The 230686-nt window shown below is 40.7% G+C and carries 212 protein-coding genes, 9 pseudogenes and 2 riboswitches (2 of these 223 running past the window's edge); of the genes and pseudogenes, 167 read left to right on the forward strand and 54 right to left on the reverse strand.

The window, feature by feature from the left end:
• The 6 genes from MUO15_RS18410 to MUO15_RS18435 form a co-directional block, all read left to right on the forward strand.
• Positions 1-64: the final stretch of a DUF3100 domain-containing protein gene (locus MUO15_RS18410; protein ID WP_245031602.1), read on the forward strand. It extends 755 nt beyond the left edge of the window; 64 of the gene's 819 nt are visible here — the last part of the coding sequence; its start codon lies beyond the left edge, outside the window; it ends in the stop codon at positions 62-64.
• 2 nt (positions 65-66) lie between these two features.
• Positions 67-519 (forward strand): hypothetical protein, encoded by a 453-nt coding sequence (locus MUO15_RS18415; protein WP_245031604.1) that lies wholly within the window; start codon positions 67-69, stop codon positions 517-519.
• A gap of 174 nt (positions 520-693) precedes the next feature.
• Positions 694-1689, forward strand: a complete 996-nt coding sequence (gene dhaK, locus MUO15_RS18420) for a dihydroxyacetone kinase subunit DhaK (protein ID WP_245031606.1) — start codon at positions 694-696, stop codon at positions 1687-1689.
• Between the two features lie 19 nt (positions 1690-1708).
• Positions 1709-2329: a dihydroxyacetone kinase subunit DhaL gene (gene dhaL / locus MUO15_RS18425; RefSeq protein ID WP_245031608.1), complete on the forward strand. Its 621-nt coding sequence runs from the start codon at positions 1709-1711 to the stop codon at positions 2327-2329.
• A gap of 5 nt (positions 2330-2334) precedes the next feature.
• Entirely contained in the window at positions 2335-2715 is a 381-nt protein-coding gene (gene dhaM, locus MUO15_RS18430) for a dihydroxyacetone kinase phosphoryl donor subunit DhaM (RefSeq protein WP_245031617.1), read from the forward strand.
• A gap of 449 nt (positions 2716-3164) precedes the next feature.
• Positions 3165-4439 (forward strand): glycosyltransferase family 2 protein, encoded by a 1275-nt coding sequence (locus tag MUO15_RS18435; protein ID WP_245031619.1) that lies wholly within the window; start codon positions 3165-3167, stop codon positions 4437-4439.
• Positions 4440-4464: 25 nt separating this feature from the next.
• Here MUO15_RS18435 and MUO15_RS18440 read toward each other — a convergent pair whose 3' ends face one another.
• From MUO15_RS18440 to MUO15_RS18450, 3 genes are all read right to left on the reverse strand, one after another.
• Positions 4465-5589 carry a DegT/DnrJ/EryC1/StrS family aminotransferase gene (locus tag MUO15_RS18440; protein WP_245031621.1) on the reverse strand — a complete coding sequence of 375 codons (1125 nt, stop codon included), beginning with the start codon at positions 5587-5589 and terminating at the stop codon, positions 4465-4467.
• Positions 5590-5605: 16 nt separating this feature from the next.
• Complete coding sequence (locus MUO15_RS18445) at positions 5606-6907, reverse strand: nucleotide sugar dehydrogenase (RefSeq protein ID WP_245031629.1); 1302 nt, start codon at positions 6905-6907, stop codon at positions 5606-5608.
• 514 nt (positions 6908-7421) lie between these two features.
• Positions 7422-8648 (reverse strand): glycosyltransferase family 4 protein, encoded by a 1227-nt coding sequence (locus MUO15_RS18450; protein WP_245031631.1) that lies wholly within the window; start codon positions 8646-8648, stop codon positions 7422-7424.
• A 184-nt stretch (positions 8649-8832) separates the two neighbouring features.
• On the opposite strand from MUO15_RS18450, the gene MUO15_RS18455 reads away from it, so the two are divergent.
• The 3 genes from MUO15_RS18455 to wecB all read left to right on the forward strand — a co-directional run bounded on the left by MUO15_RS18455 (position 8833) and on the right by wecB (position 11962).
• Positions 8833-9588, forward strand: coding sequence for an SDR family NAD(P)-dependent oxidoreductase (locus MUO15_RS18455; RefSeq protein WP_245031633.1), 756 nt, complete (start codon positions 8833-8835; stop codon positions 9586-9588).
• A 27-nt stretch (positions 9589-9615) separates the two neighbouring features.
• Positions 9616-10587 (forward strand): dTDP-glucose 4,6-dehydratase, encoded by a 972-nt coding sequence (locus tag MUO15_RS18460; protein WP_245031635.1) that lies wholly within the window; start codon positions 9616-9618, stop codon positions 10585-10587.
• A gap of 298 nt (positions 10588-10885) precedes the next feature.
• Positions 10886-11962 (forward strand): non-hydrolyzing UDP-N-acetylglucosamine 2-epimerase, encoded by a 1077-nt coding sequence (gene wecB / locus MUO15_RS18465; RefSeq protein WP_256464147.1) that lies wholly within the window; start codon positions 10886-10888, stop codon positions 11960-11962.
• Positions 11963-12038: 76 nt separating this feature from the next.
• Here wecB and MUO15_RS18470 read toward each other — a convergent pair whose 3' ends face one another.
• The 4 genes from MUO15_RS18470 to MUO15_RS18485 all read right to left on the reverse strand — a co-directional run bounded on the left by MUO15_RS18470 (position 12039) and on the right by MUO15_RS18485 (position 16008).
• Entirely contained in the window at positions 12039-13043 is a 1005-nt protein-coding gene (locus tag MUO15_RS18470) for a glycosyltransferase family 4 protein (RefSeq protein WP_245031637.1), read from the reverse strand.
• Positions 13044-13086: 43 nt separating this feature from the next.
• Positions 13087-14292 (reverse strand): glycosyltransferase, encoded by a 1206-nt coding sequence (locus MUO15_RS18475; RefSeq protein ID WP_245036092.1) that lies wholly within the window; start codon positions 14290-14292, stop codon positions 13087-13089.
• 99 nt (positions 14293-14391) lie between these two features.
• The gene (locus MUO15_RS18480; RefSeq protein WP_245031639.1) at positions 14392-15069 is read right to left on the reverse strand and encodes an acyltransferase; all 678 of its coding nucleotides are present in this window, start codon (positions 15067-15069) and stop codon (positions 14392-14394) included.
• A 15-nt stretch (positions 15070-15084) separates the two neighbouring features.
• Positions 15085-16008, reverse strand: a complete 924-nt coding sequence (locus tag MUO15_RS18485) for a glycosyltransferase (RefSeq protein ID WP_245031641.1) — start codon at positions 16006-16008, stop codon at positions 15085-15087.
• Between the two features lie 144 nt (positions 16009-16152).
• Between MUO15_RS18485 and MUO15_RS18490 the strand changes: the two genes are divergently transcribed.
• Positions 16153-17109, forward strand: coding sequence for a Gfo/Idh/MocA family protein (locus tag MUO15_RS18490; protein ID WP_245031643.1), 957 nt, complete (start codon positions 16153-16155; stop codon positions 17107-17109).
• 343 nt (positions 17110-17452) lie between these two features.
• Here the strand turns inward: MUO15_RS18490 and MUO15_RS18495 are convergent, their stop codons facing one another.
• The 3 genes from MUO15_RS18495 to MUO15_RS18505 form a co-directional block, all read right to left on the reverse strand.
• Positions 17453-17665 (reverse strand): hypothetical protein, encoded by a 213-nt coding sequence (locus tag MUO15_RS18495; RefSeq protein ID WP_245031645.1) that lies wholly within the window; start codon positions 17663-17665, stop codon positions 17453-17455.
• Between the two features lie 13 nt (positions 17666-17678).
• A complete protein-coding gene (locus MUO15_RS18500; RefSeq protein WP_245031647.1) occupies positions 17679-18068 on the reverse strand; it encodes a DUF2642 domain-containing protein in 390 nt (129 codons plus the stop codon).
• Positions 18069-18269: 201 nt separating this feature from the next.
• The gene (locus tag MUO15_RS18505; RefSeq protein WP_318036237.1) at positions 18270-19664 is read right to left on the reverse strand and encodes an NADP-dependent glyceraldehyde-3-phosphate dehydrogenase; all 1395 of its coding nucleotides are present in this window, start codon (positions 19662-19664) and stop codon (positions 18270-18272) included.
• A gap of 283 nt (positions 19665-19947) precedes the next feature.
• On the opposite strand from MUO15_RS18505, the gene MUO15_RS18510 reads away from it, so the two are divergent.
• From MUO15_RS18510 to MUO15_RS18525, 4 genes are all read left to right on the forward strand, one after another.
• Complete coding sequence (locus MUO15_RS18510; RefSeq protein ID WP_245031649.1) at positions 19948-20739, forward strand: SDR family oxidoreductase; 792 nt, start codon at positions 19948-19950, stop codon at positions 20737-20739.
• Positions 20740-20939: 200 nt separating this feature from the next.
• Positions 20940-21935 carry an ABC transporter substrate-binding protein gene (locus tag MUO15_RS18515; protein ID WP_245031651.1) on the forward strand — a complete coding sequence of 332 codons (996 nt, stop codon included), beginning with the start codon at positions 20940-20942 and terminating at the stop codon, positions 21933-21935.
• 424 nt (positions 21936-22359) lie between these two features.
• Complete coding sequence (locus tag MUO15_RS18520; RefSeq protein WP_245031653.1) at positions 22360-22995, forward strand: YczE/YyaS/YitT family protein; 636 nt, start codon at positions 22360-22362, stop codon at positions 22993-22995.
• Positions 22996-23070: 75 nt separating this feature from the next.
• On the forward strand, positions 23071-23985 hold the full coding sequence (locus tag MUO15_RS18525; RefSeq protein WP_245031655.1) for a DMT family transporter: 915 nt from the start codon (positions 23071-23073) through the stop codon (positions 23983-23985).
• A 34-nt stretch (positions 23986-24019) separates the two neighbouring features.
• Here the strand turns inward: MUO15_RS18525 and MUO15_RS18530 are convergent, their stop codons facing one another.
• Positions 24020-24796, reverse strand: coding sequence for a hypothetical protein (locus tag MUO15_RS18530; RefSeq protein WP_245031657.1), 777 nt, complete (start codon positions 24794-24796; stop codon positions 24020-24022).
• A gap of 199 nt (positions 24797-24995) precedes the next feature.
• On the opposite strand from MUO15_RS18530, the gene MUO15_RS18535 reads away from it, so the two are divergent.
• Both MUO15_RS18535 and MUO15_RS18540 read left to right on the forward strand, forming a co-directional pair.
• Positions 24996-25256: a hypothetical protein gene (locus tag MUO15_RS18535; protein WP_245031659.1), complete on the forward strand. Its 261-nt coding sequence runs from the start codon at positions 24996-24998 to the stop codon at positions 25254-25256.
• Between the two features lie 161 nt (positions 25257-25417).
• Positions 25418-26047, forward strand: a complete 630-nt coding sequence (locus MUO15_RS18540; protein ID WP_245031661.1) for a LysE family transporter — start codon at positions 25418-25420, stop codon at positions 26045-26047.
• Between the two features lie 11 nt (positions 26048-26058).
• Here MUO15_RS18540 and MUO15_RS18545 read toward each other — a convergent pair whose 3' ends face one another.
• Together MUO15_RS18545 and MUO15_RS18550 are read right to left on the reverse strand one after the other, a co-directional pair.
• Complete coding sequence (locus MUO15_RS18545) at positions 26059-27381, reverse strand: amino acid permease (protein WP_245031663.1); 1323 nt, start codon at positions 27379-27381, stop codon at positions 26059-26061.
• A 136-nt stretch (positions 27382-27517) separates the two neighbouring features.
• Positions 27518-28216: a hypothetical protein gene (locus MUO15_RS18550; protein ID WP_245031665.1), complete on the reverse strand. Its 699-nt coding sequence runs from the start codon at positions 28214-28216 to the stop codon at positions 27518-27520.
• Positions 28217-28335: 119 nt separating this feature from the next.
• On the opposite strand from MUO15_RS18550, the gene MUO15_RS18555 reads away from it, so the two are divergent.
• Complete coding sequence (locus MUO15_RS18555; RefSeq protein ID WP_245031667.1) at positions 28336-29172, forward strand: MBL fold metallo-hydrolase; 837 nt, start codon at positions 28336-28338, stop codon at positions 29170-29172.
• A gap of 343 nt (positions 29173-29515) precedes the next feature.
• Here the strand turns inward: MUO15_RS18555 and MUO15_RS18560 are convergent, their stop codons facing one another.
• The 3 genes from MUO15_RS18560 to MUO15_RS18570 form a co-directional block, all read right to left on the reverse strand.
• On the reverse strand, positions 29516-30427 hold the full coding sequence (locus tag MUO15_RS18560; RefSeq protein ID WP_245029472.1) for an IS3 family transposase: 912 nt from the start codon (positions 30425-30427) through the stop codon (positions 29516-29518).
• Positions 30427-30732: a transposase gene (locus MUO15_RS18565; RefSeq protein ID WP_245029473.1), complete on the reverse strand. Its 306-nt coding sequence runs from the start codon at positions 30730-30732 to the stop codon at positions 30427-30429. Before MUO15_RS18565 ends, MUO15_RS18560 begins: the two co-directional genes overlap by 1 nt.
• Before the next feature lie 219 nt (positions 30733-30951).
• The gene (locus tag MUO15_RS18570) at positions 30952-32373 is read right to left on the reverse strand and encodes a hypothetical protein (protein ID WP_245031669.1); all 1422 of its coding nucleotides are present in this window, start codon (positions 32371-32373) and stop codon (positions 30952-30954) included.
• 350 nt (positions 32374-32723) lie between these two features.
• On the opposite strand from MUO15_RS18570, the gene MUO15_RS18575 reads away from it, so the two are divergent.
• From MUO15_RS18575 to melA, 5 genes are all read left to right on the forward strand, one after another.
• Positions 32724-33791 (forward strand): LacI family DNA-binding transcriptional regulator, encoded by a 1068-nt coding sequence (locus MUO15_RS18575; protein WP_245031671.1) that lies wholly within the window; start codon positions 32724-32726, stop codon positions 33789-33791.
• Between the two features lie 255 nt (positions 33792-34046).
• On the forward strand, positions 34047-35303 hold the full coding sequence (locus MUO15_RS18580; protein WP_245031673.1) for an extracellular solute-binding protein: 1257 nt from the start codon (positions 34047-34049) through the stop codon (positions 35301-35303).
• Between the two features lie 84 nt (positions 35304-35387).
• Entirely contained in the window at positions 35388-36320 is a 933-nt protein-coding gene (locus MUO15_RS18585) for a carbohydrate ABC transporter permease (RefSeq protein WP_245031675.1), read from the forward strand.
• Positions 36320-37150 carry a carbohydrate ABC transporter permease gene (locus MUO15_RS18590; protein ID WP_245031677.1) on the forward strand — a complete coding sequence of 277 codons (831 nt, stop codon included), beginning with the start codon at positions 36320-36322 and terminating at the stop codon, positions 37148-37150. Before MUO15_RS18585 ends, MUO15_RS18590 begins: the two co-directional genes overlap by 1 nt.
• 29 nt (positions 37151-37179) lie before the next feature.
• Positions 37180-38499, forward strand: coding sequence for an alpha-glucosidase/alpha-galactosidase (gene melA, locus MUO15_RS18595; protein WP_245031679.1), 1320 nt, complete (start codon positions 37180-37182; stop codon positions 38497-38499).
• Positions 38500-38729: 230 nt separating this feature from the next.
• On the opposite strand, the gene MUO15_RS18600 is transcribed toward melA, so the two are convergent.
• The 4 genes from MUO15_RS18600 to MUO15_RS18615 all read right to left on the reverse strand — a co-directional run bounded on the left by MUO15_RS18600 (position 38730) and on the right by MUO15_RS18615 (position 43032).
• Positions 38730-40052, reverse strand: coding sequence for a short-chain fatty acid transporter (locus MUO15_RS18600; RefSeq protein ID WP_396266362.1), 1323 nt, complete (start codon positions 40050-40052; stop codon positions 38730-38732).
• A gap of 433 nt (positions 40053-40485) precedes the next feature.
• Positions 40486-41397: an IS3 family transposase gene (locus tag MUO15_RS18605; RefSeq protein WP_245030908.1), complete on the reverse strand. Its 912-nt coding sequence runs from the start codon at positions 41395-41397 to the stop codon at positions 40486-40488.
• Positions 41397-41702, reverse strand: coding sequence for a transposase (locus MUO15_RS18610; RefSeq protein ID WP_245029473.1), 306 nt, complete (start codon positions 41700-41702; stop codon positions 41397-41399). Before MUO15_RS18610 ends, MUO15_RS18605 begins: the two co-directional genes overlap by 1 nt.
• A gap of 190 nt (positions 41703-41892) precedes the next feature.
• A complete protein-coding gene (locus MUO15_RS18615; protein ID WP_245031681.1) occupies positions 41893-43032 on the reverse strand; it encodes an IscS subfamily cysteine desulfurase in 1140 nt (379 codons plus the stop codon).
• Between the two features lie 99 nt (positions 43033-43131).
• On the opposite strand from MUO15_RS18615, the gene nadB reads away from it, so the two are divergent.
• The 3 genes from nadB to nadA are packed head-to-tail and all read left to right on the forward strand — an operon-like array spanning position 43132 to position 46628.
• Positions 43132-44691, forward strand: coding sequence for an L-aspartate oxidase (gene nadB, locus MUO15_RS18620; protein ID WP_245031683.1), 1560 nt, complete (start codon positions 43132-43134; stop codon positions 44689-44691).
• On the forward strand, positions 44672-45520 hold the full coding sequence (gene nadC, locus MUO15_RS18625; protein ID WP_245031685.1) for a carboxylating nicotinate-nucleotide diphosphorylase: 849 nt from the start codon (positions 44672-44674) through the stop codon (positions 45518-45520). Before nadB ends, nadC begins: the two co-directional genes overlap by 20 nt.
• 1 nt (position 45521) lies before the next feature.
• Positions 45522-46628: a quinolinate synthase NadA gene (gene nadA, locus MUO15_RS18630; protein ID WP_245031687.1), complete on the forward strand. Its 1107-nt coding sequence runs from the start codon at positions 45522-45524 to the stop codon at positions 46626-46628.
• A 186-nt stretch (positions 46629-46814) separates the two neighbouring features.
• Here nadA and MUO15_RS18635 read toward each other — a convergent pair whose 3' ends face one another.
• Positions 46815-47909 (reverse strand): PRK06851 family protein, encoded by a 1095-nt coding sequence (locus MUO15_RS18635; protein ID WP_245031689.1) that lies wholly within the window; start codon positions 47907-47909, stop codon positions 46815-46817.
• A 217-nt stretch (positions 47910-48126) separates the two neighbouring features.
• On the opposite strand from MUO15_RS18635, the gene MUO15_RS18640 reads away from it, so the two are divergent.
• From MUO15_RS18640 to MUO15_RS18730, 19 genes and pseudogenes are all read left to right on the forward strand, one after another.
• Positions 48127-48408 carry a YhdT family protein gene (locus tag MUO15_RS18640; protein WP_245031691.1) on the forward strand — a complete coding sequence of 94 codons (282 nt, stop codon included), beginning with the start codon at positions 48127-48129 and terminating at the stop codon, positions 48406-48408.
• A 155-nt stretch (positions 48409-48563) separates the two neighbouring features.
• Positions 48564-49884 (forward strand): annotated as a pseudogene (panF, locus tag MUO15_RS18645) (sodium/pantothenate symporter).
• Positions 49885-50106: 222 nt separating this feature from the next.
• Positions 50107-50547 (forward strand): histidine utilization transcription antiterminator HutP, encoded by a 441-nt coding sequence (hutP, locus tag MUO15_RS18650; RefSeq protein ID WP_245031693.1) that lies wholly within the window; start codon positions 50107-50109, stop codon positions 50545-50547.
• 93 nt (positions 50548-50640) lie between these two features.
• Positions 50641-52158: a histidine ammonia-lyase gene (hutH, locus tag MUO15_RS18655; protein WP_245031695.1), complete on the forward strand. Its 1518-nt coding sequence runs from the start codon at positions 50641-50643 to the stop codon at positions 52156-52158.
• A gap of 25 nt (positions 52159-52183) precedes the next feature.
• Positions 52184-53515 (forward strand): Na+/H+ antiporter family protein, encoded by a 1332-nt coding sequence (locus tag MUO15_RS18660; protein ID WP_245031697.1) that lies wholly within the window; start codon positions 52184-52186, stop codon positions 53513-53515.
• 240 nt (positions 53516-53755) lie between these two features.
• Positions 53756-54625: a YitT family protein gene (locus tag MUO15_RS18665; RefSeq protein WP_245031699.1), complete on the forward strand. Its 870-nt coding sequence runs from the start codon at positions 53756-53758 to the stop codon at positions 54623-54625.
• Between the two features lie 151 nt (positions 54626-54776).
• Positions 54777-55817: an acyltransferase gene (locus tag MUO15_RS18670; RefSeq protein ID WP_245031701.1), complete on the forward strand. Its 1041-nt coding sequence runs from the start codon at positions 54777-54779 to the stop codon at positions 55815-55817.
• A gap of 231 nt (positions 55818-56048) precedes the next feature.
• Positions 56049-57455, forward strand: coding sequence for a TcaA NTF2-like domain-containing protein (locus tag MUO15_RS18675; protein ID WP_245031703.1), 1407 nt, complete (start codon positions 56049-56051; stop codon positions 57453-57455).
• Positions 57430-58311, forward strand: a complete 882-nt coding sequence (locus tag MUO15_RS18680; RefSeq protein WP_245031705.1) for a zinc ribbon domain-containing protein — start codon at positions 57430-57432, stop codon at positions 58309-58311. Before MUO15_RS18675 ends, MUO15_RS18680 begins: the two co-directional genes overlap by 26 nt.
• Positions 58312-58972: 661 nt before the next feature.
• Positions 58973-60274 carry an ABC transporter substrate-binding protein gene (locus MUO15_RS18685; RefSeq protein ID WP_245031706.1) on the forward strand — a complete coding sequence of 434 codons (1302 nt, stop codon included), beginning with the start codon at positions 58973-58975 and terminating at the stop codon, positions 60272-60274.
• 189 nt (positions 60275-60463) lie between these two features.
• Positions 60464-61324 (forward strand): carbohydrate ABC transporter permease, encoded by an 861-nt coding sequence (locus MUO15_RS18690; protein ID WP_245031707.1) that lies wholly within the window; start codon positions 60464-60466, stop codon positions 61322-61324.
• Positions 61324-62175 (forward strand): carbohydrate ABC transporter permease, encoded by an 852-nt coding sequence (locus MUO15_RS18695; protein WP_245031708.1) that lies wholly within the window; start codon positions 61324-61326, stop codon positions 62173-62175. The genes MUO15_RS18690 and MUO15_RS18695 overlap by 1 nt, the downstream gene beginning before the upstream one ends.
• A gap of 7 nt (positions 62176-62182) precedes the next feature.
• Positions 62183-63216 (forward strand): annotated as a pseudogene (locus tag MUO15_RS18700) (LacI family DNA-binding transcriptional regulator).
• A gap of 72 nt (positions 63217-63288) precedes the next feature.
• On the forward strand, positions 63289-64008 hold the full coding sequence (locus MUO15_RS18705; RefSeq protein WP_245031709.1) for a ThuA domain-containing protein: 720 nt from the start codon (positions 63289-63291) through the stop codon (positions 64006-64008).
• 11 nt (positions 64009-64019) lie between these two features.
• A complete protein-coding gene (locus tag MUO15_RS18710) occupies positions 64020-65051 on the forward strand; it encodes a Gfo/Idh/MocA family protein (protein WP_245031710.1) in 1032 nt (343 codons plus the stop codon).
• Positions 65052-65057: 6 nt separating this feature from the next.
• Positions 65058-66098, forward strand: a complete 1041-nt coding sequence (locus MUO15_RS18715; RefSeq protein ID WP_245031712.1) for a Gfo/Idh/MocA family protein — start codon at positions 65058-65060, stop codon at positions 66096-66098.
• A gap of 21 nt (positions 66099-66119) precedes the next feature.
• Positions 66120-67088, forward strand: a complete 969-nt coding sequence (locus tag MUO15_RS18720) for a sugar phosphate isomerase/epimerase family protein (protein ID WP_245031713.1) — start codon at positions 66120-66122, stop codon at positions 67086-67088.
• Positions 67089-67119: 31 nt separating this feature from the next.
• On the forward strand, positions 67120-67809 hold the full coding sequence (locus tag MUO15_RS18725; RefSeq protein WP_245031714.1) for a YesL family protein: 690 nt from the start codon (positions 67120-67122) through the stop codon (positions 67807-67809).
• Between the two features lie 288 nt (positions 67810-68097).
• Entirely contained in the window at positions 68098-70485 is a 2388-nt protein-coding gene (locus MUO15_RS18730; RefSeq protein WP_245031715.1) for an immune inhibitor A domain-containing protein, read from the forward strand.
• Positions 70486-71004: 519 nt separating this feature from the next.
• Here MUO15_RS18730 and MUO15_RS18735 read toward each other — a convergent pair.
• Complete coding sequence (locus MUO15_RS18735) at positions 71005-72216, reverse strand: ROK family transcriptional regulator (protein ID WP_245031717.1); 1212 nt, start codon at positions 72214-72216, stop codon at positions 71005-71007.
• 111 nt (positions 72217-72327) lie between these two features.
• Between MUO15_RS18735 and MUO15_RS22250 the strand changes: the two genes are divergently transcribed.
• The 12 genes from MUO15_RS22250 to MUO15_RS22285 all read left to right on the forward strand — a co-directional run bounded on the left by MUO15_RS22250 (position 72328) and on the right by MUO15_RS22285 (position 83696).
• The gene (locus MUO15_RS22250; RefSeq protein WP_396266269.1) at positions 72328-72708 is read left to right on the forward strand and encodes a family 43 glycosylhydrolase; all 381 of its coding nucleotides are present in this window, start codon (positions 72328-72330) and stop codon (positions 72706-72708) included.
• Positions 72678-73343, forward strand: a complete 666-nt coding sequence (locus MUO15_RS18740; protein WP_396266270.1) for a family 43 glycosylhydrolase — start codon at positions 72678-72680, stop codon at positions 73341-73343. Before MUO15_RS22250 ends, MUO15_RS18740 begins: the two co-directional genes overlap by 31 nt.
• A gap of 15 nt (positions 73344-73358) precedes the next feature.
• Positions 73359-74435, forward strand: a complete 1077-nt coding sequence (locus MUO15_RS18745; RefSeq protein ID WP_245031718.1) for a M24 family metallopeptidase — start codon at positions 73359-73361, stop codon at positions 74433-74435.
• Positions 74436-74554: 119 nt separating this feature from the next.
• Entirely contained in the window at positions 74555-75811 is a 1257-nt protein-coding gene (locus MUO15_RS18750) for an ABC transporter substrate-binding protein (RefSeq protein WP_245031719.1), read from the forward strand.
• Between the two features lie 72 nt (positions 75812-75883).
• Positions 75884-76729 carry a carbohydrate ABC transporter permease gene (locus tag MUO15_RS18755; protein ID WP_245031720.1) on the forward strand — a complete coding sequence of 282 codons (846 nt, stop codon included), beginning with the start codon at positions 75884-75886 and terminating at the stop codon, positions 76727-76729.
• Positions 76729-76872, forward strand: coding sequence for a hypothetical protein (locus tag MUO15_RS18760; RefSeq protein WP_245031721.1), 144 nt, complete (start codon positions 76729-76731; stop codon positions 76870-76872). Before MUO15_RS18755 ends, MUO15_RS18760 begins: the two co-directional genes overlap by 1 nt.
• Entirely contained in the window at positions 76872-77705 is an 834-nt protein-coding gene (locus tag MUO15_RS18765; protein WP_245031722.1) for a carbohydrate ABC transporter permease, read from the forward strand. The genes MUO15_RS18760 and MUO15_RS18765 overlap by 1 nt, the downstream gene beginning before the upstream one ends.
• Positions 77706-77729: 24 nt before the next feature.
• Positions 77730-79487, forward strand: coding sequence for a glycoside hydrolase family 2 protein (locus tag MUO15_RS18770; RefSeq protein ID WP_245031723.1), 1758 nt, complete (start codon positions 77730-77732; stop codon positions 79485-79487).
• A gap of 64 nt (positions 79488-79551) precedes the next feature.
• On the forward strand, positions 79552-80736 hold the full coding sequence (locus MUO15_RS18775) for a galactokinase (protein WP_245031725.1): 1185 nt from the start codon (positions 79552-79554) through the stop codon (positions 80734-80736).
• Positions 80727-81722: a UDP-glucose 4-epimerase GalE gene (gene galE, locus MUO15_RS18780; protein WP_245031726.1), complete on the forward strand. Its 996-nt coding sequence runs from the start codon at positions 80727-80729 to the stop codon at positions 81720-81722. Before MUO15_RS18775 ends, galE begins: the two co-directional genes overlap by 10 nt.
• Positions 81723-81736: 14 nt before the next feature.
• Positions 81737-83251 (forward strand): UDP-glucose--hexose-1-phosphate uridylyltransferase, encoded by a 1515-nt coding sequence (gene galT, locus MUO15_RS18785; RefSeq protein ID WP_245031727.1) that lies wholly within the window; start codon positions 81737-81739, stop codon positions 83249-83251.
• A 289-nt stretch (positions 83252-83540) separates the two neighbouring features.
• Positions 83541-83696 (forward strand): DUF7685 domain-containing protein, encoded by a 156-nt coding sequence (locus tag MUO15_RS22285; protein WP_449727967.1) that lies wholly within the window; start codon positions 83541-83543, stop codon positions 83694-83696.
• 76 nt (positions 83697-83772) lie between these two features.
• Here MUO15_RS22285 and MUO15_RS18790 read toward each other — a convergent pair whose 3' ends face one another.
• Together MUO15_RS18790 and MUO15_RS18795 are read right to left on the reverse strand one after the other, a co-directional pair.
• The gene (locus MUO15_RS18790) at positions 83773-86424 is read right to left on the reverse strand and encodes an MMPL family transporter (protein ID WP_245031728.1); all 2652 of its coding nucleotides are present in this window, start codon (positions 86422-86424) and stop codon (positions 83773-83775) included.
• Complete coding sequence (locus tag MUO15_RS18795) at positions 86421-86873, reverse strand: MarR family winged helix-turn-helix transcriptional regulator (protein WP_245031730.1); 453 nt, start codon at positions 86871-86873, stop codon at positions 86421-86423. Before MUO15_RS18795 ends, MUO15_RS18790 begins: the two co-directional genes overlap by 4 nt.
• A 248-nt stretch (positions 86874-87121) precedes the next feature.
• Here MUO15_RS18795 and MUO15_RS18800 point away from each other — a divergent pair, with 248 nt between their 5' ends.
• Both MUO15_RS18800 and MUO15_RS22255 read left to right on the forward strand, forming a co-directional pair.
• On the forward strand, positions 87122-87394 hold the full coding sequence (locus MUO15_RS18800) for an AbrB/MazE/SpoVT family DNA-binding domain-containing protein (RefSeq protein ID WP_245031731.1): 273 nt from the start codon (positions 87122-87124) through the stop codon (positions 87392-87394).
• Between the two features lie 136 nt (positions 87395-87530).
• Positions 87531-87697: pseudogene (locus MUO15_RS22255) on the forward strand (peptide ABC transporter ATP-binding protein); the annotation flags it as partial.
• 31 nt (positions 87698-87728) lie between these two features.
• Here the strand turns inward: MUO15_RS22255 and MUO15_RS18810 are convergent.
• Positions 87729-87899 (reverse strand): hypothetical protein, encoded by a 171-nt coding sequence (locus MUO15_RS18810; protein ID WP_245031732.1) that lies wholly within the window; start codon positions 87897-87899, stop codon positions 87729-87731.
• 637 nt (positions 87900-88536) lie between these two features.
• On the opposite strand from MUO15_RS18810, the gene MUO15_RS18815 reads away from it, so the two are divergent.
• From MUO15_RS18815 to MUO15_RS18835, 5 genes and pseudogenes are all read left to right on the forward strand, one after another.
• The gene (locus MUO15_RS18815) at positions 88537-88776 is read left to right on the forward strand and encodes a glycoside hydrolase 64/thaumatin family protein (RefSeq protein ID WP_245031734.1); all 240 of its coding nucleotides are present in this window, start codon (positions 88537-88539) and stop codon (positions 88774-88776) included.
• A gap of 345 nt (positions 88777-89121) precedes the next feature.
• Positions 89122-89328, forward strand: a pseudogene (locus tag MUO15_RS18820) (MFS transporter); the annotation flags it as partial.
• Between the two features lie 261 nt (positions 89329-89589).
• Positions 89590-90516: an LCP family glycopolymer transferase gene (locus tag MUO15_RS18825; RefSeq protein WP_245031736.1), complete on the forward strand. Its 927-nt coding sequence runs from the start codon at positions 89590-89592 to the stop codon at positions 90514-90516.
• A gap of 73 nt (positions 90517-90589) precedes the next feature.
• Positions 90590-91000 carry a VOC family protein gene (locus MUO15_RS18830; RefSeq protein ID WP_245031738.1) on the forward strand — a complete coding sequence of 137 codons (411 nt, stop codon included), beginning with the start codon at positions 90590-90592 and terminating at the stop codon, positions 90998-91000.
• Positions 91001-91075: 75 nt separating this feature from the next.
• On the forward strand, positions 91076-91951 hold the full coding sequence (locus MUO15_RS18835) for an NAD(P)-dependent oxidoreductase (protein WP_245031739.1): 876 nt from the start codon (positions 91076-91078) through the stop codon (positions 91949-91951).
• Between the two features lie 89 nt (positions 91952-92040).
• Here MUO15_RS18835 and MUO15_RS18840 read toward each other — a convergent pair whose 3' ends face one another.
• Positions 92041-92469 carry a YkvA family protein gene (locus tag MUO15_RS18840; protein ID WP_245031740.1) on the reverse strand — a complete coding sequence of 143 codons (429 nt, stop codon included), beginning with the start codon at positions 92467-92469 and terminating at the stop codon, positions 92041-92043.
• 123 nt (positions 92470-92592) lie between these two features.
• Between MUO15_RS18840 and MUO15_RS18845 the strand changes: the two genes are divergently transcribed.
• Positions 92593-94512, forward strand: a complete 1920-nt coding sequence (locus MUO15_RS18845; protein ID WP_245031741.1) for a YecA family protein — start codon at positions 92593-92595, stop codon at positions 94510-94512.
• An 88-nt stretch (positions 94513-94600) separates the two neighbouring features.
• On the opposite strand, the gene fdhA is transcribed toward MUO15_RS18845, so the two are convergent.
• A complete protein-coding gene (gene fdhA / locus MUO15_RS18850) occupies positions 94601-95815 on the reverse strand; it encodes a formaldehyde dehydrogenase, glutathione-independent (protein ID WP_245031743.1) in 1215 nt (404 codons plus the stop codon).
• 365 nt (positions 95816-96180) lie between these two features.
• On the opposite strand from fdhA, the gene MUO15_RS18855 reads away from it, so the two are divergent.
• Positions 96181-97083 (forward strand): EamA family transporter, encoded by a 903-nt coding sequence (locus MUO15_RS18855; protein ID WP_245031744.1) that lies wholly within the window; start codon positions 96181-96183, stop codon positions 97081-97083.
• A gap of 101 nt (positions 97084-97184) precedes the next feature.
• Here the strand turns inward: MUO15_RS18855 and MUO15_RS18860 are convergent, their stop codons facing one another.
• The gene (locus MUO15_RS18860; protein ID WP_245031745.1) at positions 97185-97433 is read right to left on the reverse strand and encodes a GlsB/YeaQ/YmgE family stress response membrane protein; all 249 of its coding nucleotides are present in this window, start codon (positions 97431-97433) and stop codon (positions 97185-97187) included.
• A 274-nt stretch (positions 97434-97707) separates the two neighbouring features.
• On the opposite strand from MUO15_RS18860, the gene MUO15_RS18865 reads away from it, so the two are divergent.
• Entirely contained in the window at positions 97708-98613 is a 906-nt protein-coding gene (locus tag MUO15_RS18865; RefSeq protein ID WP_245031746.1) for an acetamidase/formamidase family protein, read from the forward strand.
• 81 nt (positions 98614-98694) lie between these two features.
• On the opposite strand, the gene MUO15_RS18870 is transcribed toward MUO15_RS18865, so the two are convergent.
• Positions 98695-100062, reverse strand: a complete 1368-nt coding sequence (locus MUO15_RS18870; protein ID WP_245031748.1) for a TrkH family potassium uptake protein — start codon at positions 100060-100062, stop codon at positions 98695-98697.
• Positions 100063-100509: 447 nt separating this feature from the next.
• Positions 100510-101442: an LCP family glycopolymer transferase gene (locus MUO15_RS18875; protein ID WP_245031750.1), complete on the reverse strand. Its 933-nt coding sequence runs from the start codon at positions 101440-101442 to the stop codon at positions 100510-100512.
• A gap of 206 nt (positions 101443-101648) precedes the next feature.
• Here MUO15_RS18875 and MUO15_RS18880 point away from each other — a divergent pair, with 206 nt between their 5' ends.
• A complete protein-coding gene (locus MUO15_RS18880) occupies positions 101649-102023 on the forward strand; it encodes a hypothetical protein (protein WP_245031752.1) in 375 nt (124 codons plus the stop codon).
• 142 nt (positions 102024-102165) lie between these two features.
• Positions 102166-102352, forward strand: a riboswitch (cobalamin riboswitch).
• 136 nt (positions 102353-102488) lie between these two features.
• On the forward strand, positions 102489-102962 hold the full coding sequence (locus tag MUO15_RS18885; RefSeq protein ID WP_245031754.1) for an acyl-CoA thioesterase: 474 nt from the start codon (positions 102489-102491) through the stop codon (positions 102960-102962).
• Positions 102963-103049: 87 nt separating this feature from the next.
• On the opposite strand, the gene MUO15_RS18890 is transcribed toward MUO15_RS18885, so the two are convergent.
• A complete protein-coding gene (locus tag MUO15_RS18890) occupies positions 103050-103775 on the reverse strand; it encodes a DsbA family oxidoreductase (protein ID WP_245031755.1) in 726 nt (241 codons plus the stop codon).
• A gap of 323 nt (positions 103776-104098) precedes the next feature.
• Between MUO15_RS18890 and MUO15_RS18895 the strand changes: the two genes are divergently transcribed.
• Positions 104099-107209 (forward strand): FN3 associated domain-containing protein, encoded by a 3111-nt coding sequence (locus MUO15_RS18895; RefSeq protein ID WP_245031756.1) that lies wholly within the window; start codon positions 104099-104101, stop codon positions 107207-107209.
• 75 nt (positions 107210-107284) lie between these two features.
• Here MUO15_RS18895 and MUO15_RS18900 read toward each other — a convergent pair whose 3' ends face one another.
• A complete protein-coding gene (locus MUO15_RS18900; RefSeq protein WP_245031757.1) occupies positions 107285-108136 on the reverse strand; it encodes a MurR/RpiR family transcriptional regulator in 852 nt (283 codons plus the stop codon).
• A 312-nt stretch (positions 108137-108448) separates the two neighbouring features.
• Between MUO15_RS18900 and MUO15_RS18905 the strand changes: the two genes are divergently transcribed.
• The 5 genes from MUO15_RS18905 (at position 108449) to MUO15_RS18925 (ending at position 112709) form a co-directional block, all read left to right on the forward strand.
• Positions 108449-109327: an N-acetylglucosamine kinase gene (locus MUO15_RS18905; protein WP_245031759.1), complete on the forward strand. Its 879-nt coding sequence runs from the start codon at positions 108449-108451 to the stop codon at positions 109325-109327.
• A gap of 41 nt (positions 109328-109368) precedes the next feature.
• On the forward strand, positions 109369-110277 hold the full coding sequence (gene murQ / locus MUO15_RS18910; protein WP_245031762.1) for an N-acetylmuramic acid 6-phosphate etherase: 909 nt from the start codon (positions 109369-109371) through the stop codon (positions 110275-110277).
• A gap of 246 nt (positions 110278-110523) precedes the next feature.
• The gene (locus MUO15_RS18915) at positions 110524-110709 is read left to right on the forward strand and encodes a hypothetical protein (protein ID WP_245031763.1); all 186 of its coding nucleotides are present in this window, start codon (positions 110524-110526) and stop codon (positions 110707-110709) included.
• A gap of 37 nt (positions 110710-110746) precedes the next feature.
• A complete protein-coding gene (locus MUO15_RS18920; RefSeq protein WP_318036238.1) occupies positions 110747-111031 on the forward strand; it encodes a DUF4212 domain-containing protein in 285 nt (94 codons plus the stop codon).
• A gap of 16 nt (positions 111032-111047) precedes the next feature.
• Positions 111048-112709, forward strand: a complete 1662-nt coding sequence (locus MUO15_RS18925; protein WP_245031765.1) for a sodium:solute symporter family protein — start codon at positions 111048-111050, stop codon at positions 112707-112709.
• 25 nt (positions 112710-112734) lie between these two features.
• Here the strand turns inward: MUO15_RS18925 and MUO15_RS18930 are convergent, their stop codons facing one another.
• Positions 112735-113298, reverse strand: a complete 564-nt coding sequence (locus tag MUO15_RS18930) for a transposase (protein ID WP_245031766.1) — start codon at positions 113296-113298, stop codon at positions 112735-112737.
• A 211-nt stretch (positions 113299-113509) separates the two neighbouring features.
• On the opposite strand from MUO15_RS18930, the gene MUO15_RS18935 reads away from it, so the two are divergent.
• Positions 113510-114406 carry an AEC family transporter gene (locus tag MUO15_RS18935; RefSeq protein ID WP_245031767.1) on the forward strand — a complete coding sequence of 299 codons (897 nt, stop codon included), beginning with the start codon at positions 113510-113512 and terminating at the stop codon, positions 114404-114406.
• Between the two features lie 533 nt (positions 114407-114939).
• Here MUO15_RS18935 and MUO15_RS18940 read toward each other — a convergent pair.
• From MUO15_RS18940 to MUO15_RS18955, 4 genes are all read right to left on the reverse strand, one after another.
• Entirely contained in the window at positions 114940-115311 is a 372-nt protein-coding gene (locus tag MUO15_RS18940) for a hypothetical protein (protein WP_245031768.1), read from the reverse strand.
• Positions 115312-115509: 198 nt separating this feature from the next.
• Complete coding sequence (gene thrB / locus MUO15_RS18945) at positions 115510-116418, reverse strand: homoserine kinase (RefSeq protein WP_245031769.1); 909 nt, start codon at positions 116416-116418, stop codon at positions 115510-115512.
• Positions 116415-117470 (reverse strand): threonine synthase, encoded by a 1056-nt coding sequence (thrC, locus tag MUO15_RS18950; RefSeq protein WP_245031777.1) that lies wholly within the window; start codon positions 117468-117470, stop codon positions 116415-116417. Before thrC ends, thrB begins: the two co-directional genes overlap by 4 nt.
• Before the next feature lies 1 nt (position 117471).
• Entirely contained in the window at positions 117472-118767 is a 1296-nt protein-coding gene (locus MUO15_RS18955) for a homoserine dehydrogenase (protein WP_245031779.1), read from the reverse strand.
• 291 nt (positions 118768-119058) lie between these two features.
• Here MUO15_RS18955 and MUO15_RS18960 point away from each other — a divergent pair, with 291 nt between their 5' ends.
• From MUO15_RS18960 to MUO15_RS19010, 12 genes are all read left to right on the forward strand, one after another.
• Positions 119059-119292, forward strand: coding sequence for a hypothetical protein (locus tag MUO15_RS18960; protein ID WP_245031781.1), 234 nt, complete (start codon positions 119059-119061; stop codon positions 119290-119292).
• A gap of 361 nt (positions 119293-119653) precedes the next feature.
• Positions 119654-120109 carry an IDEAL domain-containing protein gene (locus MUO15_RS18965; protein WP_245031783.1) on the forward strand — a complete coding sequence of 152 codons (456 nt, stop codon included), beginning with the start codon at positions 119654-119656 and terminating at the stop codon, positions 120107-120109.
• A 301-nt stretch (positions 120110-120410) separates the two neighbouring features.
• Positions 120411-120542 carry an anti-repressor SinI family protein gene (locus MUO15_RS18970; RefSeq protein WP_245031785.1) on the forward strand — a complete coding sequence of 44 codons (132 nt, stop codon included), beginning with the start codon at positions 120411-120413 and terminating at the stop codon, positions 120540-120542.
• Between the two features lie 93 nt (positions 120543-120635).
• Positions 120636-121853 carry a helix-turn-helix domain-containing protein gene (locus tag MUO15_RS18975; protein ID WP_245031787.1) on the forward strand — a complete coding sequence of 406 codons (1218 nt, stop codon included), beginning with the start codon at positions 120636-120638 and terminating at the stop codon, positions 121851-121853.
• A 439-nt stretch (positions 121854-122292) separates the two neighbouring features.
• Positions 122293-122514 (forward strand): helix-turn-helix domain-containing protein, encoded by a 222-nt coding sequence (locus MUO15_RS18980; protein ID WP_245031789.1) that lies wholly within the window; start codon positions 122293-122295, stop codon positions 122512-122514.
• A 15-nt stretch (positions 122515-122529) separates the two neighbouring features.
• Positions 122530-122652: a DNA-binding anti-repressor SinI gene (gene sinI, locus MUO15_RS18985; RefSeq protein ID WP_245031791.1), complete on the forward strand. Its 123-nt coding sequence runs from the start codon at positions 122530-122532 to the stop codon at positions 122650-122652.
• A 72-nt stretch (positions 122653-122724) separates the two neighbouring features.
• Positions 122725-122943: a hypothetical protein gene (locus MUO15_RS18990; RefSeq protein ID WP_245031793.1), complete on the forward strand. Its 219-nt coding sequence runs from the start codon at positions 122725-122727 to the stop codon at positions 122941-122943.
• On the forward strand, positions 122940-123326 hold the full coding sequence (locus tag MUO15_RS18995; protein WP_245031795.1) for a hypothetical protein: 387 nt from the start codon (positions 122940-122942) through the stop codon (positions 123324-123326). The genes MUO15_RS18990 and MUO15_RS18995 overlap by 4 nt, the downstream gene beginning before the upstream one ends.
• A 247-nt stretch (positions 123327-123573) precedes the next feature.
• Complete coding sequence (locus MUO15_RS19000) at positions 123574-124068, forward strand: VanZ family protein (RefSeq protein WP_245031797.1); 495 nt, start codon at positions 123574-123576, stop codon at positions 124066-124068.
• A 318-nt stretch (positions 124069-124386) separates the two neighbouring features.
• Positions 124387-126102 (forward strand): phospho-sugar mutase, encoded by a 1716-nt coding sequence (locus MUO15_RS19005; protein ID WP_245031799.1) that lies wholly within the window; start codon positions 124387-124389, stop codon positions 126100-126102.
• A gap of 155 nt (positions 126103-126257) precedes the next feature.
• Positions 126258-126437, forward strand: a complete 180-nt coding sequence (locus MUO15_RS22015; RefSeq protein ID WP_318036174.1) for a hypothetical protein — start codon at positions 126258-126260, stop codon at positions 126435-126437.
• Between the two features lie 8 nt (positions 126438-126445).
• Positions 126446-127354 (forward strand): MraY family glycosyltransferase, encoded by a 909-nt coding sequence (locus MUO15_RS19010; protein ID WP_318036175.1) that lies wholly within the window; start codon positions 126446-126448, stop codon positions 127352-127354.
• 17 nt (positions 127355-127371) lie between these two features.
• Here the strand turns inward: MUO15_RS19010 and MUO15_RS19015 are convergent, their stop codons facing one another.
• Together MUO15_RS19015 and tagD are read right to left on the reverse strand one after the other, a co-directional pair.
• On the reverse strand, positions 127372-128472 hold the full coding sequence (locus tag MUO15_RS19015; RefSeq protein ID WP_245031801.1) for a CDP-glycerol glycerophosphotransferase family protein: 1101 nt from the start codon (positions 128470-128472) through the stop codon (positions 127372-127374).
• A gap of 82 nt (positions 128473-128554) precedes the next feature.
• A pseudogene (gene tagD / locus MUO15_RS19020) lies at positions 128555-128952 on the reverse strand (glycerol-3-phosphate cytidylyltransferase).
• Between the two features lie 352 nt (positions 128953-129304).
• Here tagD and MUO15_RS19025 point away from each other — a divergent pair.
• From MUO15_RS19025 to tagH, 7 genes are all read left to right on the forward strand, one after another.
• Positions 129305-134737 carry a PA14 domain-containing protein gene (locus tag MUO15_RS19025; protein ID WP_245031803.1) on the forward strand — a complete coding sequence of 1811 codons (5433 nt, stop codon included), beginning with the start codon at positions 129305-129307 and terminating at the stop codon, positions 134735-134737.
• A gap of 156 nt (positions 134738-134893) precedes the next feature.
• Positions 134894-135949 (forward strand): acyltransferase, encoded by a 1056-nt coding sequence (locus MUO15_RS19030; RefSeq protein ID WP_245031805.1) that lies wholly within the window; start codon positions 134894-134896, stop codon positions 135947-135949.
• A gap of 76 nt (positions 135950-136025) precedes the next feature.
• Positions 136026-136907, forward strand: a complete 882-nt coding sequence (galU, locus tag MUO15_RS19035; RefSeq protein WP_245031807.1) for a UTP--glucose-1-phosphate uridylyltransferase GalU — start codon at positions 136026-136028, stop codon at positions 136905-136907.
• 281 nt (positions 136908-137188) lie between these two features.
• Complete coding sequence (locus MUO15_RS21815; protein WP_305853253.1) at positions 137189-139237, forward strand: CDP-glycerol glycerophosphotransferase family protein; 2049 nt, start codon at positions 137189-137191, stop codon at positions 139235-139237.
• A 134-nt stretch (positions 139238-139371) separates the two neighbouring features.
• The gene (locus MUO15_RS19045) at positions 139372-141378 is read left to right on the forward strand and encodes a glycosyltransferase (protein WP_245031809.1); all 2007 of its coding nucleotides are present in this window, start codon (positions 139372-139374) and stop codon (positions 141376-141378) included.
• 48 nt (positions 141379-141426) lie between these two features.
• Complete coding sequence (locus MUO15_RS19050; protein WP_245031811.1) at positions 141427-142236, forward strand: ABC transporter permease; 810 nt, start codon at positions 141427-141429, stop codon at positions 142234-142236.
• A gap of 15 nt (positions 142237-142251) precedes the next feature.
• A complete protein-coding gene (gene tagH / locus MUO15_RS19055; protein WP_245031813.1) occupies positions 142252-143058 on the forward strand; it encodes a teichoic acids export ABC transporter ATP-binding subunit TagH in 807 nt (268 codons plus the stop codon).
• A gap of 17 nt (positions 143059-143075) precedes the next feature.
• Here the strand turns inward: tagH and MUO15_RS19060 are convergent, their stop codons facing one another.
• From MUO15_RS19060 to MUO15_RS19070, 3 genes are read right to left on the reverse strand one after another with little or no spacing between them, the layout of a single operon-like run.
• A complete protein-coding gene (locus MUO15_RS19060) occupies positions 143076-144263 on the reverse strand; it encodes a glycosyltransferase family 4 protein (protein ID WP_245031815.1) in 1188 nt (395 codons plus the stop codon).
• Positions 144260-145780 (reverse strand): murein biosynthesis integral membrane protein MurJ, encoded by a 1521-nt coding sequence (gene murJ, locus MUO15_RS19065; RefSeq protein WP_245031817.1) that lies wholly within the window; start codon positions 145778-145780, stop codon positions 144260-144262. The genes MUO15_RS19060 and murJ overlap by 4 nt, the downstream gene beginning before the upstream one ends.
• Position 145781: 1 nt before the next feature.
• Positions 145782-147233 carry an O-antigen ligase family protein gene (locus MUO15_RS19070; protein ID WP_245031819.1) on the reverse strand — a complete coding sequence of 484 codons (1452 nt, stop codon included), beginning with the start codon at positions 147231-147233 and terminating at the stop codon, positions 145782-145784.
• 143 nt (positions 147234-147376) lie between these two features.
• Between MUO15_RS19070 and MUO15_RS19075 the strand changes: the two genes are divergently transcribed.
• From MUO15_RS19075 to MUO15_RS19095, 5 genes are all read left to right on the forward strand, one after another.
• Positions 147377-148108, forward strand: coding sequence for a WecB/TagA/CpsF family glycosyltransferase (locus MUO15_RS19075; protein ID WP_245031821.1), 732 nt, complete (start codon positions 147377-147379; stop codon positions 148106-148108).
• Positions 148109-148148: 40 nt separating this feature from the next.
• On the forward strand, positions 148149-149276 hold the full coding sequence (locus MUO15_RS19080; protein WP_245031823.1) for a glycosyltransferase family 4 protein: 1128 nt from the start codon (positions 148149-148151) through the stop codon (positions 149274-149276).
• A 48-nt stretch (positions 149277-149324) separates the two neighbouring features.
• A complete protein-coding gene (locus tag MUO15_RS19085) occupies positions 149325-150371 on the forward strand; it encodes a glycosyltransferase family 4 protein (protein WP_245031825.1) in 1047 nt (348 codons plus the stop codon).
• A gap of 275 nt (positions 150372-150646) precedes the next feature.
• Positions 150647-151405 (forward strand): YveK family protein, encoded by a 759-nt coding sequence (locus MUO15_RS19090; RefSeq protein WP_245031827.1) that lies wholly within the window; start codon positions 150647-150649, stop codon positions 151403-151405.
• The gene (locus MUO15_RS19095; RefSeq protein ID WP_396266273.1) at positions 151395-152096 is read left to right on the forward strand and encodes a CpsD/CapB family tyrosine-protein kinase; all 702 of its coding nucleotides are present in this window, start codon (positions 151395-151397) and stop codon (positions 152094-152096) included. Before MUO15_RS19090 ends, MUO15_RS19095 begins: the two co-directional genes overlap by 11 nt.
• Before the next feature lie 183 nt (positions 152097-152279).
• Here the strand turns inward: MUO15_RS19095 and MUO15_RS19100 are convergent, their stop codons facing one another.
• Positions 152280-153098 carry a glycerophosphodiester phosphodiesterase family protein gene (locus MUO15_RS19100; RefSeq protein WP_245031829.1) on the reverse strand — a complete coding sequence of 273 codons (819 nt, stop codon included), beginning with the start codon at positions 153096-153098 and terminating at the stop codon, positions 152280-152282.
• 204 nt (positions 153099-153302) lie between these two features.
• Here MUO15_RS19100 and MUO15_RS19105 point away from each other — a divergent pair, with 204 nt between their 5' ends.
• The 3 genes from MUO15_RS19105 (at position 153303) to MUO15_RS19115 (ending at position 155334) form a co-directional block, all read left to right on the forward strand.
• Entirely contained in the window at positions 153303-153509 is a 207-nt protein-coding gene (locus tag MUO15_RS19105) for a YkvS family protein (protein ID WP_245031831.1), read from the forward strand.
• 59 nt (positions 153510-153568) lie between these two features.
• Positions 153569-153680, forward strand: a riboswitch (cyclic di-GMP riboswitch).
• Positions 153681-153705: 25 nt separating this feature from the next.
• A complete protein-coding gene (locus MUO15_RS19110) occupies positions 153706-153828 on the forward strand; it encodes an anti-repressor SinI family protein (protein WP_245031833.1) in 123 nt (40 codons plus the stop codon).
• Positions 153829-154077: 249 nt separating this feature from the next.
• Positions 154078-155334 (forward strand): TcaA second domain-containing protein, encoded by a 1257-nt coding sequence (locus MUO15_RS19115; protein WP_245031835.1) that lies wholly within the window; start codon positions 154078-154080, stop codon positions 155332-155334.
• Positions 155335-155377: 43 nt separating this feature from the next.
• On the opposite strand, the gene MUO15_RS19120 is transcribed toward MUO15_RS19115, so the two are convergent.
• The 3 genes from MUO15_RS19120 to MUO15_RS19130 form a co-directional block, all read right to left on the reverse strand.
• Entirely contained in the window at positions 155378-156838 is a 1461-nt protein-coding gene (locus MUO15_RS19120) for an APC family permease (protein ID WP_245031838.1), read from the reverse strand.
• 417 nt (positions 156839-157255) lie between these two features.
• Positions 157256-158284, reverse strand: a complete 1029-nt coding sequence (locus MUO15_RS19125; RefSeq protein ID WP_245031840.1) for an LCP family protein — start codon at positions 158282-158284, stop codon at positions 157256-157258.
• Between the two features lie 62 nt (positions 158285-158346).
• Positions 158347-158979: a YigZ family protein gene (locus MUO15_RS19130; protein ID WP_245031842.1), complete on the reverse strand. Its 633-nt coding sequence runs from the start codon at positions 158977-158979 to the stop codon at positions 158347-158349.
• 168 nt (positions 158980-159147) lie between these two features.
• Between MUO15_RS19130 and MUO15_RS19135 the strand changes: the two genes are divergently transcribed.
• The 17 genes and pseudogenes from MUO15_RS19135 (at position 159148) to MUO15_RS19220 (ending at position 173470) form a co-directional block, all read left to right on the forward strand.
• Positions 159148-160287: a sensor histidine kinase gene (locus MUO15_RS19135; RefSeq protein WP_245031844.1), complete on the forward strand. Its 1140-nt coding sequence runs from the start codon at positions 159148-159150 to the stop codon at positions 160285-160287.
• A 160-nt stretch (positions 160288-160447) separates the two neighbouring features.
• The gene (locus tag MUO15_RS19140; protein WP_245031846.1) at positions 160448-161125 is read left to right on the forward strand and encodes a response regulator; all 678 of its coding nucleotides are present in this window, start codon (positions 160448-160450) and stop codon (positions 161123-161125) included.
• A 155-nt stretch (positions 161126-161280) separates the two neighbouring features.
• Complete coding sequence (locus MUO15_RS19145) at positions 161281-162126, forward strand: DegV family protein (RefSeq protein WP_245031848.1); 846 nt, start codon at positions 161281-161283, stop codon at positions 162124-162126.
• Positions 162127-162224: 98 nt separating this feature from the next.
• On the forward strand, positions 162225-163649 hold the full coding sequence (locus MUO15_RS19150) for an ATP-dependent helicase ComFA (RefSeq protein ID WP_245031850.1): 1425 nt from the start codon (positions 162225-162227) through the stop codon (positions 163647-163649).
• On the forward strand, positions 163646-164320 hold the full coding sequence (locus tag MUO15_RS19155) for a ComFC family protein (protein WP_245031852.1): 675 nt from the start codon (positions 163646-163648) through the stop codon (positions 164318-164320). The genes MUO15_RS19150 and MUO15_RS19155 overlap by 4 nt, the downstream gene beginning before the upstream one ends.
• Before the next feature lie 63 nt (positions 164321-164383).
• A complete protein-coding gene (locus MUO15_RS19160) occupies positions 164384-164809 on the forward strand; it encodes a TIGR03826 family flagellar region protein (RefSeq protein WP_245031854.1) in 426 nt (141 codons plus the stop codon).
• Between the two features lie 63 nt (positions 164810-164872).
• On the forward strand, positions 164873-165142 hold the full coding sequence (gene flgM, locus MUO15_RS19165; protein WP_245031856.1) for a flagellar biosynthesis anti-sigma factor FlgM: 270 nt from the start codon (positions 164873-164875) through the stop codon (positions 165140-165142).
• A 6-nt stretch (positions 165143-165148) separates the two neighbouring features.
• Positions 165149-165640 (forward strand): flagellar protein FlgN, encoded by a 492-nt coding sequence (locus tag MUO15_RS19170; RefSeq protein ID WP_245031858.1) that lies wholly within the window; start codon positions 165149-165151, stop codon positions 165638-165640.
• Positions 165641-165659: 19 nt separating this feature from the next.
• Complete coding sequence (gene flgK, locus MUO15_RS19175; protein WP_245031860.1) at positions 165660-167201, forward strand: flagellar hook-associated protein FlgK; 1542 nt, start codon at positions 165660-165662, stop codon at positions 167199-167201.
• A 10-nt stretch (positions 167202-167211) separates the two neighbouring features.
• The gene (gene flgL / locus MUO15_RS19180; RefSeq protein ID WP_245031862.1) at positions 167212-168087 is read left to right on the forward strand and encodes a flagellar hook-associated protein FlgL; all 876 of its coding nucleotides are present in this window, start codon (positions 167212-167214) and stop codon (positions 168085-168087) included.
• Positions 168088-168177: 90 nt separating this feature from the next.
• Positions 168178-168729, forward strand: a complete 552-nt coding sequence (locus MUO15_RS19185; RefSeq protein ID WP_245031864.1) for a DUF6470 family protein — start codon at positions 168178-168180, stop codon at positions 168727-168729.
• A gap of 18 nt (positions 168730-168747) precedes the next feature.
• Positions 168748-169200, forward strand: coding sequence for a flagellar assembly protein FliW (gene fliW, locus MUO15_RS19190; RefSeq protein ID WP_245031866.1), 453 nt, complete (start codon positions 168748-168750; stop codon positions 169198-169200).
• Entirely contained in the window at positions 169187-169414 is a 228-nt protein-coding gene (gene csrA, locus MUO15_RS19195; protein WP_245036097.1) for a carbon storage regulator CsrA, read from the forward strand. Before fliW ends, csrA begins: the two co-directional genes overlap by 14 nt.
• A 125-nt stretch (positions 169415-169539) precedes the next feature.
• Positions 169540-169746 (forward strand): annotated as a pseudogene (locus tag MUO15_RS19200) (flagellin N-terminal helical domain-containing protein); the annotation flags it as partial.
• 288 nt (positions 169747-170034) lie between these two features.
• Positions 170035-171330, forward strand: coding sequence for a flagellin N-terminal helical domain-containing protein (locus MUO15_RS21820; protein WP_305853255.1), 1296 nt, complete (start codon positions 170035-170037; stop codon positions 171328-171330).
• A 359-nt stretch (positions 171331-171689) separates the two neighbouring features.
• On the forward strand, positions 171690-171788 hold the full coding sequence (locus tag MUO15_RS19215) for a flagellin (RefSeq protein WP_396266363.1): 99 nt from the start codon (positions 171690-171692) through the stop codon (positions 171786-171788).
• A 101-nt stretch (positions 171789-171889) separates the two neighbouring features.
• Entirely contained in the window at positions 171890-173470 is a 1581-nt protein-coding gene (locus tag MUO15_RS19220; RefSeq protein ID WP_245031868.1) for a DUF4046 domain-containing protein, read from the forward strand.
• A 53-nt stretch (positions 173471-173523) separates the two neighbouring features.
• On the opposite strand, the gene MUO15_RS19225 is transcribed toward MUO15_RS19220, so the two are convergent.
• From MUO15_RS19225 to MUO15_RS19235, 3 genes are read right to left on the reverse strand one after another with little or no spacing between them, the layout of a single operon-like run.
• Entirely contained in the window at positions 173524-174522 is a 999-nt protein-coding gene (locus MUO15_RS19225; protein ID WP_245031871.1) for an ABC transporter substrate-binding protein, read from the reverse strand.
• 18 nt (positions 174523-174540) lie between these two features.
• Positions 174541-175302: an ABC transporter permease gene (locus MUO15_RS19230; RefSeq protein WP_245031873.1), complete on the reverse strand. Its 762-nt coding sequence runs from the start codon at positions 175300-175302 to the stop codon at positions 174541-174543.
• On the reverse strand, positions 175280-176077 hold the full coding sequence (locus MUO15_RS19235; protein ID WP_245031875.1) for an ABC transporter ATP-binding protein: 798 nt from the start codon (positions 176075-176077) through the stop codon (positions 175280-175282). The genes MUO15_RS19230 and MUO15_RS19235 overlap by 23 nt, the downstream gene beginning before the upstream one ends.
• Before the next feature lie 291 nt (positions 176078-176368).
• Between MUO15_RS19235 and MUO15_RS19240 the strand changes: the two genes are divergently transcribed.
• The 14 genes and pseudogenes from MUO15_RS19240 (at position 176369) to MUO15_RS19305 (ending at position 190668) form a co-directional block, all read left to right on the forward strand.
• Entirely contained in the window at positions 176369-177913 is a 1545-nt protein-coding gene (locus tag MUO15_RS19240) for a flagellar hook-associated protein 2 (protein ID WP_245031877.1), read from the forward strand.
• 27 nt (positions 177914-177940) lie between these two features.
• Positions 177941-178330, forward strand: coding sequence for a flagellar export chaperone FliS (gene fliS, locus MUO15_RS19245; protein WP_245031879.1), 390 nt, complete (start codon positions 177941-177943; stop codon positions 178328-178330).
• 5 nt (positions 178331-178335) lie between these two features.
• Positions 178336-178683 (forward strand): flagellar protein FliT, encoded by a 348-nt coding sequence (locus tag MUO15_RS19250; protein ID WP_245036099.1) that lies wholly within the window; start codon positions 178336-178338, stop codon positions 178681-178683.
• A 12-nt stretch (positions 178684-178695) separates the two neighbouring features.
• Positions 178696-179079 (forward strand): DUF8042 domain-containing protein, encoded by a 384-nt coding sequence (locus MUO15_RS19255; RefSeq protein WP_245031881.1) that lies wholly within the window; start codon positions 178696-178698, stop codon positions 179077-179079.
• Between the two features lie 282 nt (positions 179080-179361).
• Positions 179362-179916, forward strand: coding sequence for a ribosome hibernation-promoting factor, HPF/YfiA family (gene hpf / locus MUO15_RS19260; RefSeq protein WP_245031883.1), 555 nt, complete (start codon positions 179362-179364; stop codon positions 179914-179916).
• Positions 179917-180211: 295 nt separating this feature from the next.
• On the forward strand, positions 180212-180412 hold the full coding sequence (locus tag MUO15_RS19265) for a hypothetical protein (RefSeq protein ID WP_245031885.1): 201 nt from the start codon (positions 180212-180214) through the stop codon (positions 180410-180412).
• A 200-nt stretch (positions 180413-180612) separates the two neighbouring features.
• On the forward strand, positions 180613-183129 hold the full coding sequence (gene secA, locus MUO15_RS19270) for a preprotein translocase subunit SecA (RefSeq protein ID WP_245031887.1): 2517 nt from the start codon (positions 180613-180615) through the stop codon (positions 183127-183129).
• A gap of 76 nt (positions 183130-183205) precedes the next feature.
• A protein-coding gene (prfB, locus tag MUO15_RS19275) for a peptide chain release factor 2 (protein WP_245031889.1) occupies positions 183206-184307 on the forward strand; the annotation gives its coding sequence in 2 pieces (ribosomal slippage) (positions 183206-183277 and positions 183279-184307; 1101 coding nt in all).
• A gap of 247 nt (positions 184308-184554) precedes the next feature.
• Complete coding sequence (gene galU, locus MUO15_RS19280) at positions 184555-185436, forward strand: UTP--glucose-1-phosphate uridylyltransferase GalU (RefSeq protein ID WP_245031891.1); 882 nt, start codon at positions 184555-184557, stop codon at positions 185434-185436.
• Positions 185437-185586: 150 nt separating this feature from the next.
• Positions 185587-185955: a cytochrome c551 gene (gene cccB, locus MUO15_RS19285; RefSeq protein ID WP_245031893.1), complete on the forward strand. Its 369-nt coding sequence runs from the start codon at positions 185587-185589 to the stop codon at positions 185953-185955.
• A gap of 392 nt (positions 185956-186347) precedes the next feature.
• A pseudogene (ftsE, locus tag MUO15_RS19290) lies at positions 186348-187022 on the forward strand (cell division ATP-binding protein FtsE); the annotation flags it as partial.
• On the forward strand, positions 187023-187916 hold the full coding sequence (ftsX, locus tag MUO15_RS19295; protein ID WP_245036101.1) for a permease-like cell division protein FtsX: 894 nt from the start codon (positions 187023-187025) through the stop codon (positions 187914-187916).
• A 24-nt stretch (positions 187917-187940) separates the two neighbouring features.
• Positions 187941-189353 (forward strand): murein hydrolase activator EnvC family protein, encoded by a 1413-nt coding sequence (locus MUO15_RS19300; RefSeq protein ID WP_245031895.1) that lies wholly within the window; start codon positions 187941-187943, stop codon positions 189351-189353.
• A gap of 166 nt (positions 189354-189519) precedes the next feature.
• Positions 189520-190668, forward strand: a complete 1149-nt coding sequence (locus MUO15_RS19305) for a D-alanyl-D-alanine carboxypeptidase family protein (protein ID WP_245031897.1) — start codon at positions 189520-189522, stop codon at positions 190666-190668.
• A 65-nt stretch (positions 190669-190733) separates the two neighbouring features.
• Here MUO15_RS19305 and MUO15_RS19310 read toward each other — a convergent pair whose 3' ends face one another.
• The 3 genes and pseudogenes from MUO15_RS19310 to MUO15_RS19320 form a co-directional block, all read right to left on the reverse strand.
• The gene (locus MUO15_RS19310) at positions 190734-191261 is read right to left on the reverse strand and encodes a hypothetical protein (protein ID WP_245031899.1); all 528 of its coding nucleotides are present in this window, start codon (positions 191259-191261) and stop codon (positions 190734-190736) included.
• Between the two features lie 156 nt (positions 191262-191417).
• Positions 191418-192488, reverse strand: a complete 1071-nt coding sequence (locus MUO15_RS19315; RefSeq protein ID WP_245031901.1) for an NAD(P)H-dependent flavin oxidoreductase — start codon at positions 192486-192488, stop codon at positions 191418-191420.
• A gap of 102 nt (positions 192489-192590) precedes the next feature.
• A pseudogene (locus MUO15_RS19320) lies at positions 192591-193001 on the reverse strand (DUF421 domain-containing protein).
• A 344-nt stretch (positions 193002-193345) separates the two neighbouring features.
• Here MUO15_RS19320 and MUO15_RS19325 point away from each other — a divergent pair.
• From MUO15_RS19325 to MUO15_RS21755, 7 genes are all read left to right on the forward strand, one after another.
• Complete coding sequence (locus MUO15_RS19325) at positions 193346-194845, forward strand: S41 family peptidase (protein WP_245031903.1); 1500 nt, start codon at positions 193346-193348, stop codon at positions 194843-194845.
• A 250-nt stretch (positions 194846-195095) separates the two neighbouring features.
• The gene (locus MUO15_RS19330) at positions 195096-195356 is read left to right on the forward strand and encodes a hypothetical protein (protein WP_245031905.1); all 261 of its coding nucleotides are present in this window, start codon (positions 195096-195098) and stop codon (positions 195354-195356) included.
• Positions 195266-196276 carry a PDZ domain-containing protein gene (locus MUO15_RS19335; protein ID WP_245031907.1) on the forward strand — a complete coding sequence of 337 codons (1011 nt, stop codon included), beginning with the start codon at positions 195266-195268 and terminating at the stop codon, positions 196274-196276. Before MUO15_RS19330 ends, MUO15_RS19335 begins: the two co-directional genes overlap by 91 nt.
• 236 nt (positions 196277-196512) lie before the next feature.
• Positions 196513-197358, forward strand: a complete 846-nt coding sequence (locus MUO15_RS19340) for an ABC transporter ATP-binding protein (RefSeq protein ID WP_245031909.1) — start codon at positions 196513-196515, stop codon at positions 197356-197358.
• A gap of 138 nt (positions 197359-197496) precedes the next feature.
• The gene (locus MUO15_RS19345; RefSeq protein WP_245031911.1) at positions 197497-198897 is read left to right on the forward strand and encodes a PAS domain S-box protein; all 1401 of its coding nucleotides are present in this window, start codon (positions 197497-197499) and stop codon (positions 198895-198897) included.
• Between the two features lie 78 nt (positions 198898-198975).
• Entirely contained in the window at positions 198976-199341 is a 366-nt protein-coding gene (locus tag MUO15_RS21750) for a diguanylate cyclase domain-containing protein (protein WP_256464148.1), read from the forward strand.
• On the forward strand, positions 199272-199568 hold the full coding sequence (locus tag MUO15_RS21755; protein WP_256464149.1) for a diguanylate cyclase domain-containing protein: 297 nt from the start codon (positions 199272-199274) through the stop codon (positions 199566-199568). Before MUO15_RS21750 ends, MUO15_RS21755 begins: the two co-directional genes overlap by 70 nt.
• 54 nt (positions 199569-199622) lie before the next feature.
• On the opposite strand, the gene MUO15_RS19355 is transcribed toward MUO15_RS21755, so the two are convergent.
• Positions 199623-200276: a haloacid dehalogenase type II gene (locus MUO15_RS19355; RefSeq protein WP_245031913.1), complete on the reverse strand. Its 654-nt coding sequence runs from the start codon at positions 200274-200276 to the stop codon at positions 199623-199625.
• A 93-nt stretch (positions 200277-200369) separates the two neighbouring features.
• Between MUO15_RS19355 and MUO15_RS19360 the strand changes: the two genes are divergently transcribed.
• Both MUO15_RS19360 and MUO15_RS19365 read left to right on the forward strand, forming a co-directional pair.
• A complete protein-coding gene (locus MUO15_RS19360) occupies positions 200370-200576 on the forward strand; it encodes a hypothetical protein (RefSeq protein ID WP_245031915.1) in 207 nt (68 codons plus the stop codon).
• A 234-nt stretch (positions 200577-200810) separates the two neighbouring features.
• Entirely contained in the window at positions 200811-201692 is an 882-nt protein-coding gene (locus tag MUO15_RS19365; protein ID WP_245031917.1) for a COX15/CtaA family protein, read from the forward strand.
• Between the two features lie 134 nt (positions 201693-201826).
• On the opposite strand, the gene MUO15_RS19370 is transcribed toward MUO15_RS19365, so the two are convergent.
• Positions 201827-205027 carry a DEAD/DEAH box helicase gene (locus MUO15_RS19370; protein WP_245031919.1) on the reverse strand — a complete coding sequence of 1067 codons (3201 nt, stop codon included), beginning with the start codon at positions 205025-205027 and terminating at the stop codon, positions 201827-201829.
• Between the two features lie 310 nt (positions 205028-205337).
• Here MUO15_RS19370 and MUO15_RS19375 point away from each other — a divergent pair, with 310 nt between their 5' ends.
• The 25 genes and pseudogenes from MUO15_RS19375 to hisIE form a co-directional block, all read left to right on the forward strand.
• Complete coding sequence (locus MUO15_RS19375) at positions 205338-206921, forward strand: peptide chain release factor 3 (RefSeq protein ID WP_245031921.1); 1584 nt, start codon at positions 205338-205340, stop codon at positions 206919-206921.
• Positions 206922-207230: 309 nt separating this feature from the next.
• Complete coding sequence (gene uvrB, locus MUO15_RS19380) at positions 207231-209216, forward strand: excinuclease ABC subunit UvrB (RefSeq protein ID WP_245031923.1); 1986 nt, start codon at positions 207231-207233, stop codon at positions 209214-209216.
• A gap of 7 nt (positions 209217-209223) precedes the next feature.
• Entirely contained in the window at positions 209224-212097 is a 2874-nt protein-coding gene (uvrA, locus tag MUO15_RS19385; RefSeq protein ID WP_245031925.1) for an excinuclease ABC subunit UvrA, read from the forward strand.
• Positions 212098-212169: 72 nt separating this feature from the next.
• Positions 212170-212541 carry a YojF family protein gene (locus tag MUO15_RS19390; RefSeq protein ID WP_245031927.1) on the forward strand — a complete coding sequence of 124 codons (372 nt, stop codon included), beginning with the start codon at positions 212170-212172 and terminating at the stop codon, positions 212539-212541.
• Complete coding sequence (gene bshB2 / locus MUO15_RS19395) at positions 212534-213190, forward strand: bacillithiol biosynthesis deacetylase BshB2 (RefSeq protein ID WP_245031929.1); 657 nt, start codon at positions 212534-212536, stop codon at positions 213188-213190. Before MUO15_RS19390 ends, bshB2 begins: the two co-directional genes overlap by 8 nt.
• Positions 213191-213292: 102 nt before the next feature.
• Positions 213293-214318 (forward strand): DUF4097 family beta strand repeat-containing protein, encoded by a 1026-nt coding sequence (locus MUO15_RS19400; RefSeq protein ID WP_245031931.1) that lies wholly within the window; start codon positions 213293-213295, stop codon positions 214316-214318.
• A gap of 29 nt (positions 214319-214347) precedes the next feature.
• On the forward strand, positions 214348-214695 hold the full coding sequence (locus tag MUO15_RS19405; protein WP_245031933.1) for a phage holin family protein: 348 nt from the start codon (positions 214348-214350) through the stop codon (positions 214693-214695).
• 117 nt (positions 214696-214812) lie between these two features.
• Entirely contained in the window at positions 214813-215748 is a 936-nt protein-coding gene (gene hprK / locus MUO15_RS19410; RefSeq protein ID WP_245031935.1) for an HPr(Ser) kinase/phosphatase, read from the forward strand.
• Positions 215749-215762: 14 nt separating this feature from the next.
• Positions 215763-216596 carry a prolipoprotein diacylglyceryl transferase gene (lgt, locus tag MUO15_RS19415; protein ID WP_245031937.1) on the forward strand — a complete coding sequence of 278 codons (834 nt, stop codon included), beginning with the start codon at positions 215763-215765 and terminating at the stop codon, positions 216594-216596.
• 13 nt (positions 216597-216609) lie between these two features.
• Entirely contained in the window at positions 216610-217566 is a 957-nt protein-coding gene (locus MUO15_RS19420; protein WP_245031939.1) for a nucleoside recognition domain-containing protein, read from the forward strand.
• Positions 217541-218179 (forward strand): pyrophosphatase PpaX, encoded by a 639-nt coding sequence (gene ppaX / locus MUO15_RS19425; RefSeq protein ID WP_245031941.1) that lies wholly within the window; start codon positions 217541-217543, stop codon positions 218177-218179. Before MUO15_RS19420 ends, ppaX begins: the two co-directional genes overlap by 26 nt.
• A gap of 3 nt (positions 218180-218182) precedes the next feature.
• Complete coding sequence (locus MUO15_RS19430; protein WP_245031943.1) at positions 218183-218716, forward strand: acyltransferase; 534 nt, start codon at positions 218183-218185, stop codon at positions 218714-218716.
• Positions 218717-218721: 5 nt separating this feature from the next.
• On the forward strand, positions 218722-219267 hold the full coding sequence (locus MUO15_RS19435; protein ID WP_256464150.1) for a glycerol-3-phosphate responsive antiterminator: 546 nt from the start codon (positions 218722-218724) through the stop codon (positions 219265-219267).
• A gap of 47 nt (positions 219268-219314) precedes the next feature.
• Positions 219315-219545, forward strand: a complete 231-nt coding sequence (locus MUO15_RS21825; RefSeq protein WP_305853256.1) for a hypothetical protein — start codon at positions 219315-219317, stop codon at positions 219543-219545.
• A gap of 5 nt (positions 219546-219550) precedes the next feature.
• Positions 219551-221044 (forward strand): glycerol kinase GlpK, encoded by a 1494-nt coding sequence (gene glpK / locus MUO15_RS19445; RefSeq protein WP_245031945.1) that lies wholly within the window; start codon positions 219551-219553, stop codon positions 221042-221044.
• Positions 221045-221287: 243 nt separating this feature from the next.
• Entirely contained in the window at positions 221288-222955 is a 1668-nt protein-coding gene (locus tag MUO15_RS19450; RefSeq protein WP_245031947.1) for a glycerol-3-phosphate dehydrogenase/oxidase, read from the forward strand.
• A gap of 473 nt (positions 222956-223428) precedes the next feature.
• A complete protein-coding gene (locus MUO15_RS19455) occupies positions 223429-224250 on the forward strand; it encodes a hypothetical protein (RefSeq protein ID WP_245031949.1) in 822 nt (273 codons plus the stop codon).
• A gap of 216 nt (positions 224251-224466) precedes the next feature.
• Complete coding sequence (locus tag MUO15_RS19460; protein ID WP_245031951.1) at positions 224467-225651, forward strand: ATP phosphoribosyltransferase regulatory subunit; 1185 nt, start codon at positions 224467-224469, stop codon at positions 225649-225651.
• Complete coding sequence (hisG, locus tag MUO15_RS19465; protein WP_245031953.1) at positions 225644-226282, forward strand: ATP phosphoribosyltransferase; 639 nt, start codon at positions 225644-225646, stop codon at positions 226280-226282. Before MUO15_RS19460 ends, hisG begins: the two co-directional genes overlap by 8 nt.
• Positions 226279-227552, forward strand: a pseudogene (hisD, locus tag MUO15_RS19470) (histidinol dehydrogenase). The gene hisG and the pseudogene hisD overlap by 4 nt, the downstream one beginning before the upstream one ends.
• Complete coding sequence (gene hisB, locus MUO15_RS19475; protein WP_245031955.1) at positions 227549-228142, forward strand: imidazoleglycerol-phosphate dehydratase HisB; 594 nt, start codon at positions 227549-227551, stop codon at positions 228140-228142. Before hisD ends, hisB begins: the two are co-directional and overlap by 4 nt.
• On the forward strand, positions 228143-228772 hold the full coding sequence (gene hisH, locus MUO15_RS19480; RefSeq protein WP_245031957.1) for an imidazole glycerol phosphate synthase subunit HisH: 630 nt from the start codon (positions 228143-228145) through the stop codon (positions 228770-228772).
• 12 nt (positions 228773-228784) lie between these two features.
• A complete protein-coding gene (gene hisA, locus MUO15_RS19485) occupies positions 228785-229516 on the forward strand; it encodes a 1-(5-phosphoribosyl)-5-[(5-phosphoribosylamino)methylideneamino]imidazole-4-carboxamide isomerase (RefSeq protein WP_245031959.1) in 732 nt (243 codons plus the stop codon).
• Entirely contained in the window at positions 229516-230274 is a 759-nt protein-coding gene (gene hisF / locus MUO15_RS19490) for an imidazole glycerol phosphate synthase subunit HisF (protein WP_245031961.1), read from the forward strand. Before hisA ends, hisF begins: the two co-directional genes overlap by 1 nt.
• Positions 230271-230686, forward strand: the 5' portion of a protein-coding gene (gene hisIE / locus MUO15_RS19495) for a bifunctional phosphoribosyl-AMP cyclohydrolase/phosphoribosyl-ATP diphosphatase HisIE (RefSeq protein ID WP_245031963.1). It continues 214 nt past the right edge of the window; 416 of the gene's 630 nt are visible here — the first part of the coding sequence; it begins with the start codon at positions 230271-230273; the stop codon falls past the right edge of the window. Before hisF ends, hisIE begins: the two co-directional genes overlap by 4 nt.

The raw sequence follows: 230686 nt of genomic DNA on the forward strand, positions 1-230686 counted from the left end.
ATATGATGTGTTAACAAAGCGAAGAGATAACAGGTCAGATGCTAAGACGGGAAGGGGTGCGTAACCATGCTGAAAAGTGTACAGGAATGGACATTGTTATTGCTGATCTTTGGAGTTGTTTCAATCCTTGGCAACTGGATTGGATATAACATCTTCCCAGTCGAGGCCATACCAGGTATGGTTATTCTCATTTTGATCGCTTTAGCAGGGCTGATTTTGCAAAAACTCCTCCCAATAAGGATTCCCAGCATAGCTTATGTTGCCATTATAGGTGTGCTAGTATCCATGCCATGGATGCCTGGCTCTGAACAAATCGTAGCTATGACAAACCATATAAACCTCTTAGCCCTTACCACCCCCATCCTTGCCTATGCAGGTATTGCGATTGGTCGTTCATGGGCCGATTTCGTCAAGCTTGGATGGAGAACGATTGTAGTAGCATCCTTTGTGATGCTTGGCACTTTCCTTGGTTCAGCGATTATAGCTGAGTTTGTTTTGAGAATGCAAGGTATCATTTAGCGGAATGTTTCATTTATTAAAGTCGATTGTTTAAGCTTCTGGTGCTTAAACAATCGACTTTTTTATATGCAAGTTGTGATGCATTATTATAAAATGATAACAAACGAACTTTCCTAGTCAGACAGAAGTTTTATCGCATTTAAAAATTGCTATATGAAAAGGAGAGGGTAAAAGATGAAGAAGATCATTAATAATCCTGAAGAGGTCGTTCAAGACATGCTAAAAGGGTTGATTGCTGCCCACCCGAATTCACTTAAGCAAATCCCTAATACTACAGTGATCGTTCGAAAAGGTGCACCTGTCCCTAACAAGGTTGGAATTGTCAGCGGTGGTGGAAGCGGTCACGAACCTGCTCATGCCGGCTATTTAGGTGAAGGGATGCTTGATGCTGCTGTATGTGGTGAAATGTTCACTTCACCTACTCCCGATCAAGTGTTTGAAGCAATCAAAGCGGTAGACAGCGGTTCAGGTGTGTTTCTTGTCATTAAAAACTACACGGGGGATGTTATGAACTTCGAGATGGCTGCAGAGCTTGCTGAGGCAGAGGGAATTAGTGTTGAGAAGGTTGTGGTTAATGACGATGTAGCTGTAGAAGACAGCTCCTTCACAACAGGACGGCGCGGTATCGCCGGGACGGTTTTTGTCCATAAGATTGCTGGGGCGAAGGCTGCTGCAGGAGGATCTTTACAAGAAGTGAAGGACGTGGCTGAAAAAGTGGTGGCTAACGTCCGTTCCATGGGCATGGCCTTAACTCCCTGTACGGTACCGGCTGCTGGAAAGCCTAGTTTTACTCTTGATGAGGATGAAATGGAAATTGGCATAGGCATTCATGGGGAACCAGGAATCGAAAGGAAGAAATTGACTTCAGCTGACGAAGTCGCAGAAGAATTGACGCAAAAGGTACTTGACGACATCAAATTTAACAGTGGCGATGAAGTAGCTGTCATGATCAATGGAATGGGGTCGACACCTGAGATGGAATTGTACATTTTGAATGGGAAAGTCCAAGAGATCCTTCATGAGCGAGGTCTTACTATTCATAAAACCTTTGTCGGTGAATATATGACTTCACTTGAAATGGCTGGTTGTTCCGTTACGTTGCTCAAACTCGATAAAGAAACGAAACAATTACTAGATTCAGATTCAAACGCGCCGGCCTTCCACAGCTAATAGGAAAGGGGTATCTAAAATGGAACTACAAGTTGAACAAATCGTGACATGGATGGAAAAGACGAACGAAAAAATCCAAGACAACAAAGAATATTTAACATCATTAGATCAGGCAATCGGAGATGGCGACCATGGCATCAATATGGCCCGTGGCTTCAAGGAGGTTGTCCAAAAAGTATCTGGATCCGATTATGAATCAGCTTCAGATATTCTGAAAGATGTTGCGATGACGTTGATGGGAAAGGTCGGCGGTGCAGCAGGACCGTTGTATGGTACAGCCTTTTTAAAATTGTCGGCATCAGTGAAGGGGAAGAAATCCATCGATTGTGGAAGCTTTGTTACAGGCTTAGAGGAAGCTTTGGCAGGTATGAAGCAGAGGGGAAAGTCAGAGCAAGGAGAAAAAACTCTAATCGATACTTGGGCTCCTGTTACTGAAGAGATGAAAAAGGCAGAAGACTTTGATGCTTCCCTTCTATTTGAAACAGCTAAAACAGCAATGGAAAAAACAAAAGATATCAAAGCGACGAAAGGCCGGGCAGCTTATCTAGGCGAGCGTTCAATAGGCCATCTTGACCCAGGGTCCGTTTCGTCCTACTACCTATTCACATCCTTGGCAGAAACGATCAGAGGAGGAGAGTAATTCTTATGTCACAAGTAGGCATTGTCCTGATTTCCCATAGCCCAAAAGTAGTTGAAGGAATCAAGGATATCATCAATCAAGTCGCTAAAGACGTACCTGTCGAACTTGCCGGAGGGACCGAGGAGAACGAAATCGGTACAAGTGTTGAAAAAATCCAAGCAGCCATCGAGCGGGTCCACACTGATAGAGGTGTGCTTTTGATCTATGATTTGGGTAGTGCAATGATGAACGCAGAGCTAGCCGTGGAAATGTCAGATTACGAAGATATTGAAATCGCTGAAGCACCACTTTTAGAGGGAGCTTATGTTGCTGCTGTCGAATCTGGCATGGACAAAAGCCTGGGGGACGTGAAGAAAGCATGTGAAAATGCACTCAAAAATGGATAAGGGAGACGTTCCCTCACTCTTGGAAGATCTAATTCCAATCTATGTGTGACCTTTAAATAATTGCATGAAATTCTTGTTATTTGCATGAAAATCGGAATAATTGCACGGAATTTAACTTTTTTGCATATAACCTGAGATTATTGCTTGAAAGTACCTAATATATGCATATTTGACCTAGCAAGTCCTCTTACGCGTCCAAAGTAGATAACAACTATACAGGCCATCCACACTTTGGATGGCCTGTGGTGTATGAACCATTTACTTTGAGGACCGCTATAAACCTAGCATCCTACTATAATAAACGGCCTCCCCTTAGGAGACCTCATAATTTCTTGAACCGTTGAATAGTTATAGAAGTGAAAAAATTGAAGCCCCAATTCTAGTCAATGGCTAGACGAGAGTCAGTTACAAGATTAAATATGAGCTTTGAAGAGAACGGAGGTTTACTGTTGAAAGATATAACCGCCATCCTCGTTCATTATTCCGATAAGGCAGCATTGCACAAGGCGTTACTCTCTTTACAAAAAATCAGCTCCAGGATTGAATCGATTGTGGTTGTTCAAGAGCAAAAAGTGTCTCTAAATAGGAGCCATGATTGGTTTGACCAGGTTCAATTTATTGCCACTAAAGATAGCGACATGGGGCAGACATTGAATGATACAATCTCTAAACTAACCAGTTCTTATGTGTTATTTCTTCAAGATAAGGATTACCTTTCCTCTACTGTAACCGCCGAATCCTTTCAGCTTTCCCACCCAAAAAAGATGTTAGGGAACCTTTATCGTAATCGAAGCATGGCCATCCATCATCCTTTACTAGTTCACACATCACTCCTTAAACAGCAGCGTTTTCTATTAGACCTTCAGCTGCCATTCCAAGAGGCTCGTTTTCCTGCTTGGCTTTCAAATGTGGATTCTTCTCTTACATTTTCCAAAGAAGAACTTGTGAGGCAATCAAGGAAAAATAGCTCCGCCAATACGATGGAAAAGCTAAAGTTCGTGCAGAAATATCAGTTGAAAAAAGCCAAAACGGAACACCCTACGCTTTCGGTCTTGATTTCGAATTATAATATGGGAAAATACGTTGAAATTGCCGTTGTTTCATGTCTTTTACAAAATGAACAGCCTGACCAATTGCTAATAATTGATGACGGCTCAACGGATAACTCCTTTAACCAGCTTCAACGATGGAGCGATGGGGAACGGGTGAAAGTATTTAACAAAAAGAATGGGGGAAAGGCGAGGGCTTTAAATGAACTGCTTCCTCATGTAACGTCTGACTTTATATTGGAGCTTGATGCAGATGATTGGCTTGATGCAGATGCTGTTTCCGTTATTAAAAAACGGTTAGCCGATCTTCCTGAGGATGTTTCGGTGCTATACGGTAATCTTAGAAAGTGGAAGCAGTTAACTGGGGACGTTCTTTTTAAGGGGATCACCAAAGGGACCGCTGTTAATGGAAGGGCTGACTTACTGTCATATCGCTTCCCCCTTGGACCAAGGGTGTACAGAACTTCACTTTTAAAAGAAAAGGGAGGGTTTCCCGTGGTTGATTTTGAAAATGGGAAGCTTTATGAGGACGTAAGTTTGTTAAATCAATTAATAAAGGATTATCGGTTTCGTTACCATGATTTCACTGTTTATAATGTACGGGAACATAGTGAGAGTATCACAAAAAATAATCCAGCAAAGTGGAAAGATTTTTTAAAAACATTAGATGTATAACGAAAGAGACCAATGGATACAGTGGCTATCCGTTGGTCTCCATAAATCTCTTAACCGTTGAAATAATATAATCTTGTTTTTGAAAAGATAGCATTGGAGAAATAGGAAGTGCTAATATTCGTTTAGCTGTCTTCTCTGCAATCGGAAAATCACCTTCCTTATAGTGAAGATAGTGAAAAGCCTCCTGCAGGTGCAGTGGAATAGGATAGTAAATGGCTGAAGCAATCCCATGATCTTTAAGTGCTGCAGCAAGTTCATCCCTGTTGTCTAATTCAATACAATATTGGTGAAAAGTATGTTCCCGATTATCTGTGGTTCGTGGAGTTTTAAAGAGATGGCTGAGGTGCTCAGTGTATCTGTTGGCGACCTCTTTTCGCTTATGCAAGAAAATATCTAAATAATATAATTTAACAAGCAAAACAGCTGCCTGAAATTCATCAAGTCTACTATTCATCCCGATTGAGGAATGATGATATTTCTTTTCACTCCCGTGGTTCCGAAGTTCACTAAGCTTTTCATGCAATTGTTTTTGATTGGTTACAACTAGACCAGCGTCTCCAAATGCTCCAAGGTTTTTTGAGGGAAAAAAGGAGAAGCAGCCAATATCGCCGATTGCACCAATTCTCTTTCCGTCATATTCTGTTCCTATGGCTTGGCAGGCATCTTCTATGACTCTCAAGTGATGTGTTTTTGCGATCTCGACAATTTCTTTCATTTTAGCAGACTGACCATACAAATGTACTGCAATTATGGCTTTTGTATTTTGGGTTATCGCTTGCTCAATTTTAGAAGGATCGATGTTATACGTTTCTTCTTCTATATCAACGAAAACTGGTTTAGCCCCTACCTGTGCAATGGCTTCACCGCTGGCAAAGAAAGTAAACGGTGTCGTGATTACCTCATCACCAGGACCAATGTTTAATGCTCTTAGCGATAATTGTAAAGCATCCGTACCATTTGCGACACCAAGACCATAGGAAGCGTTCACATATTGGGCCAATTGTTTTTCTAGCTGCTCTCCTTTGTCCCCCAAAATATAGTCCCCGCTATCTAAGACTTCCGTTAACATCGACAATACTGGATCTCTAATTAATCTTAACTCTTCCTTTAGATCAACCATTGGGATCTGCCCGAATTTGTTGTCTGACATTTTTTAACCCCCTTTCCTAATTTCCAATTCCTTTATATTTGATGCCTAATTGGGAAATCTCGTGTTCATTTAACTTATTACGACCGTCTAAAACGAGCTTACATTTACTAAACTTACTAAAGTCTAAATGGCTATATTCTTGGTGAAAGGCTTGAAGGATAACCACATCAATTTCAGAAACAAATGAGTCTTCCAAAGATAAAGGGTTAGCTCCATATTTTTGAATTTCACTATCTGTAAATAATGGGTCATTAATTAATAGATTTGCCTTTTTGTTTTTAAGTTGGTCAATGAGCAGCAAGGAAGTCGATTTTGTTGGCTCTTTTACATTTTCCCTGTACGATAATCCTAAGATAAGCACATTTTCATTCTCTAAGGATCCTATTTCTTTTTCAATTTTGGAAACGGCATAGTTAGCCATGTTGTCATTAATTTGCCTGGACATAGGGGTAAGTCCCTGATCTAATCCTTTATCTATAAAAAAGTAAGGGTAGATTGGAATGCAATGTCCGCCCACACCAATACCAGGGGAGTGTAAATGCGAATAGGGTTGACTATTACTAGCTGTTATGACCTCGGCCATATTAACGCCTTTTTCTTCTGCAAACACCGCAAGTTCATTAGCAAGAGCAATATTTACATCACGGTATACACACTCGGCTACCTTGGAGAATTCCGCGGTTTCTAAAGAACTAACTTCAATTAAATTACAATCTAGAGCTCTTTTATAAAAATTTGATGCAAGTTCAAGACTTTGCCTATTTAAACCTCCAACTACTTTTGGATAGTTTTGCAAGTCCTCAAGAATCCGATTTGAGTAGACTCTTTCAGGGCTATAGGCGAGGTGGAAATCCTTTTCCATGCTCAAACCCGAAAGTTCCTCTATCTTTTTCCCGAATCTATTTTTCGTGTCCCCAGGTGGAAGTGTTGTTTCAAAGATTACTAACGAGCCTTTCTTAATCCCTTTGGCTATATCGTGAACGGCTGAATCAATAAACTGGTAATCTACATTGTTTTGATCATCAACTAGAACGGGAACAATCACAACGATGATATCCGAATGGGCAACAGCTTCTGTGGTTACTGAAGTAGCCGATAGCGTGTTATTTTTATGGGCATGTAGGACGAGCTGATCTAATCCTGGCTCATTGTTAACATGGGATTTACCTTGATTTACTGAAGTGACCACCTCTTTGTTTATATCTGCCCCAACTACTTTATAGCCATTATTGGCGAAAACGGCAGCTAGAGTCAGTCCTATTTTTCCGAGGCCAACCACTGCTACATTCTGCAATGACTGGCTTTGGTCTATTAACATATTTCAACCTCATTTCTTTTGATCCTTAAGAAGTTCATTTCATACCTTATGTGTATTAAAATCATTGTGTTTGGACTTTTTGATATATTGTTTTTCCTTCAAATAAAATGTTACAAACTTTTTAAATACCCACATAGCGCTCCGCCGCTATTGGAGTGCGCTGGCGCTTTGCCTGTGTACTAAGTTCATCCACTTTCTGCGGATCTCTTATAAGATTTTCCAATTCTTTCGCTATGATGGAGGGGTTAGCCTGAGCATAGGGGACCCAAAAGGGGAGGATTCTAGCGGCCAATTTTCTTGTGATTGCTGATCAAAGACAATGGGGGGATGGTAGGAGAAAGGCATCGTTTCATTATGGGGGATTCCCTCCATTAATCCCGATAATTATATCCTCTGGACTATAGTCGAATGATCGATTGCTGCGTTTCTCATTTGTAAATAGGGACTTCCCCACAACGATCACTTCCCTCTCCTGATAATTGGGCCATTTCACAATATTTAAATTGATAACTTTTCAAAGGTTTTTCGCCAATTGATCATACACTTTAAATAGCCTTTTTTCCATGTGTTCCCAGCTGAAATCCGATTCCATTACCTTGCGTGAATTAATACCCATCTCCCGGGTCTTAACTCTATTGGAGTGAAGAAGAAGGAGGGCTTGAAGGTAATCCCGAGCAGTGGCCTGTAACTTTTTGACGACATGCCCACATTTATAGGTTTGGATAAATCTTTCCATGTCCGTGCACTGGTTTACTAAAATAGGGAGCCCATTATTTAAATAACTAAAAAATTTATTTGGCATAGCAAACCTATTATTCAAGGAGTTGGCAGCGTCTAAATCTATCCATCCTAGGTCCACATCGTTCATGGCTTCAGGGATTGAATCATAGCTCACCCACCCGGTAAACTGCACTTTTTCTTTTAGATGAGAGGGAATGCAAAAGTTAAGATCCTCTTTTGAATCCTTCCATCCTCCGATGATTTTAGCTTTCAGGTCAAATTGTTTATTACACATTTCCAATACATCCATCAACTTATTGAAATTTCCTCTTTTCTTATTCATTACACCTTCATACCCAATGACGAATTCTGATTTAGTACCTTGTCTTGGCTCATAACCGACAGCTAGTGGAGGGGAATTATAGATAACTTCTATAGGGAGCTGTGGCTCTATTGATAGATAATACGATTTAATAGATTCTGACACTGTTATCACGTAATCTAGCTCTTTTAACATGTGCTCAAGCATTTGCCTTTTGATTTTTTTTGTATTCTGGGGTTGGTTAATTAAAGGGTCAGGTTCTAGTTCATGGCTATCATAAATTAATTTGCAGCGTTTTCCCATTGAAGTTAAAGCACGTTTGATTCCGACGCCTGAATAGAGGGAAAAAAATTCATGAGCATGGTAGAAATCAGCCTTCTGTGCAATACCTAACTGTGTTAAGGAATCTGTAAAACGGGTATAGCTGCCTGAGCGAAGATTATAATGGAGATTTTTAATATTTTTCTCGGGATACATCTGTTCATATGTAACCACTTTAATTCCCTCATAAGTAAAAGCTTTCGATTGAAAGCTTTTACTAAAGGTACTTCCATCCACATCAAAAAGATTCCCATCTCTCCTAGGAACGATCATTGTTACCTTATATCCTTGTTTCACGAGGCTTTTGGCTTCCTTTTTAAATATCCGTGCATCTAAAAAAGGATGTTCAGTTACTAAAAAGCAAACATTTTTACTCATCATTTTCCTCCAGATAAGTTTTACTTCACCTGATAACTAAAAGGTAGGGGGCGATAAACACGTAAACTGCCCCCTCCTAATAACGTATTAACACCCTAAGTACATTATTCATATAAATAAGACTGAATATGCTTTCTAGCTTAAAGGTTCTTCGATATAGGTCTTAAAGGTTGGGGGAGAAAGGATGGAGTTAAATCTAAAGGGAAAAAGGGTGTTAGTTACCGGAGGTTCAAGAGGAATTGGAAAGGCAATAGCTGAAGCTTTTTTGAATGAGGGTGCCTCTGTGGGGATTACAGCTAGAAGTAATACAGAACTTTTACAAGCACAAGAGAAGCTAGGAGTACAAACTTATCAAAAAGACCTTGCAAAGCATGAGGATAGAGAACGATTAATGAGTGAATTTATTGATGATTTTAACACCATTGATGTTCTTATTAATAACGTGGGATCAAGCCACGGGGGAGCGGTTTTAAAAACTCCTTCAGGCGTGTTTAAAGAAGCAATGGAGCTGAATTTTATCTCTGCTGTTCATTTAAGTCAATTGGCCAGTAAACAGATGATAAACAAAGGCAAGGGAGTCATTATAAATATTTCCTCGATCTATGGAAAAGAAGCCGGTGGTATTCCTTCTTATAATGCTTCAAAGTCAGCTTTAATTAGCTTTACAAAATCTTTTAGTTCTGAGGCTATAAAAAATAATGTTCGTGTAATTGGCATTGCCCCAGGTGCTGTCTATCATCCAAATAAAGAATGGCAACGTCGGCTGGAACTTGATCCCGATTTTTTGAAAAACTATGCTCGAGATAAGATCCCAGCTGGACGACTTGGAAAACCCGAAGAGATTGGAAATGTTGCAGTATTTCTGGCATCTGATATGGCCTCCTGGATCGTGGGATCTACCATTACCGTCGACGGCGGGCAATCTCGATTGAATTTTTAACTATGAAACGGAAGGAAGTGCCAAATATTGAAACGACCGTCACTTGTTAATAGCACCATTTTAATTATTGGAGGGGCCGGTTTTATCGGAAGTCATTTAGTAGATAAACTACTAACAGAAGGCGCAGCTCAAATTATAATTGTTGACAATCTATTTATGGGGAAAAAAGAAAATGTTGAACATGCTCTAAAGAAAGACGTAATCCTTCATGTTGAAGACGCTGAGAATCAAGAAGCCCTGAACTATATCACGGAAAAATACGATATCGACATCGTTTTTAACTGTGCTACCAAAGCACTGAATTATTCATTTATAAATCCGTCCAATGCGTTTTTAACAAATGTTTTAGTTCTAAAAAACTTGTTGGAGCTTCAAAGAAAAAAGGCATTTCAAACATTGTGTCATTTTTCTTCTTCAGAAGCGTACGGTTCGGCTCAATACGAACCAATGGATGAAGAACACCCGCTTGTCCCGACAACAACCTATGCTGCAGGGAAAGCAGCAGCTGATTTAATGTTACAGTCTTATGTTAAGATGTTTAATTTGGATGCCTTTCTTGTTCGTCCTTTTAATAACTATGGACCTAGGCAGAATTTTGAAGGAGCCCTAGCTGGAGTAATTCCTCTTACCATTAAAAAAATTTTAGAGGAGGATGCTCCCGAGATTCATGGTGGCGGTCAACAAACTAGGGATTTTATTTATGTTGAAGACACCGTTGACATCGTATCGAAAGTCTTTCCTATTATTAAGCCAGGTGAGTGTGTAAATATAACTACAGACCAACAGTTGTCGATCAAGAACGTAATTGAAACCATAATAGACGTTATGAAATATAAGGGGAAGGTTATCAGAAAGCCTAATCGAACAGCAGACGTTAATAGCCATAGAGGATCATTGGAAAAATTACAAAACATGGTTGGTCAGTATCATAAAACGCCCTTTAAAGATGGCATTGGGGCCACTGTGCATTGGGTGAAGGCTAATGTTGCAAAAGGGTGACCGTAGCCACAGCCATCTATAATAACTTACTTTTCGAATGGATCTACTCAAAAGAGAGAATGGAACCACTGTTACAGAATAGTGTAATAAATTTAATCTTTAAGTACTTCATTTTTATTAGATAACTGTTATAAACATTCATCAATTTCTTCTCCATTTTCTCCCAAAAGTAGATTGCTCCATTACTTTTCAAGCATTCAAACCCATAGTGGAGTGATAATATCCTTGGTAGGCTTCTTATTTCTGTCATATAGGGGCCTGTTTTTCCCGGGGGACAATCATAGAAAGGGGGGATAAGGTGAAAATCTTAACAATAGTGGGAGCAAGACCTCAATTTATAAAGGCATCTATGTTGTCTAATACTATAAAATTTAGTTCGAAAATTGAAGAATTTATTGTACACACCGGCCAACATTATGACGATAATATGTCGACCGTCTTTTTTAAGCAATTAAACCTCCCGAAACCAGATTATTATTTAGGAGTCGGTTCTGGACCTCACGGGGAACAAACAGCCAAGATGTTATTGGATCTAGAGAAGATTATGACTTCTGTTCATCCGGATATTGTATTAGTATATGGTGATACAAATTCTACCATTGCTGGGAGCTTGGCTGCATCAAAGCTTCATATTCCAGTAGCCCATGTAGAGGCAGGGTTGCGCAGTTTTAACAAAAGAATGCCTGAAGAGATTAATAGAATTATTACCGATCACCTTTCTAATTATTTGTTTTGTCCTTCAAATGCTGCAGTTGAAAATTTAAAACGTGAGGGAATTGATAAGGGGGTATATCAGGTAGGAGATATTATGTATGAATCCGTCTCTCACTTTAAACCTTACGCACTGCGCCAATCCTCTATCCTGCGGGAGTTATCGCTTTCGGAAAACAAGTATTATCTGGCAACCATTCACCGGGCTGAAAATACAGATGATCCTGTTCGCTTAAAATCTATACTTGAAGCAATGCAACAACTAAGAATACCGGTGGTTCTCCCATTACATCCCAGAACTAAAAGTAAAATAAATCAATTTAAATTAGCGGATATAGTCTCCTCCCCGTCTGTTAAACTAATCGAACCATTAAATTATCTTGATATGTTAGCGATTGCCTCCAAGGCGAGAGTAATTTTAACAGACTCAGGTGGGCTTCAAAAAGAATCTTACATGCTTCAAGTTCCTTGTATCACCCTGAGAGAAGAAACAGAGTGGGAGGAAACCGTGCAACATGGTTGGAATCACTTAGTTGGTTCATCCACACAACAAATTCTAGATACTGTAAACACCATCCAACTCCCTAAAGAACATCCACCCCTTTTCGGGGATGGAAAAACTTCGCAAAAAATAATCGACATTTTGATTAAAGATTTCAATTAGCGATGGATGATTTAAGGGGAAAAGAATCCCTTTCTCTCCATCTTATAAATGTATTAAGTTAGGAAAACTTGCATCTCTATAATTTATTGTAGATGCCCAAATACTGATTAACGACTTTTTCAGCCATATGGTTCTGTATGACATAGGTTCTCCCGTTAAAACCTGTATTTCTTCTTTGCCTTGGGTTTTTAATTAAATTCCCTAAAACAGTAGTAATGGTATCCGGATTTGCATTCACAATGGGCAAACCAGCTGGGTATTTATCTACAAGATCTTCCCTGATATAGCATATAACTGGTTTTCCTAACGCCATCGCCTCAGAACTAACATAGCCATATGAACCGATCCTCAACTGGTCGATGACAATATCTGCCTGGGCAAAAAGAATTTTGGCTTCATCATTGGATAGTCCTTCAACCAATTTAAATTGAAATGATAACCCCGAACGTTGCAACTCCTGGACGGCTTTCAATATGAAATCAGTTCCTTTGATATGTCGTGAAGTAGGGGCGTGAACGACGAGAGGAGAAGTTTGTTTGACATCCGGATATTGTGGTTTAAATTGATGTACATCAATAGTATGAGGGATTACATAGGTATGTTTATATAAATTTGAAATATACCCTTCTAATTCAGGGTCTTGGACAATTGCATGATCGATATATTTTGATAAAGCGGCTACATTATTATATATTTTTTCTTCTGTCCATTCAGGCTTCACCTGAACATACGGGTTGTTTTTTCTGGCAACCGAAAGGAGTCGTATATCCGAACCATGATGGTGTACAACCATCTTCTTTCCAGCACGCTTCAGAATCTCCAAATCCCTTTTATCAGGAAAAAATGTTTCACCAAAATGAAAATGGAAGATGTCATACTTTGGTATAGATTCTAGTAAAAACTGTTCAATTCTATTCTCTCTTTCATTTTTTGACAGCAGATTAAGCTTTAAACATATATCTGGTTGAAATTTAAAAGGGTGTTCATCAAAGTGGCAAGAAGAAGCTTGAACTCCTTTTAGCCGTAATGCCTTACACAATTCGATCATAGGAGATCCATAAGAAATATGCAGTACTCTCACATTTATCTTTCCTTTCTTTTTACAGAAATCCTTATTTTCTCATTTACTTAGTTAGGAGTTGTTGGTAAACATTAAATAATCGTTTCTCCATTTTCTCCCATGAATATAAATTTTCCATTACTTTACGACTATTCAGACTCATTCTTTTCAAGTTGCTTTTATTTTGGCTAAGATATAGTAAGGCATCTGCATAATCCTGAGCTGTAGCATTCGTTTTCTCGACAACAACCCCACATTGATGTGTGTTTACAAAAGCCTCCATTTCATGACATTTATTCACTAAAATTGGTATCCCATTATTCAAATAACTAAAAAATTTATTTGGCATGGCGTACTTGAAATTAAGGGAGTTTTCTACATTCTCCAAATCAATCCAGCCAATATCAACATCTTTCAAATGATTTGGAATGTCAAGATAATCAACCCATCCAGTTAAGGTTAGATTACTTTGAAGGGGCTCTGGGATGGCGAAGGGATTATTAAACCGACTTCCCCCCACAATCTTGAACTGAAAATCTAACTTCTTAGAGCATAATTCTGTAATCCCAATAATCTTTTCCTTCATGCCTTTTTTATCATCAAAGTTTCCTTCATAGCCGATAGTTAACCCATTTGAACCATACTCTTTAGGTAGATATTTTTGAGCTAAAGGAGGTGAGTTATAGATTACTTCCACAGGCAGTTTTGGTTTATGAGATAAATACCATGATTTAATTGAATCTGAAACAGTAATCACGTAATCAACTTCATCCAGCATAATAAGGAGTTTCTGTTTCAATTCATCTCTATGTTTCTCGCTGTATCTAGGGTTCAAAGGATCAGGAGTCAATTCATGGCTATCATAAATTAACTTTACATCCTTTCCTTTTCTTTTCTTCATTAATCGTTTTATACCTACTCCAGCGAAAAGGGATAGGTACTCATGGGTATGATAAATATCAGCATTTTGCTGAATAGCGAGTTGCGTTAATTGATTGGTAAACCCTTGTGTTTCCCAAACATTCTCATTGCTTAATACTTTACTTAATTGATCTTTACAACTCTCCCAGTTGTATGTGACCATTTTTATTCCTTCGTGTGTAAAGACCTTATTCCTGAAACGTTTCGTAAAAGGGGTACCATCAATATCGAATAGATGACCATTCCTCCTCGGAACAATCATCGTGACATGGTATCCTTTTTTCTGTAAGCTTTTTGCTTCCTTCCTAAAGATTCTCGCGTCCAAAAATGGATGATAAGCAATAACCATGCATACCCTTTTTGACACAATTCCCCACCCTTTCTTGAACAGATAAATATCATGTGGATTTTTTGTTTCCTCTATACATGGATCCCGACATTAATCTCATCACTTGATTTTTCTTGCGGGAACGCCTGCAGCAACTATGTTATCCTCTGTGTCCTTCGTTACCACAGCTCCCGCACCTATTATAGTATTATGACCAACCGTAACTCCTGGTAAGAGTGAGGCATTGTTTCCTATTTTAGCTCCTTTTCTAATATGTGGTCCTTTTAGGGAGTATGCCTGAGCACCCATGTACTTATCATTTGACATCGATACACATGGGCCAATGAACACATGATCTTCAAGGGTCGTATCACCTGTTACATAAGCTTGCGTTTGCACTGTGCATCTTTTCCCTATCTTTGTATTTAATTCCACTATAGCTGCTCTTCCAATGACAGATTCGTCAGCAACTGACACATTTTCCCGAATACTAGCGTGATCACCAATAAACACGTCTTTTCCAAGCTCAGTTCCAGAATAGATGGAAACCAAATGTCCGATTCGTGTACCAGACTGGATCACTAACTGTCGATTCGCATTGGAGGTTTCTCGCATTCTTTGATTAACAGCTGGGCGAATTCCAAGCACACAATTACAACCAACTGTTACGTTATCACCAATTTCAGTACCCTGTAAGATTACAGAATGATGACCGATCACAACATTTTTTCCGATTTTTACATCTTTTTCAATGACGACGCGTTCTCCCAGTTGGGCACTTCCGTGGATATCAGACATATAAAAACTCCCTTCTTACTTATGAACAATACCTTCTATTTTTTGAACCAGTTGCTGGGTTCGTCGTTCAACTGAGTGTTTTTGATGGATGAAATGGTACCCCTGCTTCACTATCTTCAGGCGGGCCGAATCATTCGCTAAATAAGCTACTGCTTTTTCCTGAAAATTCCCTTCGTCTATCGGCACAAAATGAACCCCTGGAATGAAACCAAGATCCTCCAATTCTTTGAAGGTTGGTGCTAGCAGAAGGGTCTTGCAAGCAAGCGCTTCAAAATACTTTATAACAGGGTAGTTTAAAACCGATGGACAGGTGAAGAAAATATTGGCCCGGTTAATTTCCTTTCCATAAATTTGGCCAATAAATTTTTGGTTTTCCTCTTCTTTACTAAATTCCCGATAACCGGGGTGGTTGTGATAGACGAAGTCTGCATCCCCTTCATACGTCTTCAATATTTTCTGTCTTAACGGATAGGAGTCGTTAACAGCCCCCATCATTAGCAAATTGATATCCTTTTTTAACCCATAGTCCCTACATAATTCTGTATTAACAAAGTGGGGGAACCATTCCATTTTCTTTTTAAATTCCGGATAAGTTTCTATAAATTTGTCTCGAACAACAGTGAATAAATAAGGGATATCGTGTTTAGCTATATAGTTTCTTCTAAGACTCGTAAACCGATGAACATCATTCACAAATAGTCCCGTGGGGATATCTATATTAGCGAGACCTTTAATCATGGGTGTCATTTGGTGGTCAATATCATTTAACAGCAATATAAAATCGGGTCGCGTGGGGAGTTGTTTCAAAATATAGCTAATATGACCAGGTTTTCTCCATATCGTTAAGTTGACTACCTTTGAAAGTTCCTGCTCTAAATAATAAAAATTTTTATTTAACAACCTTGATGTATCCTCTGCTATAAACAAAAGATTAATCAAAATGCAATCTCCCTTCTTTTAAACGTTTACTCTATGAGAAGTCGGACAAACGCCAATTTTACTTTCTCTGTTATGGCAGTCTATTTCGTTTCAAAACTGGCGCATAGAATAATCTAGTAGTTTATAAGAGTGAGGAGAATTTTTATGAAAGTCGGTGTAATTGGAACAGGGAATATGGGAGAAAATCATGTGCGCACGTACTTATCACTGCATGAGCATTGCCAGCTTGTCGGTATATTCGACAATGATGAGAAGAAAGGTCATCAGATTGCTGAGAAGTATAAGGTGAAACAGTTTCAATCAATGAGCGACCTTCTCAAATCGGTGGACGCTGTGAGCATTGCTGTGCCGACTGAATTTCATTATGATATCGGTCTAACATGTATCGAACACAACGTACACATGTTAATGGAAAAGCCAATTACTAGTACAGTCGCTCAGGCTGAAGCTTTGCTCGACAAAGCCCTTAAGGCAGATGTTAAAGTTCAAGTGGGACACATTGAGCTTTTTAACCCATTAATCCAAGTTCTCACAAAAGAATTAGAAAATGAAGATATTATTGGAGTTGTCTTCCACAGAATGAGTCCGTATGATGAAAGGATTAAAAACGTTGATGTTGTGAAGGATTTAATGATTCATGACCTTTATATTTTAAAAGCCCTTCTCAAAGATAAGATAACGGAATTTTATGCACTTGGGAACATCATTGAGGATACTCCAAAGCACGCCGTTGCCATCGCCAGGTTTTCACAAGGGGTTACAGCACAACTGACGGCCAGTTTTAAATCAAAACGAAAGGCTAGAAATATTCAAATTCTTACCGAGGACGCTTTTATTGAAGTTGATATCTTAAATAGAGAAATCAAGCTAACACGTTCTGTATTAGAGGATAAAAGTAATTCTCCAGTAACGCTAACTCAGAATATTCAAGTTGACGATTCTATACAACCACTAAGCATTGAATTAGTGGATTTCATAAATTGTATTAAATTTGAAAAAGAGCCTTCCGTTTCAGGTGAAGATGGTATGAGAACACTAATGATTACCAATAAAATTAGTGAGGCCATTAGTAATTTAAAAGCTAACGATGACGTGCACTAGATGAAGACAGTAAAGAGGCAGGGCATCCTTAAAGGAGAGGATGCCCTATTTATATGGTGCTAGTCAAGGATAAGTTACTGTCGAATCCCTTCAAACAGCTTGTGACGCGATGACTATAGGATAATAAACCATTGCTGTAACTTTTGAGTACACGTTTTGTGTATTAAACAGGCAGGATTTAGAGCTATAATTAGCTTCGCTGTTATTTATATGTCGATAAACGGATAATTATTTTCAAAATTTACTTTTCCAAAAACACGAAGTTACGCTATACAAAAATACCCTGGCTTCGTAAAGACCAGGGTATTTACCAAAACTATTCTGTTTAAATACATCTTTTGTTCTATGCTGCTACAAGAAAACGAACAAAGTTGATAGCATCTACCGAGATAAATTGTTTGTTATTTGATCCATAACCACTATCAACCTCAACAACTAGCACTAAATCTGCTGTAACGGTTGAGAGAAGCCCTTCGATCAAATTATTATTTGTAGCTACTTCAACTCTTGAACCAATACGTGTGGCTAGTTCGGCAGCAAAAGTTTCTGCAAACATCTAAAACCCTCCTTTACATTTCACTGACAAGTTCAATTTTTTCAATACGGACTAGGACTTGAGCTCCAGAACTTTCAACAATCACGACATAATCGCTTTCTACGACCAACAGTGTTCCAGTTACTACACCAAAAGGGGTAGTGACTTCTACTTGTTCGTTGACTAAAGTCAACAATACTTCCCTAAGTGTTGTAGGGGTTGTAGGGGTTGTAGGGGGTGTTGGAGTCCCTGGTACAGGGTCCACTGTATCATCTCCTCCTAAATCGACATCGAGATCGACATCGACATCTAACCCTGGTAAATCAAGTGAATTATTTGAGCTTAGCCCACTACCAGAAATTAAACTCTGGGACAATTGGTTAGCCAGCCTTAAAAGTTCTGTCTGGCGATTTGTTAGAGTCAACTGAATTCATCCTTTCTATAATAGTTTTCTATTTACTATATGTTTGTTTCTTTCGTCCGTAAGGGCATTCACATACGTTAATAGATAATTCCACCAATAACCTAGAATTATAGAACACAAAAATATAGCAACCATAATCAAGGTAAATAATGCCACCTCAGGTCATCCAATATTTGGATGACCTGAGGTGGCATTTTATAGTTACATATTCAGGATGAATAATTTATCTTGTGTCATGGATTCGATACTGCGGCGTATTCCTTGTGAACCAAGACCTGAGTTCTTTGCACCTATGAAAGGGAAATGGTCTGGGCCGCGCTCTGTTTTTGCATTGAACTGTACAGATCCAACGCTTAGCTTTGCGCCAATATCCATTGCTTTTTGAACGTCGGCAGTAAAGATACTTGCTTGCAAGCCATAGTCTGATTCATTCGCCAGTGATACAAATTCAGTTTCATTTTTAACGCGAATGATAGGGAGTACAGGACCAAAAGGCTCTTCCCAGGCGACCTTCATGTTTGGCGTTACATGATCGAGTAGTGTTGGGTAAATCAAGTTGTTTTTACGTTTATTTCCTGTAATGAGTTCAGCACCGTTTTGTAAGGCATCATCGATTAACTCTTGAACAAAGTCGGCTGCACCTTCATCAATCAAAGGGGTGATGGTTGCATCGTCTTCCGGCTTCCCAACAGTAAGGTCATTAACCTTTTGCTTGATTTTCTCGGTGAGTGCATCAGCCACCACGTCATCGACCAACACGCGTTTAATCGCTGTACAGCGCTGCCCTGAATAGGAAAAAGCACCACTTACGATTTGTCCTGCAGCTAAGTCGAGGTCGGCATCGTTAAGTACAATGGCTGGATCTTTGCCGCCTAATTCAAGAACGACAGGAATCATTTTCGCCTTCTTCGAAATAGATTGACCTGTAGCCGTACTTCCTGTGAATGTAATCATATTAATTTGGGGGTGGGTGACAAGAAAGTCGCCAATTTCAGAACCCTTTCCGGTGACACATTGTACGGTATCCTCGGGCAGGTCTGTCTCAAGCAGGGCTTCAATCATTAATTGACCACTTAAAGCTCCTTGGGAGGCAGGCTTGAAAACGACCGCATTTCCAGCCATTAAAGCAGGGGCGATTTTTGAAGCAGCTAAGTTCACGGGATAGTTAAAGGGTGAAATCGCCAGGACAACACCAAGTGGTTCGCGTTCGACCATGGCCATCTTGCTGGAACTGCCTCCACGGAAAGAATCCCCGCGCAGCATATCACCATGAATGCGGCAGCCTTCCTCTGCCGTATAACGAATTAAATCCGCCGTACGGACGACCTCTTTCATGGCGGAAGATCTATTTTTGCCTACTTCTTTAGAGATCATTTCACCGATTTGTTCCTGTTTTTCTACTAAATGATCAGCCCACTCATGCAATACATCTGCACGCTTATATATTTCTGTTCCCGCCCAATCAGTTTGAGCTTGATTTGCTTTCTGAATGGACTGATCTACTTCTTCCTGTGACATCAATGGAAGGGCACCAAGGACTTCATTTCCAGAAACTGAATAAACTTTCTTTTCCTTTGTGATTGTAATGCTGATAATCCATCACTCCTTTTCAATAATTAGACTATTCTGATTATTGGGGAAAAAAGATAGAATATCAAACTCGATAAAAGCGTTAACATTGTCCATTTAAGCGTTTGCAGTTAGCTTATAATCTAATATACAGGCCCATTCTTCTTTTTTCACATTAATGTGATGAAGTTAGTCAACTGAAAATTATATAACTTAGAGATATAATGGAAACAAGAGAGTGTACAAAAATTAGAAATGTTGAATCAGCGGTTAAATGCTTTCGACATCAACTAGAAGGGAATGAACTAGAATGGATTTAGGACTAAAAGGTAAATCAGCCGTGATAACAGCTGCAAGTAAAGGGTTAGGAAAAGCAACTGCGTTAGAATTTGCAAAAGAAGGTGCGCACATTTTAATTTCAAGCAGAGATGAAACGGAACTTCAAAAAACGCAAGCTGAGATCAAGAAAATCAGCGGAAATCCTCATATTGAGTATACCGTTTGTGACGTGATGAATGCTGAAGAGATCCAACAATTGGCTAGGAAGGCTGTCAGCTTGAACGGCACAATTGATGTGTTGGTTAATAACGCGGGCGGTCCTCCAGCGGGGACCTTTGAAGACTTTGAGGATGAGGACTGGAGTCGTGCATTTGAACTGAATCTATTAAGCTTTGTTCGCACGATCCGAGAAGTGCTGCCCTCGATGAAAAAACAACAAAGCGGACGAATTATAAATATTGCCTCTTCTTCGATTAAACAAACACTGGATAATCTGATTCTGTCTAATACTTTTCGTGCCGGAATAGTGGGGCTGTCCAAAAGTTTATCTCAAGAGCTGGCTCGAGATAACATCCTAATTAACACGGTCGGACCGGGAAGAATTGCAACGGACCGCGTCGCTTCTCTTGATGAAAAAAATGCTGAGAAATTAGGCATGACTTCCGAAGAAATTAGAAAAAAAGCTGAGCAATCAATTCCCATCGGACGTTATGGTGAACCTGAAGAGTTTGCTAGAGCAGTTGTTTTTCTGGCCTCTGAAGGCAACACATATTTGACGGGGCAATCACTGGTCGTAGATGGCGGACTAGTGAAAGCACTTTAATGACTTTGTAAAATGAGGAACCCTTAAGTTTGATGAGCAAACTTAAGGGTTTGTCTTTTTACTAATTGACAAAGCATCTGTATAAGGATATGATCACAATTGATAATGATAATCTTTATCAATTGTGATCTGGGGAGTACATACACAGTCTCTTCCTGTGATTTTAATTGAATAAGTAAAATAGGGATGGGGATACGGAGATGAAAAAGTTCAGAATCGTTGTGTTTATTAGTTTACTAATGGTTTTAGCTGCTTGTAACGAGGAGTCTAGTAAAGGCCAAACATCAAATGCTTCAGGGGAGCTAGGCGCACAGGAAACACATACCGTAACGATTGAAGATGGAATCGGTGAACAAACGATTGAAGGAGTTCCAAAAAGAGTCGTTGTTCTGGAGTGGACTTATGTAGAACATTTGCTGCCGTTAGGAATTAAACCTGTAGGTGTATCAGACGTTGAAGGCTATAATAAATGGGTGAATGTAGGTGAACCACTATTGGATTCCACTGTGGACGTTGGCACACGAGCGGAACCTAATTTAGAAGCGATTGCTAGACTTAAGCCAGATATCATTATAGGTGCAAAATATCGTCATGAAGGAATTATAGCCGAATTAGAGTCGATTGCTCCGACAGTCTTATTTGCTCCATACTCAGAAGAAGGTGCCGGTAACCAATATCAACATTTGCTTGGCGAATTTAACACCGTCGCTAAAATTTTTAATAAACAAGAGCAAGCGGCAGAAGTGAAGAAGAATCTGGAACAAACCTTCAAACAGCAGGGCACACGCATAAAAGAAGCTGGGTATAAAAATATCAAGGTCGTGGTTACTCAAGCTTTCACATCACAAAACACACCGATCATGAGACTTTTCACGGATAACTCTGTAGTTGCAGGGGTATTAGAAAAAATGGATGTTGGAAATGCAGTTGAAAGTGAGCAGCCAGAAGTCTACGGATTCATTTCAACTACAGTTGAGGCTCTGCAAAATTATCAAAATGCCCACTTTTTCTACCTCGTTCAAGAGGATGATAACATCTTCAGTAATCAATTTGCAGATAATCCTGCTTGGACAAACCTCGGTTTTGTAAAAGAAAACCGAACATATAAATTGCCAGGCGATATGGGTACGTTTGCCGGCCCTTTATCTGCTGAAAGACTTGCTAAAGAGATAGCTGATACGTTGGTAGAAAAATGAATATTTCCGCATTCTTAAGTACATGAGAGTTAAAAAACGGTCTATCGTAGGAGAGGCCGCTGAAAAATTCTAATAAGGAATCCACTCGACATATTGACAAATAAAAGAAGATGACCACCTATATATAGTAGGTGGTCATCTTCTTTTTCGCTATAAACAGACTTTTTCAGTGCTCTCTCGTAGGATGGACCGTTTTTTGCATCTTGAGTTATAAATTGAAGTGGTTCGTTCTTTCAATAATTTGATCGGATCACATTCATCATCATCTATTTAACTCAATCCACCTTTTGTCCTATCCCCTCCCAATCATTCCCAAACGATGACCTTAGGTTCATTTTTTCACTTTTGAAACTTTTTAATTTCCAATGTTTTGGTTTTAGGATAAGCTGAGAAGACGTAATCTTTTTTAGAAAGAAGGAGTGTTATGAGGTTCAACTTACTCTTCTTTGCATCAGGCCTCATTTTATTTAGTTACGGAATCTCAGTGGCCATCCAAGTTCAGTATCTCGGCATTCATCCCTGGGATGTACTGAATGTTGCACTATTCGACAAGTTCGGCGTTACGATTGGTGTGTGGAATTTGGCTATTGGCTTACTGTTGGTGCTCGTTTCATTGATCGTGGATCGCAAGTACATAAGGATAGGCACCTTGATTAACGCCATGTCTATCGGACCGTTGATTGATCTCTTCTTATTCATCGATGTCTTTCCAGAGTCCTCCTCAACTGTGATGGATATTGCTGTCCTATTATTAGGGATTGTATTCATGGGGATAGGAGGGGGCATGTACTCAGCTGCCGGTTTTGGTGCAGGTCCACGGGATGGCTTCATGCTGTCGCTATCAGATAAACTAGGATATTCCATCAGCAGGACGCGAATTGCTGTCGAGAGTCTTGTGCTTGTTATTGGGCTATTGATAGGTGGCCCCGTCTTTATCTTTACTTTGATTTATACGTTGATTCAAAGCCCGATCTTCCAGTTCTCTTTTGTAAAGGTAACTGAATTTCTGAAGAAAACAGCATCTGTCGATCATTCGGATGAAAAGGTGAAATCTGTTTAGTTGGCGGGATGGATCTGCCCCCCGATGGTAACCTTCCAATTGGTAAGTTAAAGAAGGTAAAACTGAAGAATCTTGGTGATAAAATTGAAAAGAATCTACTTTCTGCTAATGATCGTTATGATGATGTGGGGGTTCAATGTCTCCGCCATCAAAATTCTCGTCTCAAATATTGACCCGATCCTGTTAACTTCAGTAAGGATCTTCACAGCTGGAATAGCAGTGTTGGCCATTCTTGCGTTCATGAAAATGTTAAGGCTGCCTACGAAGAAGGAAGCCTGGATCATCTTTTACATCTCCATCTTTAATGTGATCGCTCATCACAGTTTCATGGCCCTTGGTCTCCTATATACGTCAGGCGTAAATGCTGGATTAATTGTCGGTATGGGGCCACTGCTCACTATGGTGCTATCTACAATTTTGTTAAGTAAAAAGGTGACATTTTTTAAAAGTTTCGGTTTCTTATTAGGGTTTATCGGGGTGATTGCCACGACACTTACGGGAGCAGGTGGAATGACAGCTGTGTCGATAGGAGATGTGATGGTGTTCATTTCTATTGCTGTCCAGGCCTTCAGCTTTATTCTAATCAGTAAAATGAATCCTGAACTTGATCCGAGGTTGTTGACAGGGTACATGATGGTTCTTGGTTCGATATTCATTTTCGTCATCAGCATGATGGTGGAAACGGATCCAGGGCAGATCACCCAGCTGTTCGATGTGAAACTGATGCTGATCTTTTTATTTAGTGCTCTCATTTGCACGGCTTTCGGGCACATGGTTTACAATTTTGCTATTCAACAGGTCGGTCCGGCTGAGTCTGCGATATTTATTAACTTCAATACATTTTTTGCTCTTGTAGGTGCTGCATTATTCCTGAATGAAAGGATTATGGCCAGTCATATCGCGGGTCTTCTGCTGATTGTTTGCGGTGTGCTGATTGGGACGGGGGCGTTTGAGTACATTGTTGGAAGAAGACGGGCTAGATCCGCGTGAATGGGGTATAGTGTTTGAGAAGGCGCCTCGCTTCCTATGTGTAAATGCGTGGGGAGCGGGCATTATTTTGTGAAGGTGTCTGCTTTCGTGATTTTATAGTGATCATTGGAAAGCTGTCATTGATACGCTCCTGTTTTTCTACTAACTCCTTACTTCTTGCCTCAAAGGCTTCAAGGGCAACACTCACCCCTTCTATACAAATCTCATCGATGATTTTGCATTGATTTACCCAATTAAGCTGATCAAAAAGATGGTTAATCTCTTCTAGTACTTTTTTAGTTAAGAGCCATGTTTGATGAGTAAAAGGCTTAGGTAATTCACTATCTCCAAGAATAAGCTGAAGAATATATAATTCAGTTTTCCCTTTTAAAAAATGATTTTTCCTCATGAACATAACTGCATCTTCCATAGAGGTTCTCGCTCTTTTCTTTCTAGCTAAATCAAGATAGGGTTTATACTTATCCTCCCGGTAATTAAATTTAAGCAACTCACTTACAGGGATGTTGATCTGATTCGAAATGGTGATGAGCGTTAGATGGCTTAGGCGGAGTTTATCCATAATGTAATATTTATCATTAAATGATGAGTTCGCTTTGCCATCGATCAAATGTTTAAAAACTTCCAAGTAGCGTTCTGTATCATTCGAAAAAGATTTCAGCGCGCAGATGAATGATTCGTTTTTATAATGTGTTCTGTAAAGCTCCAGGTTTTCCTTACATGTAATCAGCCGGTATTCCCCGATCCCTATTTCCTCGATAATTGGATCGCCTTCCATAAAACCAAAATAATCATAAAACCGATGTAACCTCATGGCTCCTCTATTGCTGTATTCATAATCATAGAATGTTTCCACAATTTGTTCTGACTGAACACGGATGTAAACCAGTTTGATCTCCTCCTTTGTAATGGTCTATGCAAAAAGGAGTTCGTCTTATGATTGCCGTCGTCTCGTCCTTCGATCAAAATTATTTCTTACCCGAATGTATAAAATGAGCAGAAAAAACAAAAGTATGAGTAAGACAGGAGGGAAAGAAATGAATTTTGACCATGTCAACAATCAATTGTCCAATGCCAAGCGAGCCGTAGAGAGAGCCCAGGAAGATCGAGCAGGGTTTGTAGAAGCTCAAGCCCAGGTAAAACTCGCCGAAGAGGAACTGGCCAAAGCGAAACACGATCCGTCGGTCAATACGGAGGAAAATGCTCAGCAAATTCAACGTGCCACTGATTTATTAAGATTGATTGAAGAGACTAACCAGGCTAATAATCGATAGACGAAAAGAACACATTGTGAAGCTGGCAATGTGTTTTTTGGTGCGCGTAAAACGGGACAAGGAGGGCCTATCTCCTTTGAAAATACGGTAAAGTAATATTGTTCACTGCTAATGAATACACTTGGTACAAGCTAGTCCTACTAATAGAGGAGTGAAAAGTATTGGGTGTATTCTTGAGTTATATTTTCCTTGGATTATCACTAGCAGCACCACTAGGCCCGATCAATGCGGCCCAAATAGATCAGGGCATTAAAAATGGCTTTTTCCATTCGTGGATTATTGGACTAGGTTCTCTGGTTGCAGAACTGCTTTATATCCTGGCCGTTTTCTTTGGCGTCATTCACTTTTTGGAAATCCCATTCATGAAAACTTTTCTATGGTCGTTCGGTGCCTTCGTCCTAATCTACACAGGCTTTGAGAGTATTGCCAGTTCGCAGAAATTGGAAATCAATCATAGCCGAAACAAAGACCCCTTAAAGAAAACGTTCGTATCCGGCTTTTTACTATCAATTTCTAACCCACTTTCGATTTTGTTTTGGCTCGGCATTTACGGCTCTGTGCTAGCCAATACAATTACCCGCTATGACCAGTTCCATTTAGTATTGTACGGTGCAGCGATTATCATCGGCTTGATGATATGGGACGTTACGATGGCGTTTGTATCGAGCGGGTTTAGGAGATTTCTAAACACTCGTACGTTAAAAGGAATTTCTGTTTTGTCCGGATTTTGTATGTTTGGCTTTGCAGGTTATTTTGGCTACCAAGCAGTTAAGTTACTTTTTCATTTATAAAAGGGACAGGCCTAACCTGAAGCTTGCCGCCACCTTTTTCCCATCAAAAAGGTAATTGTACCAATCACTAACAGAAACACTAGGCTGATAAAAAAGCCGATTCTGCTTGTGGAATCAAAAAGCGTTCCACTAACGGCGGCAGCAATAAGCAAGATTCCTACAAACCGCTTTACACGGTCAGCTTTTGTCAGCTCCATTAATTTTTTATAAGAGAAAAGGATAAATAACCAGTTATATAAAAGCATTAGTCCTGCTGCAGTCGTTAAATATTCGAAAATCTTTTCAGGTAGCAGCAGAGCTACAAGGATGGATAAGCCTAAGCCGCCAATCGTTAGATAAAGAGAGTGAATAGGCACATCTCTTTTACCTTTAGCAGCAAAAAAAGCTGGTGCATCTCCGTCTTCCGACAAGGTAGCTAAGATTGTAGTGATTGCATAAAGTGATGCGACCATTGTGGAGAAGCCTGCAATGATCAATGCCCCGTTAAATACGTGTGGAACAAATGCCAAATCAGATTGACTTAACGCTGTAATGAAAGGACTTTCGTCCGCATTGAACTTATCCCATGTTATGAGAAATAAGGCTAGTCCTAATGAAACGACATAAATGATGCCGAGAAGGATGAGCATGACTCTCCCAGACTTTGATGCATCTTTAGGATTTTTTAATTCGTTTGCCATAATGCCCATGACTTCAATCCCGCCAAACGCATAAAAGGCGTATAGCAAGGCAGCCCAAACTCCTGTTAAACCTTCAGGAAACAAACCATCAAAGCTCATACGCACGGTTCGCTCGGGAGGGCTTCCATCGATGACTCCCGATAATGCTAGGACGGCAATTACGATAAACATGAAGATGGCAGCCGTTTTAATGACAGCGAAAATATTCTCAACTCGTTCAAAACCTGATACTCCTGTAAAGATGACACCGATTCCCAGCACACCAAATATCGTCGACAACAGCCATAAAGGAAGGTTTGGAAACCAATACTGTGAGAAGATGGCAAGGGCCGTCAATTGACTGCCCATAATTAATAATTCAGATGACCAATAGACCCATCCATTACTGAAGCCAGCCCATCTTCCATAAGCCTTTTTCGCATATGAACGAAAAGATCCTTTTTCAGGATGCTCAGCCGTCATTTTCGCTAAAGCTTGAAACACGATATAAGTACCGATGGCTGCTAATATAAAAACAAAGACAACAGCAGGTCCACTACTCTCGATTGCAAGTGAGGATCCCAGGAAAAAGCCTGTACCAATCGTGCATCCCACACCAATAAGTGAAAGCTGCCACCATTGAAGTTTTTTATCTTTCTTTGTTTGCTTATTCATGATCTTAAGGCCCACCCATCTTGACTGTAACTGAATAGATAGTTTAAACCTTACACAAAAAAATACTCCTGCCAAAAACCCCCACCTCAGGTCATCCAGAAATTGGATGACCTGAGGTGGGGGTTTTTGGAATGTGCTAATGGTCAAGTATATGGTTGATTTCTATATCGTTTAGCCATATTGGAGATGTGCCTTTGATCAATTCTTGATCGGTGACTACGGAAAAGTTCCAGTACAAACCTAAGTTCGCTTCGGGCTTAGTTACTAATAAGTGTATAGTTTCTTCCTCATATTTGGCTTGAAGACGATTCTCAAGCTCAATTTTTGAATAAGCTTTGCCGGCCAATAGCACGCCTGTTATCAATAAACTGATAATCAGTAAAAGCTTGTTGTTATAAAGTAAAGTTACGAAAAAGATAACAAGCAGCAAGAAGATCAGCCAGAGCTCTTTTTGGATGATCGTGAATGAAACGATTCGCCCGTTAAATGGGGATAGAGGTCGTGCTCCGTTACCGATAAGATCAATAAACAATGCTCCTAATCCGAGAGTAATCATAGTTGCAACCCACGATTTCAGTAAGGGCTCTTTAGTGATCTTTTTTACAAGAAAAGCTAAACCGAAAGCTAAGAGAGGCAAGACAAAAAGAGAATGTCCAATTGTACCACCAGTCAATTTTGGAATATCCGGGATTAAGACCAGAATTCCCAGGCTGAAAATCTTCACACGCTCTCGAAAGGGGGAGGTTTTTTTTCCGAAAAAACTGTACATAATCAGTGATCCCGCCAGTAGATGCAAGAGTGTAGAGGGAATGTGATTGATGAGGATGTTTACCATGCGACCCCTTCTTTCAAAATTGGTGTGCCTATACTTAATTCACTCATCCTCAGAAAAGTAAACGTATAATAAATTACACTTTTAGAACAGAATAAGAAGGTGGGAAGGAGGCACATTCAATGAAAGATCGATTAATTCCCGTTACCTCAATTGCAAGCGGACTCGAGCAGTCGGTAGCGAATGATATTCATTGCTTGCCAATTCAAGTAGTAAACGTCTGTTTAATCGGAAATCCGGAACGACCGGGAGATTGGGTGTTGGTCGATACGGGCATGCCGAAGTCTGCCGACGATATCATTGATGTAGCAGGAGGACTTTTTGGCAAAAGGTATAATCCAAAGGCCATTATTCTTACACACGGACACTTTGATCACGTCGGAGCGGTGGAAGAGCTTGCAGATTATTGGGACGTTCCCGTTTATGCCCATACATCAGAAATGCCGTATTTGACTGGACAAAAAGATTACCCAGAACCAGATACTACAGTTGAAGGCGGTATGGTGTCAAAAATGTCACGCATGTTCCCTAACGAAGGAATTGATTTAGGGGAGCGTGTCCAACCCTTGCCGCAAGACGGGACGATTCCACATTTGTCTGAATGGAAATGGATCCACACCCCTGGGCATACGGAAGGTCACATCTCCCTTTTTCGTGAAACAGACCGCATATTGATCGCTGGCGATGCGTTTGTCACAGTCAAACAAGAATACTTGTTCAAAGTACTGACCCAACAACAGGAAATCAGCGGCCCTCCGCGCTATTTAACACCTGATTGGGAAGCCGCTTGGGAATCGGTAAGAAAACTTGAAGCTTTAAAACCAAATGTAGCGATCACAGGGCATGGGTTCCCGATGGCTGGAGAAGAATTAACAAATAACTTGGCCAAACTGAGTAGTGATTTCGACCGGATTGCGATACCTGAACACGGAAGATTTGTAGATGGTAAAAAGGAATGAGGAAGATCTTTAAGGTTCGGGCTCGTTGTGTGGGGCCCTTGATTAGAATGAACTATGTACGCTGGACTAGAATTTAGAATTCTAATTATTATTATGCGACTACTCTAATTTGGAATTCTCATCCTAAAACATATTTTAGTTAGAGAACAATCTTTCCTAGTTAGGGAACAATTAGTTGAGGACGGGAACAATCCTTGGCGCTTGAGGAACAATCTGGAGATCTGTCAATATAGTGGACATTCATAGACCGGTATTTGAACCATTCTTTTTCTTCCGCGCGTCCTCTTTCGAGACGCTTGGATGCCTCCGCCTAAAGGAAAGAATCAAAAACCAATTCATTCCTTTAGGCAGAGGACATTCGGTTCTTTTTGAGCTTTTTATCATGGTTCATTTTATAGCTCTTTTCTTTTTCTAACGGAGTTAAATAGTCCAATGTAGAATGGATTCGTTTTTGGTTATAAAAATTGATGTAAAACTGAATGGCTAGTTTGGCTTCTGCTTTTGTCTCATAAACATGTTTGTACAGGTATTCTTTTTTCAGAGAGGCAAAGAAACTCTCTGCACATGCATTGTCGTAGGGGTTTCCCTTCCGACTCATACTTATGGTCGCTCCTGCCTCCTTAAGTGTATCTAAATAAGCCTTAGAACAGTACTGAGAGCCACGATCTGAATGGTGAATCCAACCCGACTTAGGGTTACGAATGGCCAAAGCCTTTTCTAAAGCTTTTAAGCACAGGGTGTGATCCATATGATCGTCTAACTGATAACTTATGATCCGTCGGGAAGCAAGATCAATGACAGGATTCAGATATAAAAAGCCTTCTCCTGTGTGAATATAAGTAATATCAGTAGCCCAAACCTGGTCTGGGGCCTCTGGAAGAAAGTCACGGTTTAAATGGTTTGAGTGAATGGTTTCATCGTGATCAGAGTCTGTCGTATTGATGAACTTTTTAGGTGGTGTGGCATAAAGGTCCAGTTCTCTCATTCGATTCGTCACTTTCTTTTGAGAAACCTCCACCTGATCCACTTCTCGAAGCATAAAGTGGATGCGAGGGCTGCCGTAACACCCATAATTATCATGATAATGGAAGAGGATCCGTTCATCGATATAACGGTTCCAAGCCTCTCTTTTCGTTTCTTCTCTGTCCAGGCGATTCAAATAATCATAATAACCAGATTTAGACACACCAAGAACTTGGCACATCCTCGAAATGGTGTGTTCGTGTCGGTGTTCATGAATGAACTCGAACTTCACTACTTTTCCTGATTGAAGATGTGCATGGCCTTTTTTAAAATGTCGACTTCCTCCTGGAGCTCTACGTTACTTTTTTTCTCTTTTTCATACATTTCCTTGTACTCAGAGGCGGTCAACAGTTGATTCTGTGCTTCTTTTTCTTCCTTCTTTTTTTGGTCACGATACTCCGTCTTCCATCTTTTAAGGTTACCGTAGGGAATATCGAGTTTCTGACTAAGGTCCGTCATTTTGTGTCCGTCCAATTCCATTAACTTCACAACATAAAGCTTAAACTCAGGGTCATAATTTCTGTACTTTTGGGTCAATGTGAACACGTCCTTTAATGCTTTGTGATGATTAAAACATGGTTCAATACTTGTGTCCACTTTTTATACTAACTCTAAATCATGCGAAGTTAAGGACCAATCCCGATTCGTTAGAGAACAATCAATCATTATAAAAGTGAAAAAGAAATGCCCCAGTTAAATGTTTAGCTGGGGCATAGACCTTTTGAGTTAAGCGCTAGGGAACTTTTTTAATCGCTGTTAAAAAATGAACAAAGCAACTGTTGTTGATAAAATTAATCCTAATATGACCGGAATGAAGTTCTTCCTCACAAGATCCATGACGGATATACCACAGAAACCGGCGATCGCAATCATCGAAGACCAGGCAATGATCGTTCCTCCACCCGTCCAGATCGATCCCATTTGTCCAATAGCTGCTAAAGTGGCTGGATCAATATGGGAATTGGCCAGGGACGCTGATAGAGCCCCAGTTAGTGGCAGGCCTGAGAATCCTGATCCGTCCAGTCCTGTAATAATCCCAATGAGTAAAACACTAAAGGCTGCTAAAAAAGCACTTTGCGGCAGAAAGTCTTGTGTGGATTCAACTAAATCAAACAACAGAGCTGGGGCAGTATCTGCGGAAACGGAAAGGATATCACCTGCAAAATCCGGACTTCCTAAAAAGAAGAATCCCGCGATCGGAATGACTGGCCCCATCGCTTTAAAAGCAAAAACGAATCCGTCCGTGATATGATCACTAATATAATCAAGCGCCCGATGTCTTCCAAACGCTACCGTTGAAAGCAGGAGAAGGACTACAGCAACACCACCGATAAATGCAGCTCCATTACCACCTTCAAATCCTCCCATCCTACCAGAGCCAAGTTTTGTCGAAACCATATAAATCATGACGGCAAGCATGGAAAGTGGTACGATTACCGCAAAAATTTTACTCCATCTGTTCATATTTTTATTTTGATTTTTGTGCCCTTCTTTTAAACCTTGCATAGCCCTTATCTCAAGTTCGTTTTGCGGATCAAACTTGGAGCGGAAAGACTTTTTGTTCAAAATATAAGCAAGACCAATTGCCAGAAAACCTGTAATCAAAGATAAAACTAATGCTTTATCCATGACCGCAGTTATATCTACTCCGGCAGACTTTGCTGATAAGCCAGGTGCAACTTGCACGACATAGTCTGATGATAAAGCCATCCCCTGCCCGGCAAGTGCTACAGCCACAGCTGCCATCATTGCCGGAAGACCAGATCTGATCGCGGCAGGCACAAGTAACGCACAAATAAGCGGTACTGCCGGCGTTGGCCAAAAGAATAGGGAAATTACATATGTGACCCCTATCAAAACAAAAAAAGACACGTGACTATTGACCATAACCTTTTGAACCGGCTCAATCATCCGTTTGTCTGCACCAAGATCCTTTAATGAATGCAAAAGAGCCACCATGAATGTAATGATAAGGAATATATTGAATAATTCTTTAGCAGCCACTAAATTCGCATTAAAAATACCCATGAAGCCACTGATTAAACTGCCATTATAAACCCATGCGACAATAAAGGTACCAAGTAAGGTAGGTAGTACAACACCTTTGCGGAATACCATGGTAATGATAATCAGCAACGTGAACAATCCATATAACCAATGGGAAAGTGTTAATTCCACGGGACAAAGCCTCCTCGATTCGCCTCACCTGCGCGGCGTTCTACAATGTAGACTATGCTCTATTAGGTTAATGGGTGTATTTCTCAATAACTGCTTAAAGATGATTTTTATTTTAGTGATATTTACTAAATATAAAGCGGGATGAAACCTTGTTATTTATTAAGATTACTTTCCTTGAGAGTAACTATACACAAGTATTATCGTATATATAAAGGATTTAAAATAAAGTGTTTATTTTTCTAAAAATTTTGTATTTTATATTGAAAGCGCTTAATGAATTTGGTAGCATTCATTTAAGGGTAGTTAATTTTACTAAAATATTTAGGTTTAACCAAAGAAGGGGTTCCTTTATGGCAACTATAAAAGAGATAGCAGCAAGGGCTAATTTTTCAAATACAACAGTATCCAGAGTTCTAAACAATGATAAAACTTTTTCAGTGGGGACAGAGACACGTCAAAAAATATTAGATGTGGCCAAAGAAATGGGATATAAAACGTTACAAGAACGTAGGAAGGAGAGACAAGCCTCTGAAGATATTTCTGCATCCAAAATTGGAATTTTACTCTGTCACTCCGTGGAAGAGGAATTAAATGATGCTTATTTCTTATCAATAAGACAAGGGGTTGAGCATGAATGTCTTGAGAGAGGTCTTACTACAACAGAGTTGCTTCGACTTACCAATTTGAATTCTAATGGAATTAGCAGTGATATTAATAACTTGATTGTAGTAGGGAGAATCAATGCGGATATTCTTAATCAAATTAGTGACCAATTACAAAACATTGTCTACATCAACCATACAGTGGATGAGGACAAGTATGATTCAGTAGTTATTGATTTTGAAAAGGCCACGAATCGAGCAATAGACCATTTGCTTGATCTTGGTTATAAAAAGGTAGGGTTTATTGGCGGCAAGGAAAGAGAGCATTTAAATGATAGCAAAGTAGATTTTGAAGATGAAAGAAAGTCTACCTTCAAAAAAACAATGATAGATAGAGGGTTGTTCAATCCGAAGTTATTTTTCGTTGGGGAGTTTACGATGGCTGACGGCTATGAACTGATGAAGTCGGCGATTCAACAAGGAGATTTACCTGAGGCGTTGTTTATAGCTAGTGATGCAATGGCGATCGGAGCAATGCGGGCCTTACAAGAGAATCAATATAGGGTCCCAGAAGATGTAGCCATTGTGAGTTTCAATGATATTGAATTAGCTCAATTTGCCAGTACCCCCTTAACCACAGTAAAAGTACAAACAGAAGAGATGGGGAGGTTAGGTGTTAAATTGATGGTTGATCGGTTAAAGGGAAGGGAGATTCCGTTAAAAGTGACCGTTCCAACAGCATTAGTTGTCCGTGATAGTTGCGGTGCACCTCATATATCGAATGACGTCGAACGAAAGAAAGGGGTGGTATCATAACTAAAATTTCCCGGGAAATAAAGGAGGTGATGTCGAATAGAGAAGAGCGAAGTTGAAGTGTATAGGGTAGTTCTTGTAAAAGGGATAAGGCTGTACACCTGCCTCACGGTTTGAAAGGATGGCAGGTGCACAAGGAAGTCTGCTGAAGGTTTATTCTGCGAAAATAAACTCTTTCAGCATGTAAAATTATAACTGAACTGACTTATGACTACAATTATTTGAGATTATACATGAACAAGTTTAAGGAGGATTTTGATGAGAAAAAGATGGTTGGTCCTATTACTTGTTATAGTTGTCGGTGTGGTTACGGCTGGATGTTCCAGTAATGAAACTTCAGGTGATGGAGGTGGTACGACTTTGACATTTTATTCAACAGCTACTTCTGAAGAAGATAAAAAGGTTATGTCGGAAGCTGTTGCAGCATTTGAAGAGGAGTACCCCGAAATTAATATAGAAGACAATTACCCAGGAGATGGGTATGAAGACATGCTGCGCGTAAAGATGGCAGCTAATGATTTGCCTGACCTGTTTGATACCCATGGATGGGCAAAACAGCGGTATGGAGAGTACGTAGCTGACCTGAGTGGGATGGATTGGGTGAAAAACTTGGATCCTGCCCTTGACACAATTCTTAAAGATGATGAAGGAAAGGTTTACGCTTATCCTCTAAATCAGGCCAAAGATGGAATATCTTATAATGCTACCTTATTAAAGGAATACGGTATTGAACCTCCTACAACATTTGAAGGTTTTATGAAAGCACTAATAGAAATAAAAGAAAAAAGTGATGGCACAGTCACACCTTTTTGGTTCAATGGTTCGGACAAGTCAGCTTTTGGGCAGTATTTCGATCAATTTGCAACACCTCTGCTAGTGACAGATAAGGAACATAATTATGAAGAAGAACTGTTGAACGGGAGATTTGATTGGTCCCACTACACATTCCTCCCTGAAAAGCTAAAAGAAATGCAGGAAAAAGGGCTACTTAATAAGGACGTATTAACGGCACAAATTCAACAGCAAGCCCAGTTAATGGCACAGAGTAAAATTGGATTCACCTTGGCCAGCGGCTCACTTGGTCCTGCAGTGGAAGAGCTAAATCCTGAGGTGCAGGTCGGAGTTGTTCCGATGCCAGTTATTCACGAAGGAGATGAGCCGAGCTGGATCGGTGGTGAACGCCATACTGTGGCGATCTGGAAAGACACAGAGTACATGGAAGAAGCGAAGAAGTTTATTGAGTTTTTAGCTCAACCAGAAATTGCAAAGAAAATTGCGGAAGGGACGTCTCTTCCAGCTGGGTTGAAAAGTATTGAAGCTGAAAATTACTACTCCGAATACTATAAGAGGTATGAAGATGTGAAGGTCCAGCCATATTTTGATCGCATTTACTTGCCGAGTGGAATGTGGAATGTTATGGGATCAACTGGACAACAATTGCTTTCAGGTAAGATGACACCAGAAGAAGTTTCTGAAAAAATGGCCGAAGAATATGAGAGGTTAAGAGAACAATAGTTGAATTAAATGAGAGGGGCGGTAGTTAGAATCACTGCCCTTTCCATATTCTAACAGACCAAGCTTATAGGAGTGGTTTCTAATATGAGTGAATTGGTTAATAAATCACAGCGCGCCATTGCTCACAAGGGAGTGGTCAAGCCGCGTAAGGTGAAAAAGCAAAAATCTTTATGGTGGATGTATCTTCCGGCATTAATTGTTGTCAGTGTGTTTATTATTTACCCTTTTTTAAATGGTATTCGAGTGTCTTTTACTGATTGGAATGGATTTTCGCAAACGAAAAATTGGGTAGGCCTGGAGCAATATAAGCGAATGTTCCAGGACTCTAATACATGGTTAGTTGTAAAAAATACGCTGCTTTATGGGATTGGAAGTACAATTTTTCAAAATGTGATCGGGTTGCTTTATGCTTTACTGCTCAATAAAAGCATCCGGCTGAAGTCGTTAACACGAACGATTATTTATCTTCCTGTTATTATCAGCCCGCTCGTCATGGGCTATATTTGGTATTTCTTTTTTGCCTACCAGGGAGGGGCATTAAATGACGTTTTAATGCTGTTCGGTCTAAATAAAATCAATGCTTTAGGCAACCCTGATGTGAACCCATGGATCATTGTTTTTGTTAATACCTATCAATTTGTTGGTATTGCCATGATTATTTATTTAGCAGGCTTGCAAAGTATTTCAAAAGATTTCTATGAAGCAGCGGATATCGATGGGGCTTCTGTATTCCAAAAATTCAAAAATATCACACTGCCTTTATTGATGCCTGCGATTACAATTAATGTTGTGTTGAACATCATTGGAGGATTAAAGCTGTTTGATGTCATTCTCGCACTCACCGGTGGAGGACCAGGAAATGCTTCACAGTCGATGTCAACGTTTATGTACTCTCTTTATTTTAGTAGACAGGATGCTGGTTATGCAGCCACTCAAGGTGTGTTGATGGCTTTCATCACATTGGTTTTCAGTCTGCTTGCACTTGCTTACTTTAAACGCAAGGAGGTCGATGCTTAATGAAGAATAAGGAAAGGAGATCGAGGAGATTTTTCACCACCGTAGCTATTGTCGTGACATTGTTTCATTTAATCCCTTTCTATATTTTAATTACCACCTCATTAAAAGCAAATAATGATTTTAGTTCAAAATGGGCCCTGCCAAGCTCGGTCCATTTTGAAAACTTCATGAAGGCATGGGAACAAGCAAGTTTAGGAAATGCGTTTATCAACACTGCCATCATTACGGCTGGTGCAGCTTTGTTATTGATTGTATTCGGATCACTTGCTGCCTATCCGTTAGCAAGGATGAATACAAGGTTGAACAAATTCGTCTACTTTTTGTTTATAGCGATTATGATTATTCCTCCGCTGACTGCTCTCGTTCCTTTGTACAAAATGGTTGTTGATATGGGAATGATGAATACACATGAGATTGCGATTCTAAACAATATGGCTGCATTTTTACCTTTAACGATTTTCCTCTATGCCGGCTTTATTCGCTCAACTATTCCGAAAGAGCTTGAGGAAGCGGCAAAAATTGATGGAGCAAGTACGTTAAGGATTTTCTTCAAAATCGTTTTTCCATTACTGAAGCCGATCACAGCAACCGTGCTGATTATTTCTTGTGTATTTATCTGGAATGATTATCAATTTGCAATTTTCTTCCTACAGGATGAAAGTGTTCAAACATTAACGGTGGCATTGGCGGGCTTCTTCGGACAAAATCAAAGCAACTTGAATTTAGTTGCATCAGCTGCCATTATGTCAATGCTGCCAATGACGATTTTGTTTCTCTTTTTACAAAAATACTTTGTGGCAGGTCTTTCTTCCGGGTCTGTTAAAGGATAATAAACTTTTATATCGATAGGAGAGTGTTTATGTCAAAAATTACATTTCTAGGTGCAGGCAGTACAATTTTCGCGAAAAATGTTCTAGGAGATTGCATGTTAACACCAAGTATTCAAGAGTTCGAATTTGCTCTCTATGATATTGATCTTCAAAGATTAAAAGACTCTGAAAATATGTTAAACAACCTGAAAAAAAGTCTCGGTAGTAACGTCACAGTTAAAGCTTATACAGATCGAAAAGAGGCGTTAAGGGATGCGAAATACATCGTTAATGCGATTCAGGTCGGCGGCTATAAACCGAGTACTGTAATCGACTTTGAAATTCCGAAAAAATACGGACTTCGTCAAACGATAGGCGATACAATAGGGATCGGAGGAATCTTCAGAACGCTTAGAACCATTCCTGTTATGCTTGATTTTGCAAAAGATATGAAGGAAGTATGCCCGGATGCCTGGTTCTTGAATTATACAAATCCAATGGCTTCACTGACTGGCGCCATGCTGCGTTATACAGGAATAAAAACGGTCGGACTATGCCACAGTGTGCAAGGGGCGGTTCCAGATTTGTTCAAATTCCTTGAAATGGATACAAAAGGTGTTCAATGGAAAATTGCTGGCATTAACCACCTGGCATGGCTGTTAGAAGTAACCAAAGACGGAAAGGATTTGTATCCTGAAATTAAGAAACGAGCTGCAGTCAAACAGCAGGGAAAACATGACGACATGGTTCGCTTTGAATTGATGAACCGTTTTGGTTACTATGTGACAGAATCATCAGAGCACAATGCAGAATACCATCCCTATTTTATTAAGAGCAATTATCCAGAACTGATTAGCAGATTCAATATTCCGCTTGATGAATATCCACGACGCTGTGTAGAGCAGATTGAGGATTGGGAGAAAATGCGTGAAGATGTTGTTAATAATCAGAACCTTACACATGAACGCACCCATGAATATGCATCTTATATTATCGAAGCTATGGAGATGGATCAACCATACAGAATTCACGGGAACGTCCTTAACACGGGGGGATTAATTAGTAATTTACCAACGAATGCTGTGGTTGAAGTTCCATGTCTTGTAGATAGAAATGGGGTAAATCCATGCCATGTAGGTGATCTTCCGGAGCAATTGGCTGCCTTAAATCGTACCAATATTAACACTCAGCTGTTAACCATTGAAGCGGCTATGACGGGAAAGCGGGAACATATCTACCACGCTGCGATGCTTGATCCTCATACAGCTGCAGAATTATCGATTGACGACATTGTATCTCTTTGTGATGACCTTATTGAAGCACATGGGGAGATGCTGCCGAATTTTGATCGCGAAAGAGTGACGGTTTAATAAGATTCGTTTTTCTGCAGATTTTTTTGTAAAACATATTGGCTGGTTAGTGTGCACGGCACAATTTAATGAGTGCCCATTTTTCTAAACACTTTTATCTTGAGGTGTTAAAGCATTGCATTATGCCGCCCGTATCACCTATACAACCCATGTCTCTAAACATAGTAAAATCATCTAATATAGAAATAAACAAAGCTCCCGCTTCAATTTTTGCGGGAGCTTTGTTTATTTTAAAAGAACAATAGACCGATAGAAATAGGGATAAAACTCCATAGCAAGACGATCACGCAAAAACCCATAATATCTTTTACCTTTAGCCCTGCTATGGCAAGAAGCGGGAGCGCCCAAAACGGCTGAATCATGTTCGTCCACGCGTCCCCCCAAGCTACGGCCATCGCCGTTTTCGCTGTATCCACTCCAAGATCAAGGGCTGCGGGGATCATAATCGGTGCTTGTACCGCCCACTGTCCACCGCCTGAAGGAACAAAGAAATTAACGATGCCGGCACTGATAAACGTAAATAACGGGAAAGTGAAGTCGCTTGAGATACTGACAAACCATAAGGACATCTGTTCAGATAATCCCGAAGCAACCATCATGCCCATAATCCCAGCGTAGAATGGGAACTGTATGATGATTCCTCCTGCATTTTTTACGGCATCCGAAACACTATCAAGGAACTGTCTTGGAGTTTGATGAAAAATAATGCCGAGAAATAGGAAGATGAAGTTGACGATATTAATATTTAAGTCGAGACCATTTTTAGCGAAATGGTAGATAACGAAAGCTAAGCCCAACAATCCAATAACTAGGGAAAGGAGTTTACTATTTTCTAGTCGTTCAGCAGGTGTCATATTTTCTTGTACGGGTGTAGTTTCCGGTTCCTGTGTGTAAGTCTCACTCTTCAATAAATCGGGGTTATTTTTGGCTAAGTCATCGGTAGAATTCATCAATAAGCGGTTTAACAGGGGAAGACTCACTAGCAAAATCCCTACAATGAACAGGTTCATCCCACTGAAGATCGTTTCTGTAATGGGGATGATCCCTATTGAATCCGCCATAAAATGGCCCTCAGTCGCAATAGTTAAAGGAATGGAACCAGATAATCCCCCATGCCAAAGCAGGAAACCGCTATAGGCACTAGCCATTAAGAGCCGGTAATCGACGGAAGGAACTCGCTTGGCTACATGAATGGCGAGTAGTGCTCCGACAACTAAACCGAAACCGTAATTGATTAAACAAGCGACGGCTGCTGTAAACGTGACCAACACGATGGCTTGACCTGGGGTAGTGGCTAACTTGCTGAGCCTCGTTAATAATGATTTTATGATCGGACTGTTTGCCAAAATATACCCTGTAACCACAATCAAGGACATCTGCATGGCGAAAGCGAGGAGATCCCAGAATCCATCTCCCCAATACTGGACCATTTTAGCCGGTGAACTGCCTGTAAAGCCTATACCTAGACCAAAAACGATTAAAGTTAAAATAATAGCGAATAAGAAGGCATCAGGTAAATAACGCTGAACTAAACGATTAAAGAACAAAGTCATCGATCGCAACACGGTAATTTATTCCCCCTTAACTGTTTTGCTAACACCTACAAAAGGGGAGTTGTCCCCCTATGATATATATTATATAGTAAAGTGTTTTATACTCAGGAAAATCCTCAATATTATTAATTTGATAGAAAATTCATGAAGGTATGAAAGGTCAAGAAGAAACTGCCCGATTCTAACAGGAAGAATAGGCAGTTTATGAGTTAGGGAACAATCTGTTATAGATAAGGAACAATCCTTGTGACTTAGGGAACAATCAGATCAGTTAAGGAACAATCTTATATCAGTAGGGAACATTTGGAGATCTGTCAATATAGTGGACATTCATAGACCGGTATTTGAACCATTCTTTTTCTTCCGCGCGTCCTCTTTCGAGACGCTTGGATGCCTCCGCCTAAAGGAAAGAATCAAAAACCAATTCATTCCTTTAGGCAGAGGACATTTGGTTCTTTTTGAGCTTTTTATCATGGTTCATTTTATAGCTCTTTTCTTTTTCTAACGGAGTTAAATAGTCCAATGTAGAATGGATTCGTTTTTGGTTATAAAAATTGATGTAAAACTGAATGGCTAGTTTGGCTTCTGCTTTTGTCTCATAAACATGTTTGTACAGGTATTCTTTTTTCAGAGAGGCAAAGAAACTCTCTGCACATGCATTGTCGTAGGGGTTTCCCTTCCGACTCATACTTATGGTCGCTCCTGCCTCCTTAAGTGTATCTAAATAAGCCTTAGAACAGTACTGAGAGCCACGATCTGAATGGTGAATCCAACCCGACTTAGGGTTACGAATGGCCAAAGCCTTTTCTAAAGCTTTTAAGCACAGGGTGTGATCCATATGATCGTCTAACTGATAACTTATGATCCGTCGGGAAGCAAGATCAATAACAGGATTCAGATATAAAAAGCCTTCTCCTGTGTGAATATAAGTAATATCAGTAGCCCAAACCTGGTCTGGGGCCTCTGGAAGAAAGTCACGGTTTAAATGGTTTGAGTGAATGGTTTCATCGTGATCAGAGTCTGTCGTATTGATGAACTTTTTAGGTGGTGTGGCATAAAGGTCCAGTTCTCTCATTCGATTCGTCACTTTCTTTTGAGAAACCTCCACCTGATCCACTTCTCGAAGCATAAAGTGGATGCGAGGGCTGCCGTAACACCCATAATTATCATGATAATGGAAGAGGATCCGTTCATCGATATAACGGTTCCAAGCCTCTCTTTCCGTTTCTTCTCTGTCCAGACGATTCAAATAATCATAATAACCAGATTTAGACACACCAAGAACTTGGCACATCCTCGAAATGGTGTGTTCGTGTCGGTGTTCATGAATGAACTTGAACTTCACTACTTTTCCTGATTGAAGATGTGCATGGCCTTTTTTAAAATGTCGACTTCCTCCTGGAGCTCTACGTTACTTTTTTTCTCTTTTTCATACATTTCCTTGTACTCAGAGGCGGTCAACAGTTGATTCTGTGCTTCTTTTTCTTCCTTCTTTTTTTGGTCACGATACTCCGTCTTCCATCTTTTAAGGTTACCGTAGGGAATATCGAGTTTCTGACTAAGGTCCGTCATTTTGTGTCCGTCCAATTCCATTAACTTCACAACATAAAGCTTAAACTCAGGGTCATAATTTCTGTACTTTTGGGTCAATGTGAACACGTCCTTTAATGCTTTGTGATGATTAAAACATGGTTCAATACTAGTGTCCACTTTTTATACTAACTCTACATTCACCTTGAGAACGGGAACAATCCAAGACTTTTAATGCTATTTTAGTGTGACCCAAATGTGGCTGTTAGAGAGGTGTGTCCTCGTGTTAGCTAGGTTGCCGTCACCTCTATTAAACAGTTCTCTTCCGCTCCCGAATTACTTCTTTAATACAATCCGCCAATCCCCGAACATCTTCCAAAGTTCGATCAAAGCCAAACGAAATCCGGATGAATGTTTTTGCCTCCGCTTCTGAAATCCCCATCGCTAGCAAGGTTTTTGGAGGCCCCCCGCTTCTGACTTGACACGCACTTCCGGTTGAAAAAAAGTAGCCTCTACGGTTTCCTTCAAGCATCATGTGCTGGCCGTCAGTTTCGTGAATGCAGAGCCCGAGTACAGGAATGCAAGAGTCGGAGCCTGAGCCTGCCACTTTAATGAAGTCGTCCATATCTTCTAAGGCATTCAAAAATTCTCCTTTTAACGATTTGATGTACTGTTGATGTGGAGCAAGCTTCGTCAAACTTGTTTCCGCAGCTGTGGTAAAGGCAGCAATTCCTGGTGTGTTCAAGGTACCTTGACGGATACCGCTTTCGTGGGAACCGTTAGGAAAAAAGGGGGAGAAGGAAAGCGATGGACGAATATACAACGCACCGACCCCTTTTGGTCCGTAAATTTTGTGGCTTGAAATTGAGAAACTGTCAACCAAGGAAGCGATTCGACTAAGATCAATTTTTCCAAAAGATTGAACGCAATCACTATGGAGCAAAATCCCACCCGCTCTGCATAGCTCATAAATTTTTTCAATCGGTTGAATGGTTCCGATATCGGAATTGACATGCTGGATCGAAACGAGTACGGTATCTTCGCGCATCAGAACCTCTAACTCTTCTAAGTCAACTATTCCTTCTTCAGTCAACGACACTTCACTTACTTTAAATCCCTTTTCTTCAACAAGCTTCGTCGTTATATTATGTATCGATGAATGTTCACCTGCGGAAATAACAATATGCTTGCCTGGAGCCGCCGCATTAGTTAGTGCGTATAAAGCTAGCATATTGCTTTCGGTACCTCCACTCGTAAAGGTGATTCCTGCAGCATCCACTTGGAAATGATTTGCCAATCTATCTCTGCAATGCTCTGCTAGTGAATCAGCTTTTGTGCCAATATCATGAACGCTGCGAGTATTACCAAAGTACTCCTTAGATGCCTGTATGTAAGTTTGTAAAGCCTTCTCACTAATCGGACAAGTTGCTGCATAATCAAAGTATTTCATAGGTGATCCTCCCATTTTTTATAAAAAGACCTTGTATTCAATTAAAATATATGTAAATATAGTTGTCAATACACATGTAAATATAAGGTGGGGTTCATTTTGAATAGAGCGGACGTAATTATTGTGGGAAGCGGGATCGCTGCATTACAGCTTGCCGTTCATCTTCCCAGAAATTTTCATGTGATTGTTCTCACAAAGTCACAGATGAAAAAGAGCAATTCATCATTGGCTCAAGGGGGAATTGCTGCTGCGATTGGGGCTGAGGATGATCCTACTTTTCACTATAAAGATACGATGGAAGCGGGCAGGAATGTGAATAATCAACTGGCTGTTCATCGGTTAACGGACAAGGCGCCGGAGACTATTCAAGAGCTTGTCAATGATCAATGTCCATTTGATCGTGACCAAAACGGCAGCCTTCAGCTTGGAAGGGAAGGAGCACATAGCCACTCAAGAATCGTGCATAGCGGAGGAGATCAGACTGGCCGCATGATGATTGATTGTTTAGTAGAAAAGTTGGGTTCAAACGTACATATTTATGAGAATCAATGTGTGTATGATCTACACATGGAGAAAGAGGGCCGTTGTTATGGGGTCAAAAGTAAAACAGGAGATGAATTGTCCCATAGCATCTTTGCTCCTCACGTTGTTTTGGCCACAGGCGGCTGCGGACAGCTTTATTCGTTTACCTCAAATGCAAAGGAAGTAACCGGGGACGGGATCGCGCTAGCTTACTGGGCTGGAGCGAGAGTGAAAAATATGGAGTTTGTACAATTTCATCCGACGTTACTTTTTTGCAATGGAAAAACGGAAGGACTTGTATCAGAAGCCATTCGTGGGGAAGGGGCACAGCTCGTGGATGACAAAGGGAAGCAGATAATGGCTGGCGTTCACCCAATGCGCGATTTAGCACCAAGACATGTTGTCGCTCAAACGATTTTTAACTCGATACAAAAGGGCCGACCTGTGTATTTAGATATCTCATCGATCCCCGAATTTAAAAAAAGATTTCCAACAGCCGCCCAGCTATGTCAACGAAATCAAGTGAGTGGGAGCATTCCTGTTGCCCCAGGTTGTCATTTTCTTATGGGAGGAATTGAAGTCGATGATGTGGGGAGGACGAATGTTCCTGGTCTTTACGCGGTTGGGGAGGCCGCTTGTACAGATGTTCACGGAGCAAATCGACTCGCCAGCAACTCTTTACTTGAAGGATTAGTCTACGGTAAAAAACTTGCTAAGCATATTGCAGAACAGGCTTTAACGCCCTTTTTCCAAGAGCCGCCAAGTTGTAATCATCATGAGAATGTATCTGGCCTAACGCTGCCGACAGTAGAAGAAATTCAATGCCATATGATGGATCGGGCAGGGATTGTTCGAGAGGAAAAATCACTGCTTACCCAACTCAAATGGATTGAATCGTTTAAGCTTGAAAAATGGGTGAGAACAGACTTTAGCCAGCTTACAATAAAGCAATGGTCCATTTTGTCAATGCTACAAACATCCTGGCTGATCACAAACGCAGCTTTGAAACGAACAGAAAGCCGCGGAGGTCATTTCCGAAGCGATTTTCCATATGAAAGAGATGAATGGCAAGGGAAGCATACAACAGAAATTAGATGTTCAGAAAAGAGGAGATCACTTGAATCAGTTAAAGCTTAAACAGGCTCTGGAGCATTTTTTCATTGAAGACATTGGTGATATCGATGTAACTAGTGATTATTTATTTGCAGGAGTTCATGGAGGGGAAGTTGTTTTTGAGGCGAAGCAATCGGGAGTTTTAAGTGGAACAGCCGTGATCGTAATCGGTTTTCAAATGCTTGATCCATCGATTAGCGTTCAATTACTGAAAAAGGATGGTGATGTGATTTCTCAAGGGGAGACAATTGCTATCGCTAATGGGGAATGGGCGAGTTTGTTAAAAGGAGAGCGTGTGATCTTAAATCTCGTTCAGCGAATGAGTGGAATTGCGACAATGACAAATAAGGCTGTTACAAGTTTAAATAGTGCACACACAAGGATATGCGATACTAGAAAGACGATCCCGGGACTTCGGATGTTTGAAAAGTATGCTGTCAGGACAGGCGGCGGCTTTAATCATCGGAATGGGTTGTATGATGCTGTCATGATTAAAGATAACCACATTACTTTTGCCGGATCTATTAAGGAAGCAGTTAGGCAAGTGCGGAAGCGAGTCGGTCATATGGTGAAGGTTGAAGTCGAAACAGAAACTGAAGAACAGGTGCTTGAGACAGTCGAAGCGGGGGCGGATTGTATTATGTTCGATAATCGCAGTGTTGAGGAAATTCAGAGATTCGTAAAGCTTGTCCCACCACATATTATGACCGAAGCATCTGGAGGGATTACATTAAAGGACCTTTCAAAATACAGCGATTGCGGTGTTGATTACATTTCCTTAGGATGTTTGACCCACTCTACGCCCTCGCTTGACATCAGTGCCAACGTACATATGAATGAGAGGAGGGATTAAGATGAACATCTTAGAAACAATGAAAAGTTCTTCACCAACGATTCCGGAAAAATATATGCAAATGGAAAGCAGCGAGCTTACTAAGCGTGTCCGGAAGGTAAAGGATCAAATGGGAACTAGACTTTTTTTACCCGGCCATCACTATCAAAAAGATGAAGTCATTGAATTTGCGGATGCACGCGGGGATTCGTTGAAGCTTGCCCAAATTTCAGCGTCGCAGCATGAAGCAGAAGCGATTGTCTTTTGCGGTGTCCATTTTATGGCCGAAACAGCGGATATCCTGACAAGAGATGATCAAAAAGTTTACCTCCCGGATATGCGAGCAGGCTGTACGATGGCCGATATGGCCAACTTCACCCAAACAGAAAAAGCATGGGAACAGTTGATGTCTGATTTCGGGGACACCATTTTACCATTGACTTATGTCAACTCAACAGCTGCCATTAAAGCATTTGTCGGAAAACATGGAGGGGCAACGGTCACCTCATCGAACGCTGCGGAAATGATCCAGTGGGCTCTTACTCAAAAAGAGCGGATTCTATTTTTGCCTGATCAACATCTTGGTCGTAATACCGCTTACGACCTTGGTATCTCTCTGGATGACATGGCTGTCTGGGATCCTATTAAAGAAGAGCTTATGTATGTGGGGGATGTTGAGGATGTAAAAGTAATCTTATGGAAAGGGCATTGTTCAGTGCATGAAAATTTCACCGTATCAAACGTCCTTCAAATACGGGAAAAACATCCATATATGAAAATCATTGTCCACCCTGAATGCCGAAGAGAAGTGGTCGCCTTGTCTGATGAAGCAGGATCCACAAACCATATTATAAAAACGATCGAGCAGGCTCCACCTGGCAGCTCATGGGCGATCGGTACAGAAATGAATCTTGTCAATCGAATCATACAGGATCATCCGGATAAGCAGATCGTTTCCCTGAATCCAAATATGTGCCCATGTTTGACAATGAACCGAATCGACCTGCCTCATCTTGCATGGTCACTTGAATCGCTCGCACAGGGAAAAACTGTCAATCTGATAGAGGTAAATAAAGAGATTGCGATCGATGCGAAGCAGGCTCTCGACCGCATGCTTGCAAGAGCGTAAATGTTTGAGATGAATTTAGGCCGAGTGTCCCCCACTCGGCCGTCTTATTTTATAAAAGAAGGTAGCTTGTAATTATGCTCTATTAACAAAGTGCACTTAAAAGAAATAGGTGATTCGATTCCTCTCAAGGAGGGTAGAGGTCGCTTAACGTTTGGCGTCATTCCTGCCAACTAATTCCCGGAAAAATTACTCCAGGCTACTCGCTTTCTTTCCTACCTCCAGATGAAGCTTTTCAAAAATTTTATCAGTTACTGAGTTATCTACAGCATCCTTATAGATTGATTGGAGCTCATCATCATGTTGTTTTGCTTCTTTTAAATAAGCGACGCCTTCTTTCATGTAAGATTTATAACCACGGGTGAGATTATCAATTTCATCTGCATACTTTTCGTCTGTACCAGGAGTGACGGCTTCGGCATAGACATCAACGATTTCATCGCCTTCTCGATCCGGGAAATACTCATGCGGGTCTGTGCTGTCAAAAACGCAAAATCCTAATTCGCGGACGATTACCATATCTAGACTCAAGGGATCAAACCCACAATGGTAAATCTCTACATCAAAGCCAAGACTTTCACCAGCTGCAGCTATTTGCTTGAGGATAGTAGACTTCCCTGTTCCTGCGCGCCCTTTTATGAAATAGCGTTTATCTAAGTCTTCTGTTAAATTCGGAATATAATCAACCACTCCCTGTGGTGTAGAAGCACCGAAGAAGCGACGTTTGACTACAGCATCATTACTTGCAGCTTTTCGATTGTTAAATAACTGATGTATCAATTGAGTGGTTAACTGATTTGCTTTGGTAAAATTCATCTGATTAATGTAAATATCCTCAAGGTCATCATGGATCTCAAGACCAGCTTTAAATGAGTTCTGTGCTTCCTGGTATGCATTTTTTATTTTCTCTTTCAGTTGAATAATGGTATCTTTTTTACCGTTTAAACTGTCAAAATTTACGGTAGTATCCATATTGATGTATTCCAAGTTTTCATCATTAAAAACATATAACGGGGTGTCCCCGCCATAAATACCAAGCTTCAACTGCTGGATAATTACTCCGTCTATTGCTTGATTATCTGAAGAGGAATGAATCACTTCTATATCGAAACCCTCACCTTTCCATTCATCTGCCAGCTTCTCCATAAGACTTGATTTACCTGTATAAGGTAAACCTTGCAGTATAAATACACGCTCAAGTCCCTGATAATTGAAAGCATACAAAGGATAAAAGCCTTTTGCTGTATGATCTCCCGCAAAAAAATGATGTACTTTCCCCGCCATTTTATCACTCTCCCTAAAACAATTGTCAATCCTGTTACTTAAGGTATGCAAAAATCATGTGTGGGTGATTGACTAGGTTCTTTTTAGAAAAATATAGATCGTCAAAAAATGATAAAAAGTAGTTCTTTACATGGTAGCTCTATTCTTAAATTTGGTACACTAAGGAAAACATCAGGTGTGATGCTTAAGTTCTTACAATAATGGGGGGATGAAAAAAATGGCTGCAAAGGAACAAGACCATCGCTTTACCATAGCAAACCGTGAAGCCTTAATTGGCGTTACTTTGGCCGTGGTCAATTTTGTTTGGTGGTTCGCCTTTGCATATGGATTAGGGAGTAAACCACCAGAAGAATATAGTTATGTCTTTGGGCTGCCAGCGTGGTTTTTTTATAGTTGTGTAGTTGGATTTATTCTAATGGCAGCGCTAGTCTTTTTTGTTGTGAGGTTTTTATTTGTGGAGGTATCGTTTGAGGAGGAACGGAGCGGTAATCAATCATGAATTTGGCTGTCATTGTACCATTGTTGATTTTTCTAGTTGTTATTTTCATTGTAGGGTTTGTAGCAAGTGGCTCATTAAAAAAGGCCAATCATGATTTCCTAGAGGAATATTTCCTTGGCGGGCGTCAGCTAGGTGGATTTATTTTAGCTATGACGATGATCGCTACTTACGGAAGTGCTAGCAGTTTTGTAGGCGGCCCCGGGGTTGCTTATACAGAGGGATTAGGCTGGGTTTTACTATCCATGTCTCAAGTGGTTACCGGTTATTTTGTTCTCATGATTTTAGGTAAAAAGTTTGCCATTATGTCAAGAAGATATAATGCTGTTACGTTAACCGACTTTTTAAGAGGTCGTTACCAAAGTAAATGGGTTGTCTTGATGGCAGCTTTTAGTATCATTATCTTTCTATTTTCAGCGATGGCAGCCCAGTGGGTTGGAGGGGCTAGATTAATAGAGTCATTAACTGGATTACCTTATCATACAGCTTTATTTATTTTTGCAATCTCAGTACTTATCTATGTAATTATTGGGGGTTTAAGGCAGTCGCGTTAACGGATGCTGTCCAGGGTGTAGTTATGTTTGGTGGGACACTCATCCTTCTCATAGCAACAATTATTGCGGGCGGGGCATTTCTAACATTATGGATGGATTGGCAGCAGAGAATCCCAATTTAATAACCCCGTTTGGTGCAGATGGCAGCCTGACCCCTGCCTATGTTTCCTCCTTTTGGATCCTCGTTGGTGTAGCTGTTGTCGGGCTTCCCCAAATAACAGTGCGGGCGATGTCTTATAAAAGTTCGAAGGCGATGCACCGGGCTTTGATTATTGGAACAGTTGTTGTTGGATTCATCATGTTAAATATGCATTTGATAGGAGTGTTTGCCCGACCGATCTTACCCGGGATTGAAGTAGGGGATAAGGTGATGCCGCTAATAGCCTTAGAAGTGTTGCCTGCATGGCTCGCTGGTGTCGTGTTAGCTGCTCCCATGGCCGCGATCATGTCAACAGTAGACTCATTATTGCTTTTAGTCAGCTCTTCTGTTGTGAAAGATGTTTACGTCAACTATGTTAAACCAGACGCTTCGTACCAAAGGATAAAAACGTTAAGCTTTGGAGTGACAGCTGTCCTTGGGATACTAGTATTTTTAATGGCCATCAATCCACCAGATCTACTAATCTGGCTTAATTTATTTGCATTTGGCGGCTTGGAAGCAACGTTTATTTGGCCTGTTGTGATGGGGCTTTACTGGAAAAGGGGAAACAAATATGGCGCACTATCCTCGATGGTTGTTGGTGTCGGGTCCTACATTATTATAGAGCAATTCTTCACGACACCTTTTGGTATGCATAGTGTCGTCTTACCGATTATCCTCTCGTTTATTGCCTATGTTGCTGTTAGTTTAGCTACAAAACAATTGGGTGATTATATTGCCCAACAGCAAATCGAAGAAGATATATTCAAAGCAGGACAAGAATGAAAAAAAGGTCGTCTCTCGTACTTGTGAGAGACGACCTTTTTTAGACCATATATTACCACCTCAGGTCATCCAAAAATTGGATTTGAATTTAGTGTATTACTTAATTAGTGTAATAAAAGACTAAAATTTTCCATATAACCATTGACAGACAATTAAGAAAACGTTTACAATTTATTTAGTTAGTAGTGAATAGTTGATTATAAGCTGAATTAGGTGAAGTAAATGACGCAGAAGATTCCAATTGGGAAGTTAGCTATGCTAGTGGCCTCATTAACACCGGTAGAGTTGGAACCATTTTCTGCACAGTTAAAAGATGTGGAGTATTGTCAGGGTAAAGCAGGTTCCATGAATATGCAGAAAGTGATTTCAGCGGTAGAAACTGCCGGGAAGAGAAACCATATTATTTCTGAAGTGTTGTATCGTGAAACACACGCTTTGTATCATGCCATTCTAGAAGCGTTAGAAGGCGTGATGCGCGGTCAAATTGGTGCGGGAGACATGATGCGGACGGTAGGATTGCGTTTTGCTATTGTTCGAGGATCTCCATATGAGCAGTTTGATGAAGGTGAGTGGCTGGCAGTCGCTTTTTATGGAACGATTGGCGCGCCAGTGAAAGGGCTTGAACATGAAACGTTCGGGCTTGGAATTAATCATATAGGGTAACAGCTGCCTATAGTCAAAAGTTTTGAGGAGGCGGCAATGGTATTTCGTATGCCATTGTCGTCTCTTTTTTTATTATGGAGAGGAGAAATTTTTATGATTCAATTAAATGGTTCGGACTTAACATTAAAGCAAATGAAAAGCATTATTTATGGTAAAGAAATCATCGCCATTAACCCAGAGAGTATGAAAAAGGTGCGGAAAAGCAGGGCTGCCGTAGAGAGGATTGTTTCAAATGGGGAAACGGTTTATGGCATTAACACGGGGTTCGGAAAATTTAGTGATGTTCGTATTAAAGATGAAGATGTCGATAACTTACAGCTTCATTTGATTCGCTCTCATGCTTGTGGTGTGGGGGAGAATTTCCCTGCAGTTGTCAGCAAAGCAATGGTGGTACTAAGGCTCAATGCGTTACTCAAAGGATTCTCAGGCGTACGTCCATGTGTGGTGGAACGTTTGCGTGACATGGTTAATGAGAATATTTTTCCAGTCATTCCTAGTCAAGGCTCACTTGGCGCTTCAGGTGATCTTGCACCGCTTTCACACCTTGCTTTAGTACTAGTGGGGGAAGGAGAAGTCCATTATCGTGGCAAAATCAGGCCAACACAGGAAGCTTATCAAAAGCTTGGCTATGAATCTCTTACACTGAAAGCCAAAGAAGGCCTTGCTCTTATTAATGGGACACAGGCGATGACAGCTATGGGGGTGATCAATTATATTGAAGCAGAACGTCTAGTCGACCAAAGTGACTGGGTTTCATCCATGACGTTAGAATCACTTGAAGGAATTATTGATGCCTTCCATCCAGCTATTCATGAAGCACGAGGCTATCCTGAACAAATGGAAGTGGCAGAAAGAGTTCGTACGATTACGAGTGACAGTAAACTGATCACACACCAAGGGGAAAAAAGGGTGCAAGACGCCTATTCCCTCCGATGTATCCCGCAGGTCCACGGTGCTTCAAGGCAGAGCCTTGCTTATGTCAAAGAAAAGCTTGAGATTGAAATGAATGCGGCAACAGATAACCCACTTATTTTTGACGATGGGGAGACTGTGGTATCAGGCGGGAACTTCCACGGACAGCCGATTGCCCTTGCCATGGACTTCTTGAAAATCGCAGTAGCGGAAATAGCTAATATCTCAGAACGTCGGGTGGAGCGGCTCGTTAACCCGCAGTTAAATGACCTGCCAGGCTTCTTAAGTCCGGATCCTGGTCTACAATCTGGGGCGATGATCATGCAATATGTTGCTGCCTCCCTCGTTTCGGAAAATAAAACGTTGGCCCATCCAGCCAGTGTGGACTCGATCCCATCCTCTGCAAACCAGGAGGACCATGTCAGTATGGGAACCATCGGGGCTCGCCATGCGTATCAAATCATTGTGAATGCGCAAAAAGTAGTTTCCATTGAAATGATTTGTGCTATGCAGGCTCTTGAATATCGCGGTATCTCGTTAGCGTCATCTTCCATTCAAAGACTTTTTGCAAAAGGGAGAGAAGTGGTGCCATCGATAACGGAGGATCGTATTTTTTCAAAAGATATCGAAACCCTTTCGAAATGGTTGAGCTGTGATCAATTTGATTGGACAATACAACGGAAGACCATATCTAGTTAAGAAAAGAAAAAGAGGGGGGAATTAGATGTTCACAAATGCTGTGATCATAAGTGTGTTAGTCATGGTCATATTGAGCCTGGTTCGCGTCAATGTCATTTTTGCCATATTGATCGCGGCCATTACAGCAGGGGTAGTTTCAGGAATGAATGTTTCGGAATCCGTGTCAGTCATCGTTTCGGGGATGGGCGGTCAATCGAATACGGCGCTTAGTTATATACTACTCGGAATATTTGCAGTCATGATTGGCTTATCAGGGATAACGAGCATCTTGGTGAATAAAATGCTCAAGGTGATAGGTGATCGGAAACTTGTCCTCGTTTTTACCATTGCGGGACTAGCTTGTCTTTCACAAAACGTCATTCCTGTCCATATCGCTTTTATTCCGATCTTAATCCCGCCATTGCTCTCATTATTTGACCGAATTAAATTGGACAGAAGAGCCGTAGCGTCTGCCCTGACGTTCGGATTGAAAGCACCTTATATTATGATACCTGCAGGGTTTGGGCTGATATTTCAGGGGATTATTCGTGATGAGATGAAGGCAAATGGAATGGAAATTGCTTTAAATAAGGTGACGCTTGCGATGCTGTTTCCTGGTGCAGGAATGATTGTTGGATTATTTATTGCCCTGCTCATTTCTTATCGAAAAGATCGGGTTAGTCAAAATGGAAAGCCTGATCCCAAAATATCTGATGATGAGAATGTTCCTGAAGATGTTTTCCATCGAAAAGACATTAAGTGGGGAATGGAGCACTGGATGACGATCCTGGCCATTGTGGTGGCTCTTGCTCTGCAGCTTTATACGGACTCCCTCGTGATCGGTGCCTTGGCCGGTATCATCGTTATGTTTCTAACTAGAGTTGTTAAATTCTATCAAGGTGAGCAAGTTGTTCAGGAGGGGATCGGGATGATGGGTATGATCGCCTTTGTCATGCTGATTGCTTCTGGTTACGCTACGATTTTAAAAGAAACGGGATCCGTTCAAGCACTTGTTGATCAAACTGAAGGGCTTTTAGGTGGATCTCACTTACTGATCGCGATTGTTATGCTCCTAGTCGGTTTGCTGATCACCATGGGGATTGGCTCTTCATTTGGTACGATACCAGTGATTGCGGCACTTTATGTTCCTATTTGTCTAACAGCCGGATTTTCACCGATGGCTACTGCTGCCTTAATTGGAACAGCTGGTGCGCTCGGGGACGCAGGTTCTCCCGCTTCAGACAGTACACTTGGACCAACATCGGGATTAAATGCAGACGGTAAACACCATCATATTTGGGAAACATGTGTGCCAACATTCTTGCATTATAATATCCCACTGTTCATATTCGGGGTTATTGCAGCGGTCATCCTTTAATGTAGTAAAATTGAAGCTATCCTGTTTGGGTGGCTTCTTTATTTTACAAAAAACATTTTCCGGTTAAGTCGCTATTTCTCGGAGCTAGGACGCTATTCCCATGAGCTAGGTCGTTATCTACTAGAGATCCGTCCTTATCACCGTGAGTTAAGTCGAAATTCGCTGAGGTTAAGGAAATAAGAGTTTTGTCGAGATATATGTTAGAATAATGGAGTTCGTGTGAGAAAGGATGGGATGAACATGACCCAGCGATCACCTCAAATCAAACTAATTATTGAATACTGTTATATTATGATCGGTTCGGCTTTTGTTGGTTTATCATTTAACATGTTTTTACTGCCAGCTAAATTAGCTTCAGGCGGTGTTTCTGGGATAAGTACCATTTTATATGAGTTGTACAAGTTTAATCCGGCTTTTGTCCAGTGGGCGATTAATATTCCACTGTTTATTTTGGGAATTCTTCTTCTTGGGAAAGACTTTAGCTTAAAAACGTTAGTGGGAACATTATTTGTACCATTTGTCATCTGGCTTACGGCTGATCTCCCCTTTAAAGTGGACAATCCTTTGCTGGCTGCGATTTATGGTGGAATTCTGTTAGGGGTTGGTCTCGGAACAGTTTATCGAGGAAAAGGATCAACCGGAGGCACAGCGATGATTGCTCAGGCATTGAAAAAGTATACAGGTTTTTCGAGTGGTTTTTCCCAATTAATCGTAGATGGATTTGTCGTGATTACTTCTGCGATCGTGTTTAACCTGGAGCTTGCTTTATTTGCGATGATGTCCATTTATGTGACAAGTAAAGTGATCGACTTTGTTCAACTACAAACATCGCCATCGAAACTTGTCCTGATTATTTCTGAAAAGGAAGAACTAATTCAGTCGATCATTAAAGATGAAATTGATCGAGGTCTGACGAAAATCCGTACAGTCGGAGGTCATTCAAATACCGAAAAGACAATGATTCTTTGTGTTGTTGAGCAGGAGGAAGCGATTTATTTAAAAAAAGCACTACAGGAAAAAGAACCGACTTCTTTCATTGTCTTCCTTAACGCTTCTGAAATTCTTGGACGAGGTTTTTCTTTATCAAAATTTTATGAAACAGGAAAGTAGCAGGAACCCCTCACGCCAGGCCAGGTCGCCCATTGATCTAACGTAAGGGGTTTTTGTATGTCAATTCTATTTCAATTGCTTTACTCCCCCCGGTTGATAAAGATTTAGAGCGAATAGATATCTCATGAAAACGCTAGTGAGTGAGGTATGAATGATGAAACGAATCTCTTCCATCGATTTTGTGAAATTTATAGCCATGTTTTTTATTGTATATATTCATTCGCATTCATTTAAAGAGGTCGACCTCTTCGGTATTGAGGGCGGTAGGATAGATTTCCTAATCGATACCTTTGCCCGGTTTGGAGTCCCTTTTTTCTTTATGGTCTCTGGTTACCTTGTTGTCAAACAGGTGGAACGTAAAGGCGGGGGCTATTTCCCAAAGTATGTGGGAACGTTGATTAACTTGTATGTAGCCTGGTTCTTATTTTTCTTCCTTTATGATTTAGTGATGGTCATTCTCGATAAAGGGTTTAAAAGTGAACCCATCATTGAGTATATCAGTACATTTTTGACCTTTGATATCTTCTATTACGGTGCAGGCCATACCCAGTACCATCTTTGGTATTTGCTGGCTGCGACCTGGGCTATGATCTTATTTGCTCTGTTTTATTACTTTGGAAAAATTGAGCTTCTGTTAGTGATCAGTTTTGTTTTATACGTAGTTGGGCTCTTTGATCAATCCTATTCAGGGATTTATGATCTTAGCTTCGAATCCCGTGAGGGGGCATTTTTTGGTATATTTTATATAACGTTAGGCGGGATGTTTGGAAAATATCAATCCCCATTCACTCAAATTTCACGACGATTTAAGCCGTGGGTATGGGTATTGGTGTTTATTGGGTTTTCCTTATTACAAATGATCGAAAGGGAAATCACAGCCCATGCTCTCGGTGGGGATAGCGGAAATTATTTTATTTCAACGATTCTTGTCGCGGCCGCATTATTTATGTTTATATTCAGCATGCCTAACATTGGAGAGGAAACCCTCATTAATAAAATTGGGAAAAACACTGTAGGGATTTATGTCATTCACACGGTTATTTTGGATCTAACCAATCGTTTGGTCAATTTTGCTGGATTAAGTGTTATACGTGAGCATTTATTGTGGGGACTTTTGTTTACACCTTATCTGTTTATTGTATCTTATTTGCTTTATATGAGCCTTCAGCGCCTCAAACCTAAATTCGGATAACTTCATCCAGGGAAAATGACATTCTAAAAAAGAACATAATACTCGTACCTCATACTTAAACTCCAAGTATGGGGTTTTTCATGTTTGATGAAAGTAGGGGATAGGATAAAATCTCAAAAAACACATGCATTACTTTTTTCTTAAAAAAATGCTATAACATTGGATGCCTAAACATATATAAGTACTATGCATCAAACTTTCAAATGGTCAAAAAGATGGGAGATGAATCGTTTGTCCTACTGTCAACAATGTGGAAACTCTTTAGCAGAAGAAGAACAGTATTGTACATCTTGTGGAACAAAGCAGCCGGGCCCAACAAAGGAAGCTGAGACGAACAGCCATAAGGTCACCACTCGAGAGAAGCCTGTTTCAAGAAAGACAATGTCGAAAAGGTCAAAGGTTTTGATCGGCAGCTTTGTTGGATTAGCCTTATTAATATTTGGAGCGCATGTTGCCCTTTCATCTTTCTTAGATCCCGTTAAACAAATTCAAGCGATGGATCGTGCGGTATCTGAGCAAAATAGCGAGGCTTTCTTACAGCATGTCAATATTGATGAAGAGGCACTTATGAACCCTGACGAATATGTGAGTTCCCTTGCGAATGCCGGCTGGGAGTCGATGCGGGAACAGTTTACAGTCTATATGGAAGACGAAGCGGGAGATTTTGATCAAACCGTTACGGGCAATGATGGACAGGACCGTTTTATAGTGAAGAAAAACGATATCGCTTTAGGCCTTTATACTACATATGAAATTGAGGCTCTTCCTTTCCGTGTTTCGATTACATCAAATTATGATCAATCTGACTTTGCTATTGAGGATGTCAAGCTTCATGTTGAAAAGGCAAATGAGCCAAGCAAGTCCATTGAAGCCTACCCAGGCACGTACCATGTGACTGGTTTAATGAAAAATGCTTTTGGCGAAGTGACTTTGTCAGAAGACATTACGGTTGACTCTTCAGAAGGAAACTACCAATTGAATTTTGCTGTGGCCAATGCTTGGCCTACGTCTGATGTCGAAGGAGCCATTTTATTTATTAATGGGGAAAGTACAGGGAAAACGGTAGAAGAGTTTGAAACACTTGGACCCTTCCCTGAAGACAAAGAAGTATCCATGCACGCTGAGTGGAAGACACCGGACGGCGAAATGATAAAATCGGACCCCATCACACAAGATGGAGATGATTTTGGAAATTATCATTTCGCATTTGAACTTCCTGTTATGGAAAACAAGGAGGAACCAGTAGAAACAAATAGGGAAGCTCCCTTAGACGACGTAGAAGAATTTGTCTTGGATTTTAGGGATGCCTATGAGGTCGCCTTGAATAACCGTGATTATTCTTATATTGAAGATTACTTATTAGATGGCAGTGACGCAGATGCTGGATTGTCCAAATATGTTGGAGATTTAAAAGATGAAAATTATACTTATGAATTTAACGAAAATCTCATTACAGGAGCGGAGCAAGTGAAGGAGGGCATATTTAAAATTTTTACCAATGAAAAGTTTCTGTTTACAAACCATCTTGGTGATCAAATCGATTACGACCGCGAAAAAATCTACACAGTCGTTACGCACGGAAGTGGCTTACAGATTAGGAAAATTGACATCAATGAAACGAATCGAAATGAACTTTAATGAGGAAAGGAAGTCGTTCTACATGATCTGTCCCAACTGTAATCACGAACAAGAGTCAGGGAGGTTTTGCGGCGTCTGCGGCACAGAGATTTCAACGGAACAGCCGGTACATCAATTAGATAAATCGGCCGACCAACAACAGCAGCAACAACAATTCCAATCTGCAGCAACAGAAGTGCAGCCGCAATCTGATAGTATGGCAAAGGCGAAACAAGCTTCCAGCCAATTTGGCAAAAATGCCCTGCAACTGCTTAAACGGCCGTCCATCGCTTTTACATCGACAGAAAACCATTTCGTTTCAGGGCTTGTTACGATGGCCATCTATATTACAGCCTTTACGTTGAGTCTTTATCTTTTAGCGAATAAATTTTACAAATTGACCATGGGAGGATTCAGTTCCCTAATGGGAGAATCCAGTACGCAGCAATCTCTTCCCTTCTTCAAAGTAGTATCGCCGATTTTTCTCTTTGTCTTACTCTTCCTTGCAGCAGCAACAGTTACCATTTTTGTGGCGATCAAAATGATGAACATAAACTTCTCTTTTCAAAAAGCTGTTGCCCAATATGGAGGATTAATCATCCCCTTTACTACATTAAATATAGCAGCTATCGTCTTTGGGTACAGCGGTTCAATTGGATTCACTCTGGTATCCCTAAACGCATCCCTTGTATTCACCGTCTTTATTTTGCCAGCAATTATGGTCTATCATTACGGAATGAATAGTCCCCATAAATCAAGAAATATCTACTGGGGCGTGGGTACAAGTGCTGTAATTATGTTAATCACCTATTTCATCGTTCGTACATTTGCGCTTGATTTCATCGAACGTATGCAAGAGTTTACTAATATCTTGTAGTTGCGTTATTATCTTCAACTTCAACGGGGAGGGAACGACTGCCCCGTAGCCATTTTCAGTAAGCTGAGTTTGACTAGATATATAGAGTCCATAAACTGGCAATGGACTCTATTTTATTGTGAAAAAACGTTAAAGAACAATCCCGGTGAGATAGGGAACAATGATGCCGAGATAGGGACCAATGACAGCGCGTTAGCGAACAATCCTAGAAGATAGGGACCAATGACAGAACGTTAAGGAACAATCGTTTTGGAAAAACGATCTATAAAGAGAAAATTTGTTTGATGTATAGTTTTACGTCTCGAAATCTATTATCGAGGGATGCGCCTCCTCGTGCTTAATGCTATCAATCAAACTGTATATAAAAATCAACCCTTACGTAAGAGAACATCATTCGGATAAATAAAATTCTGAAAAATTAGGTTGCCATACCATAATCCCCGTGATATGATTTGTTTAATGAATTTTGTGCAAACGTATTCACGAATGCAATTGATATATTATTTATTCTCTAAAAGACGTTCTCATGGTACATAAAGGACGTTGTTTGCATCAAAGTGCAAACGTATGCACCTTAGTACATCAGCAACAGCAAAAATTTTTAGTGAATTATGGAAGCGCATTCATTCATTGATTAAAATCATACTAGGGAGTGGATCAAATGAATAAGAAGAAGTTTTATTCAGGAATTGCTACTGCTTTGTTAGCATCCAGCGTTGCGTTAACAGGGTGTTCGTTTTCTTCTGGTGATGAGGAAGCAAGTGGTTCGTCCGAAGATGCAGTAACGGTAGATGTATTCCAGTTTAAAGTGGAATTTAAAGAGCAGTTTGAGGAATTAGTTGCCATGTATGAGGAAGAAAATCCGGATGTAAATATCAACGTTAAAACAGTTGGCGGGGGAAATGATTACGGTGCTTCCTTGAAAACATCTTTCTCTTCCGGTGAAGAGCCAGACATTTTCAATATCGGTGGTCCGACAGATGTTGATGAGTATGAAAAGTATTTAGCTGATCTTTCAGATACGAAGGCTGCTGATGCTGCACTTGATGGTACGCTTACAAGTGTCAAAAGAGATGGTAAAATCTTAGGGCTTCCGTTTAACCAAGAAGGTTACGGATTGCTTTACAATAAGAAAGTTTTTGAAGAAGCAGGAATCAATCCTGATGAGATTAAAACATTTGAAGAATTGAAAAAGGCCGTTGAAACGCTTGATAGTAAAAAGGACGAGCTTGGCATTAAAGCACCATTCGCTTTTCCGGCTAAAGAAAAGTGGGTAATTGGTAATCATATGGCTAATGCCTACTTGGCTGATGAATTTAATCACGATGTAATGGAAGCTTATAATGCAGACACTGTTGAATTCACAATGGGTGACCAACTGAAGCGTTTCTTAGATCTACAAAATAATTACTCTGTTCAACCGACATTGAGCCTTGACTATTCTCAACAAGTGGAAGAATATTTCTCACTTGGCAAAGTAGCCATGATCCAACAAGGGAACTGGGTATATAACACTATTGCATCAATGGATGAAGAATTCGCTCAAAATAATGTGGGACTTCTTCCAATACCTGTAGAAGGGTATGAGGGAAGTATTCCGGTTGGTGTTCCAAACTATTGGGTCGTTAATAAAGAGTCAGGAGATGAAGTGGTACAAGCTAGTAAAGAGTTCTTAGATTGGATGTACACTTCTGAAACAGGCAAGAAATTTGTAACAGAAAAATTCAAATTCATCCCCGCGTATGAAGGTTACGAGGACCTTGAAATCGCTGACCCTATTTCCAAGGAAATTTATGAATATGTAAAAGAAGGAAATACAATGGGATGGGTATTCTTAGGAGCGCCAATTGCTTGGACTGAAGGCGCATTTGGTGTAGCCGTCCAGGAGTATATTGCTGGTAATATCACTTGGGAAGAAGTAATCCAGCAATCGAAGGAAGCTTGGGAAGAAGCTCGTCAGTAAGAAATGATAACAGCTGACAAGGGTGTTTAAAGACATGCTTGTCAGCTAAAAAAGTATCTCCTCTATTAGATAGGATCGTAGCCTGATAGATGAGATGTTTTATTTTACTAGATGACTGAAATCGATATCATATCCACATGCATAAACTTAGTTAGCAACACTATTGTATCAGCATTGGAGGGCGTGCACATGCATAATCGCAATATTTGGTTTTGGCTTTTTCTCACCCCGGTTATTCTCGGGTTGGGTCTTGTTGTTGTCATTCCATTCATCTACGGCTTCATCTTTTCCTTTACCGACTGGAATGGGCTGACGGCCACCAAGTTTTTAGGATTTGAACATTATATCAATCTATTTCAAGAAGACGAATTCATGAGCTCGATTTGGTTTACCGTTAAGTTTGCCGTTGTTACGGTCATTCTGCTGAATATCATGGGGCTTGGACTTGCGCTACTCGTAACCCGCAATATTAAAACCAATAACTTACTTCGGACGGTATTCTTTATGCCAAACTTGATCGGCGGTCTGATCCTCGGATTCATCTGGCAGTTTATTTTCGTCAGTGTGTTCGACGATATCGGCACAATGTTCGGCATCGAGAATTTGCAAGGCTGGCTTTCGACGACGAGTACAGGGTTCTGGGGGCTTGTGATCCTGACAGCCTGGCAGATGGCAGGTTACATTATGATCATTTACATTGCTTACTTAGAAAATATTCCAAAGGACTTGATCGAAGCGGCAAAAATCGATGGGGCCAATGGATTGCAGCGGTTTAAGAGTATTACCTTCCCGCTTGTAGCCCCAGCCTTTACCGTCAGTATGTTCCTGACATTGTCGATGGCTTTCAAGATTTATGACCAAAACTTATCCCTGACCAATGGCGGGCCGTTCAACTCCACGCAAATGGTTGCGATGGAAATTGTTCGCACAGCCTTTTCAGACAATCAGATGGCCTATGCCCAAGCCAAAGCGGTGATTTTCTTCTTAATCGTTGCCGTTATTGCGCTGACCCAGGTGTACTACAACAAGAAACGGGAGGTTGAGATGTAATGAAGAAGAACAAAGAAAAACGGAATTTATTCTCAATCGAAATCCTCGGTATTGCCTTAGGGTTACTGTGGATTGCGCCGTTCTATCTGATGATTGTCAATGCGTTTAAAACGAAGCGGGAAATTTTCGAAGGGGTTCTAGGCATCCCAGACTCGTTGGCACTTGAAAACTTTGTGCAAGCGTTTATTGATTTGGAGTTCCTAAAATCTCTCTTCAACTCGGTGTTGATCACAGGATTGAGTATTGCCGTCATCATCTTGTTCTCTTCGATGGCAGGATATGCCTTGGCTCGTAACAAAAGTAAGCTTAGTGGCATCATCTTTTTCACCTTTGTAGCTGCGATGTTGATTCCCTTCCAATCGGTGATGATTCCGCTTGTATCGATTTTTGGTCAAGCGAATATGTTGAATGCGGGTGGGTTAGTTTTCATGTACCTTGGCTTTGGGTGCAGTTTATCGATCTTCCTTTACCATGGGGCGATGACAGGTGTTTCTAAAACGATGGATGAAGCGGCGATCATTGATGGGGCCAACCGTTTTCAATTGTTTTGGTATATCATTTTCCCTCTACTGAAACCAATTTCCGTGACGGTGGGGATCTTAAATACAATCTGGATCTGGAACGACTATCTGTTGCCTTCTCTTGTTCTTAGTGAAGCCAATGCCACGATTCCTTTGAAAATGTTTTATTTCTTCGGCCAGTATACGAAGCAGTGGCATTTGGCATTGGCAGGGCTGACGATCGCGATCATCCCAGTCATCATCGGTTACTTCTTTGCACAGAAGCAAATTATCAAAGGGGTTTCTGAAGGGCTGTCAAGTAGGCTTAAGGCAAATATGATTAAGGAGTAGATAGAACGTGTCGGTCACAATTAAAGATGTTGCAAAACAGGCGAACGTGGCTCCGTCCACGGTCTCTCGTGTCATTTCAAATAATCCGAGAATTAGTGAGAAAACGAAACGTAAAGTACGCAAGGTTATGGAAGAGATGGGATATCATCTTAATTTGAATGCTCGTGTGCTCGTCAGCCAATCCACCCAGACAATTGGTATTGTTATGAAGAATTCAGCGAGTCATTCATTTGAGAATCCCTTTTTCTCAGAATTACTGCGAGGGATCAGCAGGGCTTGTCATGAAAAAGATTACAGTATCAATCTAACAACAGGTGAGTCAGAGGAAGCGATTTATAATGATGTGGTCAAAATGGTCCAGGGAAAGAGGGTAGATGGAGTTATTGTCCTTTATTCTAAAAAGGATGATAAAGTAGTTCCTTATTTAATGGAACATGATTTCCCGTTTGTGTTGATTGGGAAGCCACTTGTCGATTCATCCAATGTGATGTATGTAGATAATGACAACGTCCAGGCCTGTCGAGACGCGACCAACTTCTTAATTAATCTTGGTCATGAGAAAATTGGTCTTATCGGGGGGATTCCCACTTTGAAGTTGCGAATGCCCGATTGGAAGGATTCAAGTATGCAATAAATGAACACAATTTGAATTTACCTGACAGCTATTTAAAAAATATAGAAATTGAAAATGGAGATAGCAAACAGATCATCAATGAATTGATGGACTTGCCTGAACCGCCTACTGGGTTAGTGATTACAGACGATTTTAATGCCTTGAAAGTTATGGCGACATTGCAAGAGCGGAACATTAAGATGCCAGAAGAGGTAAGCATAATCGGGTTTAATAATACGGTGATTGCCAAATTGTCTAATCCGCCATTAACGACGGTAGATACGAACTCTTACCAGTTAGGATACGAGTCCTGTCATAGTTTGATTCAATTGCTGCATGATCCTAAGATGCTAAAACGAAGCGTAATTGTGCCAACAACAATTGTAGAAAGAGAATCTTGTATTAAAAAAGACCTTGTTAACTTTTGAGTACATACGCTTTTTCCTATGGGGAAAGATGCAAACGTTTGCCACTTTAGTAATGAAAAAGGAGCGAATACAATGAATATTACAGTATGGAACGAATATCGCCATGAAAAAGAAAATCCAGTCGTTACAGACATTTATCCTGAAGGGATTCATACATGTATAGCAGAATTCCTTGAAGGAGATGACCATGTCGTTAAAACCGCGACACTTGATGAAGAAGAACACGGTCTGACGGATGAGGTACTTGCCAATACGGACGTACTAGTCTGGTGGGGACATAAAGCTCATGACGAGGTGAAAGATGAAGTCGCTGAAAAAGTGAAACAACGCGTCTTAGATGGGATGGGACTCGTTGTGTTGCACTCTGGCCATTTTTCCAAAGTATTCAAAAAGCTGATGGGGACGTCATGTGATCTGAAATGGCGTGAGGCTGATGACCGTGAGCGTATGTGGGTGGTTGACCCAACACATCCGATCACAGAGGGGCTTGGCGAATATATCGAAATCGAGAAGGAAGAAATGTACGGGGAACACTTTGATATTCCGGCACCTGATGAACTTGTCTTTTTAAGCTGGTTTGAGGGTGGCGAAGTATTCCGCAGCGGAGCAACGTTCAAGCGTGGCCGCGGCAAGGTCTTCTACTTCCGCCCAGGGCACGAAACGTATCCGACTTACTATCATAAAGATGTACAAAAAGTAATTCAAAATGGTGTGAAGTGGGCCAATAATGAAGGCACACCGAAGAATGTATATGGCAATTCCCAACCTTTAGAGGATATTTCTGAAAAGTAGGAGGAGAATCAATGGCTAATTTGAAAGTAGCAATTATCGGGTGTGGAAGTATCGCACAAAATCGTCATTTGATGGAGTATGAAGCGAATGATCAAGTGGAGATCATAGCGGTTTGTGACATTGTAGAAGAGCGTGCCATGGTAACTGCGGAAGCGTTTGGTGCCCGTTCTTACACGAATTACGAGGATCTTTTGCAAAAGGAAGATGTAGATGCCGTTAGCGTATGCTTGCCAAACTACTTACATGCACCGGTATCAATTGCGGCATTGAACGCAGGAGCACATGTCTTGTGTGAAAAGCCGATGGCGACGTCACGTGAAGAAGCGGAAGAGATGATTGCTGCGGCTGAGCGTAATGACAAGAAACTAATGATCGCACATAACCAGCGGTTTGTGGCTTCCCATGAAAAAGCTCGTCAGTTGATTGAATCAGGAGAGGTCGGGAAAGTTTATAGCTTCCGAACTACGTTTGGACACGGCGGCCCTGAAGGCTGGAGTGCAGATGGGACGGATAGCTGGTTCTTCAAAAAAGATCAGGCCTTTATCGGTGCGATGGGCGATCTTGGTGTACATAAAGCCGATTTGCTTCGCTACCTGCTGGGAGAAGAATTCGTTAATGTCGCTGGGTTTATTGAAAATAACGCTAAGGAAGGAATTTCAGTCGATGATAACGCGGTTTGTATATTGCGTACCGAATCTGGTGTAATTGGAACGCTTACAGCCAGCTGGGCATACAAGCCTGAAGAGGATAACTCAACAATTATTTATGGAGAAAAAGCTACATTACGTTTAGAGGACGATGCCGTTCATTCACTTGTTGCTCAGTATGCTACTGGTGAGATCGTAAAATATGAGCTTGGTCAAATTCAGTCAAATGAGGAAGGTGGTCAGACGAATACACATGTGATCGATCATTTTGTTGATTGTGTTTTGAATAATAAGCAGCCGCTGATCGATGGACATGAAGGAAAACGTTCGCTAGAAGTAATTTTGGCTGCACTTGAATCAGGTGAAACACGCAAAATTTCAAAGTTAGAGAAGTGATGTCGTATGAATAAATTGAAAATGGGAGTGATCGGTGTCGGTGGGATTGCCCAGCAGCGGCATATTCCTGCTTTTGCCGAAATGACGGAGACAGTAGAGCTGACAGCGATCCAGGATATAAATATCGATCGGGCTGAATCAGTGGCGACGATGTTTGATATCCCGCACGTTTTTGAAAAATATGAGCAGCTTTTTGAAGTGGTCGATGCCGTGACAATCTGTACACCAAACAAGTTTCATGCGGAAATTGCTGTAGCTGCGCTTAATGCAGGCATTCACGTCCTGTGTGAAAAGCCAATGGCAATGACGACAAAAGAATGTGAAGCCATGATTGAAGCAGCAGAGAAAAATAATCGTCTGCTATCGATCGCCTACCACTACCGCTACACACCAGAGGCGAAGTTAGCAAAGGAAGCGATTTTTAACGGTGAAATCGGTGATCCATTAGTGACACGCGTACAAGCGATGCGCCGCCGTAAAGTGCCGGGTTGGGGCGTATTTACGAATAAAGACTTGCAAGGCGGCGGTAGCTTAATCGATTTTGGCTGCCACTTGCTTGATTTAGCGTTATGGCTGCTTGACGATCCTAAACCTGTTGAAGTCATCGGGAAAACATATGATCGTTTAAGCAAAACACCTGGCCAGGTGAACGATTGGGGCGTTTTCGATCATGAAACATTCAATGTCGATGACCATGTAACAGGCTACATTACTTTTGAAAACGGCCTGTCGATGCAATTTGAATGTTCATGGGCAGCCAATATCCGGGAAGATCACACAACATTAAGCATTTCTGGTGTCGATGGCGGCATGGATGTCTACCCGTTTGCACTTTATCAGACGAAGTACGGAACGGTTTGGAATACCGAAGCCAAGCTGCCTGAAGATAACCTCAGTCCGGGATTTTTACAAGCGAAGAATTTTGTTGATAGCTGTTTAGGGGAGTCAGAATTAATCGTCAAACCTGAACAGGCACTAAGGGTGACCCAACTGATGGAAGCGATTTATAAAAGCAGTGCAACAAGTTCAAGTATTAAACTAGCATAATTTCGAATGGAGGAGATTGTCATGAAACTAGGCGTATTTACTGTGCTTTTTGCCGATAAATCATTTGAAGACATGCTCGATCATGTGAAAGATTCCGGCCTGAAAGCCGTTGAAATCGGGACAGGAGGTTATCCTGGGACAGTCCATTGTAACGTAGATGAACTGCTTGAAAGCGAAGACAAACGCTCCGAATTCCTGGAAAAGGTTCACTCTCGTGGGCTGACGATCAGTGCGTTCAGCTGTCATGGAAACCCGATTTCTCCAGATGAAAAATTTGCTCAGGAGTCACACGATTCTTTTGTTAAGTCGATCAAATTAGCTAATCTACTTGATGTACCAGTCGTCAATACGTTTTCGGGAACACCAGGAGGGTCTGAAGCGGACAGGTCGCCGAACTGGCCCGTCACTCCATGGCCCGCTGAGTATTCTGAGGTGTTAGAGTGGCAGTGGAATGAGAAATTGATTCCCTATTGGAAGGAACAAGGTAAATTTGCTGAAGAACATGGTGTTAAGGTAGGACTTGAACTGCATGCGGGGTTCCTTGTGCATACACCGTACACAATGTTGAAACTACGCGAAGCTACGAATGATACGATAGGTGCCAACCTTGACCCGAGTCATCTGTGGTGGCAAGGTATCGATCCTGTTGCTGCTATTAAAATATTAGGGAATGCTGGGGCGATCCACCATTTTCATGCAAAAGATACGTACATTGATCAGGAGAACGTTAATATGTACGGATTGACAGACATGCAGCCATATTCTAAAGTCAAAACGCGTGCATGGAGTTTCCGTTCGGTCGGTTATGGACACGGAATACAGGAATGGTCTAACATTGTAAGTGCGCTTCGCACATATGGTTACGATCATGTAATCAGTATCGAACATGAAGATCCGATCATGTCGATCAGTGAAGGGTTCAATCAAGCAGTGAAAAACTTGAAGGCTGTTAATATTGAAGAACCACCTGCCGATATGTGGTGGGCATAATTTAGCTGGTATAGGAAGGAGGAGGTTGATCGTGAAAAGCAATACTGGTGTAATGGGCGGGTTTTATGTGATCAGTGAATGGATCATGCGATTTTCACTGTCAAACTTGCTGTGGGCGCTGTACAATTTACCGATCGGACTTCTCCTTCTCAGTTTATTATACTTAGAAAATAATGCTGGGACGCTGTATTTAATGGTCCCGTTGATTGTGCTGCTGCCATTTTTGTTTTTCCCTGCTACTACAGCGCTATTTGCGAAAGCTCGTGAATGGGTGAGAAAAGAAGAGGACGCGGGTCATACACGAGCATTCCTCAGCTACTATAAAGAAAATTACAAGACTAGTTTCGTCGGCGGTTTGATTTTGGTCATTGTATGGGGAGTACTGATTGCTGATATCTATTATTTTTCCAGCCGAAATGAATTATTAATGAATCTGTTTATGATTATGGGTATTCTCGTCTTCGTATGGACGTTGAATCTTTTTTCGGTAATTGTTCATTATGATATGAATCTAGGTGCCATGTTCAAACATTCATTCTTGATTACGATAGGAAGTCCACTGCTGTTTATTGCGGTTGCGATCAGCTCGGGGATTATACTGTATATCAGTCTCTATGTTTTTCCCTTAATGATCCCACTATTTACGGGATCACTCGTTTCCTTCTTATCATTTTCAGCATTTTACCGACTGCATTTAAAGGTGTCGAGTAAGACATCCTGAAAAAAGCCTGCTATCCGAGCTATTGTAGCTCAAATAGCAGGCTTTTCATATTTTCAGATAATCCAATAACTTCCACCTCAGGTCATCCATTTTATGGATGACCTGAGGTGGAAGTTTATTACATAATTCTATTTACCTATAAATTACTTTAATACTTTAAATTGGTATTTAGGTAATATTAATTATTTGTAAATTATTTCTATTCAAGCGATTGATTATTCTGAATAAATTGCTATATTTGTATATAGTGATTTCATATCATTAAGTCTAGAAAGGGGAGAAATAATTTTGAAGAAGTCTAGTAAAATTGTTACCTCAGCCCTGGCTCTGACATTAGCGTTTGGTCCATTAAGCGCAAGTGCCCTTGAAAGCCCTGGCAAAGTTCAGTCAGATGTACATAAGTCCCACGCTCATAATAAGGGAGGTTCACCTTTTGACGTCGCGATCGCCAATGATGAGCGATTAATAGAGATGTTGAAAGAAAGCGGTCAACTATCAAAAAATGCTTCACCAGCTGAAGCAAAAGAAGTGTTGAATAGCTACTTAAAATCTAAAGCGGATGCAGCCTCTGAAAAAGCCAAAAAAGACAATAAAGGAAAAATGTACAAAGAGAAGCAGGAGAATCGTGCCAAGCTACAAGACAATGCGAAGAATAATAGTATGACGAATGGCAAAGGTAATAAGCTGGGACAAGCGAAGAAGAACAAAGTAGATTCAGTAGAAGAAGAAGCTTGGAACGGTGAAAAACGTACGGATAATGTTTTAGTTTTACTAGTCGAATATCCGGACAAGCCTCATAATTCTATGTCAGCAAGTGAAACAGACATGTATTATGATGGTGAGAACGCCTATTCTAAAGAGCATTACGAGGATATGTTGTTTGGTGATGGCGGCTGGACAGGTCCAGACGGAAAAAACTATGTATCTATGCAGCAATACTATGAACAGCAGTCTGGCGGAAGTTATTCTGTTGAGGGAACCGTTGCAGGATGGTACACAGCTGAACACGAGGCTGCTTATTACGGTGCAAATGATCCGGATCCAGATGGAAGTGATGTAAACCCCCGTGGTCTTGTTAAAGAAGCATTGAATGCTGCGGCTCAAGACCCTAAAGTAGATTTGAGTGATTTTGATGAATGGGATCGTTATGACCTTGATGGTGATGGAAACTATCTGGAACCAGACGGACTAGTCGACCATCTTATGGTTATCCACTCAGGTGTTGGTGAAGAAGCGGGTGGCGGATCACTAGGTTCAGATGCCATTTGGTCTCACCGCTGGAGTCTTGCAAAGCCTACTCCAATTGAAGGTACAGAGTCAACTGTAAATAGATGGGGCGGACAGATGGCTGCATTTGATTACACAATTGAGCCTGAGGATGGTGCAGTTGGGGTAATGGCGCATGAATTTGGTCACGACCTTGGTCTCCCAGATGAGTATGACACGCAGTATTCAGGTACTGGTGAACCAGTAGCCTACTGGTCTATTATGGCAAGCGGCAGCTGGGCAGGCGATATTCCTGGAACAATGCCAACAGGTTTTAGTCCTTATGCAAAAGAAATGCTTCAAGGTACTGCTGGCGGGAACTGGTTGACCGGTACTGAAATCAGTTTAGATGAGGTTTCCGAGCAAGGTGTTGAAGTATTACTTGATGAAGGTGTTACCAAAGGAACAAATAGTGACGCCGTGAAAGTAACATTACCAGATAAGAAAACAGTCGTGAATGAACCGTTTAGTGGTCAGTATGAATACTTTAGTGGCAGTGACAACAGTTTGGAAAACACGATGACAAAAACTGTTGATCTTACAAATGCTTCAAACGCAGAGTTGACATTTCAAGCGTGGTATGACATTGAGAACAACTGGGATTATGCTTATGTGACAGTGGATGGTGAGCCAATTAAAGGTGCTATCACAACTACTGAAAATCCACACGGAAATAATCTTGGAAATGGAATTACCGGATCTTCTGAGGGATGGATAGAAGTTAGCTTCGACCTTTCCGCCTATGTAGGACAAGAAGTGGAAGTAGGCTTTAAGTACAAAACAGATGCGGCAGCTATTTTGCCAGGATTCTACGCAGACGATATCAGTATTCAAGCTGATGGGGAAGAAGTTGTGTTTGATGATGCAGAAAGCGAAAGCAGCTTCGAATTAAACGGCTTTACTAAATCTGACGGTGCGAAAACTTCTGAACATTATTATTTACTAGAATGGCGTAGCCACAACGGTGTCGATCGAGGACTTGCTAATCTTCGCCGTGGAAACAGTCTAATGGAATATGATCCAGGTTTAGTTGTATGGTATGTTGATGATAAGTATACTGAAAACTGGACAGGTATCCATCCAGGTGACGGTTTCCTTGGTGTAGTAGATGCTGATCAGCACACACTTAACTGGAGTGACGGTACAGTGGCTTCCACTCGTTACCAGATCCATGATGCTGCCTTTAGTCTAGATAAGACAGAGAAAATGTTCATTGACTACAGTGATCTTCTCGGCAGAACAATGAAAGACAACTTTACGAAACGTACACCGTTATTTGATGATAGCGCGAACTACCTGAACGAAGGTATGGTTGATGCTGGACGTGATGTCCCAGAGCATGGTCTTAAGTTCCGTGTTGCAGGGCAAAGTAAGGATGGTACAGTAGGTAAAGTGCTTATTTATAAATAAGCATGATAAAAAGGTCCCGATTTGGGACCTTTTTTTGTTTTTAATAGTATATTGTTTCCTAAAATAGAATTTATCTATTAAGAAATTTTTGACACATATTGTTTTATTTCCATGGTTTTATATTGTAATTATATCAAACATTTACATCTTTTAATTCTATGTCGTAGGAGGAATGATGTCATGGCGAATAAGAGTAAACAGTAAGAAAACTATGGGTTGTTAAGAAGTATTTTTGATAGATTCCAAAAGCCAGCTAACGATAGTCCAATTCATGAGCAACTTCAATTTTACGCTTCACTGCTCCACTGCTCGACAATCACCCAGACATGATTTACATCCTTGACCATGAAATAATGTGGAAATCCCTGACACCCCAGTAACCTACGAAGATCCTGATATGTATGTAAATAAACACTCGCTCTAGTCTTTGTGAATAATTACCACCTCAGGTCATCCAGTATTTAGGATGTTATAAGCCGGGAAAAGGACTGCAGATCAGTTGGTCTGCAGTCCTTTTTCTTATTTGGTAAATAGTTCAACTAACACTAAGGAAACGGCGCCTAAGGCTGTGCCATAATCACCAAGCATGGATAAGGCAATTTCTGTTTCTTTGGCCTCTTTGGTTAACGATCTCTTTTGTATTGTTTCTTTTATAGGGTTGAGAATAAAATCTCCGGCATTTGAAACTCCTCCCCCTACCACAATACGATCGGGATTAAGAGTATGGATAATATTTGTAAGCCCAATACCTAAGTAAACACCTGTCTCATAAAGGATATCTTTGCTAAAGATGTCCCCTGCTTTAGCAGCTTGAAAAATATCATTGCCCGATAACTCTTCTAAATCAATATTTTCAATAAAGTCGGGTATCGTAGTAGAGGTTCCCATAGACATCCCTCTTAAAGCCCTTTTTACTAAAGCAGGTCCGGCAGCAAGTGTCTGTAGACAGCCGTGATTTCCACAGTCACATTGCGGTCCTGCAATATCGACGGTCATATGACCGACCTCACCAGCGATTTGATTTTTACCTCGAAACAACTTGCCATCAATGACAATTCCTGCACCTATACCTCTTCCCACATTAACAGTAATTACATTCTGGGTGCCGTTCCCGTTCCCAAACCATGATTCTCCTAAAGCAAGTGCACGTGCATCATTTTCTACTTTCACTAACAGGTTGAATTCCTCTTCAAATATTTCTTTTAGAGAGATGTTTCTTAGTTGGAGGGAGGGAGCATATAAGGAAATGCCCTTATCTACGTCAACTACACCATGCATCCCAATACCAATGCCAATGAACTTCTCCTTGCTATCTTGATTTGATTCGGTAATAGAGTGAACAGCCTCTTTCATCATCTCAACAAGCTTTGTAATAGTAACTTGTTCAGGAATCTTTACAATATCGGATGAAAGAATGGTCCCATTTAAATCAGATAAGATTGATCGCAAAAACTTAGGTCCTACATCAAGACCTATTACGTAAAAGTTTTGGGCATTAATTTCAAGCATCGTAGGCTTTCGCCCGCCGCTGGATTCACCCTGTGTGCTTTCGATGACCAGCTGACTTTCCAGTAATTCTTTAACTATATTACTTACAGTTGGCGGCGTGAGCTGTGTTTGTTTAGCGATCTTTGCTCTGCTGATTGGACCCTCCAGACGAACTTTATTTAAAATAATTGATTTATTTAACGATTTCATCCACTGGAAGCTGCCTCTGATTTGGGTGTTCATGTGTTTCCCTCCAAAGCTAAATAAATGTCTTGAATGTTTTGGTAATAATAGTATAACATATTACATAATTAATTTAATTAACTAACTTTTACAAAAAGGAGGGGGAAACGTATGTTAAGAAAAAGTGTCATCATTTTTTTAGGGTTGGGAGTGGTTCTGTTGATTAGTGGGTGCATTCAAGAAAAAAATTACACAAATCCAGTATTTGAACCTGTATTAGCAGACCCGACAGTAATAAAAGCCGATGATGGATCTTTCTATGCTTATGGAACTGAAGACGCATGGGGAGAAGAAACAGACACTAAACTTATTCCCATTGTCCGTTCGCAAAATTTAACAGATTGGGAATATGTGGGGGAAGCCTTTGAACAAAAACCTGACTGGAAACAGACTGGAGGATTATGGGCTCCAGATATTACAAAAATCAACAATCAATACTATTTATATTACTCCTATTCAGTATGGGGGACCCCAATCCGGGAATTGGTGTAGCCACAGCTGAATCACCTCAAGGCCCATTCAAGGACAAGGGAAAGATTTTCGACAGTAAGGAAATAGGTGTGAACAATTCTATAGACCCGTTTTTCTATAAAGATGATGAAGGCAGGAATTACTTATTTTGGGGCAGCTTTCACGGAATTTATGGAATTGAAATGAGCCAAGATGGACTTCAAACCCAGGGGGAAAAGTTTCAAATTGCAGGAGATGCCTATGAAGCCCCTTATATTATTGAAAAGGAGGGTGCTTTTTATTTCTTTGGTTCACGGGGATCCTGCTGCGAAGGTGAAAATAGTACATACAATGTGGCTGTTGCAAGATCAGACGAGCTCAAAGGCCACTATGTCGATAAAGATGGTAAAGACTTATTAAATAATGGAGGCACAGAGATATTAGCAGGATATGAAGATTCAAAATTTGTTGGCCCTGGCCACAACGCCATTATTCAAGATGACGAAGGAAGGGACTGGATTTTGTATCATGCCATTGACCGTACTGATCCTCTGCTATGGACAGGTGCGTCACGGAGGCCCCTCATGCTTGATCCGATTATTTGGGAAGAAGGGTGGCCGACTGTACAACGAAAAACGCCAAGTGAAAATGATATAGAAAGCCCTCAATTCAATTAAAGGGAGAGAAGATGGATGAAACCAATGAATAAAGTAAAACAATTCTTGAGCGACCATAATTATGAAGGTATTTTATTAAGACAGAAAAATAACTTTTCTTGGTTAACGGAGGGAAAGAGGAACCATATTGTTTTACAGACCTCCTTAGGTGTAGCTGACTTATTAGTTTTAAGGGACAAAGTGGTTGTCTTTACGGCAAATATGGAAAAAGATCGCATTGTAGACGAGGAACTAAGTGATTTCCCGGCAGAAGTTGTGAGTGTTAATTGGTATGACGATTTGGATCAGGTGATAGGGAATTATACAAAAGGAATGAGCGTGGCGGCAGATACCCCTTTTCTTAACTTTGAGGTCGTTGATCACAAGTTGGCATTGATCCGATCTGTTCTTTCTGAATCGGAGCTATCTCGATATCGAACGCTTTGCTTTGAAGCTGCACAGGCATTAGAAAGTACAGCCATGGAAGTTCAACCTGGACAAACGGAATATGAAATAGCTGCACAACTTATGAAGAAAAGTGTATCTAAGGGGATGAATATCGATGTTGCCTTAGTCGCAACCGATGAGCGTATTTACAAGTATCGTCATCCAATAGCCACGGGGAAAAAGTTAGAAAAGCATGCTTTGCTCGTTTTATGTGCCGAAAGAGGAGGACTTGTTGCTAATGTAACTCGGGTGGTTCATTTTGGAGAAATGGATCGTGATTTAAAAGAAAGAGCGGAAAAGGTAGCTTATATCGACGCTGTTTATAATCAATCAACTAAACCAGGTGTAACTATAGGCAGTATCGTTAGCAAAGGGATAGAAGCGTACAAGGAAACTGGCTACCCCGAAGATTGGAAGAAGCTTCACCAGGGAGGACTGACTGGCTATTCATCAAGAGAATTCCTAGCAACTCCTACTTCAACAGAAAACGTTCAAGTGAATCAAACCTTTACTTGGAATCCGGCATTACCGGGAGTGAAATCTGAAGATACGATCGCTGTCACTGAGAATGGGACGGAATTTTTAACGTACACAGGAGACTGGGTGTACAAAGATATCGAAATAAATGGGCAAGTATTTAAACGACCAGATATTTTAATTCGATAACTGTTGACACTTTTCAGAAAGATGTGTAAACTACAACTTAAGTTAATTAATTTATTTAATTAACTATCTTTTTGAAGTTCGTGAAAGCGGTTACTGAAATTAAAAGAGGGGGAATTATTATGAAGACAAAATGGTTTTTAGTTGCAATGGTGGTCTTATTTATTGGTATATTAACAGCTTGTTCCAGCAACTCCTCAGGAGATGGCGGGAGTAGTGGAAGTGGAGAAACAATTACGTTATGGGGGCCATTCTCTGGACCAGATGGACCAAAAATGAAAGAAATTGTCGATCAATATAATGAATCCCAAGATGAATATACGGTAGATTTTCAAATTGTACCGCAAACTGAATATTACAAAACAGTTGACCTTGCTGTAAACGGTGAACAGAACATGCCAGACGTCATGATTATGCATGGCGATCAAATCATTACATACGCCAAAAAGGACGTATTAATGAACCTTGATGAAGTGGTAGGGGAAACAGTGAAGAAAGAACAATATCATGAAAAAGGCTGGGAAGGCGCGATGGTAGATGGCAGCCTTTATGGTGTACCGCTTGATATCCACCCTCTTATGCTCTATTGGAATAAAGATTTGTTCGAAGCGGCTGGGTTAGATCCAAATACACCTCCTAAAAATCGCGAGGAGTTTTTGGAATATGCTAAAAAGTTAACGAACAAAGAAAAGAACCAGTATGGATTTGTTGTGCCAACACTTTGGCCGCAGCAATTCATTTTCCCTACAATTGTCGCTCAAAATGGCGGCGAACTTTATAAAGACGGGCAAGTTAACTTTACTTCAGATCCAGTTGTAGAAGCTCTTAAGTTTCAGGAATCTTTAATTGAAGAGCATGGAGTATCTCCTGCTGACGTACAACAAGATGGAGAAGTTACACTTTTCTTACAAGGTAAAAATGCGATGCACTTAAATGGTCCATGGATGATGAAACAGTGGGAAGATGCTGGAATTAACTATGGTGTTGCTCCTGTACCACAGCTTGGAACGGAACAACAGGCCGTTTTCGCAAACTCACACAACTTCGTGATTCCTAAAGGTGTAGACGATGCGAAAGTGGAAGGCATTACAAACTTCCTGAAATATGTTGGAGATAACGGAATGGCTTGGGCAGAATCAGGGCAAGCTCCTGCCTCTAAAGCTGTTTATCAAAGTGAGGAGTTCCAAGAGATGAAGCAACAGCCGCAAGTAGCCAAGCAATTTGATAATGTTGTCTTCTCTCCGGATGTAGTAGGGTGGGGACAGATTAATACCCCATTATTTGAAGCAATCAACTTAGTACTTCTCGGTGAAGCAGAGGCAGAAGATGCATTGAAGAAGGCACAGAAACAAGCAGAGCAAATAAACGAACAACAATAATTGAACAAGGAGCAGGTGATCTTTTATTCACCTGCTCTTGTTTTCAATAGAGTACATAAGAGAGGTGAGAATATGGCTTTGAAGCAGCCAGATGTAGCTACAGAAGTAAAAGAAGAAGTCAGAGATAATCGATCGAAAAAGGAATACAAATATGAACCTTCTAATAAGAAATGGAAATCGAAATTGACTTCTTCTCTGTTCGTTCTTCCATATTTCATCATGTTTATGGCATTTTTATTCATTCCATTAATGTATGGGCTTTATATAAGTTTCCATGATTACGGATTATTAGCATCAGAACGACCTTTTATCGGATTTGAAAATTACGCTAACATATTTAACCCAGACTCCTATATTAATGAAATTTTTTTCACTGGATTATTTAATACCTTTAAGTTTGTCATTTTCTCAGTGCCATTATTAGTATTTATTGGCTTGGGGTTAGCTCTATTATTGAATGCATTACCTGCCAAAATCAGAGGGATATTTAGAACGTTTTATTTCATGCCATATGCCATTTCTGTGTCTGTTATTTCTGTACTATGGTTATGGTTGCTAGATACGAATTCTGGGCTTATTAATAATTATTTAACTCAATTAGGCTTTGACCCCATTCCTTGGCTAACCAGCCAGCCTTATGCCTGGATTTCAATTGTCGGAGCAACGATTTGGTGGACGATTGGATTTAATATGATCATATTCATCAACGCTTTAAATGAAGTCCCTGAAGAATATTATGAGGCCGCTTCGATTGACGGTGCAGGTGCTTGGCAAAAATTCACTAAGATTACCTTGCCGTCGATACGTCCGATTATGCTTTTTGTTGTCATTACTTCAACAATTGCCTCATTTAATGTTTATGGTCAACCATACTTAATGACTGGGGCGGGCCCGGGGATTCTACGAAAGTATTACTGATGGGGATCGTGGATGAAGCCTTTACTCAGCGGCAGCTCGGTTCAGCATCAGCTATGGCGATTGTTATGGCATTAATTATGATTATCGTTTCCGTGTTTCAATTCAAGATTTCCAATATGCGCGATAAAAAGGAGGGTAAATAATGAACAATAAAAAGCGAAGATTTCTACTCATTGTTTTAGCCTCAGTCATTGCGATTCTATTTATCGTTCCATTATTTTGGATGATCTCGACCTCCTTTAAAAATGACTTTGAAGCCATTGCAGGTGGTTTAAATTGGTGGCCGAAGGAGTTCACCTTCGAGAATTACGCGTACACCCTTTTAGGTGAAGGAGTTAGTGTGCCTGTATTGAAATGGATGTTTAACTCCCTCTTTGTGGGGATTACTGGCTCACTGCTTATTGTGTTTATCGATGCCCTTGCAGCGTATGGTCTTGCCCGTCTAGACATTCCTTTTAAGAAGTTTATTTTCACCTTATTTATTAGTACGTTAATGATCCCATGGGTAATAACATTCTTGCCGCTCTACATGGAGTTTAGCAATTTAGGTTTATTGAACACGTATGCAGCACTTATTCTGCCATACTCTGCCAACGCATTTGGTGTGTTCTTACTCTATCAGTTTTTCAAAGGTTTTCCAAAAGAACTAGAAGAAGCAGCTTACCTGGATGGTGCCAACAAGTGGCAGATTTTTACGAAAGTTGTTGTTCCTAGTGCGAAACCAATTATGTGGACATTAGGCATTTTCTCTTTTATGACCATTTATAATGACTTTCTTTGGCCGCTCGTTGCCACAAGCTCACCGGAAATGAGGACGATTACCACAGGGATTGCGATTATGCAGCAAGGAAGTTTTGTTTCCTCCTATGGAAAACTAATGGCATTAACAACGATTGCAACTGTACCCATCCTCATTATTTTCTTAATTGGACAAAAACAACTCATTAAAGGGATTACTCAAACTGGAATAAAATAGAGCAAGTGCTTGGAGGAATAGGATATGAACGAAATAAGAAATGAATACCCACGGCCTCAATTTAGAAGGAAAGATTGGGAAAACTTAAACGGGAAATGGAACTTTGCTTTTGATGATTACAATGTCGGCTTACAAGAACAATGGTATAAGAATTCTGAGAGAATTAATCAGACCATCCAAGTTCCTTTTGCCTATCAAACAGAATTGAGCGGGATCCATGATCCTTCTTTTCATGATGTTGTCTGGTATCACCGAACATTTGAAATTCCTGAAGGGTGGGAGGATCAGCTAAAGGTGATTCACTTCGGAGCCGTCGACTATTGGGCAAAGGTTTATGTGAATGGCGAGCTAGTAGGTGAGCATGAAGGGGGAAACACAACATTTTCTATTGATATTACCCATGTCGCAGCCAAGAAAAATGATGTTGTGGTGCGTGTAGAGGACCCTTCAACAGATGCAACGATCCCTAGGGGAAAACAGTATTGGCACGAAGAATCAGCCTCGATTTTTTATACGAGGACTACAGGGATTTGGCAAACCGTGTGGCTTGAACCGTTGGATCCTTTACATATGGATCAAATAAGATGGACGCCGCAATTAGATCGTGGGGATATCGATGTAGAGATTGATGTTTATGGTCATTATGAGGGAGCCACGGCAGAAATCGAAATCACTTATAGGGACCAAATGATTGTAAAAGAAAGGTCCGATATTACGAACAGTTATATGAAACGCTCCTTTCATTTACGTAACCGCATAACTGATCGCAGTAATATCCATGGGGCAGGGTGGTATTGGACTCCCGAACATCCAAATTTATTTGATGTAACTTTACGTATTGTGAAGGATGATCACCTTAAAGATGAAGTAATAAGCTACTTTGGGATGAGAAAAGTGAGTATTGAAGATGGTGTGTTCAAATTGAATAATCAAACTTACTATCAAAAACTTGTATTGGACCAGGGTTATTTTCCAAAAGGCCTACTAACAGCTCCGTCTGATACTGATTTGAAAAAAGATATTGAACTGTCAAAAGAGATGGGCTTCAACGGAGCAAGAAAGCATCAGAAGGTAGAGGATCCACGGTATTTGTATTGGGCAGATCAACTAGGGTTCCTGGTTTGGGGGGAAATGGCCAACGCTTCGGAATTTTCAGAGGAAGCTGTCCGCCGTATCACTAAAGAGTGGACAGATGTAGTGAAGCGGGATTACAGTCACCCAAGCATTGTAGCATGGCTGCCCCTTAATGAAAGCTGGGGCATCTCGAGAGTAGCGAGAGAAGAACAGCAGCAATATCACTCACTTGGGATGTATTATTTAACAAAATCGCTTGATCCAACAAGGCCTGCTTTATCGAATGATGGATGGGAGCATACAGTATCTGATATTTGCGGAATTCACAATTATCGATCGGCTGAAAAGATGGCGAAGACTTATGCTACGGTAGAAAATGCGATAACCACGACACCTGCGGATCGTCCGATTTATGCGAAGGGATACGCTTATAAGGGAGAACCTATTCTCATAACAGAGTACGGTGGCATTGCTTATAAGATGGATGAAACAGAAGGCTGGGGTTATTCTTCTGTTCAATCAGGTGAAGATTTAGTAGAAGAGTATCGTAAACAAACGTCAGCTTTGTTAGAGTCGTCTGTTATTCAAGGGTTCTGTTATACACAGTTAACCGATGTTGAACAGGAAATCAATGGCCTACTAACCTATGATCGTGAACCAAAATGCAGCCTAGAAGAAATTAAAAAGATAAATGAATCTGATAAGTAATAGATGACGACAAAAAAGATAGATTTTACATGGAAAAGCGACCTTAAGGGAAAGGATTTTTGCCATGCTAGAAAATTTAATTGGTGAGTTTAAGAAGGTTTATGGCAGTAAGGAAGACGTCTGCTCGTTTTTTGCTCCTGGACGTGTGAATTTAATAGGAGAACATATTGACTACAATGGCGGCCATGTATTCCCATGCGCTCTCAGTCTGGGTACATATGCGCTCGTCAGGAAAAGAAAAGACTCACAAATAAGAGTCTTTTCAAAAAACTTTTCCGAAATAGGGGTGATTCGTTCAGATCTATCAACTATTCAATATGAAGAATCTAATGACTGGGCAAATTACCCATTAGGAGTTATCGATATTTTACAAAAAGAAAACTATCGAATTGATCATGGAATGGATATCTTATTCAATGGAAATATCCCTAATGGCGCTGGTCTATCATCATCCGCTTCAGTTGAATTAGTGATGGGAGTTGCCCTTAATAACCTATTTCAGTTGAATATCGATCAGGTGGATCTCGTCAAATATTGCCAGCGAGCTGAGAATGAATTCATTGGTGTCAGTTGTGGGATTATGGATCAGTTTTCTATTGGGTTAGCGAAACAGGATCATGCAATTTTGTTGAACTGTCAAACACTTGACTATCAACAGACGCCGATCCAATTAGATGAAGAAGTACTTATCATTGCTAATTCCAATAAACGACGAGGGTTAGCTGACTCAAAGTATAATGAACGAAGAGCAGAGTGCGAACAGGCCTTGGCCGACTTGAAAGAAACACTTGATATTCATTCTCTCGGCGACTTAAGTATCGATGAATTTGAGAATAACAAACACCTTATCAAAAATACAACAGAACTCAAAAGAGCCAAGCATGCGGTTTATGAAAATCAAAGAACCATTGAAGCTGTTCATAGGCTTAACAATGGCGATTTGATTGGATTTGGCCAGCTTATGAATGAATCACACGTATCTCTGCGGGATGACTATGAAGTCACGGGAAAAGAGCTCGATGCCCTTGTCGAGGCAGCATGGGAAGAAGGGGCCATTGGTGCGCGAATGACTGGTGCAGGTTTTGGAGGCTGTACCATTAATATTGTGAAAAAGACGGAAGAGGATCACTTCATCCAAAAGGTAGGAAAACGTTATAAAGATAAAGTTGGGTTAACAGCAGACTTCTACGTTGTGGAAATCGGAGATGGAGCAAAACAGCTGGAAGGAGGCGAAAAAGTATGGCAATAATGGTATGCGGTGGTGCTGGATATATTGGAAGTCATGCAGTGGCGGAGCTATTATCCAAGCGTGAAGATGTTATTGTCGTTGATAATTTACAAACAGGTCATCAGGAGGCACTGTTAGAAGGTGCGGATTTCTATCATGGCGATTTAAGGGATCAAAATTTTATTAATGAGGTTTTTGAACAAAATTCAGTTGAGGCAGTCATTCATTTTGCAGCAGATTCACTTGTAGGAGAAAGTGTTCAAGATCCCTTAAAGTATTTTGATAATAATGTGAACGGAACTATTTCACTGTTAAAAGCAATGAACAAATACGATGTTAAGAATATAGTATTCTCGTCTACCGCAGCTGCTTATGGCGAACCAAAGCAAATACCTATTCCCGAAGAATCACTAACAAATCCGACGAACCCTTACGGTGAATCAAAGTTGGCTGTAGAGAAGTTACTGTATTGGGCTGAACAAGCCTATGGTCTTCGTTACACGATTTTCCGCTACTTTAATGTAGCAGGTGCCGATTTAAAAGGAAGGCTTGGTGAGGATCATGAACCTGAGACCCATTTGATCCCAATCATTCTGCAAGTGGCTTTAGGTAAAAGAGATCACATTGACATTTATGGGGATGATTACGATACACATGATGGGACTTGCGTAAGGGATTATATTCACGTCAAAGACCTAGTGGATGCTCATCTGTTAGCTGTGGAATCACTAGAAAAGCATAAACAAAGCAGGATTTATAACCTAGGAAACGGTAGTGGTTTCTCTGTAAAAGAGATAATTGAAAGCGCCCGACGTGTGACTGGTAAATCAATACCTGCGCGGATTGCACCCCGGCGTGCGGGAGATCCGGCAAATTTGGTAGCTTCACCGGCTAAAGCGATTGAAGAGTTAGGTTGGAACCCTTCCCACTCTAGCATTGATGAAATGATAGAAAGTGCATGGAAATGGTTTCAAGACCATCCTAATGGATATACCAACTTAGCCTAAGGGGGTGGATAGTTATGAATATTTTCCAATCGATGAATAAAATGATTAATTATGGCCTGAATCAAAATTTAATAGAGGTTTGGGATATAGATTACGTGCGGAATCAATGGCTCGACTTATTTCAATTAGCTGAATTTGATCCTGATGAAAGTTTTGTAATGGATGTAACGATCACAGATCCTGTACCGATTTTGAACGATATGCTCGATTATGCCGTTGAAAAAGGAGTCATTCCGGAAAATACTATCACAGATCGTGACTTATTTGATCCGCAAATTATGGATCAAATGATAGCAAAGCCTTCGGAAATTATTAGGCACTTTTATAAATTATATGAAGAAGGAAGTCCTAAAGCTGCTACTAACTACTATTATCACTTATCACAAGCATCCTATTACATTCGTACAGACCGGATTGCCAAAAATCTGCACTGGTATTCACATACGGAATATGGGGATTTAGAAATTACCATCAATCTATCTAAACCTGAAAAGGATCCAAAAGTGATCGCCGCTTCTAAGAAAAATGCCGCCATTACTTACCCTAAATGTCTGCTCTGTAAGGAAAACGAAGGGTATGCAGGACGGTTGGATCATCCTGCGCGGCAAAACCATAGAGTAATTCCAATAATGCTTGAAGGGGAGCGGTGGTACCTTCAATATTCTCCGTATGTCTATTACAATGAGCATTCGATTGTTTTCTCAAGCGACCATCGGCCAATGAAAGTTTCACACGATGGATTTAGCAGATTGTTAGATTTCGTTGATCAATTTCCACACTACTTCATTGGATCTAACGCTGACTTGCCAATTGTCGGCGGTTCGATATTGAGCCATGACCATTTTCAAGCTGGCCATCACATATTCCCAATGGCAAAGGCTGAATTTGATGAGATTTTTGAAGTCGCTGGCTTTTCTCGAACAAAATTTGGCATAGTTAACTGGCCGATGTCAGTCATCCGCTTGCAGGGTACGGATAAATCTGAAATTGCGTCGTTTGCAGCCTATATCCTTAAGAAATGGAAAGCCTATAGCGATCCAGCTGTTGAGGTCCTTGCGGCTACGAATGACGAATCTCATCAAACGATTACACCAATAGCAAGAAGCAGGGACGGTTTGTTTGAATTGGACCTGGTGTTAAGGAATAATAGAACAAGTGAAGAACACCCCATGGGGATTTTTCACCCTCATGAACATGTTCATCACATCAAGAAAGAGAATATCGGCTTGATAGAAGTGATGGGATTGGCTGTACTTCCGGGCCGTCTAATTGAAGAAATGGATCAGTTATTAGAATACATGGTAAATAATGATTTACACGTGGCCTCTGAAGATGAGAAGACGGCTAAACATCTGGATTGGGCTAAGGGAATCATTGCGAAGTATCCCTCTGTTACGAAAGAGGATGGTAGAAAGATATTAGATCATGAAATAGGGATAAGGTTCGCTGAAGTATTGGAACATGCCGGGGTGTTTAAGAGAACGGAACAAGGGAGAGCGGCATTTATAAAGTTTATTCGAACATTATAAAAAAATTGTATTGTAAAAAGGAGCCTCCTAATCGGGAGGCTCCTTAAGTTCGTATGGGCGAGGGCGGCTTTCATAATTTCTTGGATAAAAAGTACAATAATTGGCTGATTGTTCGGATAGGTAGTTTGAAAAACAAGTTATGCACCGGATTTTTTCGTGGAATTGACGGTTAGGTTAAGGCGAAGATGTAATAATGGCGAGTCGAGATTAAACGAAGTGAGCGCTATACTTACGCTATAAACATTGAATCAAATCACGGGGAGTAAATGTTATGAGTCATTATGAAAATATGAGCAGATTTGAAAAGGAATCTTTAACTAACTACACTGTGCCTTGCTGGAAGTGTAAAGAACAGGTAGATGAACATGACATTATAGCTGTGACGGATGGAAGAACGTCATGGATGGAACTATGTCAGGACTGCTATAATTTTTATCTTTGTTAGGCGAAAAGAAGTACGTGGATTAAAAGAATAAAAGACTCACCACTGAAGTGAGTTACTTCAGTGGTGAGTCCTACATCTAATGTTTTTTCTGTTTGAACGGCCACCACACACCATTACCAAAAGAAACCGTAATAGCTGGAATAAGCAATGGAAGGATAATTAATCCATATAGCAGCAGGCCTGTAATAACGATCGTTGCAATTTGAATTAAGCTTAATACGCCTGATGGCATCATGGCACCAAATGTACCTGCGAGTATAATTGCTGCTGTAATAACAACCGTACCCATTTTTGCCATTGAAATCATCATGGCTTCTTTGACATCTATTTTTGCCTCTTCATTGAAGCGGTCGAGCAAGAAGATAGAATAGTCGACACCTAATGCGACGAGCATGACAAACCCGAAGAAAGGGACTGCCCATGTGATCCCATCATAGTTTAATAGGTTAACGAATATTTTCTCTGCAATGGAAACAGATGTGTAATAAGTTAACAATAAGGATCCAATCATATAGAGCGGCATAATCATCGACCGGAATAGAACGGAAAGTACGATGAATAAACCGACAAGCATAATAACCATCGTTCTAGTAAAATCAGCTTGGGATATTTCTGATAGATCTTCGTTTGTACTTGAAATGCCACTATAGGCCACGGTCATATTTTCAAGAGGCGTTCCTTCTACTTGATCTTTTACTGTCTCTTTAATGGCTTCAGTTGTATGGATCGCTTCTTTTGAGTAGGGATCGTTGTTTAAGACAACCTCAAGCATAATGCCCTGTTTATTATCGAAAGAATAACGGTCAATGGCTGGCATGAAGTCTTCACTATCAAGTGTGCCCTCTGGAATAAACACACCTGTTTCACGAAGAGAATCGGATTCTCCCATAGCTCTGACAATTTCTTCTGCATCGCCTAGACCCGACTCAATTTGATTCAGCCCTTCCATTGCGGCATCGATTCCACCAGCTAGTTCTGTCAGTGCGTCTTTCATCACACCAATTTGACTAGCTTGCCCTTGGATACTCGAAGAGGCTCCAGCCAGGGATTGTTGGACTTGCCCGAGTTGCTGCTGAACTCGTGCTAATTGCTGTGAAGCTTGAGCAATATTACCTGTCTGCCCGAGGCCTTGGTTAATCACAGCAAGCTGATCATTAATTTGCCCAAGAGCATTTGCAGCTTCACCTAGTCCGCCTGTATTGGCGCTTGGCCCTGAAGGAAGCTGAGCGGACATGTTTTCTAGGCCTGCCTGAATTTCAGATAATCCGGATTGGGTATCTTCAATGCCTTCACGTGATTGCTTTAGCCCATCTGCTACTTGCTTTAATTGACTGTCGGCATACAAATCATCGATAATTTCTCCTACGGGCCTTGTAATGGTCCGAATCGAGTCAACATTTTCATTCTTCACAATTTCCGAACTCAACTCTTCAACATAAGGAATGACATCTCTAGTAACGAGTTCTTCATCACTTTTAATAATGATGTTTAGTGGAAGAGATTCTCCTTTTCCAAAACCTTCTTCTATTGCATTTAATCCTTTTACAGAATCATAACCATCACCGATTTCATTAACTGTATTGAATGATAATTGTCCATTATAAGTGAGCAAAAATGGAACCGTAATGATGGCAACAATAACTAATGACCAAATGGGTCTATAGACAGAGAAGCGGCCGAGCAACGTCCATAATTTACTGTCTTTATGTGAGGCGGACTTTTTGGATGGCCAAAATAACTTTTCTTTCAAAACAGCCATAAAAAATGGAACAAGTGTGTATAACACAATCATGAGTACGGCTATACCAACAGCTACGCCCACTGCTGATTTAAAGATCGTAAATTCTGCAAATCCTATTGCCAGGAAACCGATAAAAACAGCAACGCCACTGATAACCAATGTGCGTCCAGCCGTTTTATACGTATTGATAATCGCTGTTTCAGTCGAATGACCTTGAGAAAGTTCTTCCTTATACCGACTTAGCAGTAGAATACAGTAGTCTGTTCCGATTCCGAACAAGACAGCTACCAGGAATATTTGTGTGTAGTTCGAAACAGGGAAACCGAACCAGTCGATGAAAAAGGATACGAGTGACTGACTTAATAAATAGGTAACCCCAACAGCAACAAGTGGAATAAATGGCGTGATGATCGAACGGAACACAACGAGCAGCAGGACAAAAATAAGAACAACGGTAATGATTTCAGTTCGTTCCAAGCCTTCTTGACTACTCTCGTTTACATCCTGGTTGATGATGGCTTGACCTGTAACATAAGCTGTTATGTTTTCCGGTATTAGATCTGAATTAATTTGATCGGCAAGCTCATTTATTTCTTCACTCGTTCCATCAACTGTAACAGGAACCAAGATGGTTTTCTCATCCTCTGAAACGAGTTGACCCTTCGTTTCTTTATTTTCATAAGGCGCAACTACATTTGTAATCGGGCCTTCCAGTTCCTTTAGCTGGTCTACAGTGGAAGTAATGGTTTGCTTTGTGTCTTCATTTGCCGGTTCATCTAGCGCAAAAACAAGCGAAATCGTTTCATCGTTTGCACCAGCTTCTGCTAAAATTGCTGCAGCTCTTTGTGAATCGGTATCTTTAGGTAATTGTAGTGTACCTGCTTCTTCTGCTTGTTCAGTTAGATTAGGTGAAAAAATGAACAAAGCAGTAGTTACTATAATCATGGCTACAGCAATGAGCCACTTTAACCTTAATATAACCTTCATTTCATCTCATCCTCAACTTTCAAAATCGTTCTCACTTTATTGAATATGCGAATAAACTCATCAATCTCGGAATCTTTAAGTTCATCGGATAGTAGATCTTCTATGTGGTGTGAGATTAATTCATTCGATTGGTGAATGACATCTCTTCCTTTATCTGTTAACGAAATTGTTTTACCTCGCTGATCTTCCTTCGAATCAATGACTTTTACGAGACCATTTTGGCTCAATTTCTTCACCCTATTTGAAACAGCACTCTTATGGACTCCTTGCAGTTCTGCCAATCTTCCAGGTGAAACCTTTTCCACTTTGGATAAAATTTGCAGCATATGAATTTGCTCAGGGGAATAAAGATCATAAATTTCATGTTCAATCGATTTGATGATTCGTTCTGTACCGTAAATCATCACATCTTTAAATAAATCTACTGCCTCATCTAATCGTTTGTTCACTATAAAACCTCCCGATGGAAATTAGTTTACACCCTAAACTAACATGTATAGTTTACACCCTAAACTACATAGAAGCAACCATTCAATAAGCCAGTTTGGATTGAGAACTTTGAAAAAATGACTGATCTAAATAGAGTTAGAAGATGTGTTAATTCATCATCAGCTTAAGATATGTTAGACTGAGATCTAAAGAAAATAGAGCATTGAGAAACTATAAAACTATTAATAGCTGTTAGGGGTTGAAATGTATGAAAAGTACAGGTGTAGTAAGAAAGGTAGACGAACTTGGAAGAATAGTCATACCGAAAGAACTTCGTCGTACGTTACAGGTGGAAGAGAAGACACCGCTTGAAATTTTTGTTGAAGATGAAAAAATTATTTTAAAGAAATATAAGGCGAGTAAAGAATGTGCTATTACTGGAGAAATCAGCGATGATAATCGTGAGTTTGCAAATGGGCTTGTTTTGAGCCCGAGAGGTATTGAACTGTTAAAACAAGATTTAGAAAAGGTTGTTAATTAAGAGCTTTTACCAGCATAGAATTAGCATAGTTAATTTACGAAGAAACCGCTCTTGATGGGCGGTTTCTCTTATGACTTTTATTTTGTTTGAATTTAGTGAAAGAAGTAACTTTAGGAGATTTAGATTTAGCAAGTGAGGCATGACGATGGTTGTTGTTACACTCGAAATAGGGTTTGCCCGCATGGTAGGAGATCGTGTTATTTTCATGGATGAAGGAATTGTGATGGAGGAAAACACCTCGACAAAATATTCGGTGAACTAGATAACCCAAGAACCAAAGAAATCCCGAGTAAAGTACTATAAGTGAAAAAATACCAATAAAAGCCATCTCGAGTCATCCAATATTTTCAAATCCGAAAAATGGCACGGCCCAGCTGACCCCGCCATAGTTTAGCAGATTGATGAAGGTCAATTCTGCAATGGAAACAGATGTGTAGTAAGTGAGCAAAAGAGAACCTATCATGTAAATCAGCATGATCATCGAACGGAATAAAATCGTAAGCACAATGAATAATCCGATTAGGATAATGATCATCGTTCTAGTGAAGTAGTTTTTGGATATACCTTACATATCATCATCATTTGGTGTACCTTTCGCTTGATCTTGTACAGTTTCTTTGACGGTTTCAGTAGTATTCAATGGCTTCTTTTGAATAAGGATCGTTCTATAGAATTACCTCGATTTTAATTCCTTTCTGGTTAGCAAAAGAATAACGATCGATCGCTGGAATTCCTCGTTATCAAGGGTGCCTTCAGGGATGAATATGCCAGTTTCGCTTAGCGAATTTGATTCCCCTATAGCTTTCGTAATATCTTTAGCTTCTTTAATACCAGTTTCAATTAGTCACATTACCTGACTGTTGAAGGCTTTGATTAGTGACAGTAAGCTGCTGATTTATTTAGTTAGGGCATTAGTAGCTTTGCCTAGGTCATTTGTATTAGTTGTCGTAATTTTAGTCCTCTATATTTACATAAAAATCAAAAGCTATTATACTATTGGGATCTTAGGGGTGGTTTTGATTTGTTGCTAGTTAATTGAGTTAAGGTTTTTTTGTTACATAGTAAGTAACCCTTGTTAATGGAAAAGTAAATAGAATTTAAATAAGACAGAATTTAATGATTTTAGAAAAGGATGACAAAAAATGAAAAAATTAGGTCAAATTACAGCTGCTTTATTAATGGTAGTCGTGCTAAGCTTTGGAGGTTTTGTTGGATCTAACTTCATAAATACTGTGGAGGCTTCGTCAACCGGTAATATTATCGGATCAACCTCCTTAGGAAGCGATTGGCAATCTGGACGCACTGGATTCCAGGCAGGCTGTGCATTCTCAGAGTGGCTAGGCTTATTTGAATGCCACTCCTCACAGGTGCCTTGGAGATAGTTTCCTTTTATGGATTCGAATTCATACAGAAGCGATTAGAGAAGTAACGAATTAGTTCCCAGTTAGACTGTGCAACTGAAGAGTGGCTAGGTGTTAAAATGCCCTCCCTAAGTAGATAAAGCCGAACAATATACATTTGTTGTTTTGTTCGGCTTTTGTCTATTATCTATAAATCACATAATCTTTTAAACCACATCTCAAAGAACTTATTGTCAGGATCACGATTATTCGTAAATCTCAGTTTTGAAGCAGCCTTTTTAGAAGTTGTAAAAGCCTAATATTTTCCTTTTAACCTTATCATCTTTTTGGCTACATAAACCGTAATATTCTCGACTCTTTAGCACACCGGCAGCCTTCGCCTCACAAACCATGAGTTTATGGTTCCTATCTAATGCGGCGGGACAGGCTATGAACGCCCTGCTTGTAAAGCTTTATAATATTGATACGGAAGTTGCTTATTTTGATATCCTTGGTGGCGTTTCTGTGCTATTAGGAATCATCCTGTTTACTTTTGCACCTAGGATTTCAAGGTTAATGAAGGGTGTTAACTAATTCTTTACTAAAAACGGCCGTCCCTTGTGAGGATGTATCCCAAGGGGCGGCTCTTTTATGTAATAAAAAAGGTCACTGATCCATCTTTCCTAAAAAGACCCCTTTTTACATCTCCTACAAGCTTAATCTCTTTTAAATAAATTTTTGCAAAATAAAGAGAAACGTGTAAAAATAAAGAGTCAGATCGATTGTAAAAATGTGTCTAAAAATACGAGAGTATGATTATATATAAATTGAAAGAGTAGGAAGGAGTGTACAAAAATGGCAACGAGGAAAGCTAGGCGTAAAAAGAAAAAAAAATGGCTATGGATATCCTTAGCAGTTGTCTTGCTTGTAGCAGGCGGTGGAGCTGCTTATTTATATTCCGTTTATCACAATGTGAAAACGACCGTTGATGATGAAATCCATAAGAAAGTTTCTGGAATTGACCATAAAGTGACGAAGAAGAAAATGAAAGCACAGGAACCTATCAATATTTTACTGCTTGGAGTAGATGAGCGTGAGAATGATAAAGGTCGCTCGGATACAATGATTGTCATGACGCTTGATCCTGCAAATAACCGTATGCAAATGGTCAGTATTCCAAGAGATACAAGAACAGAAATTGTTGGAAGAGGGATTGATGATAAGATCAACCACGCCTATGCATTTGGCGGCAGCGACATGTCTGTCAATACGGTAGAGAATTTTCTCGATATTCGTTTAGATTATTATGTTCGCATGAATATGGATGGGTTATCGCAAATGGTAAATACTGTTGGCGGGATTACAGTGAACAATGACTTTGCTTTTTCACAAGGAGGTTATAACTTTCCAAAAGGGCAGATTGAGCTTGGCGGAAAAGAAGCTCTTGCCTGGGTTCGTATGCGGTATAATGATCCTCAAGGAGATGCTGGGCGTAATGAACGTCAGCGTCAAGTTATCCAAGGTGTGATTGATAAGGGGTCAAACATTAATATTGTGAATAATATTGGTTCAGTGATGGATGTTCTTGGGGAAAATGTAGCAACGAATATGAGATTTGAAGATATGCGCAATTTAGCGATGAATTACCGTGATGCAAGAAAAAATATAGAAACCTATCAGATGACAGGAAGAGGCACGCGGATCAATGATATTTATTATCTTCAAGTACCAGAATCGGAAGTACAGAAAACACATGATATGATCAAAGAATATAGTTCTTAAGAAAAAGGGAGGCTTCGCCTTTCCTTTTTTTTCATGATAAAATATAGAAAACCAATAAAGGAGAGTCTACCAGATGAAAAAGCAAGCCAATCCATATTTCACCTTTAATGGATATGCAAGAGAGGCACTGGACTTTTACAAGCGTGTGTTTGATGGAGAAGTAACAGATATTCAGACTTTTGGGGAAGCTGATTTTGACACACCGCCGGAAGCAGATGAGAGAATTATGCATGCTCGTTTTACAAAAGAGGGCCTTTTCTTTATGGTTTCAGACACGTTCCCTGGAGGTGCCTCTGAGGCGGGCAGCATGATTTCTTTGGCGTTAGAGTTGGACAGTGAAGATGAAATTAACAAAATTTACAATCGTTTAAGTGAAAGTGGCACGGTGCATATGGAACTTCAGGACACATTCTGGGGAGCGACGTTTGCTAAGGTAAAAGACTGCTTTGGCGTGACTTGGGATTTAAACTATCAAAAATCATAAACTTTTAGAATAGAAGGCAAGGCTCAAAAGGGTGGAGTCCTGTTTTTTAACTACATATAGAGGAGAGGATATGAAATGGCAGAGTTGAAAAGTCCGACAATCGGCTGGATTGGTACAGGTGTAATGGGGCAAAGCATGGCAGGACGTTTACTACAAGCCGAATACAATGTAAATGTATTTACACGTACCTCTGCGAAAGCACAAGAACTGCTTGAACTAGGGGCAGGGTGGAAGAATAGTGTAAAGAGTCTAGCAGAAGAGTCTGATGTGATCATCACGATGGTCGGTTATCCATCCGATGTTGAAGAGGTTTATTTTGGCGAAGATGGACTTTTGCAAAATGCTCCAGAGGGTACATATATCATTGATATGACGACGTCTTCTCCGGAACTAGCAGTGAAAATAGATCAAGAAGCTAATAAACGTAGTATACACGTCTTGGATGCTCCAGTTTCTGGTGGTGATATTGGAGCAAAACAAGGAACACTTTCCATCATGGTTGGTGGTGAAGAATCAGTCTTTCATGACGTTCGCTTCCTGTTTGATCTGCTAGGAAGCCAGAATGTGCTACAGGGTCCAGCAGGTTCAGGACAATTTACAAAAATGTGTAACCAAATTGCGATTGCTTCTAATATGATGGGGGTTTCCGAGTCGTTAGTCTACGCTGAAGCGGCTGGACTTGATCCGAATACCGTCCTTGAGAGTATTAGTGGAGGTGCAGCTGGGAGCTGGTCATTGAGTAATCTAACTCCACGGGTAATTAAAGGGGATTTAGAACCAGGGTTTTATGTAAAACATTTTATTAAAGATATGAAAATTGCTATTGAGTCAGCGGAGAAAATGGAACTCGATCTTCCAGGCTTGAAACTAGCCAAGCAATTATACGATCAAATCTCCTCAGATGGATACGCCAACAGCGGTACCCAAGCCCTCTATAAATATTACAAATAACTGATGATGATGGTATAAAGTTCCACCTCAGGTCATCCAAATTATGGATGACCTGAGGTGCGTATAAATGTAAGCACCAGTCGCTATGTTTAGTTGTTTAGTGGTTGGTGTTTTTTGTTGGGTTCTTTAGCGAGCCAGCGTTTATAAGTTTGCAGATCTGAGTTGACTTGTTTAATGACTAAATTAATAATGTAGACGTCATCAATTAGCCCGGCTACAGGAATGAAGTCAGGGATCGCGTCAAGCGGCATAACGAAATAGAGTACTCCCCCAAAGATGGCAACAATCGATCCTTTAGGTGCTTTTTGATAATCGCCCTTGACCCAGTCTCGTACCATTTGAAACATAAGCTGAAGCTCGTTCCACACCTTCGACAGCGGACCTTGACGTTCCTCTGATTTTTCTTGTGCCTGTTCAATGATTTGTTTCGTTTTTGCAGGATTTTGAATGAGTGTTCCTGCCCGCTGCTTCGTTTTCTCAAAGAGCTTTCGTGCTTTGCTTTCTTCAGATTTTTTCATGATAGGGACCTCCGAATTTGTGTGCTCGTTTTTTGGTGAAAGGTAATGAGCCTTGTTTTTTTCCTTTTCCTCTAAAACCTTTATAATAAACTTAAGGGAGTATAAGAGGAGAGGAGATTTTATATGGAAAAGATCGGTAGAAATGATCCATGTCCTTGTGGAAGTGGAAAGAAGTATAAGAAGTGCCACGGCAAGACAAATGTCATCGAATTCCCTTCGAGAAAGGTCGAAGAGGAACTAGATCGTTATCTTCTGCAATTTCAAGATTATATGTACGACAATTACCCCCAATTATTTCCCCAAAATAAGGCTGCATCTCAAGAAGAAGAGGTCGAGCATTTTATCCGACTCTTATATAAGGGATTATTTATGCCACAGGCTGATGGTCAAACCGTGTTTCAACACTTTTTTAAGCAAAAAGGGAAATCGATTGTCCGTCCGGCAACTGCAGATGCTTTGGCGTCATGGGGAAATTCAAATGCTAGTATCTTCCACTATTTAAAAGAGGAAACTAGCGGACTAGTGCATGTTGAGGATGTGCTAAATGGTGGCGAATACAAAGTGGGAAGAGAGAGAATTCCGCTTGATAATGAAGACATGAAGAGGGTTCCATATTATATTGGGATCGTAATGAATTGGGGTACATTTCATAATTTTATTCCTTTAGCGCTGCCGAACACGCAAGCGGGCTATGATTATTATATCTCGAAATTAGAAACGGATTTCAAAGCACAGTCAGAATCTGCCACGATCGGTGACTTTTTACATCAGACCTTTTTAAACCAGTTTCCTAAATGGCTCTATATGGAAACTCCAGACTCATCGGATTTGGCTTGGAATGGAACTCCACAGCAGCTTGGAGTATTAAAACTTCTTGACGAACACGTAGACGCTGAAGATCAACGGTATGAAACGTATGAACTGCTGAAAAACCTGTGGATAAAGTTTTGTGAGGAACAAGCACCGATTATTAGAAAACCAGCTGTGTTTGCAGCGACGCTGGAATATTTTCTTCATGAAATGCCTTATTTAGGCGGGGAACAAACGGTTACGCAAAAAGAAGTAGCCCAAAAATATGGGGTTAGTCCAAATAGCATTTCTAAACGTTATCAAGAAATAGAGGAATTCTTTTTTGAACTCTTGCAGAGCAAAAAGTATGGTGATAGTAACCCTCAATTGCAATACTATGTGAAAACGAGTGCGCACAAGGACATCGAAAGGCATACGTACGAATTGAATAAAAAGGTGGAGCAGATGAATTTTAGTTCAACCGATGAGATTAATGATTATATGAACCATCATAGGAACGACCCTTTTATCCCTTCTAATGATAAACAGCGTGCGCAAGTAAAGGCGTTTGAAGCTTATGAAACGAAGGATGAGGAAAAAAAGAAAAGGTTAGTCGATGAAGTTTTGGAATTGGATGAAGGGAATGTGGACGGTCTCGCTCTACGGGCCCATTTTACGAGTGCAATAGAGGAAAAGGTGCTTTTTGTCTTAAAGGCTATCAATTCGGGGTATCGCCGTTTGGGTGTTGAACAGCCTGATACAGATGTCGCTCTTTGGCAAATCGTGGAGGCACGTCCCCTGTTAAGGGCTATAGAGTTTTTGGGAGAATTATATGAGGAAAATGGAGAGATGGAACAGGCGATCGAATCCTATGAGGATCTCATTGAACTGAATCCAAATGATAATCAAGGTATTCGTTCTCGATTAATTCCACTTTATTTTCAAGAAGAAAGATATAAGGATCTCCAGTCATTACTTGATCTGTTCCCCGATGAAATTTCAGCGGAAAAGCTGTTTGCGGTTTCGTTGTTAATGATTCGGTTAGAAATGGATGCCGACGATATCACGGCACAATTAAAAATGGCTCATTCCAGAAATGGGTTCGTATATTCACTGCTCACTGGCAAGGAATCGATGCCAGAAAGGCTTCCTGAGCAGTTTACACTTGGTTCATTTGAGGAAGCTGTCACCTATGTTCACCGTAACGGTCACCTATGGAAGCCACACCTCCATCACTTTGAGACAATTTTGTAATGGAAATGAATGTAAGACCTGAGGTGGAGGAAAATGGAAAAACCTCCCTCGCTTATTTTATACGCGAGGGAGGTTTTATTATTGCTGATTAGCTTTTGAGTAATCCGTGAGGGTCGAGCACAAACTTCTTAGGAACACCACTGTCAAATTCGCTGTAGCCTTTTGGTGCATCTTCAAGTCCGATTACTGTTGCGTTTACGGCTTTAGCAATATCAGCCTTACCACTCAAAATGGATTGCATCAGTCCGCGATGATATTGCATGACTGGAGTTTGCCCGGTGACGAAGGTTTGAGCTTTTGCCCAGCCTAAACCAAAATTTAGTTTCAATGCACCTTGGCGGGCGTCTTCATCAGAGGCACCTGGATCTTCCGTGACATAAAGACCGGGAATCCCGAGTCCGCCGCCTGCCTTTGTCGCCCCCATAATGGAGTTTAATACAACAGCAGGTGCTTCCTCATGACTGTGACCGTGTGCTTCAAAGCCAACACAATCAACGGCCGCATCTACTTCGGGAACACCTAATATTTGTTCAATTTGTTCGGAAATATTATCATGCTTGCTTATATTAATGGTTTCACAACCAAAGCTGCGTGCCTGCTCAAGTCTTTCTTCAATTAAATCACCAACAATGACAACGGATGCACCAAGGAGCTGGGCAGAGTGTGCTGCTGCTAACCCAACCGGACCAGCCCCTGCGATATATACGGTTGAACCTATTTTGACACCTGCTGAATAAACGCCGTGAAATCCAGTAGGAAAGATATCAGAAAGCATTGTTAAGTCGAGCATTTTATCCATCGCTTGATCTTTGTCAGGAAACTTAAGCACCTGGAAATCAGCGTATGGGACCATGACGTATTCGGCTTGTCCACCTACCCATCCGCCCATATCGACATATCCGTAAGCAGAACCAGGGCGGTCAGGGTTTACGTTTAAGCAAATGTGTGTTTTTCCTTCAATACAGTTTACACACCGTCCACAGGCGATATTAAATGGAACAGAAACGAGATCGCCTTTGTTTACGAATTCAACATCTCTTCCCGTTTCAATCACTTCACCGGTAATCTCATGGCCAAGGACCAACCCTTCCGGTGCTGTTGTGCGCCCGCGAACCATGTGCTGGTCACTTCCACAAATGTTAGTAGAAACGACTTTCAAAATCACACCATGTTCGCATTTACGGCCAACGTTTGCCGGATTTACACCTGGTCCATCTCTTAGTACAAGTTCTGGAAAATCAATGTCCTTAACAACTACATCACCATTACCGCTATATGCAACTGCGCGGTTATTTGTTGCCATACGTAGTCCTCCTTTATTAATCTCATGGCATAGGGACAGGTTAACACTTAGCTAAGACGTAAGAGACAAGTAGTCACTACATAATCTCAATGTATGATGATTGCCAGATTGTGAGAAGCAGGAATCTTAGTCGAATATGTATGGATCTATTTGTAAGTCGGTAGCTAGATTTTACAAAACATTCACACAAAAAGATGTACAATAATAATACCCTAATCCAAAAGCCTTAAACATATTAACTGAGAAAAAAATCCACCTCAGGTCATCCATTTTATGGATGACCTGAGGTGGATTATATTTACAAATTCGCTGTATGAAGTATGTTAAAATTGAAGCGGCTAATTTTATGAAGCGTGGTGATGTGGATGAGTAGGAAAAAAGGGATTATTTTTGTGCTGTTAGGTGCGGCAAGTTTCGGGTTCACTCCTGTTTTCGTGAAACTAGGCTTCAGACAGGGTTATTCTTTAGGAGAAATTAATATCATCCAAATGCTTATCGCATTTGTTGTGCTTTGGGGGATGGCTTTAGTCGTACGTGCAAAGGTAACTGGATTGCGTCGAAAAACGGTGCTGAAGATTATGACTACGGGCACCTTTGTGGGGTTAACAAGTATTTTTTATTATGGAGCGATTCAGCATCTGACAGCTTCCTTAGCGATTATTTTATTATTCCAGTTTGTATGGATAGGGATTTTTTTTGAATGGGTATTTAACAAAAGAAAGCCGACATTAGTTACGATTTCTTCAATGATTGTTACACTGATCGGTGTATTTTTTGCTTCGAATATTTTAAGTAATGGAGTGATTGAACTTCCGGCCCTCGGTCTTATGTTTGGTATGTTATCTGCTTTTACGTATGCTGGATTTATTTTCTTCAGTGGTCAAGTGGCTGTAGATGTTACGCCATGGATTCGCAGCCCAATGATGGTAACAGGATCTTTAATCTTAGTCATCATTACATTTATGAAGGATATTCCTTCGCTGCCACTTGGAGATCTAGACTTGTGGGTCGTGGGAGGGGGAGTGGCTTTCTTTGGAGCCGTTATCCCACCGCTGTTCTTTGCTTTTGGTTCACCTGGATTATCAGACGGATTGGCTAATGTACTTAGTGCGATTGAATTACCTGTCGCACTTATATCAGCCAACCTTATCCTTTCAGAGTCGATTACAGTTTTGCAATGGCTTGGGGTTATTTTCATCATTGTCGCTATCTTCCTTAACAACATGCGAGGAGCTACTAAATCAACTCAACTGGAGAAACGCAGCTAGCTGAAATTAATGTGGAATTTCCTGGATGACCTGAGGTGGAAGTATTATCCACGAAAAAGCCCGCTAATCGAGTTAAGGTTTAGTGGGCTTTTTCGGTGCTATCATTTTCTAGTGCTGCGCATGATTAAACTCAGAATAAAAATAAAAATGATGGCTCCTATTAACGCAGGAATAATGGCTATTCCAGCTACACTAGGACCAAAAGTACCAAGTAGTTCTCCGCCAATCCAGGCGCCGCCAATTCCAGCGATAATTTTGCCAATAATTCCACCTGGCATATTTTCACCTATGATGAATTTGGCTGACCAACCTAATATGCCTCCAACAATCAAATATACTATTAAACCCATCAGTAGGTCCCTCCTAAGTTTTAGACTTCTCGCTTGTTGATAAATTTTGAAACCTTTTATTCCGGCTTGAGGTCATTCTACTCTATACACTCGTCCCTTATGCAAAGTAATCTCATCCTCAAATTCTGGATAATATACCCACCTCAGGTCATCCATTTTCTGGATGACCTGAGGTGGGTTTTTATAGGATTATTGAACTTAGGGCAAATCTAGCTAATATTGTCTAACAATTCTGGTAGAATGAGAATTAATGAATAGGAAAGGGTGAAATACTATGGTTCATACATTAGCTAAAGAGTCGTTTGTCTATGCAATGAGTAAGGAGAACAAGCCGGCATTAAAGGTTACTGCAGGAGAGCAGGTGGTGATTGACACGTACGATTGTTTTGAAAACCAGATCCAATCAGAGGATGCTTCGTTTACTAGTATTGATTGGGAGCGAATTAACCCAGCGACAGGTCCTGTTTATGTTGATGGTGCACAAACAGGAGACATTTTAAAAGTAAAGATAGATCATATTGAGCTTGGAGAACGAGGAGTAATGGCTACGGGGCCAAAGCTTGGTGTAATGGGGCATCGAATAGAAGACTTTCAAGTGAAAATGGTTGAAATCAAAGGAAATGAAGTAGTCTTTAATGATAACATCTCCCTTCCCTTACAGCCCATGATAGGCGTCATTGGTGTTGCCCCAGAAGATGAGGCAGTGTCTTGCGGGACGCCAGGTGCACATGGAGGTAATATGGATACGAAGCTCGTGACTACTGGGGCGACACTTTATCTTCCAGTTTTTCAGGAAGGCGGATTATTTGCCTTGGGCGATTTGCATGCAGCAATGGGTGACGGTGAGGTATGTGTGTCAGGTGTAGAGATTCCGGCAAAAGTGACGGTTACGCTGGATGTGATTAAGGGGCACTCGATTGACTATCCTTTTATTGAAAATGAAGCGGGGGCAGCCTCGCTTGTTTCAAGAGAAAGCTTGGATGAAGCATCAGACCTTGCTGTGGAAAAAATGATTGATGTACTTCAGCCGCAAACAGATTTATCGTTAGCGGAGTTTACGATGTTAATGAGTGCAGCAGGTGAGGTGCAGGTGAGTCAAATTGTCGATCCATTGAAAACAGCTCGCTTTTTTGTACCGAGAAGAGTATTAGATGGATATGGTATTAAGCTGTTTAAGTAAAGTTTTGGTTGTATAATTTACATTACCTTCCACCTCAGGTCATCCAGAAAATGGATGACCTGAGGTGGAATTTTTATGGGTTTATCCTATAATCATAGGTTCTTTCGGGTAGTGGTAATTATCTTTTCTGACTTTTCCTCGTAAGATAAATAGGAAGGAGAAGATTCCGATTCGGCCAATGAACATAAGAGCAATGATGATCAGTTTGCCTGCGGTTTGAAGTTCTGAAGTGATCCCCATAGATAGCCCGGTTGTTCCGAATGCCGAGGTTGCTTCAAAAATTATCTCTACTAAAGTGAACTGTGGTTCGAAGTAATTTAACATCACAATCGCCAGACCACAAATAACTGTAGCCGTATTAATAACGATAAACGAGCGAAAAATGTCCTGTGGGTCAATTTCTCTTCTAAAGATTCGAACATTACTTTTTCCACGAGCATATGCAATCACACTTAACAAAGTAATCGCAAAGGTTGTTGTGCGAATCCCTCCTCCGACACTGCTTGGAGAAGCCCCGATAAACATAAGCACACAGATTACTAGCAGCGTAGGTGTAGTAAATTCACTAACATCCATAGTAGCAAGGCCACCATTTCTAGTCGTCACTGATTGAAAAAGAGAAAAGAACAAAGACTCCTGCCATGTCTTTTCCGCGAAAAAGTGGGTACGGTCAAACAAATAAATAAGGATAGCCCCTGCTACAACTAATGCTGCAAAGGTTACAGAAGTCAATTTCGTAAATAACGAGAATTGAACACTGTTGTCATGGCGGCGAGTAAGGTAATCTTTCATTTCGATTAATACAGGAAACCCAATAGCACCAAGTGTTAACAAGAGCATATTTATGAATTGAACAAAATAATCATTCTCAAACATAACAAGTGATGAACCGGTTATATCAAAACCGGCATTGGTTGTGGCGCTCACTGATGCGAACAACCCTTGAACAAAGGCCTCTCCTGTAGTTGGAAAATAGTTCGTAAAATAAATGCCCAGTAGGAGAGCACCGATTAGTTCAATGACAACGATAATGATTAGGATTTGTCTTATAAGTTTTACTAGTCCAGAAAAAGTGGTGCGATTTTGATCTGTTTTTATAAGCTGCCGGCTTTTAAGACCAATTTTCTTGCCAAGTAATAACCATATAAAAGTACCTAATGTCATTACACCAATTCCGCCGAATTGAAGAATGAACATGAGTACAAAGTACCCAGCCGTGTTGAACGTTTCCGCTGTTGATACGACAGATAACCCAGTCACACTCACAGCACTGACACCCGTGAATAAACTATCAATAAAGCTTAAGTGGACTCCCTCTCTATGTAAAAACGGGAGGCTTATAAGCAGTGTTGATAGGAAAACAGCTGAAACATAGAATAGAACAATGATTTGAAAAGGTGATAGACGATCAATAAAATGACGTTTAAAAATGGGGCTGTTACGCGACATCGATATTACTCCTCACTAAAACAAAACCTATGTAGTGGATTCTATATATAAAATGACGAAATGACAATAGGGGAAAAATGACTTTTCATTCCCTGGCTGGTTGAATGGAACACTCATTATTAAAGAGCTGGGTATTTAGCGCTGTCTCTGGTTTTGTAAAACAAAAACACCGTTTCCTTTTGTAGGTAGACGGTGTTCTCGTTGATCATTAAGTGATAAGACACTTCTCTATTGATAAATTTGACATGTGGCCACATCGTCTGGAAGCACTTAACTGCTCAGAGGTTATAGGCTTGTCACGGCCACTGAATGTGGGCAAGCCTATCTTAGGACACTCCCCCAACCGGGATAAGAAGTTCGGGGTGCATAGGGCATGCCGGTTTCAACCGAACGTGCACTTCCGAACTTAAGTGTCTCCCCACTTCCTGGGCATTTTACTCTTTTGTTCTATGAGCCGAAGTTAACGATCATATCATGGGTTTTTTGAACTTCCTGCTCAGGCATTTCAATCAAATACATTCCTGAGCTTGTAATGGCATTACCTGACATTTGATAGGTGGAAACGTTTTTACGTGCACTGCTATAATTCATTGCCAGGCGGCGCATATCGCTAAACTCCATGTTTGTTTTCATATTAGTACCTAACACACCCATGACTTCATCAATCTGACTGAGCATATTCAGGCTAGCCCCTTTTTCAATGATACCTTGAATGACCTGTCGCTGCCGCTCATTACGACCCAAGTCTCCCTCGGGATCCTCTTTACGCATCCGTACATAAGAGAGGGCTTGTTCGCCCGAAAGTTGTAGTTGACCTTTCGGGAACTGAAAACCGTCTTGAGTAAACGCCATATCATTATTTACTGTGACACCATCCACGGCATTTACGAGTTGTGCCAATCCCTCCATGTTCATGGTTACATAATAATCGATATTGATATCGAGAAAGTTCTCGACCGTTTTAACCGCCATGTCACTTCCGCCGTATGCATAGGCATGATTAATTCGAGTAATGCGCCCATCCCCGGCAATTTCTACTTTTGTATCCCTGGGGATGCTTACGAGCTGCATTTGATCGTTATTAGGATCAAGCGTCATGACAATCATTGTGTCAGACCGACCTTGGTCGTTCTCGCGTTCATCTACACCGAGCAATAAGATGTTGATTGGTTCATTACTGTCTAATTTCTTATCTGTTACAGCTGTGTCTATGGAGGGTACATTTTCGTGCAATTTATGATTGACGGTATTTTTGACGTTATTGAAGATCGTGAATGCATAGACCCCTCCGCCTATGAGCAGGAATGCGATGACGAGCAGCGCAATTTTCCACCACCGGCCCTTCTTCCTCTCCTTTTTCTTCGTTTCTTTACGTCCCATAATTCACCTCGATTATGTAAAATACATGAACTATTTATCTATTATACTGTTAATGGTGATTATTGTAAAAGTCATTATCAGAAACTTATAAATAATTGAAAAGAGTATAATTTAATGTTCATAGGCGATATGAAGGTGGAATATGCTACTATGAACTATAGTCTTTTAATAAGTTGGTTGAGGAAAGAAGAAATAGGTGGTATGGAATGAGAGAAATGATTCAGTTGTTGGCAGAGATTGTAAATATGTTTCACGATTTATTTTTAAACCTCTCCGAATCCTTAGGCTGGAATCTTTCTGATAAAGAGCTTCACTTTTGGATTATTGGGTTACTTGGCATCATAGGGCTAATTTTTGTAGATATAGTATTTCATGCACTTGCTAAATGGAGCGTAACGGCAATATCGTTTTTCTTTACACTTTCCATGGTGCTTGTATTCGTTCTCGCTGTTGAGATTCAGCAAAAAATAACAGGGAGAGGTGCCATGGAATTTAATGATGCAGCTGTAAGTGTGTTAGGATTTCTAGCTTTTTGCACGGTTTACTTCATTGTCAAAATGATAGTGAAATGGGTTCGCTGACTAAAAATTACACATACAAACAACCATATTCTTCCACCTCAGGTCATCCAATATCTGGATGACCTGAGGTGGAAGAATATGGAGTGATGTTTGACTTTAGGGTTGTTCTCGTAGATAGTTATAGTAGGGGAGTAATCCTCGATAATTTAACAGGCTTTATGGTGGCTTCGTTTCGAAGCTGAAAAGGGAAGATTGGTGTAATTCCAACGCGGTCCCGCCACTGTGAAGAGGAAGCTTTTCAATTTCCACTGTTTCGCTATTAATGAAATGGGAAGGAGGAGGAGCTGTTGATTCTGAGCCAGGAGACCTGCCATAAAGAAGAACATGTTTTTCCTACGGGAGATAGGAGGGTGTTACGTGATGAGATTTCAGTTTTTCTAGCTGTGCCATTTTTTGAATTCTCATAGATCAGTAAACATCTTCTTTAGTGAAGGTGTATTTTTTTGTGTAGAGAGGGAGAGGAACATGGCTAATGCTATACCAGTACAAGCTTCAAAAATGATGCAGACCCGGCTAGTGCTTCCGCCAGACACTAATCATTTGGATACCATTTTTGGCGGGAAGGTACTTGCTTATATTGATGAAATTGCTGCTTTGACAGCAATGAAACACTCGAACTGTGTTGTTGTAACAGCGTCGATAGATTCGGTAGATTTTCTATCATCTGCGAAGGTTGGGAATGCTTTGACACTTGAAGCGTGTGTTACATATACAGGGAGTTCTTCAATGGAAGTGTATGTAAAAGTGTTTGCTGACGACTTGCTTCAAGGGGAAAAAGTAATGACGACAGAATCGTTTCTTACAATGGTAGCTGTCGATTCAAATGGGAGGCCGACTCCGGTTCCCCAAGTTATACCTGAAACAGAAGAAGAGGTGAGACTGTACGAAACAGCTCCAGCGAGAAAAGAACACCGTAAAAACCGCTCCACCTTGAGGTAATTACAGAAAATTCCACCCCAGGTCATCCAAATTATGGATGACCTGGGGTGGAAGGATTTAGAAAAGAAGGAAACACCACGCTTCCTCTTAGTTGTTGTTATTTGGGGTTTCACAGCTTTCGTCTGTGCAAGCTGCATCCTTACCATCTGGAGTTAGGCTTTGGATGGAGGGTGTTTCTTTTTCTTCATCGATTACTTTTTGCAAGCTTTCCACAAAAATCTCTTTAGGCTGAGCGCCTGAGATCGCATACTTGCGGTTGATGACGAAGAAAGGTACACCTTGGACTCCGATCTCCACTCCTTCAGCTTCCTCCGCACGCACAACCTCACCATATTGTTCGCTCGCTAGTACCTCTTTTGCCTCATCGCCATTTAAACCAACTTCTTGAGCAAGTTCAAGCAATGTTTCGTGGTCTCCTGCATCCTTTGATTCAGTGAGGACAGCACGAAAGAACCGTTCTGCTGCTTCTTTCCCCAGTCCTTTCGTCTCGGCAAATTTCGCCAAACGATGAGCGTCAAAGGTATTGGTAGGAACTGTTGTATCAAGGTTATAAGTCAGTCCAACGCTGGCTGCTTGCTGTTCCATATTTCTATTCATTTCTTGTGCTTCTTCTATACTTTTGCCATACTTTGCAGCAAGCTTCTCGACGTTTGAGATTCCTGTGTTTTTCTGTGCCTGCGGATCAAGTTCAAAGCTCTTATAGACGACTTCTGTTTGATCACCGTCTGTTACTTGGTTAAGTGCCTCTTCAAGTCGACGCTTTCCGATATAGCAAAAAGGGCAGACAAAATCTGACCAAACTTCTATTTTCATATTTATCACCTCATTGTTATTCTCTCACATTTATTATTTTACGGGCCTAGTCTTTGAAATGCCATTAATCTGATTGTACCTTGCTCAAAGGAAAGGTATCGAAGCGAGTTAAACATTATCAGATTAGGGGAAGAATTCCACCTCAGGTCATCCATTTTCTGGATGACCTGAGGTGGAATGGTTCTAGTGGTCAGACGTCTTATGTTGTGTATTTTGATGCAATTTGTAATTTTTACATGAAAAGGATAGATATGATCAGATTATCTTTTTTATACTTGGGGAAGATTGATAGATTTATACAACACTATTTTAGGAGGAATTGAATGAGATTCAAAAAGACGGTCGTCACAGGGTTAGCAGCTGTATTGGCGTTAAGTCCATTTTCAAGCGGGCTCCCTCAAAGTCATGCGGCCGAAGTGCCAAGTGATTTATTTTTCTCGGAATACATAGAGGGCAGCAGTTATAACAAAGCAATTGAACTTTACAATGGCACAGATGGTGAGGTGAATTTGTCTGGCTATACGATTGAGATGTATGCGAATGGCTCATTAGAACCAACGGGTACTTTCGATCTATCCGGGACACTTGCCAGTGGAGAAGTTTTTGTTGCGGCTAACAGTCGTGCGAATGAAGAGATTTTAGCGAGTGCGGATGCGACCAATAATTCAGCGATTAATTTTAATGGAAACGATCCTATTGTATTGAAAAAAGATGGGGCAGTCGTAGATTCTATTGGCCAAATTGGCAGTGAGGAATCATTTGCTGGTGACGTTACGCTCGTTCGCAAAGAGTCTGTGACCGCTGGCGATACGAACACGGAAGACACGTTCGATACGACAAAAGAATGGGATAGCTATGCTAAAGATACAACTGAGTATCTGGGAAGCTACCAAATGACGGACGTACCTCCGGTTGAACTGCAATCGATTGCAGAGGCCCGGGCAAGTGAACCTGGATCAACCGTTAAAGTTCAAGGTGTGGCGACAGCAGCTTTTAACACAGGAGGGCAGACCAACCTGTACATTCAGGATGAAACAGGCGGCATCATCGTACGGGCCCCTGGGCTGTCTGCTGAAGTGGGAGATGTGGTGAGCGCAACAGGAGAGTTCTCCGCTTATTACGGCATGCAGCAGATTTTGGCCTCTACAGCCAATGTTGATGTTGTGACACCAGATGCAGGTGTGCCTACTCCTGAAAAAGTGACGTCCCAGCAATTTTCCCAAGATAACGGAGAAGCGATTGAAGGAGAATTTGTTCAAGTCGGAGAGGTTGAAGTCCTTTCCAAAAATAGTTACGGAGATTTTACCGTTCAGGATGAATCTGGAACGTTTACCATTACACCAAACGATGAGAATGCTTTAGAAGTTGGAAAAACGTATGAGCAAATCTCTGGTGTCGTTAACTATAGCTTTAATGAATATAAGCTTGTTCCGCGGAACGATCGTGATATCGTTGAAGAGGTTTTCGCTGTTCAAGCGAATCCCACCTCAGGTTCCCTTGTGATAGGTGAAAAAGTGGAGCTTTATACTGCGCAGCCAAATGGGACGATCCACTATACGACAGATGGGTCTGAACCCAATGGAAGCAGCGAAGAGTACACAGAACCGATCGCAATCGAGCAGGATACAACGCTTAAAGCAGTGGTCGTTAAGGAAAGCGGTGAAGTAAGCCCAGTAGCTAGCTTCGATTATACTGTGTTGAAACCTTTTGATGATGTTGATATTCATGACATTCAAGGGGCGAGCCATACATCTCCATATGAAGGAAATGTTGTGGAAGATGTGGAAGGTGTCGTCACAAAACTTGATGGCACGAACGGCTTTTACATGCAGAGCTTACAGCCGGATGACAATGTAGCTACATCTGAAGGGATTTATGTGTACGATCGGTCAGGGACAGTAAAAGTGGGCGACCATGTTGAAGTAGCCGGTGAAGTGACAGAGTGGCGTGAAGAAGGTTACTACGATGCAGAGGATTTATTGACAACACAAATTAGTGCATCAGAAGTGAACGTTCTAGCGGATGGAATCGAACTTCCGGACCCGATTGTGTTGGGCGTTGACCGCCAGCAGCCAACGGAAGTGATTGAAAATGATGGGATGGAGTCTTTCGATGCCAAAGAGGATGGCTTGGACTTTTACGAAAGTCTTGAAGGGATGTTGATTGGGATTGAAGATGCCACGGTTGCTGCCCCTGTAAAATATGAGGAACTTGCGGTGTATGGTAAGGCAAGTGAGGATCAAAAGTTTACGCGTGCAGAGGGTTTGTTGATTACACCTGACGATTATAATCCTGAGCGTTTGTTGATCGATGTTGATGGTCTTGGGATCGATGCTGTAACGGGGGATTATTTTAATGAAATGATCACAGGTGTTGTCAGCTATGATTACAGTAACTTTAAGATTCGTCCGACGGGTGAGTTTCCCGACCTGATGGATGGGGGAACGGAGCGTGAAGTGACGGAGCTTGAGAGTTCGAACCAAAAGCTGACCGTCGCAAGTTATAATGTTGAGAATTTTTCAGCTGCGAGTGATCCGGAGAAAGCCGCTCGTTTAGGCGAGGCTCTTGTTAAGAATTTGAATGGTCCTGATATTGTCGGGTTGACGGAGGTTCAAGACAACAATGGTCCGACAGATGATGGGACAGTTGCTGCGGATGAGAGCTATCAAGCGGTGATTAAGGCGATTGAAGCGGCAGGTGGACCAAGTTATAAGTTTGCTAGTATTGCACCGGTTGATAAAATGGATGGCGGCCAGCCGGGTGGAAACATTCGTGTCGGCTTCCTTTACAATCCTGAGCGAGTGTCGTTGACGGATAAGCCGAAGGGCGATGCGGTGACGGCTGTTGAAGTGAACAAGGACGGTTTGACGTTGAACCCAGGTCGCGTTGCCCCTATGGATGATGCCTTTAATGATTCTCGTAAGCCATTGGCTGCTGAATTCAAGTTTAATGGTGAAAAAGTGATCGTTATCGTGAACCATTTTAATTCAAAAGGTGGCGATGGGGCATTGTTTGGAGCGGAACATCCAGTTGTACTTGGAAGTGAAGCACAACGTGTCCAGCAAGCCGAAGTGGTCAATGATTTTGTTGAAGAAATTGATGAAGAAGTGAAGCGGGAGAATGTTGTCGTGCTTGGTGATTTGAATGATTTTACTTTCTCAGATCCAGTGCAAACACTCGCGGGCGATGATTTAACGAATATGATAGAGGAACTTCCGACTGAGGATCGTTATTCCTATATTTATCAAGGAAATTCTCAGGTGCTCGATCATATTCTTGTGAGTGACCACTTGAAAAAAGATACGAAAATTGATGCGGTTCACATCAATGCCGACTTTTCTGAAGCAAGTGGACGTGCAAGTGACCATGATCCAATTCTAGCCCAGATTCATGTAAAAAAAGGAAAAGGAACACACCCCGATTTCCATAAATAATAATTCCTTAATTAACCACCTCAGGTCATCCAGATTTTGGATGACCTGAGGTGGTATTTTTTTCAGTATCCTTCTCTACTTCTGCTCATCGATGGCGGCTCTGGAGCTGTCGAGTGATTGGATGACTTCATCATAGTAGCTGGATACATAACTCATAAATAGGATGTCTATAACGTGAAGCTGGGCTAGTCTTGACGATGTGGCAGCACTGCGAATCATCGCCTCCTGGGTTGATGACGTGTAAAGAGGGATGTCAGCAAGCTGTGAGATGGCAGAGGAGCCATATTTGGTAATACTGATGGTCTTCATCCCATTTTTCTTAGCGAGGCGAATAAATTGAACCGCTTCTTTCGTTTCTCCGGAAAACGACACAACGATGGCCACATCATTCTCCCTTGCATTGGATAACGTTGTATAGGACATATGTGGGTCCTGTAAATAGAAGGCGTACCGGCCTGCCCGTAAGAACTTCTGCTGGCCATCAGCGGCCACAAGTCCTGAAGCACCGATACCAAACAAGTGGAGTGAACTCGCTTCATGAATGTCCTGAACCGCTCGTTCTACATCTTCCCGTCTAAGCATTTCCTCGGTTTCTTTCAAAATTTGAACACCATTATGCGTCATTTGCTCAATAATATGGTGAATCGATTCGCCTTTATCAATGTCACGATATTCTGAAGAGGATGGCTTTTGGACATCCCCGGCAATCCTCATTTTTAATTCTTGAAACCCCTTTAAATCCAGTGATTTACACAAGCGAATGACGGCTGCAGAGCTTGTCTCACTTTGCTCGGCAAGTTCCTTTACAGTCATCGTTATGACAGGTTGTGGTGAGGATAAAATATATTTAGCAATCTTTTGTTCTGAAGTCGGCAGGGTATTTTCTATACTTTTTAACATGGCTAAGCCGCCAGATATGTACGACATGACGATTCGATTCCTCCTCTGTACGATACGGTCGAACTTTCATTATAAATTAAAAATGAATGAAAAACGGAATGGTAAGGCTTCAGCAAGTAATATATTGGTGAAAGACGCGAAAAACAATCGGGTGTAAAACGCTTACATTACAAGATAAGTATATGCTATAATGAAATTAAATTTCAATTATAATTTATAATAATTAAAATTATATACTAAGCAGGGGGGCGTTTCGATCATGAATGAGATCTACAACTCAGGACTTTATCAGAGGTCACTGATGTTTAAAAGTGAAAACCAGCATGGGGAAGATCAACCATGATTATTGGTATAGATGCAGGTGGAACGTCCACGAAGGGAGCACTCATTAATGAACGAGAAGATGTCCTATTCACCTTTGAATCTGGGTACGGCAATCCTCTAATGAATGAGCACAAGGCCTTTCAACATATTGAAAATGTGGTAAGTGCCTGTACACAAGCCTCCGAAGAGCCCATTGATCATATTGTTATCGGTATGGCAGGCTATGAAACATTTAAAAATAAAATGGTTATTCCAGATTCTTGGCGGTCGTCTCAAAAAATCATTTTGATTAGCGACGCAGAGTTGGCTTATGAAGCAGGTTTGCCTGCTCAGGAAGGGATACTTACTATTGCTGGTACGGGATCCATTCACGTAGGAAAGAAAAATGAGCGGCTTTTTATCAGGGGCGGGTGGGGACACTTGCTTGGGGATGAAGGAGGGGGTTACGATCTGGGCCGATCTGCGGTTCAACGGGTGGCGTATACCCTTGAAATGGACTTGAAACGTTCGGCCTTTTGCCAAAAGATCTTGACCTATATGGGCGTTACGGATGTTAACGGCATCAAGGCATGGTTCTATTCGCAGGATAAATCTGGGGTGGGTGAGCTTGCTTTACTCGTTGAGCGGCTTGCTAATGAGGGGAATCAGGAGGCTTTGGGGTTGCTTGAGGAAAATGCTTGTGAGCTTGCCGTGCAAGTGCAGCAGCTATATAGGAGGATGCAGCTTGATGAGAAGGCGAAGCTTGTGATGGCCGGGAGTGTGCTGATAGGAAGTGAACGTTTTCAGTCCTATTTTACTAGAAATCTCACCTGTACTTTTCGTGAAGTGAAGCGGCTTGATCGTCCGGCTTATATGGGGGCGTTTTCAATTGCTAGAAAAAAAGAGAAATGGTAGTTCAGTGGTTCGTCAATTTTGAATAAGAGAGGGATCAGTCTATGAATATAAGGGAAATTTCTACGGAACGAAGAAATCCAAACACATTGACGATTGACCATGCGAGTAGTTTGGAAATCGTTCAGTTAATGAACAAGGAGGATAGCCGGGTCCCTGAGACCATTGAAAAAATTCTACCGCAGATTGCATCGGCAATTGATGGCATTACGGAACGGATGACACTTGGCGGGCGCTTGATTTATGTAGGGGCAGGTACGAGCGGCCGTCTTGGGATTCTGGATGCATCTGAGTGTCCTCCTACATTTAGTACTGATCCTGAAGATGTTCAAGCGCTCATTGCAGGCGGGGAAGCAGCGATTACAAGTTCCTTTGAAGGTGCGGAGGATGATGAGGAAAAGGGAGGTGCTGATTTACAAGAAAGAGGGATTAGAAGTCAAGATGTGGTTGTCGGAATTGCGGCGAGCGGCCGTACACCCTATACGATTGGTGCTATGAGAGCGGCGAAAGAAAAGGGAGCCCTTGTTATTGCGCTCGTCTGCTCACAGGAATCGGAAATGGCGGGGGTTGCAGATCGGGCGCTGGTGGCTGAGGTTGGGGCTGAGGTCATCACAGGTTCGACGCGCCTAAAGGCAGGAACAGCACAAAAATTGATTTTAAATATGTTATCGACAGGTACCATGATCCAACAAGGGAAAGTGTACAGCAATTTAATGGTCGACGTGCAGCCAACTAACGAGAAATTACAAATGCGTTCCAAGCACATTATTATGGAAGCAACGGGTGTGGTCGAGGAAGAAGCGGCAGAGGCACTTGTTGAATATAGAGCCGTTAAGCCAGCGATCCTATCTTTGCTGACCCCTCTTAAAGGTGATCACGTTCATGTCGCTCTTGCTAAACATAACGGGCACATAGGAAAAGCAATCCAAGCCCAGCAAAAAACAGAGAAATAAAGGTGGCTTCCAAAAATACCAAAAACCCCCACCTCAGGTCATCCATAATTTGGATGACCTGAGGTGGGGGTTTTTGGTATTTAATAACTAGGTCTTTTTACATGATTGACATTTTTCTCTCTTTTTAAGTAATATTATACATATAATTCAACATATTCAGATAATTATGATAAATAAAGAGGGCTAGTCATATCCTCTTATTATTTTGCGTAAAATGATAACGTTTACAAAATAGGGGGACTAGTCATGATACCAGTAATCATACTCTCATTAATTACCGTTGTTTCTGTTGTTCTTGCGTTAAGAAGAAAGAAAGTGATCTTTATGCTTGTTCCATTATTAGGTCTTTTTGGATTTGCTTTTGTAAAAGTGTTGATGGTTCCTATGCCGTTCTGGGAAACGGTTCGCTTTATTTTTAATTTGCAAGGATGACTTTTTTCTTAGGAAGGGAGGTGAAGAAGTGAGGAAAATGGATCCAGCAAAGGCAGAGGCTTATTTTAAATATAGAACGACGATGATTGTCATTTACTTAACGATTGGCTTTTTCGCATCTTATCTTGTTGTATTTTTTGCCAAGGGGCTTTCTTCCATTACCGTAATGGGTATTCCTTTTCATTACTATATGGGAGCTCAAGGTGCAGTGGTCATTTTTATTATTTTACTTTTTGTAAATGCAGTGATTAGTGACAAAATCGATAAAAAATTCGGCTTCGATCCAAAGTTTGTAGATAGCACGAATCAAACAGTCGATTAATGGGGGGGAAATTATTGTGGATGGACAGTTTACTGTATCACTTATCCTCATAGTCGCTACCTTTTCCCTATATATAGGGATTGCGATCTTTAATAGAGCACGTGCCACATCAGACTTTTACGTGGCTGGTCGCGGAGTTCCACCTGTTTTTAATGGGATGGCTATTGGTGCTGACTGGATGAGTGCAGCTTCTTTTATCGGTATGGCCGGTACCGTTATGGCACTCGGTTATGATGGACTTGCTTATATTATGGGATGGACAGGAGGTTACTTGCTGCTAACCTTCTTATTAGCCCCACAGCTTAGGAAATATGGACGTTATACAGTTCCGGAATTTATTGGGGACAGGTATCGGAGCAATACGGCACGGCTTATTGCTGCAATTGCGACGATTATTATTAGTTTTACGTACTCTGTTGGGCAGTTATCAGGCTCAGGTGTTGTTATTGGACGCCTGCTTGAAGTGAACACAGCGACAGGTACAATGATCGGGGTCGTGCTCATTGCCTTTTATTCTGCAATGGGTGGGATGAAGGGGATTACATGGACACAGGTGGCCCAATATCTCGTTCTTATTGTTGCTTATTTAATTCCAGTTATTTTCATGTCTTTACAGCTTACACAAAATCCTGCACCTTGGCTCTCTTATGGTCAAATTATTCAAGAATTACAGGTGCTTGATCAGCAGCTTGGCATCACCGAATATGTCGTTCCTTTTACGGAAGCGACAAAATGGCAGTTTCTTGCGTTAATGTTCACATTGATGGCCGGTACAGCAGGGCTTCCTCACGTTATTGTCCGATTTTATACTGTTGCAACAATGAAAGCAGCACGTTGGAGTGGGGCATGGGCGCTTCTCTTTATTGGTTTGCTTTATTTATCAGCTCCAGCTTATGCAGCTTTTTCAAGGTTCATCCTAATGACAGAAGTGGCGGGATCTTCATTAACCAGCCTGCCAGCTTGGACACAAGCCTGGATTGATACAGGAGAGTTATCTTTAGCTGATTCTAATGGTGATGGTATTTTGCAATGGACGGAAATCATGATCAGTAATGATATTGTCGTTATGGCTACACCTGAAATTGCTAATCTGGGCGTATTTATTATTGGCTTAATGGCTGCTGGCGCGATGGCTGCAGCACTATCAACGGCTGGTGGATTAATGATTGCGATCTCAGCAGCACTATCACACGATATTTATTTCCGAAGCATTAACCCTAACGCTAGTGAAAAGAAACGACTCGCTGTAGGCAGGTGGTCGATCGTTCTTGCTACCGTTTTTGCAGGGTTGATCGCATTAAACCCACCGGGAGCCATCACACAAATTGTGGCTTGGGCCTTTGCTTTAGCATCAGGATCCTTTTTCCCTGCTTTGTTCCTCGGTGTTTGGTGGAAACGGGCGAATGGACCGGGTGTCATAGCTGGAATGATCGTTGGTTTAACAGTTACGCTTAGCTATATTTTCGCTGCCAAGTATGGAGGGTTTACGATCTTAGGGATCATCGATACGGGAGCAGGTGTATTTGGCGCCACAGCAGCTATTCTAACAAATATCATAGTGTCATTATCTACTGCACCGCCAACACAAGAAGCACAGGATGAAGTAACCGACCTAAGATATCCAGAACAAGTTCAGTATAAAAATGGCGAAGTTTGGCTTAAAGAAGAACAAAAGTAATAGAGGGAAAACCTTCCACCTCAGGTCATCCAATTTCTGGATGACCTGAGGTGGTTTTTATTGGTAATTTTACAAACGAGTCATATTCCTCTTTGTCTTTAAAGTAGGAGAGGAGTGTTGAGGTGGTAATAAGTGTGCTGGGTGGTCGTTTTGAAAGGTAGAGAGGATAACTGCTCCATGGATATTCTTCAGGGGAAGAGGCGATATTGGCACGACAGGGGTTCAAGTGAATATAACGACTGACTTGAAGCATGGCATTGATGTCACCTTGAAGTTCCGCCTTATATGGTCCTTGAAAGAGGTGGCCTACGAAATCATATTTTTTGTTAAAATACATGGCATATTTGGAATGAAGTTCTTTCATGAAAATTCCTGGAGGGTGGTCGATCGTCTCAATTAGCAGGTGAACATGATTTGTCATGAGGCAGTATGCATGAAGATGAAAGGGGTAGCTTTGCTTATTTTGGGCAAGGAGCTCAAGGTAATAATAGCGGTCGCTTGGATCGTAGAATATATCGGCTTTTCGGTTTCCTCTCGAAGTAATGTGGTAACTGGCATGGGGAAACCATACACGTTTGGGATTAGCCATAACAACATCCTCTTTAGTTTTTTGGAGACCTTAACTTATATTCGACTCCCTTCACAAAAATCCTGCAAAAAACATGAAAAGGATAAATATGCCACCTCAGGTCATCCAATTTCTGGATGACCTGAGGTGGCATATTATGTATAACGACTGATTTTTTGATAAACTAATAGAGTTCGTTTATTGTTTGAATTTATTTTTTGGAGGATTGCTTATGACAATATTCTTCCAGGTCGTCCTGCCAGTTGTGCTAGTTTTTCTAGCGGGATTTGTCCTGCAAAAGTTCATGCGGCTAGAAATTAAATCCCTATCAACGGTAGTTTTATACATCATGCTTCCGTGTCTCGTATTTGAGACTTTTTACCAGGCGGAGTTTAACAACGAGTATATTATGATGTTAGTGTTTTCGATATTATTACTATTTAGTATTCTGTTGATTAATAAGGTTGTAGCCAAAGTGGCGAAACTCGATACCTCGGTAGAAAGCGGCATGATTTTATCGACGGCCTTCATGAATGCGGGGAATTATGGTGCACCTATTGTACTGTTTGCCTTTGGAGAAGCGGGATTCGTCTACTCTGTATCCTTCATGGTGTTGCAGCAAATCGTAATGAATTTTTTTGGGGTATATTATGCAGCAAAAGGAGCGGCAGGGGTGCGGATGGCGATCTCTACGGTACTGAAGATGCCACCAACTTATGCAGTTATTATTGCATTAATCATCAAATTTTCACCGATTACTATTCCAGAAAATTTGATGTCAAGCGTGTCGCTTGTAGGGGATGCAACGATCCCAACTGTGATGATTTTGTTAGGAATGCAGCTTGCTAATATTACGGTGAAAAACTTAGATTGGGTCAAAATATCTTATGCGGCTACACTAAGGCTAGCAGCTTCGCCCTTAATCGCCTGGGGATTGACGGTCTTGCTTCCAATGAGTGATTTAATGGCAAATGTGCTGATTATTTCAGCTGCGATGCCTTCAGCGGCAACAACGACGATGTATGCTGTGCAGTTTGATTCTAAACCTGATCTCGTCTCAAGTATTACGTTAATCACCACCATTATTAGTGTTGTCACCATCCCTGTAGCACTGAACATCTTGACGTAAGAGTTAAATTACCAAAAACCCCCACCTCAGGTCATCCATAAATTGGATGACCTGAGGTGGGGTATTTTTACTTTTTCTCTTCTTTTTTGCTTTTGAAAAACATGTATAGGTTTGTACAGACTAGTGCGATTGATAACACAGCGGAGAATGTTGAGAGTTCTAGAGCTGTAAAGTAGCCGATTATTAAATAGACGATAAAAAAAGCTGCGAACAATAAATAAAACAATGGGATCTTCCTTTCTTTGTTATTTAAAAGATAACATAAGAATTGAGGCTTTATCCACAAAAGCTTGTCCCCCACCCTTCTCTCGTTCCGTATAATTCTCGCTATAAACTTTCGTCAAAAACTTCCACCTCAGGTCATCCAGATTTTGGATGACCTGAGGTGGAAGGAAAAGGAAAAGGTACACAAAAATAGGCTTCGTACCTTCATCCATCGTCGAGAGGGCGCTCATAAAGAGAAACACGTCCTAATGATTTGAAAATAGGGACGTGTTTCTCTTTATGAGCATCTAGCATGTGTGGGGCATGCCTCATTTCTCAATGGTAATGTTTATTTTACTCAGGCCCAGTGCTCTAGCTGCTTTAATCATTCTCGCCGCTTCCTGCTCGGCATCTTGAATGGAAATGTTATTTCTTGAGATATTTAGTGTCGTGCCATCGAAAAGTGGTACAGGCTCATGCACTTTTTCTTCAGGTGAGAAGGTAGGGGGGTGTGGTAATTCTGTGACGATATCGTGTTTGCTGCGATTGACTCGGCCACGAATTTTACGGCCGTGATAAACGACGCTCGCATAAGGACAACCTGTATTCTGAGCTATTTCGCGATAGTTTTTGTCGGTTTCTTCGATTAGTCGTTTTACTTCGCTTAAGTCGTAGTCATATTGTTTGCTTTTTTTTGCCATAGTCGTATAACTCCTTTTTAAATTCTCTCATTCTATTGTATCCAATTAATCACCATTTTTATAGTATAATTTCTCGAATTTTTTACACATCATCAAACATTTTTCAAAAAAATTCGATCATTAGTATGAAATATAATTCAACTATTTAATGATTTAATAGAATGAAATTATTTTATACAAAAAAGACCAGTGAAATGATCACTGGCCTAGACGTACGGCTGTTCTTAATCCAATTGTATCTATCGTTAAAAATTCTACTCTATGTTTTTGCAGCTGGTCTAAAATAATGGCTTTTTGATCAGTATTCAGCCCTTGAAATAAGCCGATCATTGTAGGACCAGCACCGCTAATGTAACTCCCAAGCGCCCCATGGTCTTCCAGAATCTTAGAAACCGTTGGAAAGTCGGGAATGAGTTCAGATCGAAAAGGTTGATGCCATTGATCACGCTTCATCATCTTACCGACCATGTCCCAATTTTGTTCCGCTAGAGCGGCCACTAATACGTTTGCTGTTCCACTAGCGAGAACGGCAGATTTGTAGTCCATACTCTCAGGTAAGACGGCACGCGCTTTTTCTGTTTCCACATGATAGCTTGGAATAACAGTAACCCATGACAGATTGTCCATCCCTCTCGTAAAACGAACATAATCAAGATCGTCTCCATTATAACTTGACACCATGATTCCACCGAAGATAGCCGGTGCAACATTATCTGGATGGCCTTCAATGCTACAGCCTATTTTCAGTTTGTCATGATTACTCAATTGCAAGTCGAGGATCTGATTCGCAAGCTCAATCCCAGCCACGACTGCTGTTGAAGAGCTGCCGAGCCCTCTTGAGATCGGAACGTCGTTCGTCATTGTGACGTGATAGGGCGGCAGATATTCGATGGCGTATTGATAAGCAGTGAATAGGGCGGATTTATAAATAAGATTTGTTTCCCCACTCGGGATAAAGGGCTGATCCCCTTTTGCAACGGAGAAGTGCCATTGGTCAGCTGGCTGACATTCAAGGGTGACATATTTGGATAATGCGACACCAATGGAATCGAATCCAGGTCCAAGGTTTGCCGACGTGGCAGGGACTCGGATGGTGATCGCCTTCATGAGTGGACACCTGTGATGGCATCTGCAAATTGCTTGATGTCGTTTTCGATGAGCGTTGGTTTGATTTGGCTCGTATCAATCGCTGTTACGGGGTCTTTCAAGCCGTTTCCTGTCAGGACGTGCACGACACTTGCCCCTTTAGGAATCGTGCCATCGTTCACTTTCTTGATCGTTCCAGCTAAGGAAGCACAGGAGGCTGGCTCTGCAAATACACCTTCTGTACGAGCAAGCCATTGGTAGGCCTCAATAATTTCCTCGTCTGTGACTTCGTTAATGCTGCCATTTGATTCATTGGCTGCTGCAACAGCGGGCTGCCAGCTGGCTGGGTTCCCGATTCTGATGGCAGTTGCGATGGTTTCTGGATTTTCAACGACTTGATCCCTTACGATGGCAGCTGATCCGCTTGCCTCAAATCCAATCATTTTCGGCAGCTGATGGTGATGTCGTTCATGGTACTCTTTGAAACCGCGCCAATACGCTGTAATGTTCCCCGCATTACCTACAGGGATGGAAAGGAAGTCTGGTGCTTTTCCTAACGTGTCACACACTTCAAAGGCAGCCGTTTTTTGCCCTTCAATTCGATAAGGATTTACCGAGTTCACAAGGGTAATTGGTTCCTTTTCTGCAATTTCCCGGACCATTTTCAATGCCTGGTCAAAGTTCCCTTTAATTGCGAAAATTTCAGCCCCATACATAACGGCCTGGGCGAGCTTACCTTCCGCAATCTTTCCATCAGGGATGACGACGATACAGCGCAGTCCGGCACGAGCAGCAAAGGCGGCAGCGGAGGCTGACGTATTCCCTGTTGAGGCACAGATTACGGCCTTTGATCCTTCTTCGATCGCCTTAGCCATCGCAAGAACCATTCCTCTGTCTTTAAATGAACCAGTCGGATTGGCTCCTTCGATTTTTACATAGGCTTCGATACCAAGCTCCTTTGATATCGTTGGAATCGGGAGGAGGGGGGTGTTCCCCTCATATAAAGTTAAGCTTGGAGTTCGTTCATTAATTGGTAATAAGTCTGGATAGCGATGCAGTAATCCTTTCCACATGTCATTCCCCTCCTTCTACTCGAAAAACGCTGTCAATTGAACGGATCGTTGGCAGTGCTTCAAGTTCATTGTAGGCTTTGTCAAAATCTTCTTCGCTCACCTGGTGTGTAACCATCATGAGCTCACGTTCGTCATTGTGATCAGCCTGTCGTTGAATAATTTGGTCAAAAGATATGCCGTATTGGGCGAAAATTTTCGTCAGTTCCATAAGCATTCCAGGTTGATCCATGACATGCAGGCGCAGATACTTTTTCGTGAGCTGGTCTTTTCTCGTCTTGATATGTTTTGGAAACTGGGGCTGAACGTAGGCAGAACCGGAAGTGCCTAATCGTAAATTTTTGATGACGGCAATTAGATCAGACACGACAGCCGTTGCTGTAGGGAGCTTCCCAGCACCAGGGCCGTAAAACATCGTTTCTCCTACTGCGTCCCCGTATACATAAACCGCATTGTATTCGTTATGAACAGAGGAAAGTGGGTGCCCGACTGGCAGCAAGGCAGGTTCAACACTAACGGAGGCACCTGTCTCATTATGATCAGCAATCCCTATAAGCTTAATAGAATACCCTAGCTGATTGGCATATTTAATATCAGATAAAGACAATCCGCGAATTCCTTTCACGGCAACGTCTTCCAAATTAAACGGCATCGAGAAGCCCAAAATCGATAGAATCGTCATTTTACGAGCCGCATCCAAGCCATCAATATCAGCGGATGGATCCGCTTCAGCAAAGCCTAAGTCCTGTGCTTCCTTCAGTACCGTATCAAAGTCAACGCCTTCCCTTGTCATTTTAGTCAAAATGTAGTTGGTTGTACCGTTTACAATGCCCATCATTTTACTGATGCGGTCTGACGATAACCCATCTAAAATCGGACGGATAATTGGGGTTCCGCCAGCGACACTTGCTTCATAGTATAAATCACAGCTATTTCTTTGACTTGTTTCGAAAAGTTGAGCCCCGTGTTGGGCAATCAAATCTTTATTGGCTGTTACAATATGTTTTCCTTTTTCCATAGCTTCCAATAATATCGTTAACGTGTGATCAATTCCTCCCATCACTTCGATGACAACATCAATTTCTGGATCTTCCGTAATATCCTGATAGCGATCCGTTAATTGAGTGGTACTTGTAGGAAGATTGCGAGATTTAGATACGTTATGAACGAGAACGGTCTTAATGGTTACATGACACCCCGTTTTGTGTTGAATACTTTCTTTATGATCGTTAAGAATTTCAATAACACCACTTCCGACTGTGCCTAAACCTAATAATCCCACTGTGATGGTATTCGTCATTTGTCACACTCCTGTCCACTTGAAATAAACATATTACTACGTGTAATGGACATTGTAACGGAAAGTGTTTCTCTTCACAAGGATGAATTGCTCTGTTTTTAAAAATGAAAGATAATTTTGTTTGTTATCCGACATAAACTTTGCAGAAATTGTAGAATAAAGACGAACGATAATAGTTGTCAAAAATTTACTAAAGATTATAATTATTTTTATAATCAATATTACCCATCATGGAATGTGGTGGAATAAGAAAAAAGTACACGAAGGTAATTTGAAAAGGAGAAGAATCTTATGAAAGAAATGATTTATCAAGCTTTTACCAACATGAAGGATTATGAGACAGTAGTTCTTCAAATCATTTCAGATATGGGCATAATAGGAAAAAAGGAGGACTTTATGGTGGAAGGATTACAAGCCATACATAAATATAAAAAGCTTCACCCCGAATATGAATACACAACCAACTATCAAATATATTTAGTTGTTCAAGATCACTTCCGTTCGCTTTTGGTCCGCCATGATTAAAAAACCCATTATAGGAAGATATACAACAGTTCAATTTAAGAGGATGTTCAAAAAGTCATCGAATGATAAACGGCGAATTTCTTCGTTGCTTGGTTTTTCTGGTCCTCACGTATGGAAGGCATACGGCTTGCGGTCCTCAAAACTTTCGCGCCTCGAACTTCTTGTTTCTCATTCATCAACTTTTTGAACAGACACTTTAGGAAAATTTTTGTTTTACATGCCAGAAAATGAGGAACAAACACGTATAGGTCATTTTTTGCAGCAAAATTGAAGGCGTTTTCATTAAATCCTTTCATTTTCTTAACAAATCAGCGATAATAGAGTAAAATACTGAATATTCTGATTCAAAGGGGTGGGTGATATGCTAAACGTTAAAATGTTAAAGCCATATTATGTAAAAGAAGATAAGCGGTTTATTCGAATTGTTTTAGCCTACCAGTATTTTTCCCTGTTTATTGATGAGGAATTGTATCAATTTATTCCTAAAGAGTCGCGAGAGATTATTATTGACCGAAAACGTAAGCGCGTTCATAATGTATTTGATATTTTTGTATTTCAGCGTGGGAAACGTATTGTCTATGTATCCGTGGCGGATTTATTAGAGCTTCCAGATTTTCTGACCCATCTGCACTCGATCACTTCACCATACTATCAAGAGGATGTGGAGGATATTATTGAGGAAAACCAAGATATCTCAGTCATTATCGAGGAACTTGAGAAAAGTAACCTGCAGCGTTTAATTGATCAGTCATTGGATACTCGTGATCAAGAGGCTTTTACGATTCTGACAGAGACATTACATGAGGAGTACAGCTAGTTTCCAGTAGTTAAAAAGCGCTATCCAGTATAGCGCTTTTTTCTATTGAAAAATGACGATTGGTGTAAGAATTATGGGGATGTTCACTATTCATTGATATTCGAGGATATTTTACAATGTTTTTATTTCTGAAGATTAAAATAATATTAGGAAATTGAAAATTTTATGAGCAATGTACAAAACATATGTAGTCAAAAAAGCTATAATAAATATAGTCTTACAGGATATGGGAGTGCGGACAAGTTATAGAAAAATACATAAAAAACATAACTGTCCGCAAAAATTTAGGGGAGGTTCACCGATGATGGGTACGTTGCCTGAAACTAGAACGCTAGATGCGGAATGGGTTTCATTGATGGAAGAGGCAAAGGCAATGGGGCTGAGTAAAGAACAAGTTGAAGCATTTATTCAACAAGCAGAAAAAGAAAAGTAAGCCAGCATAGCATCGGCTGCATGAATTTCATGCAGCCGATGCTTTTTACTTGTGTATAATAAAAGGAGTTTAGACGATTGGGAGTGATTGAATGTGAAAAAGAATGAACATGAATTATTCCATTTGCTGTATGATTGCTCTTATGCATTGAATACGCCAATAGTAGTGTTTAATCATAGCGAAAAAATGATTCGGCACTTCCCTGATCGATTTAACCGCCCCCCGGAAGTATTTAGAGAGAGATTTTATAAATGTCTGCGAGATAGTAAAAGCTCACCATTTAAGTTACATTTTTACTCCAATATTTATTATCAAAATTTTTTCTTCTATCCTATAAGGGATCGTGAAGGAAATTTTACATACGTTGGGATTGGGCCTTTTTTGACGGAAAGCATGGGACAGCAAAGAGTAAAAAAACTGCTCGTCTTAAATGAAATGGATTTCTCCTGGGAAGAGGAGATGGTTCAATATTTCAGCCGTTTACCTGTCGTCAGTTTGAAGCAACTTTCTTCTATTGAACGTATTTTAACTACGATTCTTCCAGATGAAAAAGAATCTAATGCTGTCAATTCGAACATCCCAACAAATGAAGTTCCTGATTATGAGGAATTTAAAAGTCACTACCAAAAGCCGGAAAAAACCCGTCATCCCCTAGAGCTAAGTAATCAATTTTTAAATTTATTCAGACAAGGAGACATACGAGCTTTAAAAGAATATAGGGCTTTTAAAGCTAATCCGGCCTTGTCATTAGGCAACGGGGATGCTCTTCGATCAGAAAAAAACCATTTAATCACTCTTATTTCCGAGTTAACAAGAATGACAATAGACGAAGGTGTGTTAAAAGACGAAGTATATTCATTAAGTGACTTCTATATAAACTTTTTAGAAACTCAAACATCTACAGAATCACTATCAGACCTTGAAATGAATATTGTCCAATCCTTTCTCAGCCGTTTGCAAAAACGAAGCCAGACGAGTTCAATCTCACCACTAGTGGATCGTGCCAAACGTTATATATTTCAGAACTTAACAGAGCCTATAACTTTAAGAGAAATCGCACAAGAATTGAATGTTCATCCGAATTATCTATCGGGAGTTTTTGCAAAGGAAATGAAATCGTCGATCACTCAATTTATTAATCAGCAACGTATAAAAGAAGCCAAAGAACTGTTAACGATGACTCATTACTCGTTAATGGAAATCAGCATTCTACTCGGTTATAACAGTCAAAGTTACTTTACAAGAGTATTTAAAAAACAAGAAGGAATCAGCCCAAAAGATTTCCGAAACAAACTCCAAAAATTCGAATAGCCCCGTAATCAATGTAAAAACCTGCCACCTCAGGTCATCCATATTATGGATGACCTGAGGTGGCAGGTTTTGCTAGTTTATCTACGGGTGGTTTGTTCATTAAAGAGAATGTAAATTTAAGAAATCATTAGATATTTAAAGAAAGACGTACAATAATGTTCTTTTTAAAGAAAATAAGTCGATTTTGATGTTTTTCATTTCCATTGTAACCAGCTATACTCAAATTAATCATTCTTTATAAAGAACAAAACTTCCTTATTACGAAGATGATCACCTAAACTGGCATTGATGGGAATGGTTACTTTGAGTAACTCAAAGAGATAAATTCATTCAGTAATAGAATTAAACGTCCATTACAACTGAACGAGAAAGAAGAAAAGTGTCTGTCTGTAAACGAAAAACGAGATATTTCGGGGAGGAAGCGGGGGGCTATAAACAAGTGACAACCATTGGAGAACGCATACGGTTTTTACGTCTTGAGCAAGGGTATTCGATTAATCAGTTTGCCTCAATGTCAGACGTATCGAAGTCCTATATTAGCAATATCGAGCGGGGCATTCAGAAGAACCCCTCACTTATCGTAATGAAAAAGCTTGCAACTACACTCAATGTCCCACTTGAGGACTTATTATTATCCTTAAGTCAGACACATAATAAATGAGAGAAGGTATTAAATATGGCCGAAACTAAAGTACATGAACAGCTTGATCATGAATGGATTAAGCTGATGGAAGAAGCCAAACACCTTGGACTCAGCATCGAAGAGGTTAAACATTTCATATTGGGAGAACGGGCTTAAATTTATGGGCCACTTCTGGTTGCACTTAAAAAAAGTCTTGCAGGATGGGCTGTACGAAAAGAGGTGGAGGAAATGAGGGAGAAGTATAAATTCACAAGGCAAGCGGCTTATCCGAACAGATCGGGAATGGCAGTGCCACCCTTCCTAACAGTAGAAAACGTGATTTGTGACTTAACACCAGTGGTGGAACAATTTTCACAAATCATGGTTAAGTCAAACAATCATATTTGGAGTCAATCGGGGCAATTATTCTCTATCAACCAAACGGGAAAAGAGCGGCACGACCCATGAGAGCCATAAGAGGGGATGAGTCTCCACTGTCCTATTTACAAGCAGCAGTCTGCTATCATGAATTACACCAATATAGCTATAATAAAAATCCCCAGTGGGGTCCTCAAAGAATTCTCGACGATCGTTATATCGAGCAGGTCACACAAATGGGTTTATGGCCGTTTATAACAATTATTCGAAGCTTAGATCCTATCTTCTTCTATGATTCACTTCACCATCCTGTCGTTATCTTTTATACGTATAAAAGTTTTGGGGAAGAGAGCCTTCAGAAACACATCCATCGATTTGATTTCGAAGGCTATGGAATGAAGATGAATGAACGAAGCATTGCGGTGAATAATAAACTGCCGTTTCTATGGAATCGGCTGGGTTTTAATGAGTAACGCGGGCTTGCTTGTAGGCCTGCTTTTTTACTGCAAACTAAATTCTTCATTACATACTTCGTCCATGATTCAGAAATCCTGTTGCAGTAGGGGGCAGTTAAGATCACTATGGGAATCTATTTCAGGTTATGAATAATCATGTGCCAAAGGTTTCAATATTAAGTCTATTATTTTTTTGTAAAAAACTCACAAACTATGGGGGAATATGATAAAATATAAACTAGTTTTACAAAATGTGAGGAAAATTATGAAAAAGTTCAGATATTGGATCCCTGCCATCGTTTGGATGGGGATTATTTTTTATTCATCATCTACACCTTATCAAGAACAAGATGTAAAGCCGGTTCTCAGTGACTGGTTTGATCTATCAGGATTTGTCCCTCTGTTTGATGGAATTTCTTTTACTTATCATCATAGTGAGGTAAGCGTGGCAAGTTTAGGTATAGCAGGTTTCATAGAATTCTTTATTAGAAAAGGTGCACATGTAACGGTTTTCCTCTTGTTAACCGTTCTTATCTTCTATGCACTTCGCAAGACTACGAATAGAAACTACCAATCAACTATAATTATTTCTTGGGTTGCAACAGTGCTGTATGCAATAACTGATGAACTTCACCAAGGAATTACACCAAACCGTACGCCTTACATAGGTGACGTGATATTAGATGCTGTAGGTGGTCTGATGGCCCTTCTACTGATCAGCATTGTCTATTTTATTCGACGGCGCAGTAATGCAAGATGATAAGATTTTTGTTGATTACCGACAGAAATGGAAGTTTACTAGCGAAAAATTAAGGAATAGAACATATTAATGGAACTAATAGAAAAGGTGGGTGCTATGAAAGCAGAAGACTTGAAAGATATCCTTCAGTCGATTATTCATCAGACCGAAAAATCTGAACTTGTTTCTTCCGAAGAAATAATAAATAGTTTGATTCAACAACTACAGAATTAATATACATAGGGCAGGTATTCCTGCCCCTTTATTATGTCTAAAACTACATATTAATTATGATATAATTGACACTCAATACGTATAAAACTGCAAAGGAATGATGAGATGAATTGGACTCAGGAATATAAACGCTGGCAAACTTTCGCATCCCTTGATGATAAGCTTCGTACTCAGCTGGATCAGCTGCAAGACGATGAACAGTCACTCGAAGATGCCTATTATAAAAATCTTGAATTTGGGACGGGTGGTATGCGTGGCAAGCTCGGACCAGGTACAAACCGCATGAATATCTACACGATCCGTCGTGCTGCTGAAGGGTTGGCCAACTATGTAGCAGAACAAAACGGCCATGAAAAAGGTGTAGCTATTGCTTATGACTCAAGGTACATGTCAAAGGAGTTTGCGGTTGAAACTGCACGAGTACTTGGCAACCATAATATCCAATCATATGTTTTTTCCTCGCTCAGACCGACTCCTGAACTGTCATTTGCTGTTCGCTATTTAGGAGCGTCAGGTGGAGTGGTGATTACAGCTAGTCATAACCCGCCTGAATATAACGGCTTTAAAGTGTACAATGAAGATGGGGGGCAAATGCCTCCTGAAGAAGCAGGAGCTGTCATCAACTTTGTTAACCAAGTAGAAAATGAATTAACTGTCAAGGTCGCTGAGCAAACTGATCTTGAAGAAGCTGGTTTACTAAAATGGATGGATGAGGAAGTCGATCAAGCCTATTTAGACCATCTGAAAACCGTTAGTGTGAATTCAAATGTGACAGAGTCTGCTGGTGATTTTAGCGTTGTTTTCACCCCTTTGCACGGAACTGCTAAAATGCTTGTTGAGAAGGGGCTTAAGCAAATCGGTTTGACCGAAGTTCATACCGTTGCCGAGCAAGCAGAGCCGGATCCTGAATTTTCAACAGTAGCCTCACCGAATCCAGAGGAGCACCAAGCATTTGAAATGGCGATTGAAAAAGGGAAAGAACTACATGCAGATGTACTGATCGCAACCGACCCAGATGCCGATCGTCTTGGTGTAGCCGTTCCAGATGATAGTGGGGAGTATCAAGTATTAACAGGGAACCAAACAGGTGCACTTATGCTTGATTATTTGCTATCACAAAGCCAAAGCTTGCCAAAGAATGGAATCATGATTAAAACGATCGTAACTTCTGAATTCGGTCGCGTGATCGCTAATCATTACGGTGTAAGTACACTGGATACATTAACAGGATTTAAATTTATTGGTGAAAAAATTAAAGAATACGAAGAATCAGGCCAACATAGCTTCCTGTTTGGCTATGAAGAAAGCTACGGCTATTTAGTGAAGGATTTCGCTCGTGATAAAGACGCCGTGCAAGCAGCTGTTCTTTCAGCAGAAGTTGCGGCTTATTGGAAATCTAAAGGTAAGACGTTGCTTCAAGCTCTAGACGAACTGTATAAAAAACATGGATATTTCCTTGAAGATCTGCAATCCTTAAAAATGGAAGGGAAATCAGGCTCAGAACAAATCCAGTCCATTATGGATGACTTCCGTGAGCACCCTTTGAAGGAAGCGGGCGGGCTTAAGGTTGAGGCCGTTGAGGACTACACTACATCTGAAAGAAAAAATGCGGGTGGTGAGGTCGAAACGATTCAGCTGCCGAAAGCCAATGTGTTGAAATTTATTTTAGAGGATGATTGCTGGTTCTGTCTGCGTCCGTCTGGGACTGAGCCGAAGATTAAGTTTTATTATGGTGTAAAGACAGGTTCCGGCGAGCAAAGTCACAATCTACTAGAAGCAGTCAAACGATCTGTTAACGAACAAATTAAAAAGCACGTGTAGCACAGAGCCCCGGAGATACTCCGGGGCTCTAAATGTTAATACTGTTTTACGTTATGTTAAATTTGACACAAAGTGACAAAAACAGCTAAGTCCTATGATATAATGAGGTTCGCATCTAAAATTAGGGGAACCCCTGTCATTAAGTGAGGATATTTATGAATCAATACATCCATATAATTGTTGCGTTATGTATATCCATGCTAGTTAGTTACCTGCTTGTTTTTCCAGTTATTAAGCTAGCTGTTAAATGGCGAATGATGGACCATCCGGAATATAGAAAAATTCATAAAGTGATTACACCTAGAATGGGGGACTGGCCATCTTTGGTGGGGTAGTAGCGGGGATGCTTTACATTAGACCAGATATAGAATATTGGCCTTCGATTTGTATTGGAGCTACCATTATTGTGATTACGGGACTTCTTGATGACCGCTATCAAATACGCCCGCTTATAAAGTTAGCGGGACAAGTAGCAGCGGCATCCGTAATCATATTCTCCGGGCTGCAAATTGATATTTTAACCATTCCTTTTCTAGGCATGATTCCGATTAATGATGCACTCAGCATTCCACTGACTTTTTTCTGGGTGATCGGGATTACAAACGCAATCAATTTAATTGATGGACTTGACGGATTAGCTACGGGTGTGACAACAATTTCACTCATTAGTGTAGCAGTGATGGCCTTAGCGATTGAGCCACAATTAAGTATTGTCTATTTATGTATTGTCTTGATTGGGAGTAACTTAGGGTTCTTAGTGCACAACTTTTACCCCGCCAAGATTTATATGGGGGACACAGGATCCTTATTTCTCGGTTACTCCATGGCCGTGATCTCAATGGTCGGCTTATTTAAAAATGTAACGTTATTCAGCTTTATCATCCCGATTATTGTACTGGCTATTCCCTTATTTGATACATTGTTTTCTATATTAAGAAGGGTCATTAATAAACAAAAAATCATGATGCCGGACAACAAACATATTCACTATCAAATTTTAGCTGCTGGTTTTAGCCATAGAGCGACCGTATTGATAATATATGGGTTTAGTGCCTTATTTGGATTCCTGGCCATACTGTTTTCTTTAACTTCGTTTGCTATATCACTAGGGATAACCTTCCTGATTTTATTATTACTTCACCTGTTCGCAGAAATGACGGGGGTTGTGTCAAAAGGAAAACGCCCAGTGATTGATATGATAATTAAACAGAAGAAAAACAAAAAAAGTAAACAAAAAAAAGATAGCCAATGAAATTAATATTTCATTGGCTATCGCTGTTCTGCGAGAACTTCTTCTTTTTCTGTTGCTTCCCCATAAATAGCTTGTATCAATTGTAAACTTGACTCGCCTTTTGAATATTCGTTCCAATCTCTTGCAAAACTACTTACAACACCCATGTTGTAAGGCTCATTGAGAATAATTTCAATGATTTCTTCACTTGTATAGGCAACAGGGCCAGGAACCATAGAATGATAGTCTTCCCAGAACCCTCTTGCTCTTGAGTAATCTTCAAGATCATAAGAGTAGAAAATCATCGGTTTATTCAACAGGGAGAACTCATAAGGAATGGATGAATAGTCAGTTATCAATAAATCTGTGATCATCAACAACTCGTTTATTTGCTCGCCTACAGAAACGTCAATAATAAAATTAGGATACGAATTCATAAACCTTGTCTTTACCGCCGGGTGAAGACGCATCAGAAGAACATAATCATCTTGCAAGGCCTCATACATCAATTTTAAGTTTAGTTGAACATCAGCATCAGTTAATTTGTTGTCTCGAAAGGTAGGTGCGTATAATATAACCTTTTTCCCTTTAATTCTAGGATGCTTATTCTCCATTTTTTCTCTAATATTTGCAGAATCCCGATATTCGAAAAAGTAATCGGTTCGAGGTACACCTGTTCTTAAAATTTGAGCATCGGATAAACCAAAGCTCTCTTTAAAAATATCGGCCATTTTATCTGAACCAACCACCACATGGTCAAATTTGTGATATACATTACGGAAACGTTCATTTGCTCTATTTTTCCTCGTTTCAATGGATGGATCTTTAAGTCCAAACCTTTTTACTGCACCAGAAGCATGCCAAAGTTGAATACACTCCACATTGTCACGAAAATCAACAGCAGCTAAAAAACCAAAATAATTGTCAACGAAGACTTTTTCACATGTAGCTAAATGGTAGATAGAGAGAATAAAAGCATAAGGACTTTTTAAATCAAAAGGAAGGACCGAGGTTTGATGGTCTTCCTCATAAGTGTATCTACAGTTACTATCCTTTAAGATCACTATGCTTCCACTGTACTGTTTTTTCAAGGCTTCAACGGTGTACAAAATATTATCCCCAAAAGAAGAAACAAACACCGTTTTCCTCCATTGGGGACTCAGTTTAAAAACGTTAAATAAAATTCTTACAGTAAGCAAATAAATGCTTACTAAAAGTTCTCTAGCCATTGTTCACATCTAATATGTCGTTCTTAATTTTAGACGTTGAAATGCCTACAGTACGTGGAAGATAAACAACTTCACAGTGTTCTTTCAAGTGATCAAACTTCCCTTTCCAGTCATCCCCATAACAAATACATCAATGTCATGGTCTTGAACGTCATTAACTTTTTGCTCCCAGTTATCCTCTGGAATAACCTCGTCAACATAACGAATAGCCTCTAAAATCATTTTACGGTTCTCAAAGCTGTGATAAGCTTCTTTATTTTTAATGGCGTTAAATTCGTCAGAAGAAATGGCTACAATCAAGTAGTCTCCAAGATCAGAGGCGCGCTTCAGTAGATTTATATGTCCCCAATGCAACAAATCGAATGTTCCATAAGTGATTACTTTCTTCATTATTGTATTCCTCCTAAAAGTCATAAGCACTGTTGCCTTAATCAACATATGCTGGCAATTTACTATTATAATAACCTATTTTTACACGCTGTTAACATGAACTTATCAATTTATTTAAATTTTACTTGAATTTCTCTTAAATTCGACCGATATAATATAAGACGTACTAGGTAACAGTTTAACAGTTTCAGTAATGAGATACAAGTTACCACCTGAAAGTACCAATCTCTAAACATCGTTAATTGTCGATTTTTTGAAATAGATTTAAAATATAGTCGAAAATAGTCTTATATTTTTAACGAGTTTCTTGTATAATTATCGATGTTTCAATAAATCAAAAATGGAGGTGCTAATGATAGTTTTAAAGTTAAAATTGAATATGAGGTTGTCTTTGTTTTTGGCTCTTATTATCATCTTAACTCCCTTATTAGGAAAAGAAGTAGCTAAAGCAGCAGAGAGTAATTGGTCGGGGGCATTTTACAACAACCAAACTTTATCTGGAACTTCAATTCCGGCGAGCTACGAAAGCTTGTCTTTTAATTGGGGGAATTCTTCACCTAAAAAAGGGGTACACTCAGACTACTTTTCTTCGAGATTCAGTAAAAAATTAACATTGAGTCAAAAGCAAGACTATTTTGTTAAGACTTTTGCTGATGATGGTATTCGAGTGAAGGTTGATGGAAAGACAGTTATTGATCGCTGGAGTTCTTCTGCAGGGGAATTTAATCAAGCATTTCTTCCTAATTTACAAACAGGCACCCATGAAGTCACTGTAGATTACTTTGATAGAAGACATGGGGCTACTCAGTTTGCAGATGTATTAAAGTTTGGGGATTGGATTGGTTATTACTATGATAATAAATCCCTAGAAGGTAATCCAATGGGAACAAAAGTTTTTTATCCAAAAAGCGTCCGATCCCTTCAGTTTGATCATGGTTATAACTCACCTAATGTGAAGGGGATAGGCAAAGGCGATTTTTCCGCAGAGTTTTATACAGCTATGAGAATTCCAGCAGGGAAATACGTGCTGAAAACGATTCCTGATGATGGCATACGAGTCTACATAGATGGAAAAAAGGCACTGGATTACTGGCAACCTAGTGATTCTAAAGAAAAATCCAACATAATAAATGTAGAAGACAAATCCTCAGGAGAAAAAGATGTTCATTGGATAAAAATCGAATACTTTGAGAATGGTGGCAAGAGTAAATTAGATTTTAAGCTGACCCCTTTGAGTGAGGCGTTATCTAGTGAAAAGTGGTTAGCAAGTCATTATAACTCTACATCACCTATGGGGAATGGAATTGTAGAAACGAATAAATCTCATAAAGAAATTAATTTTAAATGGGGTTTTGGTAGCCCGTATAACGGCATTCGTTCAGACTATTTTTCAAGTTCTTTCTTTAAAAGACTTGACCCTAATCAAAACTACTTTGTTAAAACATTCGCGGATGACCGTGTGAGAGTGTCCGTAAATGGAGATTTTGTTTTAAATCGGTGGTCCAATTCTGCAGGGGAGGAAGATGCTGGACTAATTACTGGTTTAGAGCCTAGTAATATTGTTCAAGTAGACTATATGGACAATACTAGAGAAGCCACTCTATTAGCTGATGTATTACCTGTCGGGGATTGGATGTCATATTATTATAATAATAATAATTTAGATGGTACACCTGTTTATAAGGAACAGTTAGATGGAATATCAAATTCTTTAAGCTTTGACCATGGTTATAATTCTCCATCTGAGAAAGTTTCGAAAAACGAATTTACTGCAAGTTTTACAACATACAAAAAATTAAGTGCGGGAAAATACTTGTTTAACACAAAAGTCGACGATGGGATAAGAATTTATGTTGATGACAATCTTGTTGTGAATCAATGGGGGAAAAGTCGTTACCAGGAAGAGTTAAATCACGTAGTAGAAATATCTGATCTTAAAGGAAGAGAGAAAGAATTCCATAAAATAAGGATTGAATATAGGGAGTTTGAGGGGAAGAGTAGACTAGATTTTAAAATAACCCCTTTCAATCGGACATTCTCCTATGATTCTTGGACAGGAATTTATTATAATGATAGAAACTTAAGTGGTGTTGGAAAAATTTCACCAAACTCTTACGAATCTTTAGATTTCACTTGGGGCTTTGGTTCACCGATGGAAGGAATAAAAACAGACTATTTCTCAGCCTCTTTTTACAAAAAAATTCGTGCCGGAAAAGACTATTTTGTACAAACATATGCTGATGATAGAGTTCAGGTGTCAGTCAATGATAATTATGTAATTGATAGATGGTCTAATTCATCAGGTGAAGTTGATAATGGTGTTATCACAAATAGAAACAAAGATTCCCTGGTAAAAGTTAATTACATGGATAATACTCGTCATGCAAAATTAAAAGCTGACATAGTTCCATTTAATGATTGGATAGGTTATTACTATAATAATGTTGAACCGAAGGGAGCTCCAGATGCAAAGGCAATCTTATCAGGAGTAGATAATAGCTTATCTTTCGACCATGGTTATGGAAGACCATTAAAAGGTATTAATGAAGATGATTTCTCAGCCAACTTTACTACATACAAAAGGTTAGATCCTGGCAGGTATGTGTTAAACACAAAGGTTGATGATGGAATCCGTATTTATGTTGATGGTGAGTTAGTTATTAACCAATGGCAAAAGAATCGTTTCAACGAGGATTTACAACATGTACTGGATATTCAGAATAATGAAGGTTCAAATATTCATGAGATAAAGATCCATTATAAAGAGTTCTCAGGAAAAAGTAAGCTTGATTTTGAAATTTCACCTATACATGAAGTTTTATCAACTGATAGTTACTTAGCTGCATATTTTAATCAGTCCTCACCTACAGGTATAGGGGTTATTGATGCTAATAGTCCAATCAAAGATATTAACTTTTCTTGGAATAGCAATGCATCACTTAATTCAATATCAACTACTAATAATTTCTCGGCTTCCTATCATAAACTTTTACCATCTAATCATGACTATTTCGTGCAAACGTACACGAAAGATAAGGTTAGAGTAAAAGTGAATGGGAAAGAAATAATTAACAATTGGTCTAGTAATAATGAAGGGGTGGCCAAGGGATATATTACAAATTTGAAAAGCCCAGTACAATTACAAATCGATTATTCAAAGAACTCAGATAATGGAATGGTGATGTCAGATGTGGTTCCGTTTGGAGATTGGATTGTTCATTATTACAATAATAAATCATTAAGCGGGACGCCTGTTGCTAATGAGACAATTAAATCATCTAAACTAGCGTCAGAAACAGCACTTGATATTGATCATGGGCAAAGTTCACCTATAGAAAATGTTAATAAAAATCAACACTCTGCAACATATACAACATATAAACGTTTACAAGCAGGGGACTATATTGTTAGAACACAAGCTGATGACGGGATAAGGGTCTATTTAGACGGAAAATTAATTCTTGATCAATGGGAAAATAGCACATTTGGGGAACAAACAACTAACCTTATTAAAGTGAGAGATCATAGTAATAGTGGCAAAGATATCCATGAGATAAAGGTAGAATACTACGACGACTATAACCATAGTAAATTTAAATTCTCATTATTACCTGTAAAAGAAGAGATTCCTGAACAGGGATGGATAGGTCTTTATTATCCGAATGAAAACCTAAATAATGCAACTGCTGTGGAGGGTGGAACAAACTCTGTTAAACAGTTGGATAGAATTTCAAAATATTGGTTGGAAGATAAACCTAAGAATAGTATTCCGGAAGATAACTTTTCCGCGAGCTTCTATCGTTATATAAACGGAAACAAAGATTACTTTGTTCAGACTTTTGCGGATGATGGTGTAAGACTGTCAATAGATGATAATAGAGTAATAGATGCCTGGCACCCTTCACCAGGAGATATCCATAGGGGCTTAGTAACAGGATTATCAAACACTAACCATAGGGTGCAGCTAGATTACTTTGATCAAACGTCAAATGCTGTCCTATACAATGATGTTGTGGAGTTAGGTGATTGGGTTGCTTATTATTATGGTAACAATGATTTAAATGGGTATCCTGTAAACTCTGACGTGTTTTCACCTAATTCTAGTGGTGGGTTTACGGATAACTATAATCAAACCTTAGATCGAGTACCGAATAATAACATTTCGACTAGATATACTACGGCTAAACGTATCGAAGAGGGTTCATATCATCTGAACGTAAATCTTTATGGCGGAGTTCAAGTACTGATAGATGGTGAAGTAGTAATAGACAGACGGTACCAGGATAATGAGCAAGATCGTACTGTTAAAGTCGATATTGAAGACACACCAAATCAAGGAAATATACATTGGATTGAGGTTCGCTATTTTAATGAAAGTGCGAAAAGTAATATTAAACTTTCACTTACTAAGTATAACGAAAGAGCATATCTCAATGAAGATAGTTGGACAGCAGAATATTATCCTAATGTTATCGATCCCAATAGCAATTCACCCCAATCTTCTAACGGGGTAGCATATATTGTTGATGGAATTGATAACATCGAATTTGATTGGGAAAATAATAGTCCCCATTCAATGTTACCATCTGATGAGTTCTCAGTTATTTTTAGAAAAGAATTAGTGGTAAATGAAGACACTGCCTATGACTTTAGTGTTTTGGCTGATGATGGCGTGATAGTAGAGGTGGATGGTGAGAGGATTATAGATTCTTGGAAAGGCAGCGATTATGAATTAAGAGAAGCCAAAAACCATTACCTTACTAAAGGAAGTCATACTATTACAGTAAAATACTTTGAAGGATCTAGGAGAGCAGCAATTGAGTTATCCTATAAACAATCTGTATTAAAAGAGGTTAACAGTACTTATACATCATATGAGCTTTCGCTAGATCGTATGGTTAATGTACAAATGACTGCTAGTCCTGCCACAGATATAAGGTATAAACTTTATATAAGGGAAGATGGCTTACTAGAGGGAACTCCATCAGCAGGTTTCGGTACTGTAGATGGGGGAACTTGGAATATCCGGCGTGGGCCTGGTACTAGTTTCCAAACAGGTGCTCAAGTTACCAGTGGGGATGTATTTCCAATTAGAGGGAGCGTTAAAGGTTCTGATGGTTATATGTGGCACCATATTACTAGTACGAACTCTTGGGTGGTTCCTACTAAAGAAGATCTTGCATATTATGTTAACCCTAATAATTTCACAGGTGATTTCAGACAATCTCTACAGTTCTTAAAGTTATCGGACAGTGGAGATATCAACATCCAGGAAGTAAACGAAAAAATTCTACAAAATAAAGGAATTTTAAAGGGAAAAGCAAAGTCTTTTGAAGAAGCTGGTAAAAAGCATGGGGTTAACATTATTTATCTAATAGCCCATGCCTTACTAGAATCTGGAAACGGGAATTCAGAACTTTCTACTGGAGTAGTTGTTGATGGTGAGGAAGGAAGAAAAGTTGTTTATAACATGTATGGAATAGGTGCATATGATAACTGTGCCTTAGCGTGTGGTTCCCAGTATGCATATGATGCAGGTTGGTTTACACCTGAAGCTGCTATTATTGGTGGAGCTCAGTTTATCGGGGATGGTTATGTAAATGCTGGTTTAGATACTTTATATAAAATGCGTTTTAACCCCGAAGCTATTGAGAATAATGGTAAGTATGGAAGGCAATATGCAACCGATATTGGGTGGGCCTATAAGCAAACTAGAAGAATATATGAGCTTTATAATTTGCTTGAGTCTTATAGCATTACGTTAGATATTCCAAGGTTTAAATAATAATTCTATAAATCAGTTTGAATTAGAGAGGGTACCTCAAAATTACTTTTAGAGGTACCTTCTCTTTTTCTAAAACTACTAGTTAGTACTGACCCCTATAAATTATTACTGGCTAACGTATTATATGAGAATTCTAAAATTAAATGAGGTTTTCCAATGAATAGGAATACTACCATTGACTTTATAAAATTCTTTGCTATGATCTTCATTGTTTATATCCATGCCAATGCTTTTGAAAATGTAAATATACTAGGTGTTGAAGGAAAAAAAATAGATCTAATTATTGATACTTTTGCCCGTTTTGGAGTGCCATTTTTCTTTATGGTTTCCGGATATTTAGTCGTTAACCAAGTTCAAAATCGTGGAGGTAAGTATTTTACTGGCTATATCTTCAAACTAGTTAAACTCTATGTAGCATGGTTTCTTTTTTTTATATTTTACGATTTATTAATGAAAATTATTAATGAAGGCTTCAAAACTGGTGTATTATGGGATTATGTAGCCAGCTATAATTCTCTTGAAGTATTCTACTATGGTGCTGGTCACACTCAATATCATCTTTGGTATCTTTTAGCAGCAATTTGGGGTATGGTAATCTTTTCAATATTTTACTATTTCCAAAAAACCAATATTCTATTTTTTATCAGTCTTACCCTATATTTGATCGGGCTTCTTGATCAGTCGTACTCAGGGATTTATAATTTATATTTTAATTCTAGGGATGGTATATTCTTTGGGTTGTTTTATATAACCTTAGGTGCAATGTTTGCTCAAAGTAAAAATACCATAGGTTTCAGCTATAGGATAAAACCTGCAGTATGGCTAGTTACATTCTTTGGGCTATCTTTTATTCAAGTAGTGGAAAGAGTGGTTACAATTTATTGGATGAATGGTAAAGAGGGAAATTATTTTATTTCTACTATACCTATAGTTATTGTGTTGTTTTTGTTTATAATAAACAAGCCTGATATCGGTAAGGGGTCTTGGGTTAATTATATAGGTAAACAAACGGTAGGAATATATGTGGTTCACACAGCGGTTATTAATATAACTAATCAATTAATAGATTATTGGGAATTGAATTATTTTAGGGAACATCTGTTGTGGGGAATATTATTTACACCTTATATTTTCTTCTTTTCCTATGCAACATACATGACAATACAAAAGCTAAAAAAAGAAGCTTTGTTAAGGCTAAAAAAGAATGCATAAGGTAATCATTGTAGAATTGTAAAAAGTTATTTATAATGATTTATTATGATGAAAATTGTACTTTGGAGGAAAAAAAATGAAATCAGTTAAGAAGGCAATTATACCGGCTGCTGGTCTAGGCACAAGATTCCTACCAGCCACTAAAGCTATGCCTAAGGAAATGTTACCTATTGTAGACCGTCCCACAATTGAATACATTGTAGAAGAAGCAGTGAAATCTGGGATTGAAGACATTATTATAGTTACCGGAAAAGGAAAAAGAGCAATTGAAGACCATTTTGATAGTGCGTTTGAGCTAGAAGAAAGCTTGGTAAAAAAAGAGAAATTCGAAATGTTAGAAGAAGTTAGGAAATCAGCTAATGTTGATATACACTATATACGACAAAAAGAGCCGAAAGGGTTAGGTCATGCTATATGGTGTGCAAGGAAATTCATAGGGGATGAACCTTTCGCTGTACTTTTGGGGGATGATATTGTCCAACATGACAAACCTTGTTTGAGGCAGCTTATGGATGAATATGAACAAGTTCAATCATCTGTCATTGGTGTGCAATTTGTTCCCGATGATCAAACGCATAGATATGGAATTATTGATCCACTAGAGCAAGATGGACGAAGGTTCAAGGTGAAAAAGTTTGTAGAAAAGCCTGTTGAAAATGCGCCTTCTAATATGGGGATTGTTGGTCGTTACATTCTTACACCAGAGATTTTTGACTATTTAAGTGAGCACAACATTGGAGCTGGGGGAGAAATACAGCTAACTGATGCTATTGAACAATTGAATAAATTGAAACCTGTATATGCTTACGAATTTGAAGGTAATCGTTATGATGTAGGTGAAAAATTCGGTTTTATACAAACTACTTTAGAAATAGCGCTAACACGAGATGATTTAAGAGAACCATTAGAAAGATATATAAAGGAATTGAATGAACAGTTAAGTGGTGTTAAAAAATAAGCTAAGCTTAAGGCGGACTTTCAAAAAGTCCGCCTTAAAAATTTGTCTTTCAGATTTGTTTTGAATAAAGTATGATTAAGAATATAATTATAATGTCTATGTATGCTTTTATTAAAAATCCTCTAATATAAATCGTTTTTATAAGATTGAAAATCAACTGAGTAAAAAGTTTCTGGTCACTTTTATATTGTATTGCTCTTAGTTATTATTACAACTGTTTAATGAAACATTTACTTTTGTTCACAAGAATTTTAACTACATAAAGAAAAGGGAGGTATTTCATGAGACAAAAAAGTAAGCAACAGCCATATGCTGCAGATATTAAACTACATGGCAACCACCAAATATCAATATTTATACCAATGTCTAAACAAAAAGACCGTAATAATCGCTTAATCTTAGTTAATAGGCAAACTCAAGAAGAAATAAACCTACCTTTAAATAGGAAAGACGTGAATCGTGTTACATGGCTTCTTTATGGAGTCTTGGATTATTCTGTATGGAGTAAGAAGTTATTCAATGGTAAGTATTGGGATCTTTATTTGCAAAATAGTGAAGGTACTCGGCGTGTAAGCGGTACAAACAATTCATTTGAGTACGTAAGAATTAATCAGGATGGGAGCACATTCCACCCGTATGTTACTGAAAAAGGTAATGTTTCATTCAAACATAGCGAAGTTGATCTTTTTGCAGGTATAAATGATGTCAATCTTAATGATGATGGAGTGATAACCATCAAGGGCCAAGTGGAAAAGATAGATTTGAATAGAGTTAAAGAAAGTTATATGATCATTAGTGATTCATCTAATACTGAAAACAGAATACCTATTCAAATAACAGAAAATACAGGGGAGAATTTTAATATATTCCAAACCCAAATTCAACTTGATGAAGCTTATACAGTATTAGTGCCTAATGCATTGAAGTTTACACTAGGATTAGAGTATACAGAGGAAGAGGCAGTTGTGGTAAGGGAAAGTCCAAGGTTAAAATATCATGGGCCCGGCACATTTGAGAAAACTCAAATTATTTATGATGGTAAAACTCAAATTAAATTTACTATTAAACCTACCAAGAAAAAAAGATACCTATCAGTTAAAATACTTGAAGACAACCCCTTAAAGGAAACAGCCGAAAAGCTTGAATTAAAAGTGATTAAAATTAGAAGAGGTAAAAAAGCACTAAAACTTTATAAAAAAATTTTTCGAATTGCGAGTTTACTTCCACGGAAAAATAATTTGGTTGTGTTCGAAAGTTTTCACGGCAAGCAGTATAGTGACAGTCCACGAGCGATATACGAATATATGAAAAAAAATGAACCTGGTTATCATTTAGTTTGGAGTGCAGACAGAAGGTTCTATAATGAACTTAAAGAAAAAGAACTTCCTGTCGTAAGGCGATTTTCCATTAAATGGTTGTTAGTGATGACTAGGGCTAAATATTGGGTGACAAATACACGTCTCCCTAACTGGATGCCAAAACCTAAAGGTACTGAGTATTTGCAAACTTGGCACGGAACTCCTTTAAAACGACTGGCAACTGATATGAATGAAGTTCATATGCCGGGTACGAACACATTTAAATACAAGAGTAACTTCATTAAAGAAACTGGTAAATGGGATTATTTAGTGGCTCCTAATCAATATTCTAGTGAAATATTTGAGAGAGCTTTCTTGTTTAATGGTAAGATGATTGAGTCTGGTTATCCAAGAAATGATTACTTGAATCAGCAAGATAATCAGGAAACGATTGACGGCTTGAAAGAAAGTTTAAATATCCCGACAGATAAAAAAGTGATATTGTACGCACCAACCTGGAGAGATAATCAATTTTATCAAAAAGGAAAATACAAATTCGATCTTAGTTTAGATTTAGAACAAATGAGAGAGGAATTAGGTGATGATCATGTAGTAATTCTTCGAATGCATTACCTAATTGCTGAAAACTTTGACCTTGGTCCGTTTGAAGGCTTTGCCTATGATCTTTCTAAACATGAAGATATCCGTGATTTATATTTAATCTCTGATGTATTAATCACTGATTATTCATCTGTATTTTTTGATTATGCTAATTTGAGAAGGCCAATTATTTTTTACGTATATGACCTTGATGAATACCGCGACAGCTTAAGAGGTTTTTATTTGGACTTAGAAACGGAAGCCCCAGGCCCATTAACTAAAACAACGGATGAGGTAATTAACTCAATTAATGCATTTGAAAATAGTAATTATCTTTTAGGTAAAGAGTTTGAAAAGTTTTATGATCGTTTCTGTTCTTGGGAGGATGGAGAATCTTCTAAGCGTGTTGTAGAAGAAGTCTTTAAAAAATAAATTACCATGCATAGGCACATCTACGGTTAGAACTACGAAGCTTTTTCCTTAAAAAATTCAATTGAAAACTATGTAATAATTTAATTTCTCAGAGTGTTTTTTAAGTTGATATCAATAACCCACCTTAGGAGGTAATGGATTTGAATAAATGCTCACCTGTCTTTGTATTTAATTCTCTTGATTCAGTTAGAGGTGGACTTACAAAAGCTGTATTAACAAGAGCTAACTTTTTAATTAATAAATACGATAATGTTATTTTTTTAACCTTAGCATTTCAACAAAATTATCACGAGATTATAGAAAAACTTTATGAAAATGGAAGTCTTGATAGAAGGGTCAAGGTTCTGAACTTCTTTGATGACTTAAAGAATGTTTCTCCTCAAGAAGAAAGTTCTAATGTTGAGAGTAGTGTTGAAGAAGATGGCCTACAGTATTTTAAGGACCCGAATAATGAATTACCTAGCTATCGGTACTATCAGAATGGAGTATATGTAAAATATAAGCGTTTCGACTCAGACGGAAGACTCCTTCTTGTAGATTATATGAGTGAGGGAAGACATCGTTTAAGAAGGGAAGAGTATGATGAATTAGGTCATATTTCTAGGATTCGTCATATGGACTTAGTTAAAAACAAACCAAAATTAGATCGGTACGTTGATTCAGAGAAAAATTGTTTCCTTTCTGTTTGGATTGACTCAAGCAATAAAAAACAAGGAAGAACATTGTATTTAGGCAAAGATCCTAAAGAGTATGGAAGTCTTTATGATGCATATATAAATTGGGTTTCTCAAAAATTAAAATCAATAGATAACCCCATTGTTATGTCTGATTCAAGATTCACTGATGGATTGGTAACGTCCCTGAAAAATAAAAATATTAAACGAATTGCTATTTTGCATAATAATCATTTTAATAAACCCTTTGACGGTAGTGAAGGAATAAAAAGTACATGGTCCCCGTTCTTAAAAAATATTAGTAAATATGATAATGTGGTTTTTTTAACTGAGGAACAAAAAAATGACATAGGTGAGTTTTGCGGAAATAGTAGTAAATATACTGTAATTCCGCATTCTGCCCAAAAAGTTGAGACGAAAACAGAAAAACCTAAAGATTACCACCCTTATTCAGCGGTCACCTTAGCAAGATATAATTCTCAAAAACGTTTGGATGAAGCTATTCGTGCTTTTTCATATGTTGTAAAAGAAATTCCTGATGCGCAGTATTTCATTTATGGTTTTGGGGGAGAACAATCTAAGCTTGAAAATTTAATTGGTGAATTAAAGTTACAAAAGAATGTACATTTAAAGGGTTTCACAACTGATCCTACGGCAACTTACCAATCGGCGGCGTGTTCTATTCTTACTTCTGATTATGAAGGTTTCGGTTTAGTCATGACAGAGAGTATGGCTGCTGGGACACCAGTTGTGGCCTATGACGTGAAATATGGTCCTAAAGATATTATTAAAGATAATATAGATGGATTTTTAGTACCTAAAGGTAACAAGAAGAAACTAGCCGATAGGATAATTACTTTAATGAAAGACCAAACCCTTAGAAATTCCATGGGTGAAAAAGCATATGAGGTGGTTAACCGTTTTAGCTTTGAGAAGTATGAAGAAAATTGGTTTAACCTTTTGGAAAAGCTTAATAGAGAAATACAAGATGAGATTAATAATCCTATTAAATCAAGTGCTGTTTTAGATTCCTATGGGGATAATAAAAAAATTCGATTGACCTTAGAAATTGGGAACAATGATATGGATTATCATCAAGATTATAAGTACAATATACTTATTGTTAATCGTTATTCTAAAGAAGAGAAACAGAAACCAATTAAATGTGAAAATGGGAAGTTTTATTCAATTATTGAATTGGATGAAATTTTGTTGGATAATACAACATGGGATTTTTACTTAAATGCTTTTAAAGATCAAAAATCTTATAAAAAGCGTCTAAAATGGAAAGATAAGGCTGGTTTTGAAATGCTAGTGGACCAAAGTAATAAGATTTATGCTTATGAAACGAAGAAAAATAATTATTCCATACATGTTGTTTCTTTTGAACAAAAAAGGTCTGAAACTAATCAATCTGTTATTGATTCTGATGGGGTATGGGGTAAGGTTAAAGGTTTTTTAAAGTAATTTATTAACACGCTTTTGTGTTATAGGCAAGTTAGGTAGGTAAATATAATGAATTCAGCATTAACTGTAATTAATGAACAGGTTAAATATTTTTATTTAGTTCGAAGATTATCACTATATGAAATGAAAAGCTCTAACACGAATAATTACCTTGGGATGCTGTGGGAATTACTGAATCCAGCAATTCAAATATCTATATATTGGTTTGTGTTTGGGTTCGGAATTCGAAACAGAGTGGGTGAGGGAGGAATTGACTTCTTTCCTTGGATGCTATCAGGAATAGTTGTTTGGTTTATGATTAACCAAGGACTACTTCAAGCATCAAAATCAGTTTACACCAAAATTAAGATGCTTTCTAAAATGAACTTTCCCATGAGTGTAATTCCTAACTATGTAATATTTTCTAAACTTTATCCACATCTTATGCTGTTAGCTTTAGTTATAATTATACTCTCGCTACTTGGTTTTCCGGTTAATATTTACTATTTACAGTTGCCTTTGTACATTATTGGTGTGCTGTTATTATTGTATGCCATTTCTCTTATAACATCGACTCTTTCAACAATCGTACGTGACGTGCAAATGCTTTTACAATCTGTCTTAAGGATGTTGCTTTACCTATCTCCTATTCTTTGGGATGTAAGCCGTATAGATCAAGAATGGCTACGAGTAATTATGAAAATTAATCCATTCTACTATATTGTGGAGGGCTACCGTACCTCCTTATTAGGTCAAGGTTGGTACTTCATTGATGAATGGCAGTATACTTTGTACTTTGTCGGAGTTGTAGTAGGATTGTTCATTATTGGTTCCGCGTTGCACGTTAAATTTAGACGACACTTTATTGATTTTCTATAAAACGGAAGTGATAACATGGCTAAATCAGTCATTGTAAATGATGTTACAAAAATATATAAATTGTTCAGTAGCCCCAAGGAGCGTTTGCTTGATCTTGTGATTCCAAGGAAATCTTATGGGGAGAATTTTTACGCGCTCCAAAATGTAAGTTTCGATGTAGACGAGGGTGACATTGTAGGCTTTGTTGGGGTCAATGGTTCAGGTAAATCCACCTTGTCTAATATTATTGCTGGAGTTGTTCCGGAATCTTATGGATCGGTAGAAGTGAGGGGACAAGCTGCTATAATTGCGGTTAATTCTGGTCTGGACAATAAGTTGACAGGCCGTGAAAATATAGAGTTGAAGCTCCTTATGCTGGGCTTCAATAAGAAGCAAATCAATGAACTTGAGGATGAGATTATTGAGTTTGCCGAAGTTGAAAAATTTATTGATCAGCCAGTAAAGTCGTATTCAAGCGGTATGAAGTCACGCCTTGGCTTTGCAATTTCTGTTAATGTGGATCCTGATATATTGCTTATTGATGAAGCTTTATCTGTTGGTGATAAAGCTTTCGCCGAAAAAAGTCTAGCAAAGATGTATGAGTTTAAAGAGAGCGGGAAAACGATGTTCTTTGTTAGTCACTCGATTGGACAGATGAAGAAGTTTTGTGAGAAGGTAGTTTGGCTTGAATATGGTGGAGTAAAGGAATATGGCCCTGCCAAGGAAGTTCTTGCACATTATGAAGAGTTTTTAGAGAAGTATAAGAAGATGTCTAAGAAAGAGAAACAGCAATATAAAGACGAAGTGACACGTAAGCAAAGTGGAATAGAAGCGGCAACATAATAAGAAGCACCCGTTCTTTAATTAGAGCGGGTGCTTTGCTGTTCAACGGCATCTGAATAGGTTTTCTCAAATCTTTCGGCAGCAGCTAAATGTGAAAAAGAAGATCGTATTTTCATTTGAGCAGCCTGTGACAGCGTATCTGCCGCTTCCTTATGCTCAATAAGGTAGGAAATATGCTTGCTAAGCTCTTGTTCATCGCGATCACCAAATAGAAGACCATCTTCTTGATGAGTAATCAACTCTTTCAACCCTCCGACAGCCCCAGCAATAACTGGTGTACCTGATCCCATGGCTTCAAGAGCAGAAATAGAAGTAGCCTCTTCCACACCATGTGAATGTACACTAGGGATAAGGACGATGGAGGCTGTTTGATAAAGTTCCACCATATCTCCATGAGGGACGGATCCTAGCAAATAAACATGCTTTTCTAGATTGAGGTCGATGATTTTTTGTTTCATGTTCGTCATTTGTTCACCAGTCCCTGCATAAACGAGGGCAGTTTCAGGGTGTTGTTTAACTACTTCCTTTAGTGCAAGAAGGGGGTAGATGACACCGTTCTTCTCGGTTAATCGTCTTGGTACGAATAACATTGTATGATCGATAGGGATATTGTATTTCTCACGTGCAGCTTGAAGTTGTGTTGATGAGTTGAGAAATTGCTCTGTATCAATGAAATTACGCACGACATGGGCATCGGCCCCGGAGGTTTCTTTTACATAGTCACGGATCCTCTGGTCAACGGTAATATTGGCATTTGCGGATCGATAGGCTTGCTGTTCGTAGCTTCGAATGTTATTTGCAGTCTCACTATCGGATTGAACGGCTCCTCTGCTGATGGCTTCATAAGCATAGTAGCCATGGATAGTTGCGACAACGGGGATCCCTGATTGCAAGGAAGCTAGTGTTGAGAATACATCCTGTGAATTGATGACGTCATAGGAGGCAGCCTGGTGTTTTATCGCCTGCTCTAATAGTTTCCTTCGTTGCAGGTCATTCATCAATTGACCTTTTCCAGGGCTGAATCGGTTCATTACATAACCTGGTCCTTGGGCAAAGAGCTTCTTTTTCAAATTTGGCAGTTGTGTGAAGGAGAGGACATCTACATGGTGTCCCCGGGCTTCAAGGCCTTTTTTAAGTGTGGTTACATGAGAGGAAAGGCCGCCTTCATGAGGGTAATCAAAAATCGTTGTCACTAGAATGTTCATGATGATGCATCCTTTCTTAGTAAACGGTTTAGTTCCTGTTTCAAGATGGTTAATTTCCCTAGCCAGACAAGAGCTATGAACAGGATGAAAGTAATTAAAGTTGTACTGATCAAACGAATCCATTGTTGGTCGAGAGCGATCCATTCGGTTAGGAACCAGGTGCTGATTAATACAATAATGAAGACCACAAGTAGTTTGAGCCAATCCTTAACGAAAAATTGTGTATCCTTCACCTTTTCGATTTGCTTAAGACAATGATACAAGTAAATGGATTGAACCAGCATGGATGCACTTGTACCTAGGGCGACGCCTCCAATCCCAATAAATGGGGCAAGGGATGCACTAAGAATAATGTTTAAACCGACACCATATACACAAGATCGCAGGGCCACTTTATTTGCCTTATAGGCATAGACACTGTTCATTAAGTAATCCCTGAGCGCAAAAAACGGCAGGGCAATTGCGAAGAATAAGAAAGCCATAGCTGTCAGGTTTACAGCTTGATTATCAAAGGCACCTCGTTCAAAGGCGAGCGAGACGAGTAATTTGGCCTCAAGGATCATCACAATGGTCAAAGGCAGTGCTGTAACAATAATGATGTTCATTCCTCGATGAACAAGATGTAGGAAAGATTGAATTCCTTTCCCTGCTTCCTTAGCAAGTTGTGGATACATAATGACTGAAATTGGCATGAGCATAATGCTAAGCGGCAGCCACAGGAGTCGATTGCCATAATTCAATGCCGACACGCTTCCATCTACTAAAAAGGAAGATACCACTCGATCGACAACGCCATTTAGTTGAACAACTATGGAAGCGAGAATGATCGGCCAGAACGGGCGCAGCACTTTCTTAATAGCTGGCCACTCTTTCCAGATCATCAATTTTTCTGAAGACCAATGACTAGTATGGATCCAGGGCCATTGAATGATGATTTGCAGTATACTTCCGATAAGCACACCTACTGCAAGTCCATAGATGCCTAACCAGTTATAAAAGATATACATACTTATAATGATGCCTAGATTGTTGACAATAGGTGCCCAGGCAGGAGGGCCGAATGTATCGTTTGCATGCAGTAGTCCCTGTGCCAGCGACTGTGCTGTCATAAAAATTAGAGATGGCATCATAATCAATGTAAGCATCGTTGCAAGTGATAATTGTGTTGTCTCGAATCCTGGTGCGAAAAGATAGACGAGCGGCTTCGCAAGCAACATAGCTATAATTGTGATAACAAGAGATAAGGCGATGAAAAAGGTGCCCAGTCTTCTCATTAATTGTGCCGCTTCGTGTGCTGATTTTTGTTTTTCTTCAATATATAGGGGGATGATTCCAGCTTGAATCCCTGTCCCTAGTGCTGTAAATAAAATTGTTGGAATTAGGAAAGCGACAAAGAAAATATCAGCCGTTTGACTCGCCCCAAAAAGAGAGGCAATCAGTGCTTCTCTGAAAAAGCCAAGCAGCTTGCCGAAGCCTGAAAGGATCGTTACCATTCCAAAAAGTTTTAGCCATTTCATATTAGGTCTCCAAGCGTTGTTTGTTTAGTACATAGCCTATTATGACATAGAAATAAAGGGTGAAGGTCTTGTCCTCAAGGATATTATAAAACAAACCAGCGGCTAGCAGAACGGTTAGACTGGCGAGACTAATACTTCTCCACAGTCTGTTATCAAGCTTCCAGCATTTAATAGCTAATAGAATGACAAAGGTTAAACTAAGCAAGATTCCTATGACCCCTGTCTCTGTTAACAATAAAATGTACTGGTTGTCTGCATACAAGTTATTAGGAATCCCATATTCATCGTAAATGGGTGATGGGTAGCTTTGTGTAGCTGCGTCTCCAAATGTAGCGAACCCGCTTCCTATCACGGGATGATCGAGAAAGACTTCTACACCTTTAAAAACAACGTATAGCCTTCCCCATTCGGCACTAGCTTGAATCGTGTCATTTGAGAACATCTCCTTGAACCGCTCAATGAATACGTTATTTTGCTTTTGGTTTTCAGTGTCTTCTGTTGAGTCGTTATTCTCCGGTTCTTGAGTAGTAGTTGTTGCTTCATCAAAATATCCAGACGTTTCAATAGCATCTGTAGCAGCTACAACTGGATAGTAGATAAAAGCGAAGGCGATTAACCCATATACGAGCAACGGGATTGCCTTTTTCCAAGTTCGATAGATGATCAAAAAGATAAGGACACCTGCACCAAAGGCCAAGATGGTTCCGCGGGAATAGGTTAGCAGCATCGTTCCTAATAAGAGGACACGTATGACACCGAGCCAACCCACGTGCAGTTTTGGATCTTTTAGTAAGAAGGTGGCAAAGAATACTATGAAGAGATAGGTAGCCAGCACATTAGGGTTGCCGACCAATCCGTAAATTCTCATCGCATTCGCACTAGCAAGGTCTAAGTTTTCCCACGTTTCCGGAAGCAGCCAATTTCTGAGCGATAGTTTTTCAATTAATCCGTGGATGCTTATAATAACGGCTGTCCCCATTGAAACATAGATAAGCTGATTGATATCTTTTCTTTTCCATGGAAACTCTGCTGATATATATATGAGCAAAAAGGTAATCAACAAAGCTCTTATTTCAAAAATCCCTGCGATAGGTGAAATTCCATTTAATAATCCGGCAAACAGCCCGACGGCAAGGACGAGCAGAAACGGTAAAGTGAAACGATATTTACGCCAGAGTGCTTTAAGGGCTGGACGTTGTCTTATCAAAATGAATAGAAGGGTAAATAGGATTAATAAATCCCCTAAATAGGTGAGTCCGTTGTTGATTTCAACGAGGAAGGGTCGAAACGGGAAAAAGATAAAAATGAACATAAATCCATTCTTCACGTAAACGATACTTGATAATAGGATGACAACTGTTACGATATACCCGACTAATGGAGTGGGAACAATGATGGCACAGGCAATAAGAGTACTATGTAGGGCTAGTAGCCAATATCGAAAATAAAACATATGATCACCTCAAGATTCTCTATTGTTTTTATGTATCTTCCCTATATAATAAACCTGTTACCGCGAACAAGACTATAAATCGCATGTATAGTTTTTGTAAACATCATTTTAACTTTTGTAAAAAGAGAGAAAGGTGTCTTGTCATGGAAAAAATTCAGGCGTATGTTGAAATTAAAGGAATTCCTTTCATAAAAGCAACAAACCAACAATTGTTGAACGATTACTTGTATCCCGCTATTGATGCAAAAGAAAAGAAGTTTATTGTGACAGCGAACCCGGAAATTGTTATGGCTGCAGAAGAAGAGTACTTCTATAAAAAAATACTTAAGCAGGCAGATTATGTGATTGCAGATGGCATTGGTGTAGTGATTGGTTCAAGATTAATGAGAGAACCGCTTCCTGAAAGGATCGCTGGTTATGACCTGATGCAGCAATTACTTGAGAAGGCTAATCAAGATCAGTTGCGTTGCTATTTTCTTGGATCAAAGCAAGAGATTTTAGACAAAGCAGTTGCCAAAGTTAAAGTGAATTTTCCTGATTTAGTTATAGCCGGGAGCCATCATGGTTATTTTGATATCAATGACCCTTCGATTGCTGAAGCGATTGAAAAGGCTCAACCTGACTTTATCTTTGTAGGATTAGGGTTTCCAAATCAGGAGAAGTGGATACACCGTTATTCCAATCAATTTAGTCATGGCATGTTTATGGGAGTTGGCGGCAGCTTCGACGGTTTGGCAGGTCATGTCAAGCGGGCACCAAAGATTTGGCAGAAGTTGAATGTAGAATGGCTTTACAGGTTAATCAAACAACCGTCACGCTGGAAAAGGATGTTACAGTTGCCACGATTCATTTGGCATATCTTATGGAGAAAGTGACATTCTAAAAGCAAGTGCGGTAGAAGAGAGGGATAAGGCTATGAAAGTGTTACATTTAAATGCAGGGAACGAAACGGGCGGCGGCATGAAGCACATCCTTTCTTTATTAGATGAACTAGACCATGATCAAGTGGTTTTAGGTGTCTTTGAGGAAGGGGAAATGGTTCAACGAGCCCAAGAGTCACATATTGAAACAGTGCATTTTAAACAAGCTTTCCCTTTTGACTTATCCGTTATTTTTCAAATCAATCGTTATATACAGCAAGAAGGGATCGACATTATTCATACCCATGGCCCAAGGGCTAATGTATTACTGAGGCTGCTAAAGCCGAAGCTCCAGATTCCGTGGGTTCTTACCCTTCATAGTGATCCCAGCGATGACTTCATGGGTCATGGTGTAAAAGGGGAGCTGTTTACACGAGTTCACAAACGGGCAATCCGTTCAGCTGATCACTGTTTGGCAATATCTGAGCGTTTCCGCAAACGTTTACTGCAAATGAATGTGTCTAATCATAAAATTACTACCATTTATAATGGGATAGACTTTTCAAAATCGCCAGAAATGAACTGGGAACGAAAGAACTTTGGTTTTACAGAAGAAGACTTCTTAATAGCTATGGTTGCGCGATTTGAAGCGGTAAAACAGCATGAACTTGCCATTGAGTCGTTTGCAGCTTTTAAGCAATCGAATGAAAACGCCCACTTGCTGCTGATAGGTGATGGTACACTTGAAAATCAACTGCGTAAACTTTGCGAGAAATTAGAAGTTGATAAGAGTGTCCATTTCTTAGGTTTTAGAAATGATGTTGCCTCCCTTCTGCCAATGGTGGATCTTACCCTCCTTACATCTAAAAGTGAAAGCTTTCCATTAGTATTATTAGAATCAGCTCGGGCGAACGTTCCTGCTGTGACAACAGATGTCGGTGGTGTCGATAAGATGATTCCTTCCAGGGGATATGGATGGATTGTTGACCAGCCCCACAGCAAATCAATAGCGAATGCCCTGAATCAAGCTGCTTTGTTAAGCGGAAGTGAGCTTCCAGCGATGGGCGAAAAATTCCATGATTTTGTATCAACTCGATACTCTACACAACATTTTGCAGCTCAAGTAAGTAATGTATATGATTTTTTATATAAATCACCGCCAAAAATGGAGTATAATGTTTGAAGGTTATATAATAGCGTTTAGACGTATTTACGTGGAAGGAGGTGCCTTATGGAGTTCCGTGCTTTTTTATTTTGTTTTATAGCTGTAGTTCTACTGACCCCTTTTGTAAAAAAGCTGGCGATTTACCTGGGCGCAACAGATTATCCAGATGCCCGCAAAGTCCATAAACGGCTAATGCCTAGACTTGGGGGACTGGGGATTTTCCTAAGTGTGCTGCTTGGAGTAAGCTTATTTATGCCAGGAAGTGTGTATACGTGGCCGATTATGGTCGGCGCTACCATTATTGTGGCAACAGGAATCGTTGATGATATCTTTAGTCTGTCCCCTTTGTATAAACTGAGCGGACAAACATTAGCGGCAGTCATTGTAATCGTTAATGGAGTAGAAGTGGAATTCATAAATCTACCCTACGGCGGGCAAATGGATTTTGGAATGTTTAGCTTTCCTATCACGCTTCTATGGATTGTAGGGATCACCAATGCGATAAATCTCGTGGACGGCTTGGACGGACTCGCGGCAGGCATCTCAGCCATTGCGTTGTTAACCATTTCCGGCATGGCCATTACGATGGGAAATACTTTTGTCATGTTTGCTGGACTGATGATGTTTGGTGCTACACTTGGATTTCTCATCTTCAATTTTTATCCCGCTAAAATATTTATGGGGGATACAGGAGCGATGTTTTTAGGGTTTATGATCGGGGTCTTGTCGTTACTTGGCTTCAAAAATGTGACTTTATTTTCATTAGTTATCCCAATTTTAATCTTAGGTGTACCGATTTCTGATACAATTTTTGCGATCGTTCGCAGGGCTATGACAGGACAACCCATCATGAAACCAGATTCAGCCCATTTACATCACAGCCTGCTGAAACTTGGGTATAGTCATCCTGAAACGGTCATTATGATTTATACCATGAGTGCATTATTCAGTTTGTCAGCTGTCTTTTTCTCTCAAGCCACTTTAGTAAGTTCACTGCTTATGATGATGATTATTCTTATCACCATAGAGCTAATGGTGGAAATAACGGGTGTAGCCGGGGAGCGATATCGTCCAATTTTAAAGCGAATAGAAGCGGCTCGAAGTAAAGAGTAAAAAGATCTCAAGCATACAGGGGACGCTGATAAGTAACTGACATAGAGACAGAAGCTCACTCCCTATACCTATTAGGTGAACAGCTTCTTTTTCACTACAGACTTTTTCAGTGTCCTCCGCTTACAGAGATCTTTTTAGGATATAAGGCACAAGGAGCTCTATGTGATAATTTCATTAGCATTTAGTAAAATTTTGCTATCAATCCTTCAAATCCTGACATACTGTGATATAATGTGTATATATTTTTGAATAATTTACATAGTGGAGGTACATCTATGGAGGAAACGATTTCTCTTAAAGAAATTTTTGAAGTACTAAAGAAAAAAATGTGGATGATTATTGCAATCACTGGGGGAGCTGCCATTATTAGCGCAATCGTAACTTTATTCGTTTTAACCCCCACATATCAGGCATCTTCTCAATTTATTGTAAATCAATCAGCAAGCCAGCAGGAAGAATCACCTTATGATATTAACGATATACGTACAAATGTTGAATTAATTAGTACATACAACGTTATTATTAAAAGTCCAGCTATTCTTGATCAGGTGATTGAATCAATGAACCTTGATATTTCATCAGATGCGCTGAGCAATAAAATACAAGTCGCAAGTGCTGAACAGTCACAGGTTGTTACGGTAACCGTGACTGATGAAAGTCGGTCCATGGCTGTTGAGCTAGCGAATAGTACGGTTGAGACGTTCCAACAAACCATTCCGGATTTAATGAGTGTAGATAATGTCAACATTCTCTCCCCGGCAGAAGAAGTGGAAAATCCACAACAGGTAAGTCCTAAACCCTTATTGAACATAGCAATTGCCTTAGTTGTAGGTTTGATGGTAGGTGTTGGTTTAGCCTTCTTACTTGAATATCTTGATAATACGGTTAAGACGGAACAAGATATTGAGAAGACATTAGGCCTTCCTTTAATGGGAGTCATTTCTACTGTTTCAGAGGAAGATTTAGGTCCAGAAACGATGAATAGACAGCAAAGTCGTGCGTCAAAGGTAAGAGGTGAGTCCGTTGGTACGTAAATCAAGAAAAAAACAAGTAGCTATGAAGGCGCGTAAAATTATTGCAAATGATAATCCAAAGTCTCCGATTGCCGAGCAATATCGTACGATTCGAGCCAATTTACAGTTTGCTTCTGTTGATAAAGAACTGCAATCCCTACTCATTACTTCAGCAGGTCCGTCAGAAGGAAAATCGATGACTTCGGCCAATATGGCAGCTGTTTTCGCTCAACAAGGCAAACGGGTTTTGTTAGTAGATGGCGATTTGCGCAAACCGACGGTCCACCACTCTTTTCGTTTAAACAATACAAAAGGATTAAGTAATTTCCTAGTTGGCCGTCAAACGCTGAAAGAAACAACGCAAATTACTGCCGTTGATAACCTGGATGTCCTGCCAAGTGGCCCGATTCCGCCGAACCCTTCTGAACTTCTAGGCTCAAAAGCAATGCACAAATTGATGATGGAAGCTCGCCAGCATTACGATTTAATCATTCTCGACACACCTCCAGTTCTAGCCGTTTCCGATTCGCAAGTACTGGCAAGGGAAGTTGATGGTGTTATGTTAGTCGTACGCAGTGGTCAAACAGAATTCCAGGCAGCTGAACGTGCTAAAGAACTGCTTGAGCAATCAAAGGCGAATCTCCTTGGTGTCGTTTTAAACGACCGTGAGAAAAAGAATAGCAATTACTACTATTATTATGGTAATTCTTAAAAAACGGGGCTAAGGCTCCGTTTTTTTTATGTTACCTTTCTAAGTTGTTAGTCGATGTGGAGTTCGAATTTAACTAGTTCATAATAGATTTAAGTTAAAGGGAACGATGCATAGAAAGTCTATTTTTAAATGAATACGTTAGTATGGATTTTACCTCCAATCAAACAAAAACAGCACCGACTGTTAAGGCTGATACTGTACGTAATTCGTAAATATTCCATCTACACCTAGTTGCTTCATTCTTCCTGTCATTTTGTGTTCTTTTTCATAGAAAAAAGCATGACTCTCAAGGTCTAGCAATCTTAGTTTAACTAAGGTTAATCGATCATAATATTTAGCTTCGTTTGCTATTCCATCTGCGTATGTAGCTGTATGTTCAATATTTATCTTGCTAAAAGGTTCCGCATAAAGTTTAATGCGTTTGTATTTGTCGTCAATTTTCATTAAAGAAGATTCATACCAGGATTGAAACATGATGTTTTCAGTTCTCACATTGTACTTTTTGATAATATTCTGTACATCATCCTCCATCACAGCCTTATTGTTAACGACACGTGTTTCAATGTAGTATTTAATGCTATTGCCGTACCTATTGAATATCTCTGATAATGTAGGTACCCGCGATCCTTCATATTTTGGCGAAAACCAACTTCCCGCGTCTAAACGTTTAACTTCTTCTAACGTTAGATTGCTAATATACCCTTCCCCATCAGTCGTTCGATCAACCGTTTGGTCATGGAGTGCTACAATATGATTGTCCTTTGTCATCCTCAGGTCAATTTCAATATAATCAGCGCCGTAATTAATTGCTTCATCATAAGCATCTATCGTATGCTCAGGTGCAATAGTAGAAGCACCCCTGTGTGCATAAACTTCAACATCATTAAATAGATTTAAAAGGTTTAAAACCATCATTAAAGTTATCATGATCTTATAATACATTCCCTTATTCGTTATAGCAATATCCTGTCGCACGAAAAATGAGGTGATCAGCAATATCATATTTCGCCCCACCTGTACACAAGTTACAATAGGCTCCTGCTTGAGTTTCACAGCTTATAAAAAATTTGATTTAAACGAACATACTTATAATCTTTCTAATGTTTTATTACAAATAAATGACATTTTTATGAAAAAGGTTGTCGAATATTGAAAGTTCATTTATGCTATAATCTATATTGTTTTTAGTTGAAAGGGGTCTTATACGTGTTTAAAACAGATACGAAGATAGCCAATCCTGGGAACATTGTAGAATTCGAAAGAAATGAGACACGCTTCAAGGGGAAAGTCATTCCAAGTCAATGTCAACGATCTGTTATTGTAGATTTAACGATCATGGAAAATTTTGAAGAAATTGATTTTGATTATGAACGTACTGTTGTCGCGCACGAGAATTATCGAATATTATCTTAAAAAATAACTGTGTTTTTTAACGAATTTGGATTATAATAGTAGTTATCAAAAACAACTTCTCCTTAAAAAGGCAAACTTATTGAAAGGTAAGGACGCAAAGCTACGGATCTAACGCCTAGCCTCGTGAGTTACATACTGCCAAGAAGTGGTCATGGCCGCCGAGTTGCCTAAGGATGGATGATGGAGGGGTCATTCATTGGATAAGGTAAAGGATATGAGAAGTTTGGATGCTGACTGGATAGCTTTAGTGAAACTAGCAAGAGCTATTGGATTAAGTAAAGAGGAAATTAAACAATTTATTACGAAAAACAGATTGTGACGAGCATTGGGGCTTCTCTTAATAGAGGAGCCTCTTTTCTTTTTTTGAAATGGATTCTTGTTGTAGGGAGATCAGAAAAGGTAAAATCTTTAGGGAATAGGGTAGAATCCATAGAACATGATGTTTGTGAAAGCCTCGGTAACTCACAGCCGGGCCTGAACTAGCTCATTGGGGAAAAGAAAAATCCCCTGCTGCCCGTTTTACTTTATGGTAAAATGGAATTAGTTTTGTAGGAAAAGGGGGGATTGTGTGGGAGAGTGTCGGAAATGCGGAAAAGAAATCTCTCCTTCGTTAGAGGAGTGCGAAGAATGTAGTGCAGAACAAAGAGCTAAACAGCCAGCTGAATTCGCAGAAAACCATGAGTGGTTAAATGCCAGTAATTATTATAGTGAACATGTTGAAGAGCAGCGTTCCTATCGCAAGAGGAATTGGAGAAAGATTTTTGTTACCTTGATATCCATTGCTTTATTTATCGGGTTTGCGACAACTTTGTGGTTGTATCTTAGTAAGGTAACGTCGGCTCAGCATGTGGTTCAAGAATTTGAGGAAGCCGTAAATGAAGAAAATGCGAATAAGCTTGTTGATTTAGTTGCATTTGATCATGCAAAACAGACATTTAATGAGGGACAAGCAAAACTCATGATTGATTATTATAATAATCATTCTGATCAGTTTGTATCCACCCTCAGTTATTTACGTTCTGCCTCTAAAGGAGAGGGGATTGATTCAGAATATGCACTGCACTTGCAAGATCAAGGATCACAGTGGCTTGTTTTTGATCAGTATGCACTATCATTAGATCCGGTTAGTATAGAAATTTCTTCAAATGTAAAAAATGTCACCTTATATCTCGATGGAAATAAGGTTGGGCTACTTGAAGGAGATTCAGTATATGAATTAGCGGGCTTAACACCTGGGGAACATATTGTGAAAGGTGTCGTTGATGTTGATGGTAACAAGCATGATGAAATCATATCGATTAATACATACGAAACATCTGAGCCAATCCAATTGATCTTTGAAGACGTAAAGCCTGATGTTACAGCAGGAAGCCTTTCTGAATCACTGGAGAAAGATTTAAAAGAAGCGGTCTCTGACCATGTGGAACAGTATATTGCTGCATACGAATCGAAGGACATAGCTAAGTTTAAAAGGATGAAAAGTGAAGAGTATTTGGAGAGTGCCCAGAATAACATAGAAGGTCTTGAAGCGACGGGAGAAAATTTTGTAGGTGAAGTGACCGAAATCGTCTACGATATAGGAAGCATGGAAATAACAAGCGCGGATGAGGAACGCCCGTTTACTTCAAGTTTGTATGTTTCGTTCACGTTTCATTCTGGCTATTATAATAATGATGAACAGCCCTCGGATATGGTTAGAGAAGAAAGTACGTATATATGGAATTATAATCTAACCTATGACGAGGCTGAGAGTATGTGGTTCATTACTTCCGGTATGCCCGTATCATCCATGAAAACTGAAGATACAGAGGTTGTTGAATTTTAATGAAAAGAAGACTCACCTTCTCAAGAGGTGAGTCTTCTTGTATTTATAATTTTTCTTTTCCAAGAATGAGATAGTTCATTTCTTTTTCATCAATTTTGTTATAGCGTGGGGCATTGACAAGATAGAATACAATTCCAAGCAGTACCCATATTCCTAAGGCAATATAGGATTCTTTCCCGAGTGAAGCGGGTGACTGTGGAAGTAGTAATAGGATAAGAAATCCTATGGAACTGATCATTCCGATTAGGGCTAGAAATTTTTTACCTGGTGCAACAGTACTTGCTGAATGTTTGTCAGGTTGTTTGTCTGACCATTTAAAGATCTTGTATGCAGTAGCTGTACAGAAAAAGTAAGCTATAGCGACTCCCGTTGAAGACATATCAACAACCCAGAGTAGTGCTTGTCTGCCAAACCATGGGGCAATTAGACATACAGCTAAAGTAAACAAGATGCCCACATATGGAGTTTGGTACTTTTTATGAAGTTTACGGAAAGCATTTGGTAAAATTCGTGCACGTCCCATCGCAAAGGTTAAGCGGCTTGATGAAATGATGAATCCATTAAGGCCTGTGAAGATTCCCATAATTACAGCAATCGCGATTACAAACACACCTGCTCTGCCCATATAGCTCTCAATGGCATCACCCGTGCCCCATACAGAATTTTGGGATTCTATTTGTGCAAGAAGTTCTTGCCATGGCATCGTACTCGCTGTAACGATGATCATGATAGCATAAGCCAATCCAGCTGCGAGTAGTGACCAAATAATGAGCCCAAACGCTTTATTTGCTTCGAATTTAAATTCTTCCGCAGCTTGGGGTATATTATCAAACCCTACATAAGCAAACGGTGCGATCGCCAATATCGTTAATATCGAGGCGATTGCGGTTTGATTAGGAAGAAACCCTGGGGATAAGTTTGATAAGCTCGGCCCTTCAGAGAAAATAGCGCCACCAGCAAGCAAAAGGATTCCGAAAATAAGAATCATACTAAAAACAAACTGTGTTCGTCCTGAGAAGCTGGTCCCGCGGATATTTAATAAGGCAAAAATAATTAATGCTGCACTTGCAATTAAAACTTGAATAATTGAAACATCATAACCTGCAACAGTATAAAGGTTTCCGGTGCGGACAAAATCAGGAAATAGAAATTTTGCTAACAAAGCAAGGGCGGAAGCATTTAACGCAACAATACAAATGTACCCAAGTGTCAAAAACCAACCTGCTAAAAAGGCGAAGCCCCTGCCAAATCCTATATAAGCATAGGAAAATTCTCCACCGGTTACCGGAAATTTTTCAATTAGAAAACCATAACTTACACCAATAATCATCATAAGAATCGCACCGAGTAATATCCCGATCACAACACCTATGGGTCCAGCTTGACCAATCCAATCCGGCGGCAGCACAAAAGCTCCCCAGCCAATTGCAGAGCCAAAGGCAATGGCCCAGACCCAGTGTGGTTTTAATGAACGTTGTAATTTTTGTCTTTCTCGTTTAGCCATGAACGAATAAAGCCTCCTATAAAATATCCAAATATAATTCCTAATAGTATGTGTTCAAAAGTTGACGAATGAGAGACAAGAAGTTCGAAGCGCGAAAGTTTTGAGGACCGCAAGCCGTATGCCTTTCATACGTGAGGACCGGAAAAACCGGGCAACGAAGAAATTCGCCGTTTATCATTCGGTGACTTTTTGAACATCCTCTAATAACAACGGATTCTTACATTATTCTATACAGTAATTCTTATGTCACTCATCCTCTACATAATTGTGGCTATTTCTTTTATTTACACTCATTCGTCTCAATCTAAACATATTTCACGAAAAAAACCTACTTCATGAATAAATATGAGGTAGGTTTTGCTGACTTATCCGAAAAAAGACATTTATTTTGACGATATTTCCCGGGGAATAACTAGATTATTGTAGGGAATTGTTGTAGTTGTTCTTCTTCTCTCCAGCAAAAGAACTGCTGCTGTTTGATAATTCGTTAACCCCTAAATGAGCTTGTAAGGTATTCTGGATATTGAGCAGGCTCATTTGATCAACTTGATAGTACCAGCCTCCGTTAATATATCCTCCCTCCCCTTCAAGCTGCATTTCTTCAAAATTTAAGCCATCTTGCTGGAGGACATAATCTTTGTAAGCAGTCATTTCAGAAAAAGTTAGGTTCGTTTTTAAATTATTTCCGATGGAATCAATGACATCACCATAATTTGATATGGAACCGATTTGTGATGCTTTTTCGATAATAGCTTCAATCATTTTCATTTGACGTTGCCCGCGTGCTAAGTCACTGTCATATTGACGAGAGCGAACAAGAGCTAAGGCTTCTTCACCCGTTACAGTCTGATAACCTTCTTCAAGATGGATGGCATCTTCTTCATCCTCACTATTTTGTTCAGTTAGTTCAAAAGGAACATCAAACTTTACACCACCGAGTGAATTAATCACCTCAATAAATGAATTGAAATTGAGTCGCACATAATAATCTACAGGAACATTTAAAAAGTTCTCAACTGTTTTGACTGTGGCATCGGTGCCACCAAATGCATGTGCATGGGTGATTTTATCCCGATACCCTACTTCAGGAATGTACACGTAAGAGTCACGAGGAATGCTTAGCAACTTAACTGATTTGTCGTCATCGTTGAACGTTGCTAACACTAAGGCATCTGATCTGCTTGTATGACCAGTTGGATTTCCATTGGAACGTGTATTACTATCATCGACACCTATAAATAATATCGATGTGTTATCAAATTCTGGCTGAACTTCTGTGTTCCTCATGTCTGACTTTTCACCACGTTCGAGTGACTGGTGCGATTCATTGGCAGCTTGACGGGCTTTATCCGTTAGAAAAGCCGCATATCCTACCGTTGCACCTACAAAAACAAGGAGGACTGCTGCCAGTGACCATAAAATTATTTTTATCTTTTTCCTTTTCATAATACTCTTCCCCTTTAAAACACAATAAAAAAGTTAGTAACTCATCACTTTAAGACCGTATGTTATAGGGATATTTCCATATAACTGCGTTCGCCTTGTTTAATATCAGCTTGGCCACTCGTCAAATCAGTTATCCAAGTTTCGAAAGCATTCGTTTGATTTGTTTGTACTTTTACGTCTATCTCTACCTTCTCTAAATAATGAATCGTATCCATATAATATGAAGAATTTCGTATCTCATTTTCAAGCTTTCCGAGCATAGAGTAGTCAACGATAACTTTGATTGTTTGTATTAACTGTCGTTTGACAAGGCCTGTTGCCTTAATTGCTTCTGAAACTGAACTTGAGTAGGCACGTATTAAACCACCTGCTCCGAGTTTAATTCCTCCAAAATACCGAGTGACGACCACAGCTGTATCCTTTAGCTCCATCTTTTTAAGGACTTCAAGCATAGGTACCCCGGCTGTCCCGCTAGGTTCCCCGTCATCATTTGCTTTCTGTATCAAGTCATGCTCACCTATCATATAGGCTGAACAATTATGATTGGCATCGTTATATTTCTTTTTGATAGATTGAATGAAATTTCGAGCTTCATCTTCCGTTTCACAACGCTTTATATGTCCAATGAAGCGAGATTTTTGGATGGTGATTTCTTCTGATCCTCGAGGATTTACTGTATAATAGCTTTCTAACATAGGTTTAATTGAACCTCCTAAGCTACTATTATATAACGTTTTTATAGGTATGGGCAAATGTAGATAGATGAAGAATAGAGAAAAAATATTAGGTTTTTACGGATAACCCCCATAAATTGACTTAGGTCAATCGAATGATTATGTGAATATTGATGGAGGAGACTTGTTATGAACGAGATGGGATCTGGGGATAAAGCACTTGACTTTATTATCAGGGAAATGGTCGACACTGTAACAAATAGTAAGGATGAAATCTTCCAGATTGGTGAAGACTCCCGTGGCGAGTTCGAGAAACTGAATAAAGAGTTGCATGAAATTAGAAAACAGGTCACGGGCTTGATTAATGAAGGAGACACTCTTGAACAAAGAGTTCGTTTATCCAGAATGCGCCTCTCGGAGGTTAGCAAGCAATTTCAACAGTATTCAGAAGAAGAAATCCGAAAAGTTTACGAGCAAACACATTCCTTGCAAATGGACTTATCCATGACAAGGGAGAAAGAGAAGCAACTTAGAGAACGACGTCATGAAATCGAACTTCGTCTCCGTAATTTGGATGATACCATTCAGCGTGCAGAAGCTTTAGCGGGTAAAATTTCTATCGTGTTAAATTATTTAACCGAAGATTTCAAACATGTTTCTGATGCTCTGGAATCCGCTAAAGAGAAGCAGGAGTTTGGCTTGCAAATTATTGAAGCACAGGAAGAAGAACGTAGGAGGCTCTCACGGGAAATCCATGATGGTCCTGCGCAGATGCTTGCCAACGTTATGCTTCGCTCTGATCTTGTCGAGCGGACGTTCAATGAGCGGGGGATTAACGAAGCACTTTCTGAGATGAAGAATGTTCGTAAACTTGTACGTTCGGCCCTTTACGAGGTGCGCCGTATCATTTATGACCTTCGTCCAATGGCTTTGGATGACCTGGGTCTAGTGCCAACACTTAAGAAATACTTGGCAACAACCGAAGAGTATAATAACATCAAGATTTCCTTTACATTGATTGGGGAAGAGCGCAGGCTTGAAGGGAAGTATGAGGTGGCCTTGTTTCGTCTGATCCAGGAGGCGGTCCAAAACGCAGTGAAGCATGCAGAGCCTTCTGTGATTCAAGTGGCCTTTGAGATGAAACCTCAGAACACGAACATTTTGATTAAAGATGATGGAAAGGGCTTTGACCCGAATATAAAAAAAGAAAAATCCTTTGGCCTCATGGGTATGCGTGAGCGTGTAGACATGGTAAATGGAGATCTGAACATAGATTCTTCACCAGGTGAAGGGACCATCGTCACGATTCGAATTCCTATTACTAGTTAAATTCTAAATCAACTATGTAAAAAGACTTGAATCGTTTATAATAGGATATAGGATTAGGGTAATGACCGACAAACATAATAAAAAGAGAAAAACTAGAGACGATCTTCATTCTATTAAGTGGAAGAAGAGGAATCGAATGTATTCATTAGGAGGAAGATTCATGACGACTAGAATAGTCTTGATTGATGATCATAAATTATTTCGTGAAGGTGTAAAACGTATCCTTGATTTTGAGGCAAGCTTTGAGGTAGTGGCTGAAGGTGATGACGGTAATGTTGCTCTTGAGCTGATTGAAAAGCATAACCCAGATATCGTTCTCATGGATATTAACATGCCCAGCATGAATGGTGTGGAAGCAACAGCTGAAATCACAAGTCGATATTCTGACTTAAAGATCATTATTTTGTCTATTCATGACGACGAGAATTACGTAACACATGCATTAAAAACAGGGGCCCAGGGCTATTTGCTGAAAGAAATGGATTCCGAAGCCTTGATTGATGCGATTAAGGTCGTTAGTGAAGGCGGCTCCTATTTACACCCTAAAGTGACGCATAATTTAGTTGCTGAATATCGCCGGCTCTCTGAAACGAAGGAAGGCAATGCTTACCGTGCTATTGAGTACAGAAAGCCGCTTCACCTTTTAACACGTCGAGAATGTGAAGTGCTGCAGCTTCTAGCTGATGGTAATAGTAACCGTGGAGTAGCCGAATCATTATATATTAGTGAGAAAACAGTAAAAAACCATGTCAGTAATATTTTACAAAAAATGAATGTGAACGACCGTACACAAGCAGTAGTGACAGCTATTAAAAACGGCTGGGTGGAGGTCGTTTAATCAATTGTTGAATAGAAGCTCTGAAGATAACGTTCTTCGGGGCTTCTTTTTTCTTGTTTATCATTAATATAGTAGATGCAAATGAATAATCCTTCATGTAAAATATAGAGGAGAGATTAATGAGACAACCCATACATTGATAAGGAGGTTGACCTATGAAAACTGCGATACTTACCGACAGCACGGCTTACATACCTAAGACTATCCGTCAAGCAAACCAAATCCATATGGTGCCGTTAAATGTCATCTTTGGCCATGAGTCCTATCAGGAAGAAGTAGACATTACCACAGAAGACTTCTACGATATGGTCAAAGAAAATCATGAACTTCCAAAGACCTCCCAGCCATCCACTGGGCTGATGAAGGAAAAGTTAGAGGAACTGGCCCGTGATTATGATGCTGTCGTAGCGATTCACTTATCCAGCGGAATTAGTGGGACGTATCAAGGAATGATAGCTGCCGGGAACATGGTTGAAGATATTGATTTCCACGTGTTTGACTCAGAAATCAGCTGCTTGATGCAAGGTTTTTACGCTCTTGAAGCGGCCGAACTTGCAAGCAATGGAGGTACACCTGAGCAAATCGTCCGTCGCCTTCAGGAAATGAAGTCATCAATGCAAGCCTACTTTATGGCCGATGATCTAAGCCACTTGCATCGAGGTGGCAGGCTGAATGGTGCTCAGGCCTTTGTCGGCAGTCTGCTGCAAGTGAAGCCTGTTCTTCATTTTGTCGATACAAAGATTGTTCCGTTTGAAAAAATTCGCACACGCAAAAAGGCGCTTAAACGCATCCTCACACTTTTTGGGGAAGATATTAATCGCGAAGGTACATTTCAGGCAAGTGTCATTCACGCCAATCGTTCTCAGGAAGCGCAGCAAATTAAACATGCCATTGAGGAGCAGTATGATAACGTTGAAGTGACCGTCAGCTATTTCGGACCGGTTATCGGCACCCACCTTGGTGAAGGGGCGATTGGTATGGGGTGGTATAAAAAATCCTAAGCGTTGTAAGACCAGGGCCCCACAATATGACGTGGGGTCGCTAGGCATTGAAATAGAACGTTTCCCCCTTTTTTATAAAAATCAGGAAGGTGATCACTTTGCCTCAATTATTCTCCACACGAAAAATCTCATCTCCCCCGCTGCCTGCCACACTTCAACTCATTCCAGAGCAGGCGCCTCACAAATGGATCGCAGGTAAACTTCTTACTCGTCGAGAAATCCCTTTATTAGAAGAAGAACTCACTGCATTAGTTACAGGAGGTCAAGTTCAAAAAGTCCTGTCGATTGAACAGCAGCGTTCAGGTTATGTTTGCCGGCGGTGCGGCAATAATAAGAACTATCTGTTTGCCGCTATGCCACACTTAGCCTGTCAAAAAGAATGTGTATACTGCCGTAACTGTATTATGATGGGACGTGTGCTTGAATGTGAGCCGCTCTATCTTGGCAGTCCTCACTATCCATGGCCGGCTATAGCCGAGCCATGTGCTTGGGAAGGGGAACTTACGGATGGTCAAACAAAGGCAGCAGATGAAATCGTTGCTACTATTTCTAAAGGGGATAGTGAATTGCTCGTTTATGCAGTCTGTGGGGCGGGAAAAACAGAGATGCTTTTCCCAGGAATAGCGACTGCACTGAAGTATGGACAAAGGGTTTGTATCGCAACACCTCGCACGGATGTTGTCCGTGAACTGGCACCAAGGTTGAAGCAGGCTTTCCCGCTTGTTTCGATTCAAGCTTTGTATGGTGATAGTGACGATAAGCTTGGTGATGCACAACTTCTGCTGTCAACCACTCATCAACTTTACCGATTTGCTTATGCATTTGATGTGATGATTATTGATGAAATTGACGCTTTTCCCTACCACAACGACACATCCCTCCAATTTGCTTCGAAACGTGCGGCGAAGCGCGATGCTGCCTTCGTCTACTTAACGGCCACCCCAAGGGCAAAAGAGAAAAAGCGTATCAAGCGTAAACAGCTCCCTGCCGTCTTCATTGCCAAACGCTTCCATGGCTATCCACTTCCAGTTCCTCGACTAAAACTTAGCCCCTTCCTACGAAAAAAGTTAGTTAACCGATCCCTCCCTAAATTCATTCTTCAATTGATTCGTTCCCACCAGCTTGGGGGCAGACAGCTCCTGTTATTTACCTCAACGATTGAATATGCTCATCTGGTTACTGAGATATTAAAGCCGATGTATCCTGAGATCACTTCGGTTCATGCCGAGGACCCTGACCGTGAAGAAAAGGTGCGTGCGTTTCGAAATCAAGCGTATCGAATCCTAGTGACGACGACGATTTTAGAGCGAGGGGTGACGTTTCCCTCTGTAGATGTGTATGTTCTTGATGCAGGACATGTTGTTTTTGATGAAGCGGCTCTCGTGCAGATCGCTGGGCGGGCTGGGCGCAGTCATGAGGATCCGACAGGGGATGTGTTCTTTTTTCACATTGGCAAAACGAATGCAATGCTTGATGCGCAGGAAGCGATTATTAAAATGAATCGACTGGGACAGCAATCATGAGGTGTCTGATTTGTGTAGAAGAGATTGTCCCAAAAGTGGGATGGGGCCAGTTCTTGCTTCCACAGAAGAAGATCAATCTGTGTGAGGTGTGTTCCGCGAGGCTAGCGAGAATTGATCTGGCTGGTTGTCCGAAGTGTGGTCGTGTGGATGCAGAAGGGGTTTGTTATGATTGTGTGCGCTGGGAGCACTCAGTGCAGTATGCTGGGTGCTTAGAGAAAAATGTTTCGGTGTACATGTACAATGAGTTTGCCAGGGAGGTTGTCGCAAGATGGAAGTATCGAGGGGACTTTATACTGATTGAAGCCTTTGCTGGAGCTTTACAGACGACGTATCATCAGCACTTCCGTGATGTGGGTGCGGATGTGGTGGCGATTCCGCTTAGTGAGCAGCGGTTTCGGGAGCGGGGGTTTAATCAATCGGATGCAATCATTGCTCAGCTCGGGTTTGATGCTGTCGACTTTTTCAAAAGAAAGGATAGTGAGAAGCAATCGAAGCGTGGGCGAAGGGAGCGGATGGGGGCTGACAATCCGTTTGTATTGGTGGGTGAGCCGAGGAAGCCTGTGCTGTTGGTCGATGATATTTATACGACGGGGATGACGGTGCGGCATTTGGCGTCGCTGCTGAAGATGAATGGCTGTCCAGTTGTTTATTCGTTGACACTTTTTCGTTAACATCTCTTTGGAATATGTGATGTTTGCCGATATAATAGAAAAAGAGGTTACAGGGGGATTTTAATGATGGCTGAGTTAGCGAATTGTCCGAGGTGTCATGGATTGTTTATGAAGGGTTCGGCTTCGGTTTGTCAAAATTGTTTGAAGCAGGAGGAACGCGATTTCCAGACGGTTTATGCGTTTATGCGGAAGAAGCAGAATCGGACGGCGAATGTGATGGAAATTGTTGAGGGGACGGGTGTTGATGAGGTGACGATTCGTGGTTTCGTGAAGGTGAAACGTCTGCACCCGGCTCAGTTTCCTGAAGTTACGTATGATTGTGAGAAGTGTGGGGCGCAAATTCGTGATGGCCGCTTGTGTGAGAGTTGTACAAATGAGATTCAGGATGGGGTTCGAAAGCAGGAGGAACTTGAGCAGCTGGGTGAGCGAAATAGGAAGGACGATATGGGTCGGGTGACTTATTATTCGGCTAAGCAGGATAATGACTAAACTTATTTTTTAGGTGTCCGATATATAGGGTAGCGATTTTAAACGGTGGAAGAGGTGAATGAAATGAAGATCAATGGTCCAAACCATTCTAATTTTAACCCTTATAAGAAGCAGGTGACTCAGCAGGCTGACGTTCAAAGACAAAAGCAGAGTCAGCAGGATAAGGTCGAAATTTCACACCAGGGCAAGGCGCTGCAGGAGTCGGAGCAGAAAAGCTCGGCGCGTCAGAAGTATGTGGATGAGATTAAGGCCGCTGTGAATGATGGCAAGTATCAGGTGGATCCGAATGCGACGGCGAAGAAAATGGTTGATTTCTGGTCGAACAAGGGATAAAGGAGAATGGCCGTGAACATCGATAGCATCATAGATCAAATGGAGCGTTTGAGGCAGCTTCACGATAGTCTGTTAGCACTTTCCAGTAAGAAAACGGAGGCATTGAAATCGAATGACACGGAAGCGCTGCAAGGGATTCTTGCTCAGGAGCGGAAACATGTGCAGGCGATTAATGGCTTAGAGAAGAAGCGGATGGCGGTTGTGGCTGAGTGGGCTGTGGCATCAGGTTTTATGAATGAGGCTCCGACGGTTTCAGAGATCCTGGCGGCTGTTGAAGGGGTGGAGCGTGAACGGCTTCAAGAGGCGTATGATTCCTTTATTATCGTACTTGCTGATTTGAAACAGCAGGAAGTGTTAAATGCGGAATTGACGAAGCAGTCGTTACAGTTTATCAATGTATCATTAGATTTGCTGCAGCCGTCGTTAAATCAGATGAACTACGGTAAGCCTGCGGGAACTGTGGAGCAGAAGCGGTCGGTATTTGATTCGAAAGCTTAAGAAAAAGAGGAGAATTTATATGGTTTCAACCTTTCATGGTTTAGAAGTGGCCAAGCGTGGTTTATTTACGCAGCAAGCGGCTTTATATACAACAGGGCACAATATTTCAAATGCGAATACACCGGGCTATACACGCCAGCGCGTTAATTTTGAACAGACGGGTCCGTTCCCGGCGGCTTCACGGAATCGTCCTGAGATTCCAGGGCAGATGGGGAGCGGTGTACAGGCTGGTTCGATTGAACGGGTGCGTGTCGGTTTTCTGGATGATCAATTTCGCGGTGAGAATAGTAAAACGGGTTACTATGAAGCGCGTTCTGATGCGTTTGGCAGGTTGGAATCATTAATGAATGAGCCGTCTGACAGTGGATTAGCTAAGACGATGGATCGTTTTTGGCAATCGTTACAGGACTTGTCCGTTAATCCGCAAAATTCCGGTGCTCGTGATGTTGTGGTTCAGCGAGGACAGGCTGTCGCTGGAACGTTCAATTATTTATCAAATACACTACATAGAATGCAGAATGATATAAAAACAGAAGTGGGCGTAACGACGAAAGAGATTAATTCATTGTCGAATCAAATTAATAATTTGAATAAGCAAATCGCTGAAGTAGAGCCGCATGGGTATGTGCCGAATGATTTGTATGATGAGCGGGACCGTTTAGTTGATCAGCTTTCAGGGATTGTAACGATTGATGTTTCTTATGAGGATACCCCTAGCTCTGCTGATCCGCTTGCCATGGGGAAAGCGACGATTTCATTAGTGGGGAATAATGGTCAGGCTTTGGATCCTCCAGCCACGCTTGTTGATGGTACAACGAACAGTGTAAATGAGGTAACTGTTAACTATCCAGATGATGAGATGCCGCTAGCTGAGTCGATTTCCGTTGGTGATACCTCTTATGATGTGGAAGATTTTTCACAAGGCAAGTTGAGAGGGTTAGTTGAATCTGGTGGATATATGGCCGGGGATGATGCTAGAGGAACATATGCGGACATGGTTTATGACCTTGATAAAATGGCGACCGCTTATGCAACTGCGATTAATACGGTACAAAAGGGCGGAGAGTCATTGAATTCGATGGAAGAGGGGTCAGAACCGCCGAATTTCTTTTTTGTAGATGATACGCTCACTACGGATGAAGCGGGAGTCGTGCGCGGGCTTGCGGGTTCGCTTGATGTAACAGATGCGGTGAAAGAGGACGCCGATCATATTGCTGCGGCCAATTCGGAACTTGCCGGGAGTGGTGGGAATGCACTTGATTTAGCGAATGTGTTGGATGAACCTGCTGCTATATTAGGCGAAGAAACGTCAGTCAGTACCTTTTATGAATCGATTATCGGGACCATGGCAGTAGAAGCACAAGAAGCCTACCGGATGGAAAGCAACTCTGCGACCTTGAAGGCGTCTGTCAATCAGCAGCGTCAATCAGTGAGCGCGGTCTCTTTGGATGAAGAAATGACGAATATGATTAAATTCCAGCATGCTTATAATGCAGCAGCTCGAAATATTACCGTTATTGATGAAATGCTTGATCGCATCATTAATCAAATGGGAAGGTAGGTGAGTGGTCATGCGCGTAACTCAAGGAATGTTAACGAATAATATGCTCCGTAACCTTAGTCATAGCTATAGCCAGTTAGGGAAATATCAAGAACAGCTTTATACAGGGAAGAAAATTAGTCAGCCCTCGGACGATCCGGTTGTAGCGATGAAAGGGATCAATTATCGTTCACAGTTGACAGAGGTTCAGCAATATAAACGCAATATTGGGACAGTTCATAACTGGATGGACAATAGTGATGCAGCATTGGATAAAGCAACAAAGGCGATGCAGCGGATTCGCGAGCTTACCGTTCAGGCGAGTAATGGTACATATGAAGACGGTCAGCGTGAAAATATTGCTAAAGAAATTCGTCAGTTGAAAGAGCACTTAGGCACGATTGCCAATACGAAGGTTAATGACAAATATATTTTTAACGGGGCGAACACAACGGAAGCTCCTGTTAATCTGAATGATTTCACGGTAGATAGTGAGGCGACGCCTGTTAACATTGAGGTTTCTGCTGGGGTTCAAATTCAGGTGAATGTCAATTCTGAGCCGGCTTTTGGTCAACAACTTTTTACCGATATTGAAGCGTTTGTCGATGCTTTAGAGGGTGATGGCGATGATGAAGAGCTCAGCGATTTTTTGGACACGTTTGATAAGCATATCAATGACATTATTAATGAGCGAGCTGACTTGGGTGCACGGATGAATCGTGTCGAGTTGATTGAAGATCGGATTGATGCACAGGAAGTTAGTGCAACGAAGATGATGTCAGACAATGAAGATGCGGATATTGAAAAAGTAATTACGAACTTAAAAACGCAAGAAAGTATTCATCGTGCGGCGCTTGGAGTTGGATCACGAATTATCCAGCCTACGTTGATGGACTTTCTAAGATAGGGCTGTCTCTACTAGGGGCAGTCTCATTTTATACGTGAAGGCGTTCGGTGTTGGCATAGGACGTGCCAATCTTATAAGGGAGGGATGGGAATGCCCGTACCTAAGGTTCAAATTCAAACAACGGAGGCTAGAATTGGGATAAATGTTCAAAAAGGGCAACAAACAATCCGTCAGCAAAAAGCCGAACTGTCGATCCAGCAGCCGAAAGCGGACATGACCATTCGCCAGCGTCCAGGGAAGTTAACGATTGATCAAACGAAGGCCTGGCATAATCTTGATTTGAAAAATGTGCTTGTACGAACGGAAGAGTTAGTCGGGGAAGCACGACAGATTTGGTTAGAAGGCATTGCCCGTGTTTCTCGTGAGGGTGATGAGTTGATGAGAATTGAGGACGGCGGTAATCCAATTGCAGCTCATGCGAAGCAGAATGCTAGATTTGAATTTACGATGCAGCCTGGTGGCCGGCCAGCTTATGATTTAGTTGATTTTAACTATGTGCCAGGGGAAGCGGAGATATCTGTTGAACCACAGAAACCGATTATTAAGGCGCAGCCCCGAGAACCTGAGATTGCTTATCAGCCGGGAAATGTTGATATTTATATGAGGCAATACGCCAATATTCAAATTGATTGGGAAGTGTAATACAAAGGATGGATGAAAATGAAAGTTGAAACGAAATATTTTGGTGTTGTTGAGGTAGAGGAGAACGAACTGATTCATTTTGAACAGGGGTTGCCGGGGTTTGAAAGCTACCGTTCTTTTGTGCTGTTGCCTGTTGATGAAACTGGAGTTTATTATGCTCTGCAATCTTGTGAGGAAGCGGGTGTTTCCCTGATCGTTGCGAGTCCTTACCTATTTTACAAAGAATATGAATTTGATTTAGGTAAACAAATGCAACTTGATTTAGATATTGGGAAGGCAGTTGATGTTGCGGTTTATAGTGTTGTAACCTTAAGAGAGCCATTTAAAGAATCTACCATCAACCTGCAGGCTCCTATCATTGTTAACGTGAATAATGGAAAAGCAAAGCAGTTGATTCTAGCGGATGAAATCTATCAAACTAGACATTCTCTTAGTCAGGAAGAAGGCGGTGAACAGCATGCTCGTCCTTAATCGAAAAGCTGGGGAATCGATTCGAATTGGTGACGATATTGAATTGAAAGTGGTTTCTGTTGAAGGCGGGCAGGTGAAGCTGGGCATTGATGCACCAAGGCATGTGGAGATACATAGACAGGAAGTTTATGCGGCGATTCAGAGTGAAAATACGGAAGCGGCTACGTTCTCTGAAAATCTACTAGATCTGTTAAAAAGTTCAAAAAAAGATTAAACTCCTGTGGAAGTCGTCCGATATAAGTAATGTACCACATTACAGAGTCGGCCGGCTTTTGTTTTGTAAACAACACAGCATCTCACAAGGACGTGGGGTGACCTATTCAAGGAGGAATTATTAAAATGAGAATTAATCACAACATCGCAGCGCTTAACACGTATCGTCAGTTAGGGCAAGCGAACCAAGCAATGTCTGGTTCAATGGAAAAGTTGTCTTCAGGTCTTCGTATTAACAACGCGTCAGATGATGCAGCAGGGCTAGCGATCTCTGAAAAAATGCGTAGTCAGATTCGTGGTTTAGACCAAGCACAAACAAATGCACAAGACGGTAAACGAGAAATGCCGCTCTAGACAGTAATGTTTAGATGAAAACTCCGTGAATTCGGTGGAACCCCAAACCAACCTTAATAGGTGGATGGTGGGCAATACCGAGCCAAGCCTAATGAATCGGTGATATGTAATTAGGAAGGTGTAACGATCAGGTGGTGAGGAAACCGTACCAATAACCCATCCACGAGCGCGGGGCACCCTGCATAAGGGTGAAGATATGATCTGAACTTTATGGAAACATAAAGAAGCCGCGGATAAACAGCCGCTGCGATAACATAATTGATTTCTATGATTCAAACTGCTGAAGGTGCGCTTAACGAAACACATAGTATCCTTCAACGTATGCGTGAGCTTGCTACTCAGGCTGCCAACGATACTAATACTACTGAAGATCGTGGTGAAATTCAGAAAGAAATGAACCAATTAACTTCTGAAATTAATCGTATTGGTAATGCCACTGAATTCAACACTCAAAAGTTAATTAATGGCGATAAAGATGCTACAACAACTTCTGCTACAAATATCACTGAAGCTGCTAATACTACAGGTGGTGTAAATGCTGTGGAGGCAGTTCAAGCTTCTGGAGAAATTGGTACGAGTGGCATTACACTAACTGCTACTTCAGGGGGCTCCTATGATGGTGCAGCTGGAAACTTAGATATTGAAATTGCAGGTTCATCAGGTGCTGCACCTGGGGCTGCAGTTTCTGGAGGCACACTAACTATTACTTTAGACTCCGATAGTACAATGGGTGAATCAGCGATCTCGGCTGCATTAGCTGCAGGTAGTTTAGATAATGAATTTAACATTTCTGGATCGGGTACAGTTGGGGCTACTGATACTGGCTCAATGACTGGTGGTACTGAAGCAGTATCAGAAGTGAAGTCAAGCGACACTTTCACTATTAGCACAGTTCCATCTGAAGGAGACAAATTAACAATTGGTTCAACAGATGTTGCTTTTTACGATAGTACATCTGGAACTTATGCTGATGCTACAGAAGCAGCTACAGATTTAGGTGTAACTGCGACTAATTTAATTGACACTAATGAGAAATCAACTGATCAAGTTGCTGCCGCTGTTGCCGGACTAACAGTAGCTGAAGGGTCTCTATTTGTTTCAGGTTCTGATGTTACTTTTACTTCATCAGCAGACGGAACATCAGGTGATGATACCACAGTTTCTTATACAGGGGTATCAACTACAACTGGTGGCGTTAATTTACAAATAGGTGCAAACGAAAATCAAAGTTTAACCCTTGACATTGGTGATATGCGAGCAAGTGCACTCGGGATTACTGGTGATGTAGGGGAGGCAGGGTTTACAAGCAGTAACACTGTAACCGATGGCACCAACAATGCTAAAGTAGAAGCTGCATTAGATGTTTCGAGCCATGCGAGTGCCTCAGCAGCAATTACTAAACTTGATGAAGCGATTGAAAGTGTATCAAGTGAACGTTCTAAACTTGGTGCATACCAAAACCGTTTAGATCACACAATCAATAACTTAGGTACATCTTCAGAAAACCTGACAGCTGCTGAATCTCGTATCCGTGACGTTGATTATGACCTAGTTGCTGCATAGGCAGGAATAGTCACAGTCGTCCTAGCTGGTAACGGCTAGAGAATACAATCGGGTGAATTGCTGGAAACCCCTTAGAACTTTTCTTACCACAACGTAGTTGGAAACGACAAGCGTGAAGGTGTGAAAAAAGAAAAGATTGGGCAATCAGCAGCCAAGCTCCTGTCTTGAAAGAGTGGAGAAGGTTCAACGACTAGGATAGACCATCTAAAGCTAAGGCTAAGATGATGAAATCCATAGGTGAGACAATGAGGTTCAACATTGTGGATCCGAAGTGCCCGGCCCCTACTAGAGTATTAGAGGGTGAAGATATAGTCTAGTCATTTATGAAAGTAAATGTTCGCACGATGGCGAAAGAAATGATGAACCAAACAAAACAAAGTATCCTTGCACAAGCTTCACAAGCAATGCTTGCAAAAGCAAATCAACAACCACAAGGAGTTCTACAACTTCTTCGTTAATAATCATTTAAAGGAGATCCTAATTAATTAGGGTCTCTTTTTTTATGAAATATTAAAACACACGTTCGTGTTTAAGGGTATAATAGTAGAGGGTGACTAATATGATTTATACAAATGAGTTTCGGGAAATGGACCATAAAAATTTAGTGCGAGATCCAATAGTAAAAATTTATAATGAGGTTTTTAGTGGGAAAATGAAAGCTTTACCTAAAGGAACATGGGAGAAGGAAAGAAATTGCATTATCATCGTTCGTTTTGTATTAGAGGTAAAATTAAAACTAACGAATGAGCAAATCCCTAAAATCACCAGGCATACAATTAGAGAGTATAAGCTTTGGGGTGCTCTTAATCGCTTTAAGTCAATCCGAAAATTGATTATGTTCGTGTATCCAAATCAATACGATGAATTTGACTTTCTAAGAGTACCTGTTGATTACTGGAGCAATACGAATAATATTAAAAAGCGTTTGGAGCATTTTATATCAGAAAATGGTTATGATTTTAAGGATATACCTGAAGTTGTCACCTATGAAAGGCTAATAGAGTGGGGATTTTCTAACCCACTAAAAAGGTGGGGGGATTCCCCATTTAAATTAATTAATACGATATATCCTAATGAATTTACATATACAGATTTTAGAAGTGTTCCTAAGGGATACGGAAGGAATAAAGAATTGTTAAGTAGACATTTTATTAAAATGCTGGAGAAAGAGCATATTCCATTTGAAGAAGCGCCTAAAAAAGTGACGCAACAAATGTTAATTAGGCATAGGTTTAGTGGTGCATTAAAACATCACAACGGTTCTCCTTCAAAATTAATATTATCTCTGTTTCCAGATCAGTACGATATAACCATGTTTACAAAGCCAAATCGCTATTGGGAAAATGTAGACAATGGAAAACAAGCGATTGAAGAGCTATTGCGAGAATACAACATACCACTCCAAAAAATCCCTCAGTATGTTACAAAGAAGTTTTTAAAGGAAAATGGATTATCTGGGTTATTAGATGTCCACCATGGATCTCCTATAGAAATTATTATGAAATTCTATCCGAACATGTTTGATGTTACAGATTTTCAAAGAGTGCCAAATAGGTACTGGTATAGTAGAGAAAACCGCATATTGGCTCTGCGAAATTTTTGTAAGAAAAGGAATATGTTTAGAGAAGATCTCCCGCACTTAACCCACGCTTATTTTAGAAAGTTTTTTCCAAGATTTATTAGTCTGGTGGATCGCCATTATGATAGTAAATACTACCTTTGGATTATGGAGTCATTTCCTGAATATAAATTTAAACCGGAAGAATTTGAACTAATGATTGGCTCTGACGGACAGATTTGTGATTCAAAGGAAGAACTAACGATTCATAACTTTCTTGTCGATAACCTAGGGAGTGGTGACATAATTAGAGAAGGGGAACGTTTTAATAATTTCTTGCAAAATGAAGTATATATTCCGGACTGGATAATTAAGCAAGGTACCAGGACATTTATTTTGGAGTATTTTGGATTGTATCAAAGTAATAAATATAGAGGTTACACGGAAAAAGCCAACAGAAAAATTAAATACTATAAAACTTTGAAAGACTATACTTTTATAGCTATAATGCCTAATGTGTTTAGAAGAGCAGGATTTGTGGGAATTAAGGATCTTTTGCAAGAAAATGGCATGAGTTTATAATAGCTCTTTGTCAATAACAAAAGCCAGCCGCTTCCGGCTGGCTTTCATCATTCCTATTGAATAAAACTTGTATCCACTAACCCCTCTAAATCAGGCTTCTCCTTCAAAAACTCAAGCTCATAAGAAGAATTAGCAAAGTCCTGCAATACTTTTCCGTCTATATCGTAAGTGAAATCGATGCGTTCCCACGCGTTGTCAATCACTGATTTAGATAGCTCTTGATCAGTGATCTCTTTAATCTTATCAATCGCGATGGTTTTCGCTTCTTCTGGATTGTCTTTGATAAACTCTGTTGCTTTTTTATGGGCGTCAACGATGCTTTGCACCATGTCTGGATTGTTTTTGACTAAGTCTTGTGATGTTACAAACACGGCTGCTGGTAATGTTTCGCCGTAAGCAACATCTGGTGTGTCTACGAGGACTTCACCGCTGCCTTGTGCTTCGATAACGGAAGCCCATGGTTCAGGGACTGTAGCTGCGTCAACGTTTCCTGTTTTGAACATGCTGTGGTAGGTGGCTGGTTTTCCTGTGACGTGTTTCATTGTTCCATCAATGCGGTCAGAGGTAATGCCGTATTCTTCCATCATCATCGTTTCGAACTGGACGTCGTGTGTACAGCCGACGCGTGGGGAGATGAAGGTTTTTCCTTTTAAGTCTTCGGGTGTTTCGATGTTGGCGCCTTTTCTGGCCATAATCACGGTTCCACCTGTTGATCCTGCGGCTACGACGTTAATTTTCGCTCCGCTTGTAAAGTGGTTCATAGCTGGGCCTGGTCCGACGAGGCCGCCTTGCACTTCGCCTGTTTCGACAGCTGTCATGAATGCTGAGCCATCAGGGAAGTATTTGTAGTTTACTTTTGTTCCGTCTGGCAGCGTTTCTGAATAGAGGTCTTGTTCTTCGGCTACCATGCCGGCAACGTGGTTAATGTTCGGGAAGTACCCGATGGTGATTTCCTTTGATCCATCTCCACTTGCTTCTTGCTCGCTGCTTCCACAGGCAGCTAATACGAGACTCATTGTAATTAATACGAAAATTGATAAGAATTTCTTCATCTAACTTTCATCCTCCTTTTATTTGGCTAAACCCCAACGTTTCATAACGTTTTTCTCTAATTTGGAAAATACGAGTTGATCGACAACGGCGCCAATCACTCCGATTATAATAATAATGCCAATGACTTGATCCATGCGGGCATAATCTTGCGCGTATCTCAATGAGTAGCCTAATCCTGGTCCGTTACTGAGTAATTCCCCGGCCATTAAGGCGCGCCAACTGAAGGCCCAGGCGAGTCGAACCCCTGACATGAAGTAAGGAATGCTTGCTGGGACTTCAACGCGGTAAAATAAGCCTAATCCTTTTGTTCCCATCGTCCTGGCTGCCTTTACGAGGTGAGGGGGGACGTTATGAATGGCTGATCGGACGTTTAAGGCCATGACGAAGGTTCCGCCTAAAACGACGACGAAAATGACGGCAAATTCTGTGAAGCCAAATAGCATGATAGCTAATGGAACCCAGACGATACTTGGGATACTTTGCAGGGCAATTAAGTACATGCCGGCGGTTTCATCTGCTTGCTTTGATTTGCCAAAAATAACCCCTACGATCGTTCCAAACAAGATCGCCATTGACATGCCCAAAAGCAAATGTTTAAAGCTTGCCCCTAACGCTTTTACGAAGTCTCCACTTGCGAATCCTTCATAAAGTGCTGTCCAGACTTGATTTGGTGATGGGAAAATAATATCTTCAAACACATCAGCTGAATAAATCAACTGCCATAATCCGATGACTGCGACTAAAAATAGTACACGTTTAACGACTATATTCAATTTCATTTGATAGCTCTTCCTTTAAGACTTTGTTAATTTCGCCTTCAAGTAAATCCATGACCTTCTTCTCAAGTTCGATGACTTCCTGATGATCTCGTTGTCTTGGTCTAGGTATATCTATTGTAAAATCGGCGATAATTCGTCCAGGGCGTGTTCCCATAACAACGACACGGTCTGATAGTTTGATAGCTTCCTGGATGCTATGTGTAACGAAAAGAATGGTTTTTTGCGTTTCTTGCCATATTTTTATTAACTCATCATGCAGGATATGGCGTGTTTGTTCATCGAGTGCTCCAAATGGTTCATCCATTAGCAATACTTTAGGATCCATGGCGAGCGCCCGGGCAATGGCAACACGTTGTTGCATCCCACCTGAGAGTTCATAGGTGAAATTCTGCTTGAAGCGGCTTAAGTGAACCATTTTTAAAAAGTGATCGGCACGGTCGTTGGCTTCTTTTTTACTCATCGTTCCCTTTAATGGGAAGGTGACGTTGTCGCGGACATTGAGCCAGGGGAATAAGGAAGGCTGCTGGAAAACCATGCCACGGTCGGGTCCGGCTTGCATAATTTCTTTTTCTTGCAGGGTGATGGTACCTTCAGTGGCTTTCTCGAGTCCTGCTACCATGGACAATAGTGTTGATTTCCCACATCCTGAAGGGCCTAGAATGGATACGAATTGGTTTTCGGCTATACTTAAGTCAATATCGGAAAAAACTTCAAAGGATGATTGCTGATCTTGATCGGTAAAGGTTTTTCCAACATGATTCATTTGTAAAAACAACGAACTACCTCCTTATTACGATAATTCCTATAAAAAAAGTCGGCTTTAAACATTGTATTAAATTATACAGATTTGTTGACAGTGGTGTCAATTGTTTTTCTTACCAAAAGCAAGCGGATTCTACCCAAATCGTGCTTGATTCTTTCGAAATGGAGAAAGATTCTTCCCTAATTTGGAATCATTCTGACTAAATGCCGAATAATTCGAACTTAACGCGATTTTTTCCTATTATGTATTCAACTCTGTTAAACTATTGCCGATATAAAGAAAAAAAGATTAGAAGGTGAACAGATGAGTGATATGCGGATAGGCGGTTTGGCATCCGGGATGGATATTGATAAGCTTGTGAACGATTTAATGAGGGCAGAACGCCAGCCTTTGAATAAAATGGAACAAGATAAAACGTGGACGGAATGGCAGCGTGATGCTTATCGTGACGTCAATAAGCAGCTTTTTGAGTTAGATAGTATGACACTTGATATGAATCTATCAAAAACCTATCAATCGAAGGAGGTTACTTCGCCATCTGCAGCGATTAGTGCGGAGGCTTCTTCAAGCGCTGGGGATGGGAATTACAATGTTCAGGTCACTCAGATGGCTACAGCCGCTTATAATTTGAGTGAGACAAGGCTTTCGAAAGCGGGTGAACAAATTGATCCAACAGCATCATTGTCCTCGCAAGAAAGTAAGTTTGCTAATGGTTTTGATGGGGGTGACTTTACCATTACAACCTATGGAGAAGATGGTCCTACGACAAAAACGTTCTCTATCGATATGGAGCAGTCGTTAAATGATGTGTTGGATGAGATTAGTAATTCTGACTTAGGCTTACGTGCCTTTTATGACAGTAGTGCGGACAAGGTTATGATTGAACGTACACAAACAGGTAATTACAATACGGACAATTCGAAGTTTCTAGGTGCCGAGATCGGTTTTGATAGTACTACTGCAGGATTTCTTTCTAATACTTTAGGGATAAAAAATGGCGATAATTCTTCTGGGACATGGAAGTTGAATGAAAAAGGCGGTCAGGATGCTACATTCAAATACAACGGCTCTTTAGAGATTACAACTCATGATAATAATTATACATTAAACGGTGTCACTTTTAACTTTCATGCGGTGATGGAGACGGCAGTCAATGTAAATGTATCGAACAATATTGACAGTGCTGTTGAGAACATCACGAAGTTTGTAGACAAGTATAATAAAGTCATTGAAAGTTTGAATGAACAAGTATCAGAGAAACGGTATCGTGATTTTCCTCCTCTCACTGAGAAACAAAAAGAGGATCTGGAAGAGCGGGAGATTGAGCTTTGGGAAGAAAAAGCAAAAAGCGGGATGCTTCGTAATGATTCTACGATCCAGAACGCCTTATTTGAAATGCGCTCCAATTGGTACAGCACGATTGATACTGGTGGAGAATTTACACAGTTGTCGCAAATCGGGATTAAAACAAGTTCCGACTATTTAGATGGCGGCAAGCTTTTGATTACAGAGGACGAGCTGCGAGAGGCTCTAAGGGAAGATCCAAGGGCTGTCCAGGAGTTATTTGCGGGAAACAGTGAAACAGGAAGTAAAGGTATTATTGACAAGTTGGAAGAGACGATCGCTGACACCCGTCAAACCATTGAGCGTAAAGCCGGGAAACCTACGAGTACCGAAGAAACGTACATGCTGGGCCGGAGACTTGAAGATATGGAAGATCGGATGGAGGCGTTTGAGGATCGTCTTGTTCAAATTGAGGACCGTTATTGGTCACAATTTGGCCAGATGGAACAAGCCATTCAGCAATTAAACTCTCAGTCCGCCTTTTTGATGTCAAACTTTGGCTAACATTTTTTCAAAAGGAGTGTCGGGTAGATGTCGATTCAAGCCTACCAAAATAATTCAGTAGAAACAGCTTCTCCGGGAGAGCTGACGCTTATGTTATACAATGGATGTATCAAGTTCATTCGTTCAGCGAAGAAAGCGATAAGCAGTGGTTCCATCGAACAAAAAAACACCTCGATCCAAAAAGCTCAGGCCATTATTCGAGAGCTAATGCTGACGATGAATCAGGATTATGCTGTATCCAAAGAGGTCCTTCCCCTTTATGATTATATGAACCGTCGGCTGATGGAAGCGAATAGTCAAAACGATAGCGCGATTCTTGATGAAGTAGAGGGACTCGTTACTGAGTTCCGTGATACGTGGAAGGAAGTTATTTTGCAAACGAGAAGAGCCCAGCATGGTACAGGCGGGAATGCGTAGTGGCAATGTGGGAACAGTTTGCATCGATTACTGCACAGCTTGATGAAATGATTCATCAAAGGGTCACAGATCAAAACCGTACGAAGGTTTTAGAAGAAGTGGACAAGCTTCTGGATCAGCGGGAACAGTTGTTAACAAGTCTTCCGCAGCCGCAAACATCAGAGGAGCAAGCGATTGTCGAAAGAATTATCAAAAGAGAACCGGCAATGAATCAAAAGCTTGAATTTTTGCTGAACGATTTGAAGGTGGATTTACGCAACATGAAAAAGCAGAAATCCAGCAAGCAGCGCTATACAAATCCCTATCAAAGTGTTTCGACTTATGATGGGATGTTTATGGACCACAAAAAGTAATAGGAGACGATTATGTCAGAATTAACAGCTTCTCAACATCATATGCTAAAAGAATATAAACAATTGTTAGCGGTCATTAGTGAAGGATTCGAATACTTAGAAAAGAATTTAGATAAAGAAGCACCTCCTCAAGCACAACAGGTGTTTGAAGATGTGTTAGTTGCTTTTCAACAGCTAAGCCATACACATGAGCAAATTCTTGAGCTTCTTCACGAAGATGCACGCACAAGAGAGCTTGTGAACGAGTTTCACGATATCGTCAAGCTGCTTGAAAAATGGTTCATACTAGGAACCAATCAAGAAAAGCGTCAATTACTCATACAAGAGGTCGTTCCTGTTTATGAAAGCTGGCGCTCACGGATGCAGTCCTTCATTAATCCATATACGGCCCATTAAGGGATCAGAGGTACCTTGTTTATATAAAAATGAGGTGCTTCTTTTTCTAATAAAAATTCCCCTTTCTTTTTAGAAAATATTCTGTCGTATTTGCATTCATATGTGTCTGTTGTTGTCAAAAAGGTAATTATCATGCGTTGATAACGCTCATTTCCGCGGTGATCTCCTAGGTTCCAGCATTTACCGACACTATTTCGTCAAAAAATTCCGAAAGTTTATGCAGGAATGAGGCAGGGTATGGTAGAATATAAACTACATAAGGATGAAAGGAGGACACTTGTAATGAATTACAATATTCGTGGTGAAAATCTTGAGGTGACTGATTCCATAAAGGAATATGTGGAGAAAAAGGTGGGCAAACTTGAACGCTATTTTGACACTCCCCTTACTTCAGAGGTTCACGTAAATTTAAGTGTCTATAATGATGAGCAGACAATTGAGGTAACAATCCCGATGAAGAACTTGCTTCTTCGTGCAGAGGAACACAATACTGACTTATACGCTGCCATCGACCTTGTGGTGGATAAACTTGAAAGACAAATCCGAAAGCATAAAACAAAAGTCAATCGGAGGTCTCGCCAAGAAGGTGCTCCTAAATACGTCTTTGCTGAACTGGAAAGGGAAGCACAACAACAACAGCTTGCAGTAGAAGATGAATCTGATATTGAAATTGTAAAAACGAAGCGTTTTGATCTTAAACCAATGGATAGTGAAGAAGCAGCACTCCAAATGGATATGCTTGGACACGCATTCTATGTGTTTACCAATTCATTAACAGACGAAACAAATATTGTTTATAAACGTCGAGATGGTCGTTATGGCTTAATCGAAACGTAATAAGGCATTCTTTAAAAACCGGCAGCAGCCCTGAAAACACAGGGCTGCTGTTTTTTTGTTGGGAGAACCTTTACTAGTAGTATCTTATGTACGTTAATAAGGCTCTGCTTTTGTTGCGAAAAGTATAAATTACTTACATTTTATATTCCCGTATTGACGAGAAAGGCCTTTTTACGTCGTAAAAACCCGTTTTATGAAATCAAAAGATTAACTGAAGCGGAGAACCATGCATTTTTCTTCCTATATAAATGGTGTTATAAATGAGTTGTACCATACCTGCCAGGGAGGCGAACCAATGAAAAATACTTATATGTGCTCCGACTGTGCTCATCTTTATCAAAAGATGCAGCAACAGGAAGAAACCATTGCCCAGCTTGTTGAAATTATCGGTGTCACGAATCGCCGTGTTTACGATCTTGATCAGAGACAGCTAGGCATGGCGCATGAGCTTATTCGTGAGCGTCAACCCCGTTTTGTTACCTCTTCTACCTCTTAATCGCCTCCTCCAAATAGACAATCCATCCCCGGATTGTCTATTTGTCTGTTATTTGAATGAAACTTGTCCAGGTTCGGGGCTAAGGGAAGGGGGCTTTACGCATTTCGTGTTTGTTGTCAGCCTGCTTCCCTTAGTGTTATGATAATGATTGGATTATACTATTCAACCGAAGATTGGAAATCAATAGAGGAGCGGTTGCAATGCTTGGAACTTTAAAGAAAATATTTGGTGATGATAATACACGTCAGCTCAAGCGTCTGGGAAAAATAGCTGAGCAAATTGATGCCCTAGAATCTGATATGGAGAAGTTATCAGATGATGGGTTAAGAGAGAAAACAAATGAATTTAAACAACGCTATGAAAAAGGCGAAAAACTGGATGATATGCTAGTTGAAGCCTTTGCGGTCGTCCGTGAAGGTTCTAAACGTGTGCTTAATATGCGCCCGTTTACGGTTCAGCTTATAGGCGGGAATGCTTTACATGAAGGTAATATTGCCGAGATGAAGACAGGGGAAGGGAAGACCCTCGCCTCTACCATGCCTGCCTATCTTAATGCCATTACGGGTAAAGGTGTACACATTATTACAGTCAATGATTATTTGGCAAGCCGTGACGCAACAGAAATGGGTGAGCTTTATAAATTTCTTGGACTGACAGTCGGTCTCAATACGAATGGATTGTCTAAGGATGAGAAGCGTGAAGCTTATGCTGCTGATATTACGTATGGCACAAACAATGAATTCGGCTTCGATTATTTGCGCGATAATATGGTTTTATATAAAGAGCAAATGGTTCAGCGTCCGCTTCATTTTGCCATTATTGATGAGGTGGACTCGATCCTAATCGATGAAGCTCGTACCCCGCTAATTATATCTGGTACGGCTTCGAAATCAGCTGATCTCTACCAATCGGCAAATTCGTTTGTTCGACTGCTTAGCGGTGAAGAAGACTTTACTTATGACGAAAAAACGAAAAACGTTCAATTGACGGAAGAAGGAATCAATAAGGCGGAGAAGTTTTTTAAGATTGAAAACTTGTTCGACCTATCCAATGTATCACTGATTCATCACATTAATCAGTCATTAAAAGCTCATGTAACCATGCATCGCGACACCGATTACGTCGTTGATGAAGGTGAAGTAGTGATCGTTGACCAATTCACTGGGCGCCTGATGAAAGGCCGCCGTTATAGTGATGGTTTGCACCAATCGATCGAGGCAAAAGAAGGTCTGGAAATTCAAAATGAAAGCATGACCTTAGCATCGATTACCTTCCAGAACCTTTTCCGTATGTATGAAAAATTATCTGGAATGACGGGGACAGCGAAAACGGAAGAAGAAGAATTCATGAACATTTATAATATGCGGGTTGTCATGATTCCGACGAACAAGCCGATCGTTCGTGATGATAAAGCCGATCTCGTGTATAAAACGATGGATGGGAAATTCAAAGCTGTTGTCGAGGATATTAAAGAACGTTACCAAAACGGACAGCCTGTGCTTGTCGGGACAGTTGCTGTTGAGACGTCTGAGATCATTTCGCGTTATTTAACAAAAGCGAAAGTACCGCACAATGTGTTAAACGCGAAGAACCACTTCCGTGAAGCAGAGATCATTGAGAACGCTGGTCAAAAAAGTGCTGTTACTATTGCAACGAACATGGCTGGACGTGGTACAGACATTAAACTAGGAGAAGGCGTTATTGAAGCAGGAGGTCTTGCCGTTATCGGTACAGAACGACATGAGTCTCGTCGGATCGATAACCAGCTTCGTGGCCGTTCAGGGCGTCAAGGTGATCCTGGTATGTCGCAATTTTATCTAGCCACAGATGATGAGTTAATGCGTCGCTTCGCTTCAGATAATATGCGCAGTATGATGGAACGTCTAGGCATGGATGATACCCAGCCTATTGAAAGTAAAATGATTTCCCGTGCCGTTGAATCTGCTCAAAAACGAGTGGAGGGCAATAACTTTGACGCACGTAAAACAGTACTTTCCTATGATGATGTACTTCGTCAGCAGCGTGAAGTGATCTATAAACAGCGTTATGAAGTGCTGACTTCAGAGAACTTGCGGGAGATTATTGAACAGATGATTGAACGTACTGTTGCAGAAACCGTTCAAGTTCATACGGCAGATGAAGAAGATGAAAACTGGGATCATGCAGCTATTGTTGAGTATCTTCGTGCCAATCTCCTTGAAGAAGGTGACATTACGGTAAGTGATCTGAAAGGGAAAGAGCCTGAGGAAATGCAGGAGCTCATTTTGGAAAAAGTGAAGATGCGCTATGACGAGAAAGAGGAAGAACTTTCAGAGGAACAAATGAGAGAGTTCGAAAAAGTCATCTTGCTGCGCTCCGTCGACCAAAAATGGATGGACCATATTGACCAAATGGACCAGCTTCGTCAGGGAATTCATTTGCGTGCTTACGGTCAAAATGATCCACTGCGCGAATACCAATTTGAAGGCTTTAGTATGTTTGAAAAGATGGTCAAAACGATCGATGAAGAAGTAGCGCGTTATATCATGAAAGCTCAAATTAGAAGCAACCTGCAGCGTGAAGAAGTTGCCCAGGGAGCAAAAGCTGTTTCGAGCGGAAGTGAAGAAAGTAAAGAAAGTAAAAAGAAATCGCCTTATGTGAAGAAGGATACTGTTGGGCGTAATGACCCTTGTCCATGCGGCAGTGGTAAAAAGTATAAAAACTGTCACGGAAAGTAATAGGATGAGGCACTCTCTGCTTTTTTTAGGGGGTGTCTTGCCTTGTGTTTAACGAACGTTAATAGGAGTGATCTAGATGGATATGGCAGAAATTCGCCACGAGTTAGATAATACAGCTAAGCAGTTAGCTGATTTCAGGGGGTCTCTTTGACGCCGATCAAAAGAAGACACGCATTGCTGAGCTTGAAGAACAAATGACTGAGCCCGGATTTTGGGATGATCAGGATACTGCTCAAACAGTGATCAACGAAGTAAACGCTTTGAAGGGACTGGTCCACACCCTTGAGGATCACGAGGAAACCCATGAGAACCTTGAAGTATCTTATGAGTTGGTTAAGGAAGAAGAGGATGAAGATCTTCGCGCAGAACTTGAAGAACAAGTTGGGAAATTGGCATCTGACTTAAAACAATTTGAGCTCAACATTTTGTTAAGTGAACCTTATGATAAAAACAATGCGATCCTTGAACTGCATCCAGGTGCAGGTGGGACCGAGTCTCAAGACTGGGCAAGCATGCTTTTGCGTATGTATACAAGATGGGCGGAGAAAAAAGGGTTCTCTGTACAAACAATGGATTATCTTGCTGGAGATGAAGCGGGTGTGAAAAGTGTTACCCTCCTTATTAAAGGCCACAATGCATACGGTTATTTGAAAGCTGAAAAAGGGGTACACCGTCTCGTGCGAATCTCACCATTTGATTCTTCCGGCCGGCGCCACACTTCATTTGTTTCGTGTGAAATCATGCCGGAGTTTAATGACGAAATTGAGATTGATGTGCGGACAGAGGACTTGAAAATCGACACCTACCGTTCAAGCGGGGCCGGTGGACAGCACGTTAACACGACAGATTCAGCTGTTCGAATTACCCACCTTCCTACAAACACGGTGGTTACTTGTCAGTCTGAACGTTCTCAAATCAAAAACCGTGACCAGGCAATGAAGATGTTGAAGTCTAAGCTTTACCAACTGGAGATCGAGCGTCAGCAAGCTGAAATTGATGACATCCGTGGTGAGCAGAAAGAAATCGGCTGGGGCAGTCAAATTCGTTCTTACGTTTTTCATCCTTATTCCATGGTCAAAGATCACCGTACGAATGTAGAAAACGGAAACTCTCAGGCTGTTATGGATGGCGAACTCGATAAATTTATTAATGCTTATTTACGATCTAAAATGAATTAACCGTTGCCTCCCTTGTCATTCTTAGACAGGGGATTTTTCATTTTTACGGATATATTTCAAAATCGCGGTTATATTTTGAATTTCGCGGATATAATGGACAAATCATGGGTAAAACTGAATCATGGCTAAAGCACAGAAATTACAGAAATCACGCACCCCAAACTTCACCCACCTTGCCATTCTGTCATTTTCAAGCAAACTTTGCTATTCTAATTAGAAACAGCTACATATTTGAAAGGCGGTATCCATGATGAAGGTGAAAAAAGCAATTATTCCTGCAGCTGGATTGGGGACACGTTTTCTTCCAGCTACGAAAGCGATGCCAAAAGAAATGCTTCCAATTGTCGACAAGCCGACAATTCAATATATCGTCGAAGAAGCCATCGCTTCAGGGATTGAGGATATCATCATTGTGACGGGCAAAGGGAAACGCGCGATTGAAGATCATTTTGATCACGCGTTTGAACTTGAAGACAACCTCTATAAAAAAGGAAAACTGGATTTACTTGAGAGAGTAAAGCGTCCGGGTGCAGTGGATATTCATTATATCCGGCAAAAGGAACCAAAAGGGCTTGGACATGCCGTTTGGTGTGCTAGGAAGTTTATTGGCAATGAACCGTTTGCTGTACTGCTAGGTGATGATATCGTCGAATCACAAGAGCCATGTTTAAGGCAGCTAATGGATCAACACGAGAAGACAGGGGCTTCCATTATTGGGGTGAAACAAGTTCCAGAGGAAGAAACCTATCGATACGGGATTATTTCTCCTAACGATCAAAGTGGGCGTCGTTACCAAGTTGAGCACTTTGTTGAAAAGCCCAAAGTGGGTGAAGCTCCGTCAAATTTAGCCATTATGGGACGCTACATCCTGACACCGGAAATTATGGACCTGCTTGATAGTCAAGGAGAAGGGGCAGGAGGAGAAATTCAGCTGACTGATGCAATCGAACGCTTAAATGAGAGCCAGCGTGTGTATGGTTATGAGTTTGAAGGTCAACGGTATGATGTCGGAGACCAATTAGGATATATAAAAACTACAATAGCCATGGCACTTGAGCGTAAGGATATGCATGACGAGGTTTTATCAGCCATTCATGAAATTGTTGAAAAGGAAGCATCAAAATCATAAAGACGGTTACACTATAAAAACAGATCTCTCTCTAGGTCTTATTTTAGCGGTGTTTAGAAGGAATCATTAGCAGAAGATGGTTTTAAAGGAATTAATTTGGGTTATACTAGAAATTATCATGACAATTTTTGTCTTCAAGGAGGTACAGTAATGAATAAAAAATTATTGACAGCATTGTTTGGAACCGCGTTAGTCTTAGGTGCCTGCGGAGGCGGAGGCGGCGGTGAGGAAGGAGCTGAATCTGGTGGAGGAGATACCGGAGGCTCAACGGGTGAGGAGCAAGCAGCCGGAGATGTCAATGTACAAGCAGCGGAACAAGCATATGAACAAACATGCGCAAGCTGCCACGGTGGAGACCTTACAGGAGCAGTAGGTCCTGGTTTAACTCAAATCGGATCTAAATACTCGGCAGAGGAAATTGCAGATATTATTAATAATGGTAAAGGTCAAATGCCTGCACAAGGCGGAAATGTAGAAAATGTTGAGAACTTGGCTAATTGGTTAGCTTCAAAGAAATAACAGGCTATACTTAATGAACCCGGCTGAATTTCAGCCGGGTTTTTTTGCGACTTTAGGACTATTTTTGATGAATTGAAGGCATGAAAATCTGTGTTTTTTACATAAGCACCACATAAGCTTCACGATGTTTCCATTAGAAGAACCTGTTTTTGACCTCTTATATTACGGTATTTTACCATGATTATCTTCTCTAACACTTAGCAGGATTTTTAAAAGATTTGGCGAATTTTATCTGTCTAACAAGACTTTTGAAATGAAATTGTAATAATTTTATGTCTAAAAATATCGAAATTAGATGTTATAATGAACGAGGACTTGTGACTTTACGTTACAGTGAGTGAAGAAGTAACAGCTTAGAGTGACAACAACTAAGGAGTTAAGGTGATCGGAATATGATAGAGATGAAGGGAGTCTACAAGACTTATCCGAATGGTGTTACGGCTTTAAATGGAATCGATGTACATATTGAACAAGGGGAATTTGTCTATGTCGTTGGTCCAAGTGGTGCAGGGAAGTCAACCTTTACGAAGTTGATGTTCCGTGAAGAAAAGCCAAGTGAAGGATCAATTATTGTTAACGATTATAATTTAGCAACGATTAAAGAGCGGAAAGTTCCATATTTACGCCGAAACATCGGTGTGGTTTACCAGGACTTTCGATTACTTCCCAGATTAACCGTTTATGAAAACGTCGCATTTGCTTTAGAGGTTATTGAAGAATCTCCAAATCAAATTCGACGTCGCGTGATGGATGTTCTGGATCAAGTACGTTTGAAAAATAAAGCTCGGTTTATTCCTGATGAATTGTCTGGTGGGGAACAGCAGAGGGTGTCGATTGCACGTGCCATCGTCAATCATCCTAAGCTTCTCATTGCAGACGAGCCAACGGGCAACCTAGATCCTGATACATCATGGGAAATCATGCACATCCTTGAGGAAATAAACGAAAATGGGACCACTGTTCTTATGGCTACCCATAGTCAAGAGATTGTAAATACTATCCGCAGACGCGTCATTGCAATTGAGGATGGCCAGATCGTACGCGATGAAGCACGGGGGAATATGGGTATGAAACTTAGAACCCTCGGCAGACACACACGTGAAGGAAGTAAAAGCGTTTGGCGTAACGGATGGATGACGGTTTCCGCGATTGGAGCTGTGACGACAACACTGTTGTTGGTCGGTGTATTCTTAGCGCTCATGCTTAACTTAAACGAAATCGCTTCAAATGTTGAAGAGGATGTAGAGGTTAAAGTTTTGCTTGAGCTGACGGCTTCAGAAGAACAAATTGCTAATCTAAGAGAGCAAATAGAAGACATCCCTGAAGTTGGCACAATTAATTTTTCCTCAAAAGAAGAAGAATTAAACCAATTGATTGATAGTCTTGGTGATCAAGGTCAGGCTTTTGAACTATTTAAACAAAGTAATCCATTAAATAATGCGTTTGTTATTAAACCGAAGGATCCTATTGATGCGGTTGATATAGCAGAGGAAATAGAACAGATGGAGTACGTGTACCAGGTAGATTATGGGGAAGAAGTCGTTCAGCAAATTTTCCAGTTTAACCAATACGCAAGAACAATTGGACTGGCATTAATTATTGGACTCGTCTTTACAGCTATCTTCCTTATTTCAAATACGATCAAAATTACAATTATCGCTCGACGCAGGGAAATTGGAATTATGAAACTTGTCGGGGCAACGAATTCATTTATCCGGTGGCCATTTTTCATTGAAGGGCTGCTGTTAGGGGTTCTTGGTTCTATCATTCCGATAGCTGCCGTCGTTACAGGTTACTATTATCTTTATTACAACCTGCGAGATAAGATTCAATTTGAATTTATTGAATTGCTGCCATTTTATCCATTTGCCTTGCAGTTATCGGGAATTATTTTGGCAATTGGAGCTTTTATTGGTGTTTGGGGAAGCGTAATGAGCGTTCGTAAATTCTTAAAAGTATAGGACATGGGGAGGAGAAAGGATTCGATGAAAAAGATAAATACAGCAATGCTTGCGATTTTATTCGTAGCTGGATCTCTACTATCTTCCGCGGGAAGTGTGGCGGCCAATTCGGAACTAGATAATGTAAAAGATAAGTTAAATGACTTACAAGATGAACAAGGCAGTGTAAATGAACAACAAGGTAATGTTTCAGAGAAGAAAGCAGAGACTCAAGATGAAATTTCGGAGAACGAAGAAGAGCAATCTGAAACAGAATCTCAAATAGCCTCAATTGATAAAGAACTGTCGGAAACTCAAGAAAAACTTCGCGTTAAAGAAGACGAGATACGAAAGAATGAAGAAGCAATTAGGAAAAATGAAGCTGAGATCAAAAAGCTTGAAGAAGAAATTAAAGTACTCAAGAAACGTATTGAGAAAAGGGAAGAACTATTAACAGAACGTTTACGTGCGATGCAGCAAAGCGGTGGAGATATTAAATATTTAGAAGTATTAATGGGCTCCCAAAACTTTGGGGATTTCATTGATCGTGCATCTGCCGTAACGACGATTATGGACCAGGATAAAGATATTATGGATACCCATATGGCTGAGAAAAAACTCTTAGAAGAAAAGAAAGTTGAAGTAGAAGAAAGAAAGCAAGAATTAGAGAAACAAGAGCAAGAATTAGAGAAACAAAAACAGGAATTAGAAGCTATTAAACAAGAACTTGATGGGAAGTTAGCAGAAAAAGAAGAGCTGATGGCTGATCTTGAACTTCAGCATGACCAGCTTCACAAACATAAAATGAATCTAGAAGAGGAACAATCTATCCTGAGTAATCAGGAAGCAACGATTCAACAAGCCATTGAAAATGCAAAAAGTGAACAATCGCAAATCCAAGCGGAGATTGAAAGGCAACAAGAGCTTGAAAGACAAAGAGAAGCTGCTGCGGCTAAAGAAAAAGAAGCACAGGCTAGCAGTTCCAACTCAGGCAGTGTGAGTGCAAGTGCCAGCAGTTCCCCTGCTCCGGAACCAGCACCAGCGCCAGCGCCAGTTGTTTCAAGTAGTAATTTCATACGCCCAGCAAGCGGTCCTGTTACTTCTGGATATGGTCCTCGCGGTGGGGGGCATCATCCAGGAATTGACATCGGAGGTAATGGAAGACCTATTGTGGCGGCTGCTTCCGGTACAGTGTTAAAATCCTATTATTCTAGTAGTTATGGGAATGTTGTTTTCCTTACACACTATATTGATGGACAAGTTTACACGACCGTTTATGCTCATATGCAAAATCGAAATGTAAGTACAGGTCAATCCGTGAGTAAAGGAACTCAACTTGGTCTAATGGGAAGCACAGGCCAATCCACGGGTCCGCATCTTCATTTCGAAATACATCAAGGAGCCTGGAATGTATCAAAAAGTAATGCTATTAATCCTAGAAACTATATAAACTTTTAGATAATCAAAGCAATAATTGATGCACACCATGTCGACAGAGGGACATGGTGTGCATTTTTCGAAGTGTTATGCAATTCCTGGGCTCGGAATCTTTGTAAAAGGTAAGCAAATAGTTAGGTCATTCATTTAAATAAGATTTATATTAAAAGTATGGGGAGGCCATAACATGAAAAAAATGCTACTGATCATAACAACTTTACTAACTATCTATTCGTTATTGGTTCCAACCGTATTTGCTAAATCGGATCCATCTCCCCCAACCCTATTAAGCGAAGCGGCTATTGTTATTGATGCCAAATCAGGTGAAGTACTTTATGAGAAGAATGGGAAGACACAGAAGTATCCTGCCAGTCTAACTAAAATTGCAACTGCCATTTACGCGATAGAAACTGCTGACTTAGATGAGGTAGTGACAGTCAGTAAAAATGCAAGGCATACGGAGGGGACAAGGGTCTATCTGGAAGAAGGAGAACAAGTGCCCCTGAAGAAACTCCTTCAAGGGTTGTTGATTAATTCAGGTAATGACGCAGGTGTAGCGATAGCTGAACACCTAAGTGGTAGTGTGGATCAGTTTGCTTCTGAAATAAATAGTTATTTAAAGAATGAAATCGGTGTAAAAAATACTCATTTCAAAAATCCACATGGCCTTTTTAACCCTGAACACGTAACGACAGCAGAGGACTTAGCAGCAATTACACAGTATGCTATGAAGAATGAAGTGTTTAGAAATATATTTGGCACCAAAAAGCTTGAATGGAATGGTGATGCCTGGGATACCACCCTTTTTTCACATCACAAACTTATGAGGCAGAAACCATATGAAGAAATCGTCACTGGTGGGAAAACCGGTTATGTGGATCAGTCGGGGTTTACTTTGGCAACCACGGCAGAGAAAGAAAACATTAGTTTAATTATCATCACCTTGAATAGTGATACCCAACGAGGAGCATATAACGACACAATGAAGTTATTGGAGTATGGGTTGGAAAATTTCGAGACTTCCAGTATTCCAAAAGGGAAGACATTTATGGCTGAGGGAACAGAGTATATTACTTCAGAAAAGTTATACTTTACTCATCCATTAAATGAGCTAACAAATAAGCAAGTCAAAGAAGACGGCAGCTTGCAAATTATCGATCGAAATGGTGAAAATTTAGCTTCTTTTCAACTAGAAGAAAATAATGATAAAGAAAAGGCTGGACAAGCAGGAAATGCGGACTCTGATGATTCTGGATTACCAATGGAGAACCACCTTCCCAATCTATTCATCAGTATTGGTTTAAGTATTGTTGATTTGTTTTATAAATACACGTGAGAAAGATGATAGGAAACTGCCATTTCCCTTTTCTGGGGAATGAAGGTTTCCTATTTTTATATGGATTACTTGTGTTCATAAAAAAGGTTTTGATAATGCTGATAAGTGTTGATTTGATCATCTACAGATACATGTGGTACAAATGACCATTCTCTTCCCTTAATCACTTCTGCATACATCTCTTGCAGTGTTACTTGTTGTAATGCCATTTCAATGTGGGCGTATTTAACATTTGTGTCCTTCATCAAAAGTGCGGAAGTAAAGTTTGTGGTTGCCATGGACTTTGCGGCCGCATGTGCTTCTAACGCAATCCATTTGTTGTCAGAGCCCAAATTTTGGTCAAATGCGTCAGCAGAAGGTGAGTTCTTCATATAATGCAAAGGTGGTACTTCGACATATCCGCCATGGTTAGGGTTAATCAAGGTTAACATCACCCTAACGTGAGCACTCATCGTATTTACTTGTAAACTGATGATCTTTTTCAGAGCTGTTATCGATACCGTACTGTAATAACGCTTAAGCTTATTAATCATCCCTTTATGTGCAGCCAAATGTTCAGCCATTAACCCTAAGTCTGTTGCCGGTAATGTCATGGGTACCGCCTCCTTTTAAAGTTTAGTTCACTTATCACAATATGAAGGAGGGCGATATTTGTTAAAACGAGAGATCTTGTGAGGGTATCACCTTTTACTCGAGGTGTAATAAGGTTTATACAAAAAACAGGCTGTCAGGAAAAACAGCCTGTTTTATCAATGGTTGTTAAACTTTTTGAGAATCGTTTCTATATCTTTTATGGTACTTGATAAAATATCGGCTACAGATGCTTTCTGGCTGAGTCGTGGACTTTGACCAGACCAGAGTGACATATAGTGAGGTTTGTTTTGTTCAGCAGCAGCCTTTCTTATTCCTTTTGTTAATGTGTTCTGAATGGGATAGTCTGGCAAAATACTTTCGTGCTTGCGCATTTCCTGAATGAACCGGTTATCGATCCCTCTAGCTGGTTTTCCGCTAAATGCTGTGGTCACTGTAGTAGCGTCTTCCGTATTAGCAAGGAGCGCTTCTTTGTGGTGTCCTTTAGCCCCGCTTTCTTCACTTGTAACAAAAGCAGTTCCCATCTGCACTCCCTGGGCTCCTAGCATAAGTGCAGCGGTAACGCCCCGGGCATCCATTATCCCGCCGGCAGCAATGACAGGAATAGACACGTGATCCACCGTCTGCGGGACGAGCGACATCGTTCCGATCATAGAGCATTCAAATGGACGGTCGAACGTACCGCGATGTCCTCCCGCTTCACTTCCTTGGGCAACCACTGCATCCATTCCCGCTTCTTCATTAAGAATCGCTTCTTTTACGGTAGTTGCTGTGCCAATTAACAAAATATCATGTTCTTTTAGTTTGTCTATCACGGTTTTGGATGGAATTCCGAACGTAAAGCTGCAAATCGGCACTTGTTCTTCAATGATGGTATCGATTTGCTGTTCAAATACACGGGTGATCTCACCACTGTTTGCTTTTATATCCAAATCATTGAAGTAAGGCTGTAACAGCGTGTTGGCTTTCTCAACTTGGTTTGGGATATGTTTTGGTGTTTCAGGGATAAATACATTTACTGCAAATGGATGCGTAGTCTTTTGTTTAATCCCTTGAATGACTGCTTGCATTTCGACAGGATCCATATACCCAGCACCTAGCGTTCCTAATGCACCGGTATTTGAAACAGAGGCTACAAGATCTGATGTAGTGATCCCGCCTGCCATGCCTGCTTGGATAATTGGAAATTCAATGCCTAACGCTTCGGTTAATTTCGTTTGGTTCCACATTCATACCCCTCCGCAAGAATCAGTTTCTTTAACCTTAAGTGACGTCTCGCGTAAACACAAGAGGATTTGATCGAAATTATTTGGAACGGCGCTTATTTATCATTAAGCGCTTTGTTTTTCATTAACATAAGCATAGATGATGTCTTGCGGAGCGGAATACTGGCCTTCTAACTCTTGAAAGAGCCAGTCTCTATCAACCCCTAATAATGTTAAATTATGCTTTTGAATTTTTCCGTCGACGATTACAGATATAGGTAAGCCTTCATCCTATATGGGAATATTCATATGTTCAACAGTACGGGTCTATTAGCTGCCGTAGAGATTACACTTAACTAACTCGCCAACTGGTTCAAGTAAGGCATACTCTACATCACTCACCTTTGGATATCCCTTACTTCTAAGGATCGATAGCAGCTGGGGGACTGAAAGATGCGCCTTTTCTAAGTTATCCTCAAGGATTTCTCCCCTTTTAATTAAAAGGGCAGGCTGCCTGAAGAATAAGTGATTTCCTATTTGATTTAGAGTTCACAGAGAAAAGAACTAGATGTTTAACAGTGGCTAATCTGCTTTCTGAAAAAAGTAAATTCTCTAATCATACAAACCTGTATGTGTGACAGAAGTATGCTTTTTTTCGTTTTTGTATGGCGGTGGCAACTTTTGTGGTATTATTTAGTTAACTAAGAACGTATAGACATTATAGACGAACGGCTAAAATAAAAGTAGAAGAAAGAGTCGTGTTGGACATGTTTTCAGGTGTGCAGCATGAGTGGTTTAGGGCATCGCACATTTACGGTGTGGTGTCTTATTTGCTAGGATAAAGTCATCCAGGGAAATTCAATTATAGAAGGGTGAATGCGATGAATGTGAAAGCGCGTTACGCCGCGATTGTAGTGGTGCTTGCCGTTCTTATAGGTGCCGCGGGCTCGTATATAGGAATGCAATATTTTGGAGTAGGCAAAGAAAGCCCAACAGAGCGGCTGGCCAACGCTAGCCAGGGTGCGGAGAACTTTGGCAGTCTTTCTGAAGAAGAACAAAAAGAATTCATTGAAAATATGGCTGGCAGTACAAATTTAAAAAAGGTAGAGCAAGCGTACGGTGTCATTAAGGATAATGCTTTAAAAGATGTAGACCAGCAAAAGCTGGTTGAAGGAGCTATCCAAGGGATGCTTGATACATTAGAGGATCCATACAGTGTTTATATGGATAAGGAAACGATGGATCAATTCAGTCAAACGATCGAATCATCCTTTCAGGGAATTGGGGCGGAAGTGAGCATGGTCAACGATAAAGTGACCATTGTAGCACCGATTAAGGGATCCCCTGCTGAAGAAGCGGGACTTAAGCCAAATGATCAAATCCTTCAGGTGGATGGTGAAAGTTTGGAAGGCCTTGATTTGTATGAGGCTGTCTTAAAAATTCGCGGTGAAAAAGGATCTGAGGTCACACTTAAAGTGGACCGTCCGGGTGCAAGCGAACCGTTGAGTATCGATATCGTTCGTGATGATATCCCTCTAGAAACCGTCTATACAGATACGAAAACGATAAACGGCAAAAAGGCTGGAGTCATTGAAATTACCTCTTTCTCTGAAAAAACAGCAGAGGATTTTAAGAAGGCACTTAAGAAATTTGAGAATGACGGAATGGATGGGCTTGTCATTGATGTCCGAGGCAATCCTGGTGGTTTATTTGCAGATGTACAGGAAATTTTAAAACAGTTCATTCCGAAAGATCAACCGATCGTTCAAGTAGAGGATAGCAATGGAGAGGTTTCTCGTTATTTCTCAGATATTGAGTCTAAGAAAGATTATCCGATTACTGTCTTAATGAACGAGGGTAGTGCATCTGCATCAGAAATTCTGGCTGCTACCATGCATGAAGCTGGAGGCTATGAACTTGTCGGAACGAAGAGCTTCGGGAAAGGGACCGTGCAGCAGACCATTCCGATGGGTGATGGCAGTACGATCAAGCTGACACTTTTCAAATGGTTGACACCTGAAGGAAACTGGATTCATGAAAAAGGGGTTAAACCGACCGTCAAAGTGAAGCAGCCTGATTATTTCTATACAAATCCAGTCGAAATCAAAGAACCACTCACTTTTGATAGCAATGGTGAGAAGATTAAAAGTATCCAAGAGTTGTTAAAAGGATTAGGCTATACTCCTGGACGGACAGACGGATATTTCAGTGAGAAAACGAAAGCAGCTGTGGAGAAGTTCCAGTCTGATCATCAGCTGAACGTAACAGGGAAAGTTGATGCAGAAACGGCTGGGAAAATGGAAGAGCTGATCGTTAAAAAAATACGGGATGAAGAAAATGACCGTCAGATGCAAAAAGCTCTTGAGGTTCTGTTTCAATAAGCAGGAAATCGACCATTTTTAGCGAAATAAGTCCGTAGTCATAGACTGCGGACTTTTTCTTGAGATAAGAAAAGTTTTTTGATTTAGTTGGATAACTTGAGCGAAGGACCGAAAACCCTGGACAATTAAGTTGACTTACATGACGCTTGAGTATTTGGTGTTGATATCGGGGTTTCGCGCCTAGTCGAACTTCCCTATGTGTCTATAAGGGTATGTTACGCTTGTCTTAATACTGAGAGGAGAATTGCTGGTGGATGTTTGGTGGAATGAGATATGGAATGGATTAGCAAGACTTTTTATTCAACCGTTATTTTATTGGTCTGTAATCCTCTTATTTATTTTGTCGATTCGTAGAATAAAACAAGAACGTAGAAGTTTTGGAACAAAAGTGTTTGATATATTCGCTGAAGGGAGGAGTACATGGCGTGTTTCGATCATCGGTGGGTTGCTCTTATCCTTAATAGCGATTGGCGGGGGATCGTTTTCAACTACCCCTTCTTACTTCTATTAAGTGTAGTGACTGTTATTTTAAGTCTTACATTAAAACTGACTTGGCTATCGGCTGCCTATACATTCGGTTTGACGTACTTGTTGCTTCTAGTGGCTCCATACATACCTGCTGGCGTTCTTCCTGATGATTGGCTTGTTGTTCTAGAAAACACTTCTCTCACAGGTGTTGCGCTGACAATGAGTGTACTATTAATCATCGAGGGTGTGATTTTGGCGAAAACCTCTTCGAGAAGAACCTTTCCTGAACGCGTCAAAGGCAATCGTGGTAAGATGGTTGGTCAACATCGAGTGAAGAAGCTTGTCCTCATTCCAATGGTAGGTCTTCTTCCAGGTGGAATGATTGAACCTTTGGCCCCATGGTGGCCGCTATTTTCAATTGGTGAAAACAGCTATGGTTTTATACTTGTGCCTTTATTATTAGGATGGGAATGGGTTGCCCGTGCGCAAACACCGAAGTTGGTAGCCATGAAGATAGGACGTCAAACAGTGGCTATTGCTATCCTATCTTTCGTGTTATCTGTTGTGGGCTTATATGTGCCTATTCTGTCTCTTGCAGCGGTGGCAGTAAGTTTGTTAGGAAGAGAAGTGATCTACGCAGTCCACCGGATACGTGAGAATCGTCAACCGTTTTTCACAGCAGATCATAGAGGGGTAAGGATTCTTGGGACGATACCAGGAAGTCCGGCTGATGAGATGGATTTGCTGCCAGGGGAGTTGATTGTGAGGGTGAATTCTATTCCTGTTACGTCTGTCGAAGAATTTTACGAAGCCTTACAAACGACTGGAGCATTTAGTAAAATTGAAGTGAGAGACTTTAGAGGAGAAAATCGTTTTACACAACGTGCCATGTATGAAGGCGAGCATCATGAGCTCGGAATCTTATTTGTTCAGGAGGCTGTTCGTGAACAAATCGCGGAATAAGCTCCCTTTTGCTAAAAGCTTTGATTTCAAGGCTTTTAGCTTTTTTTGTTCTAGTATAAGGGGTTGATACATAAGATTTCCTAATGAAAATGATTCTCAAATTCATTGACAATGGTTTATTTTGCCCATAAACTAGAAAGAGTAGATGAAATGAACGAGGATTTTTCAAAATAGATAATGATACTTAACCAACATACAAATGGAGATTCAGCATTTGTAAAGGGGAGATATAGCATATGGATTCACTGTTGGCAAACGATCTGACACTAGGGTATGGAGATCAAGTGATCATAGATTCTTTAGACATAAAGATTCCTAAAGGTGAGGTAACTGTATTAATCGGCGGAAATGGCTGTGGAAAATCCACATTGCTTCGTTCTTTAGCACGACTATTAAAGCCTAAATCGGGGCAAGTTGTGCTTGATAGCTCGGATATATCAAAGATGCGCACAAAAGATGTAGCTAAGAAAATGGCAATTTTGCCCCAAAGCCCGACAACGCCTGAAGGGTTAAGTGTTTATCAGCTCGTGAAGCAAGGACGTTATCCTTACCAAAGCTGGGCAAAACGCTGGGCGCAAGAAGATGAGGAAGCCGTTAATAAAGCACTTACAGATACCAACTTATTAGAATTGAAACACCGGTCAGTGGACTCGTTATCCGGCGGCCAACGTCAGCGTGCATGGATTGCGATGACTCTAGCACAGGATACCGATTTACTATTATTAGATGAGCCGACGACTTACTTGGATATGTCACATCAAATCGATATACTCGATTTACTTTTTGATCTTAACAAGGATAATGGACGTACAGTTGTAATGGTTCTGCATGATATTAACCTTGCCTGTCGATACGCTGATCACATTGTCGCTGTAAAAGATAAAACAGTCTATGCACAGGGCAAACCTGAAGATGTAATTAACTGTGATTTAATGCAGCATGTCTTTGAAATGACATGTGATGTTCGGGAAGATCCTATTTTCGGTACGCCCATGTGCATCCCCCATGGCAAAGGACGCTGCTTAATTAAGCAAGCGCAAGCAGAAGCACAAGAACAGACAGTTCAGAGACAGACGGTTTAAATTTAAAAAAGTCACGAATGGGCAAAAATTCCTATTTGTGGCTTTTTTTTATGGATGAGTTCGTGTAAAATTTTGAATAAAGAGATAAGATTAATACGTATAGGAGTATGTAATGAATTCGGAAATGAGGAGATAGGTATGAAATTCATCGAAGGGTTACATAAGGGGAACAGCCTGCAAAAAGCAGTGTTTCAAGCACCAGATAGGCATGTCCTCCGTATCCTTATGGAGGGGATGTCCGATTTTGTGTTCCTCATGGAAGTCATTGATTACGATATGTATAAATATTTATATATAAATCATACGTCTGAACAGTGTTATCAGCTGGACCGCTCGAATTGGGAGGGGAAGCTGATAGAAGATATGCTTGAACCTGAGAATGCGTCGTACATAAAAAGCCATTATAATCAAGTTGTTGAGACAGCTGCACCTGTTACGTATAGAGATACAGTAGATATTAATGGGTATGAATTTGCCGGGCAGACCTTACTGACGCCATTTAGGGACGAAACAGGCAAGGTCGTCCAAATATTAGCGATCACAAGAGATATTACTGAACTTGCTAAAAAGGAGCAAGAACTTGATACAGTTAATGCTGTCTATCGTTCTTTACTAAAAAATACAGCAGATGCGATTCTTATTGTAAATCTTGACGGGGAAGTCTTAGAGTCCAATCTAGCTTTCGAAAAATTGTACGGATTTACAAAGGAAGAATTAAAGGAAGACCGCTTTCCTTTTGTTCCCTTTTCCTTGAAGTCGGAAGCAGATGAACTAATTGAAAAAGCAGTCCGGAAAAAGCATATCTCCGCTTATGAAACGAAACGTCGTCATAAAAATGGAGTCTGGATCGATGTCTCAGTGAGCGTTTCACCTATATATGGGAACGATGGAGACGTCATAGGAGTTAGTTCGGTCGTAAGAAACATTAGTGAACAAAAGGTCATGAATCAGAAGTTAAAAGCGATTCATTCTCGGTATCAATCCTTGTTTGAATTTAACCCATACCCTGTCGTCACATTAACATTAAGAGGAACAATTACAAAGGCCAATCCAGCTATGCTCCAAATGCCCAACTTCGAGGAAGAAGAACTTCTGCATTCCTCTTTTACAAAATGGATCCACGAGGAAGACATAGATCATGTCCATCAGCATATACGAGGAAGCTTCTCTGGAAAGAAAATATGGTTTCAAACCCGGTTGATCGCAAGGAGGGCTGAAAGGATTGTAAACGTATTCCTGACTCCGATTTTAACGGGACAGCGAAAAGCGGGTATGTATGCCATTTTGGAAGATATTACTGAAAAAGAGGTAACAATGAGAGCATTAAAACAAAGTGAGGCTAAGTTTAAGCTGATTGCCGATCATTCACAAGACCTTATTTCTGTCTTTAGCCCTTATGGAAAACTTATGTATGGGTCCCCCTCGCATGTGGACTTTTTTGGCTTTGACCCTGTTGATGCTGATGTTGATAAAATAGCGACAGTTGTCCATCCAAAAGAAATGGATCAATTAGTTGAAAGTTTTTGTTCATTGTTATAGGGGTACACACCCATTTTCTATGAATCCTCGGTTCTTGAATTCTCTCAAAGAATGGATATGGTTTGAAGGGGGACCCCTGTGTTAGATGATCAAACTAGGGTGACTCACATTGTTGTAGTTTGTCGAGACATCACTGGACAAATCAATTATGAAGAGATGCTGAAGAGATATGCCTTCTATGACTATTTGACAGAGTTACCGAATCGCCGAAAGTTTGAAGATTGTTTAACGGAAACTTTGGTACAATCGAGAGAAGGTCGTGGTCTGTTTGCGCTTCTTTATTTGGACGGCGATAGTTTTAAACAGATCAATGATGAGCTTGGTCACGATAAAGGGGATGCTTTTCTAAAATTAATAGGCAGGCGGCTGACCCATTGGGGGATAGCAAGGCTGTCATTGCAAGGATCGGTGGGGACGAGTTTGCTATTTTACTTAAGGATTTAGATGGTATTGAGGAAGCAAGGAAGAAGGCAGAGGATTTGCTTATTAAACTTAGAGAACCCTATCAAGTTAGTGAACATATCGTTTATTCTTCATTTTCTATTGGTGTATCCTTTTATCCGTTCGATGCCGATACGAAAGAAGAACTATTTCACAGGTCTGACCAGGCGTTATATTATGGGAAACAACAAGGTAAGGACACGATATTTTTTTATCAAGATATTAACTGAAAACAAAGGATGGCTTCGGATCCTAACATTCAGGAACCCGAACCCATCCTTCAGTTATTTATTTGGGATCTCTTGTAAGTCAGTTAATATGTGGTTCGGTTTTAAGCCTAGTTCAGGCCACTTTGCTCCATTACGATTTACCCAGGCAGTATGAAAGCCATAGTGTGTGGCCCCAGCAATATCCCATGGATTACTTGAGAAGAAAAGAATCTCTTCTTTTTGTTGATTCAGCTTACTTTGCGCAAATTGATAAGCCTCTGGGTGAGGTTTATACACTTTCGTATCATCTGCACTAATGAGTGAAAAGGTGTTGGTAAGCTGATTGTTTTCAAGCAGCGGCTGTAACATGGACCGTGTTCCATTTGAGAAGATCGTCAATTGTTTATCAGGATTTTTTTCAGCCAAATGAGATACTTCAGAGTATGGTTGCAAATGTTGATATTGGTCCATCAGTTTTTGAACGGTCTCGTCATTATATTTTACGTCGTTCATGGCAAGTGCATCAACTAAAGCCCACTTTGTAACGGTATCAAAAGGTTGATACCCTTGAATAAGCTGACGAATCATAAAATAATGAACTTGACGTTGCCGCCACTCTTCACTTATTGATGGTCCCTTCTCTGGATAATGACCGTGTATCGTATCTTTAACTGAATGGACGTCAAATAAGGTTCCATACGCATCAAATACATAAGCTTGGTAACTCATCAGGAATCGCTCCTTTCTCAGTTTAGCGTACCCTTTCCTGTTTTTGGTTAAACGAGTAAAGGATGACAGACGAGATACAAGAAGAGTACACTAATGACTAGAAGAGCCGGGGAGGGCTATGAACATGCTGTATCATGGGTATCGGACATTTTTGCGACAAGAGAAAATCGATATGTAAAATGGTTCATCTATTTAGCGATCCGCAGGGAAGCTGTTCAAAGCATTGCTGCTCCTGTGTTCCTGCATTCACTTGTCCATCACTCATTTGCACACCCTGGCGTTTCGTCCTCCCTCAGTTAGGTCATTCCCTTTTTGTATGGGGAATGGCCTTTTTCATCATACTTGTATGGAAGGACAAGGGAACGAGCCTGCGCGGTGATCGTTTGCGTCTGGTTCGGAGAACGGAAGACGTTCACAAAAAATTCATGAGGATGGAGACACTTTCTGCTCTTGCTTTATGCTAATTCATGATATGATTTGTTAGATAGAATATTTATATTAAAATTGTATTTTCAATAGAGAAAGGGTAAGACGATGAAGAAATTCTCAGTTTTAACTACATTCGTCACTTTTCTTGCACTCATCCTTGGAAATTTGGTTGTGGCAACGAAATCAGGTGATGCTTGCGGAACGACATGGCCGGTTTGTAATGGGTCAATCTTTCCGGATATTACAAACTACCACGTAATCATTGAATATTCCCATCGCTTAATGGTTCCATTACTTGCTATGCTTACGTTTATTAATGCGGTAGGGGCAATCTATAAGCATCGTGAAAGACGTTCTGTCTTTATCTTGGCGGTTATGAGCCTTGGTATGCTTGTCTTTCAATCATTAATCGGCGGCTTGAACGTCTTATTGGGAACACCTCCAGGGTTTACAACATTAGACGTTACATTCAGTCAAATTCTTCTGCTCATATTAGTGTTACTCAGCTACAGTCTTCATACAAAGAAAGTTGAACTGGATAAGACGAGCTGGTCAACGGTCAGCCAGAGTTACCGTGCCTTTCTAATAGGGTTTTCGATTTATATGGTTCAAGTCATCTTAGGTGCATTCTTCAAGCATAGTGCAGCTAGTAATGTGATGCTTGATATCCCTGCAATGGAGTATTTGACGAAAAGTGAATCAATTGCCAACATGCTTTACTCGCTTCACTGGGTTGCGACAGTGGTCATTTTCGTTGCCGCTATTTGGTTCGTTATTTATGCGTCGAAATTTAAATACCATATCACATTATCATGGTTGTATTTAATCTCGATCTTGCTGAATGCTGTTGTTGGATTTGTGATTGTCGTGACAGGAAATGTTGTCATTGCTTCTTCGCTTCACATGATTCTGTCAACGATAACAACTGTGATTGGCGGCTGCATCCTAGGCGGGTATTGGTTTAAATTGCAAAAGAGAACGGTATAATTCATTTGTGAGGCGCTGGTGAAAGCTTGGCTTTTACCCCGTCCTTTTATGTAAAAAAATAAAAGCTATCCTGGTAAAGTTTTAAGATGAACTTTATCAGGATAGCTTTTTTATCCTTCATGAGGGACAGTTACTTATTGAAACAGTTCTCGAATCTCCTTTTCGCTTAACGATGTAAGCATCGATTCGCCCGGTTGGATAATCTGGTCAACTAAATCCCGTTTTTTCTGCTGCAGCTGGAAAATTCGCTCTTCAATCGTTCCCTCAGAAATCATACGGATGACCTGAACGACTTTCTCCTGACCGATCCGATGGGCACGGCCAGCCGCTTGCTCCTCAATAGCCGGATTCCACCATAAGTCATAGAGAATCACGGTGTCTGCTCCCGTTAGATTCAAGCCTGTACCGCCAGCTTTCAAGGAAATAAAGAAGGCATCTTTATCGCCTTCATTAAATTGCTCAACCATGTCAACACGCTGCTCACTTTTCGTGTTGCCGTCTAAATAAAAAGCGTCAATTCCCGTCTCTGATAATTCTTGATGAAGAATTTTTAACATGCTTGAGAATTGGGAAAAAATAAGCACGCGATGGCCACTGCTTTTCAATTCGGAAGCTAGTTCTTTAAGTTGCTCAAGTTTCCCGGATTCCCCTTCATAATTTTCTAGGAATAGTGCCGGATGACAGCAAATTTGACGAAGGCGTGTGAGTCCGGCTAAGATTTCGAGTTTTCCACGCTGAATTCCTTTCGTAGCAATTGTTTCCTGGATATCTGACTGAATTTTTTCTAGATAAGCTAAATAGACTTCCTTTTGTTCCCGTGTCAGTTCAGAATACTGCACCGTCTCTAGCTTATCTGGCAGTTCTTCAAGGACCTCCGTCTTCATCCGTCTTAAAATGAACGGGCGGGTCATGCGGGCAATTTTTTCTGGCTTCATTTGCAGGAACTTCTTTTTACTCGTGTAAAATCCCGGCATGATCGTTCGAAATAATGACCAAAGCTCATTCAAAGAGTTCTCGATGGGTGTGCCGCTTAACGCGAAACGATGGGTGGCTCGTAAGCTACGAACGGCTTGGGCCGTTTTCGTTGCTTCATTCTTAATCGCTTGTGCCTCATCTAAGATCATTGCGTGAAAGGTCATTTCCTTATAGGCAGGGGCGTCCTGTCTAAGTAAGGGATAGGAAGTGATCAAAATATCTGCCGTGCTTTGTTCGATCTGTTCCCTGCGTGTCATAGGATCGCCAGTGATTACTTGAACCGACAATGTCGGGGAAAATTTCTCGAACTCTTTTTTCCAATTGTAAACGAGTGATGCCGGTGTAATGATCAGGGCCGGGTTTTCCATAAGCTGCTGTTCTTTTTCATACAGAAGAAAGGCAATACTTTGGACCGTTTTTCCAAGTCCCATGTCATCGGCTAATACACCGCCTAACCCATAAGTAGCAAGAGTCTTCAACCAGCGAAAACCTGTTAGCTGATAAGAACGGAGATCGGCTTCCAGACGATCAGGTGGATCAACCATCAGTGATTCCGGAGATTGCAGACGCTGAACGAGCTGATTAAATCGTTCATCGCGCTCTTTTGCTTCGAGACGAAGGGCGTCATCTACTTGTAGGCTGCGTGCCTTAGAAACTTGTAAAGAGTGGTCATCGATATCTGATGCACTCAAATCAAGTTCATCTGCAAGTCGCTGAAATCGTTCAAAGGAATCTGAGGTGAGCGAGAGTAAGGCACCGTCAGATAAACGATAGTATTTCCTTCGTTCAATAGCAGCTTTCAAGGCAGACGTCACATCATCGTTTGATATGCCTTCAATTCCAAAGCTTACATCAAGCCAACTGCCATCACTTTCGATTTGAACGGATGGGATAAGCTCACGATGTTGGTTGTCGAGCAGCGAACGAACAGATGAAGATGTGTACACTTCAGCCAGCTCACGCAGTTCTGGTAAATACTCACTGATAAATTCTTCAAGGACCTCATCCTCTTCAATATAAACCGTTTCCCCGTCAAACTTAAATTCGGCTTGTTCAATGATTTGGATGATCGCTTGTTCAGTCTCACTTTCACGTTGAATAATCACCTGGCTTGAGGGTTCGAATTTAGTGAAAGGGTGAATTGTATGCTCTCCGTAATGAAACTGCACATCAATTGTCAATGACCAATTGGTAAAGTCAAGATAGACCTGAGGCTTCAGCTCTTCTTGAATAATTTTTTCTTGTGCTGTTTGGTTTAGCTGCACATCGGCAATCGTTTCGAGTTCGGGAAGAACGTAAGAAACGATTCCTTCCATATCCATTTGGCCGACGGTGTGGTTTCCGTTCGAATTATAGGGAAGCAGTGAGTGTAATGTGCGAACAATCTCTTCTTTTTTTCGATCAAGCAAATAAAACCCAGCATCTTTGTAAAGAAGATGATAATCCTTTAAATATTCATAGGATTTCAGCTGATTCATATGCATATGATAGCTTCCGCGTTCTTCAGAAATGTAAAAGGAGAGGTCAGGGAATTCCTCATTTACGTGTAAAGCTCCTGTATTTTCTCCACGTTCAATCACTTCACAATGTTGATTTGCAAGCAGCTGAAGTAAATCAGGTGCGAGAGAAGGGGGGAGAGTTAATATCTTCTGCTCCCCGGTATTCCAGTGACGATCGTAAAAAAGCTCTTGTTCGTAGGCGCGTGATAGCATCTGAAAGACGTGCTCATCTTGATCTGTTAAATAATGTTCAGCGGGATCATAGCTAAACTTTTTTGAAAGCCTGTATGGTTGTTCTCGTTGAATATGCTGGAGGAGTTCACGAATATCTTTGATCACGTAAGCATAATTTTCTCCGAGCTTCAGTTCTATGCCAAGGGTCTTGCTGCCTAATAATGATTGAATATGCAAGAAGTAGTCGATGTGTAAAGGGCGTTTAGCAGCACGAGTGTACTTATTCTCTTGACGGTCTCGGAATGCTTCGGAAAGTCTTGTGCCGAAGACGCGGTCATTCTTCATTGGTGCAAATTGTTCTTGGTTCTCGACCTTTTGTGTCTTCGGTGATGAATGCAAAATGGCTTGTTCACGAATAGCAAAGAGAACGGCCGCGATGTGCTTACAGCTATAGTAAGAATTGTAAGCAGGACATTCACAAGTCGCCTCTAAGTCGTCATCTTCAAAAAAGAAAACGCGTACTTCATAATCATGAGTACCCGTTACTACAGCGCGCCAGGATCTGATGGCGCTATTGTGGGAAAGTCCGTACACTTTACCCTGGTTGTAGTATTTCTTCCCACGTTCGTAAAACGTTTCACCGGTTATTTTCTTTATATCATTAGGTTGTAAAAGGTATGACTGCATAGCTGGCATCCTAACTGTCTTTTTTTTCATTATAACAGGAGAAGGGGTGACATTTCTTCCTAAAGCCCTGTTTCCTTTTTTCTTCCACCTCAGGTCATCCAGTATCTGGATGACCTGAGGTGGAGGAAAATTCCAGGATTGATTTTACTGGTGGGTTGTGCTACCTTTCAAGGTATGGAGAAATATAAATTGAGGAGGCCGCTTGCTCGAGTGAGCGGCTTTTGTATGGAGTGAAGAGGCCAATGTGATACGTAATATCCTGCCTATAATATGCTTGAGTTAAATAGATTACGATTTGGAGGATATCACGATGACGATACGAGATGAAATGAAAAAACGCCGCACGTTTGCAATTATTTCCCACCCGGATGCGGGGAAAACAACGATAACAGAGAAGATGCTGTTATTTGGAAATTTAATTCGCTCAGCAGGAACAGTTAAAGGAAAGAAATCGGGTAAATTTGCCACCTCTGACTGGATGGAAATTGAGAAACAGCGTGGAATTTCTGTCACCTCTAGCGTAATGAATTTTCCTTATAAGGATTACCAAGTCAATATTTTAGATACACCAGGTCACGAAGATTTTAGTGAAGATACGTACAGAACATTAACAGCTGTAGACAGTGTTGTCATGGTCATTGATGCAACAAAAGGCATCGAGGCACAAACGCTTAAACTGTTCAAAGTATGTAAAATGCGCGGTATTCCGATTTTCACTTTTATCAATAAAATGGACCGTGAAGGACGCGAACCTCTTGAATTAATGGAGGAAATCGAATCGACATTGAACATTGAGACCTACCCGATGACATGGCCGGCTGGAATGGGGAAGCGTTTCTTAGGTGTGTTTGATCGTCACAATGAGCAGTTTGTGCAGTACACTGGAAACGAGGAAGAAACGTATATCCCTTATGACGAGCTTGAAAATCATAAGGAATTGACGGAAGATGCAACTTATCAAGAAGCAGAGGATGAAATGCTGCTAGTTGATGAGGCAGGAGATGGTTTTGACTTGGAGAAAGTGATGAAAGGGGATCAAACACCTGTCTTCTTCGGTAGTGCGCTTGCGCCATTTGGTGTAGAAACCTTTTTCAATACGTTTATAGACTTTGCCCCTGAACCGGCTCCGCGTCGTTCCACAGAAGGGATTGTTTCACCTGATCAAGAAGAGTTCTCCGGTTTTATTTTCAAAATACAAGCCAATATGAATCCACAGCACCGCGACAGAATTGCCTTTGTACGAATCTGTTCAGGGAAGTTTGAACGTGGAATGAATGTGACGCTGTCCAGAACAGGGAAAACCTTCAAGCTCGCCCAGTCCCAGCAGTTTGTCGCCTCTTCAAGGGGTACGGTGGAAGAGGGCTACGCGGGCGATATTATCGGAATTTATGATCCAAATATCTATCGCATTGGTGATACAATAGTGACAGGCAAACAGAACTTCGAATATGATGAGCTGCCGCAATTCCCGCCAGAACTTTTCAAAAAAGTAACGGCCAAAAACGTGATGAAATCGAAGCAGTTTAAAAAGGGATTGGAGCAGCTTGTTCAAGAAGGTGCGATCCAGTTGTTCAAGCGGTACCGTTTTGAAGATTATATTATTGGTGCGGTCGGTGAGCTTCAATATGAAGTGTTCGAGTATCGTATGAAGAACGAATACAACGTTGAAGTCGAGCTGACATCTATTGGGGAGCGGATTCCTCGCTGGATTGCAGAGGAACAGGTGGATGAGTCCATGTTTGATGAACGTAATATGCTTGCTGTTGATCGGGAAGGATTTCCGCTTGTTTTATTCAAGAACGATTTCTCATTACGTTGGTTTAAGGATAAGCATGAGGATATCGAATTAATTGACCTGTTTGAAGTCAATCAGTATGATCAATCCTATCAGTAAAAGATCGAAAAATCTCACTACAGCTTTATGTAGTGAGATTTTTTGATCATTCCGCGTAAGTGTGCAATAAAGCTGCCAAATACGCAATTATGCTTGCAAACCGTGCAATTAAACTGTTAAATATGCAATTAATCAATTTTATGTGCAATTATGCGAGATTTCGTGCAAATAGTGTTCCTGGTAACATATCAAGCCTCCATTCCAGGCGTTTCAAAAAATGAAAACCGAATGTTTGTTCGTTTTATGTTAGAATGGTAAACTATTGTGGTAGACTATGGATGAATAGTGTATTGAACGGAGGTTGTCATAATGGAAACGGAGAATCGATTCGAATTAGTATCTGATTATGAGCCACAAGGGGACCAGCCTAGAGCGATAAAGGAACTGGTTGAAGGAATAGAGCGCGGTGAAAAGCATCAGACGTTACTTGGTGCAACGGGGACAGGGAAAACATTTACCATGTCCAATGTGATTGAACAAGTGAATAAACCAACATTGATTATTGCCCACAATAAAACACTGGCGGGTCAATTATATAGTGAGTTTAAGGAATTTTTCCCAAACAATGCAGTCGAGTACTTTGTTAGTTTCTATGATTACTATCAGCCGGAAGCTTATGTACCGCAAACGGATACGTTTATTGAAAAAGACTCCAATATTAACGATGAAATTGATAAACTGCGTCACTCGGCAACGACCTCCTTATTTGAGCGGAACGATGTCATCGTTGTTGCAAGTGTTTCTTGTATTTATGGGTTAGGTTCTCCGGAAGAATACAGCAGTCAAGTGTTATCTATCCGTCAAGGCATGGAACGTGATCGTGATGAACTGCTTAGACTCCTTGTAGATATCCAATATGCGAGAAACGATATCGACTTTCAACGCGGAACCTTCCGCGTACGCGGGGACTCGGTTGAGATCATTCCGGCATCAAAAGAAGAGCATGCGATACGTGTTGAGTTTTTTGGTGATGAAATTGATCGGATCCGTGAGATCGATGTTCTTACAGGAGAAATTGTTGGAGAACGAGAGCATGTTGCGATTTTCCCGGCATCACACTTCGTAACAAGGGAACAAAAATTGCAAAAAGCGATCAAAAATATAGAGGAAGAAATGCACGTCAGAGTGAAAGAGCTTAAAGATCAAAATAAGCTGCTTGAGGCACAGCGCCTTGAGCAACGGACGAATTATGATTTAGAAATGATGAATGAAATGGGTTTCTGTTCGGGCATTGAGAACTACTCCCGTCATTTAACCTTTAGGGAAGAGGGAGCGATGCCTTATACTCTGCTTGATTATTTCCCTGATGACTTTCTGATTATGGCTGATGAATCACATGTGATGCTCCCGCAAATTCGCGGCATGTATAACGGAGACAGAGCACGTAAACAGGTGCTTGTGGATCATGGATTTCGACTTCCTTCTGCTCTCGATAACCGTCCACTGACGTTTGGAGAGTTCGAAAAGCATATCAACCTGATCACATATGTTTCTGCGACCCCAGGAAATTATGAACTAGACCATACTGAGAAATTGACCGAGCAAATCATTCGTCCAACCGGGTTGCTGGATCCTGAAATTGAAATCCGTCCGATTCATGGTCAAATAGATGATTTAGTTGGTGAGATCAACAAGCGCAGTGAACGGAATGAACGTGTGCTTGTAACAACGCTAACGAAAAAGATGTCCGAGGATCTTACTGATTATCTGAAGGATTTAGGAATAAAAGTAGCTTACCTGCATTCGGAAATTAAAACTTTTGAGCGAATTGAAATTATTAGAGATCTAAGGCTTGGCAAATATGATGTTCTTGTTGGAATCAACCTTTTAAGGGAAGGTCTGGATATTCCTGAGGTTTCATTGGTTACCATATTAGATGCGGATAAAGAAGGTTTCTTACGTTCGGATCGTTCGCTTATCCAAACGATCGGACGAGCCGCGCGTAATCAAAATGGAATTGTTATTATGTACGCAGATAAGACAACGAAATCGATGCAGTATGCCATCGACGAGACCTACCGACGCCGCGAGAAGCAAATTGCTTACAATGAGGAACACGGAATTACTCCAACAACAATCAATAAACAAATTCGTGATGTCATTCAAGTGACGAAGGTTGCTGAAGATAGTACCACATACGGGACGGAGAAAAAGCCTTCAGAAATGACCAAGAAAGAACGCGGCGAATTGGTTGATAATCTCGAGACAGAAATGAAACAGGCAGCTAAGGACCTTGACTTCGAAAGAGCAGCTGAGCTGCGCGATATTGTTTTGGAATTAAAAGCGGGAGGATGATTGGCTTATGGCCAGTAAAAATATCAGTATTAAAGGAGCAAGAGCTCACAATTTAAAAAATATTGACATCGACATTCCTAAAAATAAACTTGTGGTCATGACGGGACTTTCTGGCTCAGGGAAATCATCCCTCGCCTTTGACACGATTTATGCTGAAGGGCAGCGCCGCTATGTAGAGTCACTAAGTGCCTACGCTCGTCAGTTTCTAGGGCAGATGGATAAGCCTGACGTAGATTCAATCGAAGGTTTATCGCCGGCGATATCGATCGATCAAAAAACGACGAGCCGTAACCCGCGTTCAACAGTGGGGACGGTTACAGAAATCTTTGACTATTTACGTCTGCTTTTCGCGAGAATCGGCCGGCCCACCTGTCCAAATCACGGCATTGAAATCGACTCGCAAACGGTACAGCAAATGGTCGACCAAATTATGGAGCATCCAGAACGAACGAAACTGCAAATTCTATCGCCCGTTGTGTCAGGACGGAAAGGTGAACATGTGAAGGTCTTTGAGCAATTGCAAAAAGAGGGATATGTTCGCTTAAGAGTGGATGGAGAAATGCGCGAAATCTCCGAGGAATTCAAGCTTGAGAAAAATAAAAAGCATTCAATTGAAGTCGTTGTTGACCGAATCGTTGTTAAGCAGGGAGTTGAGGGGCGTTTATCTGATTCCCTAGAAACGGCGCTTACCCTGGGATCAGGGAATGTCATTGTTGATGTAATCGATGGGGAAGAAATCAGCTTCAGTGAGCATCACGCTTGTCCAATATGCGGGTTCTCGATTAGTGAACTTGAACCGCGCATGTTTTCCTTTAACAGTCCTTACGGGGCATGTAATCGTTGTGACGGTCTTGGCACACAGCTTGAAGTCGACATTGATTTAGTGATTCCAGATTGGAATAAATCGTTAAAACAACATGCCATTGCTGCCTGGGAGCCAACAAGTTCACAATATTACCCACAGCTGCTTCAAAGTGTTGCAGATCATTATCAAATTGACTTAAACAAACCTGTGAAAGATTTGCCAAAAGAGCAGATGGAGCGAGTTTTATATGGCAGTGGCAATGAAAAAGTCTTTTTCCGTTATGAGAACGACTTCGGTAAAGTCAGAGAAAATGAGATTTTTTTCGAAGGGGTCATCCCGAATATTTCCAGAAGATACCGGGAAACGAGCTCTGATTTTATCCGCGAACAAATGGAAAAATACATGGCTCAAAAGTCATGCCCGAAGTGTAAGGGAAACCGCCTGAATCAAGAAGCTTTAGCTGTGTTAATTAACGGTGAACATATTGGCCGGACAACTGACTTTTCTGTGACAGAAGCGAAGCAGTTCTTTGAATCGTTAGAACTGACTGAGAAGGAAGAAACGATAGCCAGGATGATTTTAAAAGAAATTTGTGAGCGGTTAAGTTTTCTCGCTAACGTTGGACTCGATTATTTAACATTATCGAGATCTGCTGGAACACTGTCCGGCGGGGAAGCTCAGCGAATTCGGCTGGCCACTCAAATTGGTTCTGCTTTAACAGGGGTGTTGTATGTGCTTGATGAACCATCGATTGGTTTGCATCAGCGCGACAACGACCGGCTGATAAAGACACTTAAACGTATGAGAGATTTAGACAATACGTTGATTGTTGTGGAACATGATGAAGATACGATGCTTGCTGCTGATTATTTAATCGATATCGGACCAGGGGCAGGTGCCCACGGCGGTGAAATTGTTACACAGGGAACACCGAAGCAAGTGATGCGAAACGGGAAATCGTTAACGGGCCAATACTTGTCTGGGAAAAAGTTTATTCCGTTACCCGCTAAGCGCCGTAAGCCGGATGGCCGCTATCTTAAGATCAAACAAGCGGAAGAAAACAATCTAAAAAAAGTGAATGCTAAAATTCCTCTAGGCTTATTTACAGCCGTAACCGGTGTTTCCGGATCAGGGAAAAGTACGTTAATTAACGAAATCCTGTACAAGTCGCTTTCTATGAAACTGCATAATGGTAAACAAAAGCCAGGAAAGCATAAGGAAATTCAAGGAATCGATATGCTTGAGAAGGTAATAGATATTGATCAGTCACCGATTGGGCGGACACCGCGTTCAAACCCTGCCACGTACACAGGAGTTTTTGATGATATTCGTGATGTTTTTGCACAGACAAATGAGGCGAAAATTCGCGGTTATAAAAAAGGCCGTTTCAGTTTCAATGTGAAAGGCGGCCGATGTGAAGCATGCCGTGGGGATGGCATTATTAAAATTGAAATGCACTTCCTGCCTGATGTATATGTTCCGTGCGAAATATGTGACGGGAAGCGCTATAACCGTGAAACATTAGAAGTAAAATATAAAGGGAAGAGTATTGCTGACGTCCTTGGAATGACCATTGAAGAGGCACTCGACTTTTTTGCTAATATCCCTAAAATTAACCGGAAACTGCAGACAGTCGCCGATGTTGGACTTGAATACATTAAGCTTGGCCAGCCTGCGACGACATTATCGGGCGGGGAGGCACAGCGGGTGAAGCTGGCTAGTGAACTCCACCGTCGTTCTAACGGTAAATCCTTTTATATACTGGACGAACCGACGACAGGTTTACATGTCGATGATATCTCACGGTTACTAAATGTCCTGCAGCGTTTAGTTGAGAATGGTGATTCTGTATTAATTATCGAACACAATCTTGATGTGATTAAAGAAGCTGATCATATTATTGATCTTGGTCCAGAAGGCGGCGAAGGAGGCGGGCAAATCATTGCGACAGGTCCCCCCGAAAAAGTAGCTGAAGAACCCGAATCTTATACCGGGAAGTACTTGAAGCCAGTTCTGGCAAGGGATAAGAAACGAATGGAAGACAAGTTGAAGTCAAAAGAAAAAGTCTTAAAATAAGTAGATGCTTTGACGGTTCGATCGATATTAAGTATCGTTAAATAAGAGACGTTTTAACGGGAGGAATTTGGAATGAAAGCGATCGAACAGTCAGTTGTTCAAGAAAAAATTAATCAGCTTGCCAATCAAGCTGTCTACGTACATTTAGAAACAACAAATGGCGCCTATGCTAGCCATTTTGATGAGAAAGCCTACAATGTAGGTGCATTTATTCGTAATGCCCAGGTTACTTATCAGCATGGTAAAATTGTAAGTACAGGCGGTTCATATCGGGTAGGATTAAAGCTTGATCTGGGCTGGGTTTACGCAGAAGGAGTGACTGACTTTGAAATTGATGACCAAGGACGTCTGTTGCTTGCCGGTCATGATCGGGAAGGACGCTTAATGGTTGCCCTGGAAATTAGCGAAACCCCTTTTTCCCATGAGGCAGAGCTACATGAGTAATCAGCACGTTGTTGTTGTTTTTCCGCATCCGGACGATGAATCATTCGGTGCCTCTGGTACCATTTCTAAATTTCGAGCTGAAGGCATTCCAGTGACCTATTTATGTGGAACACTTGGTGAGATGGGAAGAAATATGGGCAACCCCGTTTTCGCTAATCGTGAAACACTGTCTTCTTTTCGCAAAAAAGAATTAACCGAAGCGGCCAAACAACTTGATATCAATGTCGAATTGCTTGGTTATCGTGATAAAACCTTAGAGTTTGAACCGAAGGAAGAGATGGCTGATTACTTACGGCAAAAGATTGACACATTGCAGGCAAGCTTAGTCATTACCCATTACCCCGGTTATGCCGTCCATCCAGACCACGATGCGCTAGGGGCCGCGGTTGTAGCCGCTGTTGAAAAGATCGATGAGGCTTCGCGTCCGGAAATATGGATGCATGCGATTTCCAATCAGCATGAAGATGATCTCGGTAAAGCTGATATTTCCTTTGATATCGCACCATATTGGGAACAGAAATTAGCAGCCATACAGGCACATTTATCACAAGCAGATGGTATGATGAATCTAATAGAAAGTCATGATAAGAAGAACGAACAAACGGAGCGTTTGAAAACAGAACGTTTCTATAAGTGGACGTTTTCTTAAAGCTTAGGCACCTTAGATAGACAGCATTGTCTTCAAGGTGCCTTTTTATAGTTTTTCTACCCCCTTAATGGGGAATGCTTACTAAAAAGGAGCGGGTGCCGAATGAATGAAGAACGTATGAGAATATTGACAATGATTGAAAAAGGAACGATTACAGCAGAAGAAGGGGCTAAACTTCTTAACGCTGTGGAGGAAAAGAACGCAAATAATAAGAGCAAATCAAGTAAAAAGAAATACGGATTTAAAGAATTTGTTGGAGAGGCCGTTGATAAAATTAAAAATGTCGACTTTGATTTATCTTTTGGGGAATCAGCAGAATTTGACCACCATTTTGAAACAGAAGTTGATTTTCATGACATTGATGCCTCCATTGCGAACGGATCACTTGCAATTGAACCATGGCAAGAGGCACATGCCCGTGCCGAGTATAAAGTGAAGGTTTACCAAGTGGAAGAAGCGGAAGAGGCGAAAGAAAAATTTCTTGCCGATCATCAATTTGAGGCGAAAAATAATTTGCTTCGAATTGCCAGCCCATCCAAGAAAGTAAAAGCCTTTGTAAAGCTTTATCTGCCCCAGAAGAATTACGAATTTATTAAGGTGAAGTTATCAAATGGTTCAATTACGTCTACTACGATTGATGCTGAACATTTCCACCTTAAAACAGCTAACGGCTCTATTCAGCTGAAAGGAGCTCAAGGTGAAGTCAGTAAACTTTCAACGGGGAATGGTTCGATCACAGTAAGCGACAGTAAGTTTGAAACGTGTGAAACCGAAACCGTTAATGGAAGCATGACATTAAATGGTCACTTTGGTAAAAATGATGCCTCCACTATTTCTGGGGCTATTAGTGTTGTTAATAGTGGCAGCCATGCTCATACAGGCTTTTTCAAAACGGTTAAGGGGAATATTGCCGTGACATTACCTCCTCATAAAAGGATTGACGGAAAGCTTAAGTCATCAGTTGGAAGTCTGAATTGTGAGCTAGATAATTATAAAATTTTGAATAACAAAAAAGAAGTTATGAATAAAGAGCTACAATTTGAAGCACATGAGGAGTATGAAGCTGCGTATCATTTAGAAGCAGAAACAAAAACGGGTTCTGTAACGATCAGGAATCCCCGCTTGTAAATACGGCTGCTGGAATTGAGGGAAAAAGATTGAAAAGCTGGCTATTACACATTCTAGTGAATGCGGTGGCAATCATTGTGGTTGGTGCGTTATTTGCCTCCGTGTCGATTGACGGGTTTGGAGGTGCTCTGCTTGCTGCCCTTATTTTGTCAATATTGAATGCAATTGTCCGCCCGATATTAGTGATTCTGACGCTGCCGATCACAGTAGTGACCCTTGGATTGTTTCTATTCATCGTCAACGCGATCACGTTAGCGATGACAGATGCTTTTCTTGGAAGTACATTTGAGATCACGAGTTTCGGTATGACGATTGTTGCTGCCATTGTCATTTCACTGATTAATCTGGTGCTGAACAGCTTTATAAAAGAATCATGATCACTCATGGATTCGGTTCGCTTTCCTGAGAGCGGACCGGATTCTTTTTTATCCTCGTTTTTAAAACGTGCTACAATAGGAAAGTGATTATACGATTTTTTCTTGAGGAGGCAGCCTATGAGCAAAGTGAGAACAGAGCAATTGCTTGAGCAGTTTAATATTGAGCTAGTCGCTGGGGAAGATGGCATTCACCGTGAAATACATATGAGTGATATTTCCCGCCCTGGAGTAGAGATGACGGGTTACTTTAAATTTTATCCGAAAGATCGCCTGCAGCTGTTAGGGAAGACCGAGCTGTCGTATTTTAATGAACTTACACATGAACAGCGTAAGGATCGAGCTGAGCGTTTATGTACAGATATAACACCTGGAATCGTTATTACGAGAGGGATGGATATTCCCGAAGAACTGCATGTGGCAGCAAAGGAAGCTGCGGTTCCTTTAATGCGGTCACCACATAAAACGACAAGGGTAATTAGCCGCTTGACTAATTTTCTTGAAACAAAATTTGCCCCGTTTACTGCCATCCACGGGGTGCTTGTAGATATTTATGGAATTGGCGTTCTCATTACAGGACAAAGTGGTGTCGGTAAAAGTGAGACAGCTTTAGAACTTGTGAAACGCGGGCATCGATTAGTAGCCGATGATAGTGTTGAAATCAGGCAGGAAGATTATGATACGTTAATTGGTAACAGTCCGCCGCTTATCGAGCATTTACTTGAGATTCGCGGACTTGGGATCATTAATGTGATGACATTATTCGGAGCAGGTGCTGTACGAAACTTTAAACGAATTACTCTTGTGATTAACCTTGAAATTTGGGATAAAAATAAGCAGTATGATCGATTAGGTCTTGAAGAAGAGACGATGAGAGTCATGGATGTTGAAATTCCTAAAGCGACGATTCCTGTTCGTCCTGGTCGTAACTTAGCTGTCATTATTGAGGTGGCAGCGATGAACTTCAGGTTGAAGCGGATGGGCGTTAACGCTGCTGAGGAGTTTTCTGAACGCTTAACTAAAGTCATTGATGAAGATCAAACGAATGAAGAGTAAGGGAGGAAGACCTTGTGGCTTGTACACCTGAAGCACTAGACCGTGTATTATTACAACTAGGACCATTATCCATTTATTGGTACGGTGTTATTATAGCAACTGGAGCGTTTCTTGGACTATGGCTAGCAACAAAAGAATCTGAGCGAATTGGTTTGAAAAAAGATTACATGGTAGATATCGTTGTTTATGCGATCCCTGTTGCGATTGTATGCGCGCGAATTTATTATGTACTATTTGAATGGGACCGCTACGTTGGCGGCCCATGGTGGGACGTTTTTGCCATTTGGGAAGGCGGTATTGCCATTCATGGTGCTTTAATTGGCGCCGTTTTAACTGCTTACATTTATACAAAACTAAAAGGCATATCATTCTGGATGATGACAGATATCGCGGCACCCAGTATTATTTTAGGTCAAGCGATTGGCCGTTGGGGTAACTTTATGAACCAGGAAGCCCATGGCGGACCCGTTTCCGAAAGCTTTTATAACAACTATATGCAATACTTGCCTGACTTTATTAATCAGCAAATGTGTATTGGCGGAACCGTCTATCATCCAACATTTCTATATGAATCACTATGGAACATTGGCGGTTTCATATTCTTATTGATCTTAAGACATAAATTTAACCCGCGACGCGGCGAAGTATTTCTAAGCTATGTGATTTGGTATTCTGTCGGCCGCTTCTTTATTGAAGGAATGCGTACAGACAGCTTGTATTTATTCGGTGAAATTCGCACAGCCCAATTGATCTCAGTTGTGCTTGTAATAGGAGCGGCTGCACTTATGATCTATCGCCGTAAGAAAGGGTTAGCGAATAAATATTATAACGGAAAAAAAGTAAAATAGAGGAGGGTGGAGCATGAAAGGCATCTTAGAGCGCGGGCTAAAAAAAGGCTTGCAGCTTACGTGGACATTAGGGAAAGTGATCTTCCCGGTTACCCTTATCGTAACGATTCTTCAGTTCACCCCCATTCTTCCGTGGGTGATAGGAAAACTTGAGCCGCTAATGGGGTGGTTAGGGCTCTCTGGTGAAGCGGCTGTTCCACTCGTCATCGGAAACTTTCTAAACTTGTATGCGGGAATTGCTGCGATTATTTCGTTTGATTTTACCGTTAAGGAAGTTTTTATTTTAGCGATTATGCTATCCTTTTCCCACAACCTCTTGATTGAATCGACCGTTGCCAAAAGGGTTGGTGTAAGTTGGTGGTTTGTTGCTGGAGTAAGACTCAGCCTTGCTTTTGTCTCTGCTTTTCTCATCAATACGTTTTGGAAAGGCGGACAAGAACAAGCCGTTTACGGTTTCGCTCCTGAGCAGCAAGCTGCACCTGAAGGCTGGACTGAAATAATTACACACGGTATTCAGACAGCTCTTATGGGTATTGTTCAATTGGCCCTCATCGTTATTCCGTTGATGATCTTTATGCAATATTTACGAGAAAGAGGCTGGCTTGATCGGTTTTCGGAGTGGGTGGCGCCTGCGACTCGCTTCCTGGGAATGGAGCGCAACACATCCATGACGCTTGTTGCCGGCCTAACGATCGGGCTGGCTTATGGCGCGGGACTCATGATTCAAGCAGTGGAAGAGGATGGCGTGTCTAGAAAAGATATGTATTTAGCCATTTTATTTTTAGTTTCATGTCATGCGGTTGTGGAGGATACGTTGATCTTCATTCCGCTTGGGATACCTGTCTGGCCGCTGCTTTTGATTCGTCTGTTAACAGCGATCGTGCTAACAGCTGCTGCTGGACTAGTATTGAATAGATTACAACGTGAGAGAAAGGAAACTTCTAATGAGCATACGTACGATACTTTTTGACTTAGATGGAACTCTAATTGATACGAACGAGTTAATTATCGCTTCGTTCACCCATACGATTGAGCGTTATGGCAAGCGTCGATTCAGCCGGGAAGAGATTATCAACTTTATCGGTCCTCCGTTAACAGATAGCATGAGGCTGATTGATGCTGATCGTGTGGATGAGTTGATCGAGGTTTATCGCTCACACAATCTTGCGAACCATGATGATTATGTAACCGTTTATGACGGGGTGCTCGAGACGGTTCAGTCGTTAAAGGAGCAAGGTTTTCGTCTAGGTGTAGTGACGACGAAAATGCGCCAAACTGTCAATATGGGGCTAGAACTTGCGGGGCTTGTGGGAATGTTTGAAACAGTTGTAACACTCGATGATGTAACAAATGCAAAACCGCATCCCGAACCGATTGCTAAAGCCCTTGCGGCGCTGGAATCCCAGGCTTCTGAAGCATTAATGGTTGGGGATAGTACGCATGATATTGAGGCAGGTAAAAATGCAGGGACAAAGACAGCTGGTGTAGCTTGGACGGTGAAAGGTTCCGCAGTATTGGATGAACTCAATCCAGATTATATGTTGACGAATATGAGGGACTTACTGGACATTACAGGAGGATAAAGGATGCGTAATACAGAGCGTTACCGAGTGAATGGAGGAAATTCCCTGTGGCACATATATAAGACGGTGCCGTTCTTAAAGGTGGTTAAAAACTTTATCATCATACAGGTCGCAAGGTATATGCCTTTTTTACAGATGAAGAACTGGCTATACCGTACGTTTCTCCGTGTGAAGGTTGGGGATGAAACGGCATTTGCTCTCATGGTCATGCTGGATATTATGTTTCCTGAGAGAATTTCAGTAGGTCGGAATTCAGTGATTGGTTATAATACAACGATTTTAGCACATGAATATTTAATAAAAGAATATCGCTTAGGTGATGTGAAAATTGGGGATGGAGTGATGATTGGTGCTAATACAACCATCCTTCCTGGGGTTCATATTGGCGACGGAGCGATTGTTTCAGCAGGCACCCTTGTCCATCAGGATGTGTCTGCTGGTTCATTTGTAGGCGGAAATCCAATGAAACTTATTTATACGAAAGAAGAAATGGAAGAACGGGCTAGGCACGATCAATTTTTTAAGGATGAGGTGTAGGGGCTGTGACGATCAACCAACGTATTTTGCCTGCTATTAAGCATATGAAAGAATTTGAACGGCTTCTTGGATCGACATCAGAGTACATCATTTTGCTTGATACTCGTCTTGGAATGCTCAAAAAGTTAGTTAATGCCGGCCAAAAGGCGGGAAAAAAAGTTCTTATCCATGTTGATTTAGTTCAAGGGTTAAAAACAGATGATTATGGAGTGGAATTTATTGGGCGGGAAATCAAGCCGGACGGAGTGATTTCGACAAGGTCGACTGTGATTCAACGTGCAAAGAAGTATGGGTTGATTACAGTGCAGCGTTTATTTCTTATTGATAGTCAAGCCATAGAACATAATGTCAAAATAATAAAAAAAACACAGCCCGATTATGTAGAAGTTTTGCCTGGAATATTACCGGGAATGATAAAAGAAGTAAAAGATCGATTAGGTGTTCCGGTTATAGCAGGCGGGTTGATACGTACAACAGAAGAAGTTGATGAGGCGATCCAATCAGGTGCTTCGGCTGTCACAACATCCCGTACTGAGCTTTGGGAGTTTTAACTTCTTAGTAAGTACATAATGATTCTAAAAGATGTAAATTCGCGGTTTTGCCAATCCCGGGGAAGGGCGGTTCCAATTGGGGCTACTCATGGACTCCTGTGGTCGGTCCTGCCCTAGGCGGTATTTACGGAGGGCTGTTTTATCAGGCCATATTTGAAGCGAGTCTAAATCTATGGTTTTGGCTCGTTACCATTCTCATTGCTGCTATCTTATTAACCTCATTTCGGGTGGAACTTAGAAAAGCTCAGCAGCATTTAAATAGAGTAGAGGGAGATTGATCAGGATGGAAAAATATATTTTATCCATTGACCAGGGAACGACGAGTTCACGTGCGATGTTATTTAATCATGGTGGGGAAATAGTGGAGACAGCACAACGGGAATTTGAACAATACTTCCCTAAGCCAGGCTGGGTTGAACACGATGCAAATGAAATTTGGACATCTGTGTTAGCTTGTATGGCTGATGTGCTTACCAAAGCAGATGTGGAAGCAGAACAAATCGCTGGGATAGGGATTACGAACCAGCGCGAAACGACAGTTGTCTGGGATCGCAATACAGGCAAACCGATCCATAAAGCCATCGTCTGGCAATCCCGTCAAACACAGCAAATCTGTAACGAGCTGCGGGAGCAGGGGTTGAATGATACGTTCCGTGATAAAACAGGGTTGTTGCTGGATCCTTATTTTTCTGGAACGAAAGTGAAGTGGATTCTTGACCATGTGGACGGTGCCCGGGAAAAGGCAGAAAATGATGAGTTAATGTTCGGTACCATCGATACATGGCTCGTTTATAAGCTATCGGGTAAGAAAGAACATGTGACCGATTATTCTAATGCGTCAAGAACACTAATGTACAATATTTATGATCTGGAGTGGGATGAGGAGCTTCTTGATATTTTAGGTGTTCCAAAAAGCATGCTTCCAGAGGTAAAACCTTCCTCAGAGGTGTATGGACACACCGTGGATTATCATTTCTTCGGCAGCAGCATTCCAATTGCCGGTATGGCAGGTGATCAGCAAGCTGCACTTTTCGGGCAGGCTTGTTTTGAAAAGGGTATGGCTAAAAACACCTATGGTACAGGCGGATTTATGTTGATGAATACAGCGGAGGAAGCAGTGCGTTCTGATCAAGGGTTGCTGACAACGCTTGCCTGGGGAGTTGATGGTAAAGTGGAATACGCTCTCGAGGGAAGTATTTTCGTGTCAGGGTCTGCGATTCAATGGCTTCGTGACGGATTAAATTTGATAGAGTCCTCTAAGCAAAGTGAAAGCATTGCAGGAGAGGTGGATTCGACGGAAGGAGTATATGTTGTTCCAGCCTTTGTCGGACTTGGCACTCCATACTGGGACAGCGAAGCTCGTGGGGCCGTGTTCGGGTTAACAAGAGGCACGAAAAAGTCTCACTTTGTCCGTGCCACTCTTGAATCATTGGCCTATCAAGCGAAGGATGTGGTGGATGCCATGGTCGAGGACTCCGGGATTGAATTGAAGAAACTTCGTGTTGACGGCGGTGCAGTCAAAAATGATCTGCTTATGCAGTTTCAAAGTGACTTGCTGAATGTACCTGTCGAACGTCCGAAAATAAACGAAACGACGGCACTTGGAGCAGCCTATTTGGCCGGTCTTGCTGTAGATTTCTGGAAAGATCGTAAGGAAATCTCCAAGCAATGGTATGTGGAGAAGGATTTTGATCCGCAAATGAACGAAGAGAAAAGTGCCGAACTTTATGAAGGCTGGCAAAAAGCAGTAGAGGCTGCACGCGTTTTTAAATTGTAAAAAGACTAATTCTTTACCGTTTTACAAAAGTCTGTTAATATAAAAAGTAAGTTAATACAATGAGGTCGGAGATATGGAGAGACCACGACACTTTATAACGGTACAGTTATGGAGATGCTCGTGGTCTCTTTTTTTTGAATCATATCCTTGGAGCAGGCATATACACACATACTTTTATCGTTTTTAGGGAATAACCGTAGCAGACGACCTCATTCGAATCGAAATGGCTGAAGGAGAGATAATATGAAACCATTTTCTAGTTATTATCGACAAGAACAATTTGAAAAGCTTAATAAAGAACAGTGGGATATTCTCGTGATCGGCGGAGGGATAACTGGGTCAGGCATCGCTTTAGATGCTGCCAGCCGCGGAATGAAAACAGCTGTCGTAGAAATGCAGGATTTTGCAGCGGGAACATCAAGCCGCTCAACAAAACTTGTACACGGCGGATTACGTTATTTAAAACAATTTGAAGTGAAGATGGTAGCCGAAGTAGGGAAAGAACGTGAGATTGTTTATGAGAATGGTCCCCACGTTACGACACCAGAGTGGATGATGCTGCCATTTCATGAAGGTGGAAATTTTGGCCCGTTCACAACGAATATAGGTCTTAGGGTGTACGACTACTTAGCAGGTGTGAAGAAAAGTGAACGAAGAACGATGCTTAGTCCTGAAGAGACGCTTGAACATGAACCTTTGGTGAAACGCGATGGCCTCAAAGGGGCAGGCTTTTACGTTGAATATAAAACGGACGATGCCCGTTTGACCCTTGAGGTGATGAAAAAAGCTGTTGATTACGGAGCTGTTTCTGCCAATTATGCAAAGGTCATTGATTTTCTATATAACGAGCAAGGTACTATAGAAGGCGCAATTGTTGAAGATACGATCAGCGGCGAGACCTACCAAATACAGGCTAAAAAAGTTGTGAATGCAGGTGGTCCCTGGGTTGATGAATTACGCGAAATGGATGGGTCCAAAAAAGGAAAAACTCTTCAATTGACGAAAGGGGCTCACCTCGTATTCGATCAAGATGCGTTTCCTCTGAAGCAGGCAGTTTATTTTGATACACCTGACAGCCGGATGATTTTCGCGATCCCTAGAGACGGGAAAACATATGTGGGGACAACGGATACGGAATACGACGGCGACATTTCCCATCCGAAGTTGACGACTGTCGATCGTGATTATATTTTGGATGCGATTCACTTAATGTTTCCTTCTGTTGATGTAAACGCTGATGACGTTGAATCTAGCTGGGTAGGGGTAAGGCCACTCATTCATGAAGAGGGAAAAGATCCATCAGAGATTTCCCGTAAAGATGAAATTTTTACTTCTGATTCAGGATTAATTTCGATGGCTGGCGGTAAACTCACTGGTTATCGTAAAATGTCCCAATCTGCTGTCAATTTGGTTCGGGATCAGTTAGCTGAGGAGTATGGCATTCGCTATTCTGATTCAGAAACGATCCATATGCCGATATCAGGCGGTGAAGTAAATGGTTCAAAAGGGTTTAAGAAATTTAAAGCAGAACGTGTTCAGATTGGAGAGTCAATGGGTTTGTCAGCTGAACAAGCGAATAAGCTTGTAAACTTATATGGAGCGAATGTCGATACTGTTTTCCAAGTATATAAGGACAAAAAACAAGTGGCGGAAAAAGCTCAAATCGATCCGGTTGTTTTCGCTCAGCTCGTTGTAGCACTTGAATATGAATTTGCATACAAGCCCGTTGATTTCTTTGTCCGCCGAACCGGTGCTTTATTCTTTAATATTGCTTGGGTTAGAGAGCATCAAGATTCAGTCGTTGACTTCATGGCGACTGAATTGGACTGGACGACACCACAGAAGCAAGGCTATAAAGATGAATTAAATCAATTGTTGAATGAAGCTGTTAAGCCTGTAGAAATAGGATAAAGATATAGTAGAGGATGTTCAAAAAGTCACCCAATGATAAGCGGCGAATCTCTTCGTTGGCTTGCTTTTGAAGAGCGTGTGCCCCTTCGTCTACAGGCCTATTCAAAGAAGTAAATTCCTCGGGGCAAGGCAGCGAAGAAGGATATTCTCTGAAGTGGCCTCGCTACTCACGTATCATGAGGCAGCAGTGGAACTTCTACTAAAACCGTGCATGTCCTGTGCACAACGTAGAAGTCAGCACGTCCTGTGCAAGTCCGTTCCTTGGAAAAGAGGAACACTTTTCCTTCGTGCGATGCCAATTCGGGGAAGATTTTCTTGGTGCTCAAAGCTACGCCGCCTCGACCTTCTTACTGCTCATTTGGCAATTTTTCGAACAAACATAGCAGGACGATCTCTCTGCCTATTGAGGGATCGTCTTTTGTATTGTATAATTTTACTAATTATACTTGCGTCTATATGAGGGAGGATCTGACATGACTGATGTACAAACTTTAATTCGCAAAGATGGAAGAAGACAGCTTGTAACGGGGAGCTTGTTCCTTGTCGTAATGCTTGTCTTTGTTATTCCCATCTTTTTAACGAGGGGTGTTAACTTTTTAATCGGCGCCTTCTACGGCATCTTTTTTTGTGCCATAGGGATCGCTCTTGTTAGAAGCGGTTGGAAGGACTCCGTCAAAGCGAAGCAATTATTACAGTTTGTTAATGATTTCTCTGTACAAACTTTTAAGAAAGTTCCGCAGAGAATGTATATCGGTCATAGAGCTTCATCGATTTTTCATGCCAAGTTATATGACATGGATGGAGAAGTTTACAGTGAAATTCGGCAACAGAAGCTACGCGGGAGTCGGGTTATTGGTGCGATTTCTTCCTTTTATGCAGGAGGGTGGATGGCACCAGCCACTTACCAAATGGTCGGAGCAGATGGTGATCCCTCTTATAAGATTGACAAAAAAGGTGGCACATATTGGCGAGGCTATGTTCAACATCCCAATGGGAATTATGTCGCTTATACTGATTTGAAGCGTAATAAAAAAACAGGAAAAAGCACCTTTTATTACATTGAAAAGAATCACTATCATTGGAAGGCTGAGGGAGATTCATATATCGGCCATTTCGAGGTAACAGATGGAGAAGGACGACTGTGGGCTGTGGCGAAACGGGGAGCCATTCCTATTGAAGCCGCAGACCGTTTTGATCAAATGCCAGGCTATTTAATTGAATGGAAGGTTAGGGATGATCTGCCTCATTCCTTGGTAGCTTTTCTATTTTTATTACAGACCAGTATGAACGCTTAAAATCGCTGCGTATAGATGCCCGCAATGCTGAAGAAATACTAGATGGATTCCTGTTCTAAAAGAAAGCAGCTCATCTAAACTGATGTGGATTTCCGCATCAGTTTCTTTTTATAAAAAAAGGGAAGATTATAAAGACTCACCAATTGACGACTCCGCTTTATTTTGTTAGCATATTAGCATACTAAAGGATTTCTTGAATGAAAGGTTGGAACACCAATGGCGAAACGATTGATGTTTGAAAAACCACTAGGAATGCGCGACACGCTTCCTTTTTTTTATAACCAAAAAACGAAGGCTAGAGAAAAGTTAACGTCGACCATTCTTTCCTATGGCTATTCGATGATGGATACACCGTTGCTCGAATATCATGAAACAGTTGGAAAAATGAGTGCGACGCTAGAACAGCAGTTATTTAAATTATTAGATCAACAGGGGCACACGCTCGTGTTGCGTCCGGATATGACCGCGCCGATTGCTCGTGTTGCCGCCTCCCAGTTAAAGAATGCAGAGTTCCCTATAAGGCTTGCCTACGGTGGACCGGTCTTTCGTGCTCAGCAAACGGAGGGGGGCAAGCCTGCTCAATTTGAACAAGTCGGTACAGAGTTAATCGGTGATCATTCTTCTTATGGGGATGCTGAGGTGATTGCCCTTTTAGTAGAATCGCTGAAGCAGTCTGGTTTAGATGATTTTGTCATTACCATTGGTCATATTGGATTCGTGAAAGCCTTTTTCAATGATTTGCTTGGTGATGACGATGAAACAACTGACCTTCTATTACAGCATTTATATAGAAAAAATTATGTAGGTTTCCGGGAAGATGTCAAGATGAGTCAGCTTCCAAGTGATACGAAAAGCGCATTGCTCTCCCTTTTACAGCTTCGGGGTGGAGAGGAAGTTTTCACGGCGAGTAAAGCGTTGGCGCGAAATCAATCTTGTATGCAGGCAGTGAATGAATTAAAGCAGCTTTATAAAATTTTAAACCAGTATGGGGTAGACAAGTATGTACATGTTGACCTCAATTTAATTAGTCACATGAACTACTATACAGGGATTTTATTTGAGGGATATGCCCCAAACCTAGGTGCCTTGCTGTGTAATGGCGGTCGTTATGACACATTGCTGCCATCGTTCCAGTTGAATGCCTCTGCTACGGGTTTTGCTATTCATTTAGAACGTTTAATTGAAGCACTGGAGGTCCAAGAAGAGGAAGACGTTCGAATAGGTGTTATTGTTGATGATGATACACATGCTGAAGGTATAAAAAGAGCCGCGGAATTACGTGGCGAGGGATACTTTGTGTTATTGCAGCACATCGATCAAATTCCTGATTTAATCAAATTCAAGGAACAGCTTAAAGATAGTGTTGACTTAACTGTAAAAGGAGGCGGACTTGATGAGTAAGCCTTTAACGATCGCCATGCCAAAGGGCAGGATATATGAAGAAGCTGCAGAGCTGATGAAACGAGCGGGCTATTATTTAGCGGCAGACGCTGAAGAATCAAGAAAGTTGATTTTGGAGTTTCCTGAGCAAAATATTCAAATTATGATGGCAAAACCAATGGATGTGGTAACATATGTGGAATATGGGGCAGCGGACATCGGTATTGCCGGCAAGGATGTTCTCTTAGAGCAGGACCGTGATGTATATGAAGTATTGGATTTGCAAATTAGTCCCTGCTATGTAGCCGTTGCAGGATTGCCTGACAAACCACTTGGGCGAATTGCCCCAAAAATTGCGACCAAATATCCGAAAATCGCCTCTGATTATTTTAGAGAGCAAGGCGAACAAATTGAGATCATTCCCTTGAATGGTTCAATAGAACTTGCACCGCTGATCGGTTTAGCCGATCGGATTGTCGATATTGTTTCTTCAGGGCGAACGTTGCGAGAGAACGGACTAATGGAGTACCAGAAAATAGCCGACATTACCTCAAGGTTAATTGTTAATCCAGTCAGCTATCGACTCAAGAGTAATGATATAGATGAAATGGTTCGCAAGTTAAGTGGAGTTGTGGAGGTGGAAAGTTCATGAAAATCATGAAGAGGTCACAACTCTCTTCTTTGAGACGAAGTGTAGATCAGGGTACAGAAAAACAGAGGCGCTCCGTCCAAAGCATTATTCAGGAAGTGAAGGATAATGGCGATCAGGCCGTCAAAGCTTACACGGAACAATTTGATGGTGTTGATATTGAAAACTGGCGTGTCACCCAAGATGAGTTTGATGAAGCCTACATGTCTATTGATGGGGTTTTGTAGAAATTCTAGAAGAAGCCGCAGCGAACATTAGAAGTTTTCATGAAAAGCAGCGGACAACTTCATGGTTTGATACAAGTGAAGATGGTACAATTCTTGGGCAAAAAGTGACTCCGATTGCTGCTGCGGGTGTTTACGTACCAGGTGGAACAGCGGCTTATCCTTCATCTGTTTTTATGAACGTCATTCCAGCACAAGTGGCAGGCGTCAAACGGATTGTCATCGTTACACCTCCAGGTAAGGACGGCAAGGTTCCTGCTGGGGTTCTCGTAGCTGCTAAGCTTCTAGGAGTAGATCAAGTTTATAAAGCGGGGGGCGCTCAAGCGATTGCATCCTTAGCTTATGGAACAGAAACACTTGACGCCGTTGACAAAATAACAGGACCGGGGAATGTTTTTGTTGCTTTAGCGAAACGGGAAGTGTTCGGGGATGTCGATATTGATATGATCGCTGGGCCAAGTGAAATTGCTGTTTTAGCAGATCATACTGCAAAAGTTGAAGAGATCGCATCGGATTTACTGTCACAGGCCGAACACGATGCCAGGTCTTCCAGTGTTCTTGTCACTACAGATGAGACATTAGCAGAAGGAGTTCGGACCGCTGTATATGAACAGCTTCGATCCCTGCCTAGGTATAATATTGCCAAAGCTAGTATTGATGAGTATGGAGCCATTATAGTGTGTGATACAAAGCAGGAAGCACTTGACACTATAAACGAAATTGCTGCCGAACACTTAGAAATTGTGACAGAGGATCCGTTTCAAGATATGGCACAGGTTAACCACGCAGGTGCGATTTTTCTAGGGCCTTATAGCAGTGAGCCGGTTGGCGATTATTTTGCTGGACCGAATCATGTACTTCCGACAAATGGGACAGCACGCTTTTCAAGTCCGCTTACGGTTGATGATTTTGTGAAAAAATCGAGCATTATTTCTTACAGTGAACAAGCTTTACAAAAGAATGCTGACAAAATTGCTCAATTCGCCAGGTTAGAAGGATTAGAGGCACATGCAAGGGCGATAGAGTCACGCAAGGAGCGATGGAAATGACCAAAAATCGAAAATCTGTTATTACTCGAACCACCCGGGAAACAGATATAAACTTAGAGTTTGTTATTGATGGAGAAGGGAAAGCAGATCTCGACGTGCAAGTTCCTTTTATGGCCCATATGCTTGAGCTTTTTACGAAGCACGGGTTGTTTGATTTAATGGTAACAGGCAAAGGTGACGTCGAAGTGGATGATCACCACTTAACTGAAGACATCGGCATTTGCCTTGGACAAGCATTGCGACAAGCTCTTGGGGACAAAAGCGGTATCAAACGTTATGGATCCATGACCCTTCCGATGGATGAAACCCTTGTCACGGTTGCCGTCGATTTAAGTGACCGTCCCCATTTGGAATGGAAAGCTGACTTGCCAAAAGATCGTGTAGGAACGTTTGATACGGAGAATGTACATGAGTTCTTTTGGAAACTCGCCGTTGAAGCTCGAATGAATTTACATATCGTTCTTCACCACGGTCACAATACGCATCACATTATTGAAGCGATGTTTAAAGCATTGGCGAGGGCTCTAGATGAAGCAACGCAAATTGATCCTCGTATTAAAGGGGTGCCAAGTACGAAAGGAAGTTTGTAAATGATTGGAGTCATTGATTATGGGATGGGGAATTTATTTAGTGTCTCAAAGGCCCTTGAACGCCTTGATGTCCCTTATAAAATAGGAGATCGGCCGAGCCAGCTTGAAGATTGTGCGGGCTATATTTTGCCAGGGGTAGGCGCTTTTCCAGACGCCATGCAGGCTTTACATGAACATAAATTCATTGGTTTTATTAAGCGGAAAGTGGATGAAGGTGTACCTCTATACGGGATTTGTCTTGGGATGCAACTCTTATTTGAGGAAAGTGAAGAAGGCGGCAAAACGAAGGGGCTCGGATTATTTCCTGGGAAAATCAAAAGGTTCACAGGAAAGAATGATGCAGGAGTCTCTTATAAAGTTCCACATATGGGCTGGAATCAGCTTGAGATTCAACAACCGGACCAACCCCTCTTGTCCCAAGTGGAACAGGAGTATGTGTATTTCGTCCATTCCTATGTCGTTCATACGAATGAGCAGCGGCTTCTGTATGCAACAGCCGATTATCAAATGGATGTCCCGGCTATCGTGGGGAAAAACAATGTTGTGGCGAGCCAATTTCATCCAGAAAAAAGTGGTCGTGCCGGCATGCAGTTATTAGAGAATTTTTGCAAACGAATGGTACAACAGTGAGGAGCGTGTGTAATGAGTTTTACGATTTATCCTGCTATTGATATGCGTGATGGGAAATGTGTTCGTCTTGAACAAGGTGATTTTAATAAACAAACAGTGTATGGCGACAACCCTTTTGAAGTGGCCCAAAAGTTTGCAGAAGCGGGAGCCTCCTGGATCCATATGGTTGATTTGGATGGAGCAAAGGAAGGATCGAAGCAAAATGCTGAACATGTAGTAAAGGTCGCACGTGATCTTAATTGCAAGGTTCAAATTGGTGGTGGAATCCGTTCTGAGGAGGATGTTACTTATTATTTGGACCGTGGTGTGGACCGGGTGATTATCGGTTCGTTGGCGATCCGTGACCTTCCGTTAACGAAGCAGCTTTTGAAAAAATTCAAAGAAAAAATCGTGATCGGCTTAGATGCACGAGATGGCTATGTAGCCACTGAAGGCTGGCTTGAACGCTCGGAAGTGAAGGCTGTTGATTTAGGAAAAGAACTCGCCGAAGCTGGCGCGGAAACGTTTATTTATACTGATATTGCAAAAGATGGGATGCTGCAAGGCCCAAATACGGAAGAAATTGTCCGTTTAGCCTCTGAAACGTCTGTCAACGTGATTGCTTCTGGAGGAATCCAGGGACTTGAAGACTTGCGTGAACTAAAAAAGTATCAACAGCAAAACGTCATCGGTTCGATTGTGGGCAAAGCCTTGTATACTGATCGATTCAAGCTTTCTGATGCACTAAGTGAGGAGGAGCGCTAATGTTATCGAAACGGATCATCCCTTGCTTAGATGTAAAGGAAGGCCGAGTGGTAAAAGGGATTCAGTTCGTTGATATTCGTGATGCCGGCGACCCGGTTGAACTGGCAAAGGTGTACGATGAACAGGGAGCTGATGAGCTTGTATTTTTAGATATCTCTGCAAGTCACGAGGGTAAAAAAACGATGATTGATGTTGTTCGAGAGGTCGCCTCCGAGCTTGCTATCCCCTTTACGGTTGGCGGCGGGATTCGCACACTTGAAGATATGAAAGAAACGTTGAGAAATGGTGCAGATAAAGTTTCTTTAAATTCTGCGGCTGTTAATCGTCCAGAAGTGATTCGAGAAGGTGCAGATTACTTTGGAAGTCAATGTATCGTTGTTGCGATTGATGCACGTTATGACGAATCAGTGAATACATGGCGTGTGTATACGCATGGCGGGCGGACGCCGACAGAATGGACGGTCACCGACTGGGCGCAAGAAGCTGTCCGTCTTGGCGCAGGTGAAATTTTGTTAACATCAATGAATCAGGATGGTGAGAAATCAGGATTTGACTTGCCATTACTGAGAGCCGTTCAGGAAGTGGTGGGAGTCCCCGTCATTGCTTCAGGTGGGGCCGGCGCGGCCGAGCACTTTTATGAAGTATTTGAAGAAGTAGATGCAGATGCAGCATTAGCGGCTTCTATCTTTCATTATAAAGAAACATCGATCCGAAATGTGAAGGAATATTTAGCAGGGAAGGGAGTCGTTGTACGATGAATCTTGATGCCATTCAGTTTGATGAAAAAGGATTAGTGCCTGCCATTGTTCAGGATGCACGGTCAAAATCTGTTTTGACGCTTGCCTATATGAATCGGGAATCAATCAACCTAACGTTAGAAAAAGGAGAAACCATCTTTTATAGTCGCTCACGAAAGGAGCTTTGGCACAAAGGAGAAACCTCCGGAAATACGCAAAAGGTTGTAAACATTCATTTTGACTGTGATCAAGATGCCCTGTTAGTCCAAGTGATTCCATCAGGACCTGCTTGTCATAAAGGCGAGTATAGCTGCTTTAATGAATCGTTGCTCGATCAGGGTGATAAGGGGATTGATCAGCAGCCTTATGCGATACTGGACCAGTTAAGAAATGTGCTGTCAGAGCGAAAGACAACTTTACCTGAGAATTCCTA

Origin of the sequence: Halobacillus amylolyticus, from assembly GCF_022921115.1 — a bacterium.
In the GTDB taxonomy this organism is placed as follows: Bacteria; Bacillota; Bacilli; order Bacillales; family Halobacillaceae; genus Halobacillus_A; species Halobacillus_A amylolyticus.

Coding starts and splice junctions, on each gene's coding strand:
- MUO15_RS18415 (WP_245031604.1), top strand. CDS start 67: ATGCTGAAAAGTGTACAGGAATGGACATTGTTATTGCTGATCTTTGGA.
- dhaK (WP_245031606.1), top strand. CDS start 694: ATGAAGAAGATCATTAATAATCCTGAAGAGGTCGTTCAAGACATGCTA.
- dhaL (WP_245031608.1), top strand. CDS start 1,709: ATGGAACTACAAGTTGAACAAATCGTGACATGGATGGAAAAGACGAAC.
- dhaM (WP_245031617.1), top strand. CDS start 2,335: ATGTCACAAGTAGGCATTGTCCTGATTTCCCATAGCCCAAAAGTAGTT.
- MUO15_RS18440 (WP_245031621.1), bottom strand. CDS start 5,589: ATGTCAGACAACAAATTCGGGCAGATCCCAATGGTTGATCTAAAGGAA.
- MUO15_RS18445 (WP_245031629.1), bottom strand. CDS start 6,907: ATGTTAATAGACCAAAGCCAGTCATTGCAGAATGTAGCAGTGGTTGGC.
- MUO15_RS18450 (WP_245031631.1), bottom strand. CDS start 8,648: ATGAGTAAAAATGTTTGCTTTTTAGTAACTGAACATCCTTTTTTAGAT.
- MUO15_RS18455 (WP_245031633.1), top strand. CDS start 8,833: ATGGAGTTAAATCTAAAGGGAAAAAGGGTGTTAGTTACCGGAGGTTCA.
- MUO15_RS18475 (WP_245036092.1), bottom strand. CDS start 14,292: ATGGTTATTGCTTATCATCCATTTTTGGACGCGAGAATCTTTAGGAAG.
- MUO15_RS18480 (WP_245031639.1), bottom strand. CDS start 15,069: ATGTCTGATATCCACGGAAGTGCCCAACTGGGAGAACGCGTCGTCATT.
- MUO15_RS18490 (WP_245031643.1), top strand. CDS start 16,153: ATGAAAGTCGGTGTAATTGGAACAGGGAATATGGGAGAAAATCATGTG.
- MUO15_RS18495 (WP_245031645.1), bottom strand. CDS start 17,665: ATGTTTGCAGAAACTTTTGCTGCCGAACTAGCCACACGTATTGGTTCA.
- MUO15_RS18510 (WP_245031649.1), top strand. CDS start 19,948: ATGGATTTAGGACTAAAAGGTAAATCAGCCGTGATAACAGCTGCAAGT.
- MUO15_RS18515 (WP_245031651.1), top strand. CDS start 20,940: ATGAAAAAGTTCAGAATCGTTGTGTTTATTAGTTTACTAATGGTTTTA.
- MUO15_RS18520 (WP_245031653.1), top strand. CDS start 22,360: ATGAGGTTCAACTTACTCTTCTTTGCATCAGGCCTCATTTTATTTAGT.
- MUO15_RS18530 (WP_245031657.1), bottom strand. CDS start 24,796: ATGAGGTTACATCGGTTTTATGATTATTTTGGTTTTATGGAAGGCGAT.
- MUO15_RS18535 (WP_245031659.1), top strand. CDS start 24,996: ATGAGTAAGACAGGAGGGAAAGAAATGAATTTTGACCATGTCAACAAT.
- MUO15_RS18545 (WP_245031663.1), bottom strand. CDS start 27,381: ATGAATAAGCAAACAAAGAAAGATAAAAAACTTCAATGGTGGCAGCTT.
- MUO15_RS18550 (WP_245031665.1), bottom strand. CDS start 28,216: ATGGTAAACATCCTCATCAATCACATTCCCTCTACACTCTTGCATCTA.
- MUO15_RS18555 (WP_245031667.1), top strand. CDS start 28,336: ATGAAAGATCGATTAATTCCCGTTACCTCAATTGCAAGCGGACTCGAG.
- MUO15_RS18575 (WP_245031671.1), top strand. CDS start 32,724: ATGGCAACTATAAAAGAGATAGCAGCAAGGGCTAATTTTTCAAATACA.
- MUO15_RS18580 (WP_245031673.1), top strand. CDS start 34,047: ATGAGAAAAAGATGGTTGGTCCTATTACTTGTTATAGTTGTCGGTGTG.
- MUO15_RS18585 (WP_245031675.1), top strand. CDS start 35,388: ATGAGTGAATTGGTTAATAAATCACAGCGCGCCATTGCTCACAAGGGA.
- MUO15_RS18590 (WP_245031677.1), top strand. CDS start 36,320: ATGAAGAATAAGGAAAGGAGATCGAGGAGATTTTTCACCACCGTAGCT.
- melA (WP_245031679.1), top strand. CDS start 37,180: ATGTCAAAAATTACATTTCTAGGTGCAGGCAGTACAATTTTCGCGAAA.
- MUO15_RS18600 (WP_396266362.1), bottom strand. CDS start 40,052: ATGACTTTGTTCTTTAATCGTTTAGTTCAGCGTTATTTACCTGATGCC.
- MUO15_RS18615 (WP_245031681.1), bottom strand. CDS start 43,032: ATGAAATACTTTGATTATGCAGCAACTTGTCCGATTAGTGAGAAGGCT.
- nadA (WP_245031687.1), top strand. CDS start 45,522: ATGAACATCTTAGAAACAATGAAAAGTTCTTCACCAACGATTCCGGAA.
- MUO15_RS18635 (WP_245031689.1), bottom strand. CDS start 47,909: ATGGCGGGGAAAGTACATCATTTTTTTGCGGGAGATCATACAGCAAAA.
- MUO15_RS18640 (WP_245031691.1), top strand. CDS start 48,127: ATGGCTGCAAAGGAACAAGACCATCGCTTTACCATAGCAAACCGTGAA.
- hutP (WP_245031693.1), top strand. CDS start 50,107: ATGACGCAGAAGATTCCAATTGGGAAGTTAGCTATGCTAGTGGCCTCA.
- hutH (WP_245031695.1), top strand. CDS start 50,641: ATGATTCAATTAAATGGTTCGGACTTAACATTAAAGCAAATGAAAAGC.
- MUO15_RS18660 (WP_245031697.1), top strand. CDS start 52,184: ATGTTCACAAATGCTGTGATCATAAGTGTGTTAGTCATGGTCATATTG.
- MUO15_RS18665 (WP_245031699.1), top strand. CDS start 53,756: ATGACCCAGCGATCACCTCAAATCAAACTAATTATTGAATACTGTTAT.
- MUO15_RS18670 (WP_245031701.1), top strand. CDS start 54,777: ATGATGAAACGAATCTCTTCCATCGATTTTGTGAAATTTATAGCCATG.
- MUO15_RS18680 (WP_245031705.1), top strand. CDS start 57,430: ATGAAACGAATCGAAATGAACTTTAATGAGGAAAGGAAGTCGTTCTAC.
- MUO15_RS18685 (WP_245031706.1), top strand. CDS start 58,973: ATGAATAAGAAGAAGTTTTATTCAGGAATTGCTACTGCTTTGTTAGCA.
- MUO15_RS18690 (WP_245031707.1), top strand. CDS start 60,464: ATGCATAATCGCAATATTTGGTTTTGGCTTTTTCTCACCCCGGTTATT.
- MUO15_RS18695 (WP_245031708.1), top strand. CDS start 61,324: ATGAAGAAGAACAAAGAAAAACGGAATTTATTCTCAATCGAAATCCTC.
- MUO15_RS18705 (WP_245031709.1), top strand. CDS start 63,289: ATGAATATTACAGTATGGAACGAATATCGCCATGAAAAAGAAAATCCA.
- MUO15_RS18710 (WP_245031710.1), top strand. CDS start 64,020: ATGGCTAATTTGAAAGTAGCAATTATCGGGTGTGGAAGTATCGCACAA.
- MUO15_RS18715 (WP_245031712.1), top strand. CDS start 65,058: ATGAATAAATTGAAAATGGGAGTGATCGGTGTCGGTGGGATTGCCCAG.
- MUO15_RS18720 (WP_245031713.1), top strand. CDS start 66,120: ATGAAACTAGGCGTATTTACTGTGCTTTTTGCCGATAAATCATTTGAA.
- MUO15_RS18735 (WP_245031717.1), bottom strand. CDS start 72,216: ATGAACACCCAAATCAGAGGCAGCTTCCAGTGGATGAAATCGTTAAAT.
- MUO15_RS22250 (WP_396266269.1), top strand. CDS start 72,328: ATGTTAAGAAAAAGTGTCATCATTTTTTTAGGGTTGGGAGTGGTTCTG.
- MUO15_RS18740 (WP_396266270.1), top strand. CDS start 72,678: ATGGGGGACCCCAATCCGGGAATTGGTGTAGCCACAGCTGAATCACCT.
- MUO15_RS18745 (WP_245031718.1), top strand. CDS start 73,359: ATGAAACCAATGAATAAAGTAAAACAATTCTTGAGCGACCATAATTAT.
- MUO15_RS18750 (WP_245031719.1), top strand. CDS start 74,555: ATGAAGACAAAATGGTTTTTAGTTGCAATGGTGGTCTTATTTATTGGT.
- MUO15_RS18755 (WP_245031720.1), top strand. CDS start 75,884: ATGGCTTTGAAGCAGCCAGATGTAGCTACAGAAGTAAAAGAAGAAGTC.
- MUO15_RS18760 (WP_245031721.1), top strand. CDS start 76,729: ATGGGGATCGTGGATGAAGCCTTTACTCAGCGGCAGCTCGGTTCAGCA.
- MUO15_RS18765 (WP_245031722.1), top strand. CDS start 76,872: ATGAACAATAAAAAGCGAAGATTTCTACTCATTGTTTTAGCCTCAGTC.
- MUO15_RS18770 (WP_245031723.1), top strand. CDS start 77,730: ATGAACGAAATAAGAAATGAATACCCACGGCCTCAATTTAGAAGGAAA.
- MUO15_RS18775 (WP_245031725.1), top strand. CDS start 79,552: ATGCTAGAAAATTTAATTGGTGAGTTTAAGAAGGTTTATGGCAGTAAG.
- galE (WP_245031726.1), top strand. CDS start 80,727: ATGGCAATAATGGTATGCGGTGGTGCTGGATATATTGGAAGTCATGCA.
- galT (WP_245031727.1), top strand. CDS start 81,737: ATGAATATTTTCCAATCGATGAATAAAATGATTAATTATGGCCTGAAT.
- MUO15_RS22285 (WP_449727967.1), top strand. CDS start 83,541: ATGAGCAGATTTGAAAAGGAATCTTTAACTAACTACACTGTGCCTTGC.
- MUO15_RS18790 (WP_245031728.1), bottom strand. CDS start 86,424: ATGAAGGTTATATTAAGGTTAAAGTGGCTCATTGCTGTAGCCATGATT.
- MUO15_RS18800 (WP_245031731.1), top strand. CDS start 87,122: ATGAAAAGTACAGGTGTAGTAAGAAAGGTAGACGAACTTGGAAGAATA.
- MUO15_RS18815 (WP_245031734.1), top strand. CDS start 88,537: ATGAAAAAATTAGGTCAAATTACAGCTGCTTTATTAATGGTAGTCGTG.
- MUO15_RS18825 (WP_245031736.1), top strand. CDS start 89,590: ATGGCAACGAGGAAAGCTAGGCGTAAAAAGAAAAAAAAATGGCTATGG.
- MUO15_RS18830 (WP_245031738.1), top strand. CDS start 90,590: ATGAAAAAGCAAGCCAATCCATATTTCACCTTTAATGGATATGCAAGA.
- MUO15_RS18835 (WP_245031739.1), top strand. CDS start 91,076: ATGGCAGAGTTGAAAAGTCCGACAATCGGCTGGATTGGTACAGGTGTA.
- MUO15_RS18840 (WP_245031740.1), bottom strand. CDS start 92,469: ATGAAAAAATCTGAAGAAAGCAAAGCACGAAAGCTCTTTGAGAAAACG.
- MUO15_RS18845 (WP_245031741.1), top strand. CDS start 92,593: ATGGAAAAGATCGGTAGAAATGATCCATGTCCTTGTGGAAGTGGAAAG.
- fdhA (WP_245031743.1), bottom strand. CDS start 95,815: ATGGCAACAAATAACCGCGCAGTTGCATATAGCGGTAATGGTGATGTA.
- MUO15_RS18855 (WP_245031744.1), top strand. CDS start 96,181: ATGAGTAGGAAAAAAGGGATTATTTTTGTGCTGTTAGGTGCGGCAAGT.
- MUO15_RS18860 (WP_245031745.1), bottom strand. CDS start 97,433: ATGGGTTTAATAGTATATTTGATTGTTGGAGGCATATTAGGTTGGTCA.
- MUO15_RS18865 (WP_245031746.1), top strand. CDS start 97,708: ATGGTTCATACATTAGCTAAAGAGTCGTTTGTCTATGCAATGAGTAAG.
- MUO15_RS18870 (WP_245031748.1), bottom strand. CDS start 100,062: ATGTCGCGTAACAGCCCCATTTTTAAACGTCATTTTATTGATCGTCTA.
- MUO15_RS18875 (WP_245031750.1), bottom strand. CDS start 101,442: ATGGGACGTAAAGAAACGAAGAAAAAGGAGAGGAAGAAGGGCCGGTGG.
- MUO15_RS18880 (WP_245031752.1), top strand. CDS start 101,649: ATGAGAGAAATGATTCAGTTGTTGGCAGAGATTGTAAATATGTTTCAC.
- MUO15_RS18885 (WP_245031754.1), top strand. CDS start 102,489: ATGGCTAATGCTATACCAGTACAAGCTTCAAAAATGATGCAGACCCGG.
- MUO15_RS18890 (WP_245031755.1), bottom strand. CDS start 103,775: ATGAAAATAGAAGTTTGGTCAGATTTTGTCTGCCCTTTTTGCTATATC.
- MUO15_RS18895 (WP_245031756.1), top strand. CDS start 104,099: ATGAGATTCAAAAAGACGGTCGTCACAGGGTTAGCAGCTGTATTGGCG.
- MUO15_RS18900 (WP_245031757.1), bottom strand. CDS start 108,136: ATGTCGTACATATCTGGCGGCTTAGCCATGTTAAAAAGTATAGAAAAT.
- MUO15_RS18905 (WP_245031759.1), top strand. CDS start 108,449: ATGATTATTGGTATAGATGCAGGTGGAACGTCCACGAAGGGAGCACTC.
- murQ (WP_245031762.1), top strand. CDS start 109,369: ATGAATATAAGGGAAATTTCTACGGAACGAAGAAATCCAAACACATTG.
- MUO15_RS18915 (WP_245031763.1), top strand. CDS start 110,524: ATGATACCAGTAATCATACTCTCATTAATTACCGTTGTTTCTGTTGTT.
- MUO15_RS18920 (WP_318036238.1), top strand. CDS start 110,747: ATGGATCCAGCAAAGGCAGAGGCTTATTTTAAATATAGAACGACGATG.
- MUO15_RS18930 (WP_245031766.1), bottom strand. CDS start 113,298: ATGGCTAATCCCAAACGTGTATGGTTTCCCCATGCCAGTTACCACATT.
- MUO15_RS18935 (WP_245031767.1), top strand. CDS start 113,510: ATGACAATATTCTTCCAGGTCGTCCTGCCAGTTGTGCTAGTTTTTCTA.
- MUO15_RS18940 (WP_245031768.1), bottom strand. CDS start 115,311: ATGGCAAAAAAAAGCAAACAATATGACTACGACTTAAGCGAAGTAAAA.
- thrB (WP_245031769.1), bottom strand. CDS start 116,418: ATGAAGGCGATCACCATCCGAGTCCCTGCCACGTCGGCAAACCTTGGA.
- thrC (WP_245031777.1), bottom strand. CDS start 117,470: ATGTGGAAAGGATTACTGCATCGCTATCCAGACTTATTACCAATTAAT.
- MUO15_RS18955 (WP_245031779.1), bottom strand. CDS start 118,767: ATGACGAATACCATCACAGTGGGATTATTAGGTTTAGGCACAGTCGGA.
- MUO15_RS18960 (WP_245031781.1), top strand. CDS start 119,059: ATGAAAGAAATGATTTATCAAGCTTTTACCAACATGAAGGATTATGAG.
- MUO15_RS18965 (WP_245031783.1), top strand. CDS start 119,654: ATGCTAAACGTTAAAATGTTAAAGCCATATTATGTAAAAGAAGATAAG.
- MUO15_RS18970 (WP_245031785.1), top strand. CDS start 120,411: ATGATGGGTACGTTGCCTGAAACTAGAACGCTAGATGCGGAATGGGTT.
- sinI (WP_245031791.1), top strand. CDS start 122,530: ATGGCCGAAACTAAAGTACATGAACAGCTTGATCATGAATGGATTAAG.
- MUO15_RS18990 (WP_245031793.1), top strand. CDS start 122,725: ATGAGGGAGAAGTATAAATTCACAAGGCAAGCGGCTTATCCGAACAGA.
- MUO15_RS18995 (WP_245031795.1), top strand. CDS start 122,940: ATGAGAGCCATAAGAGGGGATGAGTCTCCACTGTCCTATTTACAAGCA.
- MUO15_RS19000 (WP_245031797.1), top strand. CDS start 123,574: ATGAAAAAGTTCAGATATTGGATCCCTGCCATCGTTTGGATGGGGATT.
- MUO15_RS19005 (WP_245031799.1), top strand. CDS start 124,387: ATGAATTGGACTCAGGAATATAAACGCTGGCAAACTTTCGCATCCCTT.
- MUO15_RS22015 (WP_318036174.1), top strand. CDS start 126,258: ATGAATCAATACATCCATATAATTGTTGCGTTATGTATATCCATGCTA.
- MUO15_RS19010 (WP_318036175.1), top strand. CDS start 126,446: ATGCTTTACATTAGACCAGATATAGAATATTGGCCTTCGATTTGTATT.
- MUO15_RS19025 (WP_245031803.1), top strand. CDS start 129,305: ATGATAGTTTTAAAGTTAAAATTGAATATGAGGTTGTCTTTGTTTTTG.
- MUO15_RS19030 (WP_245031805.1), top strand. CDS start 134,894: ATGAATAGGAATACTACCATTGACTTTATAAAATTCTTTGCTATGATC.
- galU (WP_245031807.1), top strand. CDS start 136,026: ATGAAATCAGTTAAGAAGGCAATTATACCGGCTGCTGGTCTAGGCACA.
- MUO15_RS21815 (WP_305853253.1), top strand. CDS start 137,189: ATGAGACAAAAAAGTAAGCAACAGCCATATGCTGCAGATATTAAACTA.
- MUO15_RS19045 (WP_245031809.1), top strand. CDS start 139,372: ATGGATTTGAATAAATGCTCACCTGTCTTTGTATTTAATTCTCTTGAT.
- MUO15_RS19050 (WP_245031811.1), top strand. CDS start 141,427: ATGAATTCAGCATTAACTGTAATTAATGAACAGGTTAAATATTTTTAT.
- tagH (WP_245031813.1), top strand. CDS start 142,252: ATGGCTAAATCAGTCATTGTAAATGATGTTACAAAAATATATAAATTG.
- MUO15_RS19060 (WP_245031815.1), bottom strand. CDS start 144,263: ATGAACATTCTAGTGACAACGATTTTTGATTACCCTCATGAAGGCGGC.
- murJ (WP_245031817.1), bottom strand. CDS start 145,780: ATGAAATGGCTAAAACTTTTTGGAATGGTAACGATCCTTTCAGGCTTC.
- MUO15_RS19070 (WP_245031819.1), bottom strand. CDS start 147,233: ATGTTTTATTTTCGATATTGGCTACTAGCCCTACATAGTACTCTTATT.
- MUO15_RS19075 (WP_245031821.1), top strand. CDS start 147,377: ATGGAAAAAATTCAGGCGTATGTTGAAATTAAAGGAATTCCTTTCATA.
- MUO15_RS19080 (WP_245031823.1), top strand. CDS start 148,149: ATGAAAGTGTTACATTTAAATGCAGGGAACGAAACGGGCGGCGGCATG.
- MUO15_RS19085 (WP_245031825.1), top strand. CDS start 149,325: ATGGAGTTCCGTGCTTTTTTATTTTGTTTTATAGCTGTAGTTCTACTG.
- MUO15_RS19090 (WP_245031827.1), top strand. CDS start 150,647: ATGGAGGAAACGATTTCTCTTAAAGAAATTTTTGAAGTACTAAAGAAA.
- MUO15_RS19100 (WP_245031829.1), bottom strand. CDS start 153,098: ATGATATTGCTGATCACCTCATTTTTCGTGCGACAGGATATTGCTATA.
- MUO15_RS19120 (WP_245031838.1), bottom strand. CDS start 156,838: ATGGCTAAACGAGAAAGACAAAAATTACAACGTTCATTAAAACCACAC.
- MUO15_RS19125 (WP_245031840.1), bottom strand. CDS start 158,284: ATGAAAAGGAAAAAGATAAAAATAATTTTATGGTCACTGGCAGCAGTC.
- MUO15_RS19130 (WP_245031842.1), bottom strand. CDS start 158,979: ATGTTAGAAAGCTATTATACAGTAAATCCTCGAGGATCAGAAGAAATC.
- MUO15_RS19135 (WP_245031844.1), top strand. CDS start 159,148: ATGAACGAGATGGGATCTGGGGATAAAGCACTTGACTTTATTATCAGG.
- MUO15_RS19140 (WP_245031846.1), top strand. CDS start 160,448: ATGACGACTAGAATAGTCTTGATTGATGATCATAAATTATTTCGTGAA.
- MUO15_RS19145 (WP_245031848.1), top strand. CDS start 161,281: ATGAAAACTGCGATACTTACCGACAGCACGGCTTACATACCTAAGACT.
- MUO15_RS19155 (WP_245031852.1), top strand. CDS start 163,646: ATGAGGTGTCTGATTTGTGTAGAAGAGATTGTCCCAAAAGTGGGATGG.
- MUO15_RS19160 (WP_245031854.1), top strand. CDS start 164,384: ATGATGGCTGAGTTAGCGAATTGTCCGAGGTGTCATGGATTGTTTATG.
- flgM (WP_245031856.1), top strand. CDS start 164,873: ATGAAGATCAATGGTCCAAACCATTCTAATTTTAACCCTTATAAGAAG.
- MUO15_RS19170 (WP_245031858.1), top strand. CDS start 165,149: ATGGCCGTGAACATCGATAGCATCATAGATCAAATGGAGCGTTTGAGG.
- flgK (WP_245031860.1), top strand. CDS start 165,660: ATGGTTTCAACCTTTCATGGTTTAGAAGTGGCCAAGCGTGGTTTATTT.
- flgL (WP_245031862.1), top strand. CDS start 167,212: ATGCGCGTAACTCAAGGAATGTTAACGAATAATATGCTCCGTAACCTT.
- MUO15_RS19185 (WP_245031864.1), top strand. CDS start 168,178: ATGCCCGTACCTAAGGTTCAAATTCAAACAACGGAGGCTAGAATTGGG.
- fliW (WP_245031866.1), top strand. CDS start 168,748: ATGAAAGTTGAAACGAAATATTTTGGTGTTGTTGAGGTAGAGGAGAAC.
- csrA (WP_245036097.1), top strand. CDS start 169,187: ATGCTCGTCCTTAATCGAAAAGCTGGGGAATCGATTCGAATTGGTGAC.
- MUO15_RS21820 (WP_305853255.1), top strand. CDS start 170,035: ATGATTCAAACTGCTGAAGGTGCGCTTAACGAAACACATAGTATCCTT.
- MUO15_RS19215 (WP_396266363.1), top strand. CDS start 171,690: ATGAACCAAACAAAACAAAGTATCCTTGCACAAGCTTCACAAGCAATG.
- MUO15_RS19220 (WP_245031868.1), top strand. CDS start 171,890: ATGATTTATACAAATGAGTTTCGGGAAATGGACCATAAAAATTTAGTG.
- MUO15_RS19225 (WP_245031871.1), bottom strand. CDS start 174,522: ATGAAGAAATTCTTATCAATTTTCGTATTAATTACAATGAGTCTCGTA.
- MUO15_RS19230 (WP_245031873.1), bottom strand. CDS start 175,302: ATGAAATTGAATATAGTCGTTAAACGTGTACTATTTTTAGTCGCAGTC.
- MUO15_RS19240 (WP_245031877.1), top strand. CDS start 176,369: ATGAGTGATATGCGGATAGGCGGTTTGGCATCCGGGATGGATATTGAT.
- fliS (WP_245031879.1), top strand. CDS start 177,941: ATGTCGATTCAAGCCTACCAAAATAATTCAGTAGAAACAGCTTCTCCG.
- MUO15_RS19250 (WP_245036099.1), top strand. CDS start 178,336: ATGTGGGAACAGTTTGCATCGATTACTGCACAGCTTGATGAAATGATT.
- MUO15_RS19255 (WP_245031881.1), top strand. CDS start 178,696: ATGTCAGAATTAACAGCTTCTCAACATCATATGCTAAAAGAATATAAA.
- hpf (WP_245031883.1), top strand. CDS start 179,362: ATGAATTACAATATTCGTGGTGAAAATCTTGAGGTGACTGATTCCATA.
- MUO15_RS19265 (WP_245031885.1), top strand. CDS start 180,212: ATGAAAAATACTTATATGTGCTCCGACTGTGCTCATCTTTATCAAAAG.
- secA (WP_245031887.1), top strand. CDS start 180,613: ATGCTTGGAACTTTAAAGAAAATATTTGGTGATGATAATACACGTCAG.
- galU (WP_245031891.1), top strand. CDS start 184,555: ATGATGAAGGTGAAAAAAGCAATTATTCCTGCAGCTGGATTGGGGACA.
- cccB (WP_245031893.1), top strand. CDS start 185,587: ATGAATAAAAAATTATTGACAGCATTGTTTGGAACCGCGTTAGTCTTA.
- ftsX (WP_245036101.1), top strand. CDS start 187,023: ATGAAACTTAGAACCCTCGGCAGACACACACGTGAAGGAAGTAAAAGC.
- MUO15_RS19300 (WP_245031895.1), top strand. CDS start 187,941: ATGAAAAAGATAAATACAGCAATGCTTGCGATTTTATTCGTAGCTGGA.
- MUO15_RS19305 (WP_245031897.1), top strand. CDS start 189,520: ATGAAAAAAATGCTACTGATCATAACAACTTTACTAACTATCTATTCG.
- MUO15_RS19310 (WP_245031899.1), bottom strand. CDS start 191,261: ATGACATTACCGGCAACAGACTTAGGGTTAATGGCTGAACATTTGGCT.
- MUO15_RS19315 (WP_245031901.1), bottom strand. CDS start 192,488: ATGTGGAACCAAACGAAATTAACCGAAGCGTTAGGCATTGAATTTCCA.
- MUO15_RS19325 (WP_245031903.1), top strand. CDS start 193,346: ATGAATGTGAAAGCGCGTTACGCCGCGATTGTAGTGGTGCTTGCCGTT.
- MUO15_RS19335 (WP_245031907.1), top strand. CDS start 195,266: ATGGCGTGTTTCGATCATCGGTGGGTTGCTCTTATCCTTAATAGCGAT.
- MUO15_RS19340 (WP_245031909.1), top strand. CDS start 196,513: ATGGATTCACTGTTGGCAAACGATCTGACACTAGGGTATGGAGATCAA.
- MUO15_RS19345 (WP_245031911.1), top strand. CDS start 197,497: ATGAAATTCATCGAAGGGTTACATAAGGGGAACAGCCTGCAAAAAGCA.
- MUO15_RS19355 (WP_245031913.1), bottom strand. CDS start 200,276: ATGAGTTACCAAGCTTATGTATTTGATGCGTATGGAACCTTATTTGAC.
- MUO15_RS19360 (WP_245031915.1), top strand. CDS start 200,370: ATGACTAGAAGAGCCGGGGAGGGCTATGAACATGCTGTATCATGGGTA.
- MUO15_RS19365 (WP_245031917.1), top strand. CDS start 200,811: ATGAAGAAATTCTCAGTTTTAACTACATTCGTCACTTTTCTTGCACTC.
- MUO15_RS19370 (WP_245031919.1), bottom strand. CDS start 205,027: ATGCAGTCATACCTTTTACAACCTAATGATATAAAGAAAATAACCGGT.
- MUO15_RS19375 (WP_245031921.1), top strand. CDS start 205,338: ATGACGATACGAGATGAAATGAAAAAACGCCGCACGTTTGCAATTATT.
- uvrB (WP_245031923.1), top strand. CDS start 207,231: ATGGAAACGGAGAATCGATTCGAATTAGTATCTGATTATGAGCCACAA.
- uvrA (WP_245031925.1), top strand. CDS start 209,224: ATGGCCAGTAAAAATATCAGTATTAAAGGAGCAAGAGCTCACAATTTA.
- MUO15_RS19390 (WP_245031927.1), top strand. CDS start 212,170: ATGAAAGCGATCGAACAGTCAGTTGTTCAAGAAAAAATTAATCAGCTT.
- bshB2 (WP_245031929.1), top strand. CDS start 212,534: ATGAGTAATCAGCACGTTGTTGTTGTTTTTCCGCATCCGGACGATGAA.
- MUO15_RS19400 (WP_245031931.1), top strand. CDS start 213,293: ATGAATGAAGAACGTATGAGAATATTGACAATGATTGAAAAAGGAACG.
- hprK (WP_245031935.1), top strand. CDS start 214,813: ATGAGCAAAGTGAGAACAGAGCAATTGCTTGAGCAGTTTAATATTGAG.
- MUO15_RS19420 (WP_245031939.1), top strand. CDS start 216,610: ATGAAAGGCATCTTAGAGCGCGGGCTAAAAAAAGGCTTGCAGCTTACG.
- ppaX (WP_245031941.1), top strand. CDS start 217,541: ATGAGCATACGTACGATACTTTTTGACTTAGATGGAACTCTAATTGAT.
- MUO15_RS19430 (WP_245031943.1), top strand. CDS start 218,183: ATGCGTAATACAGAGCGTTACCGAGTGAATGGAGGAAATTCCCTGTGG.
- glpK (WP_245031945.1), top strand. CDS start 219,551: ATGGAAAAATATATTTTATCCATTGACCAGGGAACGACGAGTTCACGT.
- MUO15_RS19450 (WP_245031947.1), top strand. CDS start 221,288: ATGAAACCATTTTCTAGTTATTATCGACAAGAACAATTTGAAAAGCTT.
- MUO15_RS19455 (WP_245031949.1), top strand. CDS start 223,429: ATGACTGATGTACAAACTTTAATTCGCAAAGATGGAAGAAGACAGCTT.
- MUO15_RS19460 (WP_245031951.1), top strand. CDS start 224,467: ATGGCGAAACGATTGATGTTTGAAAAACCACTAGGAATGCGCGACACG.
- hisG (WP_245031953.1), top strand. CDS start 225,644: ATGAGTAAGCCTTTAACGATCGCCATGCCAAAGGGCAGGATATATGAA.
- hisB (WP_245031955.1), top strand. CDS start 227,549: ATGACCAAAAATCGAAAATCTGTTATTACTCGAACCACCCGGGAAACA.
- hisH (WP_245031957.1), top strand. CDS start 228,143: ATGATTGGAGTCATTGATTATGGGATGGGGAATTTATTTAGTGTCTCA.
- hisA (WP_245031959.1), top strand. CDS start 228,785: ATGAGTTTTACGATTTATCCTGCTATTGATATGCGTGATGGGAAATGT.
- hisF (WP_245031961.1), top strand. CDS start 229,516: ATGTTATCGAAACGGATCATCCCTTGCTTAGATGTAAAGGAAGGCCGA.